This is a genomic window from Gilvimarinus sp. 1_MG-2023 (assembly GCF_030548285.1).
This window is the reverse complement of sequence record NZ_JAUOSC010000002.1, coordinates 1-230,686: the sequence shown is the minus strand read 5'-3', so window position 1 is coordinate 230,686 and position 230,686 is coordinate 1. Positions and strand designations below refer to the sequence as shown.

Annotated in this window: 179 protein-coding genes, 2 tRNA genes and 1 pseudogene (1 of these 182 cut by a window edge); 90 read left to right on the top strand and 92 right to left on the bottom strand. The window is 51.2% G+C overall.

What is annotated here, in order from left to right:
- The 4 genes from argA to Q4563_RS03845 all read right to left on the bottom strand — a co-directional run.
- Nucleotides 1–998 carry the 5' portion of an amino-acid N-acetyltransferase gene (gene argA / locus Q4563_RS03860; protein WP_303603658.1) on the bottom strand. It extends 319 nt beyond the left edge of the window, so only the first 998 of its 1,317 coding nucleotides appear in the window; its start codon is at nucleotides 996–998; its stop codon lies beyond the left edge, outside the window.
- The gene (gene argE, locus Q4563_RS03855; RefSeq protein WP_215976930.1) at nucleotides 991–2,178 is read right to left on the bottom strand and encodes an acetylornithine deacetylase; all 1,188 of its coding nucleotides are present in this window, start codon (nucleotides 2,176–2,178) and stop codon (nucleotides 991–993) included. Before argE ends, argA begins: the two co-directional genes overlap by 8 nt.
- 120 nt (nucleotides 2,179–2,298) lie before the next feature.
- The gene (locus tag Q4563_RS03850; RefSeq protein ID WP_303603657.1) at nucleotides 2,299–3,570 is read right to left on the bottom strand and encodes an inorganic phosphate transporter; all 1,272 of its coding nucleotides are present in this window, start codon (nucleotides 3,568–3,570) and stop codon (nucleotides 2,299–2,301) included.
- Between the two features lie 43 nt (nucleotides 3,571–3,613).
- The gene (locus tag Q4563_RS03845; protein ID WP_215976932.1) at nucleotides 3,614–4,294 is read right to left on the bottom strand and encodes a TIGR00153 family protein; all 681 of its coding nucleotides are present in this window, start codon (nucleotides 4,292–4,294) and stop codon (nucleotides 3,614–3,616) included.
- A 160-nt stretch (nucleotides 4,295–4,454) separates the two neighbouring features.
- On the opposite strand from Q4563_RS03845, the gene Q4563_RS03840 reads away from it, so the two are divergent.
- From Q4563_RS03840 to msbA, 4 genes are all read left to right on the top strand, one after another.
- Nucleotides 4,455–6,230 (top strand): GspE/PulE family protein, encoded by a 1,776-nt coding sequence (locus Q4563_RS03840; RefSeq protein ID WP_303603656.1) that lies wholly within the window; start codon nucleotides 4,455–4,457, stop codon nucleotides 6,228–6,230.
- Nucleotides 6,231–6,266: 36 nt separating this feature from the next.
- Nucleotides 6,267–9,212: a bifunctional [glutamate--ammonia ligase]-adenylyl-L-tyrosine phosphorylase/[glutamate--ammonia-ligase] adenylyltransferase gene (gene glnE / locus Q4563_RS03835; protein ID WP_303603655.1), complete on the top strand. Its 2,946-nt coding sequence runs from the start codon at nucleotides 6,267–6,269 to the stop codon at nucleotides 9,210–9,212.
- A gap of 62 nt (nucleotides 9,213–9,274) precedes the next feature.
- Nucleotides 9,275–10,204, top strand: a complete 930-nt coding sequence (locus Q4563_RS03830; RefSeq protein WP_215976935.1) for a branched-chain amino acid transaminase — start codon at nucleotides 9,275–9,277, stop codon at nucleotides 10,202–10,204.
- 578 nt (nucleotides 10,205–10,782) lie between these two features.
- Nucleotides 10,783–12,558, top strand: a complete 1,776-nt coding sequence (gene msbA, locus Q4563_RS03825) for a lipid A export permease/ATP-binding protein MsbA (protein WP_215976936.1) — start codon at nucleotides 10,783–10,785, stop codon at nucleotides 12,556–12,558.
- A gap of 133 nt (nucleotides 12,559–12,691) precedes the next feature.
- Here msbA and Q4563_RS03820 read toward each other — a convergent pair whose 3' ends face one another.
- Entirely contained in the window at nucleotides 12,692–14,017 is a 1,326-nt protein-coding gene (locus tag Q4563_RS03820) for a UDP-glucose dehydrogenase family protein (RefSeq protein WP_215976937.1), read from the bottom strand.
- A gap of 972 nt (nucleotides 14,018–14,989) precedes the next feature.
- On the opposite strand from Q4563_RS03820, the gene Q4563_RS03815 reads away from it, so the two are divergent.
- Entirely contained in the window at nucleotides 14,990–15,802 is an 813-nt protein-coding gene (locus tag Q4563_RS03815; RefSeq protein WP_215976938.1) for a glycosyltransferase family 2 protein, read from the top strand.
- A gap of 192 nt (nucleotides 15,803–15,994) precedes the next feature.
- On the opposite strand, the gene Q4563_RS03810 is transcribed toward Q4563_RS03815, so the two are convergent.
- From Q4563_RS03810 to Q4563_RS03770, 9 genes are all read right to left on the bottom strand, one after another.
- A complete protein-coding gene (locus tag Q4563_RS03810; RefSeq protein WP_303603654.1) occupies nucleotides 15,995–17,290 on the bottom strand; it encodes an O-antigen ligase family protein in 1,296 nt (431 codons plus the stop codon).
- A 109-nt stretch (nucleotides 17,291–17,399) separates the two neighbouring features.
- Nucleotides 17,400–18,287, bottom strand: coding sequence for a glycosyltransferase family 2 protein (locus Q4563_RS03805; RefSeq protein WP_215976940.1), 888 nt, complete (start codon nucleotides 18,285–18,287; stop codon nucleotides 17,400–17,402).
- A 156-nt stretch (nucleotides 18,288–18,443) separates the two neighbouring features.
- Nucleotides 18,444–19,163, bottom strand: coding sequence for a 3-deoxy-D-manno-octulosonic acid kinase (locus tag Q4563_RS03800; protein WP_215976941.1), 720 nt, complete (start codon nucleotides 19,161–19,163; stop codon nucleotides 18,444–18,446).
- A gap of 139 nt (nucleotides 19,164–19,302) precedes the next feature.
- The gene (locus Q4563_RS03795) at nucleotides 19,303–20,310 is read right to left on the bottom strand and encodes an NAD-dependent epimerase (RefSeq protein ID WP_215976942.1); all 1,008 of its coding nucleotides are present in this window, start codon (nucleotides 20,308–20,310) and stop codon (nucleotides 19,303–19,305) included.
- 409 nt (nucleotides 20,311–20,719) lie between these two features.
- Complete coding sequence (locus Q4563_RS03790) at nucleotides 20,720–21,094, bottom strand: gamma-butyrobetaine hydroxylase-like domain-containing protein (RefSeq protein WP_215976943.1); 375 nt, start codon at nucleotides 21,092–21,094, stop codon at nucleotides 20,720–20,722.
- 52 nt (nucleotides 21,095–21,146) lie between these two features.
- Complete coding sequence (hslU, locus tag Q4563_RS03785; protein ID WP_215976944.1) at nucleotides 21,147–22,463, bottom strand: ATP-dependent protease ATPase subunit HslU; 1,317 nt, start codon at nucleotides 22,461–22,463, stop codon at nucleotides 21,147–21,149.
- Between the two features lie 13 nt (nucleotides 22,464–22,476).
- Nucleotides 22,477–23,016 carry an ATP-dependent protease subunit HslV gene (gene hslV / locus Q4563_RS03780; RefSeq protein ID WP_215976945.1) on the bottom strand — a complete coding sequence of 180 codons (540 nt, stop codon included), beginning with the start codon at nucleotides 23,014–23,016 and terminating at the stop codon, nucleotides 22,477–22,479.
- A 143-nt stretch (nucleotides 23,017–23,159) separates the two neighbouring features.
- Nucleotides 23,160–23,750, bottom strand: a complete 591-nt coding sequence (locus Q4563_RS03775; RefSeq protein WP_303603653.1) for an SPOR domain-containing protein — start codon at nucleotides 23,748–23,750, stop codon at nucleotides 23,160–23,162.
- A 190-nt stretch (nucleotides 23,751–23,940) separates the two neighbouring features.
- A complete protein-coding gene (locus tag Q4563_RS03770) occupies nucleotides 23,941–26,130 on the bottom strand; it encodes a primosomal protein N' (RefSeq protein ID WP_303603652.1) in 2,190 nt (729 codons plus the stop codon).
- 296 nt (nucleotides 26,131–26,426) lie between these two features.
- Between Q4563_RS03770 and rpmE the strand changes: the two genes are divergently transcribed.
- Nucleotides 26,427–26,645: a 50S ribosomal protein L31 gene (gene rpmE, locus Q4563_RS03765; protein ID WP_215976948.1), complete on the top strand. Its 219-nt coding sequence runs from the start codon at nucleotides 26,427–26,429 to the stop codon at nucleotides 26,643–26,645.
- Between the two features lie 86 nt (nucleotides 26,646–26,731).
- Here the strand turns inward: rpmE and Q4563_RS03760 are convergent, their stop codons facing one another.
- On the bottom strand, nucleotides 26,732–29,191 hold the full coding sequence (locus Q4563_RS03760; protein ID WP_442903703.1) for a penicillin-binding protein 1A: 2,460 nt from the start codon (nucleotides 29,189–29,191) through the stop codon (nucleotides 26,732–26,734).
- Between the two features lie 155 nt (nucleotides 29,192–29,346).
- Between Q4563_RS03760 and Q4563_RS03755 the strand changes: the two genes are divergently transcribed.
- Genes Q4563_RS03755 through Q4563_RS03720 form a run of 8 tightly spaced genes read left to right on the top strand, consistent with a single transcriptional unit; the run spans nucleotide 29,347 to nucleotide 37,527 of the window.
- Entirely contained in the window at nucleotides 29,347–30,414 is a 1,068-nt protein-coding gene (locus tag Q4563_RS03755; RefSeq protein WP_303603650.1) for a pilus assembly protein PilM, read from the top strand.
- Complete coding sequence (locus tag Q4563_RS03750) at nucleotides 30,414–30,992, top strand: PilN domain-containing protein (protein ID WP_303603649.1); 579 nt, start codon at nucleotides 30,414–30,416, stop codon at nucleotides 30,990–30,992. Before Q4563_RS03755 ends, Q4563_RS03750 begins: the two co-directional genes overlap by 1 nt.
- Entirely contained in the window at nucleotides 30,992–31,609 is a 618-nt protein-coding gene (locus Q4563_RS03745) for a type 4a pilus biogenesis protein PilO (RefSeq protein ID WP_303603648.1), read from the top strand. The genes Q4563_RS03750 and Q4563_RS03745 overlap by 1 nt, the downstream gene beginning before the upstream one ends.
- Nucleotides 31,599–32,132 (top strand): pilus assembly protein PilP, encoded by a 534-nt coding sequence (locus Q4563_RS03740; protein WP_303603647.1) that lies wholly within the window; start codon nucleotides 31,599–31,601, stop codon nucleotides 32,130–32,132. The genes Q4563_RS03745 and Q4563_RS03740 overlap by 11 nt, the downstream gene beginning before the upstream one ends.
- Before the next feature lie 36 nt (nucleotides 32,133–32,168).
- Nucleotides 32,169–34,283 carry a type IV pilus secretin PilQ gene (locus Q4563_RS03735; RefSeq protein ID WP_303603646.1) on the top strand — a complete coding sequence of 705 codons (2,115 nt, stop codon included), beginning with the start codon at nucleotides 32,169–32,171 and terminating at the stop codon, nucleotides 34,281–34,283.
- A 3-nt stretch (nucleotides 34,284–34,286) separates the two neighbouring features.
- Nucleotides 34,287–34,814, top strand: a complete 528-nt coding sequence (locus Q4563_RS03730) for a shikimate kinase (protein WP_215976954.1) — start codon at nucleotides 34,287–34,289, stop codon at nucleotides 34,812–34,814.
- A 50-nt stretch (nucleotides 34,815–34,864) separates the two neighbouring features.
- Complete coding sequence (gene aroB / locus Q4563_RS03725; protein WP_303603645.1) at nucleotides 34,865–35,953, top strand: 3-dehydroquinate synthase; 1,089 nt, start codon at nucleotides 34,865–34,867, stop codon at nucleotides 35,951–35,953.
- Nucleotides 35,954–35,967: 14 nt separating this feature from the next.
- Nucleotides 35,968–37,527 (top strand): SPOR domain-containing protein, encoded by a 1,560-nt coding sequence (locus Q4563_RS03720; RefSeq protein WP_303603644.1) that lies wholly within the window; start codon nucleotides 35,968–35,970, stop codon nucleotides 37,525–37,527.
- Nucleotides 37,528–37,559: 32 nt separating this feature from the next.
- On the opposite strand, the gene Q4563_RS03715 is transcribed toward Q4563_RS03720, so the two are convergent.
- A complete protein-coding gene (locus Q4563_RS03715; protein ID WP_303603643.1) occupies nucleotides 37,560–39,563 on the bottom strand; it encodes a hypothetical protein in 2,004 nt (667 codons plus the stop codon).
- Between the two features lie 536 nt (nucleotides 39,564–40,099).
- Between Q4563_RS03715 and gltB the strand changes: the two genes are divergently transcribed.
- From gltB to Q4563_RS03695, 4 genes are all read left to right on the top strand, one after another.
- Entirely contained in the window at nucleotides 40,100–44,554 is a 4,455-nt protein-coding gene (gene gltB, locus Q4563_RS03710) for a glutamate synthase large subunit (protein WP_215976958.1), read from the top strand.
- A 33-nt stretch (nucleotides 44,555–44,587) separates the two neighbouring features.
- The gene (locus Q4563_RS03705) at nucleotides 44,588–46,006 is read left to right on the top strand and encodes an FAD-dependent oxidoreductase (RefSeq protein WP_303603642.1); all 1,419 of its coding nucleotides are present in this window, start codon (nucleotides 44,588–44,590) and stop codon (nucleotides 46,004–46,006) included.
- A 75-nt stretch (nucleotides 46,007–46,081) separates the two neighbouring features.
- Nucleotides 46,082–47,137 carry a uroporphyrinogen decarboxylase gene (gene hemE / locus Q4563_RS03700; protein ID WP_215976960.1) on the top strand — a complete coding sequence of 352 codons (1,056 nt, stop codon included), beginning with the start codon at nucleotides 46,082–46,084 and terminating at the stop codon, nucleotides 47,135–47,137.
- A 184-nt stretch (nucleotides 47,138–47,321) separates the two neighbouring features.
- Nucleotides 47,322–48,701 carry an HD-GYP domain-containing protein gene (locus tag Q4563_RS03695; protein WP_303603641.1) on the top strand — a complete coding sequence of 460 codons (1,380 nt, stop codon included), beginning with the start codon at nucleotides 47,322–47,324 and terminating at the stop codon, nucleotides 48,699–48,701.
- A 7-nt stretch (nucleotides 48,702–48,708) separates the two neighbouring features.
- Here the strand turns inward: Q4563_RS03695 and asd are convergent, their stop codons facing one another.
- Nucleotides 48,709–49,566: an archaetidylserine decarboxylase gene (asd, locus tag Q4563_RS03690; protein WP_303603640.1), complete on the bottom strand. Its 858-nt coding sequence runs from the start codon at nucleotides 49,564–49,566 to the stop codon at nucleotides 48,709–48,711.
- 106 nt (nucleotides 49,567–49,672) lie between these two features.
- Between asd and Q4563_RS03685 the strand changes: the two genes are divergently transcribed.
- Genes Q4563_RS03685 through Q4563_RS03675 form a run of 3 tightly spaced genes read left to right on the top strand, consistent with a single transcriptional unit; the run spans nucleotide 49,673 to nucleotide 51,394 of the window.
- On the top strand, nucleotides 49,673–50,320 hold the full coding sequence (locus Q4563_RS03685; RefSeq protein WP_303603639.1) for an MBL fold metallo-hydrolase: 648 nt from the start codon (nucleotides 49,673–49,675) through the stop codon (nucleotides 50,318–50,320).
- Nucleotides 50,313–51,029, top strand: coding sequence for a M48 family metallopeptidase (locus tag Q4563_RS03680; RefSeq protein WP_215976963.1), 717 nt, complete (start codon nucleotides 50,313–50,315; stop codon nucleotides 51,027–51,029). The genes Q4563_RS03685 and Q4563_RS03680 overlap by 8 nt, the downstream gene beginning before the upstream one ends.
- A 2-nt stretch (nucleotides 51,030–51,031) precedes the next feature.
- Nucleotides 51,032–51,394 carry a DUF2750 domain-containing protein gene (locus Q4563_RS03675; protein WP_215976964.1) on the top strand — a complete coding sequence of 121 codons (363 nt, stop codon included), beginning with the start codon at nucleotides 51,032–51,034 and terminating at the stop codon, nucleotides 51,392–51,394.
- 4 nt (nucleotides 51,395–51,398) lie between these two features.
- Here the strand turns inward: Q4563_RS03675 and Q4563_RS03670 are convergent, their stop codons facing one another.
- Nucleotides 51,399–51,734 carry a hypothetical protein gene (locus tag Q4563_RS03670; protein ID WP_215976965.1) on the bottom strand — a complete coding sequence of 112 codons (336 nt, stop codon included), beginning with the start codon at nucleotides 51,732–51,734 and terminating at the stop codon, nucleotides 51,399–51,401.
- A 398-nt stretch (nucleotides 51,735–52,132) separates the two neighbouring features.
- Here Q4563_RS03670 and parC point away from each other — a divergent pair, with 398 nt between their 5' ends.
- The 5 genes from parC to Q4563_RS03645 all read left to right on the top strand — a co-directional run bounded on the left by parC (nucleotide 52,133) and on the right by Q4563_RS03645 (nucleotide 57,492).
- Nucleotides 52,133–54,391, top strand: a complete 2,259-nt coding sequence (gene parC / locus Q4563_RS03665; protein WP_215976966.1) for a DNA topoisomerase IV subunit A — start codon at nucleotides 52,133–52,135, stop codon at nucleotides 54,389–54,391.
- A gap of 13 nt (nucleotides 54,392–54,404) precedes the next feature.
- Nucleotides 54,405–54,668 carry a PilZ domain-containing protein gene (locus tag Q4563_RS03660; protein WP_215976967.1) on the top strand — a complete coding sequence of 88 codons (264 nt, stop codon included), beginning with the start codon at nucleotides 54,405–54,407 and terminating at the stop codon, nucleotides 54,666–54,668.
- Between the two features lie 9 nt (nucleotides 54,669–54,677).
- The gene (locus Q4563_RS03655; protein WP_303603638.1) at nucleotides 54,678–55,904 is read left to right on the top strand and encodes a DUF4124 domain-containing protein; all 1,227 of its coding nucleotides are present in this window, start codon (nucleotides 54,678–54,680) and stop codon (nucleotides 55,902–55,904) included.
- 170 nt (nucleotides 55,905–56,074) lie between these two features.
- Entirely contained in the window at nucleotides 56,075–56,962 is an 888-nt protein-coding gene (locus Q4563_RS03650) for a polysaccharide deacetylase family protein (protein ID WP_303603637.1), read from the top strand.
- Entirely contained in the window at nucleotides 56,944–57,492 is a 549-nt protein-coding gene (locus tag Q4563_RS03645; RefSeq protein ID WP_303603636.1) for a DUF924 family protein, read from the top strand. The genes Q4563_RS03650 and Q4563_RS03645 overlap by 19 nt, the downstream gene beginning before the upstream one ends.
- Before the next feature lie 4 nt (nucleotides 57,493–57,496).
- On the opposite strand, the gene Q4563_RS03640 is transcribed toward Q4563_RS03645, so the two are convergent.
- The 4 genes from Q4563_RS03640 to Q4563_RS03625 form a co-directional block, all read right to left on the bottom strand.
- Complete coding sequence (locus tag Q4563_RS03640; protein WP_303603635.1) at nucleotides 57,497–58,318, bottom strand: glucosaminidase domain-containing protein; 822 nt, start codon at nucleotides 58,316–58,318, stop codon at nucleotides 57,497–57,499.
- 73 nt (nucleotides 58,319–58,391) lie between these two features.
- Nucleotides 58,392–59,060, bottom strand: coding sequence for a hypothetical protein (locus Q4563_RS03635; RefSeq protein WP_303603634.1), 669 nt, complete (start codon nucleotides 59,058–59,060; stop codon nucleotides 58,392–58,394).
- Nucleotides 58,972–60,081 (bottom strand): DnaT-like ssDNA-binding domain-containing protein, encoded by a 1,110-nt coding sequence (locus Q4563_RS03630; protein WP_215976973.1) that lies wholly within the window; start codon nucleotides 60,079–60,081, stop codon nucleotides 58,972–58,974. The genes Q4563_RS03635 and Q4563_RS03630 overlap by 89 nt, the downstream gene beginning before the upstream one ends.
- Before the next feature lie 41 nt (nucleotides 60,082–60,122).
- Complete coding sequence (locus Q4563_RS03625; RefSeq protein ID WP_303603633.1) at nucleotides 60,123–62,432, bottom strand: fatty acid cis/trans isomerase; 2,310 nt, start codon at nucleotides 62,430–62,432, stop codon at nucleotides 60,123–60,125.
- 83 nt (nucleotides 62,433–62,515) lie between these two features.
- Between Q4563_RS03625 and Q4563_RS03620 the strand changes: the two genes are divergently transcribed.
- Complete coding sequence (locus Q4563_RS03620; protein WP_215976975.1) at nucleotides 62,516–64,123, top strand: bifunctional GNAT family N-acetyltransferase/carbon-nitrogen hydrolase family protein; 1,608 nt, start codon at nucleotides 62,516–62,518, stop codon at nucleotides 64,121–64,123.
- Between the two features lie 158 nt (nucleotides 64,124–64,281).
- Here Q4563_RS03620 and Q4563_RS03615 read toward each other — a convergent pair whose 3' ends face one another.
- The 3 genes from Q4563_RS03615 to rsgA are packed head-to-tail and all read right to left on the bottom strand — an operon-like array spanning nucleotide 64,282 to nucleotide 67,009.
- The gene (locus tag Q4563_RS03615; RefSeq protein ID WP_215976976.1) at nucleotides 64,282–65,154 is read right to left on the bottom strand and encodes a mechanosensitive ion channel family protein; all 873 of its coding nucleotides are present in this window, start codon (nucleotides 65,152–65,154) and stop codon (nucleotides 64,282–64,284) included.
- A gap of 2 nt (nucleotides 65,155–65,156) precedes the next feature.
- The gene (locus Q4563_RS03610; protein WP_215976977.1) at nucleotides 65,157–65,963 is read right to left on the bottom strand and encodes a sulfurtransferase; all 807 of its coding nucleotides are present in this window, start codon (nucleotides 65,961–65,963) and stop codon (nucleotides 65,157–65,159) included.
- 32 nt (nucleotides 65,964–65,995) lie between these two features.
- Nucleotides 65,996–67,009 (bottom strand): small ribosomal subunit biogenesis GTPase RsgA, encoded by a 1,014-nt coding sequence (gene rsgA / locus Q4563_RS03605; protein ID WP_303603632.1) that lies wholly within the window; start codon nucleotides 67,007–67,009, stop codon nucleotides 65,996–65,998.
- Nucleotides 67,010–67,081: 72 nt separating this feature from the next.
- Between rsgA and orn the strand changes: the two genes are divergently transcribed.
- Entirely contained in the window at nucleotides 67,082–67,636 is a 555-nt protein-coding gene (gene orn, locus Q4563_RS03600; protein ID WP_303603631.1) for an oligoribonuclease, read from the top strand.
- A gap of 80 nt (nucleotides 67,637–67,716) precedes the next feature.
- Nucleotides 67,717–68,403: an alpha/beta hydrolase gene (locus Q4563_RS03595; RefSeq protein WP_303603630.1), complete on the top strand. Its 687-nt coding sequence runs from the start codon at nucleotides 67,717–67,719 to the stop codon at nucleotides 68,401–68,403.
- Nucleotides 68,404–68,535: 132 nt separating this feature from the next.
- On the opposite strand, the gene Q4563_RS03590 is transcribed toward Q4563_RS03595, so the two are convergent.
- From Q4563_RS03590 to Q4563_RS03485, 22 genes and pseudogenes are all read right to left on the bottom strand, one after another.
- A complete protein-coding gene (locus Q4563_RS03590; RefSeq protein WP_303603629.1) occupies nucleotides 68,536–71,085 on the bottom strand; it encodes a glycosyltransferase family 4 protein in 2,550 nt (849 codons plus the stop codon).
- Between the two features lie 14 nt (nucleotides 71,086–71,099).
- The gene (locus Q4563_RS03585; RefSeq protein ID WP_303603628.1) at nucleotides 71,100–71,951 is read right to left on the bottom strand and encodes an FkbM family methyltransferase; all 852 of its coding nucleotides are present in this window, start codon (nucleotides 71,949–71,951) and stop codon (nucleotides 71,100–71,102) included.
- Nucleotides 71,948–72,874, bottom strand: a complete 927-nt coding sequence (locus tag Q4563_RS03580; RefSeq protein WP_303603627.1) for a GDP-mannose 4,6-dehydratase — start codon at nucleotides 72,872–72,874, stop codon at nucleotides 71,948–71,950. Before Q4563_RS03580 ends, Q4563_RS03585 begins: the two co-directional genes overlap by 4 nt.
- Before the next feature lie 97 nt (nucleotides 72,875–72,971).
- On the bottom strand, nucleotides 72,972–76,016 hold the full coding sequence (locus tag Q4563_RS03575) for a glycosyltransferase (protein ID WP_303603626.1): 3,045 nt from the start codon (nucleotides 76,014–76,016) through the stop codon (nucleotides 72,972–72,974).
- A 495-nt stretch (nucleotides 76,017–76,511) separates the two neighbouring features.
- The gene (locus tag Q4563_RS03570; RefSeq protein WP_303603625.1) at nucleotides 76,512–77,915 is read right to left on the bottom strand and encodes a mannose-1-phosphate guanylyltransferase/mannose-6-phosphate isomerase; all 1,404 of its coding nucleotides are present in this window, start codon (nucleotides 77,913–77,915) and stop codon (nucleotides 76,512–76,514) included.
- A 93-nt stretch (nucleotides 77,916–78,008) separates the two neighbouring features.
- Complete coding sequence (locus Q4563_RS03565; protein ID WP_303603624.1) at nucleotides 78,009–79,739, bottom strand: hypothetical protein; 1,731 nt, start codon at nucleotides 79,737–79,739, stop codon at nucleotides 78,009–78,011.
- A gap of 444 nt (nucleotides 79,740–80,183) precedes the next feature.
- Entirely contained in the window at nucleotides 80,184–81,143 is a 960-nt protein-coding gene (gene fcl, locus Q4563_RS03560; protein WP_303603623.1) for a GDP-L-fucose synthase, read from the bottom strand.
- Between the two features lie 24 nt (nucleotides 81,144–81,167).
- The gene (gene gmd, locus Q4563_RS03555) at nucleotides 81,168–82,283 is read right to left on the bottom strand and encodes a GDP-mannose 4,6-dehydratase (protein ID WP_303603622.1); all 1,116 of its coding nucleotides are present in this window, start codon (nucleotides 82,281–82,283) and stop codon (nucleotides 81,168–81,170) included.
- Between the two features lie 51 nt (nucleotides 82,284–82,334).
- Nucleotides 82,335–82,991, bottom strand: a complete 657-nt coding sequence (locus tag Q4563_RS03550; protein ID WP_303603621.1) for an HAD family hydrolase — start codon at nucleotides 82,989–82,991, stop codon at nucleotides 82,335–82,337.
- Complete coding sequence (locus Q4563_RS03545; RefSeq protein ID WP_303603620.1) at nucleotides 82,984–83,940, bottom strand: phosphoglycerate dehydrogenase; 957 nt, start codon at nucleotides 83,938–83,940, stop codon at nucleotides 82,984–82,986. The genes Q4563_RS03550 and Q4563_RS03545 overlap by 8 nt, the downstream gene beginning before the upstream one ends.
- The gene (locus Q4563_RS03540; RefSeq protein WP_303603619.1) at nucleotides 83,940–84,704 is read right to left on the bottom strand and encodes an HpcH/HpaI aldolase family protein; all 765 of its coding nucleotides are present in this window, start codon (nucleotides 84,702–84,704) and stop codon (nucleotides 83,940–83,942) included. The genes Q4563_RS03545 and Q4563_RS03540 overlap by 1 nt, the downstream gene beginning before the upstream one ends.
- Nucleotides 84,705–84,707: 3 nt before the next feature.
- Nucleotides 84,708–85,382, bottom strand: coding sequence for an acylneuraminate cytidylyltransferase family protein (locus tag Q4563_RS03535; protein WP_303603618.1), 675 nt, complete (start codon nucleotides 85,380–85,382; stop codon nucleotides 84,708–84,710).
- 133 nt (nucleotides 85,383–85,515) lie between these two features.
- Nucleotides 85,516–86,597, bottom strand: a pseudogene (locus Q4563_RS03530) (IS3 family transposase); the annotation flags it as partial.
- Nucleotides 86,598–87,024: 427 nt separating this feature from the next.
- A complete protein-coding gene (locus Q4563_RS03525; RefSeq protein WP_303603617.1) occupies nucleotides 87,025–88,077 on the bottom strand; it encodes an FkbM family methyltransferase in 1,053 nt (350 codons plus the stop codon).
- 145 nt (nucleotides 88,078–88,222) lie between these two features.
- Nucleotides 88,223–88,945, bottom strand: coding sequence for a sulfotransferase domain-containing protein (locus Q4563_RS03520; protein WP_303603616.1), 723 nt, complete (start codon nucleotides 88,943–88,945; stop codon nucleotides 88,223–88,225).
- Nucleotides 88,935–89,693: a sulfotransferase domain-containing protein gene (locus Q4563_RS03515; protein WP_303603615.1), complete on the bottom strand. Its 759-nt coding sequence runs from the start codon at nucleotides 89,691–89,693 to the stop codon at nucleotides 88,935–88,937. The genes Q4563_RS03520 and Q4563_RS03515 overlap by 11 nt, the downstream gene beginning before the upstream one ends.
- A gap of 76 nt (nucleotides 89,694–89,769) precedes the next feature.
- A complete protein-coding gene (locus Q4563_RS03510) occupies nucleotides 89,770–92,220 on the bottom strand; it encodes a 6-hydroxymethylpterin diphosphokinase MptE-like protein (RefSeq protein WP_303603614.1) in 2,451 nt (816 codons plus the stop codon).
- A 214-nt stretch (nucleotides 92,221–92,434) separates the two neighbouring features.
- Nucleotides 92,435–93,139 (bottom strand): 6-hydroxymethylpterin diphosphokinase MptE-like protein, encoded by a 705-nt coding sequence (locus tag Q4563_RS03505; RefSeq protein WP_303603888.1) that lies wholly within the window; start codon nucleotides 93,137–93,139, stop codon nucleotides 92,435–92,437.
- 194 nt (nucleotides 93,140–93,333) lie between these two features.
- On the bottom strand, nucleotides 93,334–94,176 hold the full coding sequence (locus Q4563_RS03500) for a hypothetical protein (RefSeq protein WP_303603613.1): 843 nt from the start codon (nucleotides 94,174–94,176) through the stop codon (nucleotides 93,334–93,336).
- A gap of 119 nt (nucleotides 94,177–94,295) precedes the next feature.
- Nucleotides 94,296–95,519, bottom strand: coding sequence for a hypothetical protein (locus Q4563_RS03495; protein ID WP_303603612.1), 1,224 nt, complete (start codon nucleotides 95,517–95,519; stop codon nucleotides 94,296–94,298).
- Between the two features lie 11 nt (nucleotides 95,520–95,530).
- A complete protein-coding gene (locus Q4563_RS03490) occupies nucleotides 95,531–96,910 on the bottom strand; it encodes a hypothetical protein (protein WP_303603611.1) in 1,380 nt (459 codons plus the stop codon).
- 324 nt (nucleotides 96,911–97,234) lie between these two features.
- Nucleotides 97,235–98,128, bottom strand: a complete 894-nt coding sequence (locus Q4563_RS03485; protein WP_442903701.1) for a glycosyltransferase family 2 protein — start codon at nucleotides 98,126–98,128, stop codon at nucleotides 97,235–97,237.
- A 290-nt stretch (nucleotides 98,129–98,418) separates the two neighbouring features.
- Here Q4563_RS03485 and Q4563_RS03480 point away from each other — a divergent pair, with 290 nt between their 5' ends.
- Together Q4563_RS03480 and Q4563_RS03475 are read left to right on the top strand one after the other, a co-directional pair.
- Nucleotides 98,419–100,566, top strand: a complete 2,148-nt coding sequence (locus Q4563_RS03480; protein WP_303603610.1) for a hypothetical protein — start codon at nucleotides 98,419–98,421, stop codon at nucleotides 100,564–100,566.
- Entirely contained in the window at nucleotides 100,563–102,011 is a 1,449-nt protein-coding gene (locus Q4563_RS03475; RefSeq protein WP_303603609.1) for a glycosyltransferase family 4 protein, read from the top strand. Before Q4563_RS03480 ends, Q4563_RS03475 begins: the two co-directional genes overlap by 4 nt.
- Here Q4563_RS03475 and Q4563_RS03470 read toward each other — a convergent pair.
- From Q4563_RS03470 to Q4563_RS03445, 6 genes are all read right to left on the bottom strand, one after another.
- On the bottom strand, nucleotides 101,933–103,090 hold the full coding sequence (locus Q4563_RS03470; protein WP_303603608.1) for a glycosyltransferase family 4 protein: 1,158 nt from the start codon (nucleotides 103,088–103,090) through the stop codon (nucleotides 101,933–101,935). The genes Q4563_RS03475 and Q4563_RS03470 overlap by 79 nt on opposite strands.
- A gap of 65 nt (nucleotides 103,091–103,155) precedes the next feature.
- Nucleotides 103,156–105,651: a hypothetical protein gene (locus Q4563_RS03465; RefSeq protein ID WP_303603607.1), complete on the bottom strand. Its 2,496-nt coding sequence runs from the start codon at nucleotides 105,649–105,651 to the stop codon at nucleotides 103,156–103,158.
- Complete coding sequence (locus Q4563_RS03460) at nucleotides 105,648–106,010, bottom strand: DUF2304 domain-containing protein (protein ID WP_303603606.1); 363 nt, start codon at nucleotides 106,008–106,010, stop codon at nucleotides 105,648–105,650. The genes Q4563_RS03465 and Q4563_RS03460 overlap by 4 nt, the downstream gene beginning before the upstream one ends.
- Nucleotides 106,007–106,723, bottom strand: a complete 717-nt coding sequence (locus tag Q4563_RS03455) for a glycosyltransferase family 2 protein (protein WP_303603605.1) — start codon at nucleotides 106,721–106,723, stop codon at nucleotides 106,007–106,009. The genes Q4563_RS03460 and Q4563_RS03455 overlap by 4 nt, the downstream gene beginning before the upstream one ends.
- Nucleotides 106,724–106,852: 129 nt before the next feature.
- Nucleotides 106,853–108,016, bottom strand: coding sequence for a glycosyltransferase (locus Q4563_RS03450; protein ID WP_303603604.1), 1,164 nt, complete (start codon nucleotides 108,014–108,016; stop codon nucleotides 106,853–106,855).
- An 86-nt stretch (nucleotides 108,017–108,102) separates the two neighbouring features.
- Nucleotides 108,103–110,022 carry a hypothetical protein gene (locus Q4563_RS03445; protein WP_303603603.1) on the bottom strand — a complete coding sequence of 640 codons (1,920 nt, stop codon included), beginning with the start codon at nucleotides 110,020–110,022 and terminating at the stop codon, nucleotides 108,103–108,105.
- 528 nt (nucleotides 110,023–110,550) lie between these two features.
- On the opposite strand from Q4563_RS03445, the gene Q4563_RS03440 reads away from it, so the two are divergent.
- From Q4563_RS03440 to Q4563_RS03425, 4 genes are all read left to right on the top strand, one after another.
- Nucleotides 110,551–115,140: a DUF7933 domain-containing protein gene (locus Q4563_RS03440; RefSeq protein WP_303603602.1), complete on the top strand. Its 4,590-nt coding sequence runs from the start codon at nucleotides 110,551–110,553 to the stop codon at nucleotides 115,138–115,140.
- Between the two features lie 172 nt (nucleotides 115,141–115,312).
- Nucleotides 115,313–116,854: a hypothetical protein gene (locus Q4563_RS03435; protein ID WP_303603601.1), complete on the top strand. Its 1,542-nt coding sequence runs from the start codon at nucleotides 115,313–115,315 to the stop codon at nucleotides 116,852–116,854.
- A 389-nt stretch (nucleotides 116,855–117,243) separates the two neighbouring features.
- Complete coding sequence (locus Q4563_RS03430) at nucleotides 117,244–117,870, top strand: class I SAM-dependent methyltransferase (protein ID WP_303603600.1); 627 nt, start codon at nucleotides 117,244–117,246, stop codon at nucleotides 117,868–117,870.
- Between the two features lie 84 nt (nucleotides 117,871–117,954).
- Nucleotides 117,955–118,794, top strand: coding sequence for a class I SAM-dependent methyltransferase (locus Q4563_RS03425; protein ID WP_303603599.1), 840 nt, complete (start codon nucleotides 117,955–117,957; stop codon nucleotides 118,792–118,794).
- 116 nt (nucleotides 118,795–118,910) lie between these two features.
- Here the strand turns inward: Q4563_RS03425 and Q4563_RS03420 are convergent, their stop codons facing one another.
- The 3 genes from Q4563_RS03420 to Q4563_RS03410 are packed head-to-tail and all read right to left on the bottom strand — an operon-like array spanning nucleotide 118,911 to nucleotide 121,871.
- Entirely contained in the window at nucleotides 118,911–120,017 is a 1,107-nt protein-coding gene (locus tag Q4563_RS03420) for a sulfotransferase family protein (protein ID WP_303603598.1), read from the bottom strand.
- Nucleotides 120,018–120,019: 2 nt separating this feature from the next.
- Nucleotides 120,020–120,958 (bottom strand): glycosyltransferase family 2 protein, encoded by a 939-nt coding sequence (locus Q4563_RS03415; protein WP_303603597.1) that lies wholly within the window; start codon nucleotides 120,956–120,958, stop codon nucleotides 120,020–120,022.
- Nucleotides 120,959–121,010: 52 nt separating this feature from the next.
- Complete coding sequence (locus Q4563_RS03410; protein ID WP_303603596.1) at nucleotides 121,011–121,871, bottom strand: glycosyltransferase family 2 protein; 861 nt, start codon at nucleotides 121,869–121,871, stop codon at nucleotides 121,011–121,013.
- A gap of 545 nt (nucleotides 121,872–122,416) precedes the next feature.
- On the opposite strand from Q4563_RS03410, the gene Q4563_RS03405 reads away from it, so the two are divergent.
- On the top strand, nucleotides 122,417–123,076 hold the full coding sequence (locus Q4563_RS03405) for a hypothetical protein (protein WP_303603595.1): 660 nt from the start codon (nucleotides 122,417–122,419) through the stop codon (nucleotides 123,074–123,076).
- A gap of 400 nt (nucleotides 123,077–123,476) precedes the next feature.
- Here the strand turns inward: Q4563_RS03405 and Q4563_RS03400 are convergent, their stop codons facing one another.
- From Q4563_RS03400 to Q4563_RS03375, 6 genes are all read right to left on the bottom strand, one after another.
- A complete protein-coding gene (locus tag Q4563_RS03400) occupies nucleotides 123,477–124,889 on the bottom strand; it encodes a hypothetical protein (RefSeq protein WP_303603594.1) in 1,413 nt (470 codons plus the stop codon).
- A complete protein-coding gene (locus tag Q4563_RS03395) occupies nucleotides 124,886–127,657 on the bottom strand; it encodes a glycosyltransferase (protein WP_303603593.1) in 2,772 nt (923 codons plus the stop codon). The genes Q4563_RS03400 and Q4563_RS03395 overlap by 4 nt, the downstream gene beginning before the upstream one ends.
- Before the next feature lie 660 nt (nucleotides 127,658–128,317).
- The gene (locus tag Q4563_RS03390) at nucleotides 128,318–130,129 is read right to left on the bottom strand and encodes a hypothetical protein (protein WP_303603592.1); all 1,812 of its coding nucleotides are present in this window, start codon (nucleotides 130,127–130,129) and stop codon (nucleotides 128,318–128,320) included.
- A 233-nt stretch (nucleotides 130,130–130,362) separates the two neighbouring features.
- Nucleotides 130,363–130,572, bottom strand: a complete 210-nt coding sequence (locus Q4563_RS03385; RefSeq protein WP_303603591.1) for a DUF3622 domain-containing protein — start codon at nucleotides 130,570–130,572, stop codon at nucleotides 130,363–130,365.
- 245 nt (nucleotides 130,573–130,817) lie between these two features.
- Entirely contained in the window at nucleotides 130,818–131,630 is an 813-nt protein-coding gene (locus tag Q4563_RS03380; protein WP_303603590.1) for a glycosyltransferase family A protein, read from the bottom strand.
- Nucleotides 131,630–132,820 (bottom strand): NAD(P)/FAD-dependent oxidoreductase, encoded by a 1,191-nt coding sequence (locus Q4563_RS03375; RefSeq protein ID WP_303603589.1) that lies wholly within the window; start codon nucleotides 132,818–132,820, stop codon nucleotides 131,630–131,632. Before Q4563_RS03375 ends, Q4563_RS03380 begins: the two co-directional genes overlap by 1 nt.
- Nucleotides 132,821–133,112: 292 nt before the next feature.
- Here Q4563_RS03375 and Q4563_RS03370 point away from each other — a divergent pair, with 292 nt between their 5' ends.
- The gene (locus Q4563_RS03370; protein WP_303603588.1) at nucleotides 133,113–133,445 is read left to right on the top strand and encodes a zinc ribbon domain-containing protein YjdM; all 333 of its coding nucleotides are present in this window, start codon (nucleotides 133,113–133,115) and stop codon (nucleotides 133,443–133,445) included.
- Between the two features lie 75 nt (nucleotides 133,446–133,520).
- Here Q4563_RS03370 and Q4563_RS03365 read toward each other — a convergent pair whose 3' ends face one another.
- The 3 genes from Q4563_RS03365 to queG all read right to left on the bottom strand — a co-directional run bounded on the left by Q4563_RS03365 (nucleotide 133,521) and on the right by queG (nucleotide 137,845).
- The gene (locus tag Q4563_RS03365) at nucleotides 133,521–134,831 is read right to left on the bottom strand and encodes a hypothetical protein (protein WP_303603587.1); all 1,311 of its coding nucleotides are present in this window, start codon (nucleotides 134,829–134,831) and stop codon (nucleotides 133,521–133,523) included.
- A gap of 248 nt (nucleotides 134,832–135,079) precedes the next feature.
- Nucleotides 135,080–136,534, bottom strand: coding sequence for a decarboxylating NADP(+)-dependent phosphogluconate dehydrogenase (gene gnd / locus Q4563_RS03360; RefSeq protein ID WP_336623028.1), 1,455 nt, complete (start codon nucleotides 136,532–136,534; stop codon nucleotides 135,080–135,082).
- Nucleotides 136,535–136,720: 186 nt separating this feature from the next.
- The gene (gene queG / locus Q4563_RS03355; RefSeq protein ID WP_303603585.1) at nucleotides 136,721–137,845 is read right to left on the bottom strand and encodes a tRNA epoxyqueuosine(34) reductase QueG; all 1,125 of its coding nucleotides are present in this window, start codon (nucleotides 137,843–137,845) and stop codon (nucleotides 136,721–136,723) included.
- Nucleotides 137,846–137,973: 128 nt separating this feature from the next.
- On the opposite strand from queG, the gene Q4563_RS03350 reads away from it, so the two are divergent.
- The 12 genes from Q4563_RS03350 (at nucleotide 137,974) to Q4563_RS03295 (ending at nucleotide 153,524) form a co-directional block, all read left to right on the top strand.
- Complete coding sequence (locus Q4563_RS03350) at nucleotides 137,974–139,455, top strand: NAD(P)H-hydrate dehydratase (protein ID WP_303603584.1); 1,482 nt, start codon at nucleotides 137,974–137,976, stop codon at nucleotides 139,453–139,455.
- On the top strand, nucleotides 139,448–139,924 hold the full coding sequence (gene tsaE / locus Q4563_RS03345; protein ID WP_303603583.1) for a tRNA (adenosine(37)-N6)-threonylcarbamoyltransferase complex ATPase subunit type 1 TsaE: 477 nt from the start codon (nucleotides 139,448–139,450) through the stop codon (nucleotides 139,922–139,924). The genes Q4563_RS03350 and tsaE overlap by 8 nt, the downstream gene beginning before the upstream one ends.
- 22 nt (nucleotides 139,925–139,946) lie before the next feature.
- Nucleotides 139,947–141,320, top strand: coding sequence for an N-acetylmuramoyl-L-alanine amidase (locus tag Q4563_RS03340; RefSeq protein WP_442903700.1), 1,374 nt, complete (start codon nucleotides 139,947–139,949; stop codon nucleotides 141,318–141,320).
- Between the two features lie 16 nt (nucleotides 141,321–141,336).
- Complete coding sequence (mutL, locus tag Q4563_RS03335) at nucleotides 141,337–143,193, top strand: DNA mismatch repair endonuclease MutL (RefSeq protein WP_215976986.1); 1,857 nt, start codon at nucleotides 141,337–141,339, stop codon at nucleotides 143,191–143,193.
- The gene (gene miaA, locus Q4563_RS03330; RefSeq protein ID WP_442903699.1) at nucleotides 143,159–144,178 is read left to right on the top strand and encodes a tRNA (adenosine(37)-N6)-dimethylallyltransferase MiaA; all 1,020 of its coding nucleotides are present in this window, start codon (nucleotides 143,159–143,161) and stop codon (nucleotides 144,176–144,178) included. Before mutL ends, miaA begins: the two co-directional genes overlap by 35 nt.
- A 117-nt stretch (nucleotides 144,179–144,295) precedes the next feature.
- Nucleotides 144,296–144,559 carry an RNA chaperone Hfq gene (gene hfq, locus Q4563_RS03325; RefSeq protein WP_215976987.1) on the top strand — a complete coding sequence of 88 codons (264 nt, stop codon included), beginning with the start codon at nucleotides 144,296–144,298 and terminating at the stop codon, nucleotides 144,557–144,559.
- A gap of 18 nt (nucleotides 144,560–144,577) precedes the next feature.
- Entirely contained in the window at nucleotides 144,578–145,903 is a 1,326-nt protein-coding gene (gene hflX, locus Q4563_RS03320) for a ribosome rescue GTPase HflX (RefSeq protein ID WP_215976988.1), read from the top strand.
- Between the two features lie 135 nt (nucleotides 145,904–146,038).
- Nucleotides 146,039–147,193 (top strand): FtsH protease activity modulator HflK, encoded by a 1,155-nt coding sequence (gene hflK, locus Q4563_RS03315; RefSeq protein ID WP_215976989.1) that lies wholly within the window; start codon nucleotides 146,039–146,041, stop codon nucleotides 147,191–147,193.
- A complete protein-coding gene (gene hflC, locus Q4563_RS03310; protein WP_215976990.1) occupies nucleotides 147,193–148,068 on the top strand; it encodes a protease modulator HflC in 876 nt (291 codons plus the stop codon). The genes hflK and hflC overlap by 1 nt, the downstream gene beginning before the upstream one ends.
- Before the next feature lie 146 nt (nucleotides 148,069–148,214).
- Nucleotides 148,215–149,390 (top strand): ATP phosphoribosyltransferase regulatory subunit, encoded by a 1,176-nt coding sequence (locus Q4563_RS03305; protein WP_303603582.1) that lies wholly within the window; start codon nucleotides 148,215–148,217, stop codon nucleotides 149,388–149,390.
- Nucleotides 149,391–149,461: 71 nt separating this feature from the next.
- Nucleotides 149,462–150,757, top strand: a complete 1,296-nt coding sequence (locus Q4563_RS03300) for an adenylosuccinate synthase (protein WP_215976992.1) — start codon at nucleotides 149,462–149,464, stop codon at nucleotides 150,755–150,757.
- A gap of 187 nt (nucleotides 150,758–150,944) precedes the next feature.
- Entirely contained in the window at nucleotides 150,945–153,524 is a 2,580-nt protein-coding gene (locus Q4563_RS03295; RefSeq protein ID WP_303603581.1) for a sulfatase-like hydrolase/transferase, read from the top strand.
- A gap of 1,011 nt (nucleotides 153,525–154,535) precedes the next feature.
- Here Q4563_RS03295 and Q4563_RS03290 read toward each other — a convergent pair.
- Both Q4563_RS03290 and Q4563_RS03285 read right to left on the bottom strand, forming a co-directional pair.
- Nucleotides 154,536–155,768: a hypothetical protein gene (locus Q4563_RS03290; RefSeq protein ID WP_303603580.1), complete on the bottom strand. Its 1,233-nt coding sequence runs from the start codon at nucleotides 155,766–155,768 to the stop codon at nucleotides 154,536–154,538.
- 224 nt (nucleotides 155,769–155,992) lie between these two features.
- Nucleotides 155,993–157,087 (bottom strand): S8 family serine peptidase, encoded by a 1,095-nt coding sequence (locus Q4563_RS03285; RefSeq protein WP_215976995.1) that lies wholly within the window; start codon nucleotides 157,085–157,087, stop codon nucleotides 155,993–155,995.
- A gap of 130 nt (nucleotides 157,088–157,217) precedes the next feature.
- Between Q4563_RS03285 and Q4563_RS03280 the strand changes: the two genes are divergently transcribed.
- Nucleotides 157,218–157,496 carry a hypothetical protein gene (locus tag Q4563_RS03280; RefSeq protein ID WP_303603579.1) on the top strand — a complete coding sequence of 93 codons (279 nt, stop codon included), beginning with the start codon at nucleotides 157,218–157,220 and terminating at the stop codon, nucleotides 157,494–157,496.
- A gap of 391 nt (nucleotides 157,497–157,887) precedes the next feature.
- Here the strand turns inward: Q4563_RS03280 and Q4563_RS03275 are convergent, their stop codons facing one another.
- The 4 genes from Q4563_RS03275 to Q4563_RS03260 form a co-directional block, all read right to left on the bottom strand.
- Entirely contained in the window at nucleotides 157,888–158,472 is a 585-nt protein-coding gene (locus Q4563_RS03275; RefSeq protein ID WP_215976997.1) for a S8 family serine peptidase, read from the bottom strand.
- Nucleotides 158,469–159,032, bottom strand: coding sequence for an RNA polymerase sigma factor (locus tag Q4563_RS03270; protein ID WP_215976998.1), 564 nt, complete (start codon nucleotides 159,030–159,032; stop codon nucleotides 158,469–158,471). Before Q4563_RS03270 ends, Q4563_RS03275 begins: the two co-directional genes overlap by 4 nt.
- A 64-nt stretch (nucleotides 159,033–159,096) precedes the next feature.
- Nucleotides 159,097–160,314, bottom strand: a complete 1,218-nt coding sequence (locus tag Q4563_RS03265; protein ID WP_303603578.1) for a hypothetical protein — start codon at nucleotides 160,312–160,314, stop codon at nucleotides 159,097–159,099.
- 206 nt (nucleotides 160,315–160,520) lie between these two features.
- Nucleotides 160,521–162,521 carry a hypothetical protein gene (locus tag Q4563_RS03260; protein WP_303603577.1) on the bottom strand — a complete coding sequence of 667 codons (2,001 nt, stop codon included), beginning with the start codon at nucleotides 162,519–162,521 and terminating at the stop codon, nucleotides 160,521–160,523.
- An 862-nt stretch (nucleotides 162,522–163,383) separates the two neighbouring features.
- Between Q4563_RS03260 and Q4563_RS03255 the strand changes: the two genes are divergently transcribed.
- On the top strand, nucleotides 163,384–164,247 hold the full coding sequence (locus tag Q4563_RS03255) for an SDR family oxidoreductase (RefSeq protein ID WP_215977002.1): 864 nt from the start codon (nucleotides 163,384–163,386) through the stop codon (nucleotides 164,245–164,247).
- Nucleotides 164,248–164,310: 63 nt separating this feature from the next.
- Here the strand turns inward: Q4563_RS03255 and fabB are convergent, their stop codons facing one another.
- From fabB to Q4563_RS03220, 7 genes are all read right to left on the bottom strand, one after another.
- Nucleotides 164,311–165,525, bottom strand: coding sequence for a beta-ketoacyl-ACP synthase I (gene fabB / locus Q4563_RS03250; RefSeq protein WP_215977003.1), 1,215 nt, complete (start codon nucleotides 165,523–165,525; stop codon nucleotides 164,311–164,313).
- Nucleotides 165,526–165,666: 141 nt separating this feature from the next.
- Nucleotides 165,667–166,191, bottom strand: a complete 525-nt coding sequence (gene fabA, locus Q4563_RS03245) for a 3-hydroxyacyl-[acyl-carrier-protein] dehydratase FabA (protein WP_215977004.1) — start codon at nucleotides 166,189–166,191, stop codon at nucleotides 165,667–165,669.
- 121 nt (nucleotides 166,192–166,312) lie between these two features.
- On the bottom strand, nucleotides 166,313–167,275 hold the full coding sequence (locus Q4563_RS03240) for a polyprenyl synthetase family protein (RefSeq protein ID WP_215977005.1): 963 nt from the start codon (nucleotides 167,273–167,275) through the stop codon (nucleotides 166,313–166,315).
- A gap of 81 nt (nucleotides 167,276–167,356) precedes the next feature.
- Nucleotides 167,357–168,649 (bottom strand): NAD(P)/FAD-dependent oxidoreductase, encoded by a 1,293-nt coding sequence (locus tag Q4563_RS03235; protein WP_215977006.1) that lies wholly within the window; start codon nucleotides 168,647–168,649, stop codon nucleotides 167,357–167,359.
- Nucleotides 168,650–168,734: 85 nt separating this feature from the next.
- Nucleotides 168,735–169,715, bottom strand: a complete 981-nt coding sequence (locus tag Q4563_RS03230) for a Gfo/Idh/MocA family protein (protein ID WP_303603576.1) — start codon at nucleotides 169,713–169,715, stop codon at nucleotides 168,735–168,737.
- Between the two features lie 61 nt (nucleotides 169,716–169,776).
- Nucleotides 169,777–170,808 carry a helix-turn-helix transcriptional regulator gene (locus Q4563_RS03225; RefSeq protein ID WP_215977008.1) on the bottom strand — a complete coding sequence of 344 codons (1,032 nt, stop codon included), beginning with the start codon at nucleotides 170,806–170,808 and terminating at the stop codon, nucleotides 169,777–169,779.
- The gene (locus Q4563_RS03220) at nucleotides 170,808–171,716 is read right to left on the bottom strand and encodes a diguanylate cyclase domain-containing protein (protein ID WP_215977009.1); all 909 of its coding nucleotides are present in this window, start codon (nucleotides 171,714–171,716) and stop codon (nucleotides 170,808–170,810) included. Before Q4563_RS03220 ends, Q4563_RS03225 begins: the two co-directional genes overlap by 1 nt.
- 360 nt (nucleotides 171,717–172,076) lie before the next feature.
- Between Q4563_RS03220 and Q4563_RS03215 the strand changes: the two genes are divergently transcribed.
- The 3 genes from Q4563_RS03215 to Q4563_RS03205 all read left to right on the top strand — a co-directional run bounded on the left by Q4563_RS03215 (nucleotide 172,077) and on the right by Q4563_RS03205 (nucleotide 178,785).
- A complete protein-coding gene (locus Q4563_RS03215; protein WP_303603575.1) occupies nucleotides 172,077–174,845 on the top strand; it encodes a TonB-dependent receptor in 2,769 nt (922 codons plus the stop codon).
- A 75-nt stretch (nucleotides 174,846–174,920) separates the two neighbouring features.
- Nucleotides 174,921–176,771, top strand: a complete 1,851-nt coding sequence (locus Q4563_RS03210; protein ID WP_303603574.1) for a phytase — start codon at nucleotides 174,921–174,923, stop codon at nucleotides 176,769–176,771.
- Complete coding sequence (locus Q4563_RS03205; RefSeq protein ID WP_303603573.1) at nucleotides 176,764–178,785, top strand: PhoX family protein; 2,022 nt, start codon at nucleotides 176,764–176,766, stop codon at nucleotides 178,783–178,785. The genes Q4563_RS03210 and Q4563_RS03205 overlap by 8 nt, the downstream gene beginning before the upstream one ends.
- Nucleotides 178,786–178,851: 66 nt before the next feature.
- Here the strand turns inward: Q4563_RS03205 and Q4563_RS03200 are convergent, their stop codons facing one another.
- The 3 genes from Q4563_RS03200 to moeA form a co-directional block, all read right to left on the bottom strand.
- Entirely contained in the window at nucleotides 178,852–180,093 is a 1,242-nt protein-coding gene (locus tag Q4563_RS03200) for a hypothetical protein (RefSeq protein WP_303603572.1), read from the bottom strand.
- A gap of 243 nt (nucleotides 180,094–180,336) precedes the next feature.
- Nucleotides 180,337–181,023, bottom strand: a complete 687-nt coding sequence (locus Q4563_RS03195) for an OmpA family protein (RefSeq protein ID WP_303603571.1) — start codon at nucleotides 181,021–181,023, stop codon at nucleotides 180,337–180,339.
- Nucleotides 181,024–181,228: 205 nt separating this feature from the next.
- Nucleotides 181,229–182,452, bottom strand: coding sequence for a molybdopterin molybdotransferase MoeA (gene moeA / locus Q4563_RS03190; protein WP_303603570.1), 1,224 nt, complete (start codon nucleotides 182,450–182,452; stop codon nucleotides 181,229–181,231).
- Nucleotides 182,453–182,648: 196 nt separating this feature from the next.
- Between moeA and hemN the strand changes: the two genes are divergently transcribed.
- Complete coding sequence (gene hemN / locus Q4563_RS03185; RefSeq protein WP_303603569.1) at nucleotides 182,649–184,040, top strand: oxygen-independent coproporphyrinogen III oxidase; 1,392 nt, start codon at nucleotides 182,649–182,651, stop codon at nucleotides 184,038–184,040.
- 189 nt (nucleotides 184,041–184,229) lie between these two features.
- The gene (locus tag Q4563_RS03180) at nucleotides 184,230–185,201 is read left to right on the top strand and encodes a D-2-hydroxyacid dehydrogenase (protein WP_303603568.1); all 972 of its coding nucleotides are present in this window, start codon (nucleotides 184,230–184,232) and stop codon (nucleotides 185,199–185,201) included.
- Here Q4563_RS03180 and rnk read toward each other — a convergent pair.
- The gene (gene rnk / locus Q4563_RS03175; RefSeq protein ID WP_215977017.1) at nucleotides 185,185–185,583 is read right to left on the bottom strand and encodes a nucleoside diphosphate kinase regulator; all 399 of its coding nucleotides are present in this window, start codon (nucleotides 185,581–185,583) and stop codon (nucleotides 185,185–185,187) included. The genes Q4563_RS03180 and rnk overlap by 17 nt on opposite strands.
- A gap of 234 nt (nucleotides 185,584–185,817) precedes the next feature.
- Nucleotides 185,818–186,105: a GreA/GreB family elongation factor gene (locus tag Q4563_RS03170; RefSeq protein WP_215977018.1), complete on the bottom strand. Its 288-nt coding sequence runs from the start codon at nucleotides 186,103–186,105 to the stop codon at nucleotides 185,818–185,820.
- A gap of 842 nt (nucleotides 186,106–186,947) precedes the next feature.
- Here Q4563_RS03170 and sufT point away from each other — a divergent pair.
- Nucleotides 186,948–187,481 (top strand): putative Fe-S cluster assembly protein SufT, encoded by a 534-nt coding sequence (sufT, locus tag Q4563_RS03165; protein ID WP_303603886.1) that lies wholly within the window; start codon nucleotides 186,948–186,950, stop codon nucleotides 187,479–187,481.
- A gap of 44 nt (nucleotides 187,482–187,525) precedes the next feature.
- Here the strand turns inward: sufT and Q4563_RS03160 are convergent, their stop codons facing one another.
- Genes Q4563_RS03160 through Q4563_RS03150 form a run of 3 tightly spaced genes read right to left on the bottom strand, consistent with a single transcriptional unit; the run spans nucleotide 187,526 to nucleotide 189,461 of the window.
- Entirely contained in the window at nucleotides 187,526–188,182 is a 657-nt protein-coding gene (locus Q4563_RS03160; protein ID WP_215977020.1) for a hypothetical protein, read from the bottom strand.
- A 59-nt stretch (nucleotides 188,183–188,241) separates the two neighbouring features.
- Nucleotides 188,242–189,171, bottom strand: coding sequence for a YihY/virulence factor BrkB family protein (locus Q4563_RS03155; protein WP_303603567.1), 930 nt, complete (start codon nucleotides 189,169–189,171; stop codon nucleotides 188,242–188,244).
- Between the two features lie 59 nt (nucleotides 189,172–189,230).
- Nucleotides 189,231–189,461 (bottom strand): ChaB family protein, encoded by a 231-nt coding sequence (locus Q4563_RS03150; protein WP_303603566.1) that lies wholly within the window; start codon nucleotides 189,459–189,461, stop codon nucleotides 189,231–189,233.
- Nucleotides 189,462–189,859: 398 nt separating this feature from the next.
- On the opposite strand from Q4563_RS03150, the gene Q4563_RS03145 reads away from it, so the two are divergent.
- The 3 genes from Q4563_RS03145 to Q4563_RS03135 are packed head-to-tail and all read left to right on the top strand — an operon-like array spanning nucleotide 189,860 to nucleotide 192,630.
- Nucleotides 189,860–190,330 (top strand): hemerythrin domain-containing protein, encoded by a 471-nt coding sequence (locus tag Q4563_RS03145; protein WP_215977023.1) that lies wholly within the window; start codon nucleotides 189,860–189,862, stop codon nucleotides 190,328–190,330.
- A 12-nt stretch (nucleotides 190,331–190,342) separates the two neighbouring features.
- Nucleotides 190,343–191,203: an SDR family oxidoreductase gene (locus Q4563_RS03140; protein WP_303603565.1), complete on the top strand. Its 861-nt coding sequence runs from the start codon at nucleotides 190,343–190,345 to the stop codon at nucleotides 191,201–191,203.
- Nucleotides 191,204–191,235: 32 nt separating this feature from the next.
- Nucleotides 191,236–192,630, top strand: a complete 1,395-nt coding sequence (locus tag Q4563_RS03135) for an MBL fold metallo-hydrolase (RefSeq protein ID WP_303603564.1) — start codon at nucleotides 191,236–191,238, stop codon at nucleotides 192,628–192,630.
- A gap of 303 nt (nucleotides 192,631–192,933) precedes the next feature.
- Here Q4563_RS03135 and Q4563_RS03130 read toward each other — a convergent pair whose 3' ends face one another.
- The 3 genes from Q4563_RS03130 to Q4563_RS03120 all read right to left on the bottom strand — a co-directional run bounded on the left by Q4563_RS03130 (nucleotide 192,934) and on the right by Q4563_RS03120 (nucleotide 195,744).
- Nucleotides 192,934–194,094, bottom strand: a complete 1,161-nt coding sequence (locus Q4563_RS03130; protein WP_303603563.1) for a family 16 glycosylhydrolase — start codon at nucleotides 194,092–194,094, stop codon at nucleotides 192,934–192,936.
- Between the two features lie 775 nt (nucleotides 194,095–194,869).
- Nucleotides 194,870–194,956 (bottom strand) — tRNA-Leu (locus tag Q4563_RS03125).
- 329 nt (nucleotides 194,957–195,285) lie between these two features.
- A complete protein-coding gene (locus Q4563_RS03120) occupies nucleotides 195,286–195,744 on the bottom strand; it encodes a CBS domain-containing protein (protein ID WP_303603562.1) in 459 nt (152 codons plus the stop codon).
- Between the two features lie 237 nt (nucleotides 195,745–195,981).
- Here Q4563_RS03120 and Q4563_RS03115 point away from each other — a divergent pair, with 237 nt between their 5' ends.
- The 4 genes from Q4563_RS03115 to trhA all read left to right on the top strand — a co-directional run bounded on the left by Q4563_RS03115 (nucleotide 195,982) and on the right by trhA (nucleotide 199,805).
- Nucleotides 195,982–197,397 (top strand): DEAD/DEAH box helicase, encoded by a 1,416-nt coding sequence (locus Q4563_RS03115; protein WP_303603561.1) that lies wholly within the window; start codon nucleotides 195,982–195,984, stop codon nucleotides 197,395–197,397.
- A 76-nt stretch (nucleotides 197,398–197,473) separates the two neighbouring features.
- A complete protein-coding gene (locus tag Q4563_RS03110) occupies nucleotides 197,474–197,725 on the top strand; it encodes a DUF1244 domain-containing protein (protein WP_303603560.1) in 252 nt (83 codons plus the stop codon).
- A gap of 361 nt (nucleotides 197,726–198,086) precedes the next feature.
- Nucleotides 198,087–199,064, top strand: a complete 978-nt coding sequence (locus Q4563_RS03105; protein ID WP_303603559.1) for an alpha/beta hydrolase — start codon at nucleotides 198,087–198,089, stop codon at nucleotides 199,062–199,064.
- 114 nt (nucleotides 199,065–199,178) lie between these two features.
- Nucleotides 199,179–199,805, top strand: a complete 627-nt coding sequence (trhA, locus tag Q4563_RS03100; protein WP_215977104.1) for a PAQR family membrane homeostasis protein TrhA — start codon at nucleotides 199,179–199,181, stop codon at nucleotides 199,803–199,805.
- An 88-nt stretch (nucleotides 199,806–199,893) separates the two neighbouring features.
- Here trhA and Q4563_RS03095 read toward each other — a convergent pair whose 3' ends face one another.
- A complete protein-coding gene (locus Q4563_RS03095) occupies nucleotides 199,894–200,433 on the bottom strand; it encodes a DUF3617 domain-containing protein (RefSeq protein WP_303603558.1) in 540 nt (179 codons plus the stop codon).
- Nucleotides 200,434–200,467: 34 nt separating this feature from the next.
- Nucleotides 200,468–201,982 (bottom strand): glycerol kinase GlpK, encoded by a 1,515-nt coding sequence (glpK, locus tag Q4563_RS03090; protein ID WP_215977106.1) that lies wholly within the window; start codon nucleotides 201,980–201,982, stop codon nucleotides 200,468–200,470.
- A gap of 235 nt (nucleotides 201,983–202,217) precedes the next feature.
- Between glpK and rnr the strand changes: the two genes are divergently transcribed.
- From rnr to greA, 19 genes are all read left to right on the top strand, one after another.
- A complete protein-coding gene (gene rnr / locus Q4563_RS03085) occupies nucleotides 202,218–204,755 on the top strand; it encodes a ribonuclease R (protein ID WP_303603557.1) in 2,538 nt (845 codons plus the stop codon).
- Between the two features lie 71 nt (nucleotides 204,756–204,826).
- Nucleotides 204,827–205,567 (top strand): 23S rRNA (guanosine(2251)-2'-O)-methyltransferase RlmB, encoded by a 741-nt coding sequence (gene rlmB / locus Q4563_RS03080; protein WP_303603556.1) that lies wholly within the window; start codon nucleotides 204,827–204,829, stop codon nucleotides 205,565–205,567.
- An 88-nt stretch (nucleotides 205,568–205,655) separates the two neighbouring features.
- Complete coding sequence (locus tag Q4563_RS03075; RefSeq protein WP_215976172.1) at nucleotides 205,656–206,108, top strand: hypothetical protein; 453 nt, start codon at nucleotides 205,656–205,658, stop codon at nucleotides 206,106–206,108.
- A gap of 153 nt (nucleotides 206,109–206,261) precedes the next feature.
- Nucleotides 206,262–206,738: a transcriptional regulator NrdR gene (gene nrdR, locus Q4563_RS03070; RefSeq protein ID WP_215976171.1), complete on the top strand. Its 477-nt coding sequence runs from the start codon at nucleotides 206,262–206,264 to the stop codon at nucleotides 206,736–206,738.
- A 17-nt stretch (nucleotides 206,739–206,755) separates the two neighbouring features.
- Complete coding sequence (gene ribD / locus Q4563_RS03065; protein ID WP_303603555.1) at nucleotides 206,756–207,913, top strand: bifunctional diaminohydroxyphosphoribosylaminopyrimidine deaminase/5-amino-6-(5-phosphoribosylamino)uracil reductase RibD; 1,158 nt, start codon at nucleotides 206,756–206,758, stop codon at nucleotides 207,911–207,913.
- Nucleotides 207,914–207,930: 17 nt separating this feature from the next.
- Nucleotides 207,931–208,584, top strand: a complete 654-nt coding sequence (locus tag Q4563_RS03060) for a riboflavin synthase (RefSeq protein ID WP_215976169.1) — start codon at nucleotides 207,931–207,933, stop codon at nucleotides 208,582–208,584.
- Nucleotides 208,584–209,702 (top strand): bifunctional 3,4-dihydroxy-2-butanone-4-phosphate synthase/GTP cyclohydrolase II, encoded by a 1,119-nt coding sequence (gene ribBA, locus Q4563_RS03055; RefSeq protein ID WP_215976175.1) that lies wholly within the window; start codon nucleotides 208,584–208,586, stop codon nucleotides 209,700–209,702. Before Q4563_RS03060 ends, ribBA begins: the two co-directional genes overlap by 1 nt.
- Before the next feature lie 53 nt (nucleotides 209,703–209,755).
- Nucleotides 209,756–210,223 (top strand): 6,7-dimethyl-8-ribityllumazine synthase, encoded by a 468-nt coding sequence (ribH, locus tag Q4563_RS03050; RefSeq protein ID WP_215976168.1) that lies wholly within the window; start codon nucleotides 209,756–209,758, stop codon nucleotides 210,221–210,223.
- Complete coding sequence (gene nusB / locus Q4563_RS03045) at nucleotides 210,223–210,684, top strand: transcription antitermination factor NusB (RefSeq protein WP_215976167.1); 462 nt, start codon at nucleotides 210,223–210,225, stop codon at nucleotides 210,682–210,684. The genes ribH and nusB overlap by 1 nt, the downstream gene beginning before the upstream one ends.
- Before the next feature lie 3 nt (nucleotides 210,685–210,687).
- Nucleotides 210,688–211,662, top strand: coding sequence for a thiamine-phosphate kinase (gene thiL, locus Q4563_RS03040; RefSeq protein WP_303603554.1), 975 nt, complete (start codon nucleotides 210,688–210,690; stop codon nucleotides 211,660–211,662).
- Between the two features lie 3 nt (nucleotides 211,663–211,665).
- Entirely contained in the window at nucleotides 211,666–212,166 is a 501-nt protein-coding gene (locus Q4563_RS03035; RefSeq protein ID WP_215976165.1) for a phosphatidylglycerophosphatase A family protein, read from the top strand.
- 29 nt (nucleotides 212,167–212,195) lie between these two features.
- The gene (locus Q4563_RS03030) at nucleotides 212,196–212,861 is read left to right on the top strand and encodes a retropepsin-like aspartic protease family protein (protein ID WP_303603553.1); all 666 of its coding nucleotides are present in this window, start codon (nucleotides 212,196–212,198) and stop codon (nucleotides 212,859–212,861) included.
- A 42-nt stretch (nucleotides 212,862–212,903) separates the two neighbouring features.
- Nucleotides 212,904–213,512: a GTP cyclohydrolase II gene (gene ribA / locus Q4563_RS03025; RefSeq protein WP_215976164.1), complete on the top strand. Its 609-nt coding sequence runs from the start codon at nucleotides 212,904–212,906 to the stop codon at nucleotides 213,510–213,512.
- A gap of 24 nt (nucleotides 213,513–213,536) precedes the next feature.
- Nucleotides 213,537–214,343 (top strand): 4-hydroxy-tetrahydrodipicolinate reductase, encoded by an 807-nt coding sequence (gene dapB / locus Q4563_RS03020; protein ID WP_303603552.1) that lies wholly within the window; start codon nucleotides 213,537–213,539, stop codon nucleotides 214,341–214,343.
- 8 nt (nucleotides 214,344–214,351) lie between these two features.
- Entirely contained in the window at nucleotides 214,352–216,271 is a 1,920-nt protein-coding gene (locus Q4563_RS03015; protein WP_303603551.1) for an acyltransferase family protein, read from the top strand.
- Between the two features lie 157 nt (nucleotides 216,272–216,428).
- A complete protein-coding gene (locus tag Q4563_RS03010) occupies nucleotides 216,429–218,102 on the top strand; it encodes an LTA synthase family protein (protein WP_303603550.1) in 1,674 nt (557 codons plus the stop codon).
- Nucleotides 218,103–218,368: 266 nt separating this feature from the next.
- Complete coding sequence (carA, locus tag Q4563_RS03005; RefSeq protein WP_303603549.1) at nucleotides 218,369–219,508, top strand: glutamine-hydrolyzing carbamoyl-phosphate synthase small subunit; 1,140 nt, start codon at nucleotides 218,369–218,371, stop codon at nucleotides 219,506–219,508.
- Between the two features lie 65 nt (nucleotides 219,509–219,573).
- Complete coding sequence (carB, locus tag Q4563_RS03000) at nucleotides 219,574–222,795, top strand: carbamoyl-phosphate synthase large subunit (protein ID WP_303603548.1); 3,222 nt, start codon at nucleotides 219,574–219,576, stop codon at nucleotides 222,793–222,795.
- Nucleotides 222,792–223,268: a transcription elongation factor GreA gene (gene greA, locus Q4563_RS02995; RefSeq protein WP_215976156.1), complete on the top strand. Its 477-nt coding sequence runs from the start codon at nucleotides 222,792–222,794 to the stop codon at nucleotides 223,266–223,268. Before carB ends, greA begins: the two co-directional genes overlap by 4 nt.
- Nucleotides 223,269–223,448: 180 nt before the next feature.
- On the opposite strand, the gene yhbY is transcribed toward greA, so the two are convergent.
- Nucleotides 223,449–223,751 (bottom strand): ribosome assembly RNA-binding protein YhbY, encoded by a 303-nt coding sequence (gene yhbY, locus Q4563_RS02990; protein WP_215976132.1) that lies wholly within the window; start codon nucleotides 223,749–223,751, stop codon nucleotides 223,449–223,451.
- A gap of 107 nt (nucleotides 223,752–223,858) precedes the next feature.
- On the opposite strand from yhbY, the gene rlmE reads away from it, so the two are divergent.
- The 7 genes from rlmE to Q4563_RS02955 all read left to right on the top strand — a co-directional run bounded on the left by rlmE (nucleotide 223,859) and on the right by Q4563_RS02955 (nucleotide 230,538).
- Nucleotides 223,859–224,479 (top strand): 23S rRNA (uridine(2552)-2'-O)-methyltransferase RlmE, encoded by a 621-nt coding sequence (gene rlmE, locus Q4563_RS02985; RefSeq protein WP_215976131.1) that lies wholly within the window; start codon nucleotides 223,859–223,861, stop codon nucleotides 224,477–224,479.
- A gap of 176 nt (nucleotides 224,480–224,655) precedes the next feature.
- On the top strand, nucleotides 224,656–226,578 hold the full coding sequence (gene ftsH / locus Q4563_RS02980) for an ATP-dependent zinc metalloprotease FtsH (RefSeq protein WP_215976138.1): 1,923 nt from the start codon (nucleotides 224,656–224,658) through the stop codon (nucleotides 226,576–226,578).
- Between the two features lie 65 nt (nucleotides 226,579–226,643).
- A complete protein-coding gene (folP, locus tag Q4563_RS02975) occupies nucleotides 226,644–227,522 on the top strand; it encodes a dihydropteroate synthase (RefSeq protein ID WP_303603547.1) in 879 nt (292 codons plus the stop codon).
- Nucleotides 227,519–228,856: a phosphoglucosamine mutase gene (gene glmM, locus Q4563_RS02970; protein ID WP_215976130.1), complete on the top strand. Its 1,338-nt coding sequence runs from the start codon at nucleotides 227,519–227,521 to the stop codon at nucleotides 228,854–228,856. The genes folP and glmM overlap by 4 nt, the downstream gene beginning before the upstream one ends.
- 108 nt (nucleotides 228,857–228,964) lie before the next feature.
- A complete protein-coding gene (gene tpiA / locus Q4563_RS02965; protein WP_303603546.1) occupies nucleotides 228,965–229,735 on the top strand; it encodes a triose-phosphate isomerase in 771 nt (256 codons plus the stop codon).
- A 65-nt stretch (nucleotides 229,736–229,800) separates the two neighbouring features.
- The gene (gene secG / locus Q4563_RS02960) at nucleotides 229,801–230,184 is read left to right on the top strand and encodes a preprotein translocase subunit SecG (RefSeq protein ID WP_303603545.1); all 384 of its coding nucleotides are present in this window, start codon (nucleotides 229,801–229,803) and stop codon (nucleotides 230,182–230,184) included.
- Nucleotides 230,185–230,453: 269 nt separating this feature from the next.
- Nucleotides 230,454–230,538: transfer RNA gene (locus tag Q4563_RS02955), tRNA-Leu, on the top strand.
- Nucleotides 230,539–230,686 lie beyond the last annotated feature (148 nt).

Here is a 230,686-nt window from a genome sequence, read left to right as displayed (position 1 = left end):
TTTATTTCTGTCTCCAGCCGCTCGCGCGAGCGGCGCACCAAAATGCCTTTGTCCTCAAGCGGGGCGATAAGCTCTAAAATCCCGCCCACATCATCAATCGTCGCCGGTCGCAATTGTTCGTAGTGACCCGAGTAGACCATGGTGCCCTGACCGTCACGGGTGAACAGTTCGCCCAGTAGTGCGCCATCCTGAGTAAAGTTAACCAGCTGGGCGCGCCTTACCCCTTGCTGGCAGCTTAAGTAGGCGCTTTGCAGTGCCAGGCCCACTAGGTCCGATAATTGGCTACCCTTGTGTTCAATGTGCTGTTGGCACTGAGTGAGGGTGAACTGGCGTATCAGTGTGCCATCCTGATCATAGACACCATCGGCATCGCAAAAGGCCAGTAGTTTGTCAGCTTGTAAAGCAGAGGCGACATGGGTCGCGACATCGGCATAGGTTAAATTAAACACCTCTCCGGTGGCCGAGTAGCCCAAAGGCGATAACAGCGCAATGGCTCCGGCGTCGAGCGAGCGCACCAGTTGTTGCGTGTTTACCCTGCGCACTTTGCCGGTGTGTTGTAAGTCGACACCATCAATAACCCCGTGGGGCATGGCTGAGACAAAATTGCCGCTGACCACTTCGATTCGTGAGCCGTGCATGGGGGAGTTGGGCAAGCCGGTTGAAAGCGCAGCCTCCATAGTGATTCGCGCCTCGCCGATGGCCTGTAGTACGGCGCTTAAGCTCTTATCGTCGGTGATGCGAAGCGATTGATGGAATTGGGTGGCGAGCTCGCCGGCATTGAGGCGGGCATCAATTTGCGGGCGCGCGCCGTGCACTAATACCAAGCGTACCCCTAAGCTGGCCAGCAGTGCCAAGTCTTGAATAATGTGGCTGAAATTGGCGTGCCCGAGAGCCTCGCCCGGCAGCATGACGACAAAAGTTTTACCCCGGTGGGCGTTGATATAGGGCGACGAGTGGCGAAACCACTTTACATAATCCTTTTGCGTATCATCACTCATGATTGGGCCTTTTGTCGCTGGGGATGTCTGCCATGCATAGGGTTTCTATCAACCCCTTAAAACTGTTCACGGCCGGTTCGATTTGTTCAAGGGCAATAAATTCGTTGCTTTGATGGGCCTGATCAATTGAGCCCGGCCCCATTACCACGGTCTGCATGCCCATTTTTCGATAAAACGGCGCCTCGGTGGCAAAGCCAACACTGGCGGGACTTTGCCCAGTCAAACTCTCGCAGGTTTTAATCAGCTCGGCGTCGGCCGATTGATAAAATGGATCAACCCCTTCAAATAAAGTTGAGAAAACTATATCAAGTTTACGGCGCTCGGCCAAAGGTGTCAGCCGCTGGCTGATTTGCTGGCGCAGTTCATCGTTGTGCATGCCGGGGGTGGAGCGTAAATCAAAGTGCAACTCGCACTCCCCGCAAATGCGGTTGGCGCCGTCTCCGCCGTGAATGCAACCGAGGTTCAACGTGGGAATTTCGACAGCAAATCCCGGGTTGCGATAGCGCTCCTGCAGTTCGCCCCGGTAAGCCATAAGCTCGGTCATTACCTCGTGCATGGCCTCCAGTGCATTGTTACCGAGCGCTGGGTTGGAGGAATGGCCCGCAGCCCCCACAACCCGTATCGACTCCATCATAATACCCTTGTGCATATGGATCGGTTGCAGGCTGGTGGGCTCGCCGACCACGGCGTAGCGCGCTTTAAGCCCGCCGCTGGCAGCGAGCTGCCGTGCACCGCTCATGCTGCTCTCTTCATCGGCAGTGGCGAGCACCATAATCGGCTGCTGTAGTTTCGAGCTGTCGATTTGACGCACCGCTTCTAGCACCGCAGGGAAAAACCCTTTCATATCCGTGGCGCCCAAACCGTACAATCGCCCGTCGCGCTCGCTCAATTGGAAAGGGTTGCTCTGCCAGCGGTCTTCATCGTAGGGCACAGTGTCGCTGTGGCCGGCAAATACCAGCCCGCCATCACCACTGCCAAGCGTGGCTAATAAGTTGTATTTCCCCGCATGCCCCTGCACCGGCATGATCTCGGTATTGAACCCGTAATCGTCGAGCCAGTTGGCAAGCAGTTCAATCACACGCTGGTTGCTCATATCCCAACTCGGCACGGCGCAGCTGACCGACGGTTCGGCTACCAGCTGTTGCAGTTGTTGGGTGTATCGCTGTAAATCAAAGGGCATGGGTTAAACTCCGTAAAACAGCCTGTTAGTGTAATACAGCTGGCGCGTTACGGGTATGGGGGAACTTGGAGCGAGTGACGGGAGGGCGGATGCCCTCCCGGTAAGCCTATCCCGGAGGGGCTAGCCAAATATACCTTTGAAAAAGAAGAAGAACAAAATAGCTAAACCGGCGCCAGCGGGTAAAGTGACCACCCACGACATAAAGATAGAGCCAACCACGCCTAAGTTGAGCGCGCCAATACCGCGGGCGAGGCCAACCCCGAGGACAGCACCTACCAAGGTGTGGGTGGTTGAAATGGGCAGGCCCGTGCCCGAGGCCAGCACCACGGTGGCAGCTGCAGCGAGCTCCGCTGCAAAACCGCGGCTGGGAGTCAGCTCGGTAATTTTTTTACCGATGGTGGCCATTACTTTAAAGCCGTAGGTAGCAAGGCCAATAACAATACCTAGGCCGCCGATTAATAGCACCCAGCTGGGCATAACGGATTTGGCCGTTACGCTGCCGGTTTTAATGACATTAATAATGGCTGCCAGCGGGCCGACAGCGTTGGCGACGTCGTTCGAGCCGTGAGCAAAAGCCATAGCACAGGCCGTAAAGATCATCAAAACGGCGAACATCTTTTCCACATTGGCAAAGCGGTTGCCGGTATCGGTTTCCTCTGGCTTCACCCGGCGCAGCATCACAATACCAATAGCGCACACAATGGCACCTACAATCGCGGCGACCATGGCGCTTTCCACAAAGTTCAGAGAAAAGCCGCTGTCTTTAAACACGTGCTTAAGCCCCTTGAGCAGGGTGACCATGGCGATTAAAAAGCCCACTGCAAACATATAAAACGGAATATAGCGCCGCGCTTGCAACATGGGATTTTCGGTATTCAGAATAAGCTTTTGCACTGACCGGAAAATAAAGAAGGCGATGGTTCCGGCCAGCATGGGCGAGACTACCCAACTCGCTACAATCGACAGTACCTTGCCCCAGGCCACGGCCTCTGGGGAGATGCCTACCGCAGCGAAGCCGACAATGGCCCCGACAATGGAGTGGGTGGTGGATACCGGCCAGCCCAAAATGCTCGCAATAAGCAGCCAGGTGCCCGCCGCTAGCAGCGCCGAGAGCATGCCGTACACCAAAAGCTCGGGTGTGCCGGCCATAATTGCCGGGTCGACGATGCCTTTGCGGATCGTCGAAGTAACAGCCCCGCCGGCCAGATAGGCACCCAAAAATTCAAAGATCATGGCGACAACAATCGCCTGTTTTACGGTGAGGGCCTTGGAGCCTACCGATGTACCCATGGCGTTGGCAACATCGTTGGCACCTACGCCCCAAGCCATAAAGAAGCCAAATACACAAGCGAGTATCAGCAGTATTTGGCCGTATTCCGCGATCACGGTCATGTGGTGTTCCCCAGTGTTAATTCGATAATAGAGTTCTGATTGATTAGCGGGCCAGCAATAGTTGCAGGCGGCTACCGACGGCTTGGGCCCTGTCGGCCAGCTCGCCAATCCAGTCAATGACCTGGTACAGGAACATCACATCCACTGGCGGTAAGTCAGCTTCTAGCGCAAAGAGCTTGGCGCGAATCTCTACCTGAAGGGCGTCGTTGCTGCGCTCGTACTGATCCAGCTTTTCGATCATATTTTCAACGATATCCAGCTCGCGGCCGCTAAAACCGGTTTCCAGCAGTTCGTCCAGCTCATTAATAGCCGTAAGCGCTTGCTCAGCGGTTTTTTGCGCCGAGTCGACAAACTCGACAAATTGTTGCTGTAAAGTGGCGGGAATAGACATGTGGCGGCCAAGCATAATGCCTGAGATATCCTGCGCTTTGTTGGCGATGCGATCCTGCATACTGAGCAGTTCTAAAAGATCGGAGCGGGGTACCGGTAAAAACAAGCTTTTGGGAAGGTGCAGGCGCAATTGTTTTTTCAAATCGTCAGCCTGATGCTCTATCTCCGAGATCTCCTGCTGAACGCGACGGGCGTTGTCCCAGTCGCCGTTAATCACCGCTTCAAAAAAATCCGCTAGGCGGCTGGACGCTTTCACGGCCACGCTCATGTGCTCCTGCATGGGCTTAATCGGGGATTGCCCAAACATGTTGGAAAAGGGGTTACCAAAGGCCATAACATTATCCTTGTGCAGAATTAGCGCGCAGTATATGAATTATCGGGCCGCAGGTCACCCCAAAACCGCGCTCTGTTTGTCGATCCGTTCGTGACGGCTGGTGTATCCAGAGGCTACAATCGGTCATATCGCAAGACAGCTCAGGCACAAGGAGCCCGCTATGTCGCAACAGGCCACCGTATCAATGGTGCTGGAATTACGCTCGGTGATCACCGATTTGGTGAGTGATGGGCGTATGAGCCAAGAGGACGCCAATGTGCTATTGGGGGCAAACCGTACGCGCAAACAGTCAACCATGCACCCATTAGCGTACATTGCCAGTCAAAATGTAGACGATGCCCTGCACCCCGGCAAGTTACTCGACGGTGAGGCTTTAACTCACTGGATGGCTGATCGGGCGCAACTATCGGTGGTTCATATCGATCCGTTAAAGATTGATGTCTCCAAAGTTACCTCGGTGGTTTCTTACGCCTTTGCCAAGCGCCACGGTATTCTCTGTGTGGGGGTCACCCCCGACGAGGTTGAGATCGCTTGCGCACAGCCGTTTATCGAGGGTTGGGAGCCGCAGGTAGAGCATGTGGCCCGGCGCCGGGTGAAAAAGGTGTTTGCCAACCCGGCGGATGTCGAGCGCTATCAAATAGAGTTCTACACGCTGGCCCGTTCGGTGTCGGGCGCGACCGGGGGTAAGAACTCGGTCGTCACCAATTTTGAGCAATTGGTAGAGCTTAAATCACTGGGCGACCCCGAGGCGGATGATAAACATGTGGTCAATATTGTCGATTGGCTGCTGCAGTACGCTTACGATCAGCGCGCCAGTGATATTCACGTTGAGCCACGTCGTGAGGTGGGGCGAGTGCGCTTTCGTATCGACGGCGTGCTGCACGATGTCTATGAGTTTCCTGCCAGCGTGGCGATGGCCGTAGTCAGCCGTTTTAAAGTGTTGGGGCGGATGAATATTGCCGAGAAGCGCAAACCCCAGGATGGTCGAATTAAAACGCGCCGCGCCGATGAAAGCGAAGTGGAGCTGCGCCTGTCGACATTGCCCACCGCCTTTGGTGAAAAATTGGTAATGCGGATATTTGACCCGGAAGTACTGCTGCGCAGTTTTCACGACTTGGGCCTGGTGGGCGATGACTTTAAGCGTTGGGACGGCATGCTGTCGCGCCCCAACGGGATTGTCTTAGTTACTGGCCCCACCGGTTCCGGTAAGACCACCACGCTCTATTCCTCGTTGCGCAAACTGGCAACCAGCGAGGTCAATGTCAGCACCATTGAAGACCCGATAGAAATGGTGGAGGAGAGCTTCAACCAGACTCAGGTGCACCACAAAATTGAGTTGGATTTTGCCGCGGGCATTCGCACCTTAATGCGCCAGGACCCAGATATCATTATGGTGGGCGAGATGCGTGACCTAGAGACAGCGCAAATGGCCGTGCAGGCCGCGCTAACCGGCCACTTGGTGTTATCTACGCTGCATACCAATGACGCGCCGGCATCCATCGCGCGGTTGCTGGATTTGGGGATACCGGCGTATTTGATCAATGCCACTTTGCTCGGCGTTATGGCCCAGCGCCTGGTGCGAACCCTATGTCCTCACTGTAAAGAGGAAGGGGAGATCAAGCGCGAGGACTGGGAGTCGCTGGTTTCACCCTGGAAAGTAAACATTCCGGAGAAGGTCTATCGCCCGGTGGGGTGCCTTGAGTGTCGCAATACTGGCTATTTGGGCCGGCAGGGAATCTATGAGATTCTGATGCTGAGCGACACTGTGCAGGACATGATTACCGAAAAGTGCAACCTGCAAGCTTTGCGTAAGCAGGCCATGCGCGAGGGTATGCGCACCCTGCGACTGTCGGGCGCGCAGAAGATTGCCGCCGGCTTAACCACTATGGAAGAAGTGCTGCGCGTTGCCCCGCCACCAGAAAGACGTGAACGATAAGCGGCCCATAAGTATTCAATAAAACCCGGAGATTCGATGATCGCACTACCCACTCTGCCTGAACCTCTTGCCCAAGAGGCGGAGCGTCAACTTGACGCCCTTCAGCAAGCGTTTTCTCAAGCTGAATTAGCGGCCTTGCCCCAACTCCTTGAACAGTGTAGCGGGGCACCTGAATGGGGCGCGTTTGAACGCCAGCTTCGCTTTGTTTTAGCCACCAGCGAGTTTGTCGCACAAACCTGTATTCGCCACCCGGATCTATTGGCCGATTTAATCGCCACGGGCGCGTTATTTACCGAGCAAGCTCAGTCCGTGTTAAACGATTTGGCCGCCCAAATTGACGCGGCTGAGGACGACACCAACTTGGATCGGTTACTGCGGCGCTCTCGCAACCGAGCCATGGTGCGTATTATTTGGCGAGACTTTACCCGCTTGGCCGACACCGAACAGACGACTTCAGAGTTGTCTCGCCTAGCTGACACCTTAATCCAGGGCAGCCTGAACTGGCACTACCGGGCACTGGCAGCGCGCTTCGGTGAGCCCAAGGGGCGACATTCAGGTGATACCCAAGCCATGGTCGTGCTCGGTATGGGCAAGCTGGGGGCGCTTGAGTTGAATGTGTCCTCCGATATCGATTTGATTTTTGCCTACCCCGAGGCGGGGGAAACCAATGGCGAGCGAAAAAATTTAACCAACCAGGAATTTTTTGTTCGACTGGGGCAAAAACTTATTCAATCGCTGGACACCCAAACCGCGGATGGCTTTGTGTTCAGGGTGGATATGCGACTGCGCCCGCACGGGCAAAGCGGGGCGCTGGTACAAAACTTTGATGCCCTGGAAGGGTATTACCAGTCTCAGGGGCGCGACTGGGAGCGCTACGCCATGATTAAGGCCCGCCCCGTGGCTTGGACGGCGGGAGGCGAGGCGGCCTGTGATGAGTTGATGAATATGCTGGCGCCTTTCACTTATCGTCAGTATGTAGATTTCGGGGCAATCGAAGCGCTGCGCGATATGAAGGGCCTGATTAACCGGCAAGTACAGCGCAAAGGCATGGATATGGATGTAAAGCTGGGGGAAGGCGGCATCCGCGAGGTAGAGTTTGTGGTGCAGTTGTTCCAGCTTATTCGCGGCGGGCGCGAGCTGGAGCTGCGCGAGCGCCAGGTGTGCAAATTGTTGCCCATGCTGGAGGCGCAGGGGTATCTGCCCGATGGCAGCGGTGTCGCACTGCACCGAGCGTATCTCTTTTTACGCAATACCGAGCACGCTATACAAGGTTACCAGGATCGGCAAACTCAGTCGCTGCCGATGGACGAGCAAGGGCAGTTGCGTCTAGCCGTGGTGATGGGCTTCGCCGACTGGCCGAGCTTTTTTACTGAACTCAACGCGGTGCGTACCACGGTTAACGAAGAGTTCCAGGCCGTGATCGCCGACCCCGATCAGGAGCAGTCGCTGGATGATGGTGAGCTGAATGAGTGGCGTGCCTTATGGGATGAGTCACTGCACGGGGCCGAGGCGATAGAATTTTTGGCTGCCCAAGGCTGCGACGATGGAAAAACGATACTGGCACTGTTGGATGGGTTGAAAAACTCGCGACAGGTCATCGCGATGCAGGCCTCCAGTCGCAGTCGGTTGGATCAATTTGTGCCTCGGCTCTTAATTGGCCTTGCCGGCGAGTCAGACATAGCTTACGCCGATACGCTCAAGCGAATTTTGCCTTTTGTCGAGTCAGTGGCCCGGCGCAGCGCTTATTTGGTACTGCTGGTGGAAAACCCCACCGCACTGGCTCAATTGGTACATTTGAGTGCGGCCAGCCCCTGGATTGCCGATCAGTTGGCCCAGCACCCGATATTACTCGATGAGTTGCTGACGCCCGAGAGCCTCTACACGCCGCCCGATAAAGACGCCTTGGTGGATGAACTCAGGCGCGAATTGCTTAGGTTTGGCTGGGACGACTTGGAAGGTCATATGGAAACCCTGCGTTACTTTCGCAGCGCCCATGCCTTGCGGGTGGCGGCGAGTGAGGTGACCGGTGCCTTACCACTGATGAAGGTGAGCGATTATTTAACAGATTTAGCTGAAGTTATCCTCGAGCATGTGCTGGCGCTGGCGTGGGAGCAAATGACCGCGCGCCACGGCTACCCGTGCACAGCTTCTGGCGAGGAGGAGCGAGAGCCGAATTTTATAGTGCTCGGTTACGGTAAGCTCGGCGGCATTGAGCTGGGACACGGTTCGGATTTGGACTTGGTGTTTGTGCACGACAGTGATGCATCAGGCTCTACCAGTGGTGAAAAGTCGGTCGATAACCTGACGTTCTACACCCGCTTAGGGCAGAGGATTATCCACATATTGGATACGCAAACCATGTCGGGCAAGTTGTACGATGTCGATATGCGTTTGCGGCCGTCTGGGAACTCGGGCATGTTGGTGACCTCACTCGATGCGTTTGCGAAGTATCAGCGTACCGAGGCCTGGACCTGGGAGCATCAAGCGCTGGTGCGTGCCCGCGCGGTCGCCGGCAAAACAGACTTGGCGGACCGCTTTGCGCAGGTGCGCAGTGAGCTTTTATGTCAGCCGCGAGAAATCCAAAAGCTGCGCCAAGATGTGATCGAAATGCGCGAAAAAATGCGCGGGCACCTCGGTAGCGGTACAGATAGTGGCAAATTTCACCTCAAGCAGGACAGTGGTGGTATCGTCGATATCGAATTTATGGTTCAATACGCCGTTTTAGCGTGGGCCCAAAAAGCGCCCTCGCTCACCCGGTACACGGACAATATCCGCATACTCGAAACCCTTGAGAGTGAAGCATTGCTGACCGATCAAGCCGTTTCGCAATTGATTGAAGCCTACAAGGCCTATCGATCCACCGGTCACCGTCTTGCGCTACAGCGCCAAGAGGCGGTATTGCAAGGTAGCGACGTTTTCGCACAGGAGCGAGAGCAAGTTACTGGGCACTGGCGACAGTTGATGGTCGGCGCCACAAATTAATGGGCGTGCTAACGAGCATCGACCTTTCCCCGAATGACAATTGAACTGTTTAGGAGTTGGCTATGTCACTTGCCGATCGCGATGGCGTAATTTGGCTGGATGGCGAACTGGTACCTTGGCGCGATGCACGGGTGCATGTACTGACCCACACCCTGCATTACGGCATGGGCGTGTTCGAAGGCGTGCGTGCCTATGAAACCGCAGAAGATGGCACTTGTATTTTCCGTCTGCAAGAGCACACCGATCGTTTGTTCCGCTCGGCGCATATCATGCGCATGAAAATGCCTTTTGCCAAAGATGTGTTAAACGAAGCGCAGAAACTGGTGGTGCGTGAAAATGGCTTGCACGAAAGCTATTTGCGTCCCATGGTATTTTACGGTTCAGAAGGCATGGGCCTGCGAGCCGATAACTTAAAAACCCACGTTATGGTTGCCGCCTGGGACTGGCCCTCGTATATGTCGCCGGAAGCGCGTGACTTGGGTATAAAAGTGCGCACCTCAAGCTATACCCGCCATCACGTGAATATATCCATGTGTAAGGCCAAGGCAAACGGCCACTACATTAATTCATTGTTAGCCCTGCAAGAAGCTTTGGATAGCGGCTGTGAAGAAGCCTTGTTGCTGGATAACGAAGGTTATGTGGCCGAAGGCAGTGGCGAAAACGTCTTTTTGATTCGCGACAAAATTATCTACACCCCAGAGCTGACCTCTTGCCTGGATGGTATTACCCGTAACACCATCTTCAATTTGGCTGCCGAGTGTGGATACGAGGTGCGGGAAAAACGCATAACCCGCGACGAAGTCTACGTGGCCGACGAAGTTTTCTTTACCGGCACCGCAGCTGAGGTTCTGCCTATTCGCGAGCTGGATGGCCGCATGATTGGTGAAGGCAAACGCGGCCCTATGACCACCGAGTTGCAAGCGCTGTATTTCGATGCTGTTAAAGGACGTTTGCCCCAGCATAAAGATTGGTTGGCACCGGTAAAATCGTAATTGGCCTGAAAAGCTTGTCAGTGTGACGTTGTAAATCTACCCCCATTGATGATGGGCGAGCACAATGGCAAGCTCTTTCGAGTCCGGTTTTCTGATATTGGGGCAGCACAGAAGCTCTTATGCTGAAAGTCTGAATTTGTGAGTCTACACCTTAGGTGATGATGCTTAGCGGTGTATTTTTTGTGCTGCCTTGATCGGTGCGGTGGTGTAAATAACTCAACAGGGACTTTAAATTGAGTGCGCCGCAGGCGCGGTAAGTCGAGCAACTCGCTGGCATATTGGGAGATACAAATTTTAGGTTTTGGCTAACTTGATATGGCAGTCACTGAGCAAGGCTTACCCGTGAGCCGAGTGGATAAATTCAAAACGCCAGTCATATTCGTACATTCGCAAGATGTCATTGTTCCACTTAGGCAGCCATTAACCCTGTACCAAGCCCTAAAAAGTTGGTAAATAAGTGCAGAGAGTGGAGTTGAGAGGCGATGATCATTATTTGCCTTAAGGTGAAACCCGCCTAAAGGCGCTTAACGCAATCATTGCGTTTGTGCGCAAGTATATCTAATTACTAAAAGGCTATTATGTCTACTTCGGATATTCAATCACCGAACAAAACTTCGGATACTGGCTCGCTTAGGGTCTACCTGCGTTTGCTTGCCTATATCAAACCACATTGGTTAAGTTTTTTAATCAGCGTGTTGGGTTTTATTGTGTACTCCGCCTCACAGCCTGCCATGGCGCAGTATATGGAGTATTTGCTTAACTTTATTGAAGCCGAGGCGCGTGGCCCCTTGTGGCAACCATCGGTCATTATCGTCGCTATTATTTTTGTAAGGGGTTTGGGCGGCTTTGTTGGCAATTTTTATATCGCCAAAGTTTCTTTTCGAATTGTTGATACATTGCGGGTGAAACTGTTTAACCACATGGTGTACCTGCCAGGTGAGTTTTATGAGCGCAACGATTCGGGCCAGTTAATCTCGTTGATTAACTTTAATATCAATAATGTAACCACCGCCTCCACTCAGGCTTTAAAAACAATCATACGCGAAGGCACAACCGTTGTGGCGTTGTTGAGTTACCTGTTTTATAAAGACTGGGTGCTGACTTTGTTGATGATGGGAGTGGTGCCCGTTATTGCTGTGCTAGTGGGCTTTGTGGGTAAGCGCTTGCGCCGACTTAGTTCCAAGGTGCAGCACAGTATGGGGGATATTACTCAGGTCACCTCCGAAATGGTCAGCGGTTACCGAGTGATGCGTAGCTTCGGCGGTGAAGAATATGAAAAAAATCGCTTTGCCGGTGCCAGTTGGCGCAATTATTTGCAGAATATGAAAATTGTATTGACCTCCACACTCAATACCCCGTTAATTCAAATATTAATTTCACTGTCCATGGCAAGCCTGTTATGGGTGGCTTTGGGGCAAATGCAAATTCAGGATGCAGGTGCTTTTGTGGCCTATTTTCTTGCGGTTGGTATGGTGCTTAAACCCATGCGCCAGTTGAGTGAAACTGTGCCTTTGATACAAAAAGGCGTGGCGGCGGCCGACAGCATTTTCCAAGTGTTGGATGAGGCAACGGAGTCAGATACGGGCGATTTGGTGCCAAAAACTGTTCACGGACGGGTCGAATTTAAGGATTTGAGCTTTCGTTATCGGGGCAGTGATCGCGAGGCGTTAAAAAATATCAATTTAACGGTGGAGCCGGGCCAGGTGGTGGCGCTGGTAGGACGATCCGGCAGTGGTAAGTCAACGCTGGTAAGTTTGTTGGCACGCTTTTACAGTGGCGCCCAGGGCCGTATTTTGGTTGATGGCGCCGATATAACAGAGTTTTCTTTGCGAGGGTTGCGCGCCCAAATTGCTTTAGTGACTCAGCAAGTGGTGCTTTTTAACGACACCGTGGCCAATAACATTGCCTACGGCGCTCTCGATACAGCGACAGAGGCAGACATTAAACAGGCTGCCGATCTTGCCTTCGCGACTGAGTTTATCGAACAATTACCGCAAGGCTTTAACAGTTTTATAGGTGAGAGCGGATCAAAATTGTCTGGTGGCCAGCGTCAGCGTTTGGCAATTGCTCGCGCCATTTTAAAAGATGCCCCTATTTTAATCTTGGATGAAGCTACCTCTGCACTCGATAATGAGTCTGAGCGCTATATTCAAAATGCCTTGGAGTCAGTTTCTAAGGGGCGTACTACCTTTGTTGTCGCACACCGCTTGTCCACGATTGAAAAAGCCAATCTGATTGTGGTGATGGATCAAGGAGAGGTTGTGGAGTCAGGGACCCATGCAGAATTAATAGCGAAGCAGGGGTATTATGCAAGGCTACAAAGTGCCAATCAGTCTGATTCCTTGACTCTATAAGCAATGAGCGGGCATGAAAAGTTTGATGATGATGGGCATTTTATTTTTTAATTGACCAAATACGACTGCTATTTGCGCCACGATTGAGTCCCCACCTATGGTTTGCATAGGTGGGGGCAAAAAGAGCGACGCTTTAGCGCTCTCCTCTCCCAATACAATAGTAAGTAAACCCTTTCGCTGTCATCCGGCTAGGATCATATAAGTTGCGCCCATCAAACACGATTGGGTTTGTCAGCTCTTTTTGAATTAGGTCAAAGTCCGGTGAGCGAAAGGCCTGCCATTCGGTCATAATAATCAAGGCGTCGGCGCCGTGTAGTGCGCTTTCTTTGGTGCCGCATAAGCGCAGACTTTGTGAGTTGCCATAAGCATGTTGAATCTGCTCCATGGCCTCGGGGTCGTAGGCCTGCACCTTGGCGCCGGCCTCCCAAAGTGCCTCCATTACCACCCGCGCTGGGGCTTCACGAATATCATCGGTATTGGGTTTAAAGGCCAGTCCCCACAACGCAAAAGTTTTACCGTTTACGTCGCCATAATGCTTCAATATTTTTTGCACTACAATTTGTTTTTGCGCGGCGTTACGTTGCTCTACTGCTTTAAGCAACAAGCTATCAAAGCCAATATCGTCCGCTGTACGAATCAGTGCCTGTACGTCTTTGGGAAAGCATGAGCCACCGTAGCCCGCGCCGGGGTAAATAAATTGGTAGCCGATGCGCGGGTCGCTGCCTATGCCCTGTCGTACCGCTTCAATATCGGCGCCCAGGCGGTCGGATAGATTGGCAATTTCGTTAATAAAGCTGATTTTGGTGGCCAGCATGCAGTTGGCGGCGTACTTGGTCAGCTCAGCGCTGCGCACGTCCATTACCATTACTTTGCCGTGTTTGCGCTCAAAGGGTGCGTACAGCTCACGCATGACTTCTTCGGCGTAGTTGCTATGGGTGCCGATAATAATCCGGTCGGGGCTCATACAGTCGTGCACGGCCGAGCCTTCTTTTAAAAACTCGGGGTTAGAGACTACATCAAAGGCAATATCTTCGTCCCTTGCCTTGAGTGCCTCGGCGACACTGATTTGCACCTTATCTGCCGTACCGACAGGCACAGTGGATTTGTTCACAATAACCTTGCGTTCGGTCATATGCTCGCCAATGGTCTTGGCGACCGCCAGCACATGTTTTAAATCGGCCGAGCCGTCTTCATCTGGCGGGGTGCCCACGGCGGTGAAAATGATCTGTCCATGGTTAACACCCAAAGTGTGATCGGTGGTAAATTCTAGTCGTCCCGCCTTAGAGTTTTCAATGACAAGTTCTTCCAGTCCTGGCTCGTAAATCGGCACATGCCCTTGGTTAAGCTGCGCTACCTTATTCTCGTCCAGGTCTACGCAAATAACATTGTTGCCCATCTCGGCCAATACGGCCCCCTGAACCAAGCCGACATAACCGGTGCCAAAAATCGTAATCTTCACAGTGAGCCCTTTAAGATTGTGCAATTTGTTGCGTCATATTACCGATTGGTAAACTCTGCGCAAGCCAAAAATAGAAGGTAAGAGCGAAATGTGACAAAAATATGTCAAATGCAGCACTTGGGCATGATTACTGACTCATTCCCCTGCTTTAGCGGGGTAAATAAGTTGTGGGTTATGTGGTGCTTTTTGATAACGGGGTGTAGTGGTCTCTTTTGGTACTTTAGTATCGTAATTTATAGTAGCTTGACCAGAGTTGCAGGCTTATAAAATAAAGTGATTGGCAGGTTCCGGGTTGTTATAGCTTTAAATCGGCCTTGATATACTCCAGATTAAATCCAATTTCCAAATAAAATGGATTTGATAATTTATGATCTTTGTCGTGGGGTGGTTTCTTTATGTCTACGAACTTGCTTGATTAACAAATCTCCTTTTGATGGGCTCTCTAAGGTTTAGTCATTGGTGATCGAGGTGTGGCATTTGTAATGCACTTTGTTTTTTTGAGGCCTCTGGCGGGCGGGCAGCTATTTAGTGGTTGAGGCTGTTTACGGGGTGAACGATAGTCAAATGTTGGCCCTGCAGGTTAATATATATCCGGCTTTGCCCCATTGTTTTTCTGCGAATTTAAGGGCCTTACTCGACAGTCGAGTGATGGCTTCTGTCGGTTGCTTACACTTTAGCCCACTTCATGATTAACCTTGTTTACGATAAATTATACTTGTTCAGCGGCGTGTTCAAGATCAGTGGTAGGGGGGGGGCACCAATATTGGCCTTAAAATGCACTCGCTATAAGTCACAAAAAGGTGCCGCTCTAGATTAGCATGGGCTAATGACGGTGATACAATAGCGAACTCCGCCACTTGTTTGGTGACATCTAGGCGCGCAAAACTGCCGTATGTTGCCGTGATGATATTGGCGTGGGATTCATTAATGACGCTCACCCCCAGATGGTGGCCAAACCCAGGAGCAATCTGCTTGAAGCTCACCGTAATTATGACCACCTACAACTCGCCCGAATGGTTAGAAAAAGTGTTGTGGGGTTACAGCGTACAGACGCACAAAGATTTCGATATTGTTATTGGTGATGACGGTTCAACCGAGCAAACCCGGGAGACAATCGACCGGCTCCGCCGCGACACTGGTTTGACGATCACCCATTTGTGGCAAGAAGATGAAGGCTTTCGTAAGTGCCGAATTCTCAATAAATGCATACGCGAGGCGTCGTCAGAATACTTGGTGTTTACCGACGGTGATTGCATACCTCGTAGCGATTTCTTGGCGGTGCATGCCAGTCGGGCCAAACCCGGTACCTACCTGTCGGGTGGCTATCATAAGTTGCCAATGAGCACGAGCCAGGCTATCACCCAAGATGATATTGTTGCTGGGCGCTGTTTTGAGCTTGCCTGGCTAAAATCCCACGGGCTGGCCTCGAGCCATAAGAACCTTAAGCTGACGGCCACGCCGTTTCAGGCGTCTATTTTGAATAGCATTACTCCAACCGCTTGTAACTTCAAAGGCTCTAATGGGTCGGTTTGGAAGCAAGACGCTCTCGCGGTGAACGGATTTGATGAACGCATGCCCTGGGGCGGGCTGGATCGGGAGTTTGGAGTGCGCCTGACCAATTCGGGTATTCGGCCTAAGCATGTTCGTTACGACGCCATCGTTGTGCACCTCGATCATGCCCGCGGCTATAAATCACCCGAGCAAGTGGCGCAAAACAAGGCGTTGCGGATCAAAAGTGAAAGAGAGAAGTTGACGCGTACCGATTATGGGATTGCTCAGTTATGAGCCCCCTTTGATGATTAGTATGGGGGCGGGCAGCTCACTGCCAAGCTAAGGGGCTGGGCATTTCTTTTGTGTGAATCCGTGTCCAACAAAGGACTCTAAAGGTGAATGCCCTGAATGGCGAGGCACGCACAGTGCAGTAGATTGATTATTCGGTAGTTGGCCTTATCATGTTGATTTTGAGCGTCCACCTCTTTAGTAGGAGGGCTTTGCGTTATTTCTTACCGGTCCATTTCTGCTGCCGTCTTCCTGTCGACCCCAGAACCAGATGAATATCATTGGCAGCCAGAAGTACAGCCAAATGGCTTTGATCGAGCTGATGGCGGTGTGACCGCTGGTCAACGTCAACAGCACTACCAACGCTACAATACCCACAAGGTGCCACTTGGCAATACTGGGCGCTGCGCTTTTGACGATAGCCCGCAAAACAAGCCCAAATACCCCGAACAGGCAGGCCGCGCCAATCAACCCCGTTTCTACTAGGGTGCCTAGATATAAGTTATGCGGATGGAAAACCGGAATGTTATTGGGGATCCAGTAGTGCTCTGCGGCCGGGGTGTTCTCCGGTGACGTGCCGGCGCCGAAGCCCCACCACCAGGATTCTGGTGGGTGTAACATATAACCTTTCCAAATTTCTAACCGATAGGAAAACCCGCGTTCGAATAATAGCTCGGACAAGCCATCTGGCCCGCGAAGTAGAAAAAGGGCAATGCTGATTATTGCCAAACCCACTAAAGTCGGGATGATTAATCCTGCTCGAGGGCCGCGCACAAGGTGTAGGGTGCCCACAAAAGTCCCGTAACACACCAGCGCGCCAAGCGGTGCGCGGCTACCGGATAGTACGATAGACAGAACCATGGCGATGAAGGTGGCGATCAGTAGTCGGTGGTCCCAGCGCTCGGCTGCAGAGCTGCGGGTCATTAGAAAGTGTCCGAGAGCAAAATATACCAATAATACCGAGGCCGCTTGCACAGGGTTGTGCAGTGCGCCCAGACCCGACAAACGTCCGTTGAATTGCTGGCCCAATGCGAATAAGAGTATGCCCCCACAGGCACCGATCAGAGTCAGTATCAAAAAGCAGCGTGCCCACCAGTGTGGTCGTTCTAGTATCCGCGGCAGCCAGAGGTAGAAGGCAACAAGCCCGAAGCTGATCTCCGCTCCCCAGCGCAGCGCGCGTAAATGTCCGTCGATTGGACCCAGCCCTACCACAAAGGTGGTGGTGGAGGCGTAGAGGGCGAAAAGGGCGGACAATAACAGCAAGGGGTCCTTCCACGGCAATTCTAACCGACGAGAGAGCAGCACGATTAAGCTAGCCGGTATGACAATCAGGTGAAAGAAATTTTTGTACAGCTCCTGCTCGGGGGAGAGCACCGTCAGAATCAACCAGATCACACACAGTGTGGGCATTCGCTGTGCCACCTGATCGGGAAATGAGGTGCGGGCCTGTGTGGTCGCGTTAGTATGCTGCATCAGTTGGTCGGTTCCGTTCATTGCTGCTCCGGGACCTGATCGGCCAGCCTCTTTGCGTCCAGACTGGCGGCATCATTGAGTTGCGTCAGTAGCTGGCGCAGAGGAGCGGTGTTGTTGCGCAGGACACTGCTCATTGGGTGTTCTCTCTCAACCAGGATTGCAAGCGGCGCAGGGTCGTGCGTACACCTGTGTTGGCGCGGCTACCGTTGTAGCGGCCTTTACTGACATGGCGTATGCGGTAAACACCGGGAATGGGGAGTGGCTCGCCCTGGCTGTGTATTAGCCAGCGAAATGCCCGGTCTTCGTGGCATTTGGCAAACTGCTCAACCGGCTGCTGATACAGTTTGATGGCGCGGCAGTAGCCGACGGCACGGCAGACATCACCGTGGGCAATTTGCAGTGGCCCGGTGGCTTTAGAGGGAAATTGAGTCGTGAAAGACGAGGTGTCGATATTCAATACCTGCGGATCGCCTGCTCCGGTTGTTAGCATAGGGTTATCTTCGGCGAGTAGTTCAGTGCAGCGCTCCTGCTCGGGAAATACTAGGGCATTTTGCCGTCCCTGCAGCTGCTCGGCCAAGGTATCCAGACACCCTTCGCGGAACATCAGATCGCAATCGGTAAACCAGACCCAGTCGGCCTGGGTTTGCAGTGCGGCTTGGTTGCGGCCGATAGCGCGTCGGAAAAGCTGTTGGCGAGGTAATGGTTGCCAGTTCCATGTCACACCGGGTACGGTTTGCTCGGCAAAAAAGCTCAGTAGACGCTCGGTTTGTTTGTCGTCGGGGCAGTAGAATACCGTCATGGTCACCGACAGCTTGCGGGGTGGAAAAAGCACAAGAGAGCTAAGCTGATAGGCGAGAAAATGTGAGTAATTCCAGCAATGGCTTACCACTTCCAAACTCAGGGGGCCGGTTTTTGCGGTTCTGGAGGAGACCGGTGGCAGGTTGGGCTCGAACCATTGTGAGGGCACCCAGCCACTAGCGGCCAGTCGGAAGAAGGCTAGACGAAGTGTTTCATACATGCAGAAAACCCATGCGGTCACTCATTGGGGTAAGTCAAAGGTCGGGGATTCTACCACACAGTGAGGGGGGAGGGGGCAGAGCAATATACTCGTGCCGCTGTATGGGCGGTGCGGGTATAGAGCGTATAGCTAAAAATTCCCCACAAGAGGCAATTGTCAGCGATATCCGCATATCAGCGCGTCAAAAAAGGGTGTGGAAGAGCCTGTGTTGGTTGGCCAGTGCTTCACAAGCCCTCGTTGTAGACGATTGAGGTTGGCCCGTTTCCAGGCGGTTGACTCGGGGCTGGCCGTGCGCAGCGCACCGCGGTCAAAATCAATCAAATATACCTGCCCCGAGTCGGGGTTAACTAATACATTTGTGGCGTTGAGGTCGGCATGGTAGACCCCAGCATCGTGAAATTGACGAATACATTGCCCCGCAGCTTCCCACAGTGGCCGATCCGCCTTGTCATTCAGTGTCAGTAGTGAGCGGGTGCCGGGCAGCCGCGCCACAATAATGGCGGCGCGGTAAACGAGGCCCGTGCGGCAGTAATGTGCGGCGATTGGCTTTGGTACCGGCAGCTGCCGAGCGTACAGCGTCTGCAATAGTTTATATTCGTTGATCGAGCGCACCGATGGCTCACCTAGGTATAAAAAGGCGTCTTTGATTAGCTTGCCGGGTAAGCCGCCACGGCGGTAGTGGCGCAACACCCACTGCTCGCCGCTCGCCGTGTTTACAAACCAGGCTGAACCGCGGCCGCTGCCGGAAACTGAAACTGCAGACTGGCCCCAGGCACGGGGTTCAAAGCTATCCAGTTGAATGGTGGTGCTAGTGCCAGTGCTTACCAGTGCGTGGTGATGGTCGCTGTCGATTCGTCGGTGAGATAGCTTAGTCATGGCTGGGCGATTGCGGCTCCAGGGTGAATGTCGGACGTTGTTGCGCCGCTCGAGAAAGACATCTATGACTCATTTTCCAGCAGCTGAATGCGATGGAACTTTATTCAACAATTTAAGTGCCATCCATGTTCCGGTCTGTTCAGGCATTGTAAAACGCCCGATACCATTGAACAAACTGGGAAACACCCTCGTCAACAGTGGTCATCGGCTGGTAGTTAAAATTCGCAACCAAGTCGGCAACATCAGCATAGGTGTCTGGAACATCGCCCGGTTGCATGGGCAGTAATATTTTCTCTGCCTTCATGTCTAATGCCGATTCCAGAGCGCTGATGTATTGCATAAGCTCAACCGGCTTTTGGTTGCCAATATTATAAATTCGCCATGGGGCTGTACTGCTGCCGGGGTCGGGATTTGCTCCGCTCCAGTCGGGGTTAGGCTGCGCGGGCTTGTCTAGTACTCGAATAATGCCCTCGACGGTATCATCGATGTAAGTGAAATCCCGGCGATGCTTACCGTAGTTAAACACTTGAATCGGCTTGCCCGCTAATATCGCTTCGGTAAATTTAAACAAAGCCATATCCGGGCGTCCCCAAGGACCGTATACGGTAAAAAACCGCAGCCCCGTGGTGGGCAAGTCATATAGGTGGCTATAGGTATGTGCCATCAGCTCATTGGATTTTTTGCTGGCGGCGTACAGGCTTAGAGGGTGGTCGACATTATGGTGTACGGAAAAGGGCATTGTCTCGTTTGCACCATAAACACTGGAGCTGCTCGCGTAGACCATATGCTCAACACCGTGGTGTCGACACCCCTCAAGCACATGGGTAAAGCCGAGGATGTTAGAGTCAATATAGGCAAGAGGGTTCTCAATAGAGTAACGAACTCCCGCCTGAGCGGCCAGATTGACGACTCTATTCGGTTTATATTGGTTAAAGATTCTTTCAACCTCAGCCCTGTCGGCTAGGTCTACTTTCTCGTGCGTGTACTTTTCATTGTGTAGGTGACGATCTAATCGTGCTTCTTTTAGTTTTGTATCATAATAGTCGTTGTGATTGTCGACACCAATCACCTCATGGCCTCGCGCGAGGAGTTTTATCGCTAGTGCTGAGCCAATAAACCCTGCCGTACCTGTTACCAAAACACGCATAAATTTCCCGGAAAAATTAACATAAAATATCCAGGCAGCCCGCTATATCTCAAGTCGATTCGGGCTGCTGCTGCCCCCCCTCCCTTATATCAGTCGAGTCTTTTCACCCCGCTTGGTTACGGTATGTGACCTGAGTAAATCATCAGCTAGTACACCATCGAGAGGCGCCGCCGGGGGGGTAATTGAGGCTTAGAAACTCCAGTGGCTGATAAATCGCTTTCGACGAAGGACCGATAGATAACAGTATATGGAGATTAGTATGCAGACATTAAATCTACATCAGCCTTGCTTTAATAATGACACAAACATGAGTGTCTTACCAATGTTGAGCGGCTTGCGCCAAGTTGTTGGCCAGCAAAAATAATGCGAGTTTAATCGGAGGCTGGTTCGCTTGATTTTTAGCTGAGGGCTAGAGGAGTTTGATGACTTGCACGTTATCGGGTAGACGACTGGCTCCAGCCTTTTCTATAGTATCAAGGTAAGTTTGCCAGTAATGATGGTGATGTAGACAAAAATCATGCAGCAGTGGCCAGGTGTATATGCCACTGTCATGGCCATCACTAAAAGTGAGCTTTACCCCGTAATTGCCCACCGGCTCAATCTTTGAAATACCGACTTCAGACTTGCCGGTTTGTAATTGCTCCTGTCCTTTGCCGTGTCCTCGCACCTCAGCACTGGGCGAGTGCACTCGCAAAAACTCCGCACTTAAGCGATAGCTTGCTTCGCCGTAGTGAAGTTCAAGCTCGGCAGCGTCGCGCAGTAATTTGATTTTGGTCGGCGTCATTTCTCAGTCTTTTGGGTAGTGGCGTGGTGCGGCAAGCCGCACCAGCTGGGGGTTACAATATATAGCGGCTAAGGTCTTCGTCTTGGGCCAACTCGCTCAGATGGCTATCAACATAGGCCCCATCAATCGTGAACGCTTTGCCATCACTACCGGCATCAAACGAAATGTCTTCCAGTAAGCGTTCCAGTAGCGTATGCAATCGGCGCGCACCAATGTTTTCGGTACGCTCGTTGACCTCATAGGCGGTTTCTGCAATACGGCGGATACCGTCTTTGGCAAACTCGATCTCCACCCCTTCGGTTGCTAGCAAGGCTTGTTGCTGCTCGGTTAGCGAGGCACTTGGTTCAGTGAGTATGCGCTCAAAGTCATCCGGGGTCAGTGCGCTTAACTCTACCCGAATAGGCAATCGCCCCTGCAGCTCCGGTATCAGATCGGAGGGCTTGGATAAGTGAAAAGCGCCCGAGGATATAAACAAGATATGATCAGTTTTGACCATGCCGTGTTTGGTGCTTACCGTGCAGCCTTCAATTAAGGGCAGTAAGTCGCGTTGTACACCCTCGCGTGAGACATCGGTACCGCCGCTTTCGCCGCGCTTGGCAACCTTGTCGATCTCGTCGAGAAAGACAATGCCATTTTGTTCTACCGATTCAATGGCCGTGGCTTTAATGTCATCGTTGTTGACGAGCTTGGCTGCCTCTTCCTCTTCCAGTGCTTTTAATGCCTGTTTTACCGGCATTTTACTGGTTTGCTTACGATCGTTGGACATGGAAGAAAACATATTTTGCAGCTGATTGGTCATGTCTTCCATGCCAGGGGGCGCCATAATTTCTACGCCGACCGGTGTGGCCGCTAAATCAATTTCAATTTCTTTATCGTCCAGCTCACCTTCACGCAATTTTTTGCGGAAAATCTGCCGGGTATTGGCGCCGCTGTCGGCATCTTGTTCGCCGCGCGCCTTGGGTAATAGGGCGTCGAGTACGCGCTCTTCCGCCGCTTCGGCTGCGCTTAGTTGTACCCGTTGCATGGCACTTTCACGCTGCATTTTAATGGCGCTTTCTACGAGGTCGCGAATAATGGACTCGACATCGCGCCCGACATAACCGACTTCGGTAAATTTAGTAGCCTCAATTTTAATAAAGGGCGCGTTTGCCAGCTTGGCCAGTCGGCGGGCAATTTCGGTTTTGCCCACGCCGGTGGGGCCAATCATAAGAATGTTTTTGGGGGTGATTTCGCTGCGTAAGTCGGCATTGACTTGCATGCGGCGCCAGCGATTGCGCAAGGCAATAGCAACGGCGCGTTTGGCATTGTTTTGGCCAACAATGTGGCGGTCTAGCTCGTGAACAATTTCACGGGGCGTCATACTGGACATAGTGAGCTCGCAGTTAAAATTCCAGAGTTTCGATGGTGTGATTTTGATTGGTGTAGATGCAGATGTCACCGGCAATGCCGAGGCCTTTTCTGACAATATCCTCGGCGGCCATGTCGGTGTTGTCCAAAAGCGCTCTAGCGGCCGATTGTGCGAAAGCACCACCAGAGCCAATAGCGATTAAGTCGTCCTCGGGCTGAATGACATCACCATTGCCGGTAATAATCAGCGACGCCTCTTTATCGGCTACCGCCAACAGCGCTTCGAGTTTTCGCAGTGAGCGCTCGGTGCGCCAGTCTTTGGCGAGTTCTACCGCCGCTCGGGTGAGCTGGCCGTTATAGGCCTCCAGTTTGGCTTCAAAGCGTTCAAATAATGTAAAGGCATCAGCGGTACCGCCGGCAAAGCCTGCGATTACCTGACCGTTATAAAGTCGGCGCACCTTGCGTGCATTGCCTTTCATAATGGTGTTGCCTAAAGACACTTGGCCGTCACCGCCGATAACAACACTGTTGCCACGGCGCACGGAAAGAATAGTGGTACCCCGGTACTGTTCCACGAGTACTCCTTATACGATGTTCGGATGAATGTATAAATCTGATTTAAACAGTAATTGGGGGCAGCGCCGGACTATTTCAAGTTATCCGGCGCCGTGCTGAATGATTGTTGAGTTTGAATGGAAAAGCGAGTGGCTGGCTGTGCTTAGCTATCGGTTTTGCGTTTTAATACCAATGCGCTGTAGCGATTTGATACCAATGTTGAGCGCGCTTTGGCCATGCGGCTTTGATTGTCAAAGGGGCCAACCACCACCCGGTGCCACAATTCGCCACCGCGAATGGTGACTTGTTCAGTATGGGCGTCTAGGTTCAGTAAAATTAACTGCGCACGCAAGGCGTCGGCATCTGCAGCGCGCCGGAATGAGCCCACTTGCAGTAGGTACTCAACCGGCGTGCTGACGTTGGTTTCAATTTCGGCAGGCTCGGTAGCCGGTACGATTTCTTCACTCTCCTGCAAAAGTTTATAAAAATCGAAGCGCGGCTTGGGCAGCGTCTGTTCTGGCGCAGGCGTTGGCGCTTGCTCGGTCGCAGACTTTGGGGCTGGGCTGGTGGTGGCTTGGGCGGGGGCCTGGGGCTGTGGTGTTGGAGTAACACCTGCGAGATACACCAAAAAACTGATAAAAGCGCCCAACACAGAGCCGATAAAAAGCCATACCCACCAAGGGACTTGGGCCTTGGGGGCCGCTTTTTTGGCTTTAGTCGGCGGGCGTTTTTTCTTAGCGTAATCGCGGGTCATTAAGTTGGCTCTGAGCAAAAGCCGCTATTTTACGGCCGACGGTACTAGGGGGCAACGTGAAAGTGCTATTTGTTGGGGCGTCGAGCCATATTGTGTTCAGTTCTGGTCGTCGCAATGTCAAACAGAGCTGTGGTGACGAGCCGTAAGTTCAGTTGGTTTTGAGTGGTTTAGGATGATCGACTGGCCACAATTAGCTCATATCTTGTGGGTCTACATCAATAGACCAGCGCAAATGGCGTGGGGTTTTGATGGAGTCGAGGTGCTCGGCCAAAGCTCTGAGAAAGGCCTGTAGGGCGTGGCGGGAAGGGCCTCTGACTTGCAGTAGATGGCGATAACGCTGGCCTTTTTTCTCCATCAGGGCTGGCATTGGCCCCAGCATTTGCACCGCGTTTTGCTCCGCAAGTGGTGCCAGACTTTGCCTCAGCTGGTTGAGAAACTGATGCGGGCTGTCGGCTTCGGGGGCGTCGGCGCGGACCAGTGCGATGGGTAGAAAGGGCGGCATCTGACTCATTTGCCGCTCTTCCAGTAAGGTTGCGGCGAAGGCGGAATAGCCCTGCTGTATCAGTCGTTGGAGCAGCGGATGGTGGCGGTTTTGGGTTTGCAGAATAACCTCACCGCGCCGATCACCGCGCCCCGAACGCCCCGCAACCTGAGTAATGAGCTGCCCCAGGCGTTCGGGGCCGCGAAAATCCGCGCTCAGCAGGCCGCCATCGACATCGAGAATAATCGCGAGAGAAACCTTGGGGAAATGATGGCCTTTGGCCAGCATTTGGGTGCCGACCAAAATACAGGGTTCACCACTGTTGATGCGTGTAAACAGGTCTTCCAAAGCCCCTTTTTGGCGAGTGCTGTCGCGGTCAATACGCCAGACAGGCACGGAGGTGAAACGCTGATTCAAAGCCTGTTCACTGCGTTCGGTGCCCTGGCCGATTGGTTCTAAATGGTGTCCGTGGCAGCTTTCGCAAGTGCGCAAAATGGGGCGTTGAAAATCGCAGTGATGGCAATGTAAGTGTCGCGGGTTATGGTGCAGGGTGAGCCGCGCGTCGCAATTGGGGCAGTTGACCACCGCGCCACAATCCCGGCATTTTAACGCCGGTGCAAAGCCGCGCCGATTGAGAAAAACTAATACCTGGTTGCCTTGGGCTAAGTGCTGCTCAATGGCCAATAAGCTCTCGGCGGCTAAACCTTGGTGGTGATCACTGCTGTCGATGACGTTAATTAAAGGTGCCGCTTGACGATTGGCTCTGTGCCGCAATGGCAAGGCCTGAAAACGACCGGTGTTGACATTGTGCAAGCTCTCAAGCGCCGGTGTGGCCGAGCCTAATATCAGCGGTATGTTTAAATTTTTGGCGCGTACACAGGCAAGGTCGCGGGCCGAGTAGCGAAAACCATCTTGCTGCTTGAAGGAGGTATCGTGTTCCTCATCAATAATGATAAGCCCTGGGTTTTTCAATGGGGTAAACAGGGCCGAGCGGGTGCCAATGATAATGCTGGCTTCCCCGCTGGCAGCGCGCAGCCAACTGTTAAGCCGCTCGCGATCGTTGAGGCCCGAGTGTAATACGGCGACTGAGGCGCCAAATCGCCGTGCAAAACGCTTGATGGTTTGCGGGGTTAGGCCTATTTCAGGCACCAGTACGAGAGTTTGAGCCTGCTCAGCGCCTTCGCGTAAGCGAGCGATAGCTTGTAAATAAACTTCGGTTTTACCACTGCCAGTGGCACCGTCGAGTAAATAGGTCTGATAGCGCTCAAACGAAATGGCATCAAGAGCAGCCTGCTGTTCAGCGTTGAGGTTAAGGGGGGATTCGCTATTGGTTATAGGTGGCGCCGCGCAGGTGTGGGCCAAGCCCTTTTCTTGTAGGCGTAATAGGGCGTCGCGGGCAAAGCCTGCTTCTTTTAAAGCTTGCCACGTGGTTCCGGGCCGTTCGCGCAATTGGTGTAATAGTTGCGCTTGCTTGGGCGCTTTCGCTAAGGCGTTGTCTGGCAGGCCCAGTCCTTCGGTGGTGAGTTGCCAGCACTGCTCGGCGGTAGATAATTGTGGTGTCATGGCTGCCCCTTGGCGCAGCAATACCGGTAGGGCGGCCTGTAGAGCTTCGCCAATGGGGCACTGGTAGTAATCGGCTGCCCAAAGTAGCAGTTGCAGCAGTTCATCGTTGACCGCGGGGGTGGGGTCGAGCACCGTGGTAATCGGCTTTAGTCGGTCGGTCGGGGTGTCACTTTGGGATGCGTGCTTAAGCACAATACCAATTAATGTACGGTGGCCAAAGGGCACTTCGACCCGCGCGCCTATCGCTGTCTTGTGTTGCTCATTAGGCAATAAATAGTCGAATACGCGCCGCAGCGGAACGGGAAGGGCGACTTGTATGATACGCTGCGCGGTCATTGATGCGGTGGCCATTTATTGTGGATGAGTTGATTGACACTGCAATCTATCATATCGGGTGAATGAAAAAGCCCAAGTTCTAAGTGAGCATCATATTACGGTATTTAACCGCTCACTTCAGCCGTGTCGGATGCTGTGAGAAATCGTTTGAAAAATACACATTTTTCTTGATTTGGTCTCGGTCTGTGGTAGTATCGCCGCCCCTAAGCACTAACCAACCTGAGATACCGTGCTCGGCGCAGAGACTGATTCAGTTTTATGATCGGGTGGCGGTATACAACAAACGGGCAAATACCATGAAAGCAGATATTCATCCTAAATATGAAAACGTAACTGCAAGCTGCAGCTGCGGTAACAAAATTGAAACTCGTTCTACTCGCGGTGAAGATTTTCACATCGACGTTTGTTCTGAGTGCCACCCTTTCTTTACCGGCAAGCAGAAAGTAGTAGATACCGGCGGCCGTATCGATCGCTTTAATAAGCGTTTTGCCAGCCGTATCGGTGGTGGTAAGTAAGCGATTACTACACCGCAGCGAGCAAAAAAACCCGCCTTGAGCGGGTTTTTTTATGCCTGCTAATTCTACTGTCTTCGATTGCTCATCTAAAAAAGTTCTTCCGGCAGTATGTCGGCGTTGGTGTTGTCGCCCCCGGCCGATTCGGTATCTTTGGTTGCGGGTACCTCGCTTGCTCGAAAGATCTCGAAGATGGCATCGGGGTCGTTGGCGGCGGCGCGTTTACCCGTTTCAGGGTCAATACGTACCGTGACAATACCGTCGGGGCGGCGAGGGGGTACCTCGGGATGATCTTGCAATGCCTCGCGCATGTAGTTGATCCAGATGGGCAGTGCCGCCGTGCCGCCGTATTCGTTATTACCGAGGTTGGTATTGTTGTCAAAGCCGAGCCAGGTGATGGTGGTAATGTCTGGGTTGTAGCCGGCAAACCATGAGTCTCTGGGGCCGTTGGTGGTGCCGGTTTTGCCGGCAATATCGCCTCGCTCCAGAACTCTAGCCCGGCGGCCAGTGCCGCGCGCGATAACATCGCGCAGCATCGAGTCGGCAATAAAAGCGGTTTCGGCGCTGAGTACGCGCGGCGCGCGCGGTAAAGTGCGCTCCGAAGGCTCCTGATCAGAACCCTCCCCGCCCAGTAATTCCTCTAATGTTTGCGCTTCGCTGGCGGGCTCTTGGGGTGAATCTTGCTCCGCTAAAGACTGGCCCTCGCACTGACGGCAAACGGTTGCAGGGGCTGCTTCAAATAAAACAGCGCCATCCACATCCTCGATACGCTCAATCAAGTAAGGTGACACTTTAAAGCCACCGTTGGCGAGGGTGGCATAACCTTCAGCCAGCTGTAATGGTGTCACGTCGTGACTGCCGAGCGCCAAAGAAAGATCGTAGGGCAGAGCCTCGGCGTCGAAGCCAAAGCGGGCAATGCCGCGGTGGGCGGTCTGTATGCCGATGGAGCGCAATATACGAATAGAAACGAGGTTGCGTGAGCGGTACAGAGCGGTACGCATTCGCATGGGCCCCAGAAAGCTGCCGCCATCGTTGACGGGGCGCCAGGTGCCCTCCAGGCTGGCATCTTCAATCACAATAGGCGCATCGTTGATTATGGTGGCTGGGGTAAAGCCATTATCCAGTGCCGTCGTGTAAATAAAGGGTTTGAAGGAAGAGCCCGGCTGGCGGGTGGACAGCGTTACCCGGTTGAAATTGCTTTTATTGAAGTCAAAGCCGCCCACGAGGGACACAATGGCGCCGTTGTTTGGGTTAAGTGATATCAGGGCAGCCTCTGCCTCTGGCAGTTGGGCCAACTGCCAGCCGTTGTCGCTGGGGCGTACGCGAATTAGGTCTCCTGGGGAAAAAATATCCGCGGTAGTTTGCGGTCGCTTGCCGCGGTAATTTTCATCAATATAGGGGCGTGCACTCGATAAACCGTCCTCCCACTGTAATGTGTAAAGGCTACCATCGGCGAATAATATCTCAGCGCTCTGCTCATCGGTGCTGCTAACAACGGCGGGTTTGAGGCCGCCGTAGGTGCTTATGTCCGCCAGCTGCTCAATCCAAGTGTCGGGGTCTTCTAGTCCTAAATTAGCCTCGGGCCCGCGATAGCCGTGGCGTTGATCGTAAGTAAGGACACCTTCGACTAAGACTGCTTGAGCCACCTCTTGTAAGTGAGCGTTTACTGTTGTGTAAACACTGTAGCCATCGCTATACGCTTGCTTGCCGTAGAGTGTGACGGCGTGTTGACGGGCCATTTCTGCCACATGAGGGGCGTAGAGTTCTGGGCTGAGGCCGTGGTACTCGGCGCTTACCGGCTCTTTGACGGCTTGGTCGTGAGTGGTTTGGTCAATATGGCCGAGTTCAAGCATACGACCTAAAATCCAGTCGCGTCGGATCAGTGCTCGCTGAGGGTTTGCCAGCGGGTTGTAGGCAGAGGGTGCCTTGGGGAGGCCGGCAATCATGGCCCATTGAGCTAAGCTTAGGTCGTTGATGTCTTTGCCATAGTAGACATTAGCGGCGGCCTGTATGCCATAAGCGCGGTTGCCAAAGTAAATTTTGTTGCTGTACAGCTCTAAAATCTCGGCCTTACTCAGTTCGCGTTCAATTTGCAGGGCCAGCAAAATTTCATTGAATTTACGGGCGAAGGTTTGCTTAAAGGTTAAAAAGAAGTTGCGGGCCACCTGCATGGTGATGGTGCTGCCTCCGGATTGGATGCTACCCGTTTGCAATAATTGTGAAGCGGCTCGCAAAAGTCCTCTAATGGAAACACCGTTATGGTCGTAGAATTGGGCGTCCTCTGCCGAAAGCAGTGCTTTTACATATAACGGAGGAATCTTTTCATAGCTAATAGGGGTGCGTCGCTGTTCACCAAATTCACCAATAAGCTTGTTATCGCTTGAATATATACGCAGCGGGGTCTGTAATTTAACCTCCCGTAGCATTTGAACATCGGGCAGTTTGGGGGCCAAATACAGGTACAAACCGGCAAACGTGACGCCGGTCACACCGCATCCCGTGAGGAATAGCCAGAAAACGACTTTGATAAAAGAATATTTTTTAAGCATTTTTTCTATGGGAATTAGTGGGTTAGCGATATTTACCTTATTGGCGATGCATTATACGGGGTTTTTTCCTGTTTACATACGTACGTTCTTGTTGCAGGCTTAACTTAAAGTGCTATAACATAAACGACGGCTAAGTTACGGATATAGATAGAAAAATGGGCATTTTCGGGTTCCTTGATAAAAAGACAAAACCGGTGCTGGGGCTAGATATTAGCTCTACCTCGGTTAAGCTCCTGGAGTTGAGTCGCAGTGGCGACCGCTACCGGGTTGAAACCTATGCGGTCAGACCACTCCCGCCAAACGCCGTTGTTGAGAAGAATATCAACGACACTGATGCGGTGGCTGAGGTGATCCGAGCGCTGGTGAAACAGTCTAAAACCAAGCTGAAACAGGCCGCTGTTTCGGTGGCGGGTTCGGCTGTGATTACCAAGGTGATTGAGATGCAGGCCGGGTTGTCTGACGACGATCTTGAAAACCGCATTTATATCGAAGCCGACCAATACATCCCCTTTGATACTGATGAGGTCTCCATAGACTTCGAGGTGCAGGGCGAGTCCCCTAACGATCCCGAACAAGTTGAAGTGTTACTGGCGGCCTGCCGTACCGAGAACGTCGAAACCCGTGTGGATACGATTCGGCAAGCCGGCCTTGAGGAAGAGGTGGTTGATGTCGAAGCCTACGCGATGGAGCGGGCGTTCGAATTCATACTTGAGCAGTTAGAAGATCAAGATAACCAAGTGGTGGCCGTACTTGATGTGGGCGCCACCATGACCACGCTCAGTGTTTTAGTGGACGGCAAAACCGTTTATACACGCGAGCAATTGTTTGGCGGTCGCCAATTGACCGAAGAAATTCAGCGCCGTTATGGTTTGTCGGCAGAAGAGGCGGGGCTTGCCAAGAAGCAAGGTGGCTTGCCTGACGACTATGATTCCGAAGTGCTTGAGCCCTTCAAAGAGGCGGTGGTTCAGCAAGTGACCCGCTCGTTGCAATTCTTCTTCTCGGCCAGCGAATACAATGATGTGGACTACATCGTGTTGGCTGGCGGTGTCGCTTCAATGGAAGGGTTGAACGTGCTAATCGAAGAGAAACTGGGCACGCAAGCGTTGGTTGCCAATCCATTTGCCAATATGTCGGTCGCCTCAAGAGTCAATGCAGCGGCACTGGCTAACGATGCGCCCTCCTTGATGGTGGCTACTGGCCTGGCAATGAGGAGTTTTGACTGATGGCGACAATTAATTTACTCCCCTGGCGCGATAAGCACCGGGAGGAAAAGAAAAAAGAATTTATCGTAATTATGGTCATTGTCGCTGCAATTGCTGCGGTGATTGCGTTTGCTTGGATTTCTCATGCTAACGGCAAGGTGGATCATCAGCGCGAGCGCAACCAAATGCTCGATCGCGAGATACAGCAGCTGGATAAACAAGTGAAAGAAATTGAGCAGCTGCAGGCCCGGCGCGAAGAGCTACTAGAGCTGATGCGCTTAATTCGTGATTTGGAAGGGACGCGTTCGGTCATTGTGCACCAGTTCGACGATTTGGTGAGAGCTTTGCCTGATGGGGTCTTTTTGACTAAGTTGTCACGTCAGGGGGATGTGGTAAGTATTTTAGGCATCGCCGAATCAAACAATCGCGTGTCTAGCTTTATGCGAAACTTATCGGCATCGGATTGGTATGATGACCCCAGCTTGTCTTCTGTCGAAGTCGCACCTGAAGAGGGTGGGCAGGCAAACGCGTTTGAAATGACAGTGAAAGCCGTCGTCTCTGCCGAGCTGAGTGATGCGTCTGAAGAGGGGGCTAACTAATGTCTTGGAAAGATGCTATAGAACGGGCACGGGACTTTGATTACAGCGACCCTGAGCGCTTAGGTGTTTGGCCTCTACCGACTAAAATTCTAGTCTGCGTGCTGATTGTAGTGGTTATTATTTTTGCTGCTTACTGGTTTAAAGTGAAGCCGATTGAGCAACAGTTAACCTCGGAGCAAATTAAAGAGAGAGGACTGTGGGATACTTTCGAGTTAAAAGCGGCGCAGGCTGCAAACCTCGATGCCTATAAGGCACAAATGGAAGAAATGAAAGCTTCCTTCGAGTCTCTGTTGTCACGTTTGCCTACCGATACTGAGGTGGCCGGCCTTCTCGATGATATTGATGCGCGCAGTGTGGAAAGTGGTCTGGGTGATTTCAAACTGGAACTGCAGCCAGAGCAGGATGCCGAGTATTATGTAGAAAAGCCCATGGAGATCAATGTGCGCGGCGGCTATCATGATTTTGGTGGTTTTGTCAGCGGCGTGGCAGGTATGCCTCGGATTGTGACCTTGCATGACTTTACTATTGAGACGTCAGATGGCGGTGGCGATTTAAGCATGCAAATAACCGCAAAAACTTATTACTATCAGGGTGGGGAGCAAAACGATGCTGAATAAAACCTCCAAACTGATTGTACTGGCAATGGCTTTGGCGTTATCGGCTTGTGGTGGTGGCGATTTAAGTAAGCTGCGAGATAACATTGAAGAGACCAAGCGTCGGCCAGGTAAGCAAATTGAGCCTTTACCCGTGTTTAGGCCACTGCCGCCCTTTAGTTATACGGCGATGACAAAGCGCAGTCCTTTTGAGCGTCCAGTTGAAGAATTGGCGAGCGTCAAAGGCGGCAAGACGGTCGAGCCAGATTTATCTCGTCCTAAAGAATACCTAGAAAACTTCAGCATCACCAATATGGCTATGGTGGGTACTGTTGAGCAAAAAGGAACGCTTTGGGCGTTGATCGATACGGGACCAGGCGCCCAGCGCAGCGTGGAACCGGTAACAGTGGGGAATTATATGGGGCGTAATCACGGCGAGATTATCACCGCATCACCCAGTCAAATTGAGGTGATGGAGATCGTAGCCGACGGCGATGGCGGCTGGGTTGAGCGTCCTCGTATTATTAAATTAGAAGAAAAGGAATAGGCAGTCATGCGTGCTTTGTTCTTAGTGGGGTTCAAGATGAAATACTCTCTAGCGTTGTTAATGGTGTCCATGCTGGCTCCACTTGTAGGGGCTGCTACCCTAGACGATATTCGATTTGCTGAGCTACCAAATCAGCGCTTTGAAGTGCAGCTGAAGTTTAACGATGCGCCGCCCGAGCCCGATGGGTATACCATTGAAAGCCCAGCGCGCATTGTGTTGGATTTTCCAGATGTGGTGAGCAATTTAAGTGAGCGTCATTATCCGTTAGCTTTTGATAATGGTACTGGAGCTCTGGTGATGACAGGTTCAGGTCGCACTCGGTTAATTCTTAATCTTGAGCGGCTGTCTGGTTACGATACACGTATTGAAGGCAATACCTACTTCGTTGAAGTTGGGTCAGGTAGTGGCTCTGCAGATTTACAGGTTAGCGACAATAAATCTGGAACTGCGACTGCAGTGAGTAAACAGAGTAGTGCGAGCAGTGATCGCGAAATTGCGGCGGTCGATTTCCGTCGTGGTGAAGACGGAGAAGGGCGGATTATTGTCGACCTGTCTAACAGCTCAATCAGCGCTGATATGCGTGACACGTCAGACGGTGTGCGTGTGCGCTTTGCCAATACCTTTGTCGAACAAGCGTTGCGCCGCCGCTTGGATGTGGTGGATTTCGCTACACCGGTAAATGTAATTTCGGTGGATAACGACGCGGGTGATGCGATTATTAATATCAGTGCGCAAGGGGATTACGACTACCTTGCATATCAAACTGGTAATCGTTACGTCGTTAGTGTTAAACCGTTAACCGAGAAAGAAAAAGCTGAGCAGGAGCGCCTTTTTGAATACACCGGCGCCCGCTTGTCCTTTAACTTTCAAGATATTGAAGTGCGGGCAGTGCTGCAAATCATTGCTGACTTTACCGATTTAAACTTGGTGGCTTCCGATACGGTGCAAGGGCGTATTACGCTGCGTCTGGATAATGTGCCCTGGGATCAAGCGCTCGATATGGTGCTGAAAACCAAAGGTTTGGACAAGCGTCAAGACGGCAATGTGCTGATGGTGGCACCCGCCGCGGAAATTGCCGAGCGAGAACGTCAGGAGTTGTCCACCAAGCGACAGCTTGAAGAATTGGCACCGCTGCGTACCGAGTACATTCGAATCAGCTACGCTAGCGCAGATGAAGTGTTTGCCATTGCCATGGGGGGCGAAAGTGGTAATCGCAGTGATAGCAATCGTGGCGCCACTTATTCACTGATGTCTGAGCGCGGTCATGCGGTTGTCGACGAGCGTACTAACTCCATTATTATTACCGATACCGCTGATCGGGTAGAAGACTTTAAGCGTTTATTGGAAGAGATCGATGTGCCCATTAAGCAGGTTATGATCGAAGCGCGCCTAGTCATTGCCAATAAAGACTTTCGCCAAGAGTTAGGGGTGCGCTGGGGTGGATTAGGTGCTAATTTGTCGAGCGACTCACTGTTCGAAGTTGGCGGTTCCACATCGGCCTTAGATTCATCTCCGGGCTCTCCAGCTGATTTCATCTACGGCGGCGGCACGGCAGATATCAATGAGAACATGATGGTTGATATGGGGATTCAAAACCCAGTGGGTAGCATTGCGTTTGGCTTGCTGACCGACAATACCTTTTTGGATCTTGAGCTGTCAGCCATGGAGTATAATGGCCACGCTGAAATTGTGTCTCAGCCCAAAGTGGTGACTGGCGATAAGCAGCAAGCGATTATTTCTACCGGTAGTGAAATCCCCTACCAAGAGGCCTCCGCCAGCGGTGCAACCTCGGCAAGCTTTAAGGAGGTGTTGCTAGAGCTGGATGTAACGCCTCAGATTACGCCAGACAACAATATCATTATGGATCTGATCATCAAAAAAGATCTGTTGGCCGAGTTTAACCAGGAGTTTGGTGTTCCTATTATTGATGTCACCAATGTCCAGACAAAGGTGCTGGTTAATGATGGTCAAACCATTGTGCTGGGTGGCATTTTTGAGATGGAGCAGCTTAAAGGTGTGGATAAAGTCCCGTTCTTTGGTGACATTCCTTTCCTTGGTCGCTTGTTCCGCCGTGACACCATCGCCACTGAGAAGAGCGAGTTGCTAGTCTTTATTACTCCTCGCATTATGTCTGATGAGTTAACCGATTAATTCATGATTCGAGCTCATGTATTCCTTGTCGGCCCCATGGGGGTCGGCAAGTCCACTATAGGCCGCATGCTGGCCTCTGACTTGGGTTTACCTTTCCTCGATACCGACCGTGTCATTGAAGAGCGCACAGGGGCGGATATTCCCTGGATATTTGATATGGAAGGCGAGGACGGCTTCCGTCAGCGTGAAACCAACGTATTGGCTGATATTTGTCAGATGACCGCATCGGTAGTTGCTACTGGCGGGGGAATTGTCACGCGAGAAAAAAACCTAGAGCTTATGCGCAATGCCGGGACGACTTGCTATTTGCAAGCTTCCGTCGAGCAATTGGTTGAGCGTACGGCACGGGACAAAAAGCGCCCATTGTTGCAAGTTGACAACCCGCGCGAAAAAATCGAGCAAATATTGGCCGAGCGAGAGCCCAGTTATCGTTCGGTTTCTCAGATCGTGGTGAATACTGATCGTTACGGACCTAAGGCTGCGGTACAAGAAATTTTGGAGGCGTTGTCCCGCTTGGGGGTTACCCCTTAACCTGCTGAAGAGTGTGATAATATGGCGGTTTTGAGTTAAGACAAGCCGCTATGAAAACGCTAAAAGTTGAGCTGGGTGAGCGCAGCTACCCGATCTATATTGGAACCCATCTAACTCACGATGCCAGTTTGTTGGCGCCTCATGTGCACGGTAAGCAAGTGTGTGTGGTCACCAATACTACCGTTGCCCCTCTATACCTAGAGCGCTATACAAGCCTGCTTCAACAGCAGGGCTTCGAGGTTTCCAGTGTGGAGCTGCCCGACGGCGAATCCTATAAAAATCTCGAAACCTTGGACCTTATTTTTACCCGGTTACTACAGGCGCGCTTTAACCGCAGCGGTACAGTACTCGCGCTCGGCGGCGGTGTGGTAGGGGATATGGCAGGCTTTGCCGCTGCCTGTTATCAGCGCGGCGTAAATTTTATTCAGGTGCCAACTACCTTGCTGTCGATGGTGGACTCTTCAGTGGGGGGAAAGACCGGCGTTAATCATGCCCTGGGTAAGAATATGATCGGTGCTTTCTATCAGCCTCAAGCCGTCTTGGCGGATGTGGCACAGCTGGCAACGCTCCCCAAACGAGAGTTGGCAGCCGGTGTGGCCGAAGTGATTAAGTACGGTTTAATTTGCGATCAAATGTTCTTTCAGTGGTTGGAAGAAAACATCGATCGCGTTATGAGCGGTGACCCTGAAGCGCTGGAGTACTGCGTGGAGCGATCTTGCCAGGATAAAGCTAAGGTGGTGGCTCAAGATGAACGCGAAGGTGGTATTCGAGCCATCTTAAACCTAGGGCATACTTTTGGTCACGCCATCGAAACGGCACAGGGTTACGGCAATTGGCTGCACGGTGAAGCGGTCGCCACAGGAATGCTGATGGCTGTCGATCTCTCCGTACGTATGGGGTTCGTGGAAAATTCCGTTTTAAAGCGCGCGACGGCGTTGGTTGAGCGAGCGGGTTTACCCGTTATGGGGCCGGGCAATATGAGCAACGAGCAATACCTGGAGCTAATGGCCGTGGATAAAAAAGTACAGGATGGCCGGCTCAGGCTTATCTTGCTGCGCCAGCTGGGCGAGGCCTTTGTTATCTCCGATATTGCTATCGATGCACTCAATCACACACTGGACGTCTTCCGTCCTTCCTAGAGAGGTGTAGGCGCGTGTCTATTGCCGATTATATGGAGACTTTAGGGTTGCAGCGCGACCCGTTTCAGCTCGATAATGGCCTGCCTTGGCAAGGGCTTACCGAGCTGGCGGCAAATGTTATTCACGAGCTGGAGTTTGTGTGCCCACTGGTGTGGGTGGTCGGTCATAAGGGGGCCGGAAAAACGACACTTGCCCATCTGTTGGGCCAGCAGTTGCAGGCCAGCGGTGAAGTCTTGTTGTTTAACGCAAGTGAGGGCGATAACCTTGCACAAATTACACGCCAGATTGGCGAGTTATTGCTCCTGCCCGATGACGAGTCAGCTGACCTGCTTTCTTCTATCGAACAGGTTGTCAATAACGAGCCTGTAGCCCCTATTGCGGTGGTGGTCGATAATGCCGATCTAATACCCCCTTCCAGATTAAACCAGTGGCTCTCTCAGTTTCAGCAGGCAGGCTTGCTTGCTTGCCGTAAGTTGAAAGTTATTCTGCTCACTTCGGAAGATCCGCAACAATTGGCCCTCAATAGGGCTGTGCCCGTGCATTCATACGCCATTCCGGAGCCAAGTCTCAATGCCGCATTAACCTGGCTCAATCAACTTATGTTGAATGCCGGTGCTGTCGACCCGGTGTTTGACGGCAAAACGGTCACGCCCTGGTGGCGTGAAGCCGAGGGCAACTTCAACAAGTTGCTTGAGCGAGCCAAAATACATTTATTGGCACAAGAAAGCAGTGTTACAGTCGCTCGGGCGGCTCCTGTAGAGACAGTTCTCCAGCTGAATGCGTTTGATCATGGGGGGCAAAATGGTGAGCCTGGTGTGAGTGTGGGGCGTGACCCGGCCCTCGAAGCAGGTGCTGACCGCCAATCGAGTCTTCCAGGGCGAAGCCTGCCAGTGGTGCATATCGTTACTGTTGCGGCTTTGTTGGCGGGTTTGATCGTGGTGTATTTATACTCCCCTGGGGGCAAGGTGGCACCTGAGTCTACTGCCGTGAAGCTGTCCATACCCGCCACGGTCGAGCAGCCCCGCGAGACACTTGCCCCAGCGACACTACAAACCACTCCGCTGGTCGAGGCGCCCCAATCGAGTAATTCCGCAAGCGAAATACCGAAGACAGCGTCAGTTGATGATAAAACAAAGGGGCTCAGGGAGCAGACTCAGACTGCTCGTAGCGAGCCTAGGATGGTGGCAGGGGGAGAAGTTATCTCGGCCTCAGTTGCGGGTAAGAAGCTAACCAGTAGTCACTCCCGGGCCTACTCAAGCATCAGGCCCGTCATCCCAGATTATAGTGCTGACGAGCTGGAAATTATGTCCTGGCCGGCAGAGTACTACACCCTGCAAGTGTTGGGGGTGAGCCAAAAGCAGTCTGCACAGAGATTTATCGCCGAGCAGAGCAATGCTAAGAGTTTGCGGCTTTACCAAACAGTACGGAAAAGTAAACCTTGGTTTGTGGTTGTCGTAGGGGTGTATGCCACCCGCGGCGAAGCCGAGGCAGCAAAAACAACTTTACCCGGCCTTCAGCGTCGAGCACAACCATGGTTGAGGCGGGTGCACAATATTCAGCAAGAGATTGAGTGAGATAAAGGCCCGATTACTCGGGCCTTTATTGATTAAGGTATGGAGGGCCATGCCGCCGTAATTGGGATATTGCCTACAGTCCAGCTTATGTCACCGGCGGACCCGTCATTATCAGCATCCATGTCCATTGACAAGCTGATGATACCGGCCGCTTGGTTGTCAGCCTTTATGGTAAGAGCGGCAATAGTCGGTTCGCTGCCGGGCGCAAACCCCTCTGGTGTCACAGTGGCTGTAATGCCGTCCGGAGCGTTGACCGATAGGCCGCTGGTTAGAGGTAAGCCGTTGCCGTTAATGTCGGCCAGTAGCAAATAAATAATGGCTGTTTCGCCTGCGACTAAATTGATTTGTGATGGTGCTCCCGGGATGCGACCGTCAGGAGTTCTGAAAAAACCTTGAAGGGCGCTGTTCATGACCAAGCGTACAGAGTTACGCACTAGCACCGAGTCGCGGCTGCAGATTCCCGCATCGTGATCTTCTTGGCGACATAGAGCGCCATTGTAGATGCCGTTACCAGGTTCATAGGTGTCGCTAAACTCGTTGTCAATATTGAAAATTTGTTCGTTGTAGTTGTGTTGACCGTTAAAGTTACGATCAATGTAGGGCGTCCCTAAGTCATCACAGCCCCATTGTTGGTTCTCTGCTGTTGAGGTAGGCACCGCTCGTTCACAATTAGCGGCGCGCCAAGCCTCATTACCACCGGTAGTGCTGGCGGCATTGAATGTTTCGCCCGCGTCGTACAGGCCGTTACCGTTATTGTCGATAAAAGATTCGTTGCCGATAGTTGTCGCCATGACGATGGCGCGGCCATTGCGGCATTCGGTCTCAGTCCCGGCAAGTAAACCGTTGGGTTCACAGCGCAAGACCGGCAGTGGTCCAGACTCATCGGCATATACTTGATGATCACTTTGAGGTTTTGGATCCTGGCTGCGCCAAATCGCACCGCACTCGCCCGGAGGGTGACGGGCATCTGAGACATCTTCGTCAATTATCTCTTCGGTAAGGCAGGCTGCCTCTACGCTACCGCCGTTGGTGGTGAGGTAAACAGGGGTGTCCTTAGGGACGGGGTTATTAAAGGCGTCGGCCACGTTGACGGTGATCAATGATTCCACGCCATTGACGTCCCAGCTAGTGGGGTAGAGTAGCTCGGTGGCAATACTCATACTGTTTTGATCGGGCAGGCCGGTTGACGCGACAACCCGGCTGGATTGTGTGGTTACACCATTGTCGGTGGTGGCTGAAACTCTTACGGCGGTGGGGATATTGCCTGATTGAATAATAGTGGATACATACCCGTTTTGATCAGAGGTGTCATTGGTTTGGGTTAGGCTGATGCCGCCTGCGTTAGTGTTGAGGCTAAACTCTACTTCAATATCCTTAACCGGCGCGCCAGTGCTGCCGCGAACCTGGAAGGTCACTTCTGAGGCCTCTGTGCCACCAGTACCTTTGAGTGAGATATATTCTGGCTCGGAGCTAATAAAGGTAACAGTGTTTACCGTGTCAGCAGCAAAAGGGATGGTGCCCGTGGCGGCTACGACAATCCCCTCATTAGTGGAGGTGGCCTCAATAATGTCTTCACCGGTACAGCTTGTAGCATTATAAGTGATGCTGGCGGTACCATTTTGCGCTGTCACAATGTTCCCTTGAGTTGTGCCGCCACTTTCCGGGTCAGGGTATTCAAATTGCGCTTCGCCATTAATAAAGCAGTTACTACTGAAAACCACCTCAGTCTCATTGCCGAGCAGGCGGTCATTTCTATAGAGGTTGACCTGAAGTACGGTAGAGCCGCCAGGGGCCAACTGATTGTCGTTCAGATTGGTTTTTATTTCGCCTGGTACAAATGTACCGTTCTCGACATATCCGATAGAGACTATGTTGGAGTCGGTGCCATCAGTTTCACTATTATTGCTGGTGTCACCGTTTAAATTGCCCAGTGCTGTGCCTGTACTGCTACCGCCGCCACAAGCGGCCAATCCTAGGCAAAGCGCCAGTGCGCTGCAGTATTTAGAAGCTTGTGCCCCGAATGTATGAATCCGCATATCTAAGTCCTGAAATTATCGGAATTGTCATTGTTCTTCGCCACCGAAGCGCCTGACGGTTTTTATCCTGACGGCGCTTTTGGGGTGGGAAATCCGTGTTTGCGAACGAAATCTGCCCGAAACACCGCTCCAATTGCTTAAACTAGCGCAATTTTCGAGCGGGATAAAGGCCTTATTGAATGAAAATGGCGATTAGTGACACATTTTTACAAATTCTTTTAATTTCAGGCCCTTGTTGTTAGGTGTTATTGTAGTTTCTAGTTGTGTTGTTGGCCAATTTAAGCTTGGGTTATTGCAATTGAAGCCACTTGCGCCTAACCTCGGACTTCATATTCAGCACCTTCATTTTAACAACCTAGAACGGCCGTAAATGGCTGGGATAATGCTTGTCCGCTTGCCTAAAAGGGCTCTAGCGGGTAATATTCTGCGCCCATTTGTAAGCCCCTCTAGTTCAGGGGCTTTTTTGTCTGGCGCGCTGTAATGACCTTTGGTAGTCGGCGGCGCGGGTTTAAACAGTATTAATTGAGAGACAGCGTATGACCACTGGTCTGTACAGTTTGGACGAGTTTAAAGATAACTGTGGCTTTGGGTTGATTGCCCATTTAAAAGGCAAAACCAGCCACCGTTTGCTTGAAACTGCGATCGAGTCATTGACCTGCATGACTCACCGCGGTGGTATTGCGGCCGATGGCAAAACCGGTGACGGTTGTGGCCTACTGCTGCAAAAACCGGACTCATTCTTGCGCACTGTGGCCGCCGAGGCTGGTTGCATGCCGCTGGCAGAGCTATACGGTGTCGGTTCCGTGATGTTGAGCCGCAGCGTTGAAAAAGCCGCCGCTGCACGTGAGGCGCTGGAGCAAGCACTGGCTGCAGAAGGGCTAGAAGTGGCCGGCTGGCGCGAATTGCCGGTGGATTCTAGCTGCCTGGGCCCCATGGCTCTGGAGTCTTTGCCGCTGTTTAATCATGTGTTTGTTAATGGCGTTGGCGAGCTAAGTAATGAAGAGTTCAGCGCTAAGCTGCTGATGGCACGCCGCCGCACTGAGCTGGCTTTAAAAGATGACAAAGCGTTTTATATTGCCAGCCTGAGCACCAGCATCCTGTCTTATAAAGGCTTGATGATGCCGGTGGATTTGCCCAAATTTTTTACTGATTTGGCCGATGAGCGTCTGGAGACCGCTATTTGTGTCTTCCATCAGCGCTTTTCCACCAATACCAGCCCACAGTGGCCGCTGGCTCAGCCATTCCGTATGTTGGCTCACAACGGTGAAATCAACACCGTAATGGGCAACCGCAACTGGTCGGTAGCGCGTACCGATAAGTTTTCGACCCCGTTGCTGCCTAAAATTACCGAAGTGGCCCCATTGGTCAACCGCACCGGCTCCGATTCGTCCAGCTTGGATAATATGCTGGAAGTGCTGCTTATTGGTGGTATGGAATTACATCGCGCGGTGCGTATGCTGGTACCACCAGCGTGGCAGAACGTTGAGCATATGGACTCCGATCTGCGCGCCTTCTACGAATATAACTCCATGCACGTGGAGCCTTGGGATGGCCCGGCCGGCTTGGTGATTACCGATGGCCGCTACGCGGTGTGTACACTGGATCGCAACGGTTTACGTCCTTCGCGCTGGGTTATTACCAAAGATGATCTGATTACTGTGGCGTCTGAGGTGGGTGTATACGACTACAAACCCGAGGACGTGGTGGCTAAAGGTCGCTTGGGGCCGGGCCAAATCTTATCGGTGGACACCGAAACCGGCAAACTCTATCACACGCAAGATATCGACAACCAGCTCAAGCAGGGCAAGCCCTATAAGCAATGGTTAAAAGATAACGCGGTGCGTATCGAGTCGACCTTGGAATCAGATGTAGCCGAAAATGGCTTGTCTGAGGCTGATATGAAAGCCTACATGAAGCAGTACCAGGTGACCTTTGAGGAGCGTGATCAGGTTTTACGCCCACTGGCCGAAGGTGGTCAAGAGGCTGTAGGCTCTATGGGTGATGATACCCCCATGGCAGTGCTGTCCAGTAAACAACGTCAATTGTACGATTACTTCCGCCAGCAATTTGCGCAGGTAACCAACCCGCCGATTGATCCACTGCGCGAAGCGATTGTGATGTCGCTGGAGACCTGTGTGGGGCGCGAACTCTCCGTGTACGAAGAGACTGAGGCACACGCCAACCGGGTGATTTTATCTTCACCGGTGCTGTCGCCGGCTAAATTCCGCTCTTTGAAAAATTTAGGCCGCGATGACTACCGGGCGCAAACCTTTAGCTTGGCTTATGATCCCGCTAACCTTAATTTGCAACAAGCGATTGAAAAGTTGCGCGATGATGTAGCCGAAGCGGTTCGTCAAGGTGCCGTTATTGTTATTCTCAGCGATATGGGGCTGCAAAAAGGCCAGTTGCCTATGCATGCGCTACTGGCTACCGGTGCCGTGCATCACTACCTGACCCAAGAAGGTTTGCGTTGTGACGCTAACATCGTGGTAGAAACCGGCACGGCGCGCGATTCACATCAAGTTGCCACCCTGATTGGCTACGGGGCAACGGCGGTCTATCCATACCTTAGCTACTACCTAATGAACGATTTGATTGACACCGGCGAACTGCTTATCGATGTGGATCAAGCCTATAAAAATTACCGTAAAGGCCTGGATAAAGGTTTGTTGAAGATTCTTTCCAAAATGGGAATCTCGACCATTACTTCTTATCGCGGCGCTCAATTGTTTGAAGCCATTGGCTTGGCGGAAGATGTGGTCGACATGTGCTTCCCGGGCACCGCCTCGCGCATTAAAGGCGCACGCTTTGAGGATTTACAGGCCGACCAACAAGCGCTGGCCAAAACAGCCTGGTTGGATCGCAAGCCTATTGTTCAGGGTGGTTTGCTCAAATACGTGCACGGTCAGGAATACCACGCCTTTAATCCGGATGTGGTGCAAGCTCTACAAGACGCTGTGCAAACCGGTGAGTGGAAGCAGTGGCAAAAATACTCTGACTTAGTGAACCACCGCCCGGTAGCAACCCTGCGTGATCTAATCAAAGTTCGCGGCGGTGCCGGTGAGCCGGTTGCACTGGATGAGGTAGAGCCAGTAGAGTCCATTATAAAACGCTTTGACTCCGCCGGCATGTCACTCGGCGCCCTGTCGCCCGAGGCACACGAAGCTCTGGCGGAGGCAATGAACTCCCTGGGTGGTCGTTCCAATAGCGGTGAAGGTGGTGAAGACCCCGTGCGTTTCAACTCGCCCAAGGTGTCTAAAATCAAGCAGATTGCCTCAGGCCGTTTTGGGGTAACGCCTCACTATTTGGTCAATGCCGAAGTGTTGCAAATTAAAGTAGCACAGGGTGCCAAGCCCGGTGAGGGCGGTCAGCTGCCCGGTGGCAAAGTGAATGATTTGATTGCACGCTTGCGCTACTCGGTGCCTGGCGTCACACTGATTTCACCGCCGCCGCATCACGATATTTACTCGATTGAAGACTTGGCGCAGCTGATTTACGACCTCAAGCAGGTCAACCCGGATGCGCTTGTATCGGTTAAGTTGGTGTCTCGCCCTGGCGTGGGTACTATTGCTGCGGGTGTGGCTAAGGCCTACGCTGATTTGATTACGATTTCTGGCTACGACGGCGGTACCGCGGCCAGTCCGCTGACCTCCATCCGTTTTGCCGGCTCTCCATGGGAGCTGGGGCTGTCGGAAACGCATCAAACGCTGCGTGCCAATGATCTGCGCGATAAGGTTCGGGTACAAACCGATGGCGGTTTAAAAACGGGCCTCGATGTCATTAAAGCCGCTATGCTCGGCGCTGAAAGCTTTGGTTTCGGTACGGCACCAATGGTGGCTTTGGGTTGTAAATATCTGCGTATTTGTCACCTGAACAACTGCGCCACCGGTGTTGCTACGCAAAATGAGAAGCTGCGCCGCGACCACTATATCGGCACCGTGGAAATGGCGAAAAATTTTTTCCGCTTTGTCGCTGAGGAAGCGCGATTGCTGATGGCCGATTTAGGCGTGCGGACCTTGGCTGAGTTAGTCGGCCGTGTCGATTTATTAGAATTGACCGAAGGCACGACTGCGAAACAGAAACAATTGGATTTGAGTCCGATTGTGCATACCGATGATTTCCTTGCTACCAAGCCTCAGCTTTGCGCGGTGGAGCGCAATGTACCTTTCGATAAAGGTGAGATGGCCGAGGCAATGGTGCGCGAGCTCTTGCCCAGTATTGAAGCCAGAACCGGTGGAGAATTCGCGTTTCATATCACCAATTGCGACCGCTCCATCGGGGCTCGCATCAGCGGTGAAATAGCTAAGCGTTACGGCAACCAAGGCATGGCCGACAAACCTATCAAACTGAACCTCACCGGTATTGCCGGACAGAGTTTCGGTGTTTGGAACGCAGGTGGCTTAGAGATGTATTTGCAAGGCGATGCCAACGACTATGTCGGCAAAGGTATGGCCGGCGGTAAGATCGTTATTCGTCCGCCGCAAGGGTCAGAATTCGCAACCAACAAAACCAGCATTATCGGTAACACCTGTTTGTACGGTGCCACCGGCGGTAAATTGTATGCAGCCGGTACAGCCGGTGAGCGTTGCGGTGTGCGTAACTCTGGAGCCCATGTTGTGGTGGAAGGCGCCGGTGATCACTGTTGTGAATACATGACCGGCGGTGTTGTCACTGTACTGGGTAATACCGGGGTTAACTTCGGTGCCGGTATGACCGGTGGTTTTGCCTATGTCCTGGATGACGACAATAGCTTTGTTGATCGCTACAACCACGAGCTGGTTGAGATCCATCGAATTGATACCGAATCACTTGAAGCCCATCGCAATAACTTGCGCGGCATAATCGAAGAGTTTACCGACGAAACCGACAGCGCTTGGGGAGCCGAGTTGCTGGCCGAGTTTGATGATTACGTGGGTAAATTCTGGTTAGTCAAACCCAAAGCAGCCAGTTTTAAAAGCTTGTTAGACAGCATTAAAACACGCGGCGAATAATTCTTTGGGTTGAACAGTTTAGAGGCATACAACATGGCCGATCGTTTAAGTAATAACTTTCAGTTTCTCGATGTGGGTCGCCAAGACCCACAGAAAAAGGACATAGATACCCGCCGACATCAGTTTGTGGAAATCTACGAGCCCTACAACAAAGAGCAGGTGGCCGATCAGGCACATCGCTGTCTTGAGTGTGGCAATCCTTACTGTGAGTGGAAGTGCCCGGTGCACAACTTTATTCCCAACTGGTTAAAGTTGATTTCCGAAGGCAATATTTTTGAAGCGGCTGAGCTGAGCCACCAAACCAACACCTTGCCAGAAGTTTGTGGTCGCGTGTGCCCACAAGATCGCTTGTGTGAGGGCGCTTGTACCTTGAACGACGGCTTTGGTGCGGTGACCATCGGTAATGCAGAAAAATACATTACCGATACCGCGTTCGCCATGGGTTGGCGCCCGGATATGTCGAAGGTGACCTGGACCGATAAAAAGGTCGCCATTATAGGTGCCGGCCCTGCCGGCCTTGGTTGTGCCGACGTACTGGTACGTAGCGGCGTTAAGCCTGTTGTCTTTGATCGCTACCCTGAAATTGGCGGCCTACTGACGTTTGGTATCCCCGAGTTTAAGTTGGAAAAAAGTGTACTTAGCCGTCGCCGTGAAATCTTTACCGAAATGGGTATTGAATTTCGTTTGAATACGGAAGTGGGCAAAGATATCACCATGGACGAGCTGCTGAATGATTACGATGCGGTGTTTATGGGTATGGGGACTTACACCTACATGAAAGGCGGCTTTGCGGGTGAAGATTTACCGGGTGTTTATGACGCTCTGCCGTTTTTGGTTTCCAATGTCAATCGCAATCTGGGCTTTGAAAAGAGCGCCGATGACTTTATCAGTGTTGCCGGTAAACGTGTTGTTGTGCTCGGCGGCGGTGATACCGCGATGGACTGTAACCGCACCTCGATTCGTCAGGGCGCCGAAAGTGTTGCCTGTGCCTATCGTCGCGACGAAGCCAATATGCCCGGCTCGAAACGCGAAGTCGCCAACGCCCGCGAAGAAGGGGTTGAGTTTTTGTTTAACCGCCAGCCGGTAGCGATTGTCGGTGAAGATAAAGTCGAAGGCGTCAAAGTGGTGACCACTCAGCTGGGCGAGCCCGATGAGAATGGTCGCCGTCGCCCCGAGCCAATTGCAGGCAGCGAAGAAATTTTACCTGCCGATGTGGTATTGATCGCTTTTGGCTTTAGACCTAACCCACCCGAGTGGCTCAAAGATCACGACGTTAATGTGAATAGTTGGGGAGGTGTTGAAGCACCCGAAGAGCAGGAATTCAAATTCCAAACCAGCAATCCCAAAGTCTTTGCCGGTGGCGACATGGTGCGCGGTTCCGACTTGGTGGTGACAGCCATCTGGGAGGGCCGAGAGGCCGCTGATGGTATCCTCGACTACCTCGACGTGTGATCGAAAAGCCGGTCTTATGACCGGCTTTTTTATGCCAGTGTTTGCCCCATAATAAATTGAGTACAGAGTCCGATGATGAGCGAGTTAAAGAACGACCGTTTTTTGCGCGCGCTATTGCGCCAACCCGTTGATATGACCCCAGTCTGGATGATGCGCCAGGCCGGTCGCTATTTGCCTGAGTATCGAGCCTCCAGAGCAAAAGCCGGTAACTTTATGGGGTTGTGTGGCAATCCGGAAATGGCTTGCGAGGTAACCATGCAGCCGTTGGAGCGCTACCCATTGGATGCGGCTATTTTGTTTTCCGATATTCTTACCATTCCCGATGCAATGGGATTAGGGCTGTATTTTGAAACGGGCGAGGGGCCAAAGTTTAAAAAGCCGGTAAGAACAGAAGCCGATATTAACGCTTTAAAAATTATCGATCCGCACAAAGATTTGCCTTATGTCGTGGATGCGGTCAGCCTGATCCGTCGTGAGCTGAATGGCCGCGTTCCCTTGATTGGCTTTTCCGGTAGTCCCTGGACACTGGCCACCTATATGATTGAGGGTGGTTCCAGTAAAGATTTTCGCCGCGCTAAGCAAATGATGTACAACACTCCCGAGCTGATGCATCAGTTGTTGGATACTCTGGCTGAGTCGGTCATCGTCTATCTCAATGCCCAAATTGAAGCTGGTGCCCAAGCGGTACAGATTTTTGATACCTGGGGTGGAGCCTTATCTCACGTTGCCTATCAAGAGTTTTCGCTGCACTACATGAATAAAATTGTCGCCGGGCTTATCCGCGAACGCGAGGGACGCCGCGTGCCAGTGATATTGTTTACCAAGGGCGGAGGTCAGTGGTTAGAATCAATGGCCGATACCGGCGCCGATGCATTGGGTTTAGACTGGACAACCGATATGAGTCAGGCTCGTGCCCGGGTGGGTGATCGGGTAGCGTTACAGGGCAATATGGATCCAACCATTCTCTACGCCTCGCCTGAGCGAATTCGCGAAGAAGTTAAACGCATTCTGGGCTCCTTTGGGCCCGGCCCGGGCCACGTGTTTAACCTAGGGCATGGGATTACACCAGAGGTTGACCCCGAGCACGCGGGCGCATTTATTCGAGCAGTTCACGAATTTTCAAGCTGTTAGACGGTAAAAGTGGCCGGATATGGCACATTTATTGTTTATTGATTAAACTGCCAGCTGTAGGGAATTTCCGGTACGGCGCCTGTGCTTGGCACTTCTGGCAGATCTAAGCTGTGAGTGCGAAGCTTGATAACACTGGAGCAGGGCGCCCGGGTGAGGATGACCCGGTATACACGAGAGGTAGTTTGTGGGAATCAAGCAGTTAAAAATCAATGTTAACGAGCTGACGGTGGGCATGTTTGTGTCCGGCCTGGATCGACCGTGGACGCAAAGCCCATTTCCTCTGCAAGGCTTCTATATCCGCGACATTGAGGAGCTGAAAAAGCTCAAAAGCTTGTGTAACCATGTTTATGTGGATGTGGTCAAAGGGCGCGCCCCAATGGCTATCAACCTCAAAACGATGGATGCTGAGTCCTCGTCTCAGTCGGTGCACAAGCGTCCAGGCAGCCGGGCACCCCTGGCGCCTCAGATCCCCGTTAAACCTATTAAAGTGAATCATCAGCATTATCCACCGGTAAAAGCCCTTCATCGCGAAGTTAAAAGTGCCAAACAACTGCATCAGAAAGTTTACATTGCAGTAGGTGAGATTCTGCAGAAGTTAGATTCTGAGCAGATGCACGACATGCCCATTGCTGAAACACGCAAGCTTGCCAGCGATATGGTCGACAGTGTGGTGCGCAACCCCGATGCATTAACTTGGCTCACTCGTGTGAAAGAAGCGGACGATTACACATACAGCCACGCTTTGCGGGCGTCGGTTTGGGCGATTTTATTTGGTCGCCATATCGGTATGGCGAAAAAAGATCTGGATATACTGGCACTGGGTGTCTTGTTAAAAGATGTGGGTAAAACACAGCTGCCACGCCGACTGTTGCTTAAGTCAGATTTGAATGAAAAAGAGCAGGAGGAGTATCAAAGCTTTGTGGAGTTGGGGGTGAATATTTTGCGCAACTCCCAAGGCGTTGAACCCAGAGTGATCAGTGTGGTTCGAACCCACTGTGAGCGCTTAGATGGCAGTGGATTTCCCAAGCAATTAGTGGGGGATAAAGTGCCTTTGCTCGGTAAAATCGCGGGCATTGTGACTTATTACGATACCGTAGTGACCCCGCGAGGCGCCACGGTGCCGACGGCGCCTTCTAAGGCGGTATCGCAATTGTACGATTTAAAAAATAGTCAGTTTCAAGAAGATTTAGTGGTGGAGTTTATCCGCGCTATTGGCCTTTACCCCACGGGTACCTTGGTGGAGTTGAACACCGGTGAGGTGGGTGTTGTGGTTGAGCAAAACTTTGAGCGGCGTCTAAAACCCTTGGTAATGGTTGTGCTGGATGCCATGAAGGAGCCGCTCGATAAGCATAAGTTGTTTGACTTGGCGGCAGACGATCGTCGCAAACAACAGCTGATTGATGCCGGTAAAAAAACTTTGGATGAAGTCCAAAAAGTGGAAATAGTGCGCGATCTAGAGCCCGGCAGCTACGAGGTGGATATTTTAAAAATTCGCGATGATTATTTACTGGCCGGCGAGAAAAAAGGCATTAAAGGCTTTATCAGTCGCCTGACCAGTGTATAGGTCGCGTTTATCGAACGCGCCCTAGCTTCTCTCCCATTACCGTTGCCGAACCGGCTTCAAGTGCGGCTTCCCAGTCGACGCAATCTTTACCGAACAGCACAATAGCCGTCGAGCCCAATTTAAAACGGCCCATCTCTTCGCCCTTATCCAGTTGAACCCCACTTAAGGCGGCATCGCCGTAATGGCTGGTGCTCACACGGCGGCGCAGAGGCGCTTGCGTACCGGCCCACACGGTTTCAATGCCCGCAACAATCATGGCACCCACCAAAATTAAAGCCATGGGCCCGGCATCGGTATCAAACAGGCATACGACGCGCTCATTGCGTGCAAATAGCCGCGGTACGGTGGCGGCAGTAGCTTCGTTGACAGAAAATAACTCTCCCGGCACGGTAATCATTTGCCGCAACTTGCCCCCTAGAGGCATATGCACGCGGTGATAGTCACGGGGCGAAAGATAAATAGTGGCAAACTTGCCCTGATCAAACTGAGCGGCTAAGGCTTCGCTACCACCGAGCAGTTCGAGTGTGCTGTACATCTGGCCCTTGGCCTGAAAAATACGACCGTCTTGTATGTCACCTAATTGACTGACACTGCCGTCGGCAGGAAAGACGATACTGTTCGTATCGGCATCGATCGGGCGGGCATCGGCCTTGAGTGCGCGGGTAAAAAAATGGTTAAAATTTTCGTATTCATTGAGCTGTTCGATTTGTGCCTGCGACATATCCACGTTATAGCGCTTGGCAAATAATTTAATCAACAGGTTTTTGAGTCCCGGCAGGCGACATTCGGCCAACTTGCCCACTAAGCGAGAAAGCAAGTGTTGCGGGGTCAGGTACTGCATAATAATAAACAATGTATCTTTCATAAAATTCCTGTCGTTGCCAGGCCCGGTATAGATTGCCGGTACGCCATTGGGCGCAAGCGAGCGGGCTGCTAGAATACGTACTTTCCAGTAATGAGTTGGGGGCGATGTGCTGCGAGTTCAAATTATACCGGTTACCCATTACCAACAAAACTGTAGTTTGGTTTGGTGTGAGCAAAGTCGTGAAGCGGCGCTGGTTGATCCTGGTGGCGAGGCTCAAAAATTGATTGATGCTGTTGAACGCTCCGGTCTCAGATTAACAAAGGTTTTACTCACTCACGGCCATATGGATCATGTGGGGGCGGCTGCCGAGGTGGCCCGAGCGTTTGAAGTGCCGATTATCGGGCCCCACAAGGAAGAGTTATTTTGGCTGGGTATGCTGGATCAGCAAGCGCAAATGATGGGGTTCGAGCCCTGTGAGGCGGTGCACCCCGATCAGTGGCTCGCCGATGGCGATACCGTAACCTTAGGGCAGCATCAGTTACAAGTAAGGCACTGCCCCGGGCATACCCCCGGCCATGTAGTGTTTGTCGACTGTGCGGCTAAAATTGCCTTTGTGGGCGACGTTTTGTTTAAAGGCTCAGTGGGCCGCACTGACTTTCCGCGCGGTGATCAAGCCCAATTAGTGCAGGCGATTACCACTAAGCTTTGGCCTCTGGGGGACGACATTCAATTTGTGCCCGGCCACGGCCCGGTTTCTACCTTCGGCGCCGAGCGCGCCAGCAACCCTTTTGTGGCGGATAAGAATTTTGGCTAATGCGTTCCCCTGGCCACTGCAGTATCGTTATTCGACGCGCCGCAAAACCCTCGCTATCGAAGTGCGTGAAGGGCGTGTATTGGTGCGTGCTCCACAAGGCTACCCGCGCGTACTTTTAGATCGTGCGATCAGTGCAAGGGTAGACTGGATCACATCAAAGGTGCAGGCGCAAAGTGCACGTATTGCCACCCGGCCACGCTATCGCTATACCTGTGGTGAGGTGCTGCCTTATTTAGGCGGTAAGCTTACCCTGAAGGTTGTTGCCGGCGTTAAACTCGGTGCCTGCCGTGAGGGGGCGGCGCTACACATAACCACCAGTGCGCGCTCTCGCAAGCCTGTCGAGATACAAGTCTATGAGCAAGTGACGGGCTGGTATCGCGAGCAAGCTCAGACACTGCTCAGTCAAAAAACCCAACAACTCAGTGCTAAGCTAGGGAAAAACTGTCGATCAGTAAAAGTGCGTGCCACGCGCTCCAAGTGGGGCCACTGTACCCGCACGGGGGATATTCAGTACAACTGGCAAATACTGCTGGCTCCTGAGTCTGTGGTGGATTATCTTGTAGCTCACGAAGTTAGTCACTTGCGCCACCAGCATCACGGAGCCGCATTTTGGCGACAAGTGGCCAGCCTCTATCCTGGGTACGATGTACACCAGCGGTGGTTGCGAGAACATGGCCACACCCTCTCTTTGCCCCAACCGGAGTCATGATTATGGAACCTCTAAGCGACGATTTTGAAGAAAATGCCGACCGGCTTATTGTCGAGAGTATTGAATCGGGTTGTGTGTGGGGGCTAGAAGGGCCTGATGGGTGGGCACTGTGCGATTCTGATCGGTATCAAGATACCGATGTCATGCCTCTGTGGTCCGACCGCGATTTGGCCGCCGCTGTGTGTGTAGACGAATGGAAAATTTATAAACCAGTGGCCATTGCCTTAGAAGAGCTGCTGGAAGAGTGGCTGCCTGGCATGCACGACGATGTATTGTTAGTGGGGCTAAACTGGACCACTGAGCTCGAGGGCGATGAGTGGGAGCCGTTGGATTTACTGGCGGAATTCGAGGCCGAATTACAATAAGGCGTTAGCCGGCGCTATTGGTTAGCTCGTCGAGACCAAATAAATAATCGTGCAGAATATCCACTTGATTGTCAGCCACATAGCGCTCGAGTTGTTCAAGTTCAGTGAACGCCGGGGTAATCGCGCAGTCGGGATCGCCGGTAAAATCGGCCTTGGTCATAACCACCACCCGCGCGGGAGCGGCCGTTTCCGATGCAGGACTTAATAGTAGCTGTAACACCTTAAACTTGAAGTCCAAGCAAAAGCGCATCAGGTTAGGGTAGATCGATTCCTGTCGATTGTTAAAGCGTATTTCCCTGCTGCCAAGCAACGCTTGGCTAAGTGTACGGTGGTCAGGCATAAAAGCTCATGGGCCAGTGGTGAAGGTTTTAAACATGGCCGTGATTAGATCACAGGCGCTACGGGTTAAAATGTGATTTCTGTCACAAAGTGCCGGGCGGTTATGATCAATCGCTATGACTACAGAGTTGGTATCGCACAAAATTGACACATTTGGCTCGTATTTGGTTTTGTGTGCAGAGATCGTCGAAAATCTGCCGTTCCTTAAGCAATTGTCGGCGAGCAGTATGTCCTATAGCATAGCGAGCAATAGAGATTAGAAGATTGGCTAGGTTAAGCCGTTAGCTGTACTTCGCCTTTAGCCTGCAGCCTTTGCAATAATAAGTAGCGTTGATCCCACTTGGCACCGCTAAAGACTGATTTCCGAGCCTTAGCGCCGGATGTACCACAGGAACTATTATGTCTGAACATACGACATTTGCCGAAGCGGAAGAGTTTATTTCGCTCAAAGAATACGCCGAAAAGGCGTATCTCGACTATTCCATGTACGTTATTCTCGACCGGGCGTTGCCACATATTGGCGATGGCCTGAAGCCAGTGCAGCGTCGAATCGTTTACGCCATGAGTGAGCTGGGCTTAAAGTCCACCGCTAAATACAAAAAATCAGCGCGTACCGTGGGTGATGTGATCGGTAAGTTTCACCCGCACGGCGACTCGGCCGCCTATGAGGCCATGGTGATCATGGCGCAGCCGTTTTCTTATCGCTACCCTTTGGTGGATGGCCAAGGTAACTGGGGTTCGCCCGACGATCCTAAATCATTTGCCGCCATGCGTTACACCGAATCTAAGCTGGCGCGCTACGCCGAAGTACTACTAGAAGAGCTGGGGCAGGGTACCGTTGATTGGCAGCCCAATTTCGATGGCACCATGGATGAGCCTGAGGTCTTCCCCGCTCGAGTTCCCAACGTCTTATTAAATGGTACCACCGGTATTGCGGTGGGTATGGCCACCGATATCCCACCTCATAATTTGCGCGAAGTGGTCGAAGCCTGTATTCATCTGCTCGACAATCCGAAGGCAACCTTGGAAGAGTTGTGTGAATTTGTGCAGGGGCCGGATATGCCCACCGATGCGGAAATCATTACTCCGCGTGCCGATATTGTCGGGTTATACAAAACCGGTCGCGGCAGCCTAAAAATGCGCGCCTTGTGGAACTTCGAAAAAGAGACTGGCGATATTGTCGTTACCGCACTGCCGCACCAGGTTAGTGGCGCCAAGATTTTGGAACAAATTGCCGCCCAAATGCAGAATAAAAAACTGCCGATGGTTGCCGACTTACGCGATGAATCCGATCACGAAAATCCCACGCGGCTTATCATAACTCCACGCTCCAATCGAGTTGATAACGAACAACTTATGCAGCACTTGTTCGCCACTACGGATTTGGAAAAGTCCTACCGCGTCAATATGAATATGATTGGTATTGACGGCAAACCAGCGGTCAAAAGCTTGCAGAAAATATTGAGCGAATGGTTGAGCTTTCGCACAGTGACCACTCGCCGCCGGCTACAGTATCGTTTGCAAAAGGTGGAAGAGCGATTGCTGCGCCTCGCTGCATTGATGATCGTCTATCTCAATGTAGATGAGGTGATTCGCATTATCCGCGAAGAAGAGCACCCTAAACCGGTGTTGATGGAGCGTTTTAATCTGGTTGAAATGCAAGCGGAATATATTTTGGAAACCAAACTGCGTCAGTTGGCGCGTCTGGAAGAAATAAAAATCCGTGAAGAACAAGAAAAACTGGAAAAAGAACGCGACAACCTCAATAAAATTCTCGGCTCAGCAGCTCGGTTAAAAACCTTAGTGCGTAAAGAATTAACGCAAGTTGCAAAAGATTACGGCGATGACCGCCGCTCGCCGATTGTGGCCCGCGCTGAGTCGCAAGCGTTTAACGAGGCCGACTTAATCAGTGTCGATCCGATCACGGTGGTGTTGTCTGACAAAGGCTGGATTCGCGCTGCTAAAGGCCACGATATTGATCCGACTGCGCTAAATTATAAGGCGGGGGATTCGTTTAAGCTGGCGGTGCCGGGGAAATCCAACCAGTCGGTTATTTTGCTCGACTCCACCGGACGCAGTTACGCCATTGCCGCCCACACTCTGCCTTCCGCGCGCGGGCAGGGCGAACCGGTTAGCGGCAAACTCAACCCTCCCAACGGTGCTACCTTTGATGGCTTGCTGATGGGGGCAGATGATCAAAGTGTGTTACTTGCCAGTGACGCCGGTTATGGTTTTGTCACCTCAATGGCGGATCTATACAGTAAAAACAAAGCGGGTAAAAACGCGTTGACCTTGCCCAAGGGCAGTAAAGTACTGCCGCCGGTTGTTGTCGCAGACCCGGAAAATAGCTGGGTGGCGGCCGTGAGCAACGAAGGGCGCTTGTTGGTGTTTGCTATAGCCGAGCTCCCCCGGCTGGCGCGCGGTAAAGGCAATAAAATTATTAATATCTCGGCCGCGCGGGTGCAGTCTCGCGAAGAGTTTGCCGTTGCGATAGTCGCCTTTGGCGTGCAGGATTCGCTTACGGTGTATTCCGGCAAACGGCACTTAACATTGAAGCCGACCGATCTTGAGCACTACCGCGGAGAGAGAGGGCGTCGCGGTAATAAACTTCCGCGTGGCTTTCAAAAAGTGGATAAACTCAATATAGCGGAAAAATAATAAGGACGATGGCATGAGTGACAAACGCGAACACTTTCGAACCCCTATGGCTTGCCAAATAAAAATATGTCACGAGCAGTTGGGGGAAATGTTGGTTAAAACGCGCGATATTTCCGATGGGGGTGTCTTTGTCATTCTGGATCCGGAGAAGGCGCCGCCGATTGGTGATCTCGTGACAGGCCAAATACAAGGCCTAATGGATGACGCACCGATACTCGAAATGGAAGTGGTCCGAGCCGAGTCCGGTGGTGTTGGTCTCAGGTTCACCCAAACATAGGGCGATAAAATGCCGAGGTTTCTCTGGGGGTGTTGTCTGTGGGTGGTGTGCTGGTCAGCTACGGCTCAAGTTTATATGTGGAAAGACGACTCGGGTAAAGTGCATTACTCCGATCAACGCAGAGTCGATAATGCCGAAGCCACGCAGATAGATATCGGTACTATGCCGCCGCCTCGGGTCATTAGTGCACAAGTGCCAATGCCTTTTGATCGCAACGTTGCCCCATTATTGCTAGATAATTTTTATTATTCAACCGATGTAAGTGCCGCTGAAAAAGAGCTGATTACTTATTATTTTGGCGGCGACTGTGTCTCTCCCACCTCGCAAGACTTTAACCAGTTGCGCACCACCTATCCCAAAGTTCTACGCGATGAAAACAATCTGACGGCAGATGTATTTCGCACATTGCGAGTAAATGCCTATGGTAGTTTGTATCGCGCCGGACACTACAGTACGCCAGATTTAACAGACGTCGGGGCTGTGCTGCTGAGCGGTGAAATTATTGATCTGAATATCAACGCCTGTCGCAGCCAGTTACACGCCAGTGCCCACACCGGAGATTTGGAAAATTCTAACGCACATGAATTCGATTTATTAAATGCTTGGTTGAAGGTTCGCTGGACACTCTCAACCCCCGGCGAATCCGATCCCCTGCTAACCGTAGCGACTGAAGGGATTGCTGCCACTCGCCTGCATCAGCGGCTAGACTTAACCGGCGCGGTGAGAGTGGCCTTTGAAATGGCCACACAACATCTGTTGGCCCTCGATGATTTTCGGGCTCAGGTGGAAATTTCTGAGGTCACCAAGACTAGACCTGTAGGTTCTGATCAAGCTCCGGAAAAAAATCCAACGCCTGCGCCCACCAATAACGAAAATGTATTGGCGGCCGAGCGCGATCTGTATCAGTTGGCATTGCTGCGCTCAAATTTTGCTCGGGTTTTGGCGGAGTTGAGTACGTTAAAGGTAGCGGTTACTGAATATTATCATTTGCGCGGTGTTATGCCGCTCACCATGGGTGTTTTGGGTTATGGTGCGCCCATAAATAGCCGCTATATTGATACTGCTCGGCTGCGTGCACCAGGTACGATTTACGTGGAGCTTGTTGAAGAGCACCTGCCTGGCAGTCATTTTGTCGAGCTTACCCCTGTCACCGAGGGCAGTTTTACTTTGATTGAATGGCAGTGCACCTCCAGTTTGCCTGAATCTATTACCCGTACACTTTGCCAACAACCTTAATGCTTATATCCAGACTGTTAATCGTATTCTTATTATGCTGCGCCGCTCAAGCTCAGGCGGGCGTGATACTTGTGTACCACCACGTCAGTGAGCAGACGCCAGCATCCACCTCAATTGCTCCAAAACTTTTTACGCGACACTTGGAACACTTAAGGGCCGAGGGCATTAAGGTGGTTGCGCTCGAATCGTTACTGAACGAGCGAGACCGCAAGTCGGCAGACCCTAGGGCCAAGCCGCAAGTGGCCATTACGTTTGACGATGGTTACCTCGATATCTATACCGAAGCCATGCCACTACTGACTCAATACGATTACCCTTTTACCGTTTTTATTAACACCGCATCGGTGGGGGCGCCGGGTTATATGAGCTGGCCGCAGCTTGGCGAGTTGAAGCAAGCAGGGGCCAGCATTGCCAACCATACTGTGTCGCACCCGTATTTGGTGCGACAGCGACCGGATGAAAATAAAACTCAGTGGCGCGAACGAATTGGCCGCGAAATCGAACAGGCGCAAACTGAAATACGAGATAAACTCGGGCAGGCCCCCGCTTTATTGGCTTATCCTTACGGTGAATTTAATCGCGAGGTCATGGCCGTGGTGAAAGAGTTGGGTTATATCGCTTTGGGTCAACAATCGGGCGCGGTGGGTCCGAATACCGATTTACAGCGCGTGCCGCGCTTTGCGATGGGCGGTAACTACGCGGCTATGGATACGTTCGCCACTAAGGTGCAAGCCATGCCCTTACCGGTCGAGAGCGAAGGCGTGCGTTCTCAACAGGCCGACCGTTTTATTGCCCGGGCTGGGCAGCAGCCGGTTATCGTATTGCGTTTGGCAAAATCGGGATTGGCTGAGCGCTTGAATTGCTTTTATCAAGGTGAGCCGCTTGCGCCTACGGTCATCAATGAGTGGGAGCTGGAAGTAAAAATGCCAGACGCACTTGCCGCCGGGCGTACTCGTATTAACTGCACGGCCAGGGCCCCCGATTCGAAACGCTATTATTGGCACTCGTATCCATTTTTTATCCAAGGGGAGGATGGCCGGTGGCAACATCAGGATTAAATTCCGTATTAAAATTTTGGTTTGCTGAATTAAAGCCCGCCGATTGGTTTAAGAAAAGCGATGCCCTGGATAGCATCATTACCACTCGTTTTAAATCATTACACCGCGAGCAGGCGCAAGAGTCTGAGCTGGCGTTGGGCGCTCAATCCTGGGAAGTGTTAGCTCAGGTAATAGTGCTGGATCAATTCTCTAGAAATATGTTTCGCGGGCAGGCCGAGGCGTTTGCGTATGATGATTTGGCACTAAAGCTTGCCCAAAGTGCAGTTGCACGGGGACTGGATCGGTCTCTATCGGATGATCAGCGGGCTTTTTTGTATATGCCTTATATGCACAGCGAAGATATAACTGTTCACGAGCACGCTTGTCGGTTGTTTGCAAAATTGTCTAAGCAAAGTTATTTGCAGTTTGAATACAAACACAAAGCGATTATTGATCGATTTGGCCGCTACCCTCACCGCAACGATGTTTTAGGCCGCCCCAGTACCAGTGAAGAAGTCGCGTTTTTAGCCACGCCGGGCTCGTCTTTTTAAGCGTTTACTCTTGGGCGGTGCTGGGCGCAATAAGATCGTATTGCGCCAATTTATTGTAACTTATCAGTGCTTTGAGCTCTTCAATATACACTTGCCCGCGGCTGGAGTAGTGCTTTAGGTACCCGGCGAGTTGTGTTCCTGTGGCTGTTTCCCCCGCCTGGCGCAGACGTTGCCTTTCGCGGCGCAGTTCGGCGTAAGCTTGATGCGTATTTAAGTTGTGAAAATAGGCATCTATGGCCGGCTCAATGGCCGCAAAGGTTTGTACCTCGTGGCGGGCGCCGCTCGAGCGTCTTTTGGGAACCAAGCCACAGCCTTTTTGATAACACCATTGCCCAAAGAGATTGTTTGCCTCTCTGGCAAAGCGCGAGGTGCCCCAGCCCGATTCTTTTGCCGCCTGCGCCAATACCAATGAGGCGGGCAAGGTGTCCACTCGTTTTAGCAGCGCGGTAATACGCTCGAGTGAGGGTTGCTGGGCATTGTCGCTTAATTTATAGCGCGCCTCTAAGCGTTTGAGTAAAAGCGCTTGCCGGTGGGTTAAAGAGTTGCCCTCGTTGAGCTGGGCGAGCCACAACTTTAGTGACTGACGCAATTGCCTAAGCTGATCATTCTTTTGCTGAATAATGGGCGCTAGAGTGCCGATAAACTGCTTTTTGCGTTGTGGTATTTCGCTGATGGATCGCATGTCGGGCAGATACGTTTTACCTTTGAGCTGGCCCAAGCTCGTGGCTACGGGACGCACTTCGGTTAAAAACAAGGTCAGAATTAAGGTGAATATGGCGTAGGCGGCCAGTAGCGCGGCGATAAAAATAGACTTATTGCGACTCATACACAGATTATTCCAAGCGGTAGGGGCTTAGTTGATTTGGCTTAGCTTGATTTCGAAGGTGCCTAACAGCCGTTTAAATATCGAGATCGTCGCGCAGTGCCTGCATTCGACGCTGGTTCTCTTCGCGCGACAGGGGCGTCTCTATGGACTCTGGTAGTGCCGGGGCATCGGGTAGGGGGAGAGAGACACCGTTAATCACTTGCTCGCACAGGCGCTTGTAGTGGCCGGCAAACACCGGATAGGCGGTGCGCTCTGTTGAACTGGCCAAAAAGTACCAATCGCTAGCTTTACCGGCGTGATAAACGGCCGGGTGGCTCCAGCGCTGGGCCGCTTTGGGGGACGGGGCATGGCAGGCTTCTATATAGGCCGCATGGGGGTCTTTTAGCCCGTGCTTGCTTAAATCTCCCTGACAGGCGGTCAGCATACGGTGCAAGGTTGGCAAGTAATCGGAGCTTTCGATCACCTCGCGGGCGCCGCGCCGGATGGTGTCTGGCTCAAATCTCACCAGGGATTCCAGCCACAGCTTTTTAATCTGCGCCAATACCGAGGAGTCACTATAGGCCTTGTAATACTGATTGTGGTAATTGATCCGGAACAGGGCAAACACCTCATTGAGTGCATCAATGTGGCCATCGCTCGCCTTGTAGGTCGGCTCAGCTTGCCCAGCTGCGGTCTGTGAGGTCTTGGATAAGGCTTCGATCTCGCGTTGCGCTTGCTCCAGCAGGTGATTGCTGTTGGCCATGTTGGTTACCTTGCTCTGCCGTATTGGTGAGCGCGTGCTGTCGCGCCCAGTGGTATTTTACATGCTGTAAAAACTTTGTGTTCCAGGAGGGGTAAACCCGGTTGCTTTCCCGCCAAAATAGCACAAATTCCGGCACCTGACTGTGGGCGAATTCCAGGTCAATATTGGCCAGTGCCAATACATCGAATACATCGGCGCTGGGTTGCCAGTTTTCCGGAATGCGTTTGGGCTCTGTGTCGTGCTCTATGGCACTGGTAAAGCGCGCCCACTGGCGTTTGACGTGTTGGCTAAATTTGGTGTTCCAGGTGCGACCCACCTCGCCGCGCTCCTGCCAATAGAGCACAAATTCAGGAATGGCGTCCTCAACGAAGGTTAGGTTGATACCCGAGTGGCGCACTAATAGCTCTAGTGCATCGCGCGAGGGGCGCCAGTCGCTGGTCATGGGGGTGTCTTGGTCGCGCTGAAAGAGGCCGGTTTCGTGCTCGCGCCAGCGTCGCACCACCTGCTTGAGGAATTTATTGCCCCAGGCATGATGAGGTTCGCCGCGCTCGCGCCAGTAAGAGACAAACTCTGGCACCTGCTGGCGGATAAAATAATCGGGGATATTATACTGGCCGAGCTGGGCCATCAGTTCCGTGTCGGGTTGCCACTGGGGAGCTATTTGGTTGCTTTGGCGGCTCGGAGGAGGTGCTACCGGAGGTGTTGCCACCTTAGGTTCAGTGGCGGCCATAACCCCGGCGCTGAAGTGCCAAGCGAGATTCTGACTCTGTAAGTAGGGCGCGCTGGCGATGCTAATAATGCCTTTTTCTTGGAGGTTTTTGCTGATGCGTTGAATATCGGCATCGGACCAAAAAGGCAGGCGCTTTTGTACTTGAGCGCGGTTCAGAGCGAGTGGTGAACTCGTCTGATAGGCCGCCGCCTCGCTCAGCACTGCCAGCATAATCGACTCCTCAAGGCCGATCGTGGCGGCCAGAGAGGGCGAAATAAGCAGTGGTTGTTCGGGGATAAGAGATGATTCCATAGCGCGCACTTTACCTTGAACCCGGCCTGGATTGTAGTGGCTTAACGATTTTCCAGCCGGTTAAAATCCAAAAGCCCTGCCCGCTGGGGCTGATGCTGGCGATAGGCTTGGTGAATCGCATCGCTGATTTGCCAAAAATTGGGATCGGCGCGGTTGACGCCAAAACGCTGGCGCAACTTCTGGTAGTCGGCCTCAGTATTCAGACTGACGATTTGTTGAGCAAATTCGTCCCAGCTGCTTTCATCCAGCATCCAAAAGGTGTTGGGGTAGGCGCCCACTACACCGCCGGTGATAACCAGCTTATCTTCGTCTGGCAGTCTGCGTTTAGACTCTTGAAACAGTGATGATAAGTTGCTGTGGGCACTAGTGCGCAACAGGCTAAAAACTCCCTTCTTCGGTACCCAAATCAAGCTGGACTCTGACATCAGACTGGCCGCTTTGCCGTGAATGGATTGCAGCTTGGTAAAGGGCTCTTGCAATGTATCCGGCCAGCCCAGCTGCTGTACATAAGGACTAGAGGCAAAGCTGGGGGCAAGCCGGCTTTGCAGTGTAGTAAATAGCTCGGCCAGTGGGGCATCGGTTTGATAGTCAATGATATTCAGCGGTGGCAATCGATCGAGGTAGTGCTCCAGGTAATCCTCTATTTCATCCTCCGCCCCACGATACCAGTGGTGGATGTGCTGATCTTGCACGCCTTTCGGCAGCAGGGCGACCAGATTCATTTCCCCTTCGATACGCAAAAAATCCATATAGAGACGGCTGAGCAACTGATGCGATACATTGCCGTAAACATCAAAACCTGCCACTAATAAGTAATGAATGCGCTCTAGTAAAGAGTAATCGATAACCCAGCCAGTTTTCGGGTGTGGACCAATTAGGCCCCGCGTGACCGAGGCGCTGTCATTGTGGCGGAAAATCGTCAGGGCGGCATTATCGTTGGTGCCGCCCCCGTTCCAGATGATCGATAAGTTTAGCGATGGTTGTTGGGCGAGTTGCTGATTTAGGTATTTGGCCCGAGCTTCTAAATAGGCTTTTTGTCGGTTGGCGTACTCGAGCCAGTAGGTAACCGGCATAAAAGTGCTGCCTACCTCAGCGGGAAGTGCTAAATGGTCAATATTTTCTTGCAGAAATTGCGCATTATCACGCATGTCGAGTTGATCGGGGTCAATAAAAAACACCCAGAAATGATCGCGAATAACGTTCAGCGCCACCTGGCCACGACACACCGGCCCTTTAATGAAATTCATAATCGAGAATTCGGCTTCGTCCAGTAAAAAGCGGTAGCGCGAGTCTACGGGTAACTGGGCGAAGCTGAGAAAAGGGTTGGACGCCACCTTAGTCGCATAGCCTGGCAGTTTACGGACGTTATACTCAGCTTGATAAAACCACTGCTGCCAGTTTTCCATCCGCTTATTGTTTAAAGCGTAGGGCATACGGGTTTTGGCCAATGTGGTACTGGGGTCATGCCAGAGTCGGTAATACACTCGCGGCGCCTTGGGGTCATCAAAGGGGCGGCGAGTACTAATACGGTCTATTGGTTGGCCTGGTGGCGTGTGGGAGCGCACCAACTTAAACGCTTGCCCAGGTGCCTGCTCAAACCATAAGCTGGCTAAAAATAAGTGCTCGTATAGGTAGCGGTTGACCAGCTGGGATTTCAGGCTGTCGCCATTGAAAAATGTTTCCCACCGCTCAATCTCAGCAGCTAACGCAGGGCTTGAGTGGAGTGTCATGGAGGCGGCGATACCGCCGGTCTGTAACCAGTTGACCAGAGTTTGATGTTCGTTTTCGGTGAGTGCGGGCAAGCCGTAGGGCATGCCCCACAAGGGGTAGTTTTCCCGGTAATTGGCAAACTCTTCCGGTTGGGGACACTGTTGGTCGCGTTTAATCGAAAAGTCAAAGCTCTCGGGTAGCGGGTATTGGGCGGGCAGCGGGTGTTGCTGTTTAAGGTGTAGTAATTGCTCCATAACGCCTGGGCTTTTAGGCTGGCCGGGGTCGCCGTCAACGACTGAGAAAAAATCTTTTTCTCGCCACTCGCTGGTGCTATGGGCGTCTTCAAATAAGCGAGACATGTGGGCACTGAGCAGGCGGGTGCCGTCGTAAACCTTGTCTTTATGGGCGCCGCGCAGAACGCCGGCGGTGGCATCCATTTTTAGCTGGCAGGGGGCATCGTAGCAGCCGTGGCATACCGTACAGCGCGTCTCAAGGATAGGCCTTACGGAGGCTTCATAATACTCTGCTTGCTCGGCTGTCGCGCTGTTTTCCTGAGTAGCATTGAATTGGTGATGGACCGTAAAAACAGTGCAACCGGCCATTAACAAAAGGAGGAGGGTAAAAAAATAGATTTTAGGCATTTACAACGTCTCGGGAACAATGCCAAATAGGATATCACAGGCCGCTGCGGCGGCCGTATTGGTTCTTACCCATAGGAGATCTTATGCAACCCCCTCCGGCCAATAAACTTGCCGACCCGAAAGCTCATTTGACCGTGCGCAATGCGACCTTAGCGGATGTCGATGCCATTGTGGCGTTATCCAAGCGGGTGTATGAGCCCGTTGATATGGAAGCTTACGCCCCCTCGGCGGTGGTAGGGCAGATCAATAATTTTCCCCAAGGACAAATTGTGGTCATGGTAGGGGAGGTCTTGGTGGGGTACTGCGCGACTTTCCGTATTGCCGGTAAGTATGCTTTGCGACCCCATAACTGGGTGGAAATCACCGGTAATGGTTACGCTTCGCGCCACGATATCAATGGCGATTGGTTGTACGGTATGGAAGTGTGCGTTGATGACGAGTACCGCGGGTACCGTATTGGTCAGCGTTTGTACAACGAGCGCAAAAAACTTTGCCAATCGCTAGGTCTTAAGGGCGTGGTGTTTGCCGGGCGTATGCCCAACTTAGCCCGGCGTATTAAAAAGTTCAAAACCGTAGAGAACTATGTCGACCAAGTGATTCATAAAAAAGCCAAAGACCCGGTGCTGTCGTTCCAGTTTCGTAACGGGTTCGAGATGATTGGAATTCTGAGAGATTACCTCGATGAAGATAAACAATCACTGGGTTGCGCGGTGCACATGAAGTGGGAGAACCCCACCGTACCGGGTGCGGACGATAAGCCGGGTAAGCAGTATGGCGTCAGTATGCCCGAGACCGTGCGTGTGGCAACCGTGCAATATATGCAGCGCAAAATTTCGTCGTTTGGGGAATTTGTAAAATACATCGAATACTTTGTCGATGTGGTGGCCGATTACAAAAGTGATTTTGTCGTTTTCCCGGAGTTAATAACGTTACAGTTGTTGTCGATTGAAGACCAGGAATTGTCACCATTTGAATCTATTGAGGCGCTCACCAAATACACGCCGCGCTTAAAAGAAGCGTTTCGCAATATGGCGTTGCACTATAACGTGAATATAATTGCCGGTTCTCATCCTACGCGTATGGAAAATGGCCGTATCGAAAATATTGCCTATGTGTTCTTACGCGATGGCCGTATGTTCGAGCAACCTAAAATTCACCCCACGCCCAACGAGGTCTATTGGTGGGATATTGAAGGAGGCAGCACTTTGCGCGCTATCGATACCGACTGCGGCCCCATTGGCGTGCTGATTTGTTACGACTCCGAATTCCCCGAGTTGGCGCGCCACTTGGCGGATCAGGGCATACAAATATTGTTTGTCCCTTTTTGTACCGATGAGCGTCAAAGTTATTTGCGCGTTCGTTACTCGTGCCAAGCGCGAGCGGTGGAAAACCAGTTTTACGTGGTTATGTCGGGCAATGTGGGAAATTTACCGAATGTGGCCAATATGGATATTCAGTACGCACAAAGCTGTATTTTAACGCCCTGCGATTTTGGTTTTGCCCGCGACGGTATCGCCGCCGATACTGATCCCAATGTCGAGACAGTGGCCTTTGCTGACTTGCGCCCCGAGACGTTACTAAAAGCGCGCAATAGTGGCACGGTACAAAACTTAAAAGATCGCCGGCACGATTTGTATCGCATGATCTGGAAAGGCGACCGGGTAAAACCGATTAAAAATAACGATGCCTAAACCACCCGGCCGAACGCTAGGGTGCTGTATGCAAAAAATACTGAGCGAGACTTGACGCAGGTTGAGCTCAGCGCAAAATTTATCGCATTCAGCATTCAGCATTCAGCATTCAGCATTCAGCATTCAGCATTCAGCATTCAGCATTCAGCATTCAGCATTCAGCAGTCGGATGTACGCTCTGTCAGCTCAATTTGGCTTGAGCGGAAATGCAGGTCTCTCTGCGGGAAAGGTATTTCGATACCGGCCTCACGCAGCGCATCATCAATGGCCCACAAGTAATCTGATGTCACTTGACTGGGGCGCTTAACCGCATCGGGGTTAACCCACACTCCCAGAGAAAAGTTCAAGCTACTGTCGCCAAACCCTGTCATCCATACTAGGGGTTTGTGTCGGTCGTCATCTAAGGTATAGCTGATTTTATTCACCGCCTGGAGTACGGCGTCTTTCACTTTTTGTTTGTCTGAACCGTAGGCTACTCCAAAGGGAATGCGAAAGCGGCGCACGTCTTCCTCTAGTGTCCAGTTGATGACTCGGCCGCTGATAAACTCTGAACTGGGCACTAAAATATCAATGTTGTCATTGGTGCGGATCAAGGTGGAGCGCAAGCGAATGGCTTTTACCTCCCCCATTAGGCCGGAATCTAGCTCAAGAAAATCCCCCACTTTGATGGATTTTTCCAGCAAAATAATAATGCCCGAGACAAAGTTATTGACGATAGACTGTAAGCCCAGGCCGATACCAATACCCAGTGCACCACCGATAATCACCAGTTTGTCGAGCTGTAGCCCCAGTACCGACAGTGCGCCAATAAAGCCTAATACAATCAAAAAGTAATAGACGATTTTATTGATTGTGTATATTTGGTGACTGACCGTGGGGTGACGATAGAGTGCCAAACGGTTGATGGCGCGACTGACCAGTTTAGCCACAATAAAAGTTGCGGCAATAACCACCAGTGATGCACAGAGCGCGCCAGTGGTTAAGTTGTATTCCCCTACTTTTATCAGGGTTATATTAAGCCAGTCGAACAAGTTTAAACCTCAACGGGTGTATCGGGGTGGTTGCCCCATTCAGACCAGGAGCCGTGGTAACCCTTAATATCAAAGCCTAGTGACTTACCGACTAGGTAGGTGAAGCCCGAGCGGTGATGGCTCTGGCAGTGGGTGACAATGGTTTTGTCGCCAGTGATGCCCTTAGCGGCTAAATATTCCCGTGCATCGGGGCGAATACGCAGGCCGTTTTGGCGGTCCATTAATTCGGTCCACTCGGCATTGATTGCGCCCGGAATATGACCGGCTTTTTGTGTCATCACTTTTTGGCCGTTGTACTCGGCTGGGCTGCGTGCATCCCATACTTGGATGCTGTCGTTTTCTAATCCAGCCAAAATGTCGGGTATTTCGATCAAATGTTCGGGGTTGATCTCAACATCCGCCGCTTGGCTTTTGGGGTCTGCCACTTCAGCGGTGACTGGGTATTCCTCGCCCAGCCAGGCGTGTAGGCCACCATTCAGGTAGCTGTAGTGGGGGTGGCCAATGGTATCCAGTGTCCAAATAAAACGCCCGGCCCAGCCGCCGCCTTCATCGTCGTAGACAACGATATGGGTATCGGCGGTAAGGCCTAAATAGGTAAACAGCCGCGACAGTTGTTCCACCGCTGCGATTCGACCCGGTGCTGGTGGGTGGTTGCACAGCAACATTTGTGGCGGTACATGCACAGCTCCGGCGATATGGCCCCGGCGATAATTGCTCTCGGAGCTTAAATCGACAATCAGTGGCGCCTCGGGGCTGTCCAGCAGTGGCAGCAAGTCGGAGGGCTCAATAATAAGCGGTAGCTTAGGCATAACTCATCCTTTAAAACATAGGGCCATGGCCGTTATCGATTGGGGTGCATATCCGCCAAAATGCGGCGGTAACCATCCAGTCGGCCGGCAGAAATTTCACCGTCTTCTAGCGCTTGTAAGATAGCACAGCCAGGCTCGTGAGAATGTGAGCAGTCACGGAATTTACAGCTCCCCATAAACGGGCGGAATTCTTTAAAGCCTGCCAGTACATCCTCGGGTTCAATATGCCACAGGCCAAATTCGCGGATGCCCGGTGAGTCAATCAGGCGGCCGCCGCTGGGGATGTGGTAGAGCCTGGCGTTGGTGGTGGTGTGGGTACCGGTTTGCCGTTCGCTCAAGCTCCCCACCCGAATGTTGGCCTTGGGCAGCAGTGCATTGACCAGGGAAGATTTGCCCACTCCCGACTGACCCACAAACACACAGGTAAAATGCGACAAATAGTCGCGCAAGGGCTCTAGGCCGTGATCTTGGGTGGCCGAAGCGAGAATCACCGTGTAACCGAGCGAGGTGTAGAGCGCCTCGATGCTGGCCACCTTGTCGCGCTGCTGATCATCAATTAAATCAACTTTGTTGATTACCAGCGCCGGCTCGATACCGATGGCCTCGGCCGCGACTAGGTAGCGGTCGATCAAATTGAAATGGGGCTCGGGGTAGGGGGCGACGACAATCACAATACGATCAATGTTGGCCGCCACGGCTTTCATGTCCCCGTAAGGGTCGGGGCGCATCAGAGTCGTGGCGCGCTGACTGCGGGCCACGACCACGCCAAACGGGTTGCCATCGCGCCAAATTACCTGATCTCCGGTTACCAGCCCACCTAAATTACTGCGGAAATGACAGCGCTTAGCGAGGCCGGTTTGCGGGTCCTCCACCATTACCTGGGTGCCGTAGTGAGTGATAATTAACCCCTCTTGCTCGGGGCCCAGGTCGCTCTCATTCAGTTTTTGGTCGGCTTTTTCATCGCGCCGCTCGGCACGCTTTTCCCGCTCTTTCTGAATTTTTTCGATGCGCCAGCTCTGGCGGCGTGTCAGCTTGCGTTTGCTCAAGGGCAGTTCCCGGTCAGCGGTGTTAAGATAGGGTCATAAAAGATTTATCCCATTGTAAAGGAAAAACGTCTTATGAGCTCAAGCGTGAACGCCGATAATTTAATCTGGATTGATTTAGAGATGACCGGGCTGGACACCGATAACGACGTTATCATCGAAATCGCCACCATCGTCACCGATGCCCACCTCAATATTCTGGCCGAAGGGCCGGTATACGCCATCAAACAGCCCGACAGCGTGCTGGAAGCTATGGACGAGTGGAACACCAACCAGCACGGCAAATCCGGCTTGACCCAGCGGGTGAAAGACTCCAGCATCACTCTCGCTCAGGCCGAGGCCGACACCATCGCCTTTTTAGAGCAGTGGGTACCCGCCGGTAAATCGCCCATCTGCGGCAACTCCATCTGCCAAGACCGCCGCTTTTTAGCTCGCGGCATGCCCGCGCTTGAGCGCTACTTCCACTACCGCAACCTGGACGTAAGCACCCTAAAAGAACTCGCCCGCCGCTGGAAACCCGAAGCCTTAGAAGGCTTTAAAAAATCAGGCGCACACCTGGCTATGGATGACATTAAAGACTCGATTGCGGAACTGGTGCACTACCGTGAGACATTTATTGACTTAGCCTAGTCAGTAGACTCACCTAAAAAGATGGGTTTTAGCAGCCCTTTCACGCGGCCTTAATTTACTTAACTACAAGACGAGCAGTAATGCCCAATTTATTTGCAAACTTAGAGTGTTTAACCTTAGAAAACCCCAATGCCGGCGATAGTGACGCCTGCGTTATTTGGCTACATGGTCTGGGGGCCAGCTGTAATGATTTCGCCAATTTATTACCCGAGTTGCAATTAGACGAAAACGCGAGTATTCGGTTTATCTTCCCCCAGGCGCCCACCATGCCGGTGACGGTTAATAGCGGTTATGAAATGCCCGCCTGGTATGATTTGCTGAGTTTGGACGTCAACCGAAAATTTAACGCTGAGCACTTATCACAAGCGAGCGCTGCGATTGCAGATATTATTGAGCGGCAAATAGCGGCGGGCATTGACAGTACACGTATTTTAATCGCCGGATTTTCTCAAGGTGGAGCAGTGGCCTACGATGTGGCGCTTAACAGTACAAAGCCGCTGGCGGGTTTAATGGCGCTCTCCACCTATTTTGCCACGAGCGCTACCTGCCACTTTGCCGGGCAAAATCAGCGTTTGCCAATCTCGGTGCAGCACGGCTTGCAAGATGATGTGGTGCTTCCCGAGCTGGCCGACAAGGCGGAAGCAATTCTGGCAGAGCACAATTACGATACCACCTCGCATCGCTATCCGATGGCGCATGAGGTGTGTCGGGAACAAATCGCCGATATTAGTCAATTTATTGACCGCTGCTTGCCGGTGAAAGGGTAAAATCTTTCAATATCTCTGGTTTTCATCTAAATCTGAATTTAAAAGGGGGCTGCGCCAGCCGCTTAAGTTATTGACCAATACATACAGGTACTCTAAAGCGGAACTGGTGGCCTAATCCTTTTGTCGAGCTCACTATGTGCCTTTTCCTAAAATTGCTTTTGCTCTGGATTCAATGGTTTTAGCTATTTTAACTGGGCTATAATTTTTCCGGATGTCTAAGCTCGCTTGCTTTGCTAGTGCCGACGCTTTCGAATTAACCAACACAGTATTCATTAATGTTGATGCATGAGTGACATCCGGCTCTGCCCATATTTGCCCCCTGTGGTATGGGCCAATATCTTCTTCGAGTGTTACTAATTTATAATTAACCGGGTATGAATTTTCTATATTCATAAAGTCAATATTGCCTGACCAATTGGTGGCAATAACTGGCTTGCCAAGATACATTGCTTCGGCTAGGGGTAATCCAAAGCCTTCGGCGCGGTGCAAACTAACATAACAGTCGCAATTATTGATAAGGTTGTTCAGTGTATTACGATCCAGGTACTTATTGATAATTTGAATGCGATGGTCGTGTTTGGCTGCCGTGTATACACTCTCTGAGAGTTCTGCTTGGTGCTCCAAGTTGGAAAGTTTAATAAGTAAGCGCACTTTGACCTCGGGCTTTTCGCCAAATGCTCTTAAAAAGGCTTCCACCACACCTAGTGGGTTTTTACGTTGCGGTATGCTTAGTACATCAGACATGTGCAAAAAGATAAACTCATCTTCAGGCAAGTGCAGGGCTTGGCGAGTCATTGGCCGCTGAATATTAACTTCAATAGCAGGGGGGATAATGTTGACAGGTTTGTCGGTAAATTCAGAGATAGATTTTCGGTTAAATTCCGTAGAAACCCATACTTCATCAACCTGAGAAAATGCAAAATGTAAAAATTCTGGAAATTTAGGCATTTCCCAGTACCAATAACCGATAGTGTAGCGATTTTTAAAAAGCCCCTCGCCTAATACCTCTCTTGTTATTTTGGTTTGGTCCGCATTTACCTGAAGTAGATTAATAGGGTAATACGCCTTGTTAAGGTGGCTATCTACGCTTTCTTTCATTCTTGAAATATTGCCGTGTCGATAATCCACCAATGAATAGGGTAAGTCAGACTTTTTCAGTGACCGAAGTGATGCCCGCGCCGCTTCGCCTACGCCACTCTCGGCATGTAGATAGCCGATAAGATTAATGCCAAGCAATTCGCTATTGGGTAATTTAGGTGCTTTTGGTTGCAATTTTTTTGCCGGTAATTGCGTTTGGGGCTTAGCTTTATTAAACATCCACCCTACATAAGGGCCAAGGGCTATGCGAAGCTTCAGCGGTATTCTATGCTTGTTTTTCCATATAAATTGAAGGGAATAATTAATGATCGAGTTGCGAGAATAGATCGGCGGTTCCTTTTCAGTGCTGCGCATTAACTCTAATGAAGCCCGAATGGGTGCTAAATAGATATCACTAAAGTTAGCTTCTTTATGGCCTGTATTAAGAAGCCACTCGGCAAACCTTTCACTATCTTGACCCTTGATTCTCGGGAATGCGTTGCGCAAATTTTCTCGTGACTGCCAAAGTGACTGTGCTAAACAGGTTAAAAGCACACCATTTCTATGGTTGTCAGTCGATCGGTTTAATTCATTGTGAATGTGAATACAGTCTTTTGGGTCGAAAAAGTCGAATTTTTCAAATTCTTTGTTGGTGCGAATTAAGCGTCTGGCCGAATCTGGAACAGGTGTGCCATCAGAGAGCTTGCTGAATGCATAAGGCAGGTGCTTGAAGTTGTCGATACCATTTCGCTTTAATGTGCTTTCATACAGTGAGCAAAGCTCTCTTAGGGGCGTGCCTTGTTGTCCTTTCGTGAAGCGATTTTGGTGTTTGCTTAACTCCGAGGCTTCAATTGAAAATCCAGAAAAATGAAAAAAGGTTAGCGGATCTCCGTCGATTTTGTATTGCTCATGGGTTATTTTTTCTAGCGCTCTATGATTTAAGTTCCAGTAAGCCACATTCCAGCTGGTGTCACGGTTAATGTAAACCCCATCAAACATTGATGGCACAAGATCCATCCATTTTTGATCGACAAATAGGTTGCAAGGGATATCAACAACACACTCTTTATAAAGTTTTCTCTGCCACCACCTCACCATTTTAAGAGTTTCGTCGCAGTTTCGTATTCCTATATAGCCAAGGTTGTACGAGCCGGCTTGAATAATCTGTAGCTCGCCAGGGGCTTTGCCGTCATCTAGCAAGTCGGTAAGGTGAGGGGTTAAAAGGATATTATGTTTGTCCAGTAGTTTTAACATCCCCTGCAATGACGAAAAGATTAAAATATCAGGGTCAAAGTATATAATTTTTTTGTACCCTCGGCTCATTAAAGCCTCAAAAATATAAGGTTTTATAGCTGTATTTAGTTCTAGGATTGAGTATTGATAAATAAATGTTCCTAAGTTTGGAATATTTAGCTGGTCAATAGGGATGGTGTCGTTGGTGTATAAGCACTTTGTTTTATCGGTTGTAAGGTCGCAAAGGCCTAGGGTTAAGTCCGCCTGCGGGCAGTGTTTAGTCAAGCTCTCAAACAAAGTGTTGGCGTAGTGCAGATAGTTGTTGGAGACTATTGTAAAAATGCACACATCGCTCTTTGTTTTATTTCCCATTTTCTGTCCTATTTTTATCTTTGCAGTCTAAGCTTAGCTATAATCTTTGATATTCTGGCCAATAATTTATTCTTTAATTTTTCAGTTTTTGGCTGGTGACGAAGCAACCTATTTTTGAGTTTTTTTATTCGGGATAAATCTGATTTTCTTTGTTCTTTTAGGTGGCTGTTGGCCTGCTGTAAAAGATGCTCTTTATGTGTTTTAAAGTTATCGAAAATATTAGGTGGGGTTGAGCAATATTTTTCATCAATATGAAAATTTATACGACGATAAAATCGGTTGAGGCCATCGAAATAGAAAAATATATAATGATCTTTTAAGTAATGTTCCCATCCAGATTCCGTGGGGTTAAGCGTTTCTGGGTGGACGGCTTCAATAATGATTATTTGGGGGGTGACAAGAGAAAAGTCAGCGCTTTTTAGGATTTCGGCCTCTAAACCCTCAACGTCAATTTTTAGAAATTCTACTTGACGGGCCCCAACATTATTTCGCCACAAGTCATTGAGCGTAATAACTGAAACAACTATTTCATCAATGACTTTCCCGCTGGATTGATAACTTTTAGCCAGTGTGGGGTCTAAAGTGGTAGTGCCTACGTCAGAGGTGATATAAAGGTTTTGCTTACTATTTACAGAGCCTATACAAACATTGAGATTCGTGTCTCTTGGTCGGTTATGCTGCAATTCTGAAAATAGTTCTGGTTGCGGCTCAATATTAATCCCATGCCAGTCTTTAAGGTAGAAATGGTGTGTCACTGAGTCGTAGACCGGATGGCAGGCGCCGATGTCTACATAGAACCCTTGTTTAACTGATTTGAAAATCCTTTCCAGAATGACATCTTCGTAGTTTTGCGCATAGCTAATCATTTTTCCTCCGGACTCTCAAGAATGCTATTAGACGCTTCAGAAATCATCCAACTCAAGGTTTCTTTAATGGGTCTGGGGTTCCAGCTACCTAAAAGTTGGGTCAGCTTGTCGGTATCCCCGTAAAGAGTGTTTACCTCATTAGCTCGCACAAACGCGGGGTTAACCCGAACCTCTAACTCATGATTACTAATTGCCTGAGCCATGCCTAACACCTCTAGTAAGGAGTGAGAGCGTCCAGAACAAATGTTGACAGTTTCACCGGTAGGGCGCTTTTCGGACAGTAATCGATATGCTCTTACTACATCGCGCACATCAGAGAAGTCCCTAGATATATCAAGGTTACCCAGCTCAATCACATTTTTTTTACGTACAAAATGATCTACGATTTTGGGTACTAGGTAATCTAGCGACTGCTTGGCGCCGGTATAGTTAAACGGTCGCAACTGGGTTAAGGGTAAGTGATCCTGCCAGTGGCAGGACATTCTCTCCATGTCTGCTTTGCTCTGTGCGTATTCATTTACCGGATTAAAAGGCGTGCTCTCACTCAGTTGGCCTGCGGTTTTGTTGCCATAAACATTCGCGCTGCTGGCCAGTAGTACGGCCTCCGGTGTGCGGGGCAGCTGTGCTAGTGCGTGCAATAAGTTATCTGTTCCCAATACATTGACACGGTGAAAGTCGTCCGGTGAATTGTGGGCCACAAATGCAATGCCCGCTAAGTGAAAGACCACCTGAGGCTGAACGTGGTGCACAGCCCGAACCAGTGAGTCGGAGTCAAGCAGATTGGCTGGCAGGTATCGCCCGGAAAAACCAGGTACTGTTTGACTTGCTCCGAGCCCCCAGACCTCCCAGCCTTGCTGTTCAAGCTCTAGCCGCAAATAGTAACCGGTAAATCCGCTCACCCCGGTAATCAATGCTCGTTTCATACTTAAAATGCTTGCCTTACGTTATTCTGACGCAGTAAATGCCCAAACGTTGGCTGTGCTTGTGGCCTCTGCGAACCTTGGGGTTTTAACTGTACGGTTATCGTACTGTTTTTTGATGTCGTTTAAGTATTTGGCTAAGTGACTGTGCGCTTTCCCTCCAGGTTAGCCAGGGAAGTTTGGTTGAAGCTGGGTGTTCTCCGTTTTGGTATAGCCGGAGCCACCGCTGAACCGCCTCGCTTAAAGCTTGGGGCTCACTACCGCTAAAATAAAACGCATGATCTTTGGCAACCTCTTTAAATACTGGAATGTTGCGAGCAATAATGGGCTTGTTGTGCTGGGCAGCCTCAATAAGTGGTAAGCCAAATCCTTCGCCGAGTGATGCGGCCAATAAGCAGGTAGACGCCTCGTAAGTTTTAAGCAGGTACTCATCGCTTATTGATTCCAGCCAAAAAAGGCGTTTGCCCTGTTCAGGGTGGTTGCGAAGGCGTGTAGCTAGGCTGTCTATCATCCAACCCTCCTTACCTACGATGACAAGGTTAATATCGACTTCTTGCGACCATAATATGTCAAATGCTTTAAGCACTTGCTCATGCCCTTTTCGGGGCTCTACTGTGCCAACCATAATAAAGCTAGGTATGCGGTTGATTTGCTCTAGCACTTTATCGGCAGTGTTGGGAAGGCCCATCGTCGGGCAGGATGTGTCGATATCAGAGCCAAGGTGAAACCAGCTTATATCAGGGCGTTCACGGTTATCTGTTACATTGTTTACAACCCAATCATGCAATTCGTTCGCTACCGTGCTAGAAATACAAATGGCGGTGTCGGCCTTTGCTATAACTTTTAACCATTCTGTGTGTATTTCTTTAACGCCGGGTGGGAACATAGGTTCAAGCAGTATCGGGAGTAGATCATAAACAACAAATGTGACATTGATACCTAAGTTCTGAAGCTGATGATACAGCCCCTGATTGTCTGCGTTAATGACATGGCCGCAGGCGAAGTCGAGGCCTAGAAAAGTGTCGCCCGCCTGAGCGTCGATAATTTCATCCTCCAGTAAATTCTCATCCGCGCCTATAAGGCCAAAGGTATAATTTCTTGCGTGGCGATAGAGCCATTTTCCGTTGACATCACTTAAATATACTGGCTCTATGCGGTAACCTTCCGGCGGGCAGTCGAGTAACGCTATTGTTAATGCGCGAACAACCCGTTGAATGCCCGTTTTTAGGTCATTTTGCAGTATTGCTGAGACGTCTATATATAAGCATTTAGCGGGTTTTTTATCCGGTAAGTTGTAGGATAATGCGTCCGCTAACTGCAAGAGGTAATCGTCATCAGTAAGGGAGGGGAGGATGCTGCCTAGGTTCTGGGTAATTGGTTTAAGACCCAGGTGGTTATTTAAATAATGTTTCTCTATTGTGAAGTGATACTTGTCTGCACAAATGGTAGGTGCATGCTCGCTCTGTACAAAAGACTTCGCTGCGAGTGCGATATTGTTTCGGTAGTTGGTATCGATGTATAGCTTCTCTAGCTCGGTTACTAGTTCGGCACTTGAAAAGTCATCCGGTAGTTTACAAACCCCTGTGCCTGGTAAGTCGGCCATTGAGCCATTGGCGTTAACGATTGTAGCGATTCCCTGACCCATGCAATCAAGCACTGCAGCAGAGGTTTCGCCACGGGATGAGGTGCGAAGCTGAACGGCAAGATCAGCCGCCGCGAGATATAGCTGATAGGTTTTTGGGTCGGTCCAGCCAGTGATGCGTATTGAACCTGCCTGAGTGTGCTGGGCGATCTTTATTTTGAGTTCATCGTTGTATGTGTTTTTATGTGCGTAGCCTACAAAAACCAACTCGCAATTAATGGCATTTTTGAAATCTTCAGAGCTTTCCCAAGCCTCCAGTAGTCGGTGGTTTTGTTTGGTTTTGCCAAGGAAACCAAAACTACATACCAAGAATTTATTTTCCGCAATACCAAGCGCTTTTCTTGCTTGCTTTTTGCTGATGTTGTCGGGTTTTACCTTAAGCAGAGGGATGACAGAAATGTTATCGGTATTGTAGTACCAGTTTTTTGCAAGCTTAACCGAATGTTTAGAGTGCACGATAGTGCCGAAAGAATTTTTAATTACATCGAAATTGCATGGGTATCGAAGGGTTGTTGCTTCATCTCCTTCGATGAAACGTTTTCTTATACTATTATAACCATGGGATGCATAAAGCTCTTTCCAAAAGCCGTTTGTTGATTGATTTATTGCATCACGATGTTTCTGCGCACCACTTAGAAAAAAATCATGTAAAACGACGATGCCGGGGTGCCTCTGTAAGGCTTCAAAATATGGGGTGTGCATCGGATTGTTGCCGAAATGATACAGTATGCGATCATAGTGTGGTGCCGCGGTTAAAAACTCTTCTACGGTGAGTGTTTGGCAGTTGTCTTTTATCCACGGGCAGGTAATGTCGGCCTGATTAGTAACAACATCAATTTCATAATACTTGGATAATGCGGGCAGTAAATCTGCGCTGTAGTCGGCAATGCCCGAGCGCTCCGGAGGTAGGGGCGAAACATGGGCCAGACGAGGCTTCTTTATTGGCTTATTATTTGGTGTTAAAGGATAGTTTTCTGTGAGATTTTTCCAGGTATCGAATGCAGCGGCTGAGGTTTGATCTATGTCATTTGAATTTATTACTTCTAAATTTAAATGGTATGCGTGAGTATTTATTTGCTGTGTGCTAATAACACAACCATTAGCCCAATTGAACACCGTTACAGGGAGTCGCCCACCGGGGCTGTTAATATTTTTCAGCGCATTGATTCTGCTAGTCTCTAGGTCTGTGCAGTGCACGGCGTCAGGCTTTAAGCTGGCGATAAAACTACTATAGGCCAGCTCCGAAATTTGCTTGTAGAGTGTATTATCTATAGTCCCCCTGGGTGGGGTAACAAATAAACGGATATTCTCTTGGGGTAAAAGCCCGTAAAATTCGGATCGAATAGTCCGAATGCTGTGGGGGCGTAAATCACTCAGCACCAAAAAAATGTCATGCGCTTCGCGACTACGTACCAGCGCTTTTGCAAATGCCAGAGCATAAGGCCCAATACCATGGGTGAAGTCGTTAGCCTGCGCGCCTTGCATATCGACCACAATCCGCATTATCGCCTTCCCCTGTCTCTGGCGATGACGGTCTTTAGGTCTCGATAGATTTCACGCCCTTTTGGAGTTAGCGGTAGTGTATTTTGGGGGCTGACCTCACTTGGTACCATGGTTAAATGCGCAGGTTTGGGTGGGCCCAGAATGAGCCCTCTATAGATTGCGAACTGCCGTATATGGGATAAAATCGCTGGATACTTGCGAAGGTAGTATTTTGTGCGGTCAGCCAGATAGGGGCGCCGTAACAAAAACCTCATTAACGCAAGGGCGAAAGGCAGAGCGATGGCCTTGGCCACTCTAATCGCCAGTTGCAATAACCATGTGATCATTTCTGATATCCAGTTTATACACCCGGTTGGTTTTGTCGTGGTTCGGCACCAGTTTCGGGTGCCAAATAACATTCAGGGAGGTGACATGAGGCATTTTTAGAAAATTTCCTCAGCCGTCAAAATTGGCACTGTTGATAGCAGAGCGGGCCAATAATAGCCCGCACTGCTATCAATTGCGACCGTATCGGTCTTCGAACCGAACGATATCGTCTTCCCCGAGGTAGGCTCCACTTTGTACTTCAATGAGGTGCAGAGAAATTTGGCCGGGGTTTTCCAGTGCATGCACACTACCGACCGGAATGTAGACTGACTGATTCTCTGTCACTAACGTTGTATTCTTGTCGATAGTGACTTTCGCGGTGCCAGATACCACAATCCAGTGTTCGGCGCGGTGGTGGTGCATTTGTACGGACAGTTTTTCACCTGGTTTGACCGTGATGCGTTTTACTTGATACCGGTCGCCGCTATCGATGGACTCATATTTACCCCAGGGCCGATACACATCACGGTGCAAGCGGTACTCATCTCTACCGGAGGCCTTAAGTGATTGAACCACGGTTTTAACATCCTGCACTTGATCTTTGGCGGCCACTAAAATGGCATCTTTGGTTTGCACCACGACAATACCGTCGAGCCCCACAGTGCTGACCAGTGCATTTTCAGCGAATACATAAGTGTCGCGGCTGTTGTGTTGTATCACATCCCCTTTACTGGTGTTACCTAGCTCATCCTTCGCTTCGACATCGGCCATGGATGACCACGAGCCAACATCGCTCCAGCCTGCATCTAGGGGGAAGACAATGGCCCGCTCTGTATTTTCCATCACGGCGTAGTCAACAGACTCGGAAGGGCAGAGTAAAAAGTCCTCTTTATTGACCCGGACAAAGTCTAAATCCTCTTCTGGCGCAGAAAAGGACGCTTGGCAGGCTTGGAAAATTTCGGGACGGTGTTGGTTTAGCTCTTCCAGGTAGCGATCGGCACGAAACAGGAACATACCGCTATTCCAGTAGTAATCTCCGCTAGCCAGGTAGGTTTTAGCCGTTTCCAGGTCGGGTTTTTCCACAAAGCGTTTTACGGCTTGGCCTAGCTCACCGCCAGCCTCACCCCGAATGTAGCCATAACCTGTTTCGGGGTAGGTTGGTACGATACCAAACGTCACCAAATCGCCTTGTTGAGCCGCCTTGGTGGCTTTTTCGACCACGGCGCGAAAGGAGTCTGGATCGTTTATAACGTGGTCGGCCGGTAAAACCAACAATACAGCGTTGGGGTCAGACTCCAGAGCGGTGAATGCAGCCAACGCAATGGCTGGTGCAGTGTTTCTGCCGGCTGGCTCCAAAATAATATTGTGGTCAAGTTGGCCGATTTGGCGCAGCTGCTCGGCGGCTAAAAAGCGATGCTCTTCGTTGCAAACCAGAATAGGGGCTTTAGGGTTAAGTCCTTCGAGCCGTTGTAGTGTGTCCTGTAATAGGGTGTTTTCACCTACCAAGGGCAAGAATTGCTTGGGGTAAAGCTCTCTGGACATGGGCCAGAGCCGGCTACCGGAACCGCCGGATAGAACAACAGGAAAAATCATGTAAGCAATTCCTCGCTTGGTAACATATTCAAGATCTAAGTTGTGAAAACGGTAAGCATCGCTATATTTTGACGTTTACCGTTTGTTATTGGGCTAGCTTAGCTCATTCATCACAGTGTCTAATTGGTCAGTGTCTAACAAGTACGGGATTAATGCCAAAGCATCTTGATAGAGCTGGTTGTTACACAGCGAGTCAAATTTAAATAATAAAGCTGCCAAAGCAACCGATTGTACCTCAATCGATTGTAAAGCGGGGCGCTGATTGGCCGCTTGCAGCAAGGCGTTTGGAAGGAATTCAATGCTTTTTCGGCTGATAGGCCAACCACTACCGAGCGGTTCCAGCGTCCAGCGTCCCCAAAAGGTTACCTGTAGCTCACCTTCACCATCTTGCATCAGCGTGTTGGCGTTAATAGTGGGATTAACCACAACTAAAGGTAGGTTGCGGACAGTCTCCAGCATATCAGGTAGTTGTTCTTCCAGGCTGCTTACTAACGGCCGGCTTTCCTCATTTGCAGCTATATACAGTCGCTCTATAACTGTTTTGTCCAGGCGCTGCCAAAGCATTGGGTGAGATCGTGCGTACCGGGCGGCCAAATCTTCCGGTGGCTCAAAGGCCCACAGGGTCGTTAGATAGCTCTCGGTGAGTTTGCCCGGCGCGATATTCACACTCTCATCGGGTAGGGAAAAGAGGTGATACTGCCACTTGCTTAGCTGTCCGGCAGCTAATAATGGTAGGGCAGGCAAGTAATCGCTGGATTCGTCAAACAACAGCGTTGCCTCATGGGTGGCTAACAAGGATGGGCTTTTTCCATATAGGCGTACTAAATAACGGCTTAGTAGTTCGTCTTTATTGTTGTGCGCATCAATTTCTAAAGCCACTATCTCGTTTAATCCCGTTTGATGCCAGTTGATACTTAATCGTTCAGCGTCTATCGCTAACTGTTCGAGTAAAATCTGGCGTACCCATTTCTCACGGGATTGAGGCATAAACAGTGACCAAAACTCCATTTGTTTTTCATCAGCTTGAGCTAGGGAGTGGCCCTTAAAAAACAAAGCGTTTAACTTACGGCGGCTGTCATATAGGTTGACGATCGCTGACACTAACCGATTGGTTCGATTAAAGGCTTGCCGGGTAATTAATAGGGAGATAATTGCAATTATAAAGCCTTGTACCACCCCGAATAGAAACTCTAACACTAAAAAGAAGAACGCCAGTAAAAACCCCAATGCCGTTAGCACTGGCACCACTGATGTTAGGTTTTCGTTGATACGCTCACGAAGTGCTTCACTGCTTCTGTGAGCCAGACCAATGCCTGTTATACACAATGCTGTGTAGCTCATTACCAATAAACACAGAGATGGGAAAATAATTCCAAGAGTGGTCCAAACGCAAACAATAAAGACGGTGTTTGCTAAGGCTCCTGCATAACGGCGGTAACTAGAAGCGGCAAGATCATCTTGATTTTCAAATAAAACGATTTTTTGGCCTTGAGCCAGCAGGCGCTTAGCACCAATATTTGAAGCCCAGGTAATAAACTTTTCCATCGCCAGGTGAGTCAAATAGAAAGTGGGAGCTGCAACACAAAGTGATAAAATTAAAACATCTCGGTCAAACTGCAAAAAACTTTGGGGAAAATAACGCGGAACACGTTCAGAGCCAATAAGAATCAATACTTTTAACGGTAAAAGTGATGCTAGCAGCATAGCCACTTGTGACACTAAGGTAGCGAGTATGACAAACAGTGTGGGTGCTGGGGCAACCCGGAGGAATTTCCCTCCCAGAGACCAAAGCCAACGAAAACTGTCAGAAATGATTGCAATCAAGGATATACTCCTGACTTGATGACATGAAATTTAAGCTCACTGCGATTAGCGATACAGTAAGAGGTGTAGAAGTACCAATAAACTTAAATTTCATCATAGTAACCACAATAAATTGAGCGTTTTTCAACAGTTGTCTCAATGTTTATATTCTAAGTTCATTATACGCAACCGTCAGAGGAGAAAACTACCATCGACCTTACTCTGCAGTATGTAAAATAAGGTTAGAAGTAGCATTTGCGCTAGGGGCGCTTCAACTCAACTCCTTCAGGCGTGGCGGTATAAGGTAAGAACCTCATTAAACTCCCCATTTGAGTTAAGCTTTCAGTTGTATTTCGCAGTGAGTCTTCCCCTGGCCCCAGTGCACGTCATTGTGTGGGTGTGCTCCGCGGGTCAATAATGGAAAGAAGCAGTGACTTGAGCCAAGTCAGATCTGTATATACAACATTAACCTCTGAAACTGTCTTGGTTACTTAAAAACCACTTATAAGCGTCGTGCAGGCCGTCTTCCAGGGTGATTGAGTAGCTCCAGCCGAGTTTGCCTAGACGCGTGACATTCATAAGCTTACGGGGTGTGCCGTCAGGTTTCGATGCATCCCAATGAATCGCGCCTGAAAAACCCACAACTTTGGCGACGGTCTCTGTCAGCTCTTTGATCGTGCAGTCCACGCCTGTACCAACGTTAATATGGCTTAGCATTGGTTGCGTATGTTGCTGATAGGTGTTGTTATCTAGATTCATAACAAACACACTGGCCGCGGCCATATCGTCAACGTGTAAGAATTCGCGCATTGGGGATCCTGTGCCCCAGGCTTTTACACTGGTATCACCGCGAATTTTCGCTTCGTGAAAGCGGCGCAGTAAGGCGGGTATTACGTGGCTATTTTCAGGGTGAAAGTTGTCATGGGGCCCATATAGATTGGTTGGCATTACCGAGCGGTAATCGCGGCCATACTGTCGGTTGTAACTTTCGCATAACTTGATACCGGCAATTTTGGCAATAGCATAGGGCTCGTTAGTGGGCTCAAGGGTGCCGGTAAGCAAGGCTTCTTCTCCCATGGGCTGTTCAGCCATTTTGGGGTAGATACAAGACGACCCCAAAAACAATAACTGCTGAATGCCGACTAAATGAGCCGAGTGAATAATATTTGACTCGATCATTAAGTTTTCGTAAATAAACTCAGCTGGGTATTCATTATTGGCGACAATGCCGCCTACCTTGGCCGCGGCAATATACACCTGGTCAATTGCATTTGACTCGAAAAATGCTTGAACAGAACTTTGATCAAGCAAATTTAAATCAGTGCGTGAGCGAGTGATTATATTGACATCAGCGAGTTGTTTCAGCTGTCTTACAATAGCTGAGCCGACCATGCCGTTATGGCCGCTAACAAATATGTTTTTCATCGTGTTAGTCCGAACAAAAGTGACTTACTCCACAGATACTGGCACGTTATAGCCATGTTCTTTTAGGAGAGCGTGGCGCTTAGCGGCTTTTAGGTCTTCGGCCACCATTTCGGCGCACATTTCTTGCGCAGTGATTTCGGGTGTCCAGCCAAGTACATTTTTGGCTTTAGTCGGGTCGCCTAATAAGGTGTCAACCTCGGCAGGGCGGAAGTAGCGCGGGTCAACTTTTATGAGTATATCGCCCACGTTAATGTTAGGTGCGTTGTCTCCCTCTACGGCTTCAACAATGCCTTGCTCCTCAACACCTTCACCTTCAAATCGCAAGGTTATGCCCAGCTCTTTAGCGGACCAACAGATAAACTCGCGCACTGAATACTGAACGCCGGTTGCAATCACGAAGTCTTCGGGTTGGTCTTGCTGCAGCATCATCCATTGCATGCGCACATAATCTTTGGCGTGGCCCCAGTCCCGCAGGGCGTCCATATTGCCCATATATAAGCAATCTTCCAGGCCCTGGGCAATATTGGCTAAACCGCGGGTGATTTTACGGGTAACAAACGTTTCGCCGCGCCGGGGTGATTCGTGGTTAAATAAAATGCCGTTGCAAGCATACATACCGTAGGATTCTCGGTAGTTTACGGTAATCCAGTAGGCGTAGAGCTTGGCGGCTGCATAGGGTGAGCGCGGGTAAAATGGTGTCGTCTCTTTTTGGGGGACTTCTTGCACTTCACCGTAAAGTTCAGAGGTTGAAGCTTGGTAGAATTTAGTTTTCTTCTCCAAGCCTAGTAGCCGGATGGCTTCCAGAATACGCAGTGTGCCCATTGCATCAACATCAGCTGTGTACTCTGGCGACTCAAAGCTGACAGCCACATGTGACTGAGCACCTAGGTTATAAACTTCATCTGGCTGAACTTCTTGCAAGATGCGGGTCAGGTTGGATGAGTCTGTTAAATCGCCATAGTGCAGTACAAAATTTTGGTGCTCTACATGTGGATCTTGGTAGATATGATCCACGCGCTGAGTATTGAAAAGAGATGCGCGACGTTTAATACCGTGTACTTCGTAACCTTTTTCTAACAAAAACTCAGCCAAATAAGAGCCGTCTTGTCCTGTTACGCCGGTGATTAGTGCTTTTTTCATTTCCGTCTCGCTTTAGATTTTCTCGTATTGCCACTAAAATAATTTGTTGTATTACGCTAGTGTTAATTTGAAAGCTTCTACAAATTGGTTAATATATGGATACGTTTTACTTAAGCTATAGTTATTATACCCAACAAAGGCAATATCATTGTGTTGAGCTGCATTGATATCGTTCAGGGAATCACCTATTAAGACGCACTCATTAGAGTCTCGACTCTTGATTATATCACTGACAATAGCTTCCTTTGTTTTGGGCGAGCCAAAGATCCCATCAAACTTGGTCTCTATGCCGTGATGTCTGCATAAGATTTTGAGGTCCTGCTCGTCTGAGGCGGAAGCAATAAACATTCTTTTTTTTAAGTGCATGTGTTTGATAAATTGTATGGTATCTTCAATGCGTAGCTCGGGCGCTGTGAGCAATCGCATGGTGATTTCGGAAAACTGGTTGGCAAGTCGCTCTACAGTGTCATCGTCAACTGGCTTCCCGAGTAATGTGTTGAAAAAGTATCTTATTTTATGATACCGAGAAAGTCCGCCATTCGCTCTGTGGTACTCCACAATTTTCCGAGTATTATCTTCCCCGTAGCTTTTAAAAAGATGCCTAAACCCTTCTTCTTTAATATGGTTCGAGTCTAGGATGACACCGTCGAAGTCGAAAATTAGTGTCGAGCATTGAGATATTAGTTTGAGTGCCAGAGCGTCAGACATTTTCGAACACCTCGTTTTTTAATTTTCCTGCTTTACTGAAGCGAATGGCCTCTTGCACTGCCTGAATTTCCATGTCGACTCGGCTTGACGTTGTGCTAGCGCCCATGTGGCAAGTCAGAATGCAGTTGTCTAACTCTTTAAGAGGGCCGCTATATGGCTCATCATAAAAAACATCTACCGCAGCGGCCGCAACTTTTTGAGACTGCAAAGCTTGATAAAGCGCCTCTTCGTTGACAATGCCTCCTCTGGCGGTATTGATGAGAATGGCGTGTCTTTGCATCAGGCTTAGGTCATCATAGGTGATATAGTCACGCGTTGACTCTGTTAATGGCAGGTGCATTGAAACGATATCACTGTATTTGAGTACATCCACCTTGGGGGCTAAGGTGATATTGTAAAGCTTTGAGAAGGCAATATCTGCGTTATGGTCATGAGCAATAAAATTAACGTTAAAGCCCGCGAGCATATGCACTAATGTTTTACCAATACGCCCCAGACCGAGAAGCCCGACGGTACGATTATTGAGTAAGGTCCCCATGTGACGCCGCCATACACCCTGAGTCTTGAGGTTGTTGTTGGTCTCAGTGACTTTACGGCAACAGTCGAGTATTAAGCCGACGCTAAGTTCTGCTACTGCTATTGTAGGGGCGTCAGGTGTGTACGCGACGCGAACGCCCCGTTTGCGACATAGGTCGAAGTCAATGCCATCTAAGCCTATACCTACACGAGAAATTAATTTTAGATTTGGCGCTTTATTAAGCACATCTTGAGTAATGCTTTCAGTTCCTGCAATCAAAATATCCGCATCTTTAATGTCATTTGCTAACTCTTCAGAGGTTATTTTTCGGCCAAAGTTATTGCAGCGGTATTCGAACCCATTGTATTTAAGCTGGTTAATAGGCTCTGTGGAGATTGAGCCGAAGGGATCTGTTGATATGTACACCTTCATTATTTTATGCCTGCCTTCACTTGTTGCATGCACTCCATGGCTTTGTCTCGCATAAAAAAGTAGTCGATGCTGTAGGCGAGCAGGTTGCAGCCTTGGCTGATGCGCTTCAATAAAACACTGGGGTCGGTTTCGACGACATGGAAGCCGACAGATTTATTCATAGTTTTACAGGCATCAAATACCGATGTGATGGCACTTTGAACATCTTCTCGGTCGTATTCACCTGGCACACCCATAGAGGCCGACATGTCGTAAGGGCCAATAATAGCACCATCAATCCCCTCTACTGATATAATATCTTTAATATTATTAGCTGCATTTATATGCTCTATCTGGGCAATAATAACTAGCTCTTCATCAACCCACTTTTGGTATTCCTTGAAGTTCAGCCCATATTGTTGAGCTCTAAACAAGCCTACACCTCGGGTACCTTTGGGTGGGTAGGTGGCAAGGCTAACGGCCTGCTCGGCATCAGCTTTGCTGCATACCATTGGAACTATAATGCCGTCGGCGCCAAAGTCCAAAATACGCTTAATAACCACCTCTTCATTTTTGCTGACACGAACCAGAGCTTGCATGCCGTTAGCTTGGATGGCGCTAATAAGGTGTTTAGCGCGGGTAAAGTCGATATCGGTATGTTCTAGGTCGATAACCAACCATTCAAACCCTGCGTGTTTAAGTATTTCTACGGCGGATATATCCCCTAACATCAACCAAGAGCCGATGGTTAGTTCGCAGTGACGAAGCTTTTCTTTTAGTGACATTATTTATTTCCTCAAATCGTTATAAAGTAGCTCCGCCAACACAAAGTCTTCTGGCTCGTCAATATCAACGGCTTCTAGTTTATTGACTTCAAACAGCTTGGGTCTTAAGCCGATACGTTTTTCGTCCGCTTTCGCAAAGGCCTCTCTTGAAAAAATGTAAAAGTTAGAGTTCTCTTCAAAAAGTGGATCAAGGTCTTGAGTGCGACGAAGCTCATTGGGGTTATGGTTAATAGGTTTACATCCCTTGTCGTACAATCTAGCTTGAAGGCGAGTTACAGAAAAAACCGAATCACAGTCTTGGCCGAGGGAGTCAAAGTAAAATTGAATGCCTTCGTCCAGAGTGTCTGATAGTAACAGCGGGTTTGTGCTGTGAGTTTGAATAAAGTGTGTGCTATCAAGCTGAGTAAGGTCATATTTAATTATGTCATTCATTGATACAAAATCGCCTTGAATGCTTTCAGGTCGATCAATAATTTTAACTTTTTCTCCAAACGCTTCTCTAGCATCCTCGGCTATAATGTCGCTATCAGTATTTATCGCAATAAAATCAATAAATCTAGACGCCGCCAAAGTTTTAAAAATAGCATGGTAAAGTGGTTTTCCGCCAAAAGGCTTCATGTTTTTGTTGGGGACTCGTTCAGAATTCCCTTTCATGGGTAACAGTGCAGTGATATTCATGCGATTTCCTGCTGTTGATTATTTCAGTAACATTTGCGTGAGGAACCAAATATCGTTTTCGGACTGCAAGCAACCTCACCCAAATGCGAGTGTAAGACCCCCATTTTAAACAGCCGTTAAAAGTAGAGGGGTATGCGGCTTTTAGTAGCCACCGTGGCGGGACACCTCCGATTGAGGTATTCGGCCGTTCATTGTTGTACTGCCATTGCCACTGAGTCGCAAGCTCTTGTGCGTGCTCAACACTATCAAAGTCATGCAGATCGAGCTACTCGTGTCGGGCCGTACAGTTAAGACGTTCAACATAGGCGTTCTGAGTTGGCTTGCCTGGCTGAATATAAAGTAGCGTAATCTGATGCTGATTTGCCCAGTTAACCAAAGCCCCAGAAATATACTCTGGCCCATTATCACAGCGTAAAGCAGCCGGCTTTCCTCGCCACTCTATCACTTGCTCCAACGCCCGAATCACGCGAAGCGACGGCATGGATAAGTCAACATCAATCGTCAGGCACTCACGATTATAATCGTCAATCACATTGAAGGTTCGCAAACTCCTGCCGTCGCTCAGGCTGTCGGACATAAAATCCATGGACCACACGTGGTTGATGGCGGTAGGAATACTCAGCGCATCAGGCTTATCACGCTTGATCCTGCGTCTAGGCTTTATTCGTAAATTAAGCTCCAGATCACGATAGATGCGATACACCCGTTTGTGGTTCCAGCCAAATCCCTTCACATTGCGAAGATACAGAAAGCACAGCCCAAAGCCCCACCGCTTGTGGGTTTCAGTTAAATGTAACAACCAGTCCGCTACTAACGCATTCTCACCCCCTAGCTTTGGTTGATAGCGGTAACAGCTCTCACTGATATTATAAGTGGCACAGGCAAGCCGTATACTGATACCGTGCCTCCCGATCGCGCGTTGCGCCATCTCTTTGCGTTGAGATGGCTTTACAGCTTTCCCTCAAGGGCCTACTGTCGTAGCTCGGCCTTAAGGCGCTCCTCGGCATACATCTTCTTGAGGCGCCGATTCTCGTCTTCTAGCTCCTTGAGGCGCTTCATCATCGACGCATCCATACCGCCGAGCTTCGACCGCCACTTGTAGAACTGAGCTGAGCTCATACCGTGCTCACGGCATAAATCCGGAACGGATACTCCGCCCTCATTCTGCTTCAAAATCGCCAGTATCTGGCTATCGCTGCAACGTGACTTTCTCATAGAAAACTCCTTGATCCTATTTTAATGGAATTTTCTACTAATAACCGCAGTGGATTATTGGGAGATTACACAGAAGAAATCCATTCGCATTGTCTTGACGCGGCCGCCTAACAGTCAAACCTCCTCTAGCCTTAGATCTGATAGCGTAAACCTGAAAGTCGGCATATTTTTCCAAAATGTCTGGTATTCGATATACCTATATTCATCAATGCTATATTTGCGCCGAATTTACAAGTTCCTGTATATTATGTGCCTATAAAACCAGTTTTAGCGCACTTGAGCTTTAGGTGTAACCTAATTATTTAGTTATCAGAAAGTGGAATCTTGACATTCTATTTGTTATACCCGTCGGGGAGGCTTGCCTTGTGCCTAAGTGGGCATTTAAAAAGAAAATGAACATTTGATGCGGAAATATAACAGTTAGTCGCTATATTATTTCCCGCCCATATTCGTAATATTTCTTATACTCTACAGCCCTATTAAATTGCTCCATATATTCGCGGTAAGTTAGCTTTTGGTCGCCAATAGATGGAGTTAGTAGGTTTAATATAGATTCTGGATCAACCTCGCTGGCTATAATATCACGGTACTTATGAACAACTTCCACAGCACAATCAGGGAGATCATATAAATCGAATAGGCATATCATCTTTAATATTTTCTGTAAACTATAAGCGCCTCCCAGTTTGGCCTCATGATTTGGGTCTCCCAGATCACGAAGATAAACTGCATTTGCCCAACGAATCTGCCCTGAGTCAGAAACAGTCGGCCGATTCTTCAAAAAAGGTCTGGGAAGTGCAGAACGAGCATAACGCTTTTTCTCAAAGTGAAATAAAGAAAATCCAGCCTCCCCTAGAATTTTATCAACATTGCGAAATAAATTTGCATCATCTCTCTGAGCACCCGTAAAACGAACTTCAACATCTAAGCCAAGTACCTGTTGTGCACACAATATTTTCTGCGCGCCAGTTAACACCTGATAATCATGCCCATCAGTATCAATCTTAATAAAATCTATTTTTTCATAACCAGTTTCTCTGAAAAAATCATCAAGACTCACTCCGTGATTTGCAAAGGCCAATTCTTGGCCAGAGTTGAACTCTTCCTTGATTCGGTTATAACCGGTCATTTTTTTAACTTTTACGGCAGCCAATCTAGCGCCCAAGGCACTACCTCCGGGAGCCGATACTCTATCTTTTCTTTTTGTGTTTTCTTTAATTGAAGATAATTTATCTACAGAAACAGGCAAAACATAAGCTGCGTGGTATTTAATGTTTGGATTTTTTTCAGCATTGTTAAGCCGTTCAACTTCATGAATTAATGGATCGAATCCATGTAGGGTAAGTTTTCCTGGGAATGACCTCCAAATCCGTGGATAACCTTTTGATGCCCCAACATCAACAACAAATATATTTTCAGTTAAATTGGGCAGAAGCGCCTTGGTTACACTCGATTTGTAATTAATATTGTTAATGTCCATATATCACCTAACATTCTTATTGCTCAGATTTTCTCATGAAGTTACATTAGTAAATTTCAACATCTTACAGCTTGATTTGCTTACTCTACTTGGAGAGGCTTGCAGTGGCGTTTAGCTCTAGCGATTAGTTCTGTGTTTGTCGAATTTATATGCACTTGTAAACTACATCGTTGCTGATGATTTCACAAAGGCGTTTCTGTACACCATGAAGCTCATTTAAAATAGTAACGTCAAGCTCAATACCGATTGAATCAGCATAACCGGTATGTTTGGACCTGTCACCATCAGGCGCGGATGCGGTGGACGCGCTGCCTACCTTACCCAGCGCCAGGGCCTTGAGATATAGTCTCACTGAGTGGATGTCTTGAGCCATTCTCTCCTGCGATACCACAACCAATCGTTCTTTCGGGACTACTTTAAGTGTCGCTTTCAGATGCTGGTCGTATTGAAGCTTGCGCGAGGCGAAGTGTTCATAATATTCAGTCAGCTCACACTCAGAGTAAAAGTCGCGCTCTTTCCAGGCAAAATGCTGCTTTTGCCTACCTGTCCGTGCGATAGTGCGATGCATATTATGCCAAGACACAAGAGATTTTACAGGGTCTCGGACACATAGCACGATAAAACTATTGGGATTAAGCTTAACGAGATATTCGAGTGAATTTCGGTTATATACGTAAGACGTGTATTTGTGCGCGAGAATGGTGCCCCTCTCCACTTCAGGGCGGATATCGCAAATCAATGGCCAAGGGACCTCGATGGCCCCCTCTGGTGTGCGCAGAACCCTGATCTGAGGATCTTCCATAAGGCTTCGGATCAATGCACTTGTTCCACATTTTGGAAATCCGATGATTATAATTTCAGGGTTCATATTCTTGGCCCCTAACTGCCGAAGTCGGCAGTTCATACCCAAGAGACGTACAGACATCTCCATACTTTTCTATAAATATGCCAGCGAGGTCTTCATCAAAGTAATTCTTCCAATCGCCCGGCACTCCTTTCCGGTAATGGCTGGAAGTGTTTTCTAAACCGGGCTCCCGCTTTGTGATGCTGCGGAAGGAATAAGCTTCGTGAAGTCGGTGCAATTCACGATCAGATATTTTTAGCTCTGCGAATTCTAGTGAATGCATCATTGATTTTTGAAAGTTGCCAATCAGGTCTTCATATTTGAGAAGCAGCAAAACTTCGCTCTCAATTAATGGTAACCAACTTTTAACAGCCGAGCAGTACGGAAGGCTCTCCTCCTCTACGAGCATTAATAACCCTTCCTTAACGGAAAGTCTATTCAATCTTTCCCGGCTTTCTAAAATTTGAGCGCTATTATTCTTGTGCGTTTGCTTCCAGGACCAATATTGTGAAATTAGAACATCTTTCGGATCCCGAATGCCAAGTATAATCGGCTCGCCCTCATTCACCTTGGGAAGCACATGGTTAGGTGATTCCGTTCTATAGAGCGCTAGAGTCTTCGCAGAGCCCCGATTAATAGGAGTGTTGATCGCCGCCGAATTCGGTTTCGACACTTCGATGTTTGCACCATTGGCATCTGCAGCCGCACGATAAAGGCGTCGAAACCAGTTCGATGCGCATTTATGGAAGGTGACAATGTGTGACTTACTCATGTTCTTTCCCCGATTTTTCTATTTAGTTACTAGGACAAAGAAGTTTACCCCAAGTTCTAACATATTAAGATAACTATCATTTCTCGGATTTCATTTTTTCACATAGCTGATCCATTGTTTCAAAGGAGCCTAGTCCAAGCTTGCGCGCTACGTATAGTGCATTAAACCTGCAAATGCTAAGCATAGGGTTATTTTGATCCCTAGCGCTCGTCCAGAGCACTAAATACTGCTCCAAGGCACGGCGATAGAATCCATCACGAGTTAACCTGTTTGCTGTTTGAAGATTTGCAGGACACAATCCATTTGTAATCTCAGTTTCAGCAGAGTCAGGATTAATGTTTCTATTTGCGGCTCTTGAGAAAACCGATTGAGTCAATGCATCACTGTGGAAGTCGGAGGTAGGTTCGTGTGAGCTAGACACTGCAACTTTGAACAGCTGGCCTCTTAGGTCGTCTCTCAGGTCATTGATATTGTGCTTCTCAAAGGCGATTTTCCGAGCGAGACGCGCCAGTTTATTACGTAATCCAGGGTTCGTCGCCAGTGAACGCAACGAAGTTATGACAGCATCTTCCGTTGGCTCTTCCACTACAACTGCAGCACTTGTAGAGGCCAAATAGTCAATAGTCGCGATACCTCGCGGGCCATGAGCGAAAGTAACGGCGCCAGATGCAAGAGACTCGGGCATTTTATTTGCCATAGAGTAGCGGACATAGCGTCGTGTTAGTTGGTCGTGATTGTAAGCGATCACTGTTATGTCCGCGCCTGAAACCCAATTTCGATATTCTTCGGCAGTGCGATTCACAGTTGCAATTGTCGTGTTTTTAAATTTCTCGAATAAGTGGCTGCTGGCTTTATACCACCAAGGCTGAGTATTGATCTCTAAGACAATATTTAGGCCTTGCTGCGCCAATATGTCAACTGACTTAGCAATTCTGAGTAAACTATCAAGGCTCATATTTGGAGCCAGTCCACCCGAGTATCTAAGCAAAAGGCAGTTATCTTCGTGATGGCGCTGGGGCGGCCACTCAATAGGGTTTACACCATTTGCATATGAATGAAATTGAACGCCGTATCGACGGAAAAATGCATCAGACATCGCATCGCAAATGGACAGCCGCAGCTTGGAATGTTGTAGAAGTTCAGAAAGATCGGGGCCTAAAATTTGCCATTCATCTGAACCGCTAAGTTCTAGATCACGGGGCCAGTCGTCCATTAACCAAGTCACCAAAGGGCAATCACTTTGTCGTATTGTCTCCATGGCAAAGGTGTGCAGCTTGGGTACCTTTGGAACTGGCCTGTAGATAATTATATCGGGCTTAAAAGAATCAACTGCGATTTCGGCTTCTGTAGCCTGCACGGAAGAGCTTTGATACATTCCCTTGCCGTTCATAGATGTCAGTGCTAAATGATTCTTGTCGAATTGCGATATTTGAAGGAATCGACTTGCAGGCCAATCACCAAATAGTGAAGCCTTCACTTCGCCAGTCGCACTCCCATTGCCGGTAGCTGTCATATCGATAACTAGGAGTCTCGGAAAACTCACTTCTGCAATTTTCTGATTATGCTTAGCCACTTTACTTGGGTTATGGGCCTGTGGAAACAGTTGCAAATAGCTTCGTCGTTCGAAAATTTCCAGCTGACCTCCAATTGTTGCGTTGTAGATTCGCTGTTCTGTTCCTTCTAAAGCTCTCTTGGCTTCAGCATATGCCTGCACCATCATCTCAACTTGAGGGTCATGCCAACGGTAGCCCTTACCGAAGTAGTCGGGATTGAAATGATTTGGATCATCAGACTGCATATCCAAAACGCCAACTGAATATTTTTCATTTGATTTCGCGTCCGCCGGAATTTGATAACTGGCGTCGACACCAATTAAGTAAATTTCACGAAACCCCAAGTATACGGCCAGCTGCATTAGAGAGAAAGTTACAGTGCAGCCGGTATATGTTATTTCGTCAGCATTCATAGAAAAATCAAAGCCTTCTGGATAACTTTTTCTTGGCCGGTGATTGTAAAAAATAGTGTCATCTGAAGGGTCAAAAATATAGCCAAGATAGGCCGGAAAAAATTTAATGCTACCAGTAAGGCGCTTCAGGTCTTGAGCCCTATCCTCCGCAACCAAATGATCTTCTACAACGTAGAAAGTCGGCGTCCAGTCAAGGTGCTGCTGCTTGAGAAAGAATCCGTTGACAGCAAATGTCACCTCATCGCGGAGAACAGATAAATCAGTTTGGTTTAGGCTTGGCCCATTTCCGATCAAAAAACAACGTTTATGATTGCGATACTTTTCACGTAAAGCGCGTAACTTGGGTCGATAGCTAGAGTCTAGGTCTTTCTGGTAAATCTGTTGAACGTGCTGAGCACCGAGGATACGATCAACAAGTGATATTCTCTCTGTTGGCAAATAGATAGGAGCCCTTGACGGCAATCGATCTAAGGTCTGGTCGTAGATCTCTTCAAGCTCCAAAGTGGTTTTATTTAGAAGATCCAATTCTTGGTGTGCCTTCATTGCTTGAACTTTTTTCATATTATTTATTTGCCGTTTTTAACGTGTTGACTGGCTTCCTGTCGTCATTGATTTCATTTGATACGTATCATAAATACTTGATTCGACTAAAAAGTGCCCGCAATTTGTATGGTTTCTTGGTTTTCTGGCGCTATTGTTTCTCTACTTCAGTCAGCTTCATAGATGTTCGAATAACAGTGCCAATAGTAATTGGCCGTAACTACTTCTATAGGCTTTAGTTGCATTTAAATATGGTTCGGTAATCCGCCTTTTCAAAAATATTACAGGCCCCGCCAATAGTCGCATCAATAACTTGGCGGCCATCAGCTTCGTATACTTCTCTTGCTATCCTGTATGACGCCTCAGAATTTTCCAGATCGGGGTTGTCCCAGTTTTGCCCATGACCAAAATAATCGGAGCAGAAATGGTTGGAGTCGGGACCCTCCATAATTTTCGATTCGTTTGGATTGCCGGTATATTGAAATCGATGATCCATGCCGATTATGATCACTGTGGTAAACCCAAGGTAATAAGCTACCTGTAGAGCTGCATACGTGACAGTCCAGCCTTCATGCATTCCTTCAAGCGCTAAATCTTTGCAAAAGCGTGCGCCGGGCGCTTGCGTGTTGACCAGATAGGTTAATGCGTCTTCATTCAATAATCCATTTGCTCCAGCGCTTCCCAGAAATTTGGTGCAGTTTAGTGCTTTGATGTCACTCACTGACTGCCCTATAACCTTGTGGTTTACTGATACGTAATAACGAGGATAAAATCGAAACTTGCGTAATCCCAAGTAAATTTTATTCATTCCAATCGTGGTTTCTCGCTTGAGAAAACTTAGATCCATGTGGTTTAGTGAAGGGCCGTTGGCCACCAGTACGCATCGTTGTCCTGCGTGCCTGTTCTGCAGCAGTCCCAATCTGGACACGGTTGCCCCCATCAAGATATTTCTCGGGTTAGAAGAGTGCTTTTGAACTCACTAAATGGATGCATCTTAAAAAATCCTAATGGCATAAATTATTTCCCAAGCATTAATATAATTTTCAACCTGCATGTTGAAAACACGCAGTATATCGATTGCTTTAGCTTTCTTGCTTCTTGAATCCTGAATTCAATTTGAATTGTACGCTCTCTCTACCACTTTATGGTCTTATTCACTTGCCTGAATGAATTTGAACTTCTTATTTCTTTCATAAATGCATCAGAAATATTTTTTCGCGGTCTTGGTTGAATTTCACTTCCACTGCGACCACTGCCGCCGCTGATTTTAAACATATCTATATGGTCTAAGTCGACCGTAACTTGAGATAAGTTCAGTTTTTTGGCCATTTGTATTAGGGTGCTCTGAGGTTGTTCCACAAAGTCTTCATACCTGTAGATTTGGTTTTTATTGAACGGTTCTAGGAATTTGAGAAGCCTGCCACAATATTCATCAAAACAATCGGGCTTAAAATGTACCCATCCGTTTTCTCTTAATGAAATAAAAGAGTCGATGGGGTTGCGTACTGTTACCAAATGTTTGATGTCAAAATGTGGCGATAGTAACCGCGTCACAGTGTCTACATCCGGCACAGGGGCGTTGGTGCAGTAATCTGCGTGGCTGTGCGCTCTAATGATTAGATGGCCGCCTAGCTCTCGAATATGTCGTTCGGCTATTAATATACCGCTAATAAACAGTTCTTCGGCGAGCTTGTCTACCTGGGGCACATGGCCATATATGGCCTGAGTAGTGATATCTCTTGGTGTGTACGTTGCTTTTTTTGTATTAAAGCCAAGGCGTGTGGTTGGGTGTAGCTCACTCAGTAAAAATACGTTGGGCTGCGCCGCTAAGCATTTGGAAATCAACGTGCCACCGCTACAGGCAAAGTGGTGAATAACACGCAGTGTGGGTTTTTTTTGGGTTTTTTCGCTATTTACCACCGCCGCACAGCGCTCCAGTAGGCTCTGGGTGTTACTCAGGCTGCTCGGGTCAGGCATCGCGGTGCCGGCCTCGCTGTTTTTGGCACTGTAGGCGTCAATAAGGCTCAGCGCTTGCTGCAGCTCTTGCTGTAGAGTTTTTAGGTCGGTTGGTTTTGGCATATAGGACGGAACCTCTGCTACAGCTTTTCGAGCAGCTCGGGGTGCTCTTGTTCTATTTGGTGGTAAAAATGCGAGGCAGCCTGCAGTTTGGCGTGCAGCTCTTTTACCAGATCTTTGAGTTCTTGCTCGCTTTTTATTTTCTCGCTGTAGCGTTCGCGCAGATCAGATGCGTCCGCTTCGATTTTGGTTAGCAGTTTCGTACTTAGCTTGGCTGTGCTCCGGTATTCTTTAAGCTCGGTTTGGTTTAGTTGTAATTGGTTTTGTAATGCCGCCTCTCTCTGTCTTTGAGCTTCTAGCTCGCTCTGCGTGTTTTCGTGGTTTTGCTGAGCTAGTTGAAGCGCCACTTTCAGTTCAGCGTATTGCGAGGCAAGGTTGTCTTTTTGATTCTCGAGCTCTACCACATCTTCTTGAGCTTGTTGTAGCTTGTCTTTCACCTGTAATTCGCGACTTTTTTGGGCTTCTAGCGCTTTGTGGGTGCTTTCATGTTTTTGGGTAATCGTTTTATTGATGGTTTTAAGCTCGGCGCACTGTGTGTTTAGGGCGCTGTTTTGATGCTCCAGCTCTGAGTTTATTTTTTGGGCCTTGGCCAGTTGCTGCTTGAAGGCTCGGCCGTATAGTGCCTTGCCCAGCAGGGGGTTGTTTGTCGCTTCCAGTGCCAGGCGTTTAAAGCCTTGGGGTAGCAACAGGTGGTCGCACTCTTCCAGTGTTGCGCCGACCTGGGGGGTGGGTAGGCCATTAATGGCGACGCGCACCTCGATTATATCCAGCGGCTGTAGGGCTTCCCCCAGCCCTTGCAGCAGGCGGGCAGCGGGCAGGCAGTCAATGGTTAGCCAGTTATAGTGTTCTTGGTGGTCGTTCGTTTGCCCCATAAGCTGGCTTAGCGAAGTCGCCGGCAGCTTGGAGTGCTGTTGTTCTTGAATATTAGGCCAAAGGGTGCTCAGGTTCTCTGCGGGGAGCAAGCCGCTTTCGCCTTCGTGAGAGTGCTGGTGCCAGCTGGCCTGGCCTGCGGTATTGTCGACCAGCGCGTGCAGGGCTTTCCAGTTGCGGTGCGGTGACATGGCGTGAGTGAGCATTTGGCTGGCATGCTCGTCGGCTTCAACCGCCAGTAACCGTGGTACTTTGGCAAAGCGTGGCTCGCTCAATACCTCGCCTCGCCCTGCGCCTATATATAGCCAGCCTTCCACAGGTATCAGCGCCTGTAATATTTGCTGCCACTGGGCAATGGTTTGTGTGTTTGCCATAGGTGGTTACTTTAATCCTGATTGGGTGCTGCCAGGGCGATAACGCGAATGCCTTTAAGGCGAATCGTGAGCTGGCGTGTATCATCGCCACCCTTTTCAGAGGGGGAGGCGGTTTTGGCAAAGCGCAGCCGCAGTTGCCAAGGGCCTGGCTCTATACCCCGGGTATCGAATTCGGTGCTTACCCGGCAAGGGAAGGGTTTAAGTGGTAGCTTGCCGAATGTATGTGTCAGGGTAAGTGGTACCTCATTGAGTAACACCTGCATATCTTTGGCAATACGAACGTCCAGCGCGTGGACGATGTCAAACTGCAGCTTAAAGCGCCCCTTGCCAACGGCGGGCAGGGTCAGTGTGCTCTCTGTACCGGGGCCTGCCCAGCGGCCATCGTGCTCGGCCTCGTGCCAGTTATCGCCAATAATGCTTTCGCTGCGCAGGTCAAACAGGGCTTCTTGTAGGGCGTCGGTCAATTGAGGGGTTCTGTGTGGCGCTGTGTAGCCGCCCTCAGACAACTTTTGGTACTCGCAAAAGTAGTGCTCTAACTCCTCTTGCACTTGATGCAGCTGCAGTAATAGGAGTTCGTTCTCTTCCTGGAGCCCCTGCAATTTTGGGTCGTTTGGGCGGGGCGGGCCCTCAGCTGGCTCGGCGGCCTGAGGGGGCGTCTTAGCCGCTTCAGAAAGCTTCTGATTTTCAGAAAAATATTTTTCTAGCTCTTCTTGTACCTGGTGCAGCTGCACTGTAAGGAGTTGGTTCTCATCCTGGAGCTCCTGTTGTTTTTGTATGCCCTCTTTGTGCTGCTGTGCTGCGCTCGATAGTTTTGTGAATTCAGAGGCTATTTTTTGGAGCTCCAGTCGCAGGCTCGACAGGTGTTGCCGCATGGCGGTTTCGCTGTTGATGTCGGCCACAGTTTCCAGATCGCGATACAGGCTGTAACTGTGCTGATCGGCATAGGCTAGGCTGGTGCCCAGAGCTTCAAGTATTGGTTGGGGCAGTTGTTCGTTGTTTTGGGTAACGTCTGTATTCACTGCCAGGCCTGTTTTACTGGCGAGGCTTCCCAGCACTTTATCCGGTGTTTGCCGCAGTGCCAGTTCGCTGACTAGGGTGCAGTGATCGCGGTTGAGCATATAGTGCTGCAACAAGGCGCGGGCTTGGTCGCCCCAGTTTTGCAGGGTCAGGTCGCAGGCTGCATCGCTATTTTGCGCCAGCGCTTGGGCGAGGGCGAGCCCAGGCGGGCAGTAAATAAGCAGGGTGTGGTCGCTGTCTTGCAGGCTCGACTGTAAAACCTGCTCGTTCTCCAGCTCGGCGCAGCGCTTAACCTGAAATAGCCCGTCGGGGAGAAGTTGCTGTGCGGCGGCGTTATGCCACCCGATGTGCCCGATGATGGACAAAGACTGCATTTTGTTGAACTCCTTGTGGTTTTTGCCCGGGCGCACTTGTTTGCTGATAATAAGGGGCCGTGCCCGATTTCCAGCCGGGTATTGTAGCAGAGTGTGGCGTAAAAAAAGTATCTGAAAGTCTATCCCGAAGGGTCTTTAAGCCTAACCGTGACCTGATTCACCAGAATGCCCTCATACAGCTTTGGTGGTGCTGGTTTGGCCTCCGGCAAGCTTCCATGAGGTTAAGTAGTTTGAGGGCGGGGCACCGTTGTGTGGGTGGTAGTCGTAATGGTGTTGGTCGGTGTTGTTAGGGAGGCGCCCCGAAAGGCCTGAGTATGGGGCGGTTTACGCTGTATTTAGTTGGGCGTAATGAGCATCGTCTTTCAAGGTTTGCCTAATTTTGCCAAGTTCCGCCGGGCTGAGGTAAGCCGAAGCGGCTAGTAAGGTGTGCTCGGCATGCTCTCGCAGAGTTTGGCCTGTCGGAGGTAAGCCCTCACCTGCTACTAGCTCGGCAAAGTACGTTAAAAGCCAGTGCCCGGGCGCAGCGCCCATGTGTTTGTGTACTACCTGGATTCCCTCCAAAGCCACCCAGTAACGCATCTTTAGGGTAATGCAGTCATCGTGCAGCCGGGAGCAAGCCTGAACCTCGTCCACAAAACCAATACGGCCCCGAAAGGCTTTGAATGCTCGCAGCCAATATTCGAAGTCAAAGGCGGTCTTAACGCTTTCATCCAGTGGGCCCAGCAAGTGGTGTGCCGTGCGGGTAAAAAACACGGTGGGCTGACAGATAAAGCAGCTATCGGAAAATCGGCTGTAGCGAGTCTCTGGTGGAAGGGTTGGGTAGCGATCTAGCTCGTTACCCTGTACATCCACATGTATTCCCTGGCCGTAAACCAGCACGTGCCGTTCGGGGCCGCTCAAGGCCGCTACGGCTCGACCGATCGCCCCAGGGGTGTACAGATCGTCAGAGTTAAGCCAGCCAATAAACGTGCCGCGAACGCGACCCAGTGCCTTATTGATGGCGTTGGCAGGGCCTGTGTCGGGTTCTGAAACCCAGCGCAGTCGAGAGTCTTGTGTCTGAATACGCTTCAAGATGTCAATCGTGCCGTCGGTGGAGCCGCCATCGGCGACTATAAGTTCCAAGTGTGAGTGGTCTTGTTCCAGCACACTAGCTATTGAGGCCACGATAAACTCTGCATGGTTATAAGATGGCATCACAATGGAAACGAGAGGTTGCATGAATCAGTTCTTTTGCCAGTTTTGATTGCGGCTATATCGGCAGTGCTCACTTAAGGGCCTGATATTAGCATGTGCACTGGTTGTCAGCGAGTGAGGAAGGTGGAGCGGCATCACATAACGGGGTATTAATGGTGGATAATGACAAGCAACGATGCGCTCGACAACACTTTTGGTGATTATGGGGCACTTTTTAAGAAGAGGTGAAGATACTAAGGGCACGAAGGGTGCTGACTTGTAGTGAGTGCCGTATAATCGCAAGCTTTATTTTATTGGCGGACTGAGAGAGGCTAATGGAGAGGAAAACAACACCCGTTCGGGTCAACAGAATTGTGCTGCATATCGGCACAGAGAAAACTGGAAGCAGCTCTATACAGCATTTTCTCTCGAAAAACCGCGTAGCTCTGGCTGAGGAGGGGGTAGTTTATCCGCGCTTTACTGGGCTACATGGTGGTAGCCAGTGGGGGGTAGTTGCCGCCGTACAGAAAAAGCCTTGGAATTCGGAAATTGGGACTCTCCTTGGTATTCATGATGCAGCTGGTGCTGATGCCTATCGTCAGCAGCTGGTAAAAGCTATTGATGATGAGCTTTTGGCCTGTTCGGGCTGCCATACCCTTATTTTTTCCTCCGAGCACTTCCATAGCCGGCTGAAAAAGCCTGCCAGACTGCGCGAACTCAAAAGCTGGTTAAGCCGCTGGAGTGACAATGTTCAAGTGGTGGTGTATTTCCGTCGGCAGGACCGCGTCGCGATTAGTCACTATTCCACTAAGCTTAAAACGGGGAATTCTGAACCGCCGGTCTTTCCCCCTATAATTGATGATTCGCTGCCGTACTATTATGACTACGAGCGTATTTACGCCAATTGGACTCAGGTATTTGGAGAGAAGTCGGTACAGGCTGGAATATTTTCGCCCAAACACCTAACCGGCGGTGACCTATTGACTGACTTTTGTGAACGGGTTGGTCTCACTGAGACGGGGAAAATAAGGCCGGCCAAAATCAACGAGTCTCTTAATGAAATGGGTGTACAGGTATTGTTGGAGCTTAACCGGCAGTGGCCCAAAAGGGCTAGAAAAGGTATCAATCCTTCGCGTGAGTTGTTGGTGGCGAATATCGCTCGTGAGTATTCAGGGCGTTGTTTTCCTGCCGTACGAGACCAAGCGCAAGCTTTTTATGCACATTTTACCGCCGGTAACGCTCGTCTGGCTAATACGGTCTTCCCCGAGCTGAATGGTCAACTTTTTGATGACGACTTTGATGATTACCCCGAGGTTTTGCCCCCTCAGCCTGAGAATGTAAGCGGGGAAGTACGCCGAAGAATTAGGGCTTGGCGCGCGGCCGCGTTTGCTGAACAGGGGGTTGGGGTCGTCCGTTGGTTGTTGCCAGCGATCAAGTCTCTAAGCAGGGTGGCTCTCAAATTACATTCATTTGTTGTCCGCACGGGTTATATGTTGCGACGAGGCAGATTAATGTCGCCCCCTAAATTACCGCCAGTTATTTTGCATGTTGGGCTTCCTAAAACGGCCACGACGACCCTGCAAGACACCTTGTTCAGTCAACACCCAGGAATTTGTTATCTGGGTAAATACTCATCTATGAGCACGGAAAAAGGGTGTGCTACCGAAGAGATATACCAAGCTCTACAGCCCATCCTGTGGCAGCGTAAAAAACCTACTAGGAAAGCGCTTGTGCGCACGGTATTGAAAGAATATTCCGAAGCGAATGGGGTAGAAAAGCCTATTTTAGGTTCTTGGGAGGCTCTGCTGATTAGACCGCCTACTGAGTTTCAAGCTATGTTACGCGAAGCTCGTGATTTGTTTGGCGATGTACGTGTGGTGGCTACATTGCGCAATCCGCTTAAGCGTTTACCCTCAGCATATTTACACGCTATTAGAGCCAGCGCCCGCAATGGCAAACATTACACCATTCCTGATGGGCATGTATTTATATCCCTCGATGACTGGTTGGCGGGATCACGCCATGGGATGTCGATTCATGACCCTCGTTTTGATTTTGCGGATAACCTACGTTTCGCTGCAAAATTTTTGGGCCGAGACAAAGTGGGTGTCTTTTTGATGGAAGACATGATTGAGGATCGGGAAGCTTTCTTTGCCAGTATTTTACGCTTTATGGGTGTAGAAAATGTTGATGCACAGTTGTTTGAAGACAAACACTTGAACCCTGCATTTACCACCGCCGAGCTTACATTCTTACAGAGCATCGAGGGCTCGAAAGAGGAACGGGAGCGGTGGATGGCGCTAAAGGGTCAAGAGCGTCGAGCGCGTTTACTTGAGATAGCAAACTCGGAAAATAACAGCAAATGTGCCATTGAATTGAGCGAAGCCCAGCGTGAGCTGATTGGGAAACGCAGCCGCGATCTAAACCGCTGGCTGGTGGAAACCTATGACCTCGATCTGGAGCGCCATGAGTACCCATTATGAGTGCCGAGCAGCAGAACAAGCGGCGGATCTTTATTGAATGTACCCACACCTATTTGGCAGGTGGCAGCGGGGGTATCCGCAGGGTGGCGCGCAGTTTATCTAATGTACATACAGAAGCCTCGACCGAGGAAGTACAGTTATTACCGTTGGTTTGGGCTGGGCGCCGTTTTTTGAGCCCACTAAAACCGCTCAATGAGTCCCCACACCCGCTGATGGCGTTGGCCCGCTTTGCGGGGCTTATTACTCGGAGCATAAGTGTAGCGGCACACTGGCCTCTGTTGGCTCCACTCAGAGAGCCGGTAAAGTCGGCCTTGCACAAACTATGTCAGTGGTTACGAGGTGAGTGGCGTACCAGCCAAGAGAAGACGGATGCTAATCAGTCTTCAGAGCAAAGTCCTGAACAAGGGCAGGGCGGTTCGAATTTATTTTATCGGGTTTTTGGTTTGTTAATGTGGCCCTTGGGGTTTCTTTCTGTCAAACCTGTGCACTTTCGCCGTGGCGATATTATTGTGTTGGTGGACTCAACCTGGAATGCCCCCGCCATGCTGGAGACGCTATTCGATGCCAGCGAGCATGAGGGTATCCAGGTTGGAGCCATGTTACACGACCTGTTTCCTCTAACCTTGCCGCACATGTGTCAAGCCAGCACCGTAGCGGGCTACACGGGATGGTTTCAGCAGGTAATCAAAGGGGTCGACTTTTTTATCACTAACTCAGCCGCAACTACTCAAGCCTTAGAGGCTTACCTGCAGGAGTCAGGTCCGGAGAGTGCCCGCCGTTTGCCTGCGGGCAATTTTCGATTGGGGGCAGAAGTGCCTCAGTCTACCGGGTTGTCTGAGGCGAACTCACTACAATCTTTACCGGGATTTGTGGTGCTGGCGGTGGGTACCATCGAGCCGCGCAAAAATTATCAGGTAATTTTGGAAGCGCTGGACTTACTGTGGGATAAACACAATGTGACTCTGGTTATTGTCGGGCGGCCTGGCTGGGCCAATGAAGAGGTTATGGCTCGTCTGCACGAGCATCCGCACAATGGTTTGCGGTTACAACATTTCGACAATGCGAGTGACGCCACCCTGACCGAGTGCTATCAACGTGCGGATGCCTTAGTGTGCGCCTCTTGGGCTGAGGGGTTTGGTCTGCCCGTTGTTGAGGGGATGCGCCACGGTGCGCCCGTGCTGGCCTCGGACATTGAAGCTTTTCGAGAGGTCGGTGGGGATGCCTGCCGCTACTTTGCTCCTGACCAGCCCGAAATGCTCGCGTCAGAGCTGGAGCGATTGATACGACCTTGGCAAGCAGGTACACCAGTGCGCCAAGATAAGTGCAACCTTGCTGTCAACTGGCATGAGAGCGCTGTTCAGTTTCGTCAAGAAGTGCTGCGCTTGGCCGATGCAGCTTCAAGTAGTACTGCTAAGGTATCGGTGGCAGCTCGATCCCAGCAATAATGTGAGGCCTGAGTTTTAGCCGCATTTGCCAGCTCTATACGCAGTGACGGATCCTGAACGATTCGCTGCAAGCCACTGGCAATCGAGTCTATGGCCAGTGGGTCTACCAGTATGCCGGCGGCCCCAGCCACCTCGGGCATGCTAGAGGTATTGGACGTCACAACCGGCAAACCGTACTGTAGGGCCTCAACGATTGGTAGCCCAAAGCCTTCGTACAGCGAGGGCATTACGAGGCACAGGGCATTGCTATACAAAGTGGCAAGTCGGGTATCTGATACCGGCCCTAACAGATGAACGCGCGCTTCTAAATGTAATTGGGCGATCATCGCTTCTAAATTCTCCCCTCCCCAGCCGTAGCCTCCAGCAATCACCAGTGGTGGAAAATTCGGTTGCCTTTGCCCGGCTCTGGCATAGGCCTCCAGCAGTCGAGGTAGGTTTTTACGTGGCTCGGGTGTGCCCACAAATAAAAAGTAACGCTGCTTTTGCAGGGCCGGTGAGTAGTCGGTTAACCGGCTCGGTGCTGGTAGAGCTTCGGCCCCGCTGTGAATTACTCGGGTGCGGGCTTCGGTGTTGGGCCAGTGCTTGGTGATATCGGCCGCGGTCGCGCTAGACACAGCAATCAAACGCTCGGCCTGCGCGGCGGCGCGGGCCATCAGAGTGCGATCTAACATACGAGTACTGCGGCGCAAGGTTTCTGGCACTTGGGCCCAGGCGAGGTCATGAATGGTCACCACGCCGGCGGTGGCCGGTGGCAGCCACAATGGTAGCCGGTGAGCGGGGGCCCAGAAAACATCGGGTTTATCGAGCTTTGCCCAATAGGGTAGTGATAGGGCGGGCGAGAGAATGCGACCCACATGCTCGGGTAGGTGGTCTTGGCGTACGCAGGCCGCTGGTGGTAAATGCGAGCAAGCGTTGGATGATCGTGCGTATAGATACCAGTCTACGTCGCTCCCAGCGCAAGTCATCAACCGCGGCAGAAGGGCACGCAAATAGCGGCCCAAGCCGCCGTTGCTGCCCGATAACAAACTGCAATCGACCGCAATGCGCACAGGCTTGTGCTTACCGGCGGAGCTAGTCATTAGCAATCACCGAAGGTGGTGTAGCGATTATTATGAGGTTTACCATAGCCGAAGCTCATCATAGGTTACGGAGTTGATGTAAAGCTTTTGTGTTCTTTGGGTGAGAGCTCTTTTAGGGCTGGCGGCACTGTACACAAAATTCCGCGCGATGTGACTAAAACGGGTTTTACGCGTTGCAGTGGTGGCGGGCAAGCTGCCTGATGGCCGGGCTTGTCGGCTGTTAGCCAGATAATAGCGTCTACTGAGGCAGCGCTGCGCCGCGAAACCCGATCTTTGTGTAGGTGCGCGGCGTGGGGTAGCAAGCCATATTTAAGGCGCCGTGTAGCAAATTGGTGCTGTTTGCTTTGGGTCACCACAAGTACTTGGCGCGGCTCCTTACCTAGTAAAGCGTGCGCTTGGTCCGCCAACTGTATAATAGTAGCGTCGCCGTCGATATCTAAGGCTTCGTGGTCGGTGGTGCTTGTGTAATGGTCTTGAGTCGCTAAAGCTTGCTGGTAACTGTTGTGAAGCCAGCGCGCATCTAATACCAACCACGCAAACAAGGCCGCGCCAAGTAGGGGGCGCAGAGGCGGTGCGGCACCAGTGAGCAAGCGCAGGGTAAGCCAGGTAAACAATACCCAGATTCCAGCGAGCATCGTTAGTGAGGGCAAGCTCTGCGTTGAACTCAGTTCGGTGCGGTTAATCGAGATTTGATTCCAAAGTCTAGGGGTGAGCCAGTCGGCGGCTGTTACTTTCAGCAAGCTTAGAGGCGTTGCTGCCTCGAGGTTCAGCTCGGTAAGCCTCAAGGATTGATCGGGATTGGGATAGAGTACTAATCCTATTTCGATAATTTCACCTTGCCAGTTGCTATCATCGCTCAGAACAACAGGCCCGGAGCCGAGATCCACGCTGCGGGTAAACCCCTCACTGGGCTTGGTTGCAATGCGCCAAAACAGGGTGTGCTGGCTTTGCTCGGTGCCATCGATATTTACATCTAAAAGGTCAAAATCTTCAGCGGTTACGTGTACCGGGCCGGTGCTTACGATGGCATGCCCTTCGTGGGCCTGAGGCAGTATTAAACGGCCATAGAGCGGGCGCATTGGTCCATCTATCACACGTAAGTCTTGTGCCTTAAAGTTCTTTGTCGGTGCGGGTGTGCCGCCAACGTTAGCACTGAATAGTAACCACGCCCCAAGCGCGAGCAGCAGGCCCAACAATCCAGTTAAAAGTGCAACGATAATGGTACGCCACTCATGTCGGCTTGATTTCGTATCAGTACTCGTACCTGCGATACAGGCCAGCGCGAAGATCAGTAAAGGTGAAATTTGCAGCAGCAATCGGCTAGCGGCTGTGCCCACCCAGGCGCCAGCATTGGTCGCGCCGAACAAAAGCAGCTGACTGGTCAGCAAGATGGCGAATAATAAGCCTAAGGTTTTAGCGGCTTTACGCGCCCCGGAGCGAGGGAGTAGCGCAAGTAGCAAAGCTCCGGGGACTATATACCAAAGCAGGTGCCAGCTATCAGAGAGCCATAAAAGTTGTCCATAGCGGGCAAAATCAAACTGCAGTTGCAGTTCAAGATCGGTAAAGCCTAGCGCTAAGCATCCTAAAAGCAGCGCCCCAATCAGAGTTAGGGGGGCGAGTTTTATCTGTTTTACTCGCAACAGGCCGATCAGTATAAGCCCACAGGTTAGCCAAATAATGGCATCGTGCTTGACCAGTAGGCCCATTGCCAGTGCTGTCAGTCCCAGCAGAAGTTGGCCTCGGTGTGCCTCTAGCTGCCCGCGAATGATAGCTATTAAGCCCAGCCCGCTAAAGCCGGCCAGCCATAGGTCGGCGTAGCCTGCAAGGCTGATGTGCGTGAGTACTAACGGTAGCGTTAATAGAAGCCATGCGGTTAGGGGCCCCGCTAGGCGCTGGCGAGTGGTGGCTACCGCCTGGCCCCACAAGGCTAGCCCCAAAGCGATGGCCGCTGGCAGGGCAGGCCAGGTGACTCGGTTTTCCTGCCAAGCGCCCAGAACACTGGCCAGCCACCATGATTGAGATGGCACTAGCCAAGGGTAGTGGTGGCCTTGCACGGTATAGTTAATACTGTCGGGACGGCTGTGCTTGAGCGACAGTAAGTCTATCGGTCCGCCGTTAAAGTACCAGGTTTTGGCCGTGTACATCCAAGTTTGCCAAGCATCCCAAGGGTACACGGGGCGCCAGTATAGTTCGAAGGCGGCAAAGCCTAAGTGAAGCGCGATTAAGATCACCAACAGGCCTGTTAACCAGCGCTCGCCTTGAGAGGTGGGGGGCAGTGACAGAAGTGCCGCATCGGGTAGGTGCCTGGCAGCCCACTTTGCGCCGTAGCCAGCTGCCACGGTTAGGGTTGCTAGGCACAGTAGCAGCCCTGTCGTTGTCGCCAGCCAGGGTAGTAGTGCGGCGAGGAATGCGCAGGCGGTTAATAGGGCGGCGCCAAGAAAATACCCATAACCCAGCCAACCAGTGATAGTAAGCCCCAGTTGTGCACGTGCTGGCCGTAATGCTATAGCCCCTGCCAGCCAGGGCAATAGCAGAGCGATGGGCAATAGCAGGGTGTTCATGGGTTGGGTATGTTGTCGTCGCTGTTGGCGCGCTGCTGGAGATTGCCTTCCAGTATGGCGACCCGTTGAATTAGTCGCTGCAACTGGACTTCTTGGCGTGCTTGATCAATGTCCATTAATAGAATTTTGATTACCAACACGGCAATAGTCGCCACTATGGCCAGTATCGGTGGGTAACCAATGCCGATCACTTTGGCTAGCCAGTCTACGACGGGTGGGGCAAGGCCCAGACCCGCGAATGCAACGGCTACCAGTAACCAGAAAACTCCGTGGCGCACATGCAGTTTGTCACGGCGGATTAAAAATAAAATCGTTGTCGCCACCAGTAAACCGATAGTAGCGCTTATCCATAAAATCATTTTTTGTTCTCCGTTTGCGTGCCTAGCTTGCGCTTGGAAAGCCCTAAAATTAAGGTTTGCAGCATGTAGCGGCCGACCACAAGCCAAGAGTGGAAGATTCGTGAAGACCCTTCACCGCGCTCTTGCATCTGAACAGGCACATCGAGAAGCTTAAGTCCTGCGGCCTGTAGGCGTAATAGTACGCCTACATCCTGATAGTCCAATAAGGTGGCGCGTGCATCTGCGAGCACCATTGAGGCTTGATGATTGTACACCCTGAAGCCGGAGGTGATGTCTTCCATGCGCAGGCCCGAGGTTGTTTTCATCATCATCCAAGCGACTAGGCGCAGGCGAGAAACACGCTCGGGGCAGGTGCCGATGGCGACATCCGTATAGCCTTTTATAACCGGTTCTAGCAAAGTGGATAGTGAATCTGGTTCGTGCTGACCATCGGCGTCTAGTGTTGCTACGATGTCACAGCCTTGCTGCAGTAAATAACGAATGCCGGTTTGTGTGGCACCCCAAGCGCCCAGCCGGACGGCCAGTGGTAGTACCTGTGCACCGGCTTGTGAGGCGATAACTACGGTATCGTCCTCGCTGCAATCATCGACCACAACAACGGGGTAGTGACACTGATTGCGTAAAGCAGCTATCACCTTGCCGATAGAGTCGGCTTCATTCAGTGCGGGAATGACAATGCCCACTTTGGGTGAAACACTGGCTTGTGCGGTCACGTAAAATCCTATTTAGAGCGCGCTTTTTGAAAACGAGGGAGTATAGGTGAAGCGATAAGGATATTCTATAGGGCACTGCTCACAATTGCCTGTGTTCATGGGCTTTGGGGCGTTTTTTCACGAGGTGCGCTATGCCAATTCGCTGTAGATTTTTGCTATTGTAGCCGCCGAGGCGTCTATGGTGAATTTTTCCCTAAAACGAACCAAGCCAGCATCCCCCATGGCTTGGCAGAGCTTCCGGTTTTCTGCTAAGTGGTCCAAAGCTTCAGCGAGCGCGCGCGTATCGTTAGGTGGAACGACTAAGCCGTTGATATTGTGCTGTACAACCCAAGGCATACCGGTACCCGGTACTGCGGTGACGACACAGGCTTTCTTTCGGGCCATGGCTTCCAGCAGGGCTACGCCGAAAGCTTCGGAGCGCTCGATCGAGGGCAGGCACAGACAGTCACAGTCCCTCAGCTTCTGATCCAGCTCGCTATCTGACACACCGCCCAACAAAGTTACCCGGTCGCTCAGTTGTAGCTGTTCTATCAATGCGCTGAGTTCGTGTTTTTGCTCGCCGTCGCCGATTATCTTCAGGTTGACCGCCGGGCAATTAACCAGTGCGCGCAGTAATACATCAAACCCTTTGTAATAGGTGAGCCGGCCTACGGCTAATACCCGAAGCGGTGATGATTGCTCTGGTGGCGCGGTAGATTCGGTGCTTGCCAGTGTGGGTTCGGGAATGCCCAGAGGCACCACCCGGCAGCGTTCCCAAAAGGGTTTTAGCGCCGGGCTGCTTTGTTTATAGGGCGGTGAGGTGGCAATAATTATCGTCGCGCGCCCTAACACCCAGCGCTCAAATGGTCGGTACAGGTGGTAAAACCATCGGACGCCCCGGTGCAGTGCCCCTACTGGTACATCGGCGTGCCAGTGTACAACCCAGGGAATTTTCCGGGCGCGCGGTAACAGCAGTGCCCAAAAGGCTGAAACATTGGGCATGTGCAGGTGCAAAACTGTGGGCGACTCGTCGCGTAACACTCGGTTGAGGTGCCAGGGAAAGCTAGGGCTAATGGGGGTGAACAGAAGATTGGCCCACACGCCGGCGCGAACAATCTTGGGGCCAACCGTTTGGGTTTCTTCGGTTCGTGTGTTCCCACTTTTTGGGGAGCAGTGCACCATTGCTAGACAGCGAACCCCACGCGCCTGAAGGGCAGTCAGTAAATCACGCAGGTAAGTTTCCATGCCGCCGCGGTGAGGCGGGTAAAACTTGCCTATATGCAAGGCGGTGGTTGGCGGAGGTTTTGATTTCAAGGGCTCGCGTCCGTTCATTAATGCGTCTGAGTGTAATGTTAAGGGTAAAGGGGCTGTCTGTCTGTGGGATGCCCTAATGGTGAGTATTAAGGATGTTTAACAATGCCCCATTTTTGCAGTAGTTGAGTCAGCGGCGATGACGAACTGGTTTCTGAAGTGGGTTTAGCGGCATGGGGTGCACCTTGTGCCAGTTTTAAGGTTTGAGATTCACCAATTCCACGGCAATATTCCCAAGCGGTTATCCAGCTGTCCAGCCCTCGGCCGTAGCGGTCCGCACGCTGGCGAGCCTTGGTTAAGACTGTGTTTTTCTCCGTTTGGTCAGTATCAACACCTTGCTGGCAACGTGCCAGAAGTAGCTGCATGTCTTTGGCTAAATACTCGGGCGGTTGTAGTGTTTTCAGGTTGCGAATTAACTGGTGGGCCATTGCGCTGCGGTCGCCGGTTATGTAGCGCTGGTAATCGGTCGCTAAGGTTGACTCGGGCGCCTGTGCAAAAACCTGAAGGGATTGGCCTAGCCACTGTAGGCGTATTTTGGGGTTGGCGCTGGGAGCCTGGTGACGCAATTTGCCCAGGTAGCGAGTGAGCAGGCGGTTGGCAGGCATTTGCGTGGGGGTTAACAGTTTATCGCGATTAAACTGACGCTCTTGCTCAGGTGTATGCTTGAGCATCCACGGAAGCTGGGCGAATAAACAATCTGGGTATACGCCGCAAGCCAGTTCTGCAAATATCGCGTCTTCGCCACGACCATTGGGTGTGGTCGGTGGCATCAATTCGCTGTTATCTATTCCCACCAAAGGGGTTAGTAGTATGTGGTAGGGCAGCAGTTGATTGCCTTGGGGTTTGCGTGCTATTAAGCGTCTGGACGTTAATTGGCGGTAGTCATTTTCGCTTTGTTGCCAAGGAGCTAGCACTTCCGGTGATTGAGTAAACAGCCAGCTAGCTTCCCCAGTGCCGGGGTCGCCAAGAATACCGTTGACAGTCATCTTCACTTTCGCGCTCGGCTGTAGTGTTTGTAGGTTGGCGCTAGTAATGCAACTCCAAAAGGTCTTTGGGTTAGAGGTTTGGTCTACCATGGTGGGCAACGACTGGCCCAGCCAGCGGCTATGCTCTGCCAGCGGGTCAAGCTCAAGCGTTGCCCAAGCGCTTTCCATGGCCTCGGAGCTGGGGTATAAGTGCCAGCAGGCATCTTCTTTCTGGCTGCCTCCCATTTGGGTGTTCCCGGTCTCTGCTGCATCCAGCGGATCTCCGTAAGGCGTTAATTGTGCGTCGTCGTCTAGAATGGCGGTATTGGTTCCAGCGCTCAATAATAAGGCGGTATTAAAGGTGGCTCCGGCAGTCATATCGGGGTCGTCAGGGTCACCATTAAGCCACCAGCGTAAGTCCTCTGTGTTGGCGGCTGATGCTGCCGCTATGGCGTCCGCCAGATGTTCCCTATCCTCCCGGGTCACATGAATTAATATTGGTGTTACAACCTTGCGATAATTGGTTAAAAGAGTTCGGGTGATCGCTACATCGGACTCTTGGCGAGCATCATCTATCACGACCAGGTTGCGAACCGAGATCGCCGCACCTCCAGGTTGCAAGCTTTGCAGTAAACGCTCTAGCGCTTGGGGGCAGCAATAGGTACGCACATAAAGGGTGGTAATGCTGTTGTCGGAGATAGATGTTGGCTCTGGCTCTGTTGCGGTGGGCTCAGCATAATGTTGCGATAGTGTGTCCGCGTCTACCAGCAGCCCTTGCTCTACCATATGCTGCAAACCTTGGTGTAGTTGCTGGGCGTGGGGCTGCAATTGCGGCATTTGTTCAATGGCTAAAGCAATGTGTTGATCGAGGCTACGCCATCGGTCACATAAAAATAGCATTTGCACGAGTGTTTCGTGCAGCGGCTGGGCCTGGCGGCCGTTGCGAGGAAGTACCATTCTTTCTGCCTCGTGCAGCGGCCAGCTGACGAAGGGAAGGGCAATATATTGGGTCGCGGCGCTGGCGGGTGTCTCTTGCGCAGCCATAAATATCCTTTTCGTTGATGGTTACTGGGCTGGGCAGCCCGAATTCGCTCAGTATGCTACCCCGTGTGCGCCTAAGTCAGCAAGTCTGGGCGGTAAAACTGGAGACTAAAATACGGTTCTGAAGTTGTGAATAAAATTGATATTAATAAGAGTGTGAGTGTTGGTGTGGATGCCGCCCGAAGGATTGATTCTACAAATACAAGGCATAGGCCCCAGTTCTAATCACCATCTATCATTCAGTGGGTACTCAAATTATTCATCCCGAATGTTAAGCAAGCCCATTGCTTGATCGATAAGATCACAAACTGTGATGCTTTGCACAAAACTCCGATGGTGGTACTCTGTTCTCTAATTCCAAGACAATGACGAAAAAGACAAGGTGCTGCTAGTTTAGAGCCACTGGCTAGCATCCTATGGCTTGGATATTACTAGAACGGCATCGGCAAGGACTGACGGCAGTTGCAGGCGTTTTCACTGGCGATTTTTGGGCGCCACTTACTTATTGACAAGATGATCAGGGTAGATTTCATGAATTCGAAGCAACTCCCAGCCATTTGGCTGCGTGCGTTAAAGCGGGCAGTCGGCGTGCTCACCACCACTTTTTTCGCCCTGACTTTTGCCAGTGGGGCAATGGCTCAGCCCGTATTCTCGAAAACGTTCAGCCCTGATAGTATCGGCCCTGGCAGTGTAAGCACGCTGACGTTTACCATTACAAACGGTTCGGCGAGCCAAGTGTCGGCCCTAGCCTTTACCGACGTTTTACCGACAACGCCGGGGGTTATAACCATCGCTGACCCAGCCTTTGCCACCAATACGTGCGGCGGTACATTAAGTGCGCCCGCTGGTGGAGGTACCATTACCTTGAGTGGTGGTGGGGTAGCTGGGTCTGCGAGCTGCCAAGTCAAGGTGGATGTCACCGGAAGCACTGCTGGAACGCATTCAAATGCCAGTGGGGATTTAACCTCCTCGGCCGGTAATAGCGGCATCGCCACCGATGACCTGATCATTGACTCGAATTACCCTGGATTTTCCAAGACCTTTAGCCCGACATCGGTTCAACTCGGTGAGGTTAGCACCTTAACCTTTACCATCGACAACACTCTTGGCGGCAATGATGTGGGTAGACTGGCTTTTACCGATGCACTTCCCGCCGGTCTTGAAATTGCCAGCCCCACCAACGCTATGAATGGATGCGGCGAAATACTGAGTGCGCCTGCCGGTGGTACAGCAATATCTTATACTGCTGACTTTACCAATAATGTCCCAACTCTTGCGGCTAGTGAAACTTGCAACATCTCCGTCGATGTCCAGACAACAGGTGTAGGTCAGTTGGATAACCGGTCCAGCGTTTTAAGCTATGGCATCTATACTTATTTCGGTGAGATATCGATAGTTACCTCAAACAGCGCCAGCGGCATGGCGAGCGATTCGATCGAAGTGATGATTGATGAGTTGGCGTTAACCAAAAGCTTTATCGATGACCCGGTCGCCCCTGGCGGTACCGCCACCCTTGAATTCTCAATCACCAACTTTAACCGCACCGAGGCCGCCACCAGTATCGCTTTTACTGACGATCTGGATGCCACCCTTTCGGGGCTTGCCATTACAGGGGGGCTGCCAGCGTCTCCATGTGGTGGAGGCTCTTCTCTCGTCGGAACGGATACGCTTACCTTTACTGGTGGCAGCTTGGCCGGTGGCGAATCTTGTACTTTCTCTGTGCAGGTGGCGGTACCCGGCGGTGCAGTAGCAGGCGTCTACACCAATATCACCAGTAGCCTAAGCTCCAGTGCGGGTACCTTTTCGCCGGCGACAGGAGCTCTCCATGTTGGGTACGCTCCAGTTTTGCTTAAAGAGTTTTGCGAGCCCGGAGCGCCAGCAGCGGATCCGTGTGTCGAACTCAGTCAAGTGGAAGGGGGGGAGCTTGTCACCGCCCGTTTCACCGTCACCAACCCCGACCCCGACAATGCTGTTACAGGCTTAACTTTCGATGATGATATCGGCGCTTTTATGGCCGGAGCTACTGGTGTAACAGGATCGCAGAGCGACATTTGTGGCGCCGGATCGCTATTCTTCGCTCAAACTGTTAACGACAGTTTGGTTTATAGACTCAACGACGGCAGCTTGGCGGCGGGAGGCTCCTGTACTTTTCAGGTCGACCTTCAGCTTCCAGATTCCATTTCATCGGGAACATACGTTAACGAAACAACGCCAATATCGGGCGAGTTTGGTGGTCCTATAGTTGTAGGTAACCAAGGCGTGGCTCAGGTCAGTAGCCCCGCCGTGCCCCGGTTAACCAAGTCTTTTGCAGATCCGGTAGGGGCAGGCCAAACCGTTGAGCTAGAGTTTACACTCATTGGTGATGAGGCTCTCGACTTCAGCAATATGGCCTTTACCGACGATCTGGACGCTGCGTTAAGTGGGCTTACGGTGACAAGTTATCCGCTCGGTCCTTGTGGCGGTTCACTTTCTGTAACCGGTGGCAATAACCTTGAATTAAGCGGTGCTAGTGTCGCGGCAGGTGAGTCTTGTTTATTTACAGTCACCTTACAAGTACCAATGGCTGCGGCGCCTGGCAGCTACCCCAGTACCACCAGTATGATCTCGGCCACGACCGTTAACGGGCCTGCACAAGGCGCTGTTGCCAGCGATAATTTAGACATTACTTTTGTCGAGTTTCAGAAAAATTTCCTTGATGATCCAGTGGCACCAGGCCAGACAGTCACCTTGGAGTTTCACATCGAAAACTTAGGCGATTCAGATTTAACTGGGTTAACTTTTACCGATGATTTGGATGCCAGTCTCAGCGGATTAACCCCCGTTGATACGGCTGCGCAAAACGACATATGCGGTGCCGGTTCGTCACTCACATTCCTTGGTGGTAACATTCTGATACTAACGGGGGGGAATCTGAGCGCTGGCGAAAATTGCAGTTTTAGTATAGTGCTGCAGGTTCCGGCGGCAGCTGCCGCAGGAGATTATAATAACGTCACATCTAATCTCTCGGGTACTTATGACGGCAATGGTTTCGACTTTTCTGGTGCATCAGACAACCTGCAAGTGAGTGACCCATTGGCTTTGTCTAAGGCGTTTACCGATGACCCGTCCGTACCGGGCGGCATGGTAACTTTAGAGTTTACAGTAACTAACCTTAGCGCCAATGACACTGTTAGTGATATCACTTTTACCGACGACCTCGGTGCGGTATTCGCCGGCCTGGTTTCGAGCAGTGGCATTCAGAATAACGTGTGTGGTACGGGCTCTTCGCTCTCCGGTAGCAGCATCCTAACGTTGGCCGATGGTGAATTGGGACCAGGTGCGTCATGCACCTTCTCGGCGACACTGAGTATTCCGGCCAGCGCCTCGGGTAATGCATACAGCACCAGCTCGGTTGTCACAGGCTCCATTGGTATTGACGATGGGGGGGTGTCTGTAGAGGGGAACTCGGCCAGTGATACACTGAACTTAAACAATGTGACCTTTGCAAAAAGCTTTTCTGGACCAACTACTGCTGCGGGTACCGTTACACTTAGTTTCACTCTAGAAAATCTTGATGTCAGTAATAGTGTTGGCGGGCTGTCGTTTACCGACGACTTGGATGCGGTGATTACCGGCCTTGTTGCAACCGATACGCCGCAGTCGGATATTTGCGGTGTTGGCTCACAAATTAGCGGCACTGACTTGCTAATCTTTACCGGTGGTGAACTCGGTCCTAATGAGTCATGCTCAATCGATGTCGAGCTACTGGTGCCGGCTTCAGCGGCGCCGGGCAGTTATGACAACACCACTTCACATTTGACCAGCAATGGCCTACTGGTGGCCGATGTCGCCTCGGCCGATTTGCAGATCGAGCCACCGCCCACATTTGTTAAGGTATTTGCGCCCAACGCTATCGCACTCAATGGTACCTCAACGCTGACGTTTACCATTGATAACAGCGCCAGTGCCGTGGCCGCAAATTCACTTGCGTTCACTGATAATTTGCCCGCCGGATTGGTTGTTGCGGGCGTGCCAAACGTCTCAAGCACTTGTACTGGCGGCACACTGACGGCTGTTGCCGGCGCGGTCACGATTAGTTTAAACGGCGCCAGTGTGGCGGCCGGCAGCTCTTGCACACTTCAAGTCGACATTGTCGGTAACACTGAGGGCACACTCGTCAACACCACCGGCTCACTGATGTCGAGCTCCGGCGACAGTGGTACCGCCACCGATACCATCGATGTCGTTACTGGCGCCTTTGTCCTGATCAAGTCGTTGCGCACTCAACCGGTGTTGCCCGGTGGGTTAGTTGAGATGGAGCTTTCAATTGTCAATGGCTCTGCTTTTGCGCTTACCAGCATTGCGCTGACGGATAATCTCAATGCCGTAATACCCGGCTTGGTAGCCGAAGGACTGCCGATTGCTGGTGTCTGTGGCGCAGGTTCACAGGTGACCGGCACCAGCATAGTAACTTTGACTGGCGGCAATCTACCCGCAGGCGGTTCTTGCACAGTGGTGGTTCCGGTTCGCGTTCCGGCTGATGCATCAACGGGTACGTTTACCAATACCACCAGTGTTGCCAGTGGTATTCGAGGGGCTGTCGCAGTTGAAGCTGCCGCTAGCAGTGCCGATTTGGTGGTCGAGGCTTTAACGTTTACGAAAACATTCGATTCAGGTTCAGCTGACGCTGGTGGCAGCACCGGTATTACCTTTGACATTATCAACCCGGACCCAGCGAACGCCGTAACCGGCTTGACCTTTACCGATGATCTGGAAGCCTTCATGCCGGGTATGACCGCTACCAGTACACCCATAAGCGATGCCTGCGGGGCGGGTTCGTTGGTTGATGGTACCTCGATCATTGAGTTGACTGGCGGCTCGCTTGCCGCTGGAGGCTCATGCTCGTTCCAAGTGGAGCTCAGTGTTCCCACTAGTGCCGCCGGTGAATACACCAATGTCAGTGGGGAGTTGACATCTGACCTAGGTAATAACGGGAATGCCACGGCCGTATTGCTGATTAATGGCCGGCCCTACGCTTTGCCTTTGCTGAGCTCTTTGTGGTTGGGCTTGCTGGCGTTACTGCTGGCCGTTATCGGCTGGCTTGCATTACGCGCGGCTCGTTTGAAAGTAAACGCTGGATAAATTAAGGGGCTTCAATCGGCGCGTCTGGTAAGAAAAGAGCCATAACAAATAAGTAGCGAATAAATTGTCCGCAGGGTGCTATCAAGCTGCGGAATTTCAATCAATCGGCGCGTTTTGCTGTTCGCGCTAATTAATGGGTGCTGTACCCAATGCCAGTTAAGAGGATTACAACGTGAACACTTATAGGACAATTCAAGTAACACTGTTAGCCGTTGCCATTGCGGCGACTTGCTCGTGGGCCAATGCCCAAGACGCGGCTCTTTTCGAAAGCCATGTCACTCCTAATGCGGTGATGTTTGACCCCACAGACTATGCAAGCTTGGATGCAAAGGTCGATTTGATCGTTAAAGGCCCTGAAAACTTCTACCTTCGCAAAAGTTTTGCCGCCGGCACACCCATTGAATTTGCCCCAGCTATTATGGCCGAAGGCGGATTACTGGACGGTAGCTATCGTTACGAATTACAGATTATGGGTATCAATGGGGTCTCTCGCGATCGCAATAACGACGAGCCTATGACCACTGAACCATTGCAAGGTACTTCCGGCAGCTTCTCGGTATTGAGTGGCCAAATCGTTACCTCTAACCTAGTAGAGACACCGTATGCTGAAGAGTCTTCGAAATCTCTATCATCTGGAACCTCTAAAAGCACAATCGAACCGGTTCGGGCCTACGACCAGCAAATTCTAGATGATCTTATTGTTACTGGCGGTGCGTGCATTGGGCTGGACTGTGTCAATGGCGAAAATTTCGGTTTCGATACCATCCGCTTAAAAGAAAACAATCTTCGGATTAAGTTTGATGATACCAGTAGCTCGGCAAGCTTTCCGAGTGTCGACTGGCAGTTAACTGCAAACGAATCGTCCAATGGTGGACTCAACAAGTTTTCGATTGAGGATGTCACGAATGCGCGTGTCCCTTTTACTGTCGAAGCAAGTGCTCCTAGTCATTCGCTGTATGTGGATGACGCTGGCAGGGTAGGCTTGGGTACCAGTACCCCAGTTGTAGAAGCTCATATCAAAGACGGTGATTCGCCCACCATGCGACTTGAGCAGGATGGTAGCTCGGGCTTTACCGCGCAAACTTGGGATGTTGCAGGGAATGAAACCAACTTTTTTGTTCGCGATGTGACTAACGGTAGCACGTTGCCATTCAGAATTAGACCCAGTGCGCCGTCAAACTCGGTTTATATTGATACAGATGGAGACATTGGGCTAGGTACATCATCACCAGATGCGCCCTTGGAGGTTTCGTCTAGCGAAAGCTTCAACTTTTTCCGTTTGACTGCAACAGGTGCTGCCCCTAACGCTTCAGTCGACTTTACATATACTGACGCCGCAGCTGAAGGCGAGTTACGTATTAATATCGTAGATGGAGATGCGCAAGAGTTTGCGCTAGATGATGATGGAAATCTGACGATCATGGGTTCATTGACTGCCAATGGCTCAGTGTTCCCGGATTATGTCTTCGCGGATGACTATGTACTAATGCCGCTTAATGAAGTGCAAGCATTTATTGAAAAAAATCGGCACTTACCCAATGTGCCTTCAGCGAAAGAGATCGAGGCTGATGGCCTAAACATGACGGATATGCAAAAGCTGATCATGGAAAAGGTTGAAGAGCTCACTCTTTATACGATTCAACAGCAAGAAACCATTGAGGCTCAGGGCAAGTTAATTGCTGAGCTCAGAAGCGAAATCGACAGTTTGAAATAAGAAGTGAATGCTGATTCGGCGCCTTGTGAAATACAAATTCACGAGGCGCTGGGTTTTTATGGAGTTAACGATGAAAAGTCAAGAAGTTTAAGAGCCAGCTGCGCCAAAAGGTTCAAACGAATAAATTGTAAAAGTTTAGACCTAATCTGACATTTCTGGGTTAGCCGAAATCGACTTCTCCTTGGCACTCTTTATACAGCACTTTCAGAGAACACCTCTATAGTATCGAAGAGTCCGTGATATCTCCGAACTTCGGAATCAGTCGGCAGCAGACACTTGACCGTTCCCCCTCTCACCATTTAACCTTCATAGCAGCGACAAAGCGGTAACAGGTCAATCGGTGCCTACCTTAAAAGGCAAACTGCCAATTGTTTGTAAGAGTAAAAGCGATGAACCCTAATAACTACTTTCTAAAGGCTGATTACAGAAGCCATAAAATTCCGCGCCAATATAATGATACTGAAGAAGATGCATTGACCTATCAGTTAGAGGTTTACCAATATGCGGCCAAAATTGCGCAACAATTTGAGTGTCAGAGTGTACTCGATATTGGTTGTGGTTACGCTTTAAAGCTTGCTAAGTACCTGCAGCCCCAATGCCCCAAAATAGTTGGTATCGACCAGGATCACGCAATCAATTACTGTAAAAGCAATCACGGCTTTGGCGATTGGATAGTTGATGATTTGGAAAGCCCAGCAACAACTTTTGAACAAAGTTTTGACCTTATCATTTCGGCGGATGTCATTGAGCACTTAATAGACCCAGATTCACTCTTGAATTTCATTCGATCCAGTGCGTCCGTGAACACTAAAATAATACTATCGACACCTGAGCGTGATTTACGTCGTGGAGCCGAGTCGATGGGCCCTCCAGGCAATCCTGCTCATATTCGGGAATGGAACAAACCCGAGTTCGCCGCCTACCTCAAGAATCGTAATTTGCAAATCTATGATCACCAAATAATGAATTTGAAGGAAGGTATGGCGACATGCCAAACAGTACTTTGTTCTATTTGACAGATTGGAAATATTTATAGTGAGCCTTTTTGTTTTTCCCTTAAATTGAGCATGTCTGAGAATACAGCGTAAGAGAGCTATTTTATGACCAAAGGCAAAATGACCAACCGAGGGCGCTATGGAGACGTATGGGATCAATATGTCACTGAAAGCTTTCCCGCAATACAAGGAGGCGAGCCTTACTCAGGTCAGTCATTAAAGCCTTGGCGCGTTTTAAACCAGTCTGATGATTACTATGCTTGGCCCGGTGACGAATGGGGAGACAAAGCTTCATCCAAGCGGCTATTAGATGAAGCGCTTACTCTTAATGCGGTTAATCTTATTTGTGAGTTTGGTGCAGGAGGCGGACGATATACTCAGCTGTTGCTCGAGAAATACGAAAGTGTGGAGATAATTTCATATGACGTTTCTCAAAAGTTTGAGCAAGTTCTAAGGCAACGTTTTTCTGAGGAAGTTGATGCAGGGAAACTTGATACTGAAATACTACTGGAGGACCCCTATCAGGTTGTCAGGTCTATCAAGAGGCGTGGCAAACTTGGTCAAGTGGATGCCTTCGTGTCATTTGATGCGATGGTTCATGTCGAGCTGCATACTCTATTTATGTATTGGTTTGCTGCAACAAAGTGTTTGCGTATTGGTGGGCAGTTGGCTATGAACGTTGCAAATGCAGGATCTGAATTAGGCTTTATGAAATTGGCCGCTAATGCCCCAGGGGTTTATAGAGGCCAAGGCGGCGTTGGTGGGCATTTCATGTGGATTTCCCCTGATATCGTTCATTACCTATTAACAAACTTAGGGTTTACAGTTAATCTCCTGGAAGGGAATGGAAGAGACCTGTCATTTAGTGCGACCTTGGAAAATCCAGAACGTGGGCGTGTGCTTTTTGAAGCTGCGGGCGCCGATTATTTTAATCGCAACTTCTAATTCGAGAGCTAGTATCATAACTCAGCTGTAACGAGATTGTGAGGCGGAGCTAGGATAACGCCCTGTTGGTGTCTCTATTGGGTGGTTTGTGAGCCTTTGACGGGGCGGTTCTGGCATTAACTAGATTTCTCTTCGTTGGCAAAAGAGTGCCAGGATAAGCCATCAATCGGAAGATTCTTCTGCTGTAGCTGCTTGGCGACAGTTGTTGCTGATTCTTTAGCTAGAGAGTTGTTTCTCGATACTCTTGCAAAAGCAAATATCGAAATGGCCGAGTGAAGGCGTTCCTCGCTGTCGGTGTTATTGTTGAGCGATTGTAGCAATGCGGTTGCATCTTCTAAGCTGTTCAAAGCGAGGAAATGCCGCATGCCATACTTTTCCATTGCGATTGCTTGTAGATTTGTTGGGCCCAATGATGCGAGATGTTGGGCGGGTGTATAAACGTTACCGCGCACGGGTCTAATCATATCCATCGAGGTCGATAGCCAGTTATTGTCTAGATTCAGCTGCGAGAAATTTGCAATATTTGTGAGGACGGTTATGGGGTCTGCAAGCAATTGATCATAAGAGCATTCTAGATATAGTTCTGGAGGAATTCTTGTGGCTTCATTCCGGATCCTCTCTATTCTACGACGCCAAGATGATACATACGCTTTTAAGGTTAGTTGACGTGCTTGATATTTTTCGTATAAGCCGTCGTAAGAAAGGCTGCACCAGTTGTCATAGCCTGCCCCGATCATTAACTGGCAGCCTGGATGCTTTGACATCGAGCGGCTGGTAGCTAAACCGTCCCGAGTGATATGAATGAACCGGCAATTAGGCCATAGTTCGTGAATGATACCCATGTAGAAGCCGTAGTCGGGAGTCTTGTCACCCCAGTGTACGTCTTCGCCGAAGGTTGCATATGCAAACTCCGTCATAAACTCAGGTATAGTTACAAAACCTCTATTGCGTAAACGCTGATGTAGGTCGGCGCATAAAGAGTCATATGAATCGTGCTTGGAGTATGCTAGGTTCACGTCAAAAAGGTTTCTTCCTGAATCCCAAGTGGTTTTTTCTGCTATTTGTAGCAACCGTTTATAGTGCACGCGTTGGGTGCCAACAAACTCAAACATTTTTGGGAGCCAGTGTGTCTCATTAAAAACGAAAATATCTGGGTGCGAATGTATAAGTCCTCGCAAAAGCGTAGTCCCGCATCGACTTGTACCAACTATGCATATTTTCATTTCTATTTGACTCCTGCTTGAGAGAGCAGCTCACCGCTGCGAATTAATCCAAGCTTAACAAGCTGCATGCTACTCTCATATTTTTCGGACTCTGAATGCATTGGGCTTAGATCGGGGCAGTTTTTCATGACATCCCAGTAGGCTGCATATTGTCCTGCCTGGTCCCAATGTTCTTTCCGGGATGCTTCCACTGCTATTGATTCAGAGAAATCTGAAAGCATTTTAAAATGAAGAAGCGCCCCAGAGCTGCTGCCGTGGCGGATACCTCGTACAATATGGGTCGAGGCCTCAAGGTGCATGTCAGGGCCCCATTTGATCAGAGGGGTTTTTGCAAGAACCGGGGGATTTGCAGTTTGTGTTCGCTCATTCCAAAATAGCCGCTGCCTTGGGCCGCCTCTAACAGGAAGGCCGCGGAAGTTGCCACTCTTTGCGAACGTATATCCGCTTCGGTCGAAGTAAGGGCAAGCTGGGGTAAAAGCTTCACCTGGAGAATATTGGACGGTATTAAGCGGCCCGGCAGCATACATATCGAGCAGAAATGTCGGAAATGCATTGGCTCCTTCGGTTTCCAGTGTTTCAATTAGTACTCGAAGCGGGAGGTTTTCAATATTCGGGAATACTAATAACTCATCTGCATCGACAATTAAAACCCATTGTCGTATGTCGAATTCTTCTAGCAGTTGATTAATCCAATCGATTCCGCAACGACTTTTCGAGTAGGGTTGGTCTGTCCAAAAAACAGTGCAGTCATCCTGTTTTTGCAAGAATTCGGTAGTGCCATCATTCGATGCATTATCAATAAAAATAAAATCACTGACGCCGAGGTGGCGATAATATGCGAGAAAGTATGGCAGTCTTAAGCTCTCATTTCGAACGCAGCAATACACCGGGCAGGTGTCAATGGGCGGTTTTAGTCGTCCCTTTTTACTTATTACTTTCAATTTAACTCATCTTCCTAGTATGGATAAAATGGAATAATTATTATGTGCAAGTTTAGGGTTTTGTTTGACGCATTTTCTGCATGTAGTCCGAAAGTCTCGTGTCTACAATAAGTGTATTTTCGCTAATACCTTGGGTTATTTGTTCTTCTGAGAAGGTGGCGCCATCAAAATAATTTTTGAGTTCTCCTCTCTGCTCTAATTGATATAGTTTTCGCCAGGTGTTGCCGACGTTTTTGGCGAGCCTGTTATTGCGATTATATGCCGCGCCGCCTTGCCGTACTCTTTTTTGAAACTCATTGAAGCCTCTTTGGGGGAAGTGAAAAATCAGTATCTCATTGCACTGTTTAACACACGGCGTTTGGGAGTGTAATTCAAATGAGTGATTGCCTTGGTTAATTTTTACATCCGGCCGTCCTCGGTGGCAGATTTTCGGAGGAAGTGGTCGGCCAAGAGAGTTTAAGGAGTGCTTCTCCCGCACGGTCAATTGTGAGTAAAAAGGAAGTTCATTGTCGTAACCATCGGTAGGAGCAAAGTTGCTCCTGCGAACTTTTAATCCGTCAATGTTAGGTGCTACTGAGCCCAAAATGTCTGGAATTTTTTCACTGTTTGATGGCCACCAGAATTCGTCTGCATCTGTGTGCATGATCCAGTCTGCTTTGTACTCCTCAGCTGCAATTCGCGCCATTCTTGTAACCCAAAGATCCTGAGAATAATCGTCCGCTGGTTCAAAAATATAGTGTAGCAACCCTTTTTTTTCGTATTCGCGCAGTATCGTTGCGGTGCCGTCTTGCGAGCAATTGTCTGTTGCTATGATGAAGTCCACGCCCCTGCTTAGGTGATAATCGAGATTTTCTCGGATTAGGGCAGCTTCGTCTCGCACAAGAATTGTCATACAAAGCTTCAAATTTTTCATCCTGTTGCGGCTTAGGTGTGTGCCTTTCTTCTCAGTTCGTGGCCCCAATGAGCCTCACATCTGGAGTGCTAGGTAATGGAAGTTTATGCGTCCTACTTTCTCATTTCAAGTAATAACCTTAGAGGAGGGATTACACAAGCAGCGCATAATGTAAGAGGTTTTATGGCAGGTGTGGCAGTCCCGATTGTAATCCCCAAGTATGGCCGGGTGCCCCAGGCTGGGTACCCTAGTCGAATGACTATTCTATATAACAGCTGGCGAATATATTTTCGTAGATTTTTGCCAGCCCCAATGTATACTAAATAATGAAAGTTCAGTGAAAAATGCAGCTTAATAGAGGGTGACAAGCTACTTGACCATTCTAGCTTAAGGGGTGAAAACTGTTAGGGTTTTTGGGTGAGATTCCTCAAGCTCAAGGAGTGGTCGGTGTACTGGAGGCTCGCGAGCCAACCTCTCGGCTGAGGCGCTTTTCTTCCGACTCCAGGTAGGTCGAGTGCCGCCAATTGTTGAAAACCAGTCAAAATGACGGCTCATAAGGAGTACTTATGTCAAATTCACGATTTGCCCTTCTAACGGCAATACTGGCCCTGACCATCAGCACAGCCCTGGCCCAAGCTCAAGATGCTTTGTTCGTTCATAGCAATGGCAACGTCGGGGTTGGAACCAACACTCCTGGCGCGCCGTTGACCGTGTCTTCGCCGGAAACATACAGTTATTTCCGTATTGAGGCACTTGATGCGCCGGTTAACACTTCCGCGGATATGACTTTTACCGCTGGCCCCAATAGTAATGGCGAATACCGAATAAACGTGGTGGATGGCGACGGACCTGAAATGCGTGTCGATGCTGAAGGGTTTGTGATCGCCGCTACCGGGTTCAAGGTGGGGGACACCTCGCTGGTCGTACCGGACTACGTGTTCGAGCCTAATTACGTCTTGCGGCCCCTAGCTGAGGTCGCTGACTTTGTGGAGACCAATCAGCATCTTCCCGAAGTGCCCTCCGCCGCCGATGTGGCCCGTGACGGACTTGATATGACCGGTATGCAGATGACCCTCCTGAAAAAGGTCGAGGAGCTGACGCTTTATACGCTTGCGCAAGAGGAAATGATCACTGAACTGCGCAGTACCCTCGCAGACGAGCGCGCGCGAACCGATGCCACACTTGCAGCGCTGCAGGATCGAATGAGCCAACTTGAGATCCGGTAGCTGTGATGTATCTTGCTCAACTGAGTCTAGGCCGCCTGTGTAAAAGTTACGCGTAGCTTTCGATACTTACAGCCCATTGTCCGCCTGCCATGAAGACTCGATTTTTTGCCACCAGTAATCAAGTTGGAGCTTTTCCAGGGTTTTAAGCCTCATTTCCGGGTCATCGTAATAGGGCGCAAGCTGCTGCAGCCACTCACGCAATTTTTGCTCGCTTAGCGTGTGTTCATCCCACCCATCTACAATGACTACAGGGAGCTGGGAATAGGCGTCATCGAGGGGTGATAAAGCACTTATGGGAATCGAACCATGGGCAATAGCGGTCCATGCCTTAAGGGTGATTACAAATGGGAGGTTGACCTATGGAAAATGGCAAGCACCGAAGTATACATATAGAATTCACTCAGCTGTAGTTTTCCAGCTCCTCTATTAATGCTCGACGAGCTTTTTCTGGTAATCCTAATGCCTTGATACTGGTTAATTGTTCTGAATTTGGCGTCCATGTGATTTTATTCGCCTTCGGTTTCACGATTTTTAATAGTTCTTCATCATCGCCTTCCCGGAAGATTTTACCTTGCGTATACCGACGTAGGTGTCGAGACCAGTAAATAAACAGCCATGCGGCCTGCTTAAGTGCGTTATCTGTTTTTCGAGAGTGCCCCTGTGGGTGCGTGGCGGTTATAACCTCAGTCATAAGTTGTATCGATTTGTCCTGTTGCGCAATACGGCCCGCGAGGTCAATGATGCATTTAACTGGATCGGGGACGACATAATATAGACTCTCGGCGTACCAGAAATAACGGTCCGGCGCAGGGTGGCCAAACACAAGGTCTAATCGTTCAAGCATTATGTTATCCCAGGCGACGTAACCGTCCTTTCCTGCTAAGTCAGTGCCGCCAAGATCGACCCCTAAATTTGAACATGTTTGGCGTAAATTGTCTTCGTCCAAATTGGGAAAGCCGACAAACCCATAGCGATAGACATCGACCCGCTTTTTATGCTCGCGTAAACGGGCAAGCTCCTGTTGATACTGCGAGGATTGTGCCCCGAACTGGCGATGTAAATAATTCACATATTCGATCTTGGGGTGAATCTGAGATGGGGCGTTGCGAAGACCCCAGGAGCGGTCACATACCAGCTGCGGATTAAGAGTATAGCAGCGCGCTCGGTTAATAAGACGCTCGTGAATGAGCATGTCAGCGGTGTGTTCAAACGTGGAAAGACTTCTTACGGCAAGGGCCGCAAAGGCAGCGTTGCACACGAACATGTAGTTCGACATGCTTGGGCGCTGCGAAAGCTCAACCTGGGGGCATGTTTCGTCGAAGAAGCCTGCTGGACAGTTTGGGCTACCAAGTCGAATCAAGGTCGGCTCTTCTGATCTGAGGCCCGCCTCATTTACCAGATCCCGAAAGCGCGTAGAGTCGAAAACTTCAGCTGCATAACCTGAAAAAACAATGTCATCTTCGCAGATTGCCACGACGGGCCAGCCTTGATCGACACAGTTTTGCAATATTGCCCGGAATGAGAGAGTAACGGCTATTTGAACCGGCAGCAGTACGTTGTTACAAGTGGTCTTGCCGCAATCTAACTTGTTGCAGCGAAAACATGTCGGAAACGTCGTCACTTGCTTTGTTTTGTACAGCTGTGATACTGACTGATCCCGAGGAGTTACCCCATAGAAAAAATCAGGGGGTGGCAACCTGACTTTCTGAAACTCATTAAGGGTGGATTGCTGTCGCGTTTCTTGCCCCGGTAGTGTCAGGCAAAAAAGTTTATCCCAAATGGGGGCGATCAGGGTAGGGCTCTGGCTGCTCATGTTTGTTTAATCTTAGCCATGAGCGTGGCTATGTCTGCATAGCGCCCAGTATCTGTCCACCCTGACAATAGAAACCGCTGTATTTCCGATTGCTCCTTGGCGGAGAGTATTGAGCTTTCGGTAGCTAAAGAGAGGTAGCGGTGGAAAAATTTATACATAGCCATTTCGCCGATCAGTTTTCTGTTGGCTGCGGGAACCAGTCTTACCATGTCGGCAACTGTGTGCATCGCATCATGTACTCTTTCCAGTGCGCTGAACGAATAAGTGGCTGACCCGGAATGAACTCGGTAACAGGCAAGAGGGCGCGGCTCGTACCATATTGGCCCAAAAGCGGCTATGTGGTTCCACAAATCCCAATCGAAGGAGAATAGTCGACCTGGGGAGAAGCCTCCGACGGAACTGTAAGTGCTGCGCCTGACAACAATTGACGGAAATTGTATCCGAATCTCGGAAAGTCTAACCGGCCAGGGGGCTAGCACGCCGCGTTGAGGCCCTTCAGCCAAGGACTTCGATCCTCCAACACCTTGCGCATTGATGTATCGAGTTGCACAGAAGGCCGCCACGATTGATGGATCTTCCTGCATTGGTTTGATCACTGCATCGTAAAAACCAGGTTGAATCAAATCATCTTGGTGCAGAATATGTACAAATTCGCCGCGGGCGTGGGCGATGCAGTTGTTGTGGTTGCCGACTAATCCGAGGTTTTTGGGGTTGCAGATGTAACGAACCCGACTGGGGTATGATGCGACGACCGAGCGGGCCAAGTCATTAACAGACCCGTCATCTATTACTACGATCTCTACTCGTTCTCCCCAGCCTTCTTGATGTAATACACTTTCCAGACACTCTTCCAGCCATTTCGCATCTTTGATCTCGTACACTGGGATCATGACGGAGAGCAGCGGAGAGCTATCGTTATTATTTTCCTTAAGTTGAGTTAGTGTGACATGCGATCTTTGCGTTAGCTGATCCCCAAGCGGCCAAGCTGTAGAGGTTTCATTTCGGTTTCTTTCGAGAGGTGGTTCGGGCGTTTGGAGCGAATGCCGACGGGTAAAGCGGTCCATGAATTTTAGCAAGTGACGCCTTGCGATTTGTAAGGTGCTCTCGTTTTGTACTGCCGGTGTTTTTTTAGTGGCCGGTTCAAAAAGGGATTGGAGATTTTCTGCCCAATGTTGGGCGGCTAGGCGTGCGGTCATCTTAAGTAGGCGCTGTCGTTCTTGGCGCGGCTTTTTGTTATGTTTCTTGCTGTGCCAGCCTCGGAGCGAAAGGTGTCGTTGTTCGGCGGCCTGTAAAAAAAACTGGCTAGCCTTCTGGGGGCGCTCCATTAGCGCATAGATTCGCGCCTGTCTGTCGAGATGATCGGCAGTTTCTCCGCCAATTTGGCTGGCTTGTGCCAGGTGTTCCAGGGCTGCATCCCAACTGCTTAGACGCTCGAGTACATCCGCCAGTGCCAAATGGCACTCTTCAAATTTTGTTTTCTGTTGGAGCGCGCGCGTAAATGCTTTCGCGGCGTCATTCAGCTGACCTGCTTGTCTCAAGGCTTGGCCGTATTGGTGCAAATTTTCTGCAGTGGGGTCCAGTGAAACCGCCTGCTTTAACGCCTTTGCCGCACCAGCGTAATCGCCTTGGCGCTGTAATGTTCCACCGAATGCAATCAGAAATCTAGAGACGGATGCGTCTAACTCGACAGCGTGTCGATAATTTTCGGTAGCCTGTTCGAAATCTTTGAGGCGGCTATTAATATTACCAAGAATAAAATGAAACCGAGCGATGTCAGGCGCCATGGATATGGCGTGCTCGACTTTTCCTCTCGCTTCGGTGGGTGAGCCGCTAGCTAACTGGCGCATGCCCTCTTCCACATGCCAACTTGGGAGTAAATGGGTTGTTCCCGATCCAGCTTGCCCAGGGCTTCGTTTCTGCCAGTGAGTTTTCCACCAACCCCAAATTTCTTCGAATGTGTCTGCCAAATCTCTCAGGGAGCCTTGTAGGGTTTGCGCTACGTCTTCGACTGCAGCCATAAACTCAGGCTGCCCAATGGTGCTATGCGGTTTTTCTGCTGCGTCGCTTGTTATGAGTTTTTGATCGAGGAAGCTCGTCACTTGACTTGTCGCCAGATCAAGATCAAGCCCGGCAATTTCCGCCGTGTCGATGGCTTTTGAAAGAGTAGTGTGCCAGTCAGCCATAAGCTCTTTAAAGCTGACAATAGTGCGGCTCATGCCCCGCGAGTTACGTTCTGCTTCAAGTGTGTAGGTTAGCCAAAGTTCGAGAGAGGAGAGCAGTTTCATCCGATCCCTTGCGAACAACGACTCTGCAACATCAAACGGGCTTCGATATGCGATGATGCATTGTGATTCCAGATCGCATTTTTTGGCTGCCTCACGCCATACCATTATCAATCTGCAAAGCCGTGGATCTTTGAGGATAAGGGGCCGCTTACAAGGGCCCATGGCGTCAATTTCAGATTTCAGCACTGCAGCTGCCGCATTGATATTGGGGCGACTGACTAAACTGTTATGCTGTTCATTGGTAAGGGGTTTCGGATCCGACCAGTGGCGGTCGACCTGTTGTAAGAGCCGATTATTCAATTCAACGACGCTTTTGGGCTCCCAGTAGCCCCGAGGGTTGTCCTGATTTGGGGGAAGGACTTGTGCCGGAATGTGCCCACCGGCGTAGCCTAATACCTTCGCAAGTGCTGAGGTTCCCGAGCGATGCATGCCAAGTACGAATACAACCGTGGGCTGTGTTTCTGTGGTTTTCGTTGAAATCATCTTCGGTATGTCGTCAGCTCCACTTTGCTCAGGTAAGCGAGATATTTGTTTCGATATACGCTCGTTTTCGTCTCAATATCGGAGCAGTCGAAATATCTAAGCGGCAGGGTATTGGCTCCGGCAATGATTTTGGTGTACATCGGCAAACAAAAGATTCAATAGGCATTTTATGTAAAAGTGAGTCTACACCGCCCCTCGACAGGGAACAACCAGTTTGGAGGGTACATTTTCGGTGGTGAGTGTTGCGGGCGTTGGAAGTGATTATCGGAGGGGTGGAGGTGAGCTCGATATTGCTACTTTATGTTCGAGATATTATCAGTGATCACTGAACCCGTTTACCGCTTCCGTGGCTGTTACAGCTAGAGTATTTTTCGAATGTATGTATCGTTGCACATGAATGTCAGCCGGCCTTGATCGTCGAGCAGGTCGAAAAATCAAAGCGTTGGATGCACGTCTGTAGGCCCTAGAAGGGCAGTAATACCGGTGGCAAGTTATTGGGTTTATATGCCCCAAGTTACCGGTATGCAATGCTTGGCAACTTAAGGAATTTTATGATGGTTGGCCTTTTGAATTACGGTAATTTTTGTCGAACATCTGTTGGCAATACATGTTAGAACCAAGAGGTGCGCTTAGGTATTCCGTATGGAAACGGCCCGGCACCTATTGAGCTCTCGCCATCGCCCGGGTTTGTGACTCACCAATTTCACGGCAATATTCCCAAGCCGTCTGCCAGCTGTTGAGTGCCTGGCTATACTGGCTCGCGCGCCGGCGGGCTTGACGAAGGATTGAGTCCAGTTCCTGCTGGTCTTTATCTACCCCCTGCATGCAGCGCGTGAGTAGTGTTTGCATGTCGTTGGCTAAATAAGCAGGGGGCTGCAGTGTTTGCAGGTTGTTAATCAGCCGCTGCGCCATATTGCTGCGGTCACTGCTTAGGTTGATCTGATAATCGGCTGCCAGTGTTTTATCGGGCGCCTGTGACAGCGCCTTGAGCGATTGGCCGAGCCATTGTAAGCGTGTACTGGCATCGGCACTGGGAATGGCATGGCGTAACTTATGGAGGTAGTCAGTTAGCAGTAGGTTGGCATCCATGGCTATGGGGGTTAGCAGGCGGTCGTGGCTGAACTGCCGATCCTGCTCGGGTGTGTGTTTGAGCATCCAGGGGAGCTGGGCGAATAAACTGTCTGGGTAAACACCGCACACCAGCTCCGCAAAAATTGTGTCTTCGCCGCGCCCAGTGGGCGTGGTTGGCGGTATAAGCTGGCGATTATCGACACCTATCAGCAGCGAGAGCAGGGAGTGATTGGGAAGTAACTGGTGCCCTTGAGGTTTGCGGGCTGACAGGCGTTGAGTCACCAATTGTCGGTAATTGTCTTCACTTTGCAGCCAGGGCTGTAGTCGCTCCGGTGGCTGTGTGTAGAGCCAGCTGGCCTGGCCTGTGCCTGGGTCACCGAGAACGCCGCAAACGCTGACTTTCACCTGCGCCCGAGGGTTTAGCGAGTGTAAGTCGGCGCTGGTAACCGGCTGCCAGAAGGTGTCGGGGCTTGTGGCTTGCGCCATGATCGCCGTCAAAGGTTGCCCCAGCCAGCGGCTGTGGTCAGCCAGTGGATCGATGTCCAGTGGTGACCAGGCATTCCCCATGGCCTCGGCGCTGGGGTACATGTGCCATAACGCCTCGTCTTGTTGCGCCCCTCCCATTTTGACACTGGCGGCGTCGGTTGTTTCTTGTGGGTCACCGTAGGGCGTTAGCTGGGCATCGTCGTCTATAATGGCTGTGGCTGTGCCGGCGCCCAGTAAAAGGGCTGTGTTTAGGGTGGCACCGGCTGTCATATCCGGGTCTTCGGGGTCACCGTTAAGCCACCAGCGCAGATCTTGGGCACTGGCTCCCGAGGCTACCGCTATAGCATCCGCTAAACGTTCCCGGTCGGCTCGTGTAATGTGGACTAATTGCGCTGACAATTGATCCCGGTAAGAGCCCAGCAGTGTTCGGCTGCGCTCCAGATCGTTCTCTTCGCGGGCATCGTCTATCACAACCAAAGTTTTTACTGATGCCCCTGCACGCCCGGCCAGCAGGCTCTGTAATAAGCGCTCTAAAGCTTGGGGGCAGCAATAAGTGCGTACATAGAGAGTTTGGATGTCTGGCGTTGAGTGTTCTGTGGGGGCTGATTCTGCAAAACTTTGGGATAGCTTGGCAGCGTCTACCAATAACCCCTGTTCTACCATATGCAACAAGCCCTGCTTTAACTGCTCGGCGTGGGGTTGCAGTTGGGGCATTTTTTCGATCGCAGTCGACACGTGCCTATCGAGGCTGCGCCACTGGTCGCACAGCATCAAAGTTTGCGCGAGAGTTTCGTGCAGCGGCTGGGCCTGGCGGCCGTCGCGGGGAAGTACCATTCGCTCCCCTTCATGCAATGGCCAGCTGACGAAGGGCAGGGCAATATATTGGGTTGGGGTGCTGGTAGATGGCGCAGTCATAAACTTCTTTTTGGGCTTTCGGTCGTGGGCCAGTGAGGCTCTCTATCTCAGCCGAATATCCTACCTTGGCCGCATTGGTTCGGCAACAGCGGTGGGGGCAGGGCTATGATGTTAACTCGTATCGCTAGAGTGTGGCGCACGATTTGTGGCTGGAGCAAGTTATCGGTAATCGCGATTTAAGTAGTCGTTGTTTATCCGTAATGCCCTGGTGTTATGTAAATGTGGCCCTGTCTTTACGATTTAGCTTGTTGGCGCGCTCGTACGTTGGCCAGAATGGACTTGAGTTCATTTTCAGCCCATGCTCTGGCATCGCTCTCACTGGTAAAGCCGTGTTTAACCTTGGTCGTGATTGTTTTTCGCGCCGTAACCCGCCGCGTAATCTCGGCGCGCCATTCGCCATTGTTTTCGTCAATATGTAGATTAAATTTTTTATCAATGCTCATAGTAGGCCAGAATTAAGTAGATGGGTGGTGGGCGTCTTTTAGGCGCTCTGGAAATAAGTTCGGGCATTATGCCTTATAGCAATAAATTTTGCAGGTTTTGGGGCTCTGTTGAGGTAGTGGTTGGTTTATGTTTGAGCTTACTGCACTTGAGGGACTACGCCATGACCATTAAGAGTATCAGCCAGTTGAGGCTACAAGGTTTGGAGTTGAGGGTTAAGTGAGTGTGACAAGATCCTACATAACGGCTACTCGCTGGCAGATCGTTTCAGATAAAGGGCATAAGCATGCTGCCAGAAATGTTCAGTAAGCTCTCTCCTTATGGCCGGGTCATCGACCAATTGCGAAATATATCTTTCCATAGTGGTGGCGTCGTCCAGGGCGACCTCTTTTGTGTGACGCCATTGTCGATGGGTGCTTTCTTTATACAACCTTTTGGTCAGCATAATCTCTTTAGAGTATAAAAAGGGGCCAGCTATTCGTAGGGCGTTTAGCCATAAGCGCTCTGAGTTAATGGTGGTGGCTGTGGGTTTAATGAACAGTTGGTGGTTATCAATCGTCGACTTTCTGGCCATTCCTTTAAACGCACCGTTAAATAACCCCAGCGAATTAAAGAATTTGATGGTGGATAGCTCGTCTTCACGGTCAAGCTTGGCGTGAGTTATAAAACTAGTTTTGTCTTCATCGAGGTATTCATGAAACACTGGGCCGGTAGCCAATACGGCATCTTTATTTTTGAGTAGTAAGGCAAGAAGGCGCTCTGACTGCGCGGCGCTGGTATAGTCATCATGTGGGGCGATACGAAAGAAATTTGTTTGAGACTGGGTGATTAGAAAGTTGATATTTTCCACCCAGTTTATGGCATCGGAAGATGAGAAAAATCGGACCTGAGGGTTGTTTTCATATTCCGCCTGTAGGGTGTATATCGTGTTGTCCAGACAGTGTTGATCTGATAGTAATATTTCACAGCGACTGGGTAGGTGGCTGTCAATGACGGCTCGCAGGTTGTTGATAAACCTAGCCGATCGATACATGGGGATAAGCAGCGAGTAGCGCTCCATTAGTGACCCCCGAGCAGGTGTTCGCTTAGTTGTTTCGCGAAATATGGGCCGCTACAGTATTTTCCCGTATCCAGTGAATGCCAATTATCAACAGACTGAAACCCAATTTGAAAGCGTTTGTGTAATTCGCTGCCGGGGTCATCTATGTCTGACTCTCCCCAAGATAATATATAGCCTCCGCCGACTTGTGCTTTAGTTTTATATTTAAGCAACTCTTTAACCTTTGGGTAAAAATGAGCAAGGCCTCGAATGGTGTTGTCGATCAGTTTAGGTTTGTCGAGATTCTTTAATGCAGATTGGATTTGGGCGTGGTCGCCGTCTTTACTTAGGCCAATCCGGCATGCCGGGTACCAGGAGATAAAGTAATTTCCATCGCCGTAGTTAACAACATCACCATAGGGGCCGGTAATAAAAGTGGTTGATGAGAGCAGATTTTTGTCGGGTAAACCGTGAAAAGTAATAGCCATTTTGTAGCGAGTGAGCAGCGGCCGATTGTAGTGTAAGCCCATAGCCGCATCAAATTTTTGCCGATTTTGCCACAGACAGTTGATGACATTTTCTGCCTGTAATTGAAGTGGTGCTTTGTTTTTTTCACACTCAATCGAATAACTGCCGTTGGGCAGGCGTAGTACCGTTTTCACCGCTGCTTTCAATATGACGGTAATGTTTTCATTGGCCATGACCTTAGCGGTCAACAGGGCGCCTATTTGAGGGGGGTATACACTGAATTCATCCGTAGTCAGTCCGCATTGCACTGATTGGGTAGAGTACCCCTGCTTATTCAGCTCAGTTCTGGAAAGAGGTTGAGATCTTCGAATATCTGATCCTGTGTGTGCAAGCAGTTTATCCGTTTGCTCAAAGTATTGCGAAATTTCTGAGGCTGAGAGCATGGAGTCATTTGGTGATAGATAATTGAATGGCTGCGAGCGAACAAGTTGCGAGGGTGAAACAGATAACAGCTCGCTGAGTATATTGAGGAACGACAGTGAGCCTTCTGCCATCCTTTTGGTTGTTTTCAGGCTGGTGTCTGCAGCATACACATAGCCCAAATGTAATTTCCCCTCATTGTGGAGGCTGGCGCCTAACATGGGCAGGTCATTCTGGTCGATTAAGGTGACTTTCTTACCTGCTTTGGCTAAATAGAGCGCTGTGCAGCACCCGGCTATGCCTGCGCCCAATATAATATACATCGTGTACTTCTCGTTCTCTTTTAGGGTTGTTGGGGCAGTAGAGCTATACAGGGCCCTAAGTCCACACTGAAGCTCGCGCTTGTTAGGAAACCATATCATATTGAGTCGGATATTCTTGCGCGATTTCCCCTGAAATTTCCCGGCTGGCTATTTTTTGTGCTGATTGGTTTAAATATAATTGGTAAACCAGCTGATGGAGAAGGGGACGTTATTTTGGGGTGGGCAGGTAAATTGCGCAATCGCTCGCTACAGGCGATAATAGTCTTCTCAATTTATTGTCAGAGATGCATCTATGTCATTCCCTCCCTGCCCCAAATGTAATTCTGAGTTCGTGTATCAAGACCAAGCATTGTTAATTTGCCCAGAGTGCGCGTATGAGTGGTCGGCGAACGGCGAAGAAGCCGAAGAAGAGATTTTTGTTCGCGACTCTAATGGTAATAAACTGTTGGAGGGCGATAACGCGACTTTGGCCAAAGACCTTAAAGTTAAAGGTACCTCGGATGTACTGAAGGTGGGCACTAAGGTCACAATCAAGCGCATTGTCGACGGCGATCACAATATCGACTGCAAGCTTGCCAAAGGCGGCGATATGATGCTTAAAAGTGAGTTTGTGAAAAAGGCTTAGAATCAATGGTTCAGCAAGTAGAGCATCGCACCGAAGGTGGATAATAAAAACGGGGAGCCTTGGCTCCCCGTTTTTTTATTGTGCTGTTGCTGCCTGTTGTTTTTGAATATCATCAAAAATATGGCTGAGTCCGGTCGTGGCGGTCTCGCCCGGTTGGTAACCGTGACAGGTAAAGCAATTGAGCACGCCATTGGTTGAGGTTGATATTTTCCCGCTATCTATGCTCAGAGAGCCTTGGAAGGTTGTCTCCATTACAGGGTTGGCTAATTGCATGGAGCCGCGTTGGTTATCGGTGGTAGAGGCTTGGCTCGGGTCGCTGACCCATAGCGCCCCAATATTAAAGTATTGAGCCAATACCTGCATGGATTGTGGGGTGTTGGCTCCAGCAAGAAGATCGCGGACTTGATGATTGAGAGCCGTTACATCCGCAAGATTTTCCCCAGCTTTATGATCACCCTTTGCGGTACCCTCTGGGAATACACGGCAAATTTCCGAGGCTGCACCGCTCAATGAGCTTGCCGGGCTGGCTTTGTTAAACGCACAACTCTCAAGACAGCTGGCGGTGGGGTTGTTGAGGCAGCTCTCGCATTGCGAGGATGTAAAAGACCACCCTCCTTGTGGCGCTTGGGCTGGGCTCTGGCAGTTGGGGGCATTGTTGCGGTGCTCAAAACTGGCCCATACCAGCTCGTGATGTTCCGCTGTGCCTCGCACCAGGTGCATACCAATTAAACCGAGGGTTTCACCAACCGGGGCGCCTTGTTCGGGTATGACGTCGGCTTCAATCCAAAAGTAATCGGACTTCTCAGCATCACTAATCACTCGCCAAGCAAGTTTTAGTTCCGTGGTGTCGTCGGGCAAATCACCTTGGGAAGGTGCCGTACATAGGCTGCGGCTAAAAGCGATACTGTAGAAAACGACATTGCCGTCCTGGTCGTAAATAGTGGCACCTCCACCGGCTTGGCCGATACGTTCAGGCAGTGTAAACGCCGTATCACTGGCCTCATCTTTTACTGTGCGCACAAAAAATACTGGTTCTGTTGCACTACTAGCACAAGAGTTGCCATCGATCTCCAGTACAGGGTATTCACTGGTAACTTGGAAGTTGCGCAGTGATGGGTCGGTTTGTGAAGGTGACATTAGGTAAAAGAACCACTGCCAAGAGAATTGATAAAACTGGCAAAAATTAGAGCCGCCGCCTGGAATTTCATTGGGCGGATTAGGGTTAGTGATCCAGTTGATGTCGGCTTTGCAGACGGAGGTCGCTACAGAGCTGGTGGATGATGTTAAAGGGGCCGTTTGCATTGTGGTATCGGGGGAATCGTTCTGGTTACAAGCGCTAAGAGTTAAAACAAAAATAAGTGCCGTGATTATTCGGGTGAGTGTCATGCCTAAACCTCCAATTGTTTAGTGCTTTGCCTGAAAAGGTTGTTGCCGCGTGGTTTATGTTGGTATTGCGGCGGGCGTAATCCGGTAGTGGATCTGGCGTTAGCCAATGCGTATTGTAAGAGGCGAGTATGGCAATGCCTAGCGAAGAGCTAGATCGAAAGTGAATGACAGGTGGCTGTACCATTAAAAACGGGGAGCACATGGCTCCCCGTTTTTAATCATCGCTGTTCAGCGTTCAGCGTTCAGCATCAGACGTCGTAAGTCGTAGACGCTGTATCACCGCCGCGACCGGTCCAGTTAGTGTGGAAGAACTCACCGCGTGGCTTGTCTAAACGCTCGTAGGTGTGAGCGCCAAAGTAGTCGCGCTGGGCTTGCAGCAAGTTGGCGGGCAAGCGCTCGGTGCGGTAGCCGTCAAAGTAGTTCAGGGCGGCGGTTAGGCAGGGCACTGGTACGCCGTTGGTGATGGCGGTGGCTGCCACGTTGCGCCAGCCTTGTTGCGACTCGACCACAACGCCTTTGAAGTAATCGTCCAGCAACAGATTGTTCAGGTCTGGGTTTTTATCGAAGGCTTTTTTGATGTCGCCCAAGAAAGCCGAGCGAATAATACAACCGCCGCGCCACATCAGGGCGATGCCGCCGTAATTGAGGTTCCAGCCAAACTCTTTTGCCGCTTCGCGCATCAGGGTGTAGCCCTGAGCGTAAGAAACGATTTTAGCCGCCAGTACCGCTTGGCGCAGATCTTCGATAAACGCGGTTTTGTCGCCGGTAAAGATTTTCGCCGGGCCGGTCAGTACTTTCGAGGCTTCTACGCGCTCGTCTTTCAGCGCTGAAATACAGCGGGCAAATACCGATTCGGCAATCAGGGTCAGGGGTACGCCGAAGTCCAGCGCTACCACACCGGTCCATTTGCCGGTGCCTTTTTGGCCAGCGGTGTCGAGGATCTTTTCAACCAGCGGCTCGCCGTCTTCGTCTTTGAACGCCATGATGTCGCGGCTGATTTCTACCAGGTACGAGTCCAGCTCGGTTTTGTTCCACTCGGCGAATACCTGGTGGATTTCGTCGGCGCTCATGCCGAGCAGTTCTTTCATGATTTGGTAGGCTTCACACAATAGCTGCATGTCGCCGTACTCGATGCCGTTGTGCACCATTTTGACAAAGTGGCCAGCGCCGTTTTCGCCAACCCAGTCGCAGCAAGGAGAGCCGTCTTCAACCTTGGCTGCAATACCCTGGAAGATAGGTTTAACGTACTCCCACGCCTCGGGGGCGCCGCCGGGCATAATCGACGGTCCGATCAGCGCGCCTTCTTCACCACCGGAAACACCGGCGCCGATAAAGTGCAGGCCTTTTTCGCGCAGGTACTCAACGCGGCGGTTGGTGTCGGGAAAGTGGGTGTTGCCACCGTCAATGATAATGTCGCCTTTATCCAGGTGCGGAATCAGCTGCTCAATAAAGGCATCAACCGGCGCGCCGGCTTTTACCATCAGCATAATTTTGCGTGGTTTTTCCAGCGAGGCGACCAACTCTTCAATCGATGCGGCACCGCGAATGTTTTTGCCTTTCGCGCGACCTTCAATAAAGTTAGTGACTTTGTCCACAGAGCGGTTATAAGCCGTCACTGTGAAGCCTTTGCTTTCCATATTGAGAATAAGGTTCTCACCCATTACGGCGAGACCGACCAAACCGATATCAGACAGTGTTTTCATAGCGACCGTACTTTTTTCATTGATTTGCAGAAGCGTGTAACCGGTTTTCACCACCTAAAAATCTTGGGCAGAGGGGGTGTCCGGCTCTCAGAGGGCGGCAATTGTACAGCAAAGCGGCGGATTTTGCTTGTGGCTGGATGATATTTATTGTCTATCGAGGCTATAAAAAAAGGCCTGGCGGGGCGCTTAACCGCTGTTGGGGGGCGCTTTGATTTTGCGCTTGCGCCGCTTGCGGGGATCGTTTTGCTGCGCCAGTGCCCACTCGATGTGTTCATCCACCGTTGGGCTTACCTGCCCCAATTGGGCTTGCAGGGCTTGCTGAATCCGCACATCTGACGGGGCGTTGCCGAGGCCGATGGCCAGATTGCGCTGCCAGCGCTCGTAACCGATGCGGCGAATGGCCGAACCTTCCGTATTATTGAGAAATTGCGCCTCACTCCATTGAAACAAGGTAGTTAGGTCGGCACTGTCGAGTGAGTGGCGCGGTAAAAAGTCGGTTTCTGCGGTGGGCTTGGCGTATTTGTTCCAGGGGCAGATGGCTTGGCAATCGTCGCAACCGAACACGCGGTTGCCTATGGGCTCGCGAAACTCCTCGGGGATGCTGCCCTTATGTTCAATGGTCAGATAAGAAATGCAGCGCCGGGCATCGAGTGTGTAAGGCGTGGGGAAAGCATCGGTGGGGCAAACCTTCAGGCAGGCGGTACACTCGCCGCAGCGGTTGGGCTGCTCACTGATATCCACCGGCAGCGGCAAGTAAGTGAACAGTTCCCCCAGAAAAAACCAGCTGCCGGCCTCGCTATTAAGAATCAGTGTGTGCTTGCCCGTCCAGCCCAGGCCCGCCTTGTCGGCCAAGGGTCTTTCTAGCACTGGTGCGCTGTCGACAAAGGCGCGGTTTTGCTGCTCGCCTTGCGGGCGCAACCCCTCGGGTAAAGCAGCTTCTATTTTTTGCCCCAGCTGCGCCAACCGTTTGCGAATCAGTTTGTGATAGTCGCGGCCCAGTGCGTAGCGCGAAACATAGGCCTGGGTCGGGTTTTTGAGTACTTTAATTTGCTCGGTATCGCCGGGCAGGTAGTCCATCCGCACACAAATCACTCGCGCCGTACCGGGCACCAGCTCGGCCGGGCGCGAGCGCTTGTTGCCGTGCTCGGCCATCCACTGCATCTGCCCTTGATAGCCTTGCTCCAGCCAGTGCTGCAGGCCGGGCTCGTGGGCGGACAGGTCGGTATCGGTAATACCCACCTGCTGAAAACCCAATTCCCGGCCCCAGCGTTTGATATCGCGGGCGAGTTGATAAAAATCAAAGTCCGTCAAACCTGACCCTTGCTATGTGATGAACGTGAAAGGCGCAGAACAGTCCGTTAGGCGGAACGACGCAAAGCCCCTATAATAACGCGCAGATTATACCGATTTAGTCTTCGACACACTTATTGAGATTTTGTATGACTGCAAATCAGCTTTACACCGCCGCCGATATTCGCGCACTGGATGCCGCTTTTATAGACTCTGGCGTGCCTGCAGCGCAGCTAATGAAGCGAGCCGGTCGCGCCGCTTTTGAAGCTATGATGGCCCACTTCGGTGAGCCGGAGGAGCTTACCGTGTACTGCGGCGCGGGCAACAACGCCGGTGATGGTTTTGTGGTGGCGGCTCTGGCCGCGGCACGGCGTATTCCGGTGACTGTGATTTTACTGGGGGATGAGAGTAAGTTCAGCCCCGAGGCTGCTGCCGCCTATCAATACGCCAGGCAAGAAGGTGTGGTGATGATGCCTCCCGGCCCTGCTCCTGGCAGTGGCGTTATTGTGGACGCGCTACTGGGTATTGGGCTCAGTGGCGATGTGCGCCCAGAGTATCAAAAAGCAATCGAGCAAATGAACGCCAGTGGCCTGCCAGTGGTGGCTCTGGATATTCCCTCGGGCTTATTGGCTGATAGTGGCGCGATTGCCGGTGTAGCGGTAAAAGCGGCTTTAACGGTGACGTTTATCGGCACTAAGCGCGGCCTTCTGACCGGGCGCGGCCCGGCGCTGTGTGGTGAAATTGTTTTTACCGACCTGGATGCCCCCGAGGCCATCTATCAGCAAGTGAATGCCCAGGCGCAGCGGGTGGAGTTCGCCGATTTATTAGCGGTACTGCCCGAGCGCGAGGCCGATGCCCACAAAGGCTGCTTTGGCCATGTAATGGTCATTGGTGGCGACACCGGCCGCGGTGGTGCAGCCATAATGGCGGCCGAGGCGGCAGCGCGCACCGGCGCCGGCTTGGTCAGCCTGGCGACTCGCCCCGAGCATGTATCGGCGGCTTTGGCGCGCCGGCCCGAGGTAATGACCTGCGGGGTTATTTCTGGCCAAGAGCTAGAGCCCTGGCTAGAACGTCCCAGTGTGCTGGTGGTGGGGCCGGGTTTGGGCGACTCGCCTTGGTCCGAGCAAATGCTGCAGCAGGCTCTGGCCACTGACCTGCCGCTGATTCTCGATGCCGACGCGCTGAATTTAATTGCACAGGGTAACCTTTGGCCGGTTGGCAAAACCCGCAGTAACTGGATTTTAACACCGCACCCGGGGGAGGCCGCGCGCCTTCTGGGTGAGACTACCGTCACCGTGGGCAGTGACCGCTTTGCCGCGGTGAGCAATTTGCAACAACGTTACGGTGGCGTCGCCGTATTAAAAGGTGCCGGCTCGTTAGTCGCCGCCGAGAAAGCACCTGTTGCAGTTATCAGTGCCGGCAACCCGGGTATGGCCTCTGGCGGTATGGGCGATGTGTTAACTGGCGTGCTGGGCGCTCTGGTGGCTCAGGGTATGGAGTTGCCTGCGGCCACCTACCTCGGCGTCAGTTTGCATGCTCACGCGGCCGATCTTGCCGCCGAGGAGCGCGGCCAACGCAGTATTTTGGCCACCGACCTGCTGGATTATATCGGGGTGTTGCTGGGTGACTGAGTGGTCCGACTACCTGGCCGATGAAGCGGCCACTGTCGCCGCCGGTGAGCGTTTAGGGCGGGTGCTGGAGCAGTGCCCGCAGGGGCTCTCTTTGCACTTGGAGGGCGATTTGGGGGCGGGTAAAACCACCTTTACCCGCGGGGTACTGCAGAGCTTTGGCCATTCAGGTGCGGTTAAGAGCCCCACCTATACGCTGGTGGAAGAGTACGCCTTACCCAGTCGCACTTTGCATCACTTCGACCTGTACCGTTTAGGTGATCCAGAAGAGCTGGAGTATATGGGTATTCGCGATTACTTTACAGGCGGCGATATTTGCCTATTGGAATGGCCGACCCGTGGTGCTGGAATTTTGCCGCCGCCGGACTTAACAGTCAGCCTTCAGGTGCAAGAGCCGGGTCGACTTGTTAAGCTAGAGGCCGGTACCGACCGCGGCGAGCGGTTGGTACAGCAACTCGCGCAACCACAGTAGCAGAGTAATCATAAAACTGAGTATGACCACAGCCCAAGCCCGACCCAACTTGCCCATACTGCGCAACTTGTTGTGTACCCTGGTATTTCTGATGCTGTTTGTCGCACTGGGAGCCGAGGCCACGACTCGTGTCGACGGTGTGCGCCTCTGGCGGGCGCCGGATCACACCCGATTGGTGTTTGATTTATCCGGCCCGGTTGAGCACAACCTGTTTACTTTAGAAAACCCCAAGCGCGTGGTGATCGATGTCAATCGGGCGCAGTTTAATGCCAGTCTTGATCAGCTGAACCTTGCCGAAACGCCGATTAATAATATTCGTTACGCCCCGCGCAATGGCACCGATTTGCGTGTGGTACTGGACTTGTCGGCTGGGGTAAAACCCAACAGTTTTTTCCTTCAGCGCCAAGCCGGAGCATCAGATCGTTTGGTGGTGGATTTAAACGATCTAGCGCCGCGCCAAGAGGGGCCGCCCCCGGTGAGTGTGCCTGAGCCCGCCAGTACTCGGCGCGATATTATCATTGCCATCGACGCCGGGCACGGCGGTGAAGACCCCGGCGCCCTAGGTCCGAACCGGTTACAAGAAAAAGACGTAGTGCTTAAAATTGCTCAAGCCTTGGCTAAAAAGTTGAACGCCGAGCCGGGCTATACCGCAAAGCTAGTGCGCACTGGCGATTATTATGTTGCTCTGCGTGAGCGGCGTAATATTGCGCGCAAAATGCAGGCTGATTTATTTATGTCGATTCACGCCGATGCGTTTACCAAACCCTCTGCGCGCGGCGCCTCGGTGTTTGCCCTGTCGCGAAGTGGCGCCACCAGTGAAATGGCACGCTTTTTAGCGCAAAGTGAAAACGAGTCGGACCTTATTGGCGGGGTCGGCAGCGTTAGTCTGGAGGATAAAGACGAAGTGCTGGCCGGTGTGCTGGTCGACTTATCCATGACGGCCACATTGGGCGCGAGTTTGCAGGTGGGCGACTATGTGTTGCAATCGATGGGGCAGGTGGCGCACTTGCATAAGCGGCAAGTGGAGCAAGCGGGCTTTGCAGTGCTTAAATCCCCCGATGTGCCCTCGATTTTGGTGGAGACCGGCTTTATCTCCAATCCAGGTGAGGCGAAAAAACTAGCCAGTGCCAGTTATCGCAACACCTTGACCGCCCAGTTAGTTAGAGGCGTTAAACAGTATTTTTATCAGTTTCCCCCGGCGGGAAGTTACATTGCCTGGAAAAAGTCCGGCGGTGGTGGCGGATTGGTTACCGAGTACACCATATCGCGCGGTGATACCTTGAGCGAGATTGCCAAGCGTTTTAATATTTCCGTCAATCATTTGCAGCAGTTCAATGGTATCAACGGTCACGTGATTAAAGTGGGCCAGGTGCTGCGCATTCCCCCGACTACATAAGTTGTAAACACTCTTCATGTCCAAAATTAAGCTGTTAAGTCCCCGTCTCGCCAACCAAATTGCCGCCGGCGAAGTGGTTGAGCGCCCGTCCTCAGTGGTGAAAGAACTACTGGAAAACAGTCTCGATGCCGGTGCCACCCGATTGGAGGTGGAAGTTGAGGACGGCGGCGTTAAATTGATGCGCGTACGTGACAATGGCTCGGGTATCGACAAAGAGGACCTGGCCATGGCGCTGTCGCGTCACGCCACCAGTAAAATCAACGACCTGGACGATTTAGAAGCGGTCGCCACTCTGGGGTTTCGCGGCGAAGCTTTGGCCAGTATCAGCTCGGTGGCGCGTCTGGCGCTGAGTAGCGCGACCGATGAAAGCGGCGCGGGTTGGCAAGTGACCGCCGAAGGCCGCGATATGGAAACCGAACTGGCTCCGGCCCCACACCCCAAAGGGGCCACGGTCGAGGTGCGGGACTTGTTCTTTAACACCCCCGCCCGGCGCAAGTTTTTGCGCACCGAAAAAACCGAATACAACCATCTGGAAGACGTGGTCAAGCGCTTGGCTCTATCGCGCTACGACGTCAGTTTTACTCTGCGCCACAACGGCCGCGCCATTCACAATTGGCGCGGCGGTGCTACCCAAGCCGAGCGCGAACGTCGTGTGGCTCAGGTTTGTGGGCCGGCCTTTATGGACAATGCGGTCCATCTGGATATCGAGCGCGGCGGCTTGCGTTTATGGGGCTGGGTGGCACTGCCGACTTTCTCGCGCTCGCAGGCCGATTTGCAACACTTTTATGTCAATGGCCGCGCCATTCGCGACAAGCTAGTCACCCATGCCGTGCGTCAAGCCTACCAGGATGTGCTGTACCACGGCCGTCACCCGGCCTTTGTGCTCTATCTTGAGGTCGACCCGGCCACCGTGGACGTCAATGTTCACCCCACCAAACACGAGGTGCGCTTTCGCGACGGCCGCACGGTGCATGGCTTTATCTTTAGTTCGCTGCATCACGCGTTGGCGGAGGTTTCGCCGGAAGACCGCTTGGCCCGCGCCGAGACAGAAGCCAGCCGCCCGCACAATGATGCGCCGGGGCAAATGTCGCAACAAAGCCCCATGGCCTTTAATGCTCAGCGCCCGGCGGGTGACTGGCGTGAAAACTATTTTCCCGCTGCCATGCAATCGGCCACCGGTGCAACCGCTGTGGGTCAGCCTGCGGTGGCCGAGCAAGGCGCAAGCTACCCGTCGGCGGCGGGCTATCAAGCACAGCCCTTAGAGGATTTGGCGGCGAGCGAGGGAGAAATACCGCCGCTGGGATTTGCCATAGCGCAACTTAAGGGTATTTATATTCTGGCGGAAAATGCCCAGGGGCTGATTATTGTCGACATGCACGCCGCGCACGAGCGCATCACTTATGAGCGCATGAAAACCGCTTTTGCCGGCGGTCAGATACAGGCCCAGCCGCTGCTGGTGCCGGCGACCTTGGCGGTGAGCGAAAAAGAAGCCAGTTGCGCCGAAGAGCACCCGGATACATTTGCCGCCCTCGGTTTTGAAATCCAGCGCGCGGGGCCCGAATCGCTCTTAATTCGGCAAATCCCCTCTATTTTGCACGGCGCCAAAGTGGATCAGCTGGTGCGCGATGTACTCAGTGATTTAATCGAGCACGGCGCTAGCGAGCGGCTAGCCCACCGCGTCAATGAGGTGTTGTCTACGATGGCTTGTCACGGCTCGGTGCGAGCCAATCGCAAACTCACCACCGCCGAAATGAACGCTCTACTGCGCGATATGGAGGCGACCGAGCGCAGCGGCCAGTGCAATCACGGCCGCCCGACCTGGACGCTGCAGTCGCTGGATGAGCTGGATAAACTCTTTATGCGCGGCCAATAGCATGGATGTGAGTACTGACAAACCCCATGTGATTATGCTGATGGGGCCTACCGCATCGGGCAAAACGGATCTGGCGTCGGAGCTTTACCAGCGCCTGCCGGTCGAACTGGTCAGCGTGGATTCCACTTTGGTCTATCGCGGTATGGATATAGGTACGGCCAAGCCAACCCCGGCCGAGCTGGCCCGGGCGCCGCATCGCCTGATTGATATACGCGACCCGGTCGACCCTTATTCGGCCGCCGATTTTGTGGCCGATGCCGAGCGGGAAATTGCCGATATTCACGCCGCCGGGCGCATTCCGCTGCTAGTGGGCGGCACAATGCTCTACTTTAAGGCGCTACTGGACGGCTTGGCAGAAATGCCCGCCGCTGATCCGAAGGTGCGTCTGCAAATCGAAAATGACGCCGGGCAGTACGGCTGGCCAGCTATTCATGCGCGTCTGGCCGAAGTGGACCCGGAGTGTGCGGCTGAGATTCACCCCAATCACTCGCAGCGTGTCTCCCGCGCGCTGGAGGTTTACCTGAGTAGCGGCGAAACCATGACCGAGCTGCGCCGTCGCCAGCGAGAGGAACAGGGGCCGCTGTTAACTGAGCGCTTTAACGTGACCCAGCTGGCCATAGCGCCGCGTGATCGCAAAACCCTGCACCAGCGTATAGAGACACGGTTTGCCAAAATGATGACGGCGGGATTAGTGGACGAAGTGGCCAAACTTTATGCCCGGGGTGACTTAAATGAGAGCTTGCCCGCGATACGCGCGGTGGGCTATCGACAGATGTGGGACCATCTGGCCGGGCGCCTCAGCCAAGAGGAAGCGGTGGAGCGCGGGGTGATCGCCACCCGGCAATTAGCCAAGCGGCAATTCACCTGGCTCAAGGGTTGGGAGGGCATAAATTGGGTATTTACAGAAAATAACATGGGTAAGTCGCTATCTTTGCAAGAAATTGTACGATTTAGCTTGAATTACCTCCCATTGGGGGCCATATAATAAGACTGTGGAATCCCTAGTCAGTTTTTCATGCTTGTCATCGCCCCCTTTCAGGCGGACTTATGTAACCGAATTGAAAGACTTAGGCGTATTTTTATTATCTAAAGGAGAACAAAGATGTCAAAAGGGCACAGCTTACAAGACCCTTACTTGAACGTGCTGCGTAAAGAGCGTGTTCCAGTATCCATTTACCTGGTAAATGGTATCAAGCTGCAAGGTCAGGTCGAATCCTTCGATCAATTTGTTGTACTACTAAAGAATACTGTTAGCCAAATGGTGTATAAGCACGCCATTTCGACAGTAGTACCGTCTCGCGCTGTTCGTGTACCCCTTCTTAACCCCGCTGCAGAAGGCGAAGGTGATGAAGAGCAGGGCGACTAAAAACTAAGAGGTAAGTCATTGTTTTTTGATCGTCCCGATTCAGGTGAACTGGCAGTGCTGGTTCACCTGGACCTTTCCAGTGGCCAAGAGCCAGAAGACCCCCGTGAATTTGAAGAGCTCGTGCTGTCTGCCGGTGGCGACCCTGTTGCCATGGTGTTTGGTCAGCGCGACACCCCACAGGCAAAATATTTTGTCGGCACCGGTAAACTGCAAGAACTGCAGGCATTGGTGGAAGAGCACAGCGCAGAGCTGGTGATCTTTAACCATACCCTGAGCCCATCGCAAGAGCGCAACCTCGAGCAAGCACTTGAGTGTCGGGTACTGGACCGCACCGGTTTGATTTTGGATATTTTCGCCCAGCGAGCCCGCACTTTCGAAGGTAAATTACAGGTGGAGCTGGCACAGTTGCGCCATATGTCGACCCGACTCGTGCGCGGTTGGACTCACCTGGAGCGACAAAAAGGCGGTATCGGCCTGCGCGGCCCGGGTGAAACCCAGCTAGAAACCGACCGCCGTTTACTGCGCGGGCGTATTAGCACCATTGAAAAGCGTTTGACTAAGGTACGCACCCAGCGCGAGCAGGGCCGGCGGGCCCGCCAGCGCGCGGCTATTCCTACGGTATCTTTAGTCGGTTACACCAACGCCGGTAAATCGACCCTGTTTAACCGAATTACCGGTGAAGATGTTTACGCCCAAGACCAACTGTTTGCCACGCTGGACCCGACCATGCGCCGGGTCGAGCTAGACGATATTGGCGCTACAATTCTGGCCGATACCGTTGGTTTTATTAGCCATTTGCCGCACAAGCTGGTGGAGGCATTTCGTGCCACACTGGAAGAGGCGGCAAACTCCAGCTTATTGTTGCATGTGATTGACGCCGCAGCCGAAGAGCGCATGCACTATATGGAGCAGGTGGAAGAGGTGCTGGATGAAATCGGCGCTGGTGACCTGCCCCAACTGCGGGTATTTAATAAGATCGATTTGCTCAATATGGAGCCGCGTATCGACCGCGACGATGAGGGAACACCTGTTGCGGTGTGGCTGTCGGCTCAGGCCGGAACCGGCATTGAATTGCTGTTCGAGGCAATCAGCGAATTGCTGGGCGAAGAGATGATCGAAGGCGATTTAATTCTCGCCCCAACCGATGGTCGTTTGCGCGCCAAACTGTTTGAACAGCATGCTGTCGCCGCTGAATCCTTCCGCGATGATGGCTGTTGTACGCTGTCGCTGCGTATTCCGCAGAGCGATTTAATGCGTATCCTCAGTTCGGTCAGCCTAAATTTTGATCAGCTCAGCTGGGAAGGTGAGGCGCCTCAAGAGTATCAAATCGCACAGAACTTCTAGACGCCTCTGCAACTCTCACAATCGAGAGGTGTAAGTGGTGCCCTTTAGACTTCGCGTTGGGGGTGCTAAAATCCGCGACGAAATTTCGGCCATCAGTAGAAACTGGTGGCCTCACCTTTGAATTGGAGACAACCTATGGCCTGGAATGAACCGGGAGGCGGTGATAAGGACCCCTGGGGTAACCGTGGCGGCAATAACGATGGCCCGCCCGACCTCGATGAAGCCCTGAAAAAACTGCAAGAGAAGCTGGGCGGAATTTTTGGTGGTAAATCCGGCGGACGTGGCAATGGCAACGGCGGCTCTGGTAAAGGCTTCAGTGTTTTACTGATTGGCGCCATCGTCGTGGCGACTTTGTTTTATGGCGTTGCCGGTTTTTATCAGGTAGACGCCAAAGAGCGCGCTGTAGTACTGCGCCTGGGTGCCTTTAATGTCATCAAGCAGCCGGGCCTGCATTGGAACGCACCTCTTATTACCGAAGTGTTTGTGGAAAATGTGACCGAGGAGCGTCAATATTCCAGTCGTGGCCTGATGCTGACCGAAGACGAAAGCATTGTTGAGCTGCCCTTAACTGTTCAGTACAACGTAGACGATGTAAAAACCTATGTACTGAATGTTCGTGAGCCAGATGTGAGTCTGCGCCATGCCACCGATTCCGCACTGCGGCATGTGGTGGGCTCATCCGAACTAGAAGAAGTACTGTCGGCGGGGCGTGAAGAGATAGCCGCCGAGGTTAAGTCTCGTTTGCAGGAATACCTTGAGAGTTACGGCACGGGTATTTTTGTGCGCTCGGTAAACATTCAAGAGGCACGCCCACCAGAACAGGTGCGCGACGCTTTTGATGATGTTATCAACGCCAAAGAAGATGAAGAGCGCCTGAAAAACGAAGCTCAAGCTTATGCCAACTCCGTAGTGCCGGCCGCTCGTGGTCAGGCTCAGCGTATGCTGGAAGAAGCCGAAGCTTATAAAGCTGAGGTGGTAAGCCGCGCCGAAGGTGAATCTGAACGTTTTACCAACTTGTTGGTGGAATACAAAAAAGCGCCCGAAGTGACTCGCCAACGCTTGTATATCGAAGCGGTAGAAGCGGTTATGGGCAACGCCTCCAAGGTGATGGTGGATGTCGACGGTGGCAATAATATGATGTACTTGCCGATCGACAAGCTGATGGAAAATCACAGTGGCGGTCAGAATCGCGGCAACGCGACCCTGACACAAGAGCAGTTACGCCAAATCAGCGACTACGTGGCGCGCCAACTCGGCCGTAACAATAATACTTATCGGGAGGGGCGCTAATGTCTAATCGATCCTTTTTCGGACTGATTGTGCTGGCTTTGGGGCTGTTTATCGCCGCTAACAGTGTGTACATCGTCTCGGAGTACGAGCGCGGCGTAGTATTGCGCTTTGGTAAATTGATTAACCCGGATGTGACACCTGGTCTGCATTTCAAATTTCCGTTGGCGGATAAGCTGCGCAAATTCGACGGCCGTATTCTGACCACAGATGCGCGCCCCGAGAGCTACTACACCATCGAAAATAAGCGTCTAATCGTGGATTCTTACGCTAAGTGGCGTATTCGCGATGTAGAGACTTATTATATTGCCACCGGTGGTGATGAAGCACGGGCTGCAAGTCGCTTGGCGAGCCGTATCGGCGATGGTCTGCGCAACCAAGTGGGTGGGCGCACATTGCACGAGGTGGTCTCGGGCAAGCGTGATGAATTGATGTTGGAGCTAAATCAGCAAATCAATACTGAGGTCAATGATGCTCTGGGTGTTGAGGTTATCGATATTCGAGTTAAGCGAATTGATTTGCCCGACGAGGTAGGGCGTGCGGTGTTTGACCGTATGGCGGCCAACCGTGAAGAGGAGGCCAGGGCTTACCGCGCTCAAGGTCAGGAACAGGCGGAAATTATTCGCGCCGATGCCGACCGCCAAGTAGCGGTGTTAGAAGCCAATGCCTATCGCGATGCAGAGATAATACGCGGTGTTGGTGATGCCACTGCCGCGGCGACCTTTGCTAATGCCTACGAGCAAGACCCAGACTTCTACGCGTTTGTGCGCTCGCTCACTGCCTACAAGAAATCCTTTGCCAATAAGGGCGACTTGATGGTGGTTGACCCCGAAAGCGATTTCTTCCGCTTCTTAAAAGATGCGGACGGCAAAAAATAGGCGATTTTTCGCTCAACATTTGTCGCACAAAGGTGGTAAAATCCCACAGCCGGACCAATAGGTCCGGTTTTTTTGTGTCGTACTGACACTCAGGCAGGCTTTGCCTGACCGTTTCAACCGAATACCCAAAACCGATAGAGTCTGCTATGACCTACGCCGACCGCTGGCTATTGCCCGACGGAATTGAAGAAATATTGCCCGATGAGGCACGACCCATCGATTTACTGCGCCGCCGCCTGGTGGAGTTGTATCGCACCTGGGGCTATGACATGGTGATTCCGCCTTTGCTGGAATACACCGATTCCCTGTTAATTGGTTTAGGGCGCGACGTCGATCTGCTCACCTTTAAGGTGACCGATCAACTGACCGGCCGCACCCTAGGCATACGCGCTGACATTACCCCACAAACCGCCCGTATGGACGCTCACAGCTTTAAGCGCGAGTGTGCTAACCGTCTGTGTTATGCCGGTCATGTGGTACATACCAAGCCTAAAAACCCGCTCGCCACCCGCACGCCCATTCAGGCTGGGGTTGAGTTTTACGGTGAAGCGGGACTGGCGGCCGATGCTGAGGTAGTGTCTCTATTATTAGAGTCGCTGCGCGTGGCCGGACTGCCCAAACTGCATATCGATTTGGGGCATGTGGGTATCTACAGTGCCCTGATTGCCAAGGCTGATGTGGACGCGGCGCAAAAAGATTTGTTTTTTGCCATGTTGCAACGCAAGGCGGTGGCCGAGATTGAGGCCTGGGTGGCTGACAATATCAGCGACCCGGCTATTGCCAAAGTACTGCTGGCGTTGCCTGGCTTGGCCGGTGCGCGGGATATATTGCAAAAGGCGCGGGATCTGTTCGCCAGTGTCTCCAGTGAGGCCGTTAGTGCCGTGGATGAGTTGGCCGACGTGGCAGAGGTGATACAAACCCGTTATCCCGAGGCCGAATTGTATTTTGACTTAGGTGAACTGCGCGGTTATCACTACCTAACCGGTTTGGTTTTTGCCGCTTTTGCCCCAGGTTACGGTAACCCCATCGCCAGCGGTGGGCGCTACGACCATATAGGTGAAGTGTTTGGCCGCAGTCGTCCAGCCACCGGTTTCGCGGTGGATATAACCGCCTTGTCTAAGCTTGGCTTATTGAGTGCACCTGAGTCTGGCCTGATTGGCTTTATTGACGATGGCAGCAACGCCCAATGGCATAAAGTTGCCGAGTTGCGCGCACAAGGTGAGCGCGTAGTAAGCGCTGCGAGCCGCGAAGAGTTTACCGCGCTGGGCTGTAACCAAGTGCTGGAAAAAACAGGTGATACCTACCAGGTGATCGCACTGTAAATCGTTAAACGTTAAAACTTTTTCGTTTTATTGAATGATCGTTTCGTTAAATTAAGAGAGTAAGGCCAATCATGGGCAAGAATGTTGTGGTATTGGGCACCCAGTGGGGTGACGAGGGTAAAGGTAAAATCGTCGACCTGCTGACCGATCAGGTATCGTTAGTGTCGCGCTTTCAGGGCGGGCACAATGCCGGTCACACCTTGGTGATTGACGGCAAAAAAACCGTACTGCACCTGATTCCCTCCGGCGTGTTGCGCGAGGGCGTTACCTGTCTGATCGGCAACGGCGTGGTATTGTCCCCCGAGGCCTTATTTAAAGAGCTGGCCGAGTTGGAAGACGGCGGTGTGCCAGTGCGTGAGCGCCTGCGCTTATCACCGGCTTGCCCGTTGATTTTGCCTTACCATATTGCTCTGGACCAAGCGCGTGAAGCGAAGCGCGGCGATGCTAAAATTGGCACGACCGGGCGCGGCATTGGCCCTGCTTATGAAGATAAAGTGGCGCGCCGTGGTTTGCGTTTGGGCGACCTGTTGGATTTGAAAAGCTTTGCCGGCAAGCTGCGCGAAGTGATGGAATACCACAACTTTGCCCTGACCGAGTACTACAAAGTCGAGCCGGTTGATTTTGATGAAGTGCTGGCGCAGGTGACTGCGTGGGCCGAAGAGCTTAAGCCAATGATTGCTGATGTCACCGAACTGCTGCACACCGCGCGCGAGTCGGGTGAGAGCATTTTGTTTGAGGGCGCACAGGGTTCGCTGTTGGATATCGACCACGGTACCTATCCGTTCGTAACCAGTTCCAATACCACCGCCGGCGGCACCGCCACGGGCTCGGGCTTTGGCCCCTTGTACCTCGATTATGTGTTGGGTATCACTAAGGCTTACACCACCCGTGTTGGCTCTGGCCCATTCCCCACCGAGCTCGATTGCGAAGTAGGTCAGCACTTAGGTGAGAAAGGCCACGAGTTTGGTGCCACCACCGGTCGCCAGCGTCGCTGCGGTTGGTTTGACGCCGTTGCGGTACGTCACGCTAACCGCATTAACAGTGTTACCGGTATGTGCTTAACCAAGCTCGATGTATTGGATGGTTTAGAAACCGTTAAAATCTGTATCGGCTATCAAGACTTAGACGGCAACCCTATGCCGATTCCTTTTGATGCCGATGGTTGGAATCGTGTGCAGCCAATCTACGAAGAAGTACCGGGCTGGAGTGAATCCACCTTTGGTATTCACGCTCTGGAAGAGCTGCCGCAAAATGCTAAAAATTATATTAAGCGTTTAGAAGAGTTGTTGGACACCCCGGTGGATATTATTTCGACCGGCCCCGACCGCGTTGAAACCATTGTGTTGCGCCACCCTTTTGATGAATAGCCTCTAGCCAATCTCTACGATTGCTCGAACACCGCCTTTGGGCGGTGTTTTTGTATGGGGCCAGAGAGGTATAAGTTATTTACTTCTGGTGATGTGTGTTATCAATAGCTGCCGCTGACAGTGCCCCGTATGGGTTGTGACATAATTATTGAGATATACAATTCGTAACAATGAAGAAGATTAAGTAATGCCAAATTGCCGTCATCAACCGATTAAAAAGTTGTTCAGCCTATTAATGCTTTGGGCATTGTTGCAATCTGTATTAATGCTCAAGGTTGGTTGGGTGAGCGGTTGGAGTTTGGGCTTTGCGGTGGCGAGCGTTGCATTATCGGCGGCTTCTATCGTACTTTTTTGGGCCTTGTGGTATCTGGCTGCTGCCCGCCTACCCCGAGTGCTGGCTCGCTGGCTGACACTCGCAGTTATTGTCCTCTATGGTTTGTTTTGGTTTTACCATTGGTTGAGATTGGAGCCGCTAAGCTTATTATTAATGGTGAAAAACGGTGGCAACGCAGTCTCGGCTGAAGCAGTGGCCTATATGTTGAGCACCATTACCGTGGCTGATTATTGTGTGCTGGGCGTATGGGGCGCAGGTGCTTGGATTGCTCAAAGGCGGTACAGTTTTTTTACCGCGCCGCTTGAGGTGACAGGCACTAAACGATTATTACTAGCCATTGTTCTGGCCAATGTCATGCTCAATCTGCCGTTTAGCAGTAACCGCAATGAATTTGTCGAGTTCGCCGGTTCTATTACGCAATATTATCAACAACCATATGCCGCGTTTATTTCCGGGGAAAAAGCCTACCCTTATGTGACGGACAGCCTTGGCTCGAAACCTCAAGCTATGGATCAACGCCCCCATGTGTTTATCGTGATGTTGGAGTCTTTCAGTGCCGATTATATCGATACGGTAAAAAATGGCCGCCAGGTAACACCGTTTTTTAATCGTTTAAAAGAGCAGGGGCTCTATGTCGAGCAGTTTTACAGCGCATCGGTAGAGACCAGTAAAGGCCAGTTTGCGACATTATGCTCAATGTACCCCAGCGCCAAAATGAATATTTTCACCAGCTACCCGGATAACAATTTCCGCTGTTTGTCGCAAATATTGGCTGAGCGTGGTTATACCAACGTCTTTATGAAGGCGTATCATAGTCTTGATTTTGAGAATACAGCCGAGTTTGTCGCGAACAATGAATTCGAATATGCCCACGGCATGGATGACACGTTTGTAACGCCGCAAGAGCGCGAAGAAGGCTCATTTGGTTGGGGCATCCGAGACGATATTTTTTACCAAAAAACCTTCGAGTATTTAGATCAGCTGCATCAAGCGCAAGATAAGGCCGAGCCTTTTTTTGTAATGACCATGAGTGTGACCAATCACATGATGTTTGATGATATTCCGGTGGATAAAAAACATATTTATCCTCAGGCGCAAAGCCACGAAGAGAATTATGCAAATTCGATGTTTTTAACCGATCAATATTTAATGTCGTTTTTTGAGCAGCTGCAAGCACGTGAACATTTAAAAAACTCCATTGTGGTGGTGCTGGGGGATAACGGCTTTCCTATGGGGCAGCACGGCAACTATCACAATACTAAAACCCACTATAACGAACTGTTTAAAACGCCGCTGTTAATATGGTGGCCGGAGCAGTTATCGCCCAAGCGATTGAGCCACCAAGCGCGCTCGCAGTTGGATGTGGCGCCCAGTGTTTTGGATTTACTGGCCATTAAAACCCGGCATCACTTTGTCGGGCGATCGCTTCTGGGGCCCGTCGACGATGTTTATTTTGTGCCTCTGATTCAACCGTTTGATGGTTCGCACTTGGCCTCCATACGCTACCCCTATAAATATGTAGAGCATATAAAAACCGGAGAGCGCTATCTTTACAATCTGCGGCAAGACCCGCTGGAGAGCAGAAACTTGATGCTGCAGCCACAAACGGTACCGCCCGAGCTGATGCAGCGCTTTGAGGGAGATATAGCCACCTTGCAGCGCAATGAGCAGCTGCTGCAAGAAGATCGTATTTACCCCGCCAGCGAGGCCGATCAAGTGCGGGTGGAGCTTGAGAGTGTGCGTCTGGCCGCCGGGCAGGCTCTGCCTTTTCAAGTTTTAGGTGCGCTGGATGCCAGTTACCGCATAAAGCTTGAAATTACCCCCCTAGCGTTTTCTGATGAATATACTCATACGCTTGATAACTTGCTCAGCGCACTGGAGTCTAGCTTGATAACAGCAGAGTATTTTAAACCCGGCGTCAATCGCATGAGCTTTGCGGTATACCGCAACGACAGACTGCGCTCTTCTATTTCGTACGATGTGTATGTGGCCTCGCCGCGTGCGCGTTTATTGAGTGAAATGACCGTCACCGGTAAGCAGGGGTGGGGGCAGTTAGGCGTTAATCAAAGCGTGCGCGGCGGCCCCTTGCGGATTGATGGGGAGGTTTACGGCTTTGGTCTGGGTACTCATGCACCTTCCAGTCACCGCGTGCTCTTAAACCGGGAATATAAAACACTGACGGTAAGCTTTGGCTTAGATGACGAGTCCACGTGCGGTGATGGGGCAATTTTTAATATCTTAGCCGATCAAGAATCTATATTTACCAGCCCGCGTCTTAGTAATAACGAGTTTAAAACCATAACAGTGGATATTAGCGGCCGCCACAGTCTCCAGTTAACCACCGATAGCGCCGGCAACTCTGCGTGTGACCATACCAATTGGGTGAATCCGGTCTTGTTGCGTGCCGATTCGCCGGCAACACCAGCGGGCTAGTACCGCGAGCGAAGCCCTACGGGTAAAAATTGTCGATGAGAGTTGAGGCTTGCATCTGTGCGATACGCAGCTCAGTGATTTTGTAGGTGTTCAGTTACCGGATGTTTGGCAATGATAACAATGGTTTTTGTGTTATCGAAATAAGATCACTCCTTAAGCTGTGAGCTGAGCCGTAACAAAAAATATTTGCGACCTGTCAGGTTGAGCAAGAGGTCTTTGCTCGTGACCATCAGCCGAAGCATTGTAAGCTTAATATTCTGTTGCGGTATATCGTTGTCTGTAAACTTTTAATGACCGGTCGCCACGGCATCGCAGGTTGGCTCACGTCCAGTGTGGTGGGACGTGAAGCTATCAATAGGCTTGTGAAACCATTTGTCGGAGTCTATTTACAGATTCGATGAACGGCAAAGCCAAAAATCACAAGATTTTCAGGCTGCAATGCGGTTATTGCAAATCCAATGTCTTTAAAGCCGGTACTCAGGGTCGAGAACTTCTGAATATAAGGGTGTGTGATTTCCCTGAGGGGCTTTGTAGTAGCTGTGTAGCGACATTTGCTGAACGGTCCACGCGCTACGTTGCTCGTATAAAAGTTAACAGTAAAAAACCTCGGAGGTTATTGAGAAGCTTACATCGCAAGCGTAAGTCATGCTCTAGAATCTGTAACAATCATTAACATAGGTTAAATTAACCGAATTAATGCAGTATAGAGTTTTGTACACGCCACGAGTGTTGATGTGTACTTTTGTGATTATCAATGCCCATGGCAAAGGAAAGTAACTAAAATACGAATGGATAGCTTCGACAGTGATTCCCTAAAGGGAGTGACTTGTGTGTACACTTACAAGCATACATTTAAAAATGTGAGATAAATAAATGAGACATCAGGAAGATCATTGATTATGAGTCAGTTATCTGATGGCTTGGTTGTCTATGCGGTGACGTCTTATTGAAATCAAATAAAGAAAAAAAGGGGGGGCTTTCGCCCCCCCCCCAAGCGACCAGAGAAGAGAGTTAGTGATTGAGTGCGCGCGCAGGGCTCGATTTACTGTTGGCTCGTATTGCCGGTGCAGTGGGTACTATAGCTTGGGCCTGACAGTGGTGTGACCAGTTTAGAGAGCCTAGCTGGGTATTTTGATTCCAGTTATAAGTATTTTTGTCGTCTTCTTTCACTTCAAACAGTAAGCGAAATTTACGGTTCACTGTTTTATTGTATTGCTGCTGATCGGTTGGTATTTCAAAGCTGAACTGATTTTGGCGCCAACCAAACTTGTTGTCATAAGGTAGGGGGGCTGACGTGTGTACGGTCTTGCCATTTTCAACAATATGGTAGCGTACCATGCCTTTGCCTGTGCCTCGATAGCGCACCACAAAATTTAAATCTTTCGGACATTGGCCTCGATATTGAGGGTTGTGCGCTTGCAGGCTGGCATCGGTTATAACTAGAGGGTTATAGCCGTTCTCAAATTGATTGGGACCAGAAGGAGGATTTTTTGGTTGTGCTTTTACTGTATTGGGAAAGCCTGAATTTCCCAGCTGTGCATTAAGTGCGAAAATTCCAGGATCGCCTTGATAATTGACCATTACTGGTACAGTGACAGAGGTCATCCAAGCATTAATAAGTCCGTTTATTCCCCACGTGGCTGGCCCGTTTCCTGCCTTCCCACAGCTACCAATCAAAGAGATACGTACATCTTTACTGAAACTTCTATTTTTTCGATAAAAATCCACAGCCGATCCGCCGTTGTTTTGAAAGGCTTGCAAGCCATCCTGTACAATTTTTACTGGGTCAAAACTGTTATTACCTTGTTTGACTTGTGCCAGTGGTATTTTCCAGTTTTGATTAAAGTTTTTACTGTTAGGGCCATTTTGCAAAGCCGGCGTAAAGTCGAAAATAGATTGCTTATATTGTGCCCCGGGATGATTGAGGTTATTGCCAGTGCCAAGATTCATTTTCCCCCATGCCGATTCTGAATTGAACTGCAAAATACCTTGGTGCACATGTGCATTGTTGTCGCAATCAATTCCGCCGCTGACTGACACAGTTAGATCTTGGGTTTGTGGGCTCAAATTTACATTCTGCACCGATTTGTTTGCTGACATGTTTTTAACAGAGACAGCGACAATGCCGTCTTTACTAATGGAAATATTTTTAACCCAAGAGTCAGCTTGTGCCGGTAGGCTCAATATAGGTAGAGTTAGAACAACAGGTGCCAAGATTTTTTTTAGTGAAGTTAATGATTTCATAAAGATTTCCTCAAAGTGAATAAATTGTATCTGTCTATAAGTCGAGGAAAGTAAATAAAGGGTTCAAAGGTATTTAACGAATGTTAGAGAATTTTCTTTTTTAGAATAATAGTAAGTTGTGTGAATGGTTTGAGTGCGTTGCTATGAAGAGTTTAAGAGCATTCGGTGTCAATGATGTTTAAGTGGGGGCGCGTGTGATAAATCTTCTAGCTCGATAGAATATTTTACTGGCAAGGCTGCCAACGTAGCAGCCCCCAACCAAAGTTATTGTCTTTTCCAGTGTCACCTAAATCTTTACTAACGGTTGACCAATCCGCTGGTTTGCCAAAAACAGCCGCATAGGCACTGACAAACGCGGCGGCGTATGAGGTTCCCGACTGATATGCTCCGGTTCCATTTTCATTTGCTGCCCAAATATCGACCCCGGGGGCAGCGATATCAATGTAACTGCCGCGGTTGGCGTATGGGTATAGGAGACCAGCAGCGTCTATCGCAGTAACCGCGATGACTCCAGGTAGAGCCGCAGGGTAGGTCGGTGGTGCTTTGCTGCCGCCGTTTCCAGCAGCGGCAACCAATACAATATTTTTCTCCATTGCCTGTTTAAAGGCATGGGCAAGAACTCGATTGTTAGCTCCTCCTAAGCTTAAATTGATTACACCTACATTTTCACTTACCAGCCAATTGAGCCCATAGAGTAAAAACTCAAGTGTTGTACTTTGGCCGTTATGATCCTCGCGAAATACGCCAGCTACCTTAATCTCGCTGCCGGGTATCAAACTGGCAAATTGCGAAGGTTGATTTCCGGTAAGTAACACAGCTAAAGCGGTACCATGGTTGGTATTGGCCGGCTGCTCTCTACCGGTAAAATTCTGATTGGTAACCTTGGCCCCGATTAAGGCCGGGTGATCTGTCGCACTGAGGGTGTCTAGAACACCTATTGCCTTAGTGGCGATGCAACGAGCCCTGCCAGTGTGTCGACCAATACTGGTTAAGCTCCAAGCCTTAATGGAGGAGAGTGCATTGGGGTCATTTAGTAAATGGTAGCGGTGGTTGGCATCGACAACTGCTTTGGGAAACTCACGACCTATCGTGTCGATTATACTCTGAGGATTATCACTTGCCGTTAAACGAAATACACTGATGACTAGATTCAGTGCCTCGAGGTTTTTGCGGGATTTGATTCGCGCTCCTTTAGCCCGCATCAATGTAGTGACCTTTTGCGCTTGGGCCATGCTGCCTGTTGTGATAATCAGTTGATTGGGTTCACGATCCCCCACTTTTGCTTGAGCAACTGGTGCTGCGGTCGTCGGTAAAGGCATATCTAATAGACCTATATCAACATCAGTTAAAGTAAGTGGGCTCGCGTATTTTAGCGGTTCTGCTTGCTTAGTCGTTTGAAGCGTTTCAGCCGGTGGCTCTTGAAGGGTTATCTGCGATGTGTTGCTTTGGGTGGCTACATCGGTCGGTGGTTGTGGTAAGGGTGGCTCCACTTGTGTTTCAGGTATAGCGGCTTCAGGCGTTGTTGTTAACTCTACCGGCGCTAATGATTCGATGTTTTTAGGTGACGACGTTGGCTTGACAGGTTCGTTTGGCATTAGCACTACAGTGGGCATGGTTGGCGTTGGTGTAGACGTCGGTGCAGAGCTCATTGACCTCGCAGGTGCTGTTAGGGACACTGAACTTGACGAGGCGCTGGACGACGTCGTCCTGAGGGCGAGTGATGGTTGACATACACTCAGCTGTCTTAGGGGCTGCCCTAGCCAAGCTCCTCGCTCTTGAAAGCCCAACTGCCAACGCGTTGGGCCTTGGGTGGGTATATGTGTAGGCAGCTGCAGTTGAATCAACTGATCGCTCCACCGCTGGCTATGCAAAGAAATGCGTTCTTGGCCTCGCTGTAGAATGAGTGTCCAGGAAGGGCGGTGGCCAAAAGCGCGGCCTTTCAGCTGAATTTGACCGCCCGGCTGTAAGCAGTCACTAGGGGTTAGCGATCGAATAACCGGTATGGGGTTTGTTGTAGTTGAGGTTGTTACTCGCAGCGGAGTCACAGGTGCTCTGTCACTGGCGCTGGCGATAGTGGCTAAGAAGAGGTTGACGACTATTAACCATTGGCGTGCCATTATTAACGCACCGACACGCTGTCGATCCAATTGCTATTGTTCAGTGCAGCAACAGCGGCTTCGACATCATTGGTATCTGCCAATTGCACATGATAAATACCCAGGGCACCGGGGCCACTGATGATGTTGCCACTAATTTCCTGCAGTAACGATTGTACTTGTGCTAGGGATATATCTGCTTTAAATACTACCTGCAGATGCGGGGCTGTGGTTTGAACTGGGCCGGTAAGAGTTTGGATTTCAACTGCCGTCTCTTGGCTTTGGTTGAAAACCAGTACGCTACTTTGCAGTAACAGTAGTGCGCTAGCAGCAATGGCTACGGGCTTCCATGCCCGCGACTTTTTCACATCGTTTGTTTGTAACTGTGTTTGTTCGTGGTTTTTAATGGAGTGGTGTAGACGCGCTAAACCAAACTCTCCTGGTGGTGTTGCAGCTTGCTGTTGCATGCTCTTGCGCAGTTTTGCGGTGAACTCAGCCTCTTGCTGTAGTTCGTTATCTTGTTCTAACACCGCTTCAAATTTTGCGCGCGCGTCTTCATCCATGGTGCCATTTATAAATTCATCTAAATCGTAACCTTTGTTGCTCATGGTGCCACCATTAATCGTTGCAGTTGCGTTTTGGCCAGCTTCTTCGCATGGTAAATGCGCGATTTAATCGTGCCTTCTGATACACCCATCACCTGACCTATTTCGCGGTAATTCATGTCCTCGAAAAATGCCAAGTGCAACACTTGTCGATGTTCTGGCGATAGTTTGCTCAGCGCGTGTTTTAGCAGTTGTGCATCTTGCGTTGCTTCTAACAGCGCATCTTGTTGTACAGCAGGCGATTCATCGGCAATATCGTCGTCCATTTCTTCGTGTTCGTGCCGTTTTTTGGCGCGGAACTGATCGATAATTTTGAAATGGGTAATGCCGAGAAGCCAAGTGCTGACCTTGGAGCGCCCCTCAAACTTCGCGGCTGACTTCCATACTTCCATCATGACTTCATTCAGTATGTCGGCGGCGGCGATTGGATCGTTCAATCTAGATAGGGAAAATCGGTAAACAGTGGACTCGTACAGGCGATAAAATGCGGCGATAGCACTTTCGTCCTTCGCCGCTATGGCCTTTAGTAAGGCTTTTCCTTCACTTTCTTGTTCCCCTGTCATAGGCGATTACCATGAGTAAAAGCGCTATTGTGGCACGGAGTAGGCCTGAGCAAAAGTCGCAGGATTAAGGGGGTGTCGTCATGGCGCGTAAATCACTGCTGCCAATAATTATCCCTTCTTCATTGATCGCTAGTATGCGCCAGTAATACCGCGTTTTTGGTAGTAGGTGCTCTTTAACTAAGGCGCTTAAGTGCGACTGACTACTTTTACCGGGCACCAGTAACCCGGCTACTGGTGTGGAAGGTAGACGAATTTCACTCAGTGAGTTAAAGGTCAGCGCTGCTGTAGTTGGCGAGGGAATAGAATCGCCTGTGGCAGCGTCAAAGATTTCCAGCTGGTAAGCGTGAGCTTCTCTCACCGGCTGCCAGTGAAACTTACTGTGAATGTTAATGCTGGCATTTTGATTGGGGGAGAGCAGGCGTAGCTTGCGTATTATTGTGTTGGCTCTCTGTTCGCCGCCCACCATGTATTGAATGGTTACCGATTGTTTGCTGCCTCCCGTTTGCAATAGCGTAAAGCGCAACAGGTAAAGTCCGCTGCTTAGCGTAGGTAGGGGCGGGCTTTGCAATAGAATTTGGTTGCCCCCCCCTAGGTACTGTTGAACCTGTTGTAGAGGGGCAAAAATTGGTTCGCCCACTGTGCTGGCTGGGGTTGCCAGCTCCCAGCGGCCACTAATAAGTCCAGCTGAACGGTAATTAATCCGTATCTGTGCAGCAATTGGTTCACTGGGCTCAGCGACACGTGTTTGCTCGCCGGTATCAAAGCGCAGTGTCATCTGAGTAACAATAACAGCGCTATTAATGGGGTCAGGAGCTGGTGCTGGCTCTGGCCCAGGTGTTGGTTCGGGGGCCGCTGGAGGGGTGGGTTCGGGCTCCGGTGTAGGCTCTGGCTCTGGGGTAGGTTCGGGCTCTGGAGTAGGCTCAGGTTCTGGGATAGGTTCGGGCTCTGGAGTAGGCTCAGGTTCTGGGGTAGGTTCGGGCTCCGGAGTAGGCTCAGGTTCTGGTGTCGGCTCAGTAATAGGCTGAGTCAGAGGGATGCGGACCTCGCCTTGTACCACGCCAGTGCCCGCAACTGAAAACTGACGACGGTAAATAATTTCATTAGCGTTCACATTGCCTGCGGCAGCTGTTACCGAAGCGCTGATGTGCAGGTTCTCATTGATATTAAAATTATTTTGCAATGTTGATGACGGTATTGAGACATTGGTTTGCAGTGTAGAGTTGGTCATACTCAGCATTTGATTGTTGGCGTAAAAAACGCCTGCGGCTGAAGCAACCGTCATTGTGGGAGCGCCCGAGGGGGAGCTGACAGTACCGCGCCAGCGCACTGTTCGATTAGTAGCTTGACCTACAACTGCTCCACCGTTAACTGTGCAGGGTCTTGCCGCTGTGCACATTGAGTCGATATTAGCGTGGCTGTTGAGGATTATTCCTGTCAGTAGGGCCATAGTCAGGAACCTCGCCGAAAGGGGGAAAAGTGGGTGTTTCATTATAGGCCTCCGGTGAATTGCGACGGCAAGGTGGTCTTTATCGTAAGAAAAACCTGATAGCTGTCATTGTTGTTTTGACTGAATAGATGATCGCGATAATCTTGCGAGCTGGCGCTGAGTGCGAGCTCAATGCCGACTTTATTGGCCTTGGCGAGTCGGGCCTGCCATGTGATGTTGCCCGATAAGAACTGATTGTTATTGTCTTGTATGTAGAAAGGGTCGTTAAGCGCCTCAATGGCGTTTTGATTCCAGCTGAGTGACATACTTAAGCGGCGGGGAATCAATATAAATTGCCCGGCTAAATTGTATAGTGTGGAATAGGTGATGCTGCCATAGTCTCGATTATCGGTACGCTGGCGCTGAAAGCCAGGTTGCACGCTAACGGCTTCTCCAAATCTTAAACTCATATTGGCAAATAACGAGTGGATGCGGCTATCTATTTGCGCATTGGTAAAGTCATCAAACGTTTGTAGGCTATAGCCAAAATTCCATTGCCAGCTTGATGCTGTGAACGCGGCGTTAAACATAGCCGTCTCGGTTCGTGAATTTTGTCGGTTACTGCTTGGCGAGGTGTAATCGTCCTTCAGGGTGGACTGTTGCAGTGATAGTGTGTAGCTGGGGTTTCCGATCCAGGATTTAATACTGCCGGTCTCGGCTGTGTTGTAATCACTGTAGGAAACATTGATCTGTTGCAGTTGTTGAGCAGTTGTTGAGCGCTCGGGGCGTTGATCGAGGTTTGTGATCTCGCGTCCGGCGCTTGCTGTGGCGTTCCATTTACCACCGCTCAGGGAGGTAAATAGACGCGATAAATTACGATCTGTTGGCAGGTAGGGATTGGCCAAGCTATAGTAATTGGCACCAATTTCTTTTGCTTCAACGCCTAATTGCCACTGCAAGTTTGTCAGAGTGGGGTTTATAACAACCAAGGCGCTGTATGCATCATCGGACTGGTCTTGGTTCTGGCCTTGTTTACTGTCGCTACCGGCACCTTCTAAACGCATGCGAAGCTGGCGCTCAAACCAATAGTTGTCGAGTGTTAACCCCCAGCCATCGGCCTGTGTTACCTCATTCGGATCAGACCAACTGCCGTAACCGGCCACCGTGCGCTTTCCCGACATATAGGTACTGATTAGGTGCGACTCAAAAAATTCGCTCTGCCACAGTTGACTCTTTATCAGCCCGCCATGATAGCGATTTTCCTCATCATTAATTCCCAGTATGTCATTGTGACCAGCCAGGTCTTGGGAGCTCATGCCAAACACGATTAACTGGCTTTTAGCAGCTTGCCAGTTACCTGACACTGCAACCCCGCGTTTTTGGTACCCGTCAAACATAAGGCCTTGATTGGAGAGTGTTTGGTGGCCGACGGTCACCGAGCTGTAGTCGTTTTCAGTATGGGCCACAAAGGTTCCAAGGTCGAGAGACTTCCCAGTGGCAGCATGCTCAGAAGTGTTAATGTATAGTAGGTCGGCTCTGCCAGAGAATTGAGCATTAGCGGTGTTGGCTTCAGTCTGATAGCTTGCACTGCCCTGTATCTGGTATTCATTGGCGTGGTCGAAGTCCGTACTGTTGCCGAGTCGTTGGGTTACATTGAGTGTGGCTTGGCCGGAAAATGAAGCATTGCGAAAGAAGGTAGGAGCCCGCACATCGATGGTCCAATAACCTAGCTCACTGATGCTTCCGTCGTTTTGGTAGGCCACCAGCCGTAATTCATGATGACCGGGGCTTAGAGGTTTAACAGGGGAGAAAGCGATGGTGTTGCCGCTTAATGATGCCATTGCCGTCACGTCTATGGTATCAAGTTCTAGGCTTAATTGAGTGCCACTCGCAATTGGGTTGAAGCCAGCTAGCTTAATCGTTAGCGTCTCCCTGGGTAGGTATGCCTGGCTTTGGGCTGGCGGTGTCAGGGTAATTTGGGAAACATCCAGTGTTGCCCCTAAGCTCGCGCAGGCAATTAGGGGCTGGGCAAAAATGAGCGCAGTGCGCAAGGCGTTATTCATGATTAATGTCCAAAAGAGGCGTCCTATTATTCGCCTATGATATTCCTAAGTCGCGGCAATTGCGTGAAAGGTTCAAAAAAACAGGATTAGTTTGTTCGAGAGGGCTGTTTTACGGGGTTGGTGGGGGGCATTAATTTAATTAATTACAGATTGAAAGGTTGAATCGTGTGTCAACTTTGTCTGGACGGATAGAGAGTTAAAACAGTTCAGCGCAGTTGCCCTCTCGTTTGGTAATATTTAGCCAAACCAATATGCGCTCTGCTCGAGCGCTATAGTGTCAGTTGGCAAAATATTAATAGTGGTTCAGCATAAAGCGTTGCTCAAGCTCGAATGACTAAAATTCTGGGCGCAAATCGGTCAGAGAGTCGATCGATTTTGTTCGCTTTCACGAATAAATCAGTGGCGATACTTGTGTGAACCTTTAAGCAGGGCAAAGAGAATAACTCTTAAGCTAAATTCACGCAGGGGGCGAGTCGTGCTCCAAATTCTGGCAACTTCGCGGTCTTCGTGGGAAAGCTTGAGATTCCCTCTATTTCCACTGTGACGATATATTCGCGCGGTCTATTTGAGCCGCAATTGTCTGCAGTTTTCTTCATAACCAGAACAATTAGTCTTGAAAAGTAAGGGGTTGACCGGTGTGTTGCCAGCATTGGTTTCTTGTCGGCCAGCCAAACGTGGGGCTAATTGGCATGGCGAGTAAAAAAGCTCGAAAGGCCATAGTGTGTGGGCTTGTTTTTATGCGTTTTTAATCAAGTAAAGTATCGATGATTGTTCGCTAAACCAGTGCTCGATGCCATACTGGCTGGCGTGTCCACTGTCAGGCTGCGATAATGTGGGGTACTAATTTAATGAGAGATTTCCTTTGAAGCTATTGTTGACCGATACATCCCATACCTTGGGTACTGCTATCGAGCACGAGTTAGAGCGAGAGCCGTTTAATCTACTGCAGCCCAGCCGCCAAGAGGTTAACTGGCAATCGGCTGATGCTGTAGACGACTATCTTCGCCAGCATCGTCCCGATGTGGTTATTAATACACTCGGTTGGGGCGACAGCGATGCCTCGGCAGATAAGACGTTGTTGCCGATAGCCGCGAGTCATTTGGCCCGAGCCTGTGCGGCTTATGGCTCGGTAATCGTGCAGATGTCCAGTTACCGGGTTTTTGGTGATGACAATAAAAGTAAGCACCTCGATACCGACGCGTGCACACCCAATAGTGATTTGGGACGAGCGCTGTTGCAGGCCGAACAGGCTGTTTTAAATACTACCGAGGCGGCGCTGATACTGCGCACCAGTTGGACTATCTCAAGCTATGGCGATAACCGTTTAAGGCATTTACTCGGCGCCTTAGCGCAAAATAAACCCTGGCGGGTGAATGCTCGTTTGCGCGGTGCACCTACGGCATTGTCCGATGTGGCCAGAGTTGTCGTGGCGCTGATCAAGCAGATTGCCAGTGGTGCCGAATGCTGGGGAGTCTATCAATATTGCTCGGGCGATGTGTGCAATCAGGTCGAATTGGCCGAGCAACTGTGGGAGGCATTGGGGCAGCAAGGGTATCAGGGGCCGGAGCCGCGTTGGGATCGAATAGACGAAGCTCCGCAGGGTGAGCCGGTCAGTGCGGTATTGAGCTCATTGAAAGTGCGCAATGATTTTGGCGTACAGACCCGCTCTTGGCGCACCTATCTGATGCCCATGGTAAAACAATGGCTTAATAATCAGACGGGTTAAGTGTAATAGAGTGGAGAGAAATGGTGCGGTTTGCGCGATAGCCGTCCCTGGCTTGCGTTAGGCTTAGCTGCCGTATTTTTGGAATACCAAACAGGCGTTGGTGCCACCAAAACCAAAGCTGTTAGACAGCACTCGGTTGAGGGTCACGCCGTCTTGGCGTTCGCGCACAATTGGCATGTCGGTCGCTTCAGCGTCGAGCTCATCGACATTGGCCGAGGCACAGATAAAGTTGTTTTCCATCATCAGCAGCGAGTAGATCGCCTCCTGAACACCGGTGGCCCCAAGAGAGTGACCGGTCAGTGACTTAGTGGAACTGATGGCCGGAATTTTCTCAAAGGTACTGCGAATGGCTTTTAATTCGGCCAAATCACCTACCGGAGTGCTGGTGCCGTGCGAGTTGATGTAGTCAATGTCACCGGCAATACCGGCCATTGCTTGACGCATACAGCGCTCGGCGCCTTCACCCGATGGCGCAACCATATCGTAACCGTCCGAGGTGGCGCCATATCCGACCACTTCGCCATAAATTTTGGCGCCGCGGGCCTTGGCGTGCTCTAGCTCTTCCAGAACCAGACAACCGCCGCCGCCGGCAATCACAAAGCCGTCACGATTGGCATCGTAAGCGCGCGAGGCCTGTTCGGGAGTATCGTTGTACTTGGTCGACAGGGCGCCCATGGCGTCGAACAGACAGGTCAAAGACCAATGCTCTTCTTCACCACCGCCGGCAAAGACAACGTCTTGCTTGCCCAGTTGGATCAACTCCATCGCATTACCGATACAGTGAGCGCTGGTGGCACAGGCGGAGGAAATTGAGTAATTAACCCCTTTGATCTTGAAAGGGGTGGCCAGGCACGCAGAGGTGGTACTGCCCATGGTTTGGGTGACGCGATAGGGCCCAATACGCTTTAAGCCGCGGCTGCGCAGTACATCGGCGGCCTCTACCAAGTTTTGAGACGAAGCTCCGCCCGAACCCATGATAATACCGCTGCGATCGTTGGAGACCTGATCTTCACTTAAGCCTGAATCACGAATGGCTTGGTCCATGGATATATAGGCATAGGCCGCGGCATCGCCCATAAAACGCAGAATTTTGCGGTCAATGTGCTCTTTTAAGTCGATATCCACCGAGCCCGCTAGCAGCGAGCGAAATCCCAGCTCTTCGTAAGACTCCTGGCGTTTAATGCCGGAGCGACCTTCACGCAGAGCGTCGAGAACAGTGGCTTTATCATTACCGAGGCATGAGACAATTCCCATTCCAGTAACTACAACGCGTTTCATAGGCTACCTCTTAACTTGCTCGGCCTGACGATTGGCAAACTGCCAAAATAATTGTGACTATTGTAACGTCTTTGCTACGAGTGTATTGGACACCCGTACACGAGCTTAGTGCCCGACATTAGCCGGGCTATTGATCGGTTGTTAGAAATTGTCGGTATTGGAAAACAAGCCGACTCTTAAATCTTTGGCGAAATAGATATCTTTGCCGTCTACCGATACGCGGCCGTCGGCAATACCCATAATCAACTTGCGCTCAATAACGCGTTTCAGGTTGATATGGTAAGTGATTTTTTTCGCCGTCGGCAGAATTTGGCCGGTGAATTTCACCTCGCCACAGCCCAGGGCGCGACCACGGCCGGGGTTGCCTTTCCAGGCCAGAAAAAAGCCGACCAGCTGCCACATAGCATCCAGCCCCAGGCAGCCTGGCATTACCGGGTCGCCAGGGAAATGACAGTCAAAGAACCACAGGTCCGGATTAATATCCAGCTCCGCGACAATTTCACCTTTGTTGAACTCTCCGCCCTCGGCACTGATGTGTGCGATGCGGTCGAGCATCAACATGTTGGGTACGGGCAACTGTGCATTGCCGGGGCCAAACAGTCGGCCGTGGCCGCATTCGAGCAGCTCGTCCAATTCGTATGAGCTCTTGGGGACAAATGATGTCATATGTGTCAACTCTAAACAGTTCTTGGTGTCGCGGATAGCCGCAAAGGGCCACATTCTACCGTTTGCCCGCCACTTGTCCAGTGGCGGGGTTGTATAGGGTGGTCAAATGTACAAGTTTTAATCAGTGATCCCGTGCTAGAGCAAATTCGGCCAGCTCTTGCATGGCTTGGCGAAAGCGTGAGGGAGGGAGTGTCTCAAGCTTGGTTAGTGCGCGTGATACCGCATCGCGCGCCGCCTGGAGTGTGTATTCCATAGCGCCAGTAGCCTCGACGATCGCGACAATCTCTGGCAATTTGCTGGCATCGCCATTTTGTATGGCCTGGCGGATAATCTCGCGCTCGGCGGGGGCGCTGTGGCTCATAGCGTAAATTAAGGGCAGGGTGGGCTTGCCTTCGGCCAGATCATCGCCCACATTTTTGCCTAGAGTCTCGGTGTCGCCGCGGTAGTCGAGGGCGTCGTCCACCAACTGAAAAGCCAGCCCCACGTCCAGCCCGTAATCGTTAAGCGCCTGACGGGTAGCTGTATCGGCACCGGCAATGGCGGCGGCTACTTCGCAGGCGGCAGCAAACAGAACGGCAGTTTTCTTGCGAATCACATCACGATAGTCGTCTTCGGTTAAATCCGGGTCTTTGGCGTTGATTAGCTGCTGTACTTCACCCTCGGCGATAATATTGGTGGTGTCAGACAAAATGGCCATGACATCCATATTGCCGATATTGACCATCATCTGAAACGAGCGCGAATAAAGGAAGTCGCCTACCAGTACACTGGGTGCATTGCCCCATTCGGCGTTGGCGGTGGGGCGACCACGGCGCAAGGATGACATATCGACTACGTCGTCGTGCAGTAAGGTGGCTGAGTGAATAAACTCAATTATCGCCGCTAAGTCTAGGTGGTGTGTGCCCTGATAATTCAGAGCGCGTGCCACCAGCAGTACCAAAAGTGGCCGCAATCGTTTGCCGCCCGCTTCAATCAGGTAGTGGCCGATATTCTCCACCATGGGAACATCGGAGTGCAGCTGACGGATAATCAGCTCATTAACCTGGGTAAAATCCTCGGCGACAGGGTCGTGAAACGGCAGCATTGCGGTGTCCTGAATGTAAAGTAGTGCGAATCCTAGGCAGGGGGCCAGACGCTGTCAAGCACTGCCCCCTTTTTGCGCCGGTTAATGCAGTTTGAGTTTGGGTTTCAGCCAGCGATTAATACTGCCTGACAACATGACCAGAGCGGTTTTAATATAACCGTGGATGGCAATTTGGTGCATCCGGTAGAGAGAGACATACACCAACCGTGCTAAACGCCCCTCTAAAAATAAGCTTCCGCCACTGAGGTTGCCCATTAAACTGCCCACAGTGGAGTAGTTTGCCAGTGAGACCAGTGAGCCGTGATCTTTATAGCGAAAAACTTTTAAATTGCCACCATTTAGCTGTGCACTGATGTTGTGAAAACACACGTCGGCCATTTGGTGGGCTGATTGTGCGCGGGGGGGAACCCGGGTGCCATCGGCCTGAATAAATTCGGCGCAGTCACCGATGGCAAACAAGCTGGACTCATTTTTTATTTGCAAATAAGCGTTCACTGGCAGTTGATTGATACGGTTGGTTTCGATACCGCCAATGTTTTTTAGTGCATCGGTGACTTTAACCCCCGCGGCCCATACCATTAGGTCAGAGGCAATTATTTCATTGTCTGCGGTGTGCAGGCCTTCGGTTGTGGCTGAAGTGATGCGGGTATTGAGCTTGATGTTTACCCCCAACTTGGCCAATTCTCGACTGGCTGCGGTGGAGATTCGCTCGGGTAAGGCGGGCAATATTCGCGGGCCAGCCTCAATCAGGGTGACATTAATGTTCTTGTTGTCGATAGCATCAAAGCCGTAGGTGTGAAATTTCTCTACCGCATGGTGCAGCTCAGCCGACAGTTCAACCCCTGTAGCACCGCCGCCGATAATGGCGATATTGACCGAGTCTGGGGCATCACTCACCCGTTGTATGCGCAGGAATTTACCCAGTAACTTATTGCGAAACCGGTGTGCCTGTGTCGGGCCGTCGAGGAAAATACAGTGGTCTTTCACACCAGGAGTATTAAAATCGTTGGAGGATGAGCCCATGGCCAGTACTAAAATGTCGTAATCAATGCGGGTTTCGGGCAGTAACTCCTGACCGTCGTCGTCAAACATGGGGGCCAGAATGACCTGCTTTGCTGCGCGGTCAATGTTGGTCATGGTGCCGATACGAAACTGAAAATGGTTGTCGAACGCGTGAGCGCGATAGCTGACGGCATCCACCCCTTCATCCATGGTGCCTACGGCAATTTCGTGCAGTAATGGTTTCCAAACATGGGTGGTGTTTCTATCCACCAGGGTGACATGAGCTTTACCTTTGCGGCCAAATTTACGGCCGAGCTTTGTCACTAATTCCAACCCGCCAGCGCCGCCGCCGACTACGACAATCTTTTTCACAGACAATTCTCCAGTTTAGTGAAGGGTAATTCACCGTTTAATACATGGGCTTTTGGCCCCAGATAAAATGCTGGACGATAATGCATTATAACTCAATCCAGAGGTTTGTTTGGGCGCTGCTCACCAGAGCATCCAGCGCTTTCATGTTGGCCAGTGCATCGCTCAACGGTGTCGGAACTGGACTGTTGTTGATAATCGCCTGACAGAATTGGTCGGCCATAGAGCGGTAGTGATTGGCCGGCGTAATATCAATGCTTTGTTCTTCGCCTTGTTGGCGCAAAATAATTTGAACAGGCATGTCGGCAATGGGATTAAAGGGGATCAGCAACTTAATGCTGCCCTGTTCGCCACTAATAAGCGCCCACTGGCCCGCTTCGGTTTTGGTAGAACAGCTAAAACTGGCGCACCCACCCTCAAACTCCATTAAGGCGTTGGTGATGGTGTCGACCTCGTGCCCCATAAATTGCTGATGCCCCATGACACGTACAGGTTCGCTGTCAAATATAAAGCGGGCCAGCGAAATGCCATAACAGCCGATATCCATTAAAGCACCGCCACCCATGTCGGCTTGATTGCGAATGTTGTCTGTGTCGCGGTTGTTGTAAGAGAACTGACATTGAATATTACGCACCGGACCAATACTGGGTAGCAGGGCTTTCACTTTTTCCCACTGAGGATGGAAGCGATACATAAAAGCTTCCATGACTTTCAGTTGCGGGTATTGCTGGCTGGCCTCTAGCAAGTCCTGAGCTTCACTTTGATTTAGCCCCACCGGCTTTTCTATCAACACATGTTTTCCGGCTTGCAGTGCCCGGAGTGTCCAGGGTACATGTAAATGATTGGGCAGCGGATTGTAAATGGCATCAATGTGTGGGTCGGCTAGCAGTGCTTCATAGCTGCCAGCGGCGTGAGCGATGTTCAATTGTTTGGCGCAGGCTTGAGCGTTATCCAGTCTGCGCGAAGCAATGGTTGTTACTTCACCGAATTGTGAGGTTTGTATCGCGGGTATAACATGATTACGTGCGATTTTTGCGGTACTTAACACACCCCAGCGAACCTTGTGCATAACTTCCCCTTTATTCATAAATTCTGGAAAGATTATACGTCAATTGTTGGTGTCTGTCTGATTATGGCGTTGTCTTGGCCGGGCTTAAAGGTTTGATGCTACTGGGTAAAGTGCCTGTCCAGCGTTTAAACGCCCGTCGCAGATTGCGAATGTCGTGAAAATGAAGGCGTTCGGCAATTTCATCGTAAGTTAACTGCTGACGAGTCAGCCAATCGATGGCCAGTTCTTTACGAACACTGTCGTAGCGGTCTTGAAATCGAGTGTCGTGTTTTTTTAATTTTCGTTTAAGTGTGGCCGGGCTTATGCAAAGTTGTTCTGCTAATACTTCGAGCGTTAACTGGTGGGGTAGGTGAGTGCGAATACACTGGTCAATATAAGCGACAAAGCCTAGGGGTGGTTGTTGGCTCCATGCGGCTAGAAACTGGTTGCGCGCAATAACCGCATTATTGACATTCGCTTGCCGACAAGCGGTGGATAGCTGCGAGCGAGGTACTCTCATCGCCGCTATGTGTTGATTGGCAAATACACGTGAGCCAAAGTTAACCTGGTATTGTTCTTCATTGTCTAATGGGCCGGGTAATAGGTAATCCCAGCTTGGTTCGGCTTCGCACAAATGGTTGAGCAGCGAGGTGATGGCCGTCATCGATAACTGAAGCAAGAAGTGAAAGTGCTCGGTGTCAGTAATATTGTTTTGCCAGTGTAGGTAAAGATAATCCGGGTCGACCGATTTTCGGATATGAAGCAGTGGTGAAAGCGATGCTTGGCAAAGGACAAAATGATCAATGGCTTCAGATAAATGACTGGCAAACCAAACAGGGTTAATACTGGCCCCAAAGTTACCGGGGTATAGACGATGTCCTAACAAGTATGGAATATCGTTGCCGGGTAATAAGCGCCGCAAGTTGGTGATCAGTTGTAAGCATTGGTCAGGCTTAAGGATGAGTTCTCCGCTGAGATAATCCTCCCAGAAAACGCCTGTACCTCGCAGCAGTTTATCCATGTCGGTGTTGCGACTTTGGGCCAACTCTATAATAACCGCTGGGAATTGATGAGCGGGCACATAACGCTCTTCCCTTTCAATCCAAGCGAGCATTAGGCGGCACTCCCTAATTTTTTTTGATCCTTCGCCGCCATTAAGCGAACCGTGGCTATCTCCGTGATGGATTCTTCTCGATCTGGGTTATCGGCGGCCACGCCGACGCTGGCATTGTGATAGACAGTGTCACCGTTGTTGGTTTTATAGGCAAAGCTGGCAACTGCCCGAATCAATTGTTGTGCCAACTCATTTGCCATCAATTCGGGGGTGTTGGGTAGTACGATGGCAAAACGGTCACCGGCATACCGGCATAAGAGATCGCAGCGGCGTAAATTGAGAATTAACAGCTCGCTAAGTTCACGTAATAAGCGGTCGCCTTCCGAGTGCCCAAAGGTACGGTTGGTACTGTTAAAGCGATCCAAGTCCAACAGGATGAGCGCTAGTGGTTGATGGTTAGCCCGGCATTGGCGAATCTGCTGACTGAGTTGCAGCTTGAGAAATCGTGCATCGCCTAAATCGGTAAGCTGATCTTGCCAGCGGTATTCTCGGGTTTCTTGTTCCCTGCGCCGTCTCTGCTCAAGAAATACCAGTTGTTCTTTATGCCAGTGATATAGCCCAAACGTTAATACAATTAAGCCAAAAGGCATTAGCAGTGACTCTAGGGCGCCGCGAAAAAAAGATTCGTCTGGCAGCGCAATAATTTCATCCAGTAGATCTTGAAATGTGCCGATAAATATAAAACCCAAACCTAAACATAGGAAATTGGTGACACTGCCGGCTGGGCGGCTGTTAAGTATAAAGACAAGCCACATAGCCGCCAGTAAACTCACCCCGCCCTCACCGACGATATCAAACCAGTCGATATCGCCCCACAGTTTTGGATCACCCAATGCCAATGTCAGCAGTATGGTGAAGTTGGTCGCTATGGCTATAAAGAGTAATTTCCATTTGTGCAGTTTGATCATGGGCGTCAGTAACAGATAGGAGTTTGCATTCTGTCTACCAGCGATTTGTAACAGTTTTATGACAGTGGATTCGACGTGAAGGAGCGAATAAATTTCAACCTGAGGGGCAAATCAGCTCATGCAATTTTTATTAAATTAACAGTCTGAAGCTGGTTGAGTGGCGGTGTTCATGGGTTGGTTCGGTGTCAGTTGGACTTATAGGGGGGCCGATGGGCTCAATGGCGTCTCCACAGTGGCAGAAAGAGCCCCTTGGTTGGAGTGCTGTCACACTATTGTCACCTGAGCTTTCTAGCGTGGCCTCACTTTTACCGCCTAGCGCGGATATAAATAACACGACAGCCTTAACGTGGGGAACGAACCGTGACTGTGTACTCTTTGAAAAACAAAACGTTTAAACGCAACTTATTGATTGGTGCTATCAGTGCGATAGCGGCCAGTAATGCCTGGGCCGATGGGCAAGTTCGCGGTCAATTAACGGCCGAGCTCAGCGGCTTGCCTCTGCAGGGAAGTCGCATCAAACTTGAAGAGCTCAATGTGAGTACGGTAACCGCACGCGATGGGCGCTTTGCATTAAGTGGTATTGCCGCCGGTGACTATACGTTGAGTGTTAGCTACCTCGGGGTTGAAACCCTATCGCGTCAGGTGACGGTGCGCGATGATGAGACACTCATCAGCAATTTCCAAATCGCACCCTCTAAGCCCAATACGGAATATCTGATTGTTTTAGGTCAGGCCGGTAGTTTAAACAAAGCGTTAAACCGCCAGCGTTCAGCGGATAATGTCGTCAGTGCCGTGTCGGCCGATGCGATTGGTCAGCTGCCCGACACAAACGTCTCTGAAGCACTGCAGCGTTTACCTGGTCTGTCGGTTGAGCGAGATCAGGGTGAAGGTCGCTATGTTCGGGTGCGTGGTTTGGGTCCAGATTATAACGCCGTGACCATTAACGGTGTCAGCTTGCCTTCGCCCGACAGTGGTCGACGGGCCGTTGCGCTCGATGTTATTCCCTCTGACCTTCTGGAAGGTTTGGTCGTCAGCAAAACCCTCACACCGGATATGGATGCCAACGCACTGGGCGGCAGTATTGATATTCAAAGTTTGTCCGCATTTGATCGCGACGGTATGTTTTACTCCTTCACGGCCGAAGGAAGCTACAATGACCTGACCGAAGAAAGCAGCCCGAAATTGGCCTTAACCGCATCCGATCAGTTTAGCATCGGCTCGGGTGAAGACAATTTTGGTGTGGCCGCGGGTGTCAGTTGGTACGACCGCTCCTTTGGTTCAGACAATGTCGAAACCGGTGGTGGTTGGGACTTTGATGATGAGGGCGTATTACTGGAAGAAATCGAGCAGCGCGATTACACGGTTAACCGTGAGCGCTCAGGCATTACTCTGAATATGGATTACAAACCCAGTGACAATACCGACTTGTACTGGCGCAATCTGTTTAGCCGCTATACCGACTCCGAAATTCGCCTGGCGAATATTTATGAGTTCGAAGATGGTGTCATGGCCGGTCAAAGCGGCGTTGCCGAGGTTGAGCGTGAGTTAAAAGACCGCGCTGAAACGCAAGAGATTTTTTCCACCTCCTTCGGCGGCAGCACCCGTGCTGGCAACTGGACCCTGGATTACCGGGCGGCATTGTCTGAATCGGGAGAGGACGAGCCCGAGCATGTTGGCGGCGCTGTGTTCTCCGGTAGCGATGCCTTTGCAGGCGTGTCTTTTACCGACACTGTTCAGCCTCTGTTGACGGTACCGGCGAGCTTTTCTGACACCAGTGCTTACGAATTGGATGAAGTTGAGTGGGCGTCGTCGCAAACTAACGATGAAGAGCGCTCTTTCCAGTTGGATATCACCCGCGATTTATTTTTAGGTGAAAATTCCGTTCAATTAAAATTCGGCGGTAAATATCGCGAGCGAGAAAAAGACAATAATGTCGATGTGTGGGTCTACGAAGATTTTGACGAATTTGGTTTTAGCGACGATCAACTAAACTTTGCCGATTACAGCGATGCCGCACCCGATTACTCACTGGGTTATTTTGGCCCGGGCATTAACCCGCAGGCCGTTGCCAGTGCGATCGCTCCGCTTGATAAAAACGAGTTTTACAGCGAAGAAGATTCGCGCATTGAAGACTTTGTGGTGCAAGAGGATGTCGCCGCGGCTTACCTAATGGGGCGTATTGACCTTGGTGATTTACGCCTAATGGGTGGTGTGCGCTATGAAGACACAGATTTTAATGCCATGGGCACCCGTTACGACGGCGATGACTTCAGCGATACCCAGGCCAGCAAACAGTATGACCATGTACTGCCATCATTACATGCTCGCTACCTGCTGGGCGAGAACACGCAGTTGCGCGCCTCGTGGAGCAACGCCTTGGTTCGCCCTAACTTTGAGCAGGTTGCGCCATTTTTTGTGATCGATGACGAAGAGGCCGAATTCGGCAATCCAGATCTGGAGGCGATGGAGTCGGGCAATATCGATGTGGGTATTGAACACTACATGGGCGTGGCAGGCGTAGTGTCGGCGTTTGCGTATTACAAAGAAATTGATAACTTTATTTACCAGACAGATGTAGCCGGCACGCCAGGCTATGAAAATTACGATGAGGCAATTACATTTGGCAACGGCGATAGCGCCGAGGTGTATGGCATTGAGCTGGCCTTATCAAAACAGCTGGATTTCTTGCCTGCGCCTTTTGATGGTCTCTTGGTAACGGCGAACGCTACCGTGTCCGACTCGGAAGCTACCATGAGCTACTTTGATGAAGACGAAGGCGCCATGACCCGCACCATCACTATGCCAAGTCAATCGGATACGACGGGTAATCTTAGCCTGGGGTATGAGTCAAGCAGTTTTAGTGTGCGTCTGGCGGCCAATTACAAGTCGGAATACTTGTTGGAAGTCGGTGATGTTAGTGACAGCGAAGAAGACGCCTACATCGATGAGCAAACGCAGTTGGACCTGTCGGCCCGCTATTACGTCAATGACGGTGTTCAGGTTTACTTTGAAGCGCTTAACTTAACGGATGAACCCTACTACGCCTATTTAAATAACCGCGCCTATAACGCGCAGTACGAAAGTTATGGTTTGACGTTTAAGCTGGGCTTGACTGTGACCAATTTTTAATTGCAACACCGAGAGAGGCTAAGTCGCTGCGACAGGATTTAGCCTCTTCTGCTTCTGCAACCGATGGAAAAGAATATGCGAGTAACCACACTAATAAGCGCATTGGCGCTAACCTTAAGTGTTAATGCCTGTGCCAATAATGAAACGGATAACCTGACGGCGAGTATTGCTGCACCGCTTGCCAATCAATCGGGCGGCTGGGCCAGTATCAATCAGGCCGGACAATTAATGATCGACAACGCGGTTGTGGTTGATTATGCCCAGTTGCTCGATACCATGCCCCTAAACGCCACGACTTTGGTGGCAACCACCGTAGGCATTGAGGCGGCAGCGCACGTTTATCGGGTGAGTGATCAAGGCACAGAACTGATAGCGGCTTTGCCGTCGCCGGAATTTTTACCAGAAACTTTGTGTCTGGCTCCGGCAGGTGAGGATCAAGCGGCACTTTTTGTCGTCGATGAACGAGGCAAGGCCGAGCACTGGTTGGTGTCTGTCGGCAATACAATAGAACCGGTCAAAGTACGTGACCTGTCTATTGCTCCCAATAGCATTGCCTGTGATGCCGACCAGCATGGTGGCATATTCGCGGTGGAAGAGGAAGTCGGTATTTGGCGTTACCAAGCCAACCCTGAATTGCCGCCCGGCCGAGAGTTGATTGATTTAGCCGCGCCCCGCGGGCAGCTGCCAGGCGGCGCTGAAGCACTGGCGGTGGTAGGTGACGAAGTCGTTGCGATTGCCGCTGAGAGTAAAGAGGTGTTGGCTTATCGCCAAACGGATGCGGGCTGGGAGGCCACACGTATTGGCCAGTGGGACGGTTTGACTGAGGCCGAAAACCTGCACGCATGGATAAAAGATGGCAAATTGCACTTAGTTGTCCGGGACGATGCCACAGGGCAAAGCGTGCAAAAAACGCTGGACTATCAACCAATAGCCAAGCCAGTAGCGCAAAAAAGTATTGAGGTTGCCCGTGTGCAACCGACGATGCAGACCGAGCCCGTCGAGCGTTTTGGCGATGCGGCGGACGATCCGGCTATCTGGGTTCACCCGAGCCGACCTGCGCACAGCCGTATTCTCGGGACCGATAAAAAACACGGTTTGGCGGTTTACGACTTACAGGGCACGCTGCTGAGCATGCTGCCAACGGGCCGACTGAATAATGTCGATCTGCGCTATGGTTTCGATTTTGGTAATGGTGTGGCCGATATCGCCGTTGCCAGCCAGCGCAATGACAACAGTTTGTCTGTGTACCGTATTCACCCGACTGAGGGTTCGGTAACGCATCTGGCCGAGTTGCCCACCGGGTTGGAGGAAATCTACGGTCTGTGTATGTACCAAAATAACGAGGCGACCTACGCCATTGCCAATGGTAAAAGCGGGCGCTTTGAGCAGTACCGGTTGCACGCTGATAATGGCGATGTTACCGCGACGCTGGCGCGCGAGTTTGCTGTAGCCACACAGCCTGAAGGTTGTGTGGCCGATGATGCCCGCGGTCGCTTATTTGTCGGCGAGGAAGGTTACGGTGTTTGGACGCTCTCCGCCCTGGCCGAAGACCCCGCTCAACTGGAGCTGGTAAAAGGCATTGATGCAACGCTGGTGGCGGATGTCGAGGGTATGGCACTGTATCCGGCGGTGAACAGTCAGTATCTGATTGTCTCCAGCCAGGGTGACAACGCCTATGTGGTGCTCAGCGCGCATGCACCCTATAAGGTTTTGGGTAAATTTAGTGTGGGCAATAACCTTGCGGCGGGTATCGATGCCATTAGCGAAACCGACGGCTTGGAAGTCACCCACCGTTCTTTGGGTAAAGGATTAGAAAAAGGGGCTTTTGTGGCGCAAGATGGGCACAATGTCATACCAGAGCAACCTCAGAACTTTAAACTGGTGCCCTGGCAAGCTATTGCAAAGGAGTTAGAACTCAATGAATAAGCCCGGCAATACCCATTCACTACACACCCCCTACGGGGACGGTGATATCGATGACATCCCGGTTAACCCGAGGTTAACCGGCTCATCGATGGCAGAAACACTGGAACAAATCTCCATATCGCGGCGCTCTGTGTTAACAGGCTCGGCCGCGACTTGCCTGGCGCTTGGCGCCGGGCCTTTTTCGTTGAGCGCCTGCAGCTCATCGGAGTCGCACAATACAAGCGCAGTATTTCGCGACAGCGTGCGCCCCGCCATTGGTTTTAAATCAGTGCCGGTAGCGCTGGGCGATAGCGTCGATGTGGTCACCGTGCCCGAGGGTTACACGGCGCGCCCCTTTTTTAGCTGGGGTGACCCAGTGCTGGCCGAGGCGCCCGCCTGGACGCAAGACGCCAGCGCCGATGCGGCCGCCCAAGCTGCGCAAGCCGGGCAAAACCACGACGGCATGCACTTTTTTCCCTTCCCCGATGCCCCCAACGAGCACGGCCTATTGGTGATCAATCACGAGTACATTAACGATAGCTTGCATCCGCAGGGCCCCAGTGTGACCGAAGGTGCAAAGGGGGAGAAAGTCCGCCCTCTGGCCGAGGTGCAAAAAGAGCAAGCTGCCCACGGCGTCAGTGTGATTGAACTGAAAAAAGATGCTCAAGGCCAGTGGCAGCGTTTGTGGCCATCGCGCTACAACCGACGCTTAACCGCCAATACCCCGATGGAGATTCGCGGTCCGGCAGCCGGTAGCGACGCCATGAAAACCGCCCAGGACCCAACCGGTACCAGAGTGCTGGGCACATTAAATAACTGCGCGATGGGCGTTACGCCCTGGGGCACTTATTTAACCTGCGAGGAAAACTGGAAAAACTATTTCGCCAACCGCGACGAAAAAGACTGGCAGGCGCGCCCGGCACACAAACGCTATGGTATTGCCCAGGGTGAGCACAGCCACTACAACTATTGGGAGTCGGCCGACGATCGCTTTGACGCGACCCCCAATGCCGCTTTACCCCATCAGGGCTTCGTCAATGAACCCAATCGGTTTGGCTGGGTGGTGGAAATTGACCCCTTTGACCCAAATTCGACCCCCATCAAGCGGACCGCTTTCGGGCGTTTAGCGCGCGAAGGTGCCACCTGTGTGTTGGCCGACGACGGCACGATGGCATTTTATTCGGGCGACGATACCCGCGGCGAATACGTCTATAAATTTGTACCCGATGGCCGCTACGATGCCGAGCGCCCGGAGCACAACAAACACTTGCTCGACAGCGGCACGGTTTACTGTGCTCAGTACAACGCCGACGGCACCGGTCGCTGGTTACCGCTGATATACGGTCAAAACGGTTTGGATGCTAGCAAGGGGTTTAGTTCTCAGGCCGATGTGCTGATTAATCTGCGCGGCGCCGCCGATGTGGTCGGTGCCACCTCCATGGATCGCCCGGAGTGGGTTGCCGTACACTCGCAAACCACCGATGGTTATGTGTCTCTTACCAACAACTACAAGCGCGGGGTCGAGCCCGAGCAGCCGCTGAATGCGGCCAACCCACGGGTGGACAATGACCACGGGCAAATACTGCGCTGGCGCGAACACGGGCAAAAGCCCACCGCCACCACCTTTGACTGGGAATTGTTTTTACTGGCGGGCCCGGTGTTGAGTACCATCGATAAAGCCGGCCAAATCAAGCCCCTAGAGGGTGATCGCTTCTCTTGCCCGGACGGCATGTGGTTTGATGGCGATGACCGCCTGTGGATTGCCACCGACTACAACGCACTGGGAGCGGCTTACCAAGGTCAAGGTAGCAATCAGATACTCTGCGCCGACACGGTCACCCGTGAGGTTAAGCGTTTTGCCACCGGCCCCGTTGGTGCTGAGCTGACCGGCCTGACCGGCACTCCCGATGGCACCGCATTTTGGTTTAATGTGCAGCACCCGGGAATTAGCTACCCCAGCAGTGACGGCAAGTCGCGCCCGCGCTCAACCACCATCTTGGTGACCAAAGACGATGGTGGCGTGATCGGTACTTAATGACGACTTAGAGCGAATATTCGTTTTCCTTAGCAGAGCCTCCGGGCTCTGCTTTTTTTTGCCGGTCTAAAACCGACTGCGGATAGATCGCCCCTCGCGCGCCATTTTAAAGGCAGTAGAGACACCAAATAATAAAAACAGAATATCGATAAAACCGAAGCTGGCTTTAAACGCGTTTATTGTGGATTCAAGGCCATATTTTTCCTTCGCAGTTCCGTCGTTAACGCTGTTAATGAGCGCGGCAAGCTGTTCCCGGTTGTCGAGAACCTCTCGGCGAAAGTCGTACAGGTCTCCGCTGCTAATGTCGTCGGGGGAGGTCGCATCCATATAATTGATATCGAATAGATGTTGCCTGAGAATCTGGTCGTTTTCCATCACTTGGTCGTTTTCCAGCACCTCGTCCATTGCTGCCAGAGTTTCTTCGGCATTGTATAAAAATTCGGCACGCTCTTGCGCCGGCATGTTAACGATATTCTCAAAATATTCATCGCTGAGCGCGGATGCCACTATAAACTTGCCACTAATAATCGCTACCAGTGCTAATGTACCGCACAGGTAGCCGGCGTTATCGCCATTGGCGCCAAAATAAATAGCTGCGCTACCGATAAGCCCACCTCTTGCCCAGGCCAATATGCCCAGCTCTATTTGAAATGCCATGGCGACCCAATACCAAGCGAGTGCCCCCACTACAGCTCCGGCACCCGCGGCCATGAGTATTTTATGGGTAGGGGCATCGTTGTAAGAATCAATATCATCCGAATCATCATCCGCATTGTGAGCGCTTTGGCTGCGCAAACCTGCGGACGCGGCTGAGCCCGATAGATTAGGGGACGCTTTAGCGATAACCACGCCGCAATTGGCACATTCTGCTGCCTCAGGTTGCTCCGCCTGGCATTTGGGGCAACTCATATAGCCCTCTGGCAGATCGGTTTGCTCTTCACCAGCGACTTGCGGCGTTTCCTCAGGCTCGGGCCTGTCGATAGGCTCAAGGCTTAGTGTCATCGCCGTGGGTTTGGGCGTCTCTGGGGTGGCCATTGGGGGCGCCTGCGTAATACCGGAGGCCGGGGCTGAATCATTGACACCCCGCACCTCAATTATCAAGCCAATACGCTCCAGTTTGGCTTTCAGGGCGTTGGCCTTGAGTAGTGGCAGAGATTTTTTAATGGTTTTCTGGCCTTTGATGATGGCAGCCGCTTTGCCGTGTTCGATATTGGCCAGACGGGCAAAAGCGTTTACGGCCGCCCGTGGTGAGTGCCCCTGTTTGATTTGGCCGGTACAGTTGACATTATATAGGGGGGCGTCAGACATGCGTCTTCCTTAATATGGTCCGGCGCTGTTCGGAGTGGCCGGGAGTTTCGTTCCGTGATCGGCCCACAATGTGTGCTGATACGCTAAATAAAGAACTAATCTTAGAGAATTAGCGCTGACGCGGCAAAGGGTAATAATGATTTACGCGAAAATTATCACGCTTTAGTCGTGTAAAAAGGGGCGGCAGAGGCGCCGCCCAAGAGGGAGACAATGAATCGGAATATCGCTCAGTAGCGCTCAGCTCTAGTGGGCCTGAGCGACGCTGGGGGTGTCGGTAGGATTGATGATTTTGATATCCACCCGGCGCTCCAGCGCATAGGTTTCATAATCGCCCGCAATCGCTTGAGTGGTGGAAGCGCCGTGGGCATTAAGGTGAATACGCGAAGGTTGGATGCCTGCGCTGAGCAGAGCCTCTTTTACCGCATTGGCCCGATACTGTGACAGTACATTGTTGTACTCATCGGTGCCTCGCGGATCGGCATGGCCATCTAAGCGTACGGTTAACTCTGGGTTGTCCTGCAGAAATACGGCTAAAGTACTCAGCGCTTTTTCGTTGTGCGAGTTGAGTGTGTCTTCGCCAGTTTTAAACATTACTTGCAGCTGCAACTGATCCAGCGTGATGGTTTCAAACTCGCTGATGGTGGTGTTGGCTGTTTGCAGTTGGCGATTCAGAGTGTGTAATTCCTGCTGTGAGGTTAAAAAATCCTGTTCTAACTGCTTTGCTTCTTCATTGTTTTCCATTTGTTCGGTGACGTAAACAGTTCCAATAAAAGCGGCCAGCATCCCGACCGGACCGCCCGCCAGGGCACCGGCTACTACACCGGCGGTGGCAACACCGGCTTGTTTGGTTTCCAGGCTGGCGGCCTGAGACAGTTGTGGATTAAACGCTGTTGTGGCGACAATGGCGCTGGCTAAGATAGCTTTTTTCATGGTGATTTCCCCTGTGTTTGATACGGAAGTTTCGTTGTTTACAGGGTTATTAAACACAGAAAAAAAGGCGCTGCCGTGGGGATAATCTGGCAGCGTGGTGAACAATTGTGGCCAAATATGGCGCGCGGCTTGGGCGAGAAGAGTGGCGCCGTTTACAACAGCCTGTGTTGGCGAGGCTTATGTAAACGGCTATAGAGCCTTAGTGTTAGCGAATAAACCGGTCGAATGGAATCACTGTTACCGTTTCGCCGGCGCTTACCGCACTGCGCTCGGCCTCCAGTACGGCATAAGCATTGGCATCAAGAAACGACGTTAAAACCCCCGAGCCCTGAGCGCCGCCGCTGCGTATCTGATTTACGCCATCGACACTGCTTAGCTGGGCGCGCTGAAAATCTTGCCGGCCAGGGCGCTTTTTGTAGCCGTCAGTGGCGCAGGCGCTAAGTGTTAACGGCGCGGCAACTTGTTCGCCGGCCATTGCACGTAATATGGGTAGCGCTAGTTGGTGCAAGGTCACCATCGACGACACCGGATTGCCCGGCAAACCAAAAAAAACCGCGTTCGCTAAGTGGCCAAATGCGAAAGGTTTGCCGGGCTTAATGGCCACCTTCCAAAAAGCAATATCGCCCAGCTCGTCGAGCGCTGGTTTGACGTAGTCGGCATCGCCCACGGAAACGCCGCCGCTGCACACGATGGCATCGGCCTGGCTGGCTGCCATTTGAAACGCTTCGCGGATCGCTTGTGGCTGGTCGGGCACGAGCCCTATGTCCAGCACTTCAACATCTAGGCGTCGCAACATGGCACATAAGCCGTAGCGGTTACTGTCGTAAATATGACCGGCGGGCAACGCTTGGCCAGGTGCAATTAACTCATCGCCGGTGGATAGCACCGCGACCTTAAGGCGGCGCTTAACCGTTGCTTGGGCCAGCCCTAATGATGCCAGCAGGGCAATGTCCACCGGGCCAAATCGGTGGCCTGCGTTAAACACGACTTGTCCGGCGCGTATGTCTTCCCCGCAGCGGCGAATGTTCTCGCCCGGTTGCGGTGCTGTATGCAGCTGTATTTGCTTGCCGGTGACGAGCGTATTCTCCTGCATCACCACCGCATTGGCACCCGCTGGAATCGTCGCTCCGGTGGTAATGCGCACACATTGACCGGTTTGTAATTCACCGTTAAATGGGTGCCCAGCCAGTGACTGCCCCACTAGGGTTAACGCTTGGTGAGTGTCACCGGCGCGTACCGCGTAGCCGTCCATTGCCGAGTTGTCGTGACTGGGGACGTTAAAGCCGGCCTTAATGGGCGAAGCGCTTATCCGGTCGAGTAATTCGGACAGCGGCACTTGCTCGCGTTCAGCTACCATGGGTGCCGCCGTTCGCATGCGCGTTAGTGCGTCGTCGATCGCTAGTAATTGAGGTTCGTCGCAGCTGGCCATTGCTTGTTCCGGTCGATTAGTCAGAAGTTTCGTACAGTATGTGTCGCGTTAACGGGCCATTGTCGGCCGCAGGCCTATTTTTGGCAAGCGGCCACCGCCGAGTGAGCTAAAGTGCGCGGCCTTGATTAGCGTCAAACTATTGAGTGGCAACCGATACTACACTGCATAAAACTGAACATAAACGGTTGGGAAAGCTATGTCTTTGTATCAAGAGTCGCTTATTTGGGATCAAGCACTGATCGACCGCTATGACCTTAGCGGCCCGCGCTACACCTCCTATCCAACAGCGCCCCAATTTTTGGACGATTTTGCCGAGCAGGAATGGCACGCCGCGGTTGCGCGTAGTAACAGCGAGCAGAAACCACTGTCGCTCTATTTCCACATTCCTTTTTGTGACACCCTGTGCTTTTACTGCGCCTGTAATAAGGTTGTGACTCGCAACCGCAGCCGCGCCATGGCGTACCTGAAAAATGTAGAGCGGGAAATGGCCTTGCAGGCTCAGCTATTTGACCCGCAGCGGACGGTCAGTCAATTGCACTGGGGTGGGGGGACGCCCTCTTATATCAGTGAAGAGGAAATGACCTGGCTGATGCAGGCCACGGCTCGCCACTTTCGCTTGTTAGATACCGATGAGGGGGAGTACTCAGTAGAAATACACCCCGCTCGCATGCCAATTAGCAAACTGGTGCACATGCGCGAACTGGGATTTAACCGGCTCAGTATGGGGGTGCAGGATTTTAACTCTAAGGTGCAAGAGGCCGTCAATCGCTATAACAGCGTGGAGCAAGTCAGCGAATTGATGAGCGTTGCCCGCGCTCAGGGCTACCACTCGATCAGTATGGATCTAATCTATGGGCTGCCTTTTCAAACGCGAGCTAGTGTCACGCAGACGCTCAATCAGGTGATTGATTTGGCGCCGGATCGCCTATCGCTGTTTAACTATGCGCACCTTCCGCACCTGTTCAAAAGCCAGCGTTTAATTAAAACAGACACTCTGCCTCAAGCTGAAGAAAAGCTGGATATATTGCACAGTGCCATCGATCAATTGCAGCGGGCCGGGTATGTATATATCGGTATGGATCATTTCGCTAAGCCCGATGATAGCTTGGTGATTGCGCAACAACAGGGGCGTATGCAGCGCAACTTTCAGGGTTATTCAACTCACGCCGAGTGCGACCTGCTCGCGTTTGGAGTGTCTTCTATTAGCTATTATGGTGGCACTTATGTACAAAATGTCAAAACACTGAATGAGTACCATGCACTGATTGAGCAGGGGCAGCCAGCACTGCAAAAGGGGGTTCGTTTAACTCGCGAGGATCACTTGCGCCGCTGGATCATTAATCAGTTAACGTGTCACTTTGAACTCGACTTTAACGCGCTGGCTCAAAAGTTTGCCGTTCAGCCAGAAGAGCATTTGGCGGCAGAACTGGCCACCCTGCAGCCTATGATTGAGGACGGTTTAATTGAGCGGACCGCGCAGGGGCTGCGAGTGCTTAATCGGGGCCGCTTACTGATTCGCCGCGTGTGTATGGCCTTCGATCAGTATTTGGCGCAAGGTTCGCCAGTTCGCTACTCCAAAGTGATTTAAACCGTTCGCTGTTGCGCGCCGCAAGCCGGCCCGAACAGAGGGAGGTAGGTCACAGCGTTCGGGTATGGCAAAACGCATTCCACTTGGTGCACAATGGTTTAGGAAAAAAGTGGTTAAGTAGCCAGTGTTTTTTTTGACAGCCAGTTTGCAGTTCAGTGGGTAGCCTAGTGTTTGTTATAGAGGTGTTATATGCATGTGTTTGATACTGTGCCGACCGTGTTTCTCGATGCCCAGACCGTTCGGCCAAATGAGTTAGATATTAGTTGTTTAAAACACTGCGCCGAACCTCTAACGTTTTACGCCCATACTCAGCCACACGAATTATTGGCGCGCACCGAGGGCGCCACCTGTATTATTACCAATAAAGTTGAGGTCAGTGCGGATTTTTTTGCCGCGCGCCCAGAGGTTCGTTTGGTGTGCGTGATCGCCACGGGCACCAATAACGTCGATTTAGAAGCGGCGCAAGCCCATGGCGTCTGTGTGGTTAACTGCCGCGGTTACTGCACGCAGTCGGTAGCACAACACGCGATAATGTTAATCCTAATGCTGTTGCGCTCTGCGCCCTCATACCAAAAGCAGGTCCAGCAAGGTGACTGGAGCCAGTCATCTTTGTTCTGTTTGCTGAATGACTCTATTGTAGAAACCTGTGGCCTTACTTTGGGTATTGTGGGTTATGGTGATATTGGTAGGGCTGTACGCACTCTGGCTGAAGCATTTGGGCTGCGCGTGTTAATCAGTGAGCGTGTCGGCCAGACCCCGCGGGCTGGTCGGGTTGCGTTTGACCAGGTGATTGAGCAGGCCGATGTACTGACACTGCACTGCCCATTGACAGATGACACGCGTGGCATGATTAACGCCGAGCGGTTGTCTGCAATGAAAGACAGTGCCGTACTAATTAATACCGCGCGCGGAGCCTTAATTGACGAGCACGCCCTTGCCGCTGCGTTGCGGGCACACACCATAGCGGGTGCCGCTTTGGATGTGCTCACCCACGAACCGCCAGAGGCAAACCATCCCTTGCTCACCGGTATTGTGCCTAATCTCATCCTAACGCCACACAACGCTTGGGCTTCCCGGCAAGCGCGTCAAGTGGCTATCGATCAAACAGCTGAAAATATTGCCACTTGGCGCGAGGGTAGAACGGTTAGGCAAGTGGTGTAACCGAAGGTGGCAGCACTTTTTCTACAAAAATGGTGGTTTGGTTGCTGGGGCTTATCGCCCAGTCAATTTTGCTACCTGCTTGCAAACCAATAATGGCACTGCCCACAGGACTTAATATCGACAATTGATTACTGGTGTCGTTTAGCTCTTGCGGGTACACCAGTGTATAGGTAAATGTTTTACCGGTAGATTGCACAGTAAAAGTGACTAGCGAGTGCATGGTAACAATATCATGCGGTAATTTGTCATCCACCACTAATCTAGCGCGCTCCAATTCATCAAGCAGCTGCTCAGTTATCATATCTTCCGGCATGCTATCTAGTAATGTCGATAGGGTTTGATAAACGACTTTAGAAATAACTAATTTTGGTTTTTTTGCCATGGTTATACCTACTTGTTGTGTTGTTGAAAAAGCCGTCCCTGGCTATTCAGTTAATCCTTTTTCACAGCTTCCTTACGTTCGCGTTTAAGTGCACGTTTTTCTTTTAACGAACGTTTGGCCGGTTTTTTTGCGCTCTTAGACATTGTTTATTCCTCATAAAAATTAAATATTTTTGTCGAGAAACGTGGCTATGCCACTTACCGTCATACAAGGCGATCACCTCCTGTCAATACGTTATGGTTTAATAGTAATGACGCGGTAGCGCATTTGGCTTCCCAATACTGGTATGGCAATCAAATCTCCTACTTTTTTGTTGAGCAATGCCGCACCTAAAGGCGAAAGACAAGAGATAATTCCCTGCTCGGGTTGACTGTCAGCTGGTGTTGTAATAGTTAAGATAAAAATTTCTTTTTCTTGTAAATCTAAAAGAGTGACTTCAGCGTTCATGCCAATCACCTTGCTATTTCTCGGCGTGTTGGCATCACTAGGTTGCCAATCATCCAAAATTGTCGTTAGCGTCATGGGGGCAATGTTTACGCCCCAGGCTCGCAAAACGTAAAATCGGCGCGCACGCTGGTACATTGAGCGAGTAAGCTCAATGCTTGATGAGTTACACATAAAATTTACCGACCTAGGGGCTTACGTAAAAAGTAAAAAATTGATTTAAAGCCGGGTATGCGAAAAAACGAGCGCTAGAAAGCACTCGTTTAAGAGGGGAAGATGGGGGCAAGCCTCCACATCAGAAAAAGTAGCGGAATGTTTTTATGCACAATTAGTCTTTCAAATAAAAAACGTTAGGTTGAGAGTACCTGAGCGATAATTAAAGTCAAGCCTAAGGCCTTGCACCGCTCATGGCTCGTGTTATGCCACCTACTGATTCGAGGGAGTTGATGTACAGATTGTTAAAAGGCGGCTGGATGGTTGATACAGCTGCGCGGGGTGGTAGAGGGGTGCCGCTGCCGCCCACTATACTTGACTAAAACACTTGGGTATTTAACCGGCCGGCGCCTAATGGTAAGATGTCGGCGCGATTTACGTCATTTTTGGAGCAATTCATGACCCCCGCGTTTGATATTGAACCTACAGCCCGCGATTATTTAGCCGATTTGCTCAGGCGACAAAGTGTGGACGCCGCCCGTTTATTTGTGACCGATGGGGGGACGCCACGCGCAGAAACTTGCCTGGCCTACTGCCGCGCAGGGGAAGAAACCGACAGCGATCTCGAAGTTTATGAGGGCGACCTCAAGCTCTATTTCGATAAGCCCAGCCTGCCTTACCTTAAAGGCTTAAAAATTGGACTGCAAAACCAAGGCGAGCAAAAATTGCTTACTATCAAAGCCCCCAATGCCAAAAAACCACAGAGTGTGCAGGGGCGCGAGGTCGTATTCGAGCGCGAGGTTCTTGCCAAGTTGGTACCGTCCGGTGATGATTTAAGCATACCCCCAGGTGCCGAAGCCGCTATAACGCAAGCGCTAGGAGCCAGCTACACATTACTGTATCACGGCAACTTGATCCGTATTGAGGGCAGTGACGCCGACGCTATTGGGCTGGAGGTGAACAACCTAGAATTTGAAGCCCGCCCCGACGGCAAAATCGATGAAGAGCAGGTGTGGCAGGCCCTGGCGCTGGTCTACGACCCCGAAATTCCGGTCAATATCGTCAGTTTAGGTTTAGTTTATAGCATGAATATTGACCAAGCCACCGGTCACGTTGAGGTTGTTATGACCCTAACCGCTCCCGGCTGTGGCATGGGGGATGTCTTGGTGGACGATGTAAAACGCCGCTTGGCGCAAGTGCCTAACGTGGTTGCCAGTAAAGTCGAGCTGGTCTTTGACCCTCCTTGGGATCGCTCCATGATGAGCGAAGAAGCTCAGCTTGAAACCGGAATGTTTTTTTAGCGAATCGCTGGTTATCGCTAGGTATTAAGAGCAGGGTTATTGGGTCAATTTAATGTTTGCTCACTGCTCTGATCTTCGCTTTCGCTGTCTTTTTCTGGCTTAAAGCGGTCTTGTACCCACTGTCGGACTTCTTTGCGTTTCTTACGTGATGTCATTTGCTCTGTATAAATATTGCGCGGTTGTAAGCTCGCATTGTTATTGCCTTCGCGAATACTAAAGCTGCGCCTAACACCAATTAAGTTTTGACTGGGGCCGTGGGTTACCGCAATACATATTTCAATGTTGCGGCTTTTCTCAATCGCTCCTGGAACGAGCGCCTCTTCGGTGCTCTCAGATTTATCTCCTCGAAGGATTTCTTTAAAGCTACCCAATACAACATACCCGCCAGGCTGCAGTGGCCCTTCACGTAAAGTGTCTTCAACATGTTTATCTTCCGGCGAGTGACGCTGGTAATCGGTAATAAAGCGTCGCCTAACGCCATTCTCAGTTTCAATATAGGCAACGATGCTTTGTATATGAACTGGCTCTTTGCTCATATTGACAAACATGCAAGGTGAGCTGGGCCCATTGCTGTGCGCCTGGTGAATAATCATATAGGGCCGGTTAGAGCGGCGAAAATTAAAGTAAAAAAACTGCAAGTAAATAAACCATATAACGGTCATTATCACGTTACTGGCGGCACTGATCCAATCAATATTCAAGCCGAATTCTCCTAGTCTAAAATTAGGTGGTTTATATGTTGCGCTAATATGTCAGGGAATTAGCTATCAACTAGCTCGCATTTCTGGTGACCATCCTCGGTTTGGATAATAGTTTGTCGCTCCATTTCTGAATTTATCTCAGCGCCTAGTAAAACAATGTAAGAAGATACAAAGGTCCACATCTGTAAAATCACTACGGCTGCGAGTGAGCCATAGGTTTTGTTGTAACTATTAAAATGGCTGACATAATATGAGAATGCCGATGAAGCGAGCAGCCAAAGGCAAATAGCGACAACGGCGCCAGGGGTGACCCAGCGCCATTGCGGTGTAGGTCGGCTGGGAGCGTAGCGATAGATAATCGCTAAAGAAATCAATAAAATCCCCGCCAATACGCCCCAGCGAATGACTCTTAACGTTAAGTCCATAGGCTCTGATAGATTTAGTGTGGTAAGTGCCGCAGGTAAGCCCACCACCAGTGCCGAACAGGCAATAGCTAGTAAAATTCCACCGGCTGTGAACACTAAGGTAAGCAGTGTTTTATGTACATAGCTTCTTGAACTCTTGCTCCCGTAAGCGATATCTATTCCTTCAATCACGGCATTGGCGCCTTTTTTAGCGCTCCATATTGCTAGTAAAAAAGAAACCAATGCACCGATACTTAGAGTAGAGGGCGAGCGATTCGCAAGTTCGCTTAATTGAGTGGACAATAAGGCGTGGGCTTGTTCAGGCAGTGCTGAGGTAAGTTGGTCTAATTGCAGTTGAACGGTTTCAGCATCGACCGCTAATCCGTAGATAGATATGATGGCTGCGATGGCAGGAAAAATCGCTAGAAAGGAGTAAAAAGTAACTCCTGCGGCCACAATAGAAATATGGTTGTGTGTAAGTTGCCCTTTAATCCTAAATAAAATGCTCTTCCAGCATTTTTTGGGGATTTCCGTTGGCGAATTAAGCGTGTGATTATCTTCAGAATGCTTGTCATCCACCATCATTGTTTATCCTAGCTTAACGATATTATTGGTTGATTCGAAAGTAATCTAATAATTATCGGTTAGTGTTTTCTAACCCAGTCGCCACGGTTAGATTTAGTGTATGAGTGTTTAACGGCAGACCATGCCACTTTATGGGCGACTGTTTCGCGATCGTCATTTCCTTTACGGTCAGAAGGCCTAGCATAAGTGTTCCATGCGTTGTTAAAGGCCTCTTGATATATCTCTTGTGCATGGTTGGGTAGTACGTCTTGTACCGAATCGGGAAGATCGTTCAGTTGACGGTAAGGCATGATTTTCTCCTTCAATCAGAATTTAAAATAGGGATGACTTAAAGACATAGGTGGATTCTTAAGCATCAAATGTTCCATATTATTTATCCATTCAAACACTTTATAATTCGCATCGTTGAGAAGAAAATTGAATATTTAATGAAATAACTACAAATTGGATGTATTAATTTCACGCTATATGGGGTGAGGGGAGGTGGCGGTACATATTTCAAGTTTAATTTCTGTTGAGTAAGCCCTGTGATTGCCTACCCAGTAATGCTTGCCTTTAATCTAAGGCGGTAGGTGATTATTGTCTTATTGTTTGCACCTTCTGAGTTGATTTGTCGGATGGCTTTATTTTCTTGGCACGGTTTCTGCGTTTCTAGCCACACATTGTATGAATATTTGTGAGGTTTTATATGTCTATTTACTCTTATCTAAAAAAAGACCATGAGAATATTAAAAACTTGATGGACAGAATTAAAGTTCTGGGGGCTGATGATTCTCCCGAGCGAGTTAAGCTTTTTAATCAATTAAAAGAGGTAATCATTGTTCACAGTAAAGCCGAGGAAAAAGCATTCTATGATCCTCTTAAGGATTATTCAAAAACCCAAGATGAGGTGAGGCACGGTGAAAATGAGCATCAGGAGACGGAGAAATTGTTGACTGATTTAACCGATTCATCGTTAACTGGAGAGGCGTGGTTTAAAAAGTTCTTAGTGTTGCAAGAAAGTCTTGAGCATCATATAGAGGAAGAGGAGCGCGATGTCTTTTACGATGCTAAAAAAGTACTTGACGGTGGACAGGCAGCGTTTATGGAAGCTGCTATGAGAACTGAGAAGCAACATCAAGAGGCCGATCAAACAATTGTTAAGCGTCCCAATCGCTGAGGTAGATATCTAATGAGTATTGAGGAAGAGTCATTTCCACCTCAACATCAAGAGCATCAGCCTGGTAAAGAGCAAGGCATGGACCCGCTTCCTGAATCTTTTATGCAAGCTTATAAGGCGGCAGGAAAGTTAAAAGGCAAAGTCGCACTCGTCAGTGGTGGTGATAGCGGTATAGGCCGGGCTGTTTGTATCGGATTTTCGAAAGAAGGAGCCGATGTAGCGTTTATTTACAAGGAGGAGGATCAAGATGCTGAAATAACATGTCAACAAATTCGAAAAACAGGAAGGCAGGCATTGGCAATAAAAGGTGATATTGCAAATGCCGAATTTTGCGCCGGTTGTGTGCGAAAAGTGGTGGCTACTTTAGGTGATTTAAATATATTGGTTAATAATGCCGCCGAGCAGCATGTTCAGGATTCTATTCGTGATATTTCTGAAGAGCAACTTCGTCGAACGTTTGACACCAATGTGTTTGGAGCGTTTTTTCTATCGCAGGCCGCGCTCGAGCAGCTCAGTGAAGGCGATAGTATTATCAATACCACATCCATCGTCGCCTATCGGGGCAAAGCCGTACTCTTGGATTACGCGGCGACAAAAGGCGCATTAGTCGCCCTTACACGTTCCTTGGCTGACAATTTAACCGAACGAAGAATACGCGTGAATGCTGTTGCGCCTGGCCCTATTTGGTCGCCATTAATACCGGCTTCTTTCAGCACCGAAGAGGTAGAAGGCTTTGGTCAAGGTTCCCCTATGGGGAGAGCCGGTCAGCCCGATGAGGTCGCTCCCAGTTTTATATTTTTGGCATCACCAGATGCCAGTTACATGACTGGGCAGGTGCTGCATCCCAATGGCGGCACTGTCATCGGTGGGTAAGTATCCAAAGATTCAATGTCGAGGTGAACCCAATGAAACTTGTAAAAATCGAAACCCCCCAGATTTCTCACTATGCCTATATGCTTGCCGATGGCCCAGAAGCTGCGGTGATCGATCCCAGTCGGGATATTGATGAGTATTTAAAAGCCGCGAATTCGGTCGGTGCTCGTATTAAGTATGTGATAGTTACTCACCGACAAGAAGACTTTGTGTTGGGCTCGGCGCATCTGGCTGAGGTAACCGGTGCCGAGATTATTACCGGCGATCATGAATTGTTTGGCCATGGCGATAAACGCTTGGCAGACGGCGAGTCATTCACTTTGGGTGACCTCACTATAAAAGCCCTGCACACGCCAGGTCATACGCCCGAGAGCTACTCTTACGCAGTGTTTGCCCCGCAGAATCCTCATAGTGCTTGGGGCGTGTTTACCGGTGATGCTTTATTTTTTGGTACAACCGGGCGTACCGACTTGCCCGATGCCGATAAATCCATCGAGTATGCTGAACTTCTGTACGACTCCGTACACAACAAAATCGCCGAATTAGGCGATACTGCACTGATTCTGCCTGCCCACGGCCCAGGCTCGGTATGTGGTAGTGGCATGGCTGACCGGACATCTTCCACCCTGGGGGATGAGAAACAATACAACGATGTGTTTACTCTATCTCGTCAAGAGTTTGCTCAAAAGAAAGGCGGCGAAAGCCTACCGCGACCACCATTTTTCCGGCATATGGAAAAAGTAAATTTAGACGGCGGACTCGCCCCGCGTGTGCCATTTTCCACAGCGTTACTGACCGCCCAAAACATAGCGCAAAGGCCCAAGGACTCCATCTTGCTGGACTGTCGCGATCCCGAAGGTTTTGCCGGCGGCCATATTCCCAATAGCTACAGTGTGTGGCTGGGTGGTATGCCGGTGTTTGGCGGCTGGCTGGCCGATTATCAATCCACTGTGTACCTGGTGGCCGATCGCAACCAAGACATTGAACAGGCGGCAGCACACTTAAGTCGCATTGGCATTGATGGTGTCGCAGGCGGGCTTGCCGGTGGTTTTGGCTCGTGGCGCAACACGGGGCAACCGCTAGAAACCTCGGGCGTGGTAACCCCGCAACAGCTGAATCTCGCCGGTGAAGCACTGCAGGTGCTCGATGTGCGCGAGCTAGATGAGTACAACAGTGGCCATATTCCCGGCGCGCGTCATATGTATGTCGGGCACTTACTGCAGCACCTTAATGAGCTGCACCTACACCCTGAAAAGCCCATTGTCGTTACTTGCGGTGTCGGTCACCGTGCGGGCGTCGCTGTCAGTATTCTTTTACGAGCAGGCTTCAAAGATGTGCGAAATTTATTAGGTGGGATGAGTGCGTGGCAATCCTTGAGGCTTCCGGCCGAAACGGAAAATGCTTTTTCTGAAAGGCGTGCGTCATAACGATCAGTGTCTAAGTCGAGCTACTCACGTCCCGACGGCACCCTAATGAGTGCCGTCTTCCTTTAACCAGGTCGTGAGTGAGCTCTTGTCTGAAATTTTCAGTTTTGGTATCTCAGCGCCAAATGCGTTAGTACCCTGGTGGGTGATAACACCTGTATCGATCAGTGCATAAGTTGGCAGGGAGTCACCAAACAATGAGTCAGCGCATAGGTTTTTCTTATTCGAACAGAAAAAGAATCACAATACGTTGGCGAGGCTCATCCTTGAGCTGCTAGCGCTGTTTTTGTGATTTACGGAAGCGGTTTAGTGAGTACTTGCGGAGCACTCCGGTGTATTAAGGGCGCCATTGCTGTTCCCCATAAGGCCAAACGTCGCCGAAACCCCAGGGGCCAGATTCGCGTTCCAGCTTAAGTGGCTGGCGGTAACAGCTAGCCCTTCAGATTCAACATTGGCATTCCAGCTGTTGGAGAGACTTGGGGCAACGTCAAAAGAAAGGTCAGCCTCCCACCCAGTGATAGGGCTGGTTGAGTTATTGGTGACGGTTATGTCCATTTGATAGCCTGAGTTCCATTGATTCAGACTGCTCACCTCGCAAGTCAGTTCGCCGGGCTGTGGGTTGGGCGGATCAACGGGGTTTGTTGGATCAGTCGGGTCGGTTGGATCAGTGGGGTCCGTAGGCTCGGGATCTGTCGGGTCACTGTTATCATCTTCAGGTGGCGTTCCGGTATAACCTTCTTGACCTTCATGGGTCATGCTCAACACTAGATAGCCGTTTTGGGTGGTGGCATTGACGGCGGTGAAGTCGGCACTGTTTTCGGCGAAGGTCCAATCTGCGATTCCCCAGCGAGAGGCGTCTAGCGTCTCAAAGTCATCGCGCCAGCTAAGCTCGAAATGCTCCCCGTCCCACGTATGGTATTCGATCCAATTCACATACATGTGAACGGGTAAAATACTGTCATCGAACGGCCCAACCCAACCTGCGATATTGGCAGGCCAAAAGTTAAAGCGCGCTTGCGAAGGGCTGGTTAAAGCGCTCGCCTGGCCTCCGTTCGTCTCCCGCACTAACTCGCCGTCAATTAACCAGCGCATTTGGTCCGGCGTCCATTCTAGCGTAAACGTGTGGTAATCATCCGCAAGTGACGGGGTAGTGTGTACCTGCTCAGAGGTATTTTTGTTTCCTTGCCCTGTGATGATGTTGCTTTGCCAGGCGTTGGCACCGTTTTTACCTAAAATCTCAATATCGACTTCTTCCCAGAAAGTATTCTCCAGCTCCGAGCCCTCCTTCCAGAGAAAGAAAGCCGAGACCAGGCCACTACCTTCGCCTGCTCTCAGGCGCATCACATACTTGCCGTAAAGCTCCGAATCAAGAGTGTAAACTTCCGCACTTTTGTAGGGTTTGGCATTAGTCAATAGCGGTGTGCTCAATGCAAGCACACAGGCAAATCGCAATAAAGTTGAATACATAATGAAATCCTTTGAATTTATTAGTATGAATATGGCAGCCCCTCTCCCCAGCGATAAGGTGGTAGAAATGCCCGCCGACGTCGATGTTCTAGTGTTTTGGCTCAACAGTTAAGAATCAAAGAATTTAGGACTCTACGCCGCTAGCAGGGCGCGAACAGTGAAACTTTTCGCATTTTGAAGAAAGGGCCGTGCAGCGTAAAAAGCCTAATGGTTGAGTCAGTGGTGGTGTAGCGCAATAGTTAATTTAGCCGCCTAATTAGAGGTGATATGATTACCCTTAGGTGCATAGGTGCATAGGTGCATAGGTGCATAGGTGCATAGGTGCATAGGTGAGCAATATGTAAACGTACAAAACTGGGTGGTAGTCCAGAGTTTAGATTGGGAGTGCAAGTTTTGGTAATTGGGCGTGCTGAAGGGGGAGTAGAATTTTTAGCTTATAAAAGGCCCTGAAAACGAGAGCTTAATTTTATGTTTGATGCCCAGAACAGAGTGGGGCAAGCGCATACAAAGCACGGCTATGTGCGCCGCCGAACGCGTGGCAGCTGTGCTGCCTCGCTGGAAGTCCCGACTGCTTTTGGGGCACATACAAAAAAGCCCCGATCAGTGATCGAGGCCTTTAATGTTTGGTGCCCAGGAGAGGGTGAGGCAAGCGCATACAAAGCACGGCTTTGTGCGCCGCCGAACGCGTGGCAGCTGTGCTGCCTCGCTGGGAGTCCCGATTGCTTTTGGGGCACATACAAAAAAGCCCCGATCAGTGATCGAGGCCTTTACTATTTGGTGCCCAGGAGAGGACTTGAACCTCCACGCCCTTGCGAGCACTAGCACCTGAAGCTAGCGTGTCTACCAATTTCACCACCTGGGCAGATGGTTAGCGGTGTTTTAGGCCCGATTGGTTAACGTGCGTTGTGAGAGTGTACCGACACGCTACGCTTGGTCACTTTCAGCGTCCTGCTTTACGTGACACTCGTACGTCCTGTACGTCGTCTACCAATTTCACCACCTGGGCAAGTCAGTGTTGGCGGGTGCCAAACGCTGAGGACGCGCACTATACGACCAGTTTTTTGGCTTGTCAACGCCTGCTCGCTGAAAAGTGACAATTTCTTCTCATTACCGCCAAGTTGATGTTTTTGTGAGCATTTTGGGTGTTGTTAGAGATCTTCTGCCCTTGTTATTGGTTTGGGCTTACTGCTTTTAAGCCAGTAACTTTGCGGCGGTGATTTGGCCGATTAGAATTCCCTGGCGTGTGACCCACAGCGTCTGTTGGGAGGTGAGTTGCAGGGCTTGCTTGACGGCGCTTTCATTGGCGCTGATGTCTATTTGATTGCCGGCCGGCTGCATGATTTGGTGCACGGTGCAGTAGACGAGAGCTCGGCGCGCCCACTGGGTGAGTTCATCCAGGTTCTCGACATCGTGGCCCGTTGTGCGGCGGAAGTTGTCGTTAACCAGTTGCGCACGGTAGGTTTCTTCTTGATTCATCAATTGGTAGATGTCGGCGCTGCCAACACTGCCTACCAATTGGTGGTCGGATGCAATAACCGGCATTCGCGCTAACTCCTTGCGGTTTAAAAGGTTTTGCAGGCGCTGTACAGACCAGCCTTCGTACGCGCAATCTACCTCTGGTGATAGATACTTTTCGATATAAGCCGTCATTGTTATCCCTTTTTACCACAGTGTAATCGCCGGCCGGTTTATTGCCAATAGACGGCTAAGCCGCTCGAATTGGGGCGAAGCGGCGCTGCCCATTGGGAGTTTAATGTGAGGTCGCGGTGTTCTGCTGGGGTAATGTGCTGTTAGGCCGCGCCTGTGGCTATTTTTAGCCCGGTGCTGTATGCTTCGCGGCCTTTTCCAAGTGCCGCTTTCCGAGCAATTCATCCCGAGCAATATGCCATGAAATTTACTGAACTGGGCCTCGGCCCCAACATTCAAAAGGCCGTTGCCGCCCAAGGTTATGAAACCCCAACGCCGATTCAGGCGCAAGCCATTCCCGCTGTGTTAAAAGGTCGGGATGTGATGGCGGCCGCCCAAACGGGCACAGGCAAAACGGCGGGTTTTACCTTGCCGATGCTGGAATTGCTCGGAGGTAGTAGTGCCCGACCTAAAGCTCAGGCTAAAGGCAACCCGGTGCGTGCATTGGTGCTTACCCCCACCCGGGAGCTGGCGGCCCAGGTTAGTGAGAATGTGGCGATTTATAGTCAGCACATGCCGATTAAGTCGACAGTGGTTTTTGGCGGGGTAAAAATTAACCCGCAAATGATGCGGTTGCGCGGCGGGGTGGACATTCTGGTTGCTACGCCGGGGCGGTTGTTGGACTTGCATCAGCAGGGCGCACTCCATTTTAAAGATTTGGAAATTCTCGTGTTGGATGAAGCCGATCGTATGCTCGATATGGGTTTTATTCACGATATACGCAAAATTTTGAAATTGCTGCCCGATAATCGTCAAACCCTGATGTTTTCAGCCACCTTCAGCAAAGACATTCGCGAGCTGGCAAAATCTTTGGTGAATGATCCTATCGAGGTGTCGGTTAGCCCACCCAACAGCACCGCCAAGCGCGTCAAGCAATGGTTGTGCCCGGTGGATAAAAAGCAAAAAGCGCCGCTGTTAATTCATTTAATTGAGAGCAACGATTGGCAGCAGGTGCTGGTGTTTAGCAAAACCAAGCACGGCGCGAACAAATTGGTAAAACAATTGGACGCCGCCGGCTTGCGTGCAGCGGCCATTCACGGCAATAAAAGCCAAAACGCTCGCACAAAGGCGCTGGCCGAGTTTAAACAAAGTAAAGTGCGGGTTCTGGTCGCTACCGATATTGCCGCGCGCGGTTTGGATATTGATCAGCTGCCTCAGGTTGTCAATTTTGATTTGCCCCAAGTAGCTGAGGACTATGTGCATCGCATTGGTCGCACTGGGCGCGCCGGCGCCGAAGGGGCGGCCGTGTCACTGGTATGCGCCGATGAAATTGATATGCTGCGCGAAATTGAGCGGCTGACAAAAACAATTATCCCGCGCGAAGAGCACGTTGGTTTTGAGCCTATACATACGCTGCCGGATTCCAGTCTCGATGCCCGGCCGCGCCCGTCGCGCAGCCCAAAAAAGCCGCGCCAAAACCGCCCCAACCGGCAACAGACAAAAGGCGACGGTCGCGGCCAGTCGCAAAAACCGGCGGCCAAGTCCGGCAAGGGGCCGCTGGCCAAAAAGCCCGGGGGAAATAGTTCGGGTAAAATTAGCAATTCGCGCCGCCGCTCGGGTGCCAACTCTAAGCCTAAAGGGCCGCAGGGTTCCGGTGGCAATAGGGGCGGGCAGTAGCTGCCAAAGCGGGCCGTACAGTAAAGGCGGTCAATGCTGTTGTTCGTTGGATATTGGGTATTTTTGAGGGCTCACAGTGGATAAAAACCTACAAACCGAAATCGAAGCGGCGGCTTTTCGCCGTTTATTAGCACACCTGGATGAGCGCAAAGATGTGCAGAATATCGACTTAATGGAGTTGGCGGGCTTTTGCCGCAACTGTTTGGGTAAGTGGTATCAACAAGCGGCGAGCGAGCGCGGTGTTGAGCTTGACAAAGAACAGGCGCGCGATGTGATTTATAAAATGCCCTACGCCGAGTGGAAAGAAAAGTACCAAACGCCCCGCTGATAAAAACCTTTATCACGACCACTGAGTAATATCTACGCAAGGCATCGTTAGGTGCCTTTCTGTTCTGCCTATCACCTTACCAGCCAAACTCGCTGTTCGAGTACCTCGGTTGGCGCCGCTTTTTGGCGTCCAAAATGGCGTTTGATTGGATTGTCGTCCAATTATTGGGTTCTGTACAAAAAACATGCTATACATGTCTGCGAGTTATCTCAGGGGTTATAAGGAGAAGCTCTGACACTAGTGGTCCGTGCGATTAACTCTGTAATTTTTAGAGTGCCTGTAATGATGCGACTCGGCGTTGCGTCTCACCACTAGTAGACGGTTTAATTTTGTTGCTCACACAAGGATCAGGAGGCAAGGCATGCTATTCGTGACTAATCGCACCCCCGAGCAATCCGCCCGCTCGCGCACCAATCGCAACATCAGTTTTGATTATCAAAATACCGCTGTTTCGCAGTATCTGTATTTTTGTGAACGCACAGGTCAGGATCAATATACCGAGATTAAAAGCAAGGCATTCTTTGGTCGGTTAAAACAGCTGCCCGAAAAGGTTCAGCTGCTGCTGTATGTGCACGGCTTTAATAACAATATGGAGCCGGATGTTTTTACCAACGCCGAAAGGTTGCAGCGGTTGATGGACGCCCATTCTCCGGAGTTGGTGTTGGTTGTGCCTTTAATATGGCCCTGTGATGACGACTCGGTCGCCGCGTTTGCCGATGATTACTGGGATGACCAAGACGCAGCCGATGCCAGCGGTTTGGCTTTTTCCCGTATGCTGGGTAAATTTGATGACTGGCGCCGCGACCCGGCTCAACAGCAAGAGCCCTGTTTGCGGCGAATGAATATACTGGCTCATTCAATGGGTTCGCGGGTGCTGAATAACGCATTGCGCGAATGGGCCGAGAAACACTCGGCCGGAAATATGCCCCAGCTTTTTCGCAACGTTTTTTTAGTGGCGGCGGATTTAGAAAATGAAATTTTAGAGCAGGGGAAGAGTGGTCGCTATATTGTCGATTCGGCCCGCAACACCGTGGTGTATTTTGCCAGTGACGATTACGCTATGCCCGCCTCTAAAATTGCCAATGTTCGCCACAAGGTGCTGTCGCGCCGACTCGGGATGACTGGCCCGGAAGATTTAAGCAAATTGCCTACCCGTGTGTATGAGGTTGATTGTGATGATTTTAATAATCGCTTTGACCGCAAAGGCCACGCTTATTTTCTGGACGACGCACATGGTGTTGCCAGCCCGGTGATTGAGCACATAGCCGCCGCCATAGATGGCGGGCGCGTGTCGCCGGCAAACCGCAGCGTGGTCTTAGTGGCACCGCCGGCTGGGTAGGGCGGGCCGCGCGTCGGGCCATAACTTACCTTTTACAGTCACTTTATTGTTGTATAGAGCCTGATAAACTATCGAAGTTTTAATGGCGATGTTCACAACGATGGGTGTCAAGACATGTACGATGGCGAAAGAATCAATAGCATTACTCACCTTATCGGGGCTGTTTTGGCTTTGGTGGGGTTTGGCGCACTGCTTACAATCAGTATTCAACAGTGGGATGCGGCACTGATTGCCAGCTTCGCTGTGTTTGGTGTGACGTTGATTTTGCTCTACACCATGTCCACGCTCTACCACAGCTTCCGCTCCCCGCGGGTGAAAGCGGTGTTTCGCAAGCTCGACCATGTGTGCATTTACTTACTGATTGCCGGTACCTACACACCTTTTATGATGGTGACGATCGGCGCCACCACCGGTTGGATTATGCTGGCGGTGATTTGGGGCTTGGCGCTGGCGGGTTTACTACTGGATATACTGCCGAAAAGGCGCATTAAATGGCTGCAAATACTGATCTACCTGGTGATGGGGTGGGTGTGTGTGGTGGTGTACAAGGATTTGGCCGAAGGGTTTCCGGCGGCGGGCCTGACTTGGTTAATTGCCGGCGGTATCACTTATACCGTAGGGGTGGTTTTCTATGTGCTCGATGGCCTTAAAAAATTAAAATATGCTCACGGTATTTGGCATATGTTTGTATTAGCGGGCTCCTTTTGCCACTTTATTTCGATTGTCGCATACGTGCGCTGATGCGGGCAGTTGACCTCAGGGCTTAATAATACCGCCCAATGCGAATATTGTTTATCGCATTGGGCGGCTAGTTACACGATAGCCCCGCTTAGTGGGCCTGTATGTTGCCGCAGTCAGTGCCCAACCATTTGCCGCTGTGCTCTACGGTGATTTGTTCCAGTTTGCCGTTAATTTCGGTGGTGGATTGCGATTGCCCAGCGTAGTGCTCATCGCTGTGAAAGGTTACTGAACCTGATCCGTTGTTTTTTTCGCCATCACAACTAAAATTCAACACGGTTTTACCGTCGACTTTGCTTACCTCGTCGGTCTGACAATCGTTCTTTTCCGAAACGGTAAACTGGCCTTCAGCCGCGCGCTCAGGGCTCAGGCAAGTTTTAAATGTTTGCGAGTCCAGGTCAAAATCGAGCCCTTGCGATTTCAGCATGTTTGCCATCATTTGCTTTTGGGCTTCAGGTAGTTGTGCCAGCTGTTGGCGCACTTGTTCCATTTGTTTTTCGAGCTCACCGCTCTCGGTCGAAAAATCAATGCTGTTTTGCCACAGCCCCGGTTTAATGGTGGGCGTCTCGGCGTGGAGGGGTAAGGCGGCTACAGTCAAAGCGCAGGCGAATAACAACGGATAAGCTTTCATACAAATGTCCCTAAGTTATGTGAATGTAAATTTGTTAGTTTTGTTGGCAGGCTGAATCTGCCGGTTTGTCGTCCTGGCGGGCGCGATTAATAGCCCGCTGCCAACCCTCAAGCATGGCGCAGCGCTCGGCCGGGTTAATGGCCGGCTCGCAGCGTCGCTCTAGTTGCCAGTCGGATGCGATATCTTCCAGGCTGGGGTAAATTCCGAGTTGCAGGCCCGCCAAACGCGCGGCGCCCAGTGCTGTGGTCTCAATTACGTGGGGTCGCTCGGCCGGAGTGTCGGTAATATTCGTAAGAGTTTGCATTAGCCAATTGTTGGCAATCATGCCGCCGTCGACCCGAATAGTGTCGGGGCGGTGGCCGGCATCGGCGGTCATTGCCTGCAGTAAATCGTGGGTTTGGTAGCACACCGCCTCCAGGGCGGCACGGGCAATTTCGGCCCGACCGCTGTCGCGCGTTAGGCCGCAAATAACCGCTCGGGCTTGCGGTTGCCAATGCGGTGCGCCAAGGCCGGTAAAAGCCGGTACTAAGTACACGCCTTTATTGGATGATAAACTCGCGGCTAATACTTCGGTGTCACTGGCATGGTTGATTATGCCGAGCTTATCTCGCAGCCATTGCACGGTGGCGCCGGCCATAAAAATAGAACCCTCCAGTGCGTATTGTGGTTTGCCGTTTAAGCGATAGGCGACTGTGGTCAGTAGGCGATTGCGGGAGGTTCTGGCGTCACTGCCGGTGTGCATCAGGGCAAAACAGCCAGTGCCGTATGTGCTTTTGATCATGCCCGGTTTAAAACAGCCTTGGCCAACCATGGCGGCATGCTGATCACCTGCCACACCGGCAATAGGTAAATGTTGCCCGCCCAGGCCTTCGATGGCTAAGCCAAAGTCGGCGGCGCAATCGTATACCTCGGGTAAAATACCCGCCGGTATGGCAAAAGCGTCGAGCAGTGTTTGATCCCACCGCTGGGTGTGGATATTAAACAGTAAGGTGCGTGAGGCGTTGGTGGCATCGGTAGCGTGAACTTTACCGCCGGTTAATTGCCAAATCAGCCAAGTATCCATGGTGCCAAAGGCCAGCTCGCCCGCTTCGGCTTGTTGGCGAGCGCCCTCGACGTGGTCGAGAATCCAGGCGATTTTAGTGGCGGAAAAGTAGGGGTCTAGCAGTAGACCGGTGCGCTCGGTAATATCGGCCTCCTGATCCGCCGCTCGCATTGTCTGGCATTGCTTTGCTGTGCGCCTGTCTTGCCAGACAATCGCAGGGTAAATCGGCTCGCCACTGGCGCGGTTCCAAACCACAGTGGTTTCGCGCTGATTGGTAATGCCTATACCGGCCACCCCTGTGCCGGGGGGTAGCTTTGCCAGTGCTTCGCGGCACACCGCTGAGGTCACCCGCCAAATTTGTTGCGGGTCGTGTTCTACCCAGCCGTCGGCGGGAAAGTGTTGATCAAACTCGCGCTGTGCATCGCTGACGATATCGCCATTGGGCGCGAACACAATTGCCCTGGAGCTGGTCGTGCCTTGGTCTATGGCTAATATATGCTGATCCATATGTCGCTGTCGCCGGTCAAATAAGTGTACGCATCCTGTGAATCTCTCCTGCAAGAGCTTAGCGCGACTTGCCGGCGGCGACAAATGTCGAATCCCGTATAGTGGGGCTTATGTCGGCTGTGTCACTTATTGGCAGCGGCCATTAGAGCCCGTTTGGGTTAAAGATTATTCAGTCTGGCTCAAATACCCTATAATGGGGAAAATTTATTTCTCAGACCCTATTGGAGTCTTTCTTTTGAGTAAAAACCGAGTTCCGCCTGCGGATCCATACGCCGATCGTGAGGCGAAAAAATACGACAACCCCATTCCCAGCCGCGAGTTAATCCTCGAACTGCTGGATCGCCAGCCCGGCCCTTGCACCCACCCCGAGGTGGCTGACTTACTGGAGCTGACTTCCGAAGAAGATGTTGAGGCGCTACGTCGCCGTTTAATCGCTATGGCCCGCGACGGTCAATTAATCAGCAATCGCCGTGGCGCCTATGCCCGCGTTGATTTAATGGATCTGGTGCGAGCCCGAGTTCAAGGCCATCGCGATGGCTACGGCTTTGCTATCCCCGCCGAGGGCGGCGATGACATCTATTTGCATAACCGCCAAATGCGAAAAGTGTTTGATGGCGACGAAGTACTCGTGCGTTTGCAGGGCGAGAGTTATCGCGGCCGCGAAGAAGGTGCGATCATTGAAGTGCTGTCGCGCAACACCAAAACCTTGGCAGGTCGTTTTATTAAAGAAAATGGCGTGCAATTTCTGAGCCCCGAGAACAATAAAATCACCCAGGATGTAATGATTGCCCAGGGTGATGAAATGAACGCGGTATCTGGCCAGATTGTCGTGGTTGAGGTAACCCGCCAGCCCGATAAACGCCGTCCGCCCCAAGGGCGCGTGATGCAAGTGCTGGGCGACCATATGGCCCCCGGTATGGAAATTGAGCTGGCCATTGAGGCGCACGGCATTCCCAATCAGTGGAGCTTTGAAGCACAAACCGAAGCCGAGGCTTTGCCTGTTGAGGTGATTGAAGAAGATAAACTGGGCCGGGTAGATCTGCGCGATCTGCCTTTCGTCACTATTGATGGTGAAGACGCTCGCGATTTTGACGATGCGGTTTACTGCGAACCGAAAAAAGGCGGTGGCTGGCGTTTGTTTGTCGCCATTGCCGATGTGTCGCACTACGTTCGACCCGGCTCGGCGCTGGATACCGACGCCAAGCACCGCGCCACCAGTGTGTACTTTCCCGATCACGTCGTGCCCATGCTGCCGGAGAAAATCTCCAATGGCCTGTGCTCTCTTAACCCACACGTTGATCGCTTGGTCATGGTCAGTGAAATGACCATTTCAGCCCGTGGACAGGTCAGTGGTTACAAGTTCTACGAAGGGGTTATTCACTCTCACGCCCGCCTGACCTACACCGAAGTTGGTGGCGTATTGTCCGGTGATGAAGCTCTGAAAAACAGATTGGCCGATCGTTTAGGTGACATCCACAATCTGAACGAGCTGTATAAGCAGCTGCGCGAGGCGCGTTCAGAGCGCGGCGCCATTGATTTCGAAACCGTTGAAACCCGCATAAAATTTAACGAAGATCGTAAGATTGACGAAATTGTACCGGTGCGACGCAACGATGCGCACAAAATTATCGAAGAGTGCATGCTCTGTGCGAATGTCGCAGCAGCGCGTTTTCTCGATCAGCATGGTTTAAATGCACTCTATCGAGTGCACGAAGGGCCAACGGCGCAAAAGCTGGAAAACCTGCGTGAATTTTTGGCCGAGCTTGGCCTGGGTTTGCGCGGTGGTGATGAGCCGAGTTCAGGTGACTACCAAGACCTATTGTCGCAAGTGGGTCAGCGCCCCGATGCCAATATGATACAAACCGTTATGTTGCGCAGTTTGCGTCAGGCTGTTTATCAGGTGGAAAACGAGGGCCACTTTGGCCTTGGCTACGATGCTTACGCTCACTTCACCTCACCGATTCGCCGCTACCCCGACTTGCTGGTTCACCGCGCCATACGCTCGGTAGTGCGCTCGCAGGCCGAGTCCAAACACGTGGTGCGGATTGAGGGTGTTAAACCTATTCCGGTGGAAAAAATATTCCCCTACGATGTGCCTGCCATGGTGGCGTTGGGGGAGCACTGCTCACTGTCTGAGCGCCGCGCCGATGAGGCCACACGCGATGTAGTCAGCTGGCTTAAGTGTGAATATCTGCAAGACAAAGTCGGCGATGTATTCCAGGGCGTAGTCAGCTCAGTGACAGGCTTTGGTTTGTTTGTTGAGCTGGTGGATATTTACGTGGATGGATTAATCCATGTAACTTCACTGCCACACGATTACTACCGTTTTGATGCTGCCAAGCACCGTTTGGTGGGTGAGCGCACTCGCCAAGTATTTGGTTTGGGAGATGAGCTCTCGGTGCGCGTGGTGCGGGTCAGTCTGGACGAACGCAAAATTGACTTTGAGCTGGAGTCGGTTAAAAACAAACGTCGGGCCAGCAAGGCGCCGGCCAGTAAAGGTAAGGGTCGAGGTAAGGGGCAGTCAGGAAAGGGTGGACGCAGTCCCGCTTCTAATGGCGGTCACAAATCGCGGCACAAAGCGGGAGATGCCCCCAAACCACGCAAGAGGAGATCGAAAAATGGCTCTAACGCCGGCTCGCAAGCTGATTCACAGGCGCAAAATTCGCAGGTTCGATCGACGCAAAAACCTGCAGCGCAAAAGAACCGATCTCTACTTGCGAAGGCAGCAGCTGGATTTAAGAAAACGCTGGCGCGCTTTAAAAAGAAGCCTTAGACGCACCAATGCCATGCTGTTTTGGAAAGATAGATACGGCGGGCCCAACCCCGCCTCTGAGGTAGAAGAACGTGAGTAAATCAGAAACGTTGTACGGCGTGCATGCCGTACAGGCCGTGTTAAAAAGTCAGCCCGAGCGAGTGCTGAGCTTGATGATGCTGCAGGGGCGCAGCGACCAGCGGGTGCAAAAGCTGTTGGGCTTGGCGCGGCAAAATGGCATTGCCATTGAAGAGGCCTCGCGCAAAAAAATGGATGCACTGGCGGCCGACGCCAATCACCAGGGGGTGATTGCTTTGGCCCGTCCGGGCAAGCAATACGACGAGCATTACTTGTACGAGCTGCTCGACACCTTAGACGAGCCACCTTTTTTTCTGGTGCTCGATGGTGTGACTGATCCGCATAACTTAGGCGCCTGTATGCGCTCGGCCGATGCGGCCGGAGTGCACGCGGTGATTGCTCCCAAAGACAACTCCGCGAGCCTTAACCCCACAGCGCGCAAAGTGGCCTGCGGCGCCGCCGAAGTGGTGCCTTTTATTCCTGTAACCAACTTGGCTCGTGCGTTGACCAAACTTAAAGAGCGTGGTGTTTGGGTCAAAGGCGCTGCAGGTGAGGCCACCGATACCATTTATAGTGCCGACTTAGCCGGTCCGCTGGCATTGGTGATGGGCGCCGAAGGTGCCGGGTTGCGCCGTTTAACCCGCGAGACCTGCGATGGCTTGGTGAAAATTCCCATGGCGGGCACGGTCAGCAGCTTAAATGTGTCTGTCGCCACCGGGGTGTTTTTGTTTGAGGCCATGCGCCAGCGGATGTAGGTTTTTTGCTTGCCCTTGAACGGGATATTGGTAAAAATAGTTCGGTCATCTCTGACAAAAAAAATGTAATAAGGATTTGGAGAATAATATGAATAATGATGCGATGGGAATGCTGTTTGGTGGTGTTGGGCTGGTTTTTCTGCTGATATTCATTGTCATTTTTGTGTTGTATATGCTGAGCTTGTCCAAAGCTTTGCGTTTGGCTGGACCGCAAAACCGCAAAATGGAGCCGGGTTTGGTGTGGTTAAACCTGATTCCGTTATTTAACATGGGTTGGATTATCTTCACTGTCTTAAAAGTGTCAGAGGCCATTAACAATAAACACACCGAAAATGGCACCCCCGACCCTTCTGAAGGCGCTAAAACCATCGGTTTGCTCTACACAATTTTTGCGCTGCTTACTTTAATTCCGATTTTGGGTATGTTTCTCGGTTTGGCATCACTGATTCTGTGGATTGTTTACTGGGTGAAAGTGTCTGGCTACAACAATGCGATGCAGCAAATGACGTCTGCCCCCGCTGCTGCGGACGATCCCTCTTAAGTAATTAGGCCAGATTCGAAATAAAAACCGCCTCAGGGCGGTTTTTATCGTTTTTGGGGTGGGGTGGGGGTACAGAGCAGACAACTAAAAGAATTAAGAATGCCGAACTTTTGTGCTAATATGCGCGCAACTTGCGCCAAGTGAGGCCTTTTCATGCACTGTCCGTTTTGCAGCGCCGAAGAAACCAAAGTTATCGATTCCCGCTTAGTCGCCGAGGGCGATCAGGTGCGTCGTCGACGTGAGTGTCTCGCTTGTCACGAGCGCTTTACCACCTACGAAATTGCCGAATTGGTGATGCCACGTATCATCAAGCAAGATGGCACTCGTGAGCCTTTTGATGAGGCTAAGCTTCGTGCAGGCCTGCAGCGCGCCTTAGAAAAGCGTCCGGTGTCGGTTGAGGCCATTGAAACCGCGATTGCTAATATTAAGCACTTTCTACAAGCCACCGGCGAGCGCGAAGTTAAATCGCGCCGACTGGGTGAAAAAGTAATGGATGAGTTGCGCAACCTAGATGAAGTCGCTTATGTGCGTTTCGCCTCGGTCTATCGCAGCTTTAAAGACTTGCACGAGTTCCGCCAAGAGATTGACCGCCTTGAGGGGCAGGAGCGGGACTCGCTCGATACGCCCTAGGGTCTAGGCTCTGAAGTATGACGAACCCCCACATGAATGATAGCGTCTACATGGCCGAGGCGCTCAGCCTCGCTCGCCGTGGTATTTATACCGTAACCCCCAATCCGGCGGTCGGTTGCGTTTTGGTGCGCGACGGTCAAGTAATTGGTCGCGGCTGGCACCAGCGTGCTGGTGATCACCACGCCGAAATCAACGCGATGCGCGATGCCTGTTCACAGGCCGGGCTCGCCCCCGACTCGCTGAGCGCGCGCGCCGCGGCGTGCCGCGGCGCCACTTGTTACGTCACGCTAGAGCCTTGCAGTCACACCGGCCGCACCGGCCCTTGTGCCCAAGCGATTATTGACGCCGGCATCGCTCGCGTCGTCTATGCCATGGAGGATCCCAATCCACAAGTGGCGGGTCGTGGGCTCGAATTGATTGCTGAGGCCGGCATTCCGGTTGCCGGCCCAGTGTTGGAAGATGAAGCTCTGGCACTTAACCGCGGCTTCGTGCGTCGTATGACGCGCCGCCGTCCCTTTATACGTTGCAAAATGGCCATGAGCCTGGATGGCCGCACGGCAATGGCTAGCGGCGAAAGCCAGTGGATTACCGCCCGGCGCGCGCGCGAGGATGTGCAGCGCCTGCGCGCCGCCAGTTGCGCGATTTTGTCTGGTGTGGACACCGTATTATTGGACAAGGCTTCGTTGACGGTGCGCCGGGAAGATTGGTTGGAGGCCCCAGCTGAGGGCGATATTCGCCAGCCGCTGCGAGTAATTCTGGACTCCACCGGTCGGTTAACCCCGGATGCGACACTGGTGCAAATTACCTCGCCTATACTGCTGATACACACCGAAGAAGTTGATCCGGCCGGTTGGCCCGATCATGTCGAGCACTTGGTGTTGCCTGCGCGCGAGGGTCGGGTCAGTCCGCTGGCGGTGGTGCAAGAATTGGCCAAGCGCGAGATCAACGAGGTGTTGGTTGAGGCAGGCGCCAAAGTGGCGGGCAGCTTCCTGCGTTTAGGGCTTTTAGATGAACTCGTTATCTATATGTCACCCAAGTTGTTGGGTAACAAAGCGCGCGGGTTGTTTGAGCTGCCAATCGATGCCATGGCGGGGCAGTTGCCGCTGGACATTAAAGATATGCGGGCCATCGGCCAGGACTGGCGGATTACCGCGGTTCCGGATTTTGACTCTTAAGCGACTAAGGCGAAAGTGTGTTTACAGGAATTATTGAAGCGGTCGGCGAAATAGCAGCCATCACCCCTAAAAGTGGTGATATTAGCCTCTATATTCGCACCGGCCAGCTGGACTTAACTGATGTGGCGTTAGGTGATTCCATCGCCACTAACGGCGTATGCTTGACCGTGGTGGAGTTGCCAGGCGATGGCTACCGCGCCGATGTCTCGCGCGAAAGCTTGGCTCTGACCACCATCGAACAATGGCGCGTGGGCCAGCGGGTTAATTTAGAAAAGGCCTTGTTGCCTACCACCCGCTTAGGTGGTCATATCGTCAGTGGCCATGTCGATGGTGTGGGCGAGGTGGTCAGCCGCCAGCCAGACGCCCGCTCGGAGCGCTTTGCCATTCGGGCGCCGCAAGCCTTGGCGAAATATATTGCCCACAAGGGCTCGATTACGGTAGATGGCACCAGCCTTACCGTCAATAAGGTTGAAGGTTGCACCTTTGAGCTCAATATTGTGCCCCATACTCTGGCGCAAACGATTATGGCTAGTTATCAGGCCGGCAGTCTGGTGAACCTGGAAGTGGATGTACTGGCGCGCTATCTTGAGCGTCTACTGCAAGGGGACGCAGCCGCTGCCAGCGATGGCATTACCGAATCATTTTTAACCGAACACGGCTTTAATAAGTGATGGAATTAAATACTGTAGACGAATTATTGGATGATCTGCGCCAAGGCAAAATGATTATCTTAATGGACGATGAAAACCGCGAAAATGAAGGCGACCTGATTATGGTGGCCGAGCAGGTGCGGGCCGAAGATATCAATTTTATGGCCAGCCATGCACGCGGCCTTATTTGTCTGACCCTAACCCCCGAGCGCTGCACCCAGCTGGGCTTGCCGTTAATGGTGCAGGACAATAAAGCCAAACACTCGACTAATTTTACTACCTCTATCGAGGCGGCCGAAGGCGTTACCACGGGTATTTCCGCGGCTGACCGGGCGCGCACTGTGCGTGTAGCGGTGTCGGGTGATGCTAAACCTGCCGATATTGTGCAGCCGGGGCATATCTTCCCGATTATGGCGCAGCCCGGTGGGGTGATGAGCCGCGCAGGTCATACCGAGGCCGGCTGTGACTTGGCGCGTATGGCGGGGTTCGAATCCGCCGCGGTGATTGTCGAGATTATGAACCCAGATGGTTCCATGGCACGCCGCCCTGAGCTGGAAGAGTTTGCCAAAGTTCACGGCTTAAAAATTGGCACCATCGCCGAGCTGATTCACTACCGCGCGACCAAAGAGCAGACAGTGGAGTGTATTAATCAGCGCTCGGTGCAAACCCAATACGGCGATTTTGCCCTGCATACCTACCGCGATACCGCGCGCGGCGACTTGCACTTTGCCTTGGTTAAAGGCGAGATAACACCGGATGAGCCGACGTTGGTACGCGTGCATGTGATGGATACCGCCCGCGATTTGCTCGCCATTAAACGGCCCGCCACCGATGGCGCGAGTTCCTGGACCTACGGCGGCGCACTGGAGCATATTAACCAGCAGGGGTGTGGTGTTTTGGTGTTAATTTGCCACGATGAGTGTACCAGCGACGTAGAAGAGTCGATCGACTGGTTGTTGTCTGGTCGTCAGCAGCGCCGCAGTCCCGATGTGGTGTACAAACAGGTGGGCACCGGCTCGCAAATTTTGCGCGACCTGGGCGTGAGCAAAATGCGGGTTATGTCGGCCCCGATGCGCTTTTCTGCGCTGTCGGGCTTTGACTTGGAAGTGGTGGACTACGTCAGCCCAGAAAGCAATTAAACCGACTCGAATGTCGCAAAAACGAATTGAATTGAACCGTAAGTGAGAGAACTATGAGTATAAATGTCATCGAAGGCGATTTTTCCGCCTCTAGTGGGCAGTACGCCCTGATTGTCAGCCGCTGGAACAGCTTTGTGGTAGAGAGCCTAAAAGACGGCGCACTGGACACCTTGCGTCGGCACGGTATCAGTGACGATCAGGTTACTGTTTATTACGCACCGGGTGCGTTTGAGTTTCCGTTGGTGGCACAAAAGATTGCCGCCAAAAACAAGTACGATGCCATTGTCGCCCTAGGCGCGGTGATTCGCGGTGGCACCCCGCATTTTGATTACGTCGCGGGTGAGTGCACCAAAGGCTTAGCGCAAGTGTCGCTCAACGCCGGTGTACCCATCACCTTTGGTGTGTTAACGGTCGACACCATCGAGCAGGCCATCGAACGCTCAGGGACTAAAGCGGGCAACAAAGGTGTTGAGGCGGCTTCCACCGCACTCGAAATGGTTTCTCTGTTGGGTAAAGTGTAATGACAGACGGCAATAATGTTTCACCATCGGCCCGACGCAAAGCTAGGCACTATGCCGTGCAAGGGCTGTATCAGTGGAAGATGTCCGGCAATAGCGTCAATATTATCGAGGCGTCCTTTCGCACTGAATACGACATGAAAAATGTCGACGTCGCTTATTTTCATGAAATATTGCATCAGGTGCCGGCGCGGCTTGATGAGGTGCAGGCCATTTACTCGCCGCACCTGCAAGATCGCAATGATGAAGAGCTGGACCCGGTCACCGAAGCGGTGTTGCGTCTGGCTTGTTACGAGTTGAAGTACCGCATCGATGTGCCCTACAAAGTGGTGATTAACGAAGCGGTAGCACTGTCGAAAAAATTCGGCGCCACCGACAGCCATAAATTTGTGAACGGTGTTCTCGATCGCGCCGCCGAGCAAACGCGCGGGCTGGAAGTGTCCGCCAATCGCAATAAGAGATAAGTTGTGGCGGCCGGCGAATTTGAGCTTATTAATCACTACCTGAAACCAGCGCCGGATGAAATATTGCCGGACTCGGTATTGCTGGGAATTGGTGATGACGCCGCTCTGATTCAACCATCGGTGGAGCAACACCTCGCGGTTGCCACCGATACCTTGGTGGCCGATGTGCATTTTCCGGCGACTGCGCCTGCGGACTTGATCGCCGAGCGCAGTTTGCGCGTTAATTTAAGTGATATGGCCGCTATGGGGGCCGAGCCCCAGTGGTTTACCTTATCACTGACCTTGCCGAGCGAATGGGACAGTGAGTGCCGCCGCGACTGGGTGGCGACTTTTAGCCGTGGGTTAAAAGCCTGCGCCAAACAATTCGGTTGTGTGCTGATTGGTGGTGATACCACGCAGGGTCCGTTGTCGGTGGGTATTCACATGCTGGGTCAGGTACCGCCTGCCGAGGCGCTGCGCCGCGACGGAGCCGAGCCCGGAGACTTTGTGTTAGTGACAGGCTGCTTGGGCGATGCCGCCGCCGCATTGGCCGTTTTGGACGACGACAGCACCGATAGCCGCCGTGACTATTTGCGCGACCGTTATTATCGGCCCAGTCCGAGAGTCGCAGAAGGGCAGCTGTTGCGCAAAATAGCCAGTAGCGCTCAAGATATATCCGACGGATTACTGGCCGATTTAAATCATATTTGTCAGGCCAGCGATGTCGCCGCCGAACTGGATTTAGATCAACTACCCATGAGTGCAGCGCTGGCAGAAGCAGGCGAAAGCGATGCGGTGCGACTTGCCACCTCCGGTGGGGATGATTACGAGCTGGTCTTTACCGTGGCGGCCGAGAATATGCCAGCCCTTGCGATGTTGCAAGCCGAGGGCAAACTGGAGGCGACAGTGATCGGACGTATTCTCAGTGGTGCGGGTGTTCATTGCCAGTGGCAAGGCGATGTCTACCAAAGTTCAATAACCGGATATCAGCACTTTTAAATTATGACTAACTCACTCCCCAAACCCAGCTGGCGCCAGTTGTACACCAATCCCAACCACTTCTTTGCTTTTGGTTTTGGCGCGGGCATGGCCCCCAAAGCACCGGGCACCTTCGGTACGTTAGCGGCGATTCCGCTGTACTGGTTAATCAGTGATTTACCCTTAGCACTGTATATTGCCGTGATAATCGTAGGCTTTGCGGTTGGTGTTTACTGGTGCGATCGCAGCTCCCGGGCACTGGGCGTGCACGATCATCCAGGGATTGTCTGGGATGAAATCATTGGCTATTGGATTACCATGCTCTGGGCGCCCGCCGGCTGGGGCTGGATTGTTTTAGGTTTTGTTTTATTTCGTCTGTTTGATATTGCCAAACCCTGGCCGGTGTCCTTTGCCGATAAAAAGGTCAGCGGTGGGCTGGGCATTATGATTGACGATGTGCTAGCCGCGCTTTACGCCCTCTTGGCGATGCAGTTGTGCGTTTGGGGTTGGGCGTATTTTGCGTGATAAGGAAATTTGCCAGCGGAGGGATTGCTATGTGTACATTTGATTTTGCTCTAAAGCGTATGGCTCAGGTAATGATTGTGGGCTGCGTTTTGGGGTTGTCACAGCTTGCGGTTGGGGCCGATATATCGGCGCAAATGCTAGCTAAAGACACCGCATTAATAGAGATTGACGGCAAGCAGCGTATGCTGCGCGCGGGCCAAACCAGCCCGGAGGGCGTCACCTTGATTCGCTCCTCGCGCACTGGCGCCGAGGTGGAGTATCAAGGGGAAACCTACAACTTAACCCTGCAGCGTCGAATTGCAACAAGCTTTACCGAGACCGAAATGGTTGAGGTGCGCATCAGCAGTGGAGAGGGTGGGCACTATTCGACTTCCGGACGCATCAATGGTTTAACGGTGGAATTTATGGTCGACACCGGCGCCACTACCGTTGCCATGAGCGGGCAACATGCCGAGCAGCTGGGCATCAATTACTTGGCCGGTGAACCCATGCAGGTTTCGACCGCTAACGGTGTCGCTTCGGCCTATAGCCTTTGGCTCGACAGTGTGTCGGTCGGGCTGGTTGAGGTAAAACATGTAGAGGCTGTGGTAATACCCGGCACATCTCCGCGCACCATTTTACTGGGCAACAGTTATTTGGGGTTGGTGGATATGCGCACGGAGAATGGGGTGCTGGTTTTACAATCGCGCCTGTAATACGCAGGGCTTAGGCCCGAGAGAATCAATAGAGAATATTTGGTGACAGTAACATTTGTTGAATCTTGCAAATTGCCGACCCCCTGGGGCATGTTTGTTATGCATGGCTTCGCCGACAGTGGACTCGATAAAGAGCACGTTGTACTGACGATGGGGGATATCGATTCGGAAGAGCCGGTATTAGCCCGGGTGCACTCCGAGTGTTTAACTGGCGATGCCCTGTTTAGTATGCGCTGTGATTGCGGCCCACAACTGCAAGCGGCGATGCACAAGGTGTCTATTGTCGGGCGCGGTGCTATCTTTTATTTGCGTCAAGAAGGGCGCGGCATTGGTCTGCTCAATAAAGTAAAGGCTTACCACCTGCAAGATTGCGGTGCCGATACCGTTGAGGCCAACGAACAATTGGGCTTTGGTGCGGATATGCGCGATTACAGTATTCTCAGGCCAATGATGTCGCACCTGAACATCGATGCGCTTAAACTGATGACCAACAATCCGCGCAAGGTAAAAGCATTGGAAGATATGGGGGTGAAAGTGGTTGAACGTATTCCCCATCAAACCGGGCGCAACCCGCACAATGCCAAGTATTTGGAAACGAAAAAAGGCAAGCTGGGTCATCTGTTTGAAGATGAGAACGACGAATTAATATAAGACGAATGAGTAAAAGGTAACACAATGGCGACACGTATTGCCGTGACCGGCGCCGCCGGCCGCATGGGAAAAATTTTAATTGAAGCAACCGTTAAATCAGACTCGGCGCAATTGGCCGCGGCGATTGTGCGCCCGGGCAGCTCACTGGTGGGTGCGGATGCTGGTGAACTTGCCGGTGTAGGTAAAATCGGTGTGATCGTAACGGACAGCCTGGCTGATGTGGTCGATCAATTCGATGCCATTATTGATTTCACCACGCCCGAGGCTACGCTTGCTAATGCGGCCCTGTGTGCCGAGCACGGCAAAGCCATGGTGATTGGCACTACCGGTTTTAGCGATGCCGAAAAAGAGCAGCTGCTGTCTTATCAAGCGCAAATTCCTCTGTGTTTGGCGGCGAACTTTAGCACCGGTGTCAATCTCTGTTTTAAATTATTGGAAACTGCCGCGCGTGTGATGGCGGCCGAATCCGATATCGAAATTGTCGAAGCGCATCATCGCCATAAAGTCGATTCGCCTTCAGGCACCGCGTTGCGCATGGGGGAGGTGATTGCCGACACCACCGGGCGCAATTTAAAAGAGGTGGCCGTCTATGGTCGCGAGGGCATTGCCGGCGAGCGCGAGCGCGACACCATCGGCTTTGCCACGGTGCGCGGCGGCGATGTAGTGGGCGAGCACACGGTAATGTTTTTGGCCGATGGCGAGCGGGTGGAAATTACCCATAAAGCCTCCAGCCGTTTGGCGTTTGGTAATGGCGCGGTGCGGGCGGCCAGTTGGTTGCTGACACAAGAGCCAAAGCTCTATGACATGCAGGATGTGTTAAACCTCAAGTGAGCTAAACTGTGCTGCCTAAACATATAGACTATCGCCCCGAAATAGACGGCCTGCGTGCGCTTGCGGTATTAGGGGTCATACTCTTCCATATCGATGCGAGCTGGTTAACCGGTGGTTATGCCGGGGTTGATGTGTTTTTTGTCATCTCCGGATTTTTAATTACCGCCAATATTCAGCGAGATATAGCGGCAGAGCGATTCTCCTTTAAACGCTTTTACGCGCGGCGCTTTAAGCGATTGGCCCCGGCACTGATGGTAACGGTGTTGGCCACATTGGCGGCCTCGGTGTTTATTCTGACGCCCGAACACTTATTGATGACGGTAAAGGCCGCAGTAGCCTCCTTGCTGTCTGTCTCCAATATTTTATTTTGGTTTGAATCTGGCTATTTTGACCTGGATGCGCATTTAAAACCCTTGTTGCACACTTGGTCACTGAGCGTTGAAGAACAGTTTTATTTAATTTGGCCAGCGTTACTGTTGGCCCTGCTGCGAATCCAGTCGGTTGCATTGCGGCTGCTCTTCTTACTATTGATTGGAGCGGTGTCTCTATTGGCCAGTCAGTGGTTTTTGGCAATGGGAAAGGCGTCCACCGCGTTTTATTGGATGCCGCTTCGAACCTTCGAGTTTGTTATCGGTGCTTTGGCTGTTTATTGTCCGCTGCGAATGCTACCTGTATTGGTGCGTAATGTATTGTCGGTGCTGGGCCTGGTTGCGGTTGGTTTTAGTTTTGTACTTTTCTCGAAAGATACCGCATTCCCCGGCGTAGCCGCTTTGTTGCCAGCACTCGGCGCTATGATGCTCATATTATCGGGCAGTGTGATGTCAACTCGTTGGCTGTTGCAGAACCCGGTGGTGGTGTTTATCGGCAAAATTTCCTACTCGGCTTACTTGGTGCACTGGCCGCTGATTGTGCTTACGCTATATCTCAGTGTAGGAGGGGTAAATCTAACCACAAAGTGGTTATTATTCGGTTTGTCGCTGGGGCTGGGGGCTATCAGTTGGCGCCTCGTTGAGCAACCGTTTCGCTATGGCGGCGCGGGAAGGTTCTATCGACTTGGGCCTGTATCGGCTGGCTTATTATTGGTCACGCTCAGTGTGTGCGCTGTTACCTGGATGACACACGGCAACCCTTTAGGAAAGCCGCAAACGCTAACACCTGAGGCGATCAGTGAGGGCAAGAGTCGGCGCTTTAAGTGGTTGGCTGATGGTTGCAACCTGCTGACTCTAGATAATTCTGGTCGCTGTCACTTAGAGGCGTCTACCCAAACCTTTGTATTTGGTAATTCACACGAACCGGACGGTTATAATATTTGGCGCACAGCCTACGCTAATGAGCAGCACAATATTATTTCCTTTGGCACGGTTAACGGTTGCGAGGAATTTATAAAAAATATTGATGCCTCGATGCCTGATGATCGGCAGTGCGTAAAACGACTGCAGCAACTCGCCTCACCAGAATTTTCCCGCCGTTTAGATTACATTGTACTGAGTTCCAACAAACCTTTTGCCCGCAATAAGGCGATTGAGTTTCAGGTTGTTGCACAAATTCTGCGCCATAACCCCGAGATCCAAGTTATTCTGTTAGGCGGATATCTTAACCTTAAGCAGGATTGCTCCTATTACATAGAAGCTGAGCAAAATTTACAGGCTTGCAGCAATTCTGAGTATATTTCCTACTCACGCGCGACCGAAGTCCGCCATCGGCAAGAAGAAAATTATCGGGCTATAACGGCACTTGCCGATGTATACTACGTTAATAAGTTCGATTTAATGTGTAATGAATCAAGTTGCTCGGCCTATGCTGGTCGTGAGCCTTTCGCCTATGATAAACATCACTTAAGTTTTGGCTTTGCGGTGGTGTTGGGTGAGAAGTTGCGCGAGCGTTATCGTTCGGTGGATGAAATACTAGTGCCACACAATCAGCTTTAATAGGGCGCGCTCTGTGCGCCTGTACTCTGTTTTTATTGTTACAAATTCGTTACAATTCCCGCTCTCAAGTTAAGTTAAAGTGTCCCCGTCGCGCGCTGCGCGCGTTCTATTGTTACGCCTTCCAAATTATTTCTTGTGAGAAAGGAGTCTTGTGTTGTTGCGAAAGTCGCACTTGTTTTATCGTTGTGGTTTTATCGCTTGTGCTTTGTTGCTGTTAGCGGTCAGTGTTGTGCTGGTTGATGGTTCGGTGGCGTGGGGCGAAAGCGGGCTTAAATTGACGGCCAACATACTGCCGGTTAGCTTGGCTTACCTGGCTGCGCTGGGCTTGACGCGCCGTCCGTTGGTCGCCCTCATTTTAGCGCTGGCATTGATGTTTATGGTTTTTGCCGCCAATGCCGCCAAAGTTAGCCACTTGGGGGAGCCGGTGACTTTCCCCGATATTTTTCTGATTGAGCAAGCGCTGTCGGCGTGGACCCTAGCTTCTAAATACATCAGTGTTTGGTTTTATGTCGCGTTCGCATTGGTGTTGATGCTAATTGGCATCGGTCTTTATTACGAGAGGCCTATGCGTCACGCGGTATCCTGGTCATTGCTGGGTGTTTCTTTATTAGGTTTTACCTATCTGGCGCAGGCTGAAAAAAGCGTCGATTCGCTTTATTCAGACACAGCCCACGGCGCCAAGCCTTGGATTGTCAGCGAGCTCGCCCTCAAGCAAGGGTTGATAGCTTCGTTGGTAACCAGTGCCCGGGTCGCCCACTTTACCTTGCCGCCATACGACAATAAGCAGGTCGGTAAATTAGTAGCGCAGTATGGCTTGGATCAGCCGTTAGAGGTTGAGCAAGTAAAGCCCGATATTGTGCTTTGGTTGGCGGAGAGCTTTTTTGATCCGGCGATACTGCAAGGTGTGGACACTTGCCAGTTTGTACCCGAGTACTGCGAGCTGAGTCGGGACTCGTTGGTCACCGCTCTCGCGGTGCCGACTTTTGGCGGCAATACCACCCGCACAGAATTCGAGGTATTGACCGGTATACCTTTTCATTCCTTGGGCACTCAGAGCTTTCCGTATGCGGCCGTGGTGCACGACGAGTTCAACTCTATCGGCTGGACGCTAGCCGAGCAGGGCTATAACACCACAGCAATACATCCGCATAAGGCCGGTTTCTGGCAGCGCAATCGCGCTTTGCCTCTGCTTGGTTTCGAGCGTTTTATTGCCAGCCAAAATATGACCCACATCGACAAAGACGGAATCTGGCCTTCGGATGATTCGCTCGCAGATAGCGTAGTGCAGTTATTGGCTCAAGCCGAGCAGCCGCAATTTATCTTTACTATTTCAATGGAAGGGCACGGGCCGTTTGATAAGCGCGACGTACTCGATAACGCCGAGCGCGATGCCATAGCGCCTTTGCCGGGCTTAGAAGGTAAGTTGCTGGATAACTGGCGTCAGTATATCTATCATGCCAAGCGTTCGGCTCGGGCTATGCAGAAAATCAAAGCCTTTGTGGAGGCTCGCGATCGGCCCACTTTGGTAGTTTATTTTGGCGATCATTTGCCGGGCTTAAGACCCATGTTTGAGGTGTTGCAGTTTAAGGATGGGAAAAAACCTTATGAGCAAAAAACACCCGCCATGGCCTTTGCCAATTATGAGTTGCCCGACATCTGGCTGCCTGAGGCGAGTTATGAGTTGGGTTTGTGGGCTCTGGCGTTGTCCGGTCAGACGCATACCGATCACTACTCTCAGTTGGCGGCGGCCACCGGCTTGGCTAAGGGAGGGCGGGAGCTTGATGTTGGCGCTGCCCTCGGAGACTTCCGGGCGCGCCAACTATACCGCTGAGTTGTTGCGAAAATGTCCAATTTGGTTGGACAAAGCATCTCATTTGGCCTAAAATGCGCGGTTAGTTGCATTAGCCACAAGCCGCGCCAGTGGTCGCCATAGAACAGTGAATAAATAAGCGAGATGAAGCCCGATGTTTCATCTCGCTTTTTTGCAACTTGCGGCCGGGCTTTAATTATTCCGACGAAGCAGTAACCCCGCTAACGCACCCGCCAGGTGTGGTCGCTTCGCTCGGCATAAAGAAAGTGAAATTTTAGGAGGTTGACTTGATTACAGGGCCCCACAGACCCGCATTACTGGTCCTTGAAGACGGTAGCGTCTTCAAAGGTACTGCCATCGGTGCCGACGGCTTGTCCGTTGGTGAGGTGGTGTTTAATACCTCCATGACAGGCTATCAGGAGATTCTGACCGATCCTTCCTACGCCCGTCAGATCGTTACGCTGACTTACCCGCACATCGGCAATACCGGCACCACGCTGGAAGACGAAGAGTGCGACACCATTTGGTCGGCAGGGTTGGTGATCCGCGACTTGCCGGCCCGCTCCAGCAACTTCCGTCAGACACAAAGCCTTGATGAGTACCTCAAGGCCAAGAATGTGGTGGGTATTGCCGACATCGATACCCGTCGTCTGACCCGCCTGTTGCGCGACAAGGGCGCGCAAAGCGGCTGTATTATTGCCGGCGACGTGGATGAAGCCAAAGCCCTGGAAGCGGCCAAGACCTTCCCGGGCCTTAAAGGCATGGATTTAGCCAAAGAGGTGAGTTGTAAAACATCTTACCCCTGGCGCGAAGGCAGCTGGCAGCTGGGTGAGGGTCACTCGGATGCACAGACGGGCACTTTTAAGGTAGTCGCTTACGACTATGGTGTAAAACGCAATATCCTGCGCATGCTGGCCGATCGCGGCTGCGACATCACCGTAGTGCCGGCGCAAACCCCCGCCAGCGAAGTCTTGGCCATGAACCCCGATGGCGTGTTTCTCGCCAACGGTCCGGGCGACCCGGAGCCCTGTGATTATGCCATCGCCGCAATCAAAGAAATTCTCGAAACCGACATTCCGGTGTTCGGTATTTGTTTGGGGCATCAGCTGCTGGCGCTAGCCTCCGGTGCTAAAACCTCGAAAATGAAGTTTGGTCACCACGGCGGCAATCACCCGGTGCAGGATCTAGAGTCTGGCCGGGTGATGATCACGGCGCAAAACCACGGCTTTGCGGTGGATGAGTCGAGCCTGCCGGCTAATTTGACGGCGACCCACAAGTCGCTGTTCGATGGCTCTTTACAGGGTATTCATCGCACCGACAAACCGGCCTTTAGCTTCCAGGGACACCCGGAAGCCAGCCCCGGCCCGCACGATGCCGATGGTCTGTTTGACCACTTTGTAGAGTTGATGGAAAACGCGAAACGGTGACGCAAGGGCTGAGCCCAGTCTAACCACCGAGCAACCTTTAAACCGATTCGCCAAGCGAGACAGACATGCCAAAACGTACCGACATTAACAGCATTTTGATTTTGGGCGCAGGCCCCATTGTGATTGGCCAGGCCTGTGAGTTCGACTACTCCGGCGCACAGGCCTGCAAAGCCCTGCGAGAAGAAGGCTACCGGGTGATTCTGGTAAACTCGAACCCAGCCACAATCATGACCGACCCGGCTATGGCCGACGCCACCTATATTGAGCCGGTGGAGTGGGAAACCGTTGCCAAAATTATTGAAAAAGAGCGCCCGGATGTCGTGCTGCCGACCATGGGTGGTCAAACCGCATTGAACTGCGCGTTGGATTTGGCCAAAAACGGCGTCTTAGAGAAGTACAACGTCGAGTTGATCGGTGCCAAAGAAGAGGCCATTAATATGGCCGAAGACCGCGACTTGTTTGATAAGGCAATGAAGCGCATTGGCCTTGAGTGCGCGCGCGCGAAAATCGTCCACTCCATGGACGAGGCGCTGAAAGTGCCGAAAGAATTTGGTTTTCCCTGCATTATTCGCCCGTCGTTTACCATGGGCGGCTCCGGTGGCGGTATCGCCTACAATTGGGAAGAATTTGAAGAAATTTGTACCCGCGGCCTGGATTTGTCGCCCACCAATGAGCTGTTGATCGACGAGTCGTTGCTCGGTTGGAAAGAGTACGAAATGGAAGTGGTGCGCGATAAAGCCGACAATTGCATTATCGTTTGCTCGATTGAAAACTTCGACCCTATGGGCGTACACACCGGCGACTCCATTACCGTTGCGCCGGCGCAAACTCTGACCGATAAAGAACTGCAAATTATGCGTAACGCCTCGCTGGCGGTGCTGCGTGAAATCGGTGTGGAAACCGGCGGCTCTAACGTGCAGTTTGCGGTTAACCCGGAAAACGGCCGTTTGGTTGTGATCGAGATGAACCCGCGTGTATCGCGCTCATCGGCTTTGGCTTCCAAGGCAACCGGCTTCCCCATCGCTAAGGTTGCGGCCAAGTTGGCGGTAGGTTACACCTTGGATGAATTGCAAAACGACATTACCGGTGGTGCCACACCGGCCTCATTTGAGCCGTCTATCGATTACGTGGTCACTAAAATACCGCGCTTTACCTTTGAAAAGTTCGGTGACGCCGATGCCCGTCTTACCACGCAAATGAAATCGGTGGGCGAGGTGATGGCGATCGGCCGTACCCTGCAAGAGTCACTGCAAAAAGCCCTGCGCGGTTTGGAAGTGGGCTCAGCCGGGTTTGAGTCTAAGTTGGACTTAAACGCCGAGGAAACCCCCGCGCGCATTCGTCGCGAACTCAACACCCCGGGCGCCGAGCGTATCTGGTATGTGGGTGATGCCTTCCGTCTGGGGATGAGCGTAGATGAAGTCTTTGAAGCCTCCAGTATCGACCCTTGGTTTTTGGAACAAATCCGTGAGTTGATTGAGCTGGAGCAAAAAGTGCGCGCCGCTAAACTGGCCGACCTGAGCTATGACGATTTACGTCTGCTTAAGCGCAAGGGCTTTTCCGACAAGCGCTTAGCATTATTGCTTGGGGTGAAAGAGGCTAAGGTTCGCGCGGCTCGTCACGACATGAATATCCGCCCGACCTACAAGCGCGTGGACACCTGTGCGGCTGAATTCTCCACCTCTACCGCGTATATGTACTCCAGTTACGATGAAGAGTGCGAGGCCGAGCCGACAGACAAAGACAAAATTTTGGTTATCGGTGGCGGGCCTAACCGTATCGGTCAAGGTATCGAGTTTGACTACTGCTGTGTGCATGCGGCGCTTGCCATGCGTGAGGACGGTTACGAGACCATTATGGTGAACTGTAACCCCGAGACCGTATCAACCGATTACGACACTTCCGATCGCTTGTACTTCGAACCTATTACCCTCGAAGACGTGCTGGAAATTGTGCAAAAAGAAAATCCTAAGGGTGTGATCTTGCAGTTCGGCGGCCAAACTCCACTGAAGTTGGCCCGCGCCCTGGAGGCCGAAGGTGTACCGATTATTGGTACCAGCCCCGATGCCATCGACCGCGCCGAAGACCGCGAACGCTTCCAGCAGATGATTGAAAAGCTGGACTTGTTGCAGCCGCCCAATGCCATTGTGCGCTCACTGGAAGAAGCGCTGATCAGCGCGGAAAAAGTCGGCTATCCGCTGGTGGTTCGCCCATCTTATGTACTGGGTGGCCGCGCCATGGAAATTGTGTACAAAGAGGAAGAGCTGCGCACCTATATGCACTCGGCGGTACAAGTGTCCGAAGACGCACCTGTGCTGCTGGATCACTTCCTGAGCGCTGCCATTGAGGTGGACATTGATGCGGTGTCCGACGGTGAGCAAGTGGTTATCGGCGGCATCATGCAGCATATTGAGCAGTGTGGTGTGCACTCCGGTGACTCGGCCTGTTCGCTACCGCCATACTCGCTGCCCGCTGACGTGCAAGACTTAATGCGCGAGCAGGTTAAAGCCATGGCGCTGGAGCTGGGTGTGATCGGCTTGATGAATACTCAATTGGCCTACCAAGACGGCAAAATTTATGTGATTGAAGTCAATCCGCGCGCCTCTCGTACCGTGCCGTTTGTGTCCAAATGTGTGGGTGTTTCTCTGGCGAAAATTGCTGCGCGCTGTCAGGCGGGCACTTCACTGGCCGAGCAAGGCTTTACCAGTGAGATTGTGCCAAGTTATTACAGCGTCAAAGAAGCGGTATTCCCGTTTAATAAATTCCCCGCAGTTGATCCCATTCTGGGCCCCGAGATGAAATCCACCGGTGAGGTCATGGGTGTGGGCGCAACCTTTGGCGAGGCTTACGCCAAAAGTCAGTTGGGCGCCAACAGCAAACTGCCTACCGGCGGCAAAGTATTTGTCAGTGTGCGCGATGTCGATAAGCCTGGGGTCGTGGCTGTCAGCCAAGAGCTGCTGAGCTTGGGCTTCACCATGGTGGCTACTCGCGGTACCGCGAAAGTGCTGAGTGACGCCGGTGTGGCGGTGGAAACCGTCAATAAAGTGGGCGAGGGACGCCCGCACATTGTCGATATGATTAAGAACGATGAAATCGATCTGATTATTAATACCACCGAGGGCCGTCAGGCCACGCGCGATTCGGCATCTATTCGCCGCAGCGCTGAGGCACACAGAGTCTACTACACCACGACCTTAGCCGGCGGCGAAGCCGTGTGCATGGCCATGGAGCAAGGAAAAGATATTCAGGTTCGTCGCTTGCAAGATCTGCACAAGGAGGCAGCGCAATGACTAAATACCCTATGACGGTAGAGGGTGCTGATGCCCTGCGCGCCGAGCTAGAAGAGCTGAAGAAAGTTCAACGTCCGCGCATTATCGAAGCTATTGCTGAGGCACGCGAGCACGGCGATCTTAAAGAAAATGCCGAGTACCACGCGGCGCGTGAACAACAAAGCTTCTGTGAGGGTCGTATTCAAGAGATTGAAGGCAAACTGGCCGACTCACAAGTGATCGATGTGAAAAGTATTCCGCACACCGGCAAGGTAATTTTTGGTACCACGGTTGCTATCGTCAATGTCGAGACCGATGAAGAGAAAACCTACCGTATCGTTGGCGACGATGAGGCGGATGTGAAACAGAACAAAATCTCAATCAGCTCTCCCATCGCCCGCGCCCTAATCGGCAAAGAAGAAGGGGATGTGGTGTTAGTGAAAACCCCTGGCGGTGACGTCGAGTACGAGATTGATTCGGTGGAGCATATTTAGGGGGCGTAGCCCCCGGCGGGATGCAGAATGCTGAACGCGGTACGCAGAATGTAAAAACAAGATGCAACGTTAGACCTTGACAGAGGCGAGTGACGCGGCAGCAAAATTGTTCAGCGTTCAGCGTTCAGCGTTCAGCGTTCAGCGTTCAGCGTTCAGCGTTCAGCGTTCAGCGTTCAGCGTTCAGCGCATCAAATTCGACAGTTTTGGGTTGGGCTTGGCGGCTTTGCGATAGAGCAGGGCCACTTTACCGATGGTTTGCACCAATTCGGTTTTCGGCAGGGCTTTTAGCGCTTCGATCACTTCATAGCGGTCTTCGCGTTCGATCAGTGCCAGCTTGACCTTAATCAGTTCGTGGTCATCCAGAGCGCGGTTCAGCTCGACCAACACCCCCTCCGATAGGCCGTTACCGGCAACGGTGACAATCGGCTTTAGGTTGTGTCCCAAGGAACGGAACTGTTTGCGTTTATCGGCGCTCAGGGGCATATAAGGGTACCTTTTACAATCAATATGAGTATCCGCTTGTGGCGGTTGCGTATTGTAACGCATTGTGCGACTCAGCCAACATCGAAAGATTCGGACAGGACATTACTATGGCCCGATCCAAAAGCAGCAAGCGCTGGCTGGAGGAGCATTTCTCCGACCAGTACGTTAAACAGTCCCAGCGCGACGGTTATCGCTCGCGCGCCAGTTATAAACTGGTAGAGCTGGATCAAAAAGACAAACTCTTTAAGTCGGGTATGACCGTGGTAGACCTGGGCGCCGCACCCGGCGGCTGGTCGCAGGTGGCCGCCCAGCGGGTGGGAGATCACGGCAAGGTACTGGCGTCGGATATTCTGGCGATGGATAGCATTGCCGGAGTTCAGTTTATTCAGGGTGATTTTACCGAAAATGAGGTTTTCGACACACTAATGAGCGCCATCGATGGCTCCCCGGTAGACCTTGTAATATCCGATATGGCCCCCAATATGAGTGGAGTAGGTGCTGTCGATCAGCCCAAGGCCATGTATTTGGTGGAGTTGGCGCTGGATATGGCCAGTCAAATACTGAAACCCGGTGGCAATTTTGTCGCCAAAGTCTTTCAGGGCGAGGGTTTTGAGCCTTGGTTGGCCGATGTGCGTGGCGCTTTTAGCAAGGTTGTCACCCGCAAGCCTGAGGCCTCAAGGGCTCGTTCACGCGAAGTTTATATCGTCGCCAAGGGCTTTAAAGGCTAGTGCACAAGGGTTATAAAGGGTAAAGCTGTGGTTTTTATGACGCTGTTATTCTCAAAACAGTGCCCATGAAGGCTATACTCATACAATTGGCGGAATGAATTTCGCTGGGGACGTTTCGCCCCAAGGGCTCAATAGGAGCCCAAAGATGATGTAAAGAGGGTTCAACCTTGAATGATATGACCAAAAACCTGATTTTATGGCTGATTATTGCCGCCGTGCTGTTCAGCGTATTTCAGGGATTTAATCAACCGACTCAGTCCAATGACATTACCTACTCCGAGTTCGTCACGGCAGTAGAGCAGGATCGCGTGCGCGAAGTCACCATCCAGGAGATGCAGGTTCGCGGCGTTATGGACGACAGCAAGCAATTCTCCACTAACTTGCCACTGATTCGCGACGAAGAATTAATGCCTGATTTGCGCCATCACGATGTGAAAATCACCGTATTGCCGCGCGAAGAGCCCAGCTTGTGGCACCAGCTGCTGGTGGCCAGCTTCCCCATCCTGATTATTATTGCCGTTTTCCTGTTCTTTATGAAACAGATGCAAGGTGGTGCCGGTGGCGGTCGTGGCGGCCCTATGAGCTTTGGTAAGAGCAAGGCTAAGCTACTGGGTGAAGATCAAGTAAAAACCACCTTTGCCGATGTGGCGGGTGTGGATGAGGCCAAAGAAGAGGTGCAGGAGCTAGTCGAGTACCTGCGCGATCCCACCAAATTCCAGCGACTGGGTGGCCAAATCCCCCGCGGCGTATTAATGGCGGGCCCGCCGGGCACGGGTAAAACCTTGTTGGCCAAAGCCATTGCCGGTGAGGCCAAGGTGCCTTTCTTTTCTATTTCCGGCTCTGATTTTGTCGAAATGTTTGTCGGTGTCGGTGCCTCTCGTGTACGCGATATGTTCGAGCAAGCGAAAAAGCAGGCACCGTGCATTATCTTTATCGATGAAATCGATGCGGTTGGTCGCCACCGTGGCGGCGGCCACGGCGGTGGCCACGATGAGCGCGAACAAACACTGAACCAATTGCTGGTGGAAATGGACGGTTTTGAAGGCAACGAAGGCGTTATTGTGATTGCCGCCACCAACCGACCCGATGTGCTCGATAAAGCACTGCTGCGTCCCGGTCGTTTTGACCGCCAAGTGGTCGTGGGGTTGCCGGACATTCGCGGCCGCGAACAGGTACTGAAAGTGCATATGCGCAAAGTGCCCATTTCCGATACCGTTGAGGCATCGGTGATCGCGCGCGGTACTCCAGGTTTCTCCGGCGCTGATCTGGCCAATCTGGTGAATGAGTCGGCCCTGTTTGCTGCCCGTGCCAACAAGCGCTTGGTAACCATGGAAGAGTTTGAAAAGGCACGCGATAAAATCATGATGGGGGCCGAGCGCCGCTCCATGGTGATGAGCGAGCAAGAAAAGGAAAACACCGCCTTTCACGAGGCCGGACATGCCATTGTCGGGCGCTTAGTGCCAGAGCACGACCCGATCCACAAGGTCACCATCATTCCACGAGGCCGCGCCTTGGGTGTCACTCAGTTTTTGCCTGAGTCAGACAAATACAGCTTGAGCCGCCGCGCGATTGAGTCGCAAATTTGTACTTTATTTGGCGGTCGTATCGCCGAACAAATGACACTGGGTGACGAAGGTATTACTACCGGGGCATCCAATGACATTGAACGGGCCACCGAACTGTCACGCAATATGGTGACTAAGTGGGGGCTGTCTGAGAAGTTAGGTCCGCTGCATTACGGTGAAGACGAAGGCGTGATGCCGGGTTCAGGCTCGCCGAATTATTCGGGGGCTACATCCAAAATCATTGATGAAGAAGTGCGCGATATTGTCGATCGCTGTTACAAGCGAGCGGAAGAATTACTGCATGAGAATCGCGATATTCTGGAAGCTATGAAGGCGGCTTTGGTGGAGTACGAAACCATTGACTCCGAACAAGTTGACGATTTGATGGCGCGTCGTAAAGTGCGCCCACCACGGGACTGGCACGACGGTGACTTTAACGGCCATATGGATGGCGGCGCTAGCGATGACGACAAGTCCGAAAAATCAAAAGATGGTGAAACCGGTCCTATTGGCGGTCCGGCTAAAGATCACTAATTAAATTGATCTGTTCAATAACCCCGCTGCGGCGGGGTTATTTTTTTCAGTAAGAAACACACTGCATGAAACCAGCCTCAGCATTGACCGGCGAGCTTGCCGCCGCATCTTACCGTATCGACTTATCGCGCCCGCGCGTGATGGGTATTCTTAACACGACCCCCGATTCCTTTTCTGACGGTGGCAACTGCTATCAGAGTGATCAGCTCGCTCTCGATTTGGCTCTGCATCGAGCTGAAGCTATGCTGGCCGGTGGCGCCAGCATCATTGATGTGGGCGGTGAATCCACCCGCCCTGGGGCTAAACCTGTGGGTGAGCAACAAGAGCTGGATCGAGTTGTGCCGGTGGTCGAGGCTATTGTGCAAAAATTATCGGCACCGGTTTCGGTGGACACCAGCAGCCCCGCCGTCATTCGTCATAGTGCCGCGGTGGGCGCTGCGATGATTAACGATGTGCGCGCCCTGCGCAAACCCGGCGCACTGCAAGCAGCCGCTGCGACAGGACTGCCAGTGTGTCTTATGCATATGCGCGGTGAGCCGGGCAATATGCAAGATGCTCCGTGTTACGACGATGTTGTTAGTGAAGTAGACGATTTTTTTACCGAGCGACTACAGGCGTGCGCCGATGTTGGGATCGCTCGCGATAAGCTATTGTTGGATCCGGGTTTTGGCTTCGGCAAATCTCTCGCGCACAATCTGACGTTATTGCGCGAGCTTGAACACTTTCATCACTTTGGTTGTCCATTACTGGTGGGCATGTCGCGTAAGTCTATGCTGGGGCAATTGCTGGGGCGTGAGATAAGTGAGCGTTTGCCTGGCTCATTGGCGCTAGCATTAGAGTCTGCCGCCCGCGGAGCGCATATTATTCGAGTGCACGACGTGCAGGAAACCTGCGATGTCTTAGCTGTGCACCAAGCATTACAAATGGAGAATAACAACTCATGAGTCGACAGTATTTTGGTACCGATGGTATTCGCGGCCGCGTTGGCGAAATGCCTATTACCCCTGATTTTATGCTCAAGCTTGGTTGGGCGGCAGGGCGTGTGTTGGTGGACAGGTACGACGGCCCGGGCTTAATTCTTATTGGTAAAGATACTCGTATTTCGGGCTATATGTTTGAGTCTGCACTGCAGGCCGGGCTTATTAATGCTGGTGTTGATGTCGGTTTGTTAGGGCCTATGCCCACGCCGGGTATTGCCTACCTCACTCGTACTTTTCAGGCGCAGGCCGGCATTGTTATCAGTGCATCACACAATTCTTACTATGATAACGGCATCAAGTTTTTCAGCGCCCAGGGAACAAAATTGCCGGATGATATCGAGCAGGCAATTGAGGCCCAACTGGAAAAACCCATGGTTACCTCGGAGCGTTTGGGCAAAGCGCGACGCATTACTGATGCCGCAGGCCGATATATCGAATTTTGCAAAGGCACCATGCCCTGGGGTTTTAATTTAAGCGGTATGCATATAGTGGTCGATTGCGCCCACGGCGCCACCTACCATATTGCCCCTGCGGTATTTTCCGAGTTGGGTGCTAAAGTAATTCCTTTCGCCACCGAACCCAACGGTACCAATATCAATCGCAGCTGTGGCTCAACCAGCCCTGAGGCTTTAAAGGAGCGAGTGCTGGAGGTCGGTGCTGATTTGGGGGTTGCATTTGACGGCGATGGTGACCGTCTGGTTTTTGTTGATCATAAAGGCGAAATTGTCGACGGTGACGAGCTGTTATACATTATTGCCGCTTATCAAAAAGAGTACGGCGGCGGTTGCAGTGGCGTGGTGGGAACCTTGATGAGTAACTTCGGTTTCGAGCTAGGGCTACAGGCACTGGGTATACCATTTGCGCGTGCCAAGGTTGGCGATCGCTACGTAATTGAAACCATGCGTAAAAATGGCTGGGCACTGGGCGGTGAGTCATCCGGGCATATTGTCTGTGGTAATGTGACAACCACCGGCGATGGTATTATCTCAGCGCTACAGATACTGCTGGCGATAAGCACCATGGACCAAACGTTGCACAGCGCCAAGCAAGGTATGGTGAAGTTGCCCCAAACGATGGTGAATGTGCATCGGGTTAAAAATATAGATTTGGCCCAGGATAAAACCATTCAGGCCGCCGTTACAGAAACAGAAGCAAAGCTTGCCGGCCGCGGCCGGGTCTTACTGCGCCCCTCGGGCACCGAGCCGGTGGTGCGAGTGATGGTGGAAGGCGAAGATCGTTCGCAAGTAAAAACCTTAGCTCAAGAGTTAGCCACAGTTGTGGAAGATGCGCTTAGTTAACCAAATACCGATGAATTTACCCCAATTGGTGGTTATTTCGCTTTTACGCCCGTTGTAACTTTTAGTGTGTTCGGCTACCATTGGCGGCCGCTTAACGGAGGGTATGTTATGGCGTCCGAATCAACTGCACAGCGTCGCCGATTAGTTGTCGGTAACTGGAAAATGTACGGTTCGAGACAGGAAAATACCCTTCTATTGGCCGATATACTGGCCGGTTGGGAGCCTTTGGCCGAAGTTGATGTGGCGATTTGCCCCTCATTTATCTATTTGCCACAGGTTGCAGAAGCCCTGCAAGGCTCCGCGATAGCCTGGGGTGGGCAAAGCTTAAACCCGGACGATAGCGGCGCTTTTACCGGCGAGGTCTCCGGTCCTATGCTAGCTGACGTGAATAGCCGATACGTTATTGTGGGTCATAATGAACGCCGACGCTTGCGAGCGGAAACGGATCAGTTTGTGGCGTTACAATTTGTCGCTGCCCAGCGGGCAGGCTTAATCCCAATTTTGTGTGTTGGGGAAAGCGCCGAAGATCGTGCGGCGGGCAATGCATTGGCTTTTATAACCGCCCAAATAAGTGCCGTTATAAATCTGGCAGGCATTGATGCGGTGGCAAGAGCCGTGCTGGCTTATGAGCCTATTTGGGCCGTGGGAACGGGTAAAACTGCCACCCCAGAACAGGCCGCCGAAGTACATGCCCATATTCGCCAACTGTTTGGCGAGCGGGGCGAGCAGCTCACCATTGTTTACGGTGGTAGTGTGAAAGCAAATAACGCAGCACAATTATTTGCTCTGGCCGATATTGATGGCGCCTTACTTGGTGGCGCCTCTTTAAATGCCGAAGAATTTCTGGCTATTTGTCGTCACGCCAATACGGCTGGGTGATAAATACTGAATATTGATACAACTCACTTGTTTATAGAAAACAGCTCAAACTAGAGAGCAGAGAAATGGAAAAAATTGTTTTAATCGTACATATACTGACCGCACTGGGTATTGTTGCCTTGATATTAATGCAGCAGGGCAAAGGTGCCTCTGCAGGTGCGTCTTTTGGTGGCGGCGCTTCGCAAACGGTATTTGGTAGTGAAGGTAGTGGTAACTTCTTCACCCGTGCCACTGCGATCTTTGCTTTCGTCTTTTTCTGCACCAGTTTTGGTTTGGCCATCATTGCTAAAAACAGTGCAAATATACCTGACGAAGCAATTCCAGCCATGATAGAATCCGCACCCGCGATGAGCGACGTACCGACAGCGGCTGAAGAAGCCCAGTCTGATGTACCCAGCGTAGACGTACCAGAAAGCACCGACGACGTACCCGCAGTACCCGCCGAGTAAGTTTTCAAATAGAAATTTGATGCTTTAATGCATCCCCCCTTCACCCAAGCGGTGGAAGGGTAGACGATGCACATGGATGTGCAAGGACCCGAAGCGTTCGCGGCGCTCACGGGGCCAGCTTTGTCGCGTGAGAGGATGATGTGTAGGGATACACAAATGCAACGATAGGCAGGAGCCGTTAGTTGCCGCCGGTAGCGACCACGCGTAGCGTGTCGGGACTCTCGCACAAAACGCTTAGAAAGATTTGATGCTTAATGCATCTCCCCTTTGCCCAAGTGGTGGAATTGGTAGACACGCTATCTTGAGGGGGTAGTGGCGCAAGCCGTGCCGGTTCAAGTCCGGCCTTGGGCACCATTAAAGAGGAAGGCTCTTCACGCAAGTGAAGAGCCTTTTTTTATGTGTGCCAGGCCGAACCGAGGTCCGGCGTGGACGGGGCGCTTCCCTGCGCCCCAGCTCTTCGAGCCAGCCCTTGCCGGGCTGTCCTAATTTGTTCCTGACAAAT

Bases quoted from the DNA above. Each gene is read 5' to 3' on its own strand.
- argE (WP_215976930.1), bottom strand. From the start codon at position 2,178: ATGCCCTTTGATTTACAGCGATACACCCAACAACTGCAACAGCTGGTA.
- Q4563_RS03850 (WP_303603657.1), bottom strand. From the start codon at position 3,570: ATGACCGTGATCGCGGAATACGGCCAAATACTGCTGATACTCGCTTGT.
- Q4563_RS03845 (WP_215976932.1), bottom strand. From the start codon at position 4,294: ATGGCCTTTGGTAACCCCTTTTCCAACATGTTTGGGCAATCCCCGATT.
- Q4563_RS03840 (WP_303603656.1), top strand. From the start codon at position 4,455: ATGTCGCAACAGGCCACCGTATCAATGGTGCTGGAATTACGCTCGGTG.
- glnE (WP_303603655.1), top strand. From the start codon at position 6,267: ATGATCGCACTACCCACTCTGCCTGAACCTCTTGCCCAAGAGGCGGAG.
- Q4563_RS03830 (WP_215976935.1), top strand. From the start codon at position 9,275: ATGTCACTTGCCGATCGCGATGGCGTAATTTGGCTGGATGGCGAACTG.
- msbA (WP_215976936.1), top strand. From the start codon at position 10,783: ATGTCTACTTCGGATATTCAATCACCGAACAAAACTTCGGATACTGGC.
- Q4563_RS03810 (WP_303603654.1), bottom strand. From the start codon at position 17,290: ATGAACGGAACCGACCAACTGATGCAGCATACTAACGCGACCACACAG.
- Q4563_RS03805 (WP_215976940.1), bottom strand. From the start codon at position 18,287: ATGTATGAAACACTTCGTCTAGCCTTCTTCCGACTGGCCGCTAGTGGC.
- Q4563_RS03800 (WP_215976941.1), bottom strand. From the start codon at position 19,163: ATGACTAAGCTATCTCACCGACGAATCGACAGCGACCATCACCACGCA.
- Q4563_RS03795 (WP_215976942.1), bottom strand. From the start codon at position 20,310: ATGCGTGTTTTGGTAACAGGTACGGCAGGGTTTATTGGCTCAGCACTA.
- Q4563_RS03790 (WP_215976943.1), bottom strand. From the start codon at position 21,094: ATGACGCCGACCAAAATCAAATTACTGCGCGACGCTGCCGAGCTTGAA.
- hslU (WP_215976944.1), bottom strand. From the start codon at position 22,463: ATGTCCAGTATGACGCCCCGTGAAATTGTTCACGAGCTAGACCGCCAC.
- Q4563_RS03775 (WP_303603653.1), bottom strand. From the start codon at position 23,750: ATGACCCGCGATTACGCTAAGAAAAAACGCCCGCCGACTAAAGCCAAA.
- Q4563_RS03770 (WP_303603652.1), bottom strand. From the start codon at position 26,130: ATGACCGCGCAGCGTATCATACAAGTCGCCCTTCCCGTTCCGCTGCGG.
- rpmE (WP_215976948.1), top strand. From the start codon at position 26,427: ATGAAAGCAGATATTCATCCTAAATATGAAAACGTAACTGCAAGCTGC.
- Q4563_RS03760 (WP_442903703.1), bottom strand. From the start codon at position 29,191: ATGCTTAAAAAATATTCTTTTATCAAAGTCGTTTTCTGGCTATTCCTC.
- Q4563_RS03755 (WP_303603650.1), top strand. From the start codon at position 29,347: ATGGGCATTTTCGGGTTCCTTGATAAAAAGACAAAACCGGTGCTGGGG.
- Q4563_RS03750 (WP_303603649.1), top strand. From the start codon at position 30,414: ATGGCGACAATTAATTTACTCCCCTGGCGCGATAAGCACCGGGAGGAA.
- Q4563_RS03745 (WP_303603648.1), top strand. From the start codon at position 30,992: ATGTCTTGGAAAGATGCTATAGAACGGGCACGGGACTTTGATTACAGC.
- Q4563_RS03740 (WP_303603647.1), top strand. From the start codon at position 31,599: ATGCTGAATAAAACCTCCAAACTGATTGTACTGGCAATGGCTTTGGCG.
- Q4563_RS03735 (WP_303603646.1), top strand. From the start codon at position 32,169: ATGAAATACTCTCTAGCGTTGTTAATGGTGTCCATGCTGGCTCCACTT.
- Q4563_RS03730 (WP_215976954.1), top strand. From the start codon at position 34,287: ATGATTCGAGCTCATGTATTCCTTGTCGGCCCCATGGGGGTCGGCAAG.
- aroB (WP_303603645.1), top strand. From the start codon at position 34,865: ATGAAAACGCTAAAAGTTGAGCTGGGTGAGCGCAGCTACCCGATCTAT.
- Q4563_RS03715 (WP_303603643.1), bottom strand. From the start codon at position 39,563: ATGCGGATTCATACATTCGGGGCACAAGCTTCTAAATACTGCAGCGCA.
- gltB (WP_215976958.1), top strand. From the start codon at position 40,100: ATGACCACTGGTCTGTACAGTTTGGACGAGTTTAAAGATAACTGTGGC.
- Q4563_RS03705 (WP_303603642.1), top strand. From the start codon at position 44,588: ATGGCCGATCGTTTAAGTAATAACTTTCAGTTTCTCGATGTGGGTCGC.
- hemE (WP_215976960.1), top strand. From the start codon at position 46,082: ATGAGCGAGTTAAAGAACGACCGTTTTTTGCGCGCGCTATTGCGCCAA.
- asd (WP_303603640.1), bottom strand. From the start codon at position 49,566: ATGAAAGATACATTGTTTATTATTATGCAGTACCTGACCCCGCAACAC.
- Q4563_RS03675 (WP_215976964.1), top strand. From the start codon at position 51,032: ATGGAACCTCTAAGCGACGATTTTGAAGAAAATGCCGACCGGCTTATT.
- Q4563_RS03670 (WP_215976965.1), bottom strand. From the start codon at position 51,734: ATGCCTGACCACCGTACACTTAGCCAAGCGTTGCTTGGCAGCAGGGAA.
- parC (WP_215976966.1), top strand. From the start codon at position 52,133: ATGTCTGAACATACGACATTTGCCGAAGCGGAAGAGTTTATTTCGCTC.
- Q4563_RS03660 (WP_215976967.1), top strand. From the start codon at position 54,405: ATGAGTGACAAACGCGAACACTTTCGAACCCCTATGGCTTGCCAAATA.
- Q4563_RS03655 (WP_303603638.1), top strand. From the start codon at position 54,678: ATGCCGAGGTTTCTCTGGGGGTGTTGTCTGTGGGTGGTGTGCTGGTCA.
- Q4563_RS03640 (WP_303603635.1), bottom strand. From the start codon at position 58,318: ATGAGTCGCAATAAGTCTATTTTTATCGCCGCGCTACTGGCCGCCTAC.
- Q4563_RS03635 (WP_303603634.1), bottom strand. From the start codon at position 59,060: ATGGCCAACAGCAATCACCTGCTGGAGCAAGCGCAACGCGAGATCGAA.
- Q4563_RS03630 (WP_215976973.1), bottom strand. From the start codon at position 60,081: ATGGAATCATCTCTTATCCCCGAACAACCACTGCTTATTTCGCCCTCT.
- Q4563_RS03625 (WP_303603633.1), bottom strand. From the start codon at position 62,432: ATGCCTAAAATCTATTTTTTTACCCTCCTCCTTTTGTTAATGGCCGGT.
- Q4563_RS03620 (WP_215976975.1), top strand. From the start codon at position 62,516: ATGCAACCCCCTCCGGCCAATAAACTTGCCGACCCGAAAGCTCATTTG.
- Q4563_RS03610 (WP_215976977.1), bottom strand. From the start codon at position 65,963: ATGCCTAAGCTACCGCTTATTATTGAGCCCTCCGACTTGCTGCCACTG.
- orn (WP_303603631.1), top strand. From the start codon at position 67,082: ATGAGCTCAAGCGTGAACGCCGATAATTTAATCTGGATTGATTTAGAG.
- Q4563_RS03595 (WP_303603630.1), top strand. From the start codon at position 67,717: ATGCCCAATTTATTTGCAAACTTAGAGTGTTTAACCTTAGAAAACCCC.
- Q4563_RS03590 (WP_303603629.1), bottom strand. From the start codon at position 71,085: ATGGGAAATAAAACAAAGAGCGATGTGTGCATTTTTACAATAGTCTCC.
- Q4563_RS03585 (WP_303603628.1), bottom strand. From the start codon at position 71,951: ATGATTAGCTATGCGCAAAACTACGAAGATGTCATTCTGGAAAGGATT.
- Q4563_RS03580 (WP_303603627.1), bottom strand. From the start codon at position 72,874: ATGAAACGAGCATTGATTACCGGGGTGAGCGGATTTACCGGTTACTAT.
- Q4563_RS03575 (WP_303603626.1), bottom strand. From the start codon at position 76,016: ATGCGGATTGTGGTCGATATGCAAGGCGCGCAGGCTAACGACTTCACC.
- Q4563_RS03570 (WP_303603625.1), bottom strand. From the start codon at position 77,915: ATGATTTTTCCTGTTGTTCTATCCGGCGGTTCCGGTAGCCGGCTCTGG.
- fcl (WP_303603623.1), bottom strand. From the start codon at position 81,143: ATGAAAAACATATTTGTTAGCGGCCATAACGGCATGGTCGGCTCAGCT.
- gmd (WP_303603622.1), bottom strand. From the start codon at position 82,283: ATGAAAAAAGCACTAATCACCGGCGTAACAGGACAAGACGGCTCTTAT.
- Q4563_RS03550 (WP_303603621.1), bottom strand. From the start codon at position 82,991: ATGTCTGACGCTCTGGCACTCAAACTAATATCTCAATGCTCGACACTA.
- Q4563_RS03545 (WP_303603620.1), bottom strand. From the start codon at position 83,940: ATGAAGGTGTACATATCAACAGATCCCTTCGGCTCAATCTCCACAGAG.
- Q4563_RS03540 (WP_303603619.1), bottom strand. From the start codon at position 84,704: ATGTCACTAAAAGAAAAGCTTCGTCACTGCGAACTAACCATCGGCTCT.
- Q4563_RS03535 (WP_303603618.1), bottom strand. From the start codon at position 85,382: ATGAATATCACTGCACTGTTACCCATGAAAGGGAATTCTGAACGAGTC.
- Q4563_RS03525 (WP_303603617.1), bottom strand. From the start codon at position 88,077: ATGGACATTAACAATATTAATTACAAATCGAGTGTAACCAAGGCGCTT.
- Q4563_RS03520 (WP_303603616.1), bottom strand. From the start codon at position 88,945: ATGAACCCTGAAATTATAATCATCGGATTTCCAAAATGTGGAACAAGT.
- Q4563_RS03515 (WP_303603615.1), bottom strand. From the start codon at position 89,693: ATGAGTAAGTCACACATTGTCACCTTCCATAAATGCGCATCGAACTGG.
- Q4563_RS03510 (WP_303603614.1), bottom strand. From the start codon at position 92,220: ATGAAAAAAGTTCAAGCAATGAAGGCACACCAAGAATTGGATCTTCTA.
- Q4563_RS03505 (WP_303603888.1), bottom strand. From the start codon at position 93,139: ATGGGGGCAACCGTGTCCAGATTGGGACTGCTGCAGAACAGGCACGCA.
- Q4563_RS03500 (WP_303603613.1), bottom strand. From the start codon at position 94,176: ATGCCTGACCCGAGCAGCCTGAGTAACACCCAGAGCCTACTGGAGCGC.
- Q4563_RS03495 (WP_303603612.1), bottom strand. From the start codon at position 95,519: ATGGCAAACACACAAACCATTGCCCAGTGGCAGCAAATATTACAGGCG.
- Q4563_RS03490 (WP_303603611.1), bottom strand. From the start codon at position 96,910: ATGCAGTCTTTGTCCATCATCGGGCACATCGGGTGGCATAACGCCGCC.
- Q4563_RS03485 (WP_442903701.1), bottom strand. From the start codon at position 98,128: ATGCAACCTCTCGTTTCCATTGTGATGCCATCTTATAACCATGCAGAG.
- Q4563_RS03480 (WP_303603610.1), top strand. From the start codon at position 98,419: ATGGAGAGGAAAACAACACCCGTTCGGGTCAACAGAATTGTGCTGCAT.
- Q4563_RS03475 (WP_303603609.1), top strand. From the start codon at position 100,563: ATGAGTGCCGAGCAGCAGAACAAGCGGCGGATCTTTATTGAATGTACC.
- Q4563_RS03470 (WP_303603608.1), bottom strand. From the start codon at position 103,090: ATGACTAGCTCCGCCGGTAAGCACAAGCCTGTGCGCATTGCGGTCGAT.
- Q4563_RS03465 (WP_303603607.1), bottom strand. From the start codon at position 105,651: ATGAACACCCTGCTATTGCCCATCGCTCTGCTATTGCCCTGGCTGGCA.
- Q4563_RS03460 (WP_303603606.1), bottom strand. From the start codon at position 106,010: ATGATTTTATGGATAAGCGCTACTATCGGTTTACTGGTGGCGACAACG.
- Q4563_RS03445 (WP_303603603.1), bottom strand. From the start codon at position 110,022: ATGGCTGCGCAAGAGACACCCGCCAGCGCCGCGACCCAATATATTGCC.
- Q4563_RS03440 (WP_303603602.1), top strand. From the start codon at position 110,551: ATGAATTCGAAGCAACTCCCAGCCATTTGGCTGCGTGCGTTAAAGCGG.
- Q4563_RS03430 (WP_303603600.1), top strand. From the start codon at position 117,244: ATGAACCCTAATAACTACTTTCTAAAGGCTGATTACAGAAGCCATAAA.
- Q4563_RS03425 (WP_303603599.1), top strand. From the start codon at position 117,955: ATGACCAAAGGCAAAATGACCAACCGAGGGCGCTATGGAGACGTATGG.
- Q4563_RS03420 (WP_303603598.1), bottom strand. From the start codon at position 120,017: ATGAAAATATGCATAGTTGGTACAAGTCGATGCGGGACTACGCTTTTG.
- Q4563_RS03410 (WP_303603596.1), bottom strand. From the start codon at position 121,871: ATGAAAAATTTGAAGCTTTGTATGACAATTCTTGTGCGAGACGAAGCT.
- Q4563_RS03405 (WP_303603595.1), top strand. From the start codon at position 122,417: ATGTCAAATTCACGATTTGCCCTTCTAACGGCAATACTGGCCCTGACC.
- Q4563_RS03400 (WP_303603594.1), bottom strand. From the start codon at position 124,889: ATGAGCAGCCAGAGCCCTACCCTGATCGCCCCCATTTGGGATAAACTT.
- Q4563_RS03395 (WP_303603593.1), bottom strand. From the start codon at position 127,657: ATGATTTCAACGAAAACCACAGAAACACAGCCCACGGTTGTATTCGTA.
- Q4563_RS03390 (WP_303603592.1), bottom strand. From the start codon at position 130,129: ATGACTGCGCCATCTACCAGCACCCCAACCCAATATATTGCCCTGCCC.
- Q4563_RS03385 (WP_303603591.1), bottom strand. From the start codon at position 130,572: ATGAGCATTGATAAAAAATTTAATCTACATATTGACGAAAACAATGGC.
- Q4563_RS03380 (WP_303603590.1), bottom strand. From the start codon at position 131,630: ATGGAGCGCTACTCGCTGCTTATCCCCATGTATCGATCGGCTAGGTTT.
- Q4563_RS03375 (WP_303603589.1), bottom strand. From the start codon at position 132,820: ATGTATATTATATTGGGCGCAGGCATAGCCGGGTGCTGCACAGCGCTC.
- Q4563_RS03370 (WP_303603588.1), top strand. From the start codon at position 133,113: ATGTCATTCCCTCCCTGCCCCAAATGTAATTCTGAGTTCGTGTATCAA.
- Q4563_RS03365 (WP_303603587.1), bottom strand. From the start codon at position 134,831: ATGACACTCACCCGAATAATCACGGCACTTATTTTTGTTTTAACTCTT.
- gnd (WP_336623028.1), bottom strand. From the start codon at position 136,534: ATGAAAACACTGTCTGATATCGGTTTGGTCGGTCTCGCCGTAATGGGT.
- Q4563_RS03350 (WP_303603584.1), top strand. From the start codon at position 137,974: ATGACTGCAAATCAGCTTTACACCGCCGCCGATATTCGCGCACTGGAT.
- Q4563_RS03340 (WP_442903700.1), top strand. From the start codon at position 139,947: ATGACCACAGCCCAAGCCCGACCCAACTTGCCCATACTGCGCAACTTG.
- mutL (WP_215976986.1), top strand. From the start codon at position 141,337: ATGTCCAAAATTAAGCTGTTAAGTCCCCGTCTCGCCAACCAAATTGCC.
- miaA (WP_442903699.1), top strand. From the start codon at position 143,159: ATGAGCTGGATAAACTCTTTATGCGCGGCCAATAGCATGGATGTGAGT.
- hfq (WP_215976987.1), top strand. From the start codon at position 144,296: ATGTCAAAAGGGCACAGCTTACAAGACCCTTACTTGAACGTGCTGCGT.
- hflK (WP_215976989.1), top strand. From the start codon at position 146,039: ATGGCCTGGAATGAACCGGGAGGCGGTGATAAGGACCCCTGGGGTAAC.
- hflC (WP_215976990.1), top strand. From the start codon at position 147,193: ATGTCTAATCGATCCTTTTTCGGACTGATTGTGCTGGCTTTGGGGCTG.
- Q4563_RS03305 (WP_303603582.1), top strand. From the start codon at position 148,215: ATGACCTACGCCGACCGCTGGCTATTGCCCGACGGAATTGAAGAAATA.
- Q4563_RS03300 (WP_215976992.1), top strand. From the start codon at position 149,462: ATGGGCAAGAATGTTGTGGTATTGGGCACCCAGTGGGGTGACGAGGGT.
- Q4563_RS03295 (WP_303603581.1), top strand. From the start codon at position 150,945: ATGCCAAATTGCCGTCATCAACCGATTAAAAAGTTGTTCAGCCTATTA.
- Q4563_RS03290 (WP_303603580.1), bottom strand. From the start codon at position 155,768: ATGAAATCATTAACTTCACTAAAAAAAATCTTGGCACCTGTTGTTCTA.
- Q4563_RS03285 (WP_215976995.1), bottom strand. From the start codon at position 157,087: ATGCCTTTACCGACGACCGCAGCACCAGTTGCTCAAGCAAAAGTGGGG.
- Q4563_RS03275 (WP_215976997.1), bottom strand. From the start codon at position 158,472: ATGAGCAACAAAGGTTACGATTTAGATGAATTTATAAATGGCACCATG.
- Q4563_RS03270 (WP_215976998.1), bottom strand. From the start codon at position 159,032: ATGACAGGGGAACAAGAAAGTGAAGGAAAAGCCTTACTAAAGGCCATA.
- Q4563_RS03265 (WP_303603578.1), bottom strand. From the start codon at position 160,314: ATGACGGTTGCTTCAGCCGCAGGCGTTTTTTACGCCAACAATCAAATG.
- Q4563_RS03260 (WP_303603577.1), bottom strand. From the start codon at position 162,521: ATGAATAACGCCTTGCGCACTGCGCTCATTTTTGCCCAGCCCCTAATT.
- fabB (WP_215977003.1), bottom strand. From the start codon at position 165,525: ATGAAACGCGTTGTAGTTACTGGAATGGGAATTGTCTCATGCCTCGGT.
- fabA (WP_215977004.1), bottom strand. From the start codon at position 166,191: ATGACATCATTTGTCCCCAAGAGCTCATACGAATTGGACGAGCTGCTC.
- Q4563_RS03240 (WP_215977005.1), bottom strand. From the start codon at position 167,275: ATGCTGCCGTTTCACGACCCTGTCGCCGAGGATTTTACCCAGGTTAAT.
- Q4563_RS03230 (WP_303603576.1), bottom strand. From the start codon at position 169,715: ATGCACAAGGTTCGCTGGGGTGTGTTAAGTACCGCAAAAATCGCACGT.
- Q4563_RS03225 (WP_215977008.1), bottom strand. From the start codon at position 170,808: ATGCTCGCTTGGATTGAAAGGGAAGAGCGTTATGTGCCCGCTCATCAA.
- Q4563_RS03220 (WP_215977009.1), bottom strand. From the start codon at position 171,716: ATGATCAAACTGCACAAATGGAAATTACTCTTTATAGCCATAGCGACC.
- Q4563_RS03210 (WP_303603574.1), top strand. From the start codon at position 174,921: ATGCGAGTAACCACACTAATAAGCGCATTGGCGCTAACCTTAAGTGTT.
- Q4563_RS03205 (WP_303603573.1), top strand. From the start codon at position 176,764: ATGAATAAGCCCGGCAATACCCATTCACTACACACCCCCTACGGGGAC.
- Q4563_RS03200 (WP_303603572.1), bottom strand. From the start codon at position 180,093: ATGTCTGACGCCCCCCTATATAATGTCAACTGTACCGGCCAAATCAAA.
- Q4563_RS03195 (WP_303603571.1), bottom strand. From the start codon at position 181,023: ATGAAAAAAGCTATCTTAGCCAGCGCCATTGTCGCCACAACAGCGTTT.
- moeA (WP_303603570.1), bottom strand. From the start codon at position 182,452: ATGGCCAGCTGCGACGAACCTCAATTACTAGCGATCGACGACGCACTA.
- hemN (WP_303603569.1), top strand. From the start codon at position 182,649: ATGTCTTTGTATCAAGAGTCGCTTATTTGGGATCAAGCACTGATCGAC.
- Q4563_RS03180 (WP_303603568.1), top strand. From the start codon at position 184,230: ATGCATGTGTTTGATACTGTGCCGACCGTGTTTCTCGATGCCCAGACC.
- rnk (WP_215977017.1), bottom strand. From the start codon at position 185,583: ATGGCAAAAAAACCAAAATTAGTTATTTCTAAAGTCGTTTATCAAACC.
- Q4563_RS03170 (WP_215977018.1), bottom strand. From the start codon at position 186,105: ATGACGCTAACGACAATTTTGGATGATTGGCAACCTAGTGATGCCAAC.
- Q4563_RS03155 (WP_303603567.1), bottom strand. From the start codon at position 189,171: ATGATGGTGGATGACAAGCATTCTGAAGATAATCACACGCTTAATTCG.
- Q4563_RS03150 (WP_303603566.1), bottom strand. From the start codon at position 189,461: ATGCCTTACCGTCAACTGAACGATCTTCCCGATTCGGTACAAGACGTA.
- Q4563_RS03145 (WP_215977023.1), top strand. From the start codon at position 189,860: ATGTCTATTTACTCTTATCTAAAAAAAGACCATGAGAATATTAAAAAC.
- Q4563_RS03140 (WP_303603565.1), top strand. From the start codon at position 190,343: ATGAGTATTGAGGAAGAGTCATTTCCACCTCAACATCAAGAGCATCAG.
- Q4563_RS03135 (WP_303603564.1), top strand. From the start codon at position 191,236: ATGAAACTTGTAAAAATCGAAACCCCCCAGATTTCTCACTATGCCTAT.
- Q4563_RS03130 (WP_303603563.1), bottom strand. From the start codon at position 194,094: ATGTATTCAACTTTATTGCGATTTGCCTGTGTGCTTGCATTGAGCACA.
- Q4563_RS03120 (WP_303603562.1), bottom strand. From the start codon at position 195,744: ATGACGGCTTATATCGAAAAGTATCTATCACCAGAGGTAGATTGCGCG.
- Q4563_RS03115 (WP_303603561.1), top strand. From the start codon at position 195,982: ATGAAATTTACTGAACTGGGCCTCGGCCCCAACATTCAAAAGGCCGTT.
- Q4563_RS03105 (WP_303603559.1), top strand. From the start codon at position 198,087: ATGCTATTCGTGACTAATCGCACCCCCGAGCAATCCGCCCGCTCGCGC.
- trhA (WP_215977104.1), top strand. From the start codon at position 199,179: ATGTACGATGGCGAAAGAATCAATAGCATTACTCACCTTATCGGGGCT.
- Q4563_RS03095 (WP_303603558.1), bottom strand. From the start codon at position 200,433: ATGAAAGCTTATCCGTTGTTATTCGCCTGCGCTTTGACTGTAGCCGCC.
- glpK (WP_215977106.1), bottom strand. From the start codon at position 201,982: ATGGATCAGCATATATTAGCCATAGACCAAGGCACGACCAGCTCCAGG.
- Q4563_RS03075 (WP_215976172.1), top strand. From the start codon at position 205,656: ATGAATAATGATGCGATGGGAATGCTGTTTGGTGGTGTTGGGCTGGTT.
- nrdR (WP_215976171.1), top strand. From the start codon at position 206,262: ATGCACTGTCCGTTTTGCAGCGCCGAAGAAACCAAAGTTATCGATTCC.
- ribD (WP_303603555.1), top strand. From the start codon at position 206,756: ATGACGAACCCCCACATGAATGATAGCGTCTACATGGCCGAGGCGCTC.
- ribBA (WP_215976175.1), top strand. From the start codon at position 208,584: ATGGAATTAAATACTGTAGACGAATTATTGGATGATCTGCGCCAAGGC.
- ribH (WP_215976168.1), top strand. From the start codon at position 209,756: ATGAGTATAAATGTCATCGAAGGCGATTTTTCCGCCTCTAGTGGGCAG.
- nusB (WP_215976167.1), top strand. From the start codon at position 210,223: ATGACAGACGGCAATAATGTTTCACCATCGGCCCGACGCAAAGCTAGG.
- Q4563_RS03035 (WP_215976165.1), top strand. From the start codon at position 211,666: ATGACTAACTCACTCCCCAAACCCAGCTGGCGCCAGTTGTACACCAAT.
- Q4563_RS03030 (WP_303603553.1), top strand. From the start codon at position 212,196: ATGTGTACATTTGATTTTGCTCTAAAGCGTATGGCTCAGGTAATGATT.
- dapB (WP_303603552.1), top strand. From the start codon at position 213,537: ATGGCGACACGTATTGCCGTGACCGGCGCCGCCGGCCGCATGGGAAAA.
- carB (WP_303603548.1), top strand. From the start codon at position 219,574: ATGCCAAAACGTACCGACATTAACAGCATTTTGATTTTGGGCGCAGGC.
- greA (WP_215976156.1), top strand. From the start codon at position 222,792: ATGACTAAATACCCTATGACGGTAGAGGGTGCTGATGCCCTGCGCGCC.
- yhbY (WP_215976132.1), bottom strand. From the start codon at position 223,751: ATGCCCCTGAGCGCCGATAAACGCAAACAGTTCCGTTCCTTGGGACAC.
- rlmE (WP_215976131.1), top strand. From the start codon at position 223,859: ATGGCCCGATCCAAAAGCAGCAAGCGCTGGCTGGAGGAGCATTTCTCC.
- ftsH (WP_215976138.1), top strand. From the start codon at position 224,656: ATGACCAAAAACCTGATTTTATGGCTGATTATTGCCGCCGTGCTGTTC.
- folP (WP_303603547.1), top strand. From the start codon at position 226,644: ATGAAACCAGCCTCAGCATTGACCGGCGAGCTTGCCGCCGCATCTTAC.
- glmM (WP_215976130.1), top strand. From the start codon at position 227,519: ATGAGTCGACAGTATTTTGGTACCGATGGTATTCGCGGCCGCGTTGGC.
- tpiA (WP_303603546.1), top strand. From the start codon at position 228,965: ATGGCGTCCGAATCAACTGCACAGCGTCGCCGATTAGTTGTCGGTAAC.
- secG (WP_303603545.1), top strand. From the start codon at position 229,801: ATGGAAAAAATTGTTTTAATCGTACATATACTGACCGCACTGGGTATT.